This window comes from Sphingobium sp. SYK-6 (assembly GCF_000283515.1).
In the GTDB taxonomy this organism is placed as follows: Bacteria; Pseudomonadota; Alphaproteobacteria; order Sphingomonadales; family Sphingomonadaceae; genus Sphingobium; species Sphingobium lignivorans.
Map to the genome: position 1 here is coordinate 2,990,372 of NC_015976.1, position 228,671 is coordinate 3,219,042.

Below are 228,671 nucleotides of genomic sequence, written 5' to 3' on the forward strand. Positions count from 1 at the left end.
TTCGCCATGCACGATCAGGAAGCCATGCCAGTCGACAGCGACCGACGCGATACGCGCGGGCGTCATCTTGAAGCCGGGCTGGCCACTGTGCGGATCGACGATGGGCCGCGACAACAGACCGGCGCGGCCGCCGGTCGATTGCCGGTCCGTCCAGTGGATCGGCACGAACAACTCGCCACGCCGCTGCCCCGGTTGATGGGCAACCCGAAACACGCTCTCGCCCTGCGGCGTCGAAACCCGCGCCAGCGCGCGATCGGCCAGGCCGAACGAAGCCGCATCATCCGGATGGATCTCGACCAGCGGCTCCTCGCGATGCCGCGCCAGCCTGGGGCTGAGCCCCGTGCGCGTCATCGTGTGCCAATGGTCCCGATAGCGCCCGGTGTTGAGCGTCATCGGCCAGTCCGCGAGGCTTGCCTCCGCGTCGCGCTGCGTCACGGACACCAGCCGCGCCTTGCCGTCCGGCGTGGGAAAGCGTCCGTTCGAGAAGGGCCGCCCGCCCCACTGAAACGGTGCCAGAGCATCATAGGCTTCGTTTCCGATCGCGGCCTTGCCCCGCAGGTCAAGCGCCCGCGCGCCATCGTTGCGATAAGCGGTCAGACGGGCATGCTCGCGCCAGATCTCCGCGGGGTGATCATAGCCGAAGGCCGTGCGCCAGCCCATGCGGCGCGCGACTTCCTTGATGATCCACCAGTCCGGCCTCGCCTCTCCCGGCAGCGGCATCAGCGCACGTTGACGGCTGATCAGGCGTTCGGAATTGGTGACCGTGCCGTCCTTCTCGCCCCAGGCGGCGGCGGGGAGCCGAACATGCGCGAACCGGCCCGTATCGGTATCGGCCATCACATCGGAGACGACGAGGAAAGGACATTCAGCCAGAGCCTCGCGGACACGACCAACATCGGGCAGCGACACCGCTGGATTGGTGGCCATGATCCACACCGCCTTGATCCGGCCCTCGCCCATGGCGCGGAACAGGTCCACTGCCTTGAGGCCCGGCCTCGTCGCCATGCGTTCCGCTGCCCAGAAGCGGCCGACATCGGCGATGTCCTCATCGGAAAAGTTGCGATGCGCCGCCAATGTCGAAGCCAGTCCGCCGACTTCCCGCCCCCCCATCGCATTGGGCTGCCCGGTAATCGAGAACGGCGCGGCGCCGGTCTTGCCGATCCGGCCGGTCGCAAGATGGACGTTGATGATCGCGTTCACCTGGTCGGTGCCGCGGATCGACTGGTTGATCCCCTGGCTGAACAGCGTGACCGTGCGCGGCGTGGCGGCGAAGAGCTCGTAAAAGCACTGCAGGTCGGTGGGGGCGAGATCGCATAGGCGTGCCACGCTCCACAGGTCATTATCCGTTTCGAGAGCGCTCCAGAACCCGTCCGGCACGTTGACACGCGCTGAAAGATAGGCCTCGTCGACCAGCCCCTCGCGCCGCATGTGGGCGAGCAGGCCGTTCATCAGCGCCACGTCGGTGCCGGGGCGCAGCGGCAAGTGCAGGTCGGCCTCCTCGCAGGTCTCGGTGCGGCGAGGATCGATGACGACGAGCTTCGTGCCCCGTGCGGCACGGGCAGCCATGATGCGCTGATAAACCACCGGGTGGCACCAGGCCGTATTGGAACCCACGAGCACGATGAGATCGGCCGCGTCGAGATCGTCATAGCTGGCCGGGACGACATCCTCCCCGAACGCCCGCTGATGACCGGCCACGGCGCTCGACATGCAGAGGCGCGAGTTGGTGTCGATATTGGCCGAGCCGATGAAGCCCTTCATCAGCTTGTTGGCGACATAATAATCCTCGGTCAGCAACTGGCCGGAGACGTAGAAGGCGACGCTGTCCGGCCCGTGGCGGGCTATGGTGTCGCGAAAGCGCTTCGCCACCAGGTTGAGCGCCTTGTCCCAGCTTGCGCGGCGGTTGCCGATCATGGGGTGGAGCAGCCGCCCCTCAAGGCCGACCGTCTCGCCCAGATGCGTGCCCTTGGAGCAGAGGCGGCCGGCATTGGCGGGATGATCGGGATCGCCCTTGATCTCGACCTTCCGCTCGCCGGTCACACGCGCGAGGATGCCGCAGCCGACACCGCAATAAGCGCAGGTTGTTCGGACAGCCACTAGTCCCTCCCCTTCCGGAATAGGGCTTGGATGGAGTGGGGCTTGCGGTGGTTTTCGCTCACGCCGCCGCCTTCAACGTGCTTGCCCGGCAGATCAGCACCCGCCCGCCATCGATCTTGACCGGGATGACCGGCGTGCAGCCCTTGTCCTCGCCTTGCGCTTCCCCGGTGGCGAGGGCGATGTTCCAATTGTGCAGGGGGCAGGTGACGCTGTGGCCATGGACGATGCCCTGGCTGAGCGGTCCCTGCTTGTGCGGGCAGCGATTGACCAGCGCGAAGATCCTGCCGTCACTGGTGTGGAAAACGGCGATCTCTTCGCCGCCCTCGACGGGCACGGTGCGGCTGCCGCGCACCGGAATCTCATTCACCCAGCCGATGTCGAGCCATTCGCCGATCATGCCATTTCCTCCAGCCGTGCAGGTCTGAACTGCGCCATGTGCGCATGCTGCTCGCGCTCCACGCCTTCGGCGCGCTGCGCCCAGGGATCGTCCTGACTGAAGCTCTGCGAGAAGAGGAAGCGCGCGCGCAGCGCCTCGCGACCGATGTCATCCTCGACGATCCGCTGCTTCACATAATCAATGCCGACCCGTTCGATCCAAGGCGCGGTCCGCTCCAGATACCGGGCTTCCTCGCGGTAGAGCTGGATGAAGGCAGCGCAATAATCGAGCGCTTCCTGTTCCGTCGCCACCCTGCAAAGCAGATCGGTTGCGCGAACCTTGATGCCGCCATTGCCGCCGACGCTGAGCTCGTAGCCCGAATCCAGGCAGACCACGCCAAAGTCCTTGATGGTCGCTTCCGCGCAGTTGCGCGGGCAGCCCGAGACGGCGATCTTGAACTTGTGGGGCATCCAGGACCCCCATGTCATCCGCTCGATCCTGACGCCGAGGCCGGTCGAATCCTGCGTGCCGAAGCGGCACCACTCGCTGCCGACGCAGGTCTTCACCGTGCGCAGCGACTTGCCATAGGCATGGCCCGAAACCATGCCGGCGGCATTGAGGTCAGCCCAAACCGCGGGCAGATCCTCCTTGCGGATGCCGAATATGTCCAGCCGCTGCCCGCCCGTCACCTTGACCATCGGGGCGTCATATTTCTCGACCACATCGGCGATGGCGCGCAGCTCGCGCGGATTGGTGAGGCCGCCCCACATGCGCGGCACGACGGAATAGGTGCCGTCCTTCTGGATGTTGGCGTGCATCCGCTCGTTGACGAAGCGGCTCTGCTGATCGTCGACATACGCACCGGGCAATGCGCACAGCAGATAATAATTGAGCGCCGGACGGCAGGACGAGCAACCATCAGGCGTGAACCAATGGAGCTTCTGCATTGCCTCGGGGATTGATCGCATGTCCTGGGCCACGATCTCGCGACGGACATCGTCATGCGTGAAGGTCGTGCATTTGCACATGGTCCTGGAGCCGGCCTGAACATCGTCGCCCAGCGTGATCGCCAGCAATGTTTCAACCAGGCCGGTGCAGGACCCGCAACTGGCGGACGCCTTGCAGGTGGCGCGCACGGCGTCGAGACTGTGCGCCCCCCTCGCGATGGAGGAAAGGACCTGCCCCTTGGAGACGCCGTTGCAGCCGCAAATCTCGGCATCGTCCGAGAGCGCTGCAACGGCAGCCTTAGGGTCCGCCGCGCCCCCTCCCGAGGCGAATGCCTGGCCGAAGATCAGAACGTCACGCAGGTCGGCGACGCATTCGCCTTTCCTCAGAAGATCGAAATACCAGCTTCCGTCAGCGGTATCGCCATACAGGACCGCGCCGATGATGCGGTCGTCCTGCAGCACGAGACGCTTATAGATGCCCCGACTGGCATCACGCAGGACGATATCCTCGCAACCACCGCCGACGCCCGAAAAGTCGCCCGCCGAGAAGACATCCAGCCCGGCGACCTTGAGCTTGGTCGAGGTTGCGGAACGGCGATAGGGGTTCGCCTTGCCGGTCAGGCCGTCCGCGAAGCTGCGGCACATGTCCCACAGCGGCGCCACGAGGCCATAGACATTGCCGTCATGTTCGGCGCACTCTCCCACGGCCAGGATCGACGGGTCGTTCGTGACCATATGGTCGTCGACCTTGATACCGCGCCCGACCTCCAGCCCCGCCTCGCGCGCCAAGGCGACCGAAGGACGAATGCCGACGGCCATGACGACGAGACTGGCCGGGATTTCCCGCCCGTCCTTGAGGCGCACGCCTTCCACCTTGCCGTCACCATAAATCTCGGCTGTGTCGGCGCCCGTGAGGATCGTCTGTCCACGTTCTTCAAGGGCCGTCTTGAGCAGCCAGCCCGCAGCCTCGTCGAGCTGACGCTCCATCAGGCTACCGGGCAGATGCAGCACCGTCACGTTCATGCCGCGCAGCGCAAGGCCATGCGCCGCCTCGAGACCGAGCAGGCCGCCACCAATCACCACGGCCGCACCGCCCTTTTCTGCTGCGGCGAGCATGGTGCCGACATCCTTCATGTCGCGAAAGCTGACGACGCCGGGAAGGTCCTTGCCCGGCACGGGGATGATGAACGGGTCCGACCCCGTCGCGATCAGCAGGCGATCATAGCCCAGCGTGCAGCCGGACCGGCTGGTGACCGTTGCGGACGCGCGATCGATGGAGACGACGGGATCGTCCGTGATGAGCGTGATCCCGTTGTCGCGATACCAGTCATGCCCGTTGATGATGATCTCGTCGAACGTCTTCTCGCCCGCGAGGACCGGGGAAAGCATGATCCGGTTGTAGTTCACATGCTGCTCGGCACCGAAGATGGTGATGCGATAGCGCCCCGCGTCTCGCGCCAGCAGTTCCTCGATCGCCCGGCAGCCGGCCATGCCGTTTCCCACCACGACGAGATGCTCGCGTGGATCACCGGAGAACCGATCTGCAGGCTCGTCGGCCCCTTCGCGGGGTTGATAGTCCTGGAAGTCCATGTCCCATGCTCCAAAACAAAAAAAAGCCGCCACCCAGGCTCCGGCTTTGGCCGGAAGCTGGATGGCGGCTTTGCCATCATGACACGCCTTGGCAGTCCATCCTCGGACCGTCGCGGCTATAAGAACAGGGCAGCCTTGCCCTTCGCACTGCAGCATGACCGGGATCGCATCCCGGCGCAAGCGTCAAAATATCCAGTCGACCTGCAACCAGAACTTGCTGGTATCGGTCGCGAGCGCATCGGCCTCATAGCGCGCGAATCTCGCCGAAAAGACGGTGTGCTTCACCTTCATGCTGGCCAGAAGATCGATCTCGTCGCCATAATGCTGATCGAGGCGATCGCTCTCGAAACGGTGCCAGGTGGCCTGCAGCGAGACCGAATCGATCTCGCCGACCCCGGTCCAGCCATGGCCTGCTCCCACATAGAGATCACGCACGCCATTGGGCGGCGTGGTCAGCAGTTTGTCGGCCCAGCCCTGAAATTTGAAATTCGTGCCCAACGGGGTCTGGAAGCTGGTGAGCGCCATGCCGTCGTCCGCGCCCAGCACCTCGTAGCCGGCGTTCAGCTTGAACGGCTTCACATCCAGCGCGAGGTCCACAAGCCAGTAATCGGCAGCATAGCTATTGGGATTGCGGCGATAATCGCCCTGGCGCGCATAGCTCAAGCCATAGCTCAGCCTGGCCGTCCGGGAGAGGCTCCGAGATCCGGAAAGACGGAGCCCATAGGTCTGGCTGGAGAGACGATAGCCCTGCACATCGGCTTCGTCCTGATCCACCAGATAGGCAAATCCGGTGACCTTGCCGACGGGCGTTGCATAGGAGAGGTTCACGAAGATATTCTCGCCATCAATGCTTCGCGGACGTGCGCCCCTGCCGTCCACACCCCAGATCGTGCGAACACTCCACGCATAGCTGAGATCCAGCTTGAAGCCGCCTAAGCCTGTCCATTCGGCGCGCACCGCGTCGAAGCTCTGCGCATTCTGGCGGAACGCCACGTTGCCGATGAAGCGCTCGTCATCCAGCGCGATCCGCTGTCGCCCCCCAGTAACGGTCAGGGCCTCCGCCCGGTACTGAAGCTGCGCCCGATAGAGCGCGACATTCTCCGGATCAGCGACGAGCGGACGCGGGGCCGATCCGTGGAGGCCGTCATGATAGCTGCCGGCCAGCGCCAGCGTCCCTTGCACCTCTGCAAGTGCCGACCACGAGCCTATGCCAGCCTGTGCCCCGGTGCGAAGGCGGATCGTCGCGGCATGAGCCTCGTCGGGAAGCCCAGCCTGCTCCACGGCTTCATAGCGCAATCGCGCATCGATGAGGGGCTGGACCGTCACGGTCTGGGCGCAAGCCGGCCCGGCAGCGGCCAGCCCGGCCGCCGCGAAAAGACAAGACTTCATGGACTATCCCCCGATGAGGAAGCCGGCGAACAGTGTTCTGGACGCCGGCTCCGCCACTTCAGCTCAGATGCGGGCGCCAGTGCTCCAGTTCGCGCGCCATTGCCCCTTCACGAGCGTAATGCCCACCAGCGCCAGCAGGGCGAGACCCGCGAAGATGAGAAAACCGGACCCGAAACTGCCGGTGAACTGCCTCGCGAAACCCAGCGACGACGCGAGATAGAAGCCCCCTACCCCGCCAGCCATCCCGACCAGCCCGGTCATGATGCCGATCTCGGACTGAAAGCGCTGGGGAACGAGCTGGAAGACCGCGCCATTGCCGGTGCCAAGCGCCAGCATCGCAATCACGAACAGCGTGAGCGCAGCTCCCAATGTCGGCGCCATGCTGACCCCGGCAAGCGCGAGAGCCGCGACGATGAACACCATCATCAGGCTGTTGATGCCTCCGATCCGATCCGCCAGAGCGCCGCCCATGGGCCGCACCAGCGAGCCGGCGAAGACACAGGCGGCCGTGCAATAGCCGGCCAGGATCGTGGTCAGGCCGAACTGGTCAGTGAAGTAGATCGTCAATGAAGAGGCAAGCCCCGAGAAGCCGCCGAAGGTGACGGCATAGAAGCCCATCAGCCACCAGGCATCGGCGGTCTTGAGGGGCGTGAAATAGTCCGCGAATTTCTTCGGCGCGGGCGCATCGGGCGCATCCTTGGCCAGGATGAGGTAAATGACGAGGACGATCGTGAGCGGAATGCAGGCGAGGCCCAGCACGGCGTTCCAGCCGAAGAGCTTGGCCAGGACCGGCGCGAACAGCGAGGCAAGGACGGTTCCGGAGTTGCCCATGCCGGCCAGTCCCATGGCCTTGCCCTGATGCTCCGGCGGATACCAGCGACTGGCGAGCGGCAATGCGATGGCGAAGCTGGCCCCGGCGAACCCGAGAATGATCCCCAGGACAAGCGTGCCGACAAAGCTGTTGACGCCCAGAAACCACGCCGCGAGCAGGCCCGCGATCACGATCAGCTGATTGAGGGCACCGGAGAGCTTGGGGCCGATCCGGTCGACCAGCAGACCGTTCGCCACGCGGAGCAGGGCGCCCATCAAGGTGGGCGTCGCCACCATCAGGCCCTTTTCGGCGGGGGTCAGGGAAAGCGTCCTGGTGATTTCCGGCGCGAGCGGCCCCAGCAGGACCCACACCATGAAGGCGAGATCGAAATAAAGGAACGCAGCAATGAGCGTCGGTTTGTGGCCGACGCGCCAGAAGTTGCTTTTCGCGGCGGCGGCGTCCGGCATCACGGCGCCGGAAATGTCCTGAATGACTGTAGCCATGTCACGTCCCCCTCTTTGGACGATGAAAACGAAAAAAGCCGCTCGACGGATTTGCGCGCATGGGCGCGAAATCCGGTCAGCGGCTTTGCTGCGAAATGGGGAGGACAGTCTGGGCTCCGTCTGTGGAGCATACCGTCCAAAAGGCCACGCCTCGTCGCGTAGTCCCCGCACTATCTCGCGATTCGTTTCATGTTGCAAGGCACAATTCCGGGCGCCTCAACGCGGCACCTCGAAACCCTCCAGATAGTCCTCGATCCGATCCGGATCGAACATGCGTCCGTCGAAAAAACGGTCCGGTCCCAAGGTGATAGCGCCTTTTGGCGCCCCGATGGCAAGCGGTTGGGCCAGTGCGCCTTCGACCTTCATGCTCGCACCGGGCATCGGCGCCTCGCTGCTGGCCAGGGCACGGCGATAAATGTCGGGGCGGAACACCGCTGCCGCGCGCGCCTGCGCGTCGGCACTTGATTCGACCATGCGCCACCGCACGAACTGGGAATAGATCCACAGCGCCTGGCTCCGCCAGGGGAAGGGCGTCGCTTCACGCGCGAAGAGCAGGAAATCCGGCAGATCGACCGGCGGCTCCCCGCGACGCGCCACAATGCGTCCGGAAAGCGCCCGTTCGATGAGGTCATACGGCTGATCGACATAGGCCGGGTGCGACAGCAGGCGCGCCAGCTCCTCCCGGTTGGCGGGATCGTCGCACCAGCCTGCCGCTGCCACCAGTGCGCGGAGCAGCCTGTCGACCGTGTCGGCATTGTCTTCCATCCAGTCGGTGCGCAGGGCCAGCACCTTCTCGACGCCGCGTTGCCAGAGGCGCTCGCTGGCGGCGACCGCTTCGGCAAGTCCGGCTTCGATGGCACTGCTGCCCCATGGCTCGCCTGCCGTGAAACCGTCGATTTCCCGCGCACGCATCGCTTCGACCATCAGCGAGGGCGGCAAGACCCTCAGCACCACGTCCCGATCAGGGTCGACGCCGGCGCTGGCGAGAAAATAGCGCAGGATCAGGGCATGGCTGGAGAAGCGATGGACAACACCGATGATCGGCTTGCGGTGGTAAAGGCCGATCGCATTCGCAAAATCATGGGCGGTCGCGAGCGGATCGCCAAACCGCACAGCGGCATCCGGTTCCAGAGCCGCCGCGAAATCCGGATTCATCACCAGCAGGTTGCCATTGACGTTGAGCTTGCAGGGGGCGGAGAGTGCGCAAGGCTGCTGGCTCAGCCCAAGCGTCACGGCGACAGCCAGCGGCGCCAGCATATGGGCTGCCTGTACCTGGCCATAGACGAGCCGGTCGCGCAGTGTCGCCCAGCTTGTGTCACGCAAGAGCTCCAGCGCGATCCCTTCGGCCTCAGCAAAGCCCTTTTCGCGCGCGACCACCAGCGGCGCGGCATCCGTGAGCCCGAGAAAGGCGATGCGAATGGGCGTCACGACATCCCTCCCAACAGGTCGCTGGCGGTAATCAGGGCGGCCGCGACGTCGACCATCTTCTTGCCCTGATTCATGGCGGTGGTGCGCAACAGCGCGTAAGCGTCCGGCTCGGACAGGTCGCGGGTGCGCATCAGGATTGCCTTGGCGCGATCGATCGTCTTGCGATCGGCAAGCTGGGTGAGCGCCTCGTCGCGTTCCGCCTGCATCCTCGCGAAGGCATTGAAGCGGCGGATGGCGAGATCCAGTATGGGCTTCACCCGCTCCTTGCGCAGACCGTCCACGACATAGGCCGACACGCCGGCATCGATGGCCGCGCCGATCATGCTGTCATCGGACTGATCGACGAACATCGCGATCGGCTTTGCCAGAGCCCGGCTGACGATCAGCATCTCTTCCAGGGAATCGCGGCTGGGATTGCCGAGATCGATGAGCACCACATCCGGTGCCATACGCTCCAGCCGCGCAACGAAAGCCCCGCGTGGCGGCACCACGTGAATGTCATCATAGCCGGCGTCACGCAGCCCTTCCTCAAGGACCGTGGCCCGCGCACCGCTGTCGTCGATGATGACGATTCGCACATGATCTCCTTCGCATCCGCAACATGCTTGGCTCTGAAGTCAGGGAAGGTCAAACCCTCGCCAAACGAACGCCGCGTGAGAGATCACCGGGCAGCATGCCGGACGAGCGCTCAATCCAGCTTGAGCGCGTCCCGCACGATGTAGTGGAGATCGGTCTGATCGAGCAGGCCGCTGACATTGACGGCCTGCGGGCCATAAGCGGCGATGCGCAGCTGCGCGCCTGTGTGCCCTTGCGATCCTTCCTCCGCGGTGCCGTAGTTCACTGTCATGACACCACCCTCCCGCGTGTTCAGTGCCGCAGTCACGCCGGACGAGCGCGTGCCGACCCGAGGCGGGAGGCGGCGTGATGCAGATGATCCGCCCGGTGCCATCGGCCGATCGCGACATGGAGATCGACGCCTGGACCACGCGCCTGCTCGATCAGGGCTATTGTGTCATTCCCGATGCCATGTCGCCCGCGGCCATCGCGGCACTCGACAAGGATCTTGCCGGGGACTTCGCAGACACGCCCTTTTGTCGGGGCGGCTTCTACGGCGCGCGGACACGGCGGTTCGGGCGCCTGCTCGCCCGTTCGTCTCATGCGGCAGCGCTGGTCATGAACCCGCTGGTCCTCGGCATTGCCGGACGCGTGCTGGGGCCATGGTGCGAGAACATCCAGCTCAACCTGACGCAGGCGATCGCCCCGCATCCGGGGGCGCTTCCGCAACTCCCGCACCGGGATCAGGACATGTGGCTGGGAACGCCCGGCGAAGTCGATATCTGGTCAATGTGATGTGGCCGTTCACGCCGTATCGCCAGGAAAATGGTGCCACGCTTGTCTGGCCCTACAGGCATGGACAGCATGATCTGGAGCTCGCCGAAGCGCCAGCTTCGCAATGGCGTGCTCGCCCCGGGCGCGCCGGTCGAGCCGGCCGTCATCGGCAATGAACTTGGCGCAAGCATCACGGCGGTCCGCGATGCGCTCCTCCGTCTGACGGGCGAGCAGCTGGTGCAATTCGACGGAGCCCATTACGCGCGTCGCGCCAAGGGAATTTCAAAAATCACACCTTCGCCAAAGTAGTGATCGGTACCGCCCCTCCCGGCTCCCCCGCTATCCCCGCACGAACGCCCAGCTCATGATCGGCCCGGTCGCCGTCGCGGACCGGCCGGGGCGGTAGGCCGGGCCGAGGCCTGCGGCGATCTCGGCGAAGACGAGCGGCCATTGATCGCCGGCGATCCTGGCGAGGGCGCCGGCGGTTCCCATGGGCTGGTGGCGGGACTGGACTACGGATCGGTCGGCGCGATGTTGCACGGCGAGTTCGGCGCGATAGCCATGTTCCCGCAGGATGTCGGCGGCCAGCAACTGGTCCGCATGACGGGAGAGGCCCCACAGCGAGGCCGGTCTTTCGGCCAGCACGCGTCGCAGCAGCCGCACCCGGTCCTGATCGAGGGCAATGGCGGGGAGGCCAAGGGCACGCGCGCGCTGGGCGAACAGGCGACCGGCCGCCAGCCCCGGATCATAAAGGGCGATCCGCGCGGCGGACGGCCTGTCCAGCCCGCAGGCGCCCAGCAGCGGCACGGTGGCGGCCGCGGTGACGAAACCGCGTCGGCTGACGCGCGTCATGGCGCCGCGGGTCCCTTGCCGCTGGCGAGATAGGTCGCGATCTGCTGCATCTCCGCGTCGCTCACTTCGCCCCGGGGAATGGGCGGCATGTTGCCGATGCCGGTGCGCGCGGCCTGCACGACATAGTCGACGTCAAGATCCTTGCGCGCCTCCAGCAGCGGCTCGTCGGTGCGGCGCGCGAGCAGGCCCGAGCCCATGCCGCCTGGGCCATGGCACATGCCGCAATGCTGGATGTACAGGCGCTCGCCCCCGGTCGCGTCTGGCCTGGCGGCGGCCGTCAGCGGCGGCGGCGGTGGCGGCGGGCCCGCCTTCGCGGCGTCGCTCTTCTGGTCGGGTGCCTGCTGGCCGCAGGCCGCGAGGACCAGCGGGAGAAGCGCCAGCGGGAAAGCACCCGCAGTCCGGACGCGCGCCTTCATGAAGGCTCTCCCGCCTGCGTCTGCCGGGTCACGGAGCCGATCCCGCTCTTGCCGGGCGCGATCACGCCATGGGGGTCGAGCGCAGCCTTCACCCGGTCGTTCAGCTTCCCCAGCGCGCCATCGTTGAAATCATAAGTGGAGGCGACCAGGTCCATATAATCGAGATGCGTGCGATATTCGCCGTAACCCTGCGCCTTCGCATCCGCGACCAATGCCCGGATGAAGGGATCGACGCGGGCCATCATGGCGGGATCGTCCTTGTCCAGCAGGATGGCATTGACGTTGATGAGGTGGCGCTCGCCAAAGGCGAAGCTCGCCTGATAGTCCATGCCATATTCCTTATAGCGCTCGTAGGTCCGGCGGAACTGCGCCATGGCTGCGCTGCCGGATTGCGGCAGGACCGGAGAGAAGCCGATATGCCCGCCCCGGCCGCCATGCCAGTTGGCATTCTGCATGGGAAAGGTGATCGGCGTGCCGGTCCAGCCGGTCATTTCCAGCGGATCGCCGCGTTTCCAGTTCGTCGGCTTCATGCTCAGGGGCTTGAGCTTGTTCATCTCGCGCTCGAGAATGGCATAGGCCTCGCGATTGATGGTCTCGCGTCCGTAGAGCCGCAGGCTGACGCCCCACCAGCCCATCTGGAACTTCTTGCGGATCGCCGCGATGACCGCATCCGAAAGGGCGCCTTTCTGGTCCGTCCACTCGTTGCGCGTGGTCAGGATGGCGGCGGCGCGCAGCCAGTTGCCGATCGTCGGCGATTGCTGGAGGACGCCTTCCCTGCGCAGGGGCGCGATGGCATCGATCAGCGGGCCGAGATCGTCCGGCTTGTCGAATTCCAGGTCCATGCCCATGAGGGACTCCGGCTCGGGCATGAGCCAGAGGCCCGCCTTGGTGACGATGCCGAAATTGGATTGCACGAACATCTGGTCCCAGGCCGGCCCGAAGCCGAAGCGATAGAGCTGCCAGGTCGGCGAGTTGGTGAGCGCCCCCATGCCGGTGCGGACCAGCGTGCCGTCGGCCAGCACCACTTCCATGCCGCACAGCTTCGTCGTGTGCTCGCCATAGGGCGTGTATCCCACGCCGCGATCCAGGGCATTGCCGATCACCGAGCCCCAGCTGTTGCCGGGCGTCGAGAGCCAGTGCTTGAGGCCGCGCGCCTTCAGGAAATCGTAGAGATCGTAGAAGCCCACGCCGGGCTCCAGCAGCACCGTGCCGTTCTCCTCGTCATATTCAATCTTCTTCATCCGCGAGAGGTCGAGAATGACGGAGCCCGCCAGCACGGGTGCCGAGCCGCCATAACCGAGATTCTTGCCCCGGCTGATCGGCCAGAGCGCGATCCTGTGCTCGGCCGCGATGCGCACGATCGCCTGGATCTGCTCGACCGTGTCCGGCGCGATGGCGCCGGCGGGGCGATGCAGATTGTCGTCGACCGCGAAGGCATCGGCGTAGGACTCCTGGTCCTGCGCATCGAAGAACAGATTTTGCGCACCGACCACCGCGGCGAAGCTGCGGCGCGCGGCGGCCATCTGTTCCGGGCTGGCGGTGTGGCGTGTGGATGACGGCATGGCTTTATCCGGTCTGTGCATCCCCTTGCTGACGCCTTGGTGACCTTGCTCGCCCCTCCCCGGTGCGGCCGGCCGTTGTCCCGCGCGTTCAGCAAGACGATCTGTGAGTTGTAACGATCGTTATTTGTTCGACGGCTTGTCCCTGACGCGCCCCGGCCTCCTATGCTGGTTTGTCGAGGCGGCGTTCGTTCGGGTCAAGCTTCAGCATCTCCGGGCTCTTGAGGGCCGGGTCCCAATGCTCGACGATCTTGCCGTCCTCGATCCTGAAGAGGTCGAACCAGCTCGTATGATAAGGCTGGCCTTCCGCGTCGCGCTCGGGACGCACGAACGTGAACTGCACCATGTCCCGCTCGGCGACGATGGAGACCAGCGGCAGCTCGATCGTCGGCCGGATGTCGCGTTCGGGGCGCGATGCCCGGATGAAGGCGCTCAGGGCCTCCCGGCCGCTCACCACATTGGGATTGTGCTGGATATAGTCCGGCCCGATGAAATCGCTCACCCGATCCGCGCGCCCGGCCTGCAGGACGATGCGGTACATGTCGTAGCACAGCCGCTTGTTCCGCGCGATCGCGGGATCGGCGCTGGCAAGCATCGCGTCGTGATCGGCCGCAACCACTGGCGTCGTCTGGCCCGGAATCGGCTCGGCGGCCGCGACCAGCACCGTCCTGTCGCTCAAGAGGGCTGCTCCTCGTTCCAGGGGCGCGGCCATTTGCGCGTGTCGTCCCAATGCTCGACGATCAGGCCATCCTCGAGCCGGAACATGTCGAAGGCATGGCCCATATAGGTCTCGCCCGGCCGGGTCGGGTCGGGCTGGGCCTGTTCCCAGATCGCCACGACATAGTCGCCCTGGGCCACCGTGCGCAGCAGTTCCTTGCGGGCGGGCGGGGTGAAGCCTTCCGGCAGATTGCGGATGATCTTGACCAGATGCAGGATATGCTCCCGGCCGGAGGGCATGTTCACATTGTGCTGGATATAGTCGGGGTGGATATATTTGAGGACCGCTTCGGGGTCGCCTTCGTAGATCACGCCCTTCCACATCTCCATCACGATGGCGGCATTGCGCTCTTCGAGGGTGGGTTGGTCTGTCATGCCTGCCTCATGTCAGCGCGTAGTAACGCAGCACATTGCCTTCGACATGGCGCTCGCCCACGCCGATGAAGACATGTTTGGTGAGCCAGTCATGCTTGCCGACCGGCGTCTCGAAGCTCGGCTGGCCGCGAAGATAATATTCCTGCTGCTCGACCGGCGCCCCGCCGCGAAACGCCCAGTCGCGGATCCGTTCCATCGTCTCGGGCTTGCGACCCCACAGGAAACCCTTGTTGTTGAGGAGGATGAGCGTGCCGTCCTCCTCCTCCAGCATGTACCGCGCGTCGAACACGGCGACGTCGTCCGGGCGGAAGAAGGCATAGTCGCCGCCCGAGCCCGGCACCGCCTTGCCACGCAGGCGCGGCCCCTCGAATGTGCCGCTTTCCACATAGACCGCACCGCGATTGCCGCCCCAGGGGGTGTTGTTGATCATCTGGACGCGCGGAAAGGTGAGCCGCACTTCCATCACGAATTCCAGCCGGGGGTTGTCCAGGGTGGAGAAGGGTCCCGGGAAGGCGTCAGCCATGTGACAGCCTCCGGGCCGGCGCGGCGGCCGTCGCGGACATCGCGTTCATGCTCGTCGGGCGGCAGGATGGTGGAACTGGGCGCAAGACTAGCCTCTCCTTTTTATCTTCGTTGGGAGGCATGGTAACGATCGTTATTATACCCTGCAAGAGGCGATGCACATGCGCGCGCCGCACCAGTTGGCCTCATGCGTCGGCCGAAGGCGCCGGGCGGAGCCGGATGCGGACGGGCTTTCCGCGCAATGTCGCCGCGACACGCGGATCATCAACGGCCTTGACGAAGTCGAACGCGCCGCCGCAGATAGCCCGCATGTCAAACCCATCCGACCCGTCCGAGACGCCGCAGACGTTACAGTCCAACCTGAGCGAAGAAGCCGAGATGCTTCACAATATCCTCAAGCTGGCAAACCGGCTCATGGCCCCTTTTTCGACGTTTCTTGCCCATGAACATCGCATCAGCCTCAACGAATTCCGGGTGATGATGCAGATCGGTTTCTACAACTCGACCGCGAGTCACGAGCTGGTCGAGCTGACCGGCGTCAATGCGATGAGCATCTCGCGCGCGGTCGCGACGCTTGAGCGGCATGGCCGCGTGGTCACGGTGCCCGATCCGACCAATCGCCGGCGCAAGCGACTGACCCTGACGGCGGAGGGCGAGCGACTGTTCCGCGCGATGCGTCCGGCCACGGATCTTGTCGCTCAGTATCTCCTGTCGCGACTCAAGCCCCATGAGAAGGCGGCGCTCGACCATATCCTGCGCACGCTCATCGACACGCTGGAAGCGAAGGACGAAGAAGGCCGCTCGCTGTTCCTGGAGCACACCCGCCCGGATCGCGCGGTCGAGCCGTAACCATCGAACTAGCAGCGCCCCGGGGGGCCGCGCAGGCGGCGGCCGAGTCCTGAGCACGAGGACGGATCGACATTCAACCTCTGGAGCGCGCTGCCTCCCCAGAGAACGTCATGCTGAACTTGTTTCAGCATCCATCGTGCCTTCACGCTCCGGTCCCCAACGCGAAATGGATGCTGAAACAAATTCAGCATGACGAAAATATTGGCAGGAAAGGTGCCTGTTCAACCGAAGAAATGAATGCCGGCCCGACCTGGGGCTGGATGTCGATACCCCCTACCCCATGCCGCGCCCGCTTGCGGTGGTGACCGGCACGGGCTGCGCCACGTCCCAATGCTCGACGATCAGGCCATCCTCGAATCGGAAGATGTTCATCAGCGCATGGCCCGGGTCTTCCGGTCCCTGGCGGCCGATGAGGTGCGCGACGGCATAGTCGCCGTCCACCAGGATGCGCCGCACGTCCATGCTGACGGTGGGCCGCGCGAGCAGGCCTTCGAGATGCGCGATGGCGGCTTCCCGGCCATCGGTGACCGCGGGATTATGCTGCATATAGTCGACATGAACGTAACGTTCGAAGGCTTCGCGAACCTTCATTTCGTCATAATATAAGCGCACGAAGTCCAGAAATGCGGCCCGCGTGCGGTTCGTGCGAGCGACATATTCGGGCGTGGAAGCGTCTGTAAGCTCGGCGGTTCGCATGTTCATGGCCTATCCTCCTCCTTGATCCGCTCGTTTCGCGCGGTTTGCCGGATTTTTCGATGTGGTCGCGAGGCTGATGTCAGCTCGATTGACCAATCGTAACGTTCGTTATATTGTTCTGCGTCTGGCTTCAAACCACTTTCAAGGTGGGAGGGCAAGGAGAGGAAGCGATGCGGGCAAGCGATATCCTGATCGAACGGTGCGTCGGCGCGGCTTCCGGCCTTGCGCGAGGCGAGGCTGCGGCCGCGCCTGGCTTGCGGAGCGGCGCCGCGATTGCAGGCGATGCCACTCCGGCTCTCGTCGGCGGGTCAGACCATTGGCTCTTGTCCGCATGATCCGCGGCAGGCCGGCACGACAATCGACACAGATAAACATCGACAGACAAAAAAGGGGAGGAAGCATGACCACTATATTTTTGCGCGGCTGCACCAGCGCGTTCGTGATCGCTGCGGCGAGCTTGGGCGCGAGCCAGGCATGGGCGCAGGGCGCCGCCGCCGGGGCGCCTGCGCCTCAGGAAGAGCGCGTCGACGCGGCCGAGGGCGATATCGTCGTCACGGCGCAGCGCCGTTCGGAGCGTTTGCAGGACGTGCCGATTTCCGTCTCGGTGGTCGGCGGCGAACGGCTCGCCCGTGACAATCTGACGAGCCTGTCCGCCGTCGCCGATCGCCTGGCCAATGTGCGCATCACGCCCGGGCCGTTCGATCAGCTGAACATTCGCGGGATCGGCTCGTCCAACAACACCGGCTTCGAGCAGTCGGTGGCGACGTTCGTCGACGGTGTCTATCGCTCGCGTCCGCGCGCCATCCGCGCCGCCCTGTTCGATGTCGAGCGCGTCGAGGTGCTCAAGGGGCCGCAGACCACCTTCTTCGGCAACAATGCCATCGCGGGCGCGCTCAACATCACCACGCGCAAGCCGGGCAATGCCTTCGAGGCCAATGCCTCCGCGCTTTACGGCACCTATGGCGAATATAATGTCGAGGCCGGCGTGACCGCGCCGCTCGGCGAGATGCTGAGCGTGCGTCTGGCCGGCCGCCTTTCGGGGATGGACGGCTTCGTGAAGAACGAGTTCACGGGCAAGGATGGGCCAAGGGAGCGCAACCGGGTCGGCCGCGCGTCGATCGCCTTCACGCCGAGCGCCAATTTCCGTTCGGATCTGCGCTTCGACACCGGCAAGATGTCGGCGCAGGATTTCCTGCCTTTCGAGCTGGAGCATTGTCCCCCGCCCTCGCCCTTCCCGGTCGGCGGCAGCTGCGCCAACTATATTGCGGCCAATGGCGGCCCCGTCGACGACGAGCTGAACTGGCGCAATTCCAGCCGCCCCGGCAAGCTGGACTATTCCTTCAACGAGCTGGGCTGGACCAACTCGCTCAGCATCGGCGACTATACGCTGAACGCCATCACCGGCTATTTCGATCATGACACGGAATATCTGCAGCAGCTCATCCCCTCGCCCGTTCCCGGGATCGGCGGGGGCAGCCTGCTGCCGGTCTTCCAGCGCGAGACGTTCAGCCAATGGTCGCAGGAAATTCGCCTCGTCTCTCCCACGGGTGGCTTCCTCGAGTGGCAGCTGGGCGCCTATTATGGCAGCAGCAAGATGCGCAACAATGGCGTGACGGGCTTCTTCTTCGCGCCCTTCGGTGCCTCCGCGCCGCCGTATACGGCCCAGACTCCCGTTGCCGGGCGCCTGACGGTGCATGAGGATGCCACCACGAAATCGGTGTTCGGTGCCGCCACGCTGCGGCCGGCGGACCGGGTCAAGCTCAACCTCGGCCTGCGCTACTCGGTGGTCTCGAAGGACGCTTTCCGCGCCCTGCACAACGGCACGGCGGACCCGAACTTCCCGACGCCGGAAAACTATGTGCCGGCCAGCAAGGCCGTCAGCGATACGCTGAACGCCATCCTGGGCTCGAACAACATGGATTTCCCGGATCCCTCGCGCGAGGATGACAAGCTCATGCCGTCCGTGAGCGTGCAGTTCGATGCGACGCCGGACCTCACGGCTTATGCGAGCTATACCAAGGGCTTCAAGGCCGGCGGCTACAGCGGCGGCTCGGCCGGCGGGGACTTCGGCCCGGAAACAGTCAATGCCTATGAAGTCGGCCTGAAGGGCAATCTCTTCGCCCGGCAGGTCACATTCTCGCTGAGCGCATTCCGGGGCGATTATTCGGGCCTTCAGGAATCCGTGTCGGAAACCCTGCCCAGCGGCACGGTGCGCGTCAGTGTCGCCAATGCCGCATCCGCCCGCTCGCAAGGCGTGGAATTCTCGGCGAGCTGGCGCATGACCAGCTGGCTGACCGCCAGCACCGACCTCGCTTATCTGGACGCGATCTATCTCAACTATGATGGCGCGCCCTGTTCGTCGATCCAGACCCTGCTCGGCGCCTCGGCCGGCTGCGTTGGCCGGCGGCAGGACCTCTCCGGCAAGCGGCGCGGCTTCGCGCCCGAATGGACCGGCAATGTCCGCCTCGATGCGACCATCCCGGCCGGGGACATGCAGGTGCGGATTTCGCCGCTCCTCTACTTCAGCTCCTGGTATTTCCAGTCCTCCACGGCGGATGACCTGATCCGGCAGAAGGGCTACGCGAAAGTCGATCTGCGCGTCGGGGTCGGGCCGCAGGATGATCGCTGGAGCGTGGCGGTGATCGGCCAGAACCTGACCGACCGCGCCACTGCCGGGTTCCGCCAGACGGTGAGCGGCGCCAATGGTTCGGTCTCGGCGCTCGCCGAGCGCCCGCGCACGGTCGCGGTCCAGCTGACCGCGCGTTACTGAGATGGGAGGGCGGCGGGGCCTTGCTCCGCCGCCCGACACGGGCCCGCCGCAGGGCCGACACAGGAGAGCCTCGCGCATGAAGTCGCCCTTGATGATGATGCTGGTCGCCTTCGCCGCCACGTCCCCGAGCCATGCCCAGACCGTCACCACGGCGGAGGGGCAGGCAGCGCTGATCGCCAGCGCGGACAGCAAGCTCGAAGCCAACAAGAAGCTCGTCTATGACATGTACCGGGAGGTGCTGCTCGGCGGGCGCGCCGATCTGGTCGATCGCTACTTCACGGTCGAATATCTGCAGCATAATCCCAATGTCGCTTCGGGCCGCGACGCGCTGGCAAAGTTCATTCGCGGGTCGCGGCCCGAGCGTCCGGTGAATCCCACGATCACGCTGCCGCTCATCACCATCATGGCCGAGCGCGACCTCGTTCTGGTCGTGACGCAGCGCCCCATGCGCGACGAAGGCGGCGAAGGCTATGTGACGAGCTGGTTCGATCTTTTCCGCATTGCCGACGGCAGGATCGCCGAGCATTGGGATCCGGCGCTGAAGTCCGCCGCAATGCTTCGGTTCGATCCCAACAGCGTGCCCGAGGCGCTGTCGGCGATCGAAGCGGAGACCGCGAAGGATGAAAAGAAACCCGGGGGCGACCCCGAACGCTGATATCATGCAAGCCGGTGCGACCGATCGCCCGGAGTCGGCCACGACGTCATCTGGAGGAACGATATGGACCATGAATTCAAGCTGCTGATCGACGGCAAGGCCGTCGATGGCGCAAGCAGTTTCGATGTCATCAATCCTGCGACCGGAGAAGCGTTCGCGCAATGCCCGAAGGCGGACGCGGCGATGCTCGAGGATGCGGTGGCCGCTGCCCGGCGGGCTTTCCCCGCATGGTCCGCCCTGCCCGTCGAGGAACGCGCCGCGCGGGTCAACGCGCTCGCCGATGCGCTGGAAGCGCGCGCCAGCGAATTCGCGAGCCTGCTGACGCGCGAACAGGGCAAGCCGATCGATCAGGCCATGTACGAGATCATGGGCAGCGTGTTCACGCTGCGCGCCTTCGCGGACATGCGGATCGAAACGAAGGTCCTGCGCGAGGGCGAGGGCAACACGGTCATCGAACATCGCACGCCGCTCGGGGTCGTCGGCGCGATCACGCCGTGGAATTTCCCGGTGATCCTGCTGATGAACAAGCTCGGCCCGGCACTGGTGACCGGCAATTGCGTGGTCGCCAAGCCCGCGCCGACGACGCCGCTCACCACGCTTCTGTTCGGGGAGCTGGCGAAGGACATCCTGCCTGCGGGCGTGTTCAATGTGCTGTGCGACGAGAATGAGCTGGGCCCGCTCCTCACCAGCCATCCCGACATCGCGAAAATCGCGTTCACCGGATCGACGGCGACCGGCAAGAAAGTGATGGCCTCGGCGGCGGACAGCGTGAAGCGCGTGACGCTGGAACTGGGCGGCAATGATGCCGCGATCGTGCTCGACGATGTCGATCCGCGGACGGTGGCGGGCAAGGTCTATCAGGGCGCAATGGCCAATGCCGGCCAGATCTGCGTGGCGATCAAGCGGGCCTATGTGCCTTCTTCCATGTATGACGAGTTCTGCGACGAGCTGGCCCGGCTGGCTGGCGAGGCCGTGGTGGATGATGGCGCGCGGCAAGGCGCGACGATCGGCCCGATCCAGAACAGGATGCAGTTCGAGAAGGTCAAGGCGCTGCTCGACAGCGCCCGGGCGGAAGGCACCATCCTGTCCGGCGGTGAAGCGCTCGACCGGCCCGGCTATTTCATCCCGCCGACCATCGTGCGCGATCTCGACGATGATGCGCCGCTGGTCCGGGAGGAACAGTTCGGTCCGGTGCTGCCGGTGCTCAAATATGACGATATCGACGATGTGATCGCACGCGCGAATAACAGCGATTACGGGCTCGGCGGCACGGTCTGGGGCCGGGATGTGGCGCGCGCGACCGAAGTCGCCAAGCGCATCGATACCGGCACGGTCTGGGTGAACCAGCATCTCGCGATCGATGCCAACATCCCCTTCCGCGGGTCCAAGCAGTCCGGTCTTGGCGGCGAACTCGGCGAGGCGGGCCTGTTCGAATATACGCAGGCGCACATCATCAACGCGGTTCCGCTCGAGGACCGCTGACGCGCGCGATTGGCGGCCCGGCCTCCCTGCTGAGGGGCGCTCGGGCCGCCTTTTTTTTCAGAGCTGGGCGGGCATCGCGTCCAGCAGCACGGTCTTGGTCTCGAGATAGGCCTGCAGACCTTCAACCCCGCCTTCCCGGCCGATCCCGGATTGCTTGAACCCGCCGAAAGGCATGCCGAATTCGAGACGCATGCCGTTCTGTCCCACGCCGCCCGTGCGCATCTGCCGCGCGATGCGATAAGCGGCATCGGCATCATTGGTCAGCACCGATCCGTTCAGTCCGTACTGGCTTTCATTGGCGATGCGGATGGCGTCTTCCTCGTCCTCTGCCGGAATGAGGGCCAGCACCGGGCCGAAAATCTCCTCCTGCGCGATGCGGCTGCGATTATCGACATTCGCGAACAGGGTCGGCTCGATGAAATAGCCCTTGTTGAACGCTTCGGGCCGTCCGCCGCCGGTCACCAAGTCGGCGCTCTCCCGGCCGAGCGCGATATAGTCCTCCACCCGGTCCAGCTGGCGCTTCATGGCGAGCGGGCCGAGCTGGGTATCGGGCGCATCGCTGTGCCCGATCTTGATGCCTTCCATCACGCGGGCGATGGCGTCGGCCAGTTCGTCGTGGCGCTTTTTGGGCACGATGGCGCGGCTCAGCATGGCGCAGACCTGGCCGGACATGATGGTGATCGTGTTGCCCAGGATGGCGGCTGCGGCCTCGATCGGGAAATCGTCGCGCACGATGGCGGCCGACTTGCCGCCCAGTTCGAGCGTGCAGCGCGCCACACGGCTCGCGCACACTTGCCCGATCCGCTTGCCCGCGGCCGTGGAGCCCGTGAAGCTGACCTTGTCCACATCCGGGTTGTTCACCAGATGATCGGAGGCATCGCGATCGGCGCAGACGAGGTTGAGCACCCCGGCCGGGAAGCCCGCCGCCTCCGCAGCCTCCGCCATGATATAGGCCTCGAGCGGCGTTTCCGGCGAGGGCTTCATGATGACGGTGCAACCCGCCACCAGCGCATAGGCGACCTTGCTGGACATGGTGGCGAACGGCGCATTCCAGGGCGCGATGCAGACCGTCACGCCCACCGGCTCGCGGACCACGAGGGCCGTGTCCACCTGCGCGCTCGGGCGGCGCTCGACGAAGGGATAGCTCTCGCCCAGCGACGCGATGAACTCCAGCGTCGCGACGCCGCCGCCATGCATGATCGGCGCGAAGCTGGCGAGGCCGCCGACCTGCGCCGTCCAGGCAGCCGACAATTCCCCGATGCGCTCCTTGAGGATCGCGGCCCAGCGGCCGACGAGCGCGCCGCGTTCGGCGGGGCTCATGCCGCTCCAGGCACCATTGTCGAACGCGCGCCGGGCCGCCGCCACGGCGCTGTCCATATCCTCGTTCGTGGCCTCGGCGACGCGCGCGACCACTTCCTCGCTGTTGGGCGATACGATCTCGATCCTGCCACCGCGTGCGGGAGCGACCCACTGGCCGTCGATGAAAAGCTTGTCTGGATGCGCGATCCGGATGCCGTCAGGGGTCATGTCCCATTCTCTCCTCCACGTTAAAAATTATCGGGGTTCTTGCAATAATTCTAACGACCGTTACGATGATGCGCAACGAGATTGTCGCCGGAGCGGCTGATAGGAGGGTTGGGATGTCTGATGAAATCGCGTCGCTGCGCGAGTCGATCGAGGCCTTGAGGGCGGAAGTCCACACGCTCAGAGACAGGACGTCGCGGGCCGAATCCCATCTCGCCATCGCCAATCTCCAGGCCGCTTACGGCTATTATGTCGACAAGGGCCTGTGGGACGAGGCAGCCGACATGTTCACGCCGGACGGCACGCTCGAGATCGCCGGACGCGGCGTCTATGTCGGGCAGGATCGGGTGCGGCAATATCTCCACGCGCTGCCGCCTTATGAGCGCGGTGTCCTGTTCAATCACATGCAGCTCCAGCCCGTCATCCATGTCGATGCCGATGGCGAGCGGGCGCAGGGCCGCTGGCGCGCCTTCATCCTCATTGCCTGGCTTGGCGGCGAATCCCGCTGGGGCGAGGCGGTCTATGAAAACCGCTATCGCAAGGTCGACGGCGTCTGGCGCATTGCCGCGCTGCATGCCTTCATCACATTCTATTGCGAGTATGATCGCGGGCTCAATCATGGCGGCGTTCCGATGGTCCGCAGCATCGATGGCCTCCAGCCCGACAAGCCCTCGACGCACGATTATGAGGCTTTCCCGGAAGTCTTCGTCCCGCCCTTCCATTATCCCAATCCGGTGAGCGGCCGGACATGGTGAGCGCGATGCCGGTCGTCCATGAGCGGGCAGCGCTTTATGCGGTCATGGATCGGTTCATGGAGGCGCTCGTCGCGCGCGATCCGGGCCGGGTGCGCTGGGCCGATGGCCTTTGCGTGACCGAGAACAACGTGGCCCTGATGATGGGGGACGGCGTCTGGGGCACGGCGACAGCGCGGGGCGATTATGACCTGCGTTTCGCCGATCCGCAGACCGGTCAAGTCGGCCTGTTCACGACGATCACCGAGACGGTCGAGGAGTCGGCTTTCACTGTCCGGCTCGGCGTCGATCCCTCGGGCGCGATCACGCAGGTCGAGACTCTGGTCGTCCGCCAGAGCGACGAGGCGCTGGTGTTCGCGAACCCCCGCTTCGAACGAAAACCGGTGCTGGAAGCGATCGTGCCGGAAGCGGAGCGGATGAGCCGCGAGCGGCTGCGCGCCGTGGCGGACGGCTATTTCAACACGCTCGAGCAGAATGACGGGCAGCTCTTCACGCGCTTCCATCCCGAGTGCAATCGCGTCGAGAACGGCGTGCAGACGACCAACAATCCCGATTTCATGCTGCCCATCGCCGGCCTCCCCTGCGAGGAGCAGTTCCGGCTGGGCTGGTATCGTTATGACGATCGCCTGCGCGGTCGCCGCTTCCCGCTCGTCGATGTCGAGCGGGGGCTGGTGCTGGCTTATGGCTTCATCGATCATTGCGGGCGGCTTGCGGACTATACGCTGACCAATGGCGAGCATGTCTCCTCGCTGATCCGCCGTCCGCACACATTCTATCTCGCCGAACTGTTCAAGATCGAGAATGGCGCGCTGCGCCAGATCGAGGCGAACTTCATCACCGTGCCTTATCACATGCCCTCGCCATGGGATCGCCCGTGAGCGCGCGGCTGACAGAGACGGTCGCCTTCGTGACCGGCGGCGGGCGCGGCCTTGGCGCGGGCATTGCGACGGCACTGGCCGAGGCGGGCGCTTCGGTGGTCGTGGCGGCGCGCACCCTGCCGCAGGTCGAGGAGACGGTGCAGGCCATCACCCGTGCCGGCGGACGGGCGATTGCGGTGCGCTGCGACGTTACCGATCGTGACAGTGTGGCGGCCGCCTATGCGGACGCGAAGGCGGCATTCGGCGTGCCGGACCTGCTGGTCAACAATGCCGGCGTGCAGGGCCCGCTCGGCCCGGCGGGGCTGGTCGATACGCAGGCCTGGTGGGATACGCAGGCGGTCCACGTCCTGGGCGCCCTGCACTGCATTTCGACGGCGCTGCCCGACATGATCGAGCGCGGCCATGGCCGCATCCTCAACATCGCCTCGCAGGCAGGCACGTTCGTCGCGCCCTTCGCCTCGGCCTATGCAGTCGCGAAGGCCAGCCTCATCCGCCTCACGGAGCATCTGGATTTCGAGCAGAAGGCAGCCGGCGTGCGCGCCTTCGCCATCCAGCCGGGCACGATCATGACGGCGATGGCGCAGGAGACCCTGAAATCCCCGGAGGCCCATGCCTTCGCCAAACCGCTGGTCGCCTTGCTCGAATCCACCACGGCGGAGGAGAGCGCGCAGGGTATGGCCCGGCTGCGCCGGTTCGTGGTGGCGCTCGCCGCCGGTGAGCATGATGCGATGGCGGGGCGCTATCTGGATATCGAGAAGGATATCCCCGATGCGGTCACGGGGCATCAGCCGTCGTGACGTCCGCGACCTCATCCGCCGAGCGGCGGACGTTCATGCCGCTGCTCCTGTGCGCGCTGATCATGTTCATCGACGGGTACGATCTCTACGCCCTGCCGCTGGTCGTGCCTTATCTGTCGGCGGAACTTGGCGTTCCTCCCCAGCAGTTCGGCGTGGCGCTTTCCGCTGTCCTGCTCGGCCTCGGCCTCGGCGCGGTGCTGATCGCGCCGATGGGCGACAGGATCGGGCGCAGGCCGGTCATTCTCACCGCCACCGCCATGATGGGGCTGACTTGCCTCGGCACCGCCACCGGCTCGACGGTGACGGAGTTCACTTTGTGGCGCCTCGCGACCGGCCTTTCGCTCGGTGCCTGCCTGCCCAATGTGACGGCGCTGGTGGCCGAACTTGCGCCGCAGGGCAAAAGCGCGCGGACGCTGACGGTCGTCTCCATGGGCATTTCCGGCGGCGGCATCGTGGCGGGGCTGGTGGCACCGCCGCTCATATCGCTGGGCGGATGGCAATCGCTGTTCGTGGCCGGCGGTATCGCGACGCTGATCCTGCTGGTCGTGCTGGCCTGGAAGCTGCCCGAATCCCCGACGTTCAGGAAATCGGCCGGGCAAGCGCGGGAGAGGAAGTCCATTGCTTTCGTCCAGCTGCTCAGCCCGCCCCTCCTCTTCTCGACCGTCCTCTTCGCCGGGCTTTATGCTGTCAATGCGCTGGTGCTCTATTATGTGACGAGCTGGGTGCCGACGATCCTGCCCAATGCCGGCTTCGCCATGGACACCGCGTCGCGCTTCCTGTCGCTGATCCAGCTCGGCGGCCTGCTGATCGGCCTCGGCCTTTCGCTGCTGCTGGATCGCGGCTGGGCCGTGCCCGCGATCGTGGGCACCTATGCCAGCGTCGTGGTCGCGCTGCTTCTGCTGGGCGTCGTGGCGCCGGGCCTGTGGAGCTGGGGCTTCCTGCTGCTCGTCGCGGGGGGCGGCATCTCGGCGGCGCATCTGGTCATCATGGCTGTCGCGGTCGGCTTCTTCCCGCCGCATCTGCGCTCCTCCGCGATCGGCATCGCGGTGGCCGTGGCCCGGCTCGGCGCGATTGGCGGGCCGATGCTGGGCGGCCTCGCGATCGGCGCGGGCGCCAGCACGTCGACATTCTTCGCGCTGGCGGTGCTCCCGGCCTGCCTGTGCATTGGCGGGGCCCTGTTGATCCCGAGAGCGCAACGCACCGCGAAAGCCGTCACGCCGCCCGGCGCTGTCGGGGCCGGGGCCTGATTCACGCGGAAACGCCCGGCGGGCAGGACCGGCCGGGCGCTCATGTCTCGGAACGGTGGACCGGGCGTGGCGCCCGGCCCTGTGCATGCTAGGTCAGGCAGCGTGGACAAATTCCCAGGTCGATAAAGACGCCTGCTATCTGGGCATTTCAAGCGCGTAGCAGACCTTCCGGACGCGACGACATTGCGGTCGTTTTCCTTAGTGGTGGTTCAGGGCTGCATCGCGATAGTCGTTTAGACGCTCGGCAAGCGACTCCGGGCCATCAGGCCAGACGCCCGGTATGATTCCGCTGCTTCCGAGCGCGCCGCCAAACGGCACGACTGCTCCTTCCAGATACTTGAATGCCACCATCTTTGCACCACGGCCCAGTGGTGTGACGTAGAAGTCTCCCACATCACGCCATTCAGTTTTCTTGGGAGTCTGATTTAAGCCGCCTGACAGGGTGAAGCCTTCGGGGTCAAGCCGGAGACGGAGTGGTCTGAAAAGCATGGCCACAAATGCGGGAGTGCAAAGCGCAAAGAAGATGCCGCCAGCCTGCAGCTTCCAATTGGTATCCCCGGATTGTTCGGCAAAGAGCGAAAAAACAACGAGGATGAGGCAGCAAACCAATCCGATAGCTGCCTTGCCTCTCGACGAAGTCATTTCCTCAGGTTCCGGCCAACTCATCAGCTCTTTTTATACTAGCGATGTCCGCTCCCACAAGATTCCTGCCGCTCGCTCCGCATCGAGGGCTTCTGAAAGCCGACGTTCATTCGGGCTGGAATTTGTCCACGTGCCCTACGCCGCCGCAGCGCGGGCCCGCGCCTCCGCCAGCCGCTCGCGCGACACCCATGCGCCATGGATCTGTGCGCGCATCGGAACGGGGATCAGCACTCGCGCAACCGGTCCCGCCGCGATGTCCCCGGCGTTCACGACCCACAGTTCCGAAGCGAAGCGACCGGTGTCGAGCTGACGGTCGATCACCGCCAGCAGCCACCCCTCATGGTCCGGCTCGGACGAGGGGACATGCACCGGCTCGCTGATCGCCAGGCCGGGCTCCAGCGGCATCATGTCGATCCGGCCATTGCCCGGCTCGATGCGCAGCATGGCGTTGAACGCAGCGCCGACCGGGCCGCCCGGAAGCGGCGCGCCGCCTTGCGGATTGATGGTGAGATACCAGGCCGCGCGATAGGCCCGGCCCTGATCGGCATCGCGCAGCCGGGGCATGTCGCCCGGCGGGCCGATAACCCGGGATTCGAAGCCCTCCTCGTCGCTCGCCAGATTGAAGGTCCAGCGGACGAGGCCGCCCCCAAGCTCGTTCTGCGCGCGGTGGATGCCGCCCGCTTCGCGCATGAAGGCGAAGGCATTGGTGTCCGACAGGCAGATGTCGAGATGCACCAGATCGCCGTCGTCATAGGCATTGACGAAATGGAAGGCGGAAACGCCCCTGGGCCCCTTGAACCAGCGCATCTCCTCGACCTTGCCATAGCGCGGCATGATCCCCACCCAGCTTTCCAGCTCCTGCTGGTGCGCCCAGTGGGCACCGCCGGCCTTCAGCCGGTCGAGGTCGGCCGTGGTCGGGAAAATCGGGAAGACCGCATATTTGCCGGTGATCGCGAAATCATGGATGGTCGAGCAATAGGGCTGCTGGAACCACTGTTCGGAGACCAGATTGCCATCCTTGTCGGCGATGCAATAGGCGACGTCCGGCGTGCAGAGGCCCCCGGCCTCATAGCCGAAGAAGAACATCTCGCCGGTCGCCGGATCGACGCGGGGATGCGCAGTGAAGGTCTGCGACTTCAGCGCGCCATGATAGTCCCAGCGCCCGATCGTCTCGAGCGTCTCGGGATCGATCTCGTAAGCGAGGCCATCCTCCTTGGTCATGAACAGGCGCCCCGCATGCCAGACCGGCGTCGTGTTCGAGACCGTCCCGTCGATGCCCTGAACCTCCGCATCGTCCGTGAACGGATTGCGATATTTGCCGAACAGGGAGCGGCCCGCCGCCTTCTCGGCCTTGTAGCGCGCCGTCTCGACATAGCGGATGGCGAAATCCACCTTGCCGTCGCGAATGCCGAACCGGGAAATCATGCCGTCGCCCGAGAGCACGATCTCGTCATCGAACTTCGGCGGATAGGCGGGGTCGGGCACGGCACGGAAGAAGGCGCCGTCGATCTCGCGCGGGATCTCGCCGATCACGTCCAGATCATGCGCGTTCCATTCGATGCGGACGGGCGTGTTGAGCCCGGTGAAGTGAATGGTGTCGGGAAAACTCGCCATGGGCTGATCCTCTCATACTGTCATTGATCGTTCGCGACGGGCTGCTGCCTGAGCCCGCGCCGGGTCCTGCTCAGAACCTGTCCGGAAATGCGCCCTTTGGCGCAGTGCGGTGCCGGCCCGCTCCCCCACCCGGCCACCCAACGGCAGTATGTTATGGGTGGCCGGGTGGGGGAGCGGGCCGGTGCGGCCTCGAAATGCGCACTCACGCGCATTTCCGAACCGGCTCTCAGGCGTTGCGCCGCAGTGTCCGCAGGACATGATCCGCGCCCTTGTCGCCGACCATGATGGCCGTCGCATTGGTGTTGCCTGCCGTCAGGGACGGGAAGATCGAGGCATCGGCGACCCACAGGCCGTCCACGCCGATCACTTTCAGATCCGGATCGATGACGGCCATGGGATCGTCCGCAGCGCCCATCCTGGCCGTGCCGACCGGGTGGAACATCGGGATGGCCGCGACCCGGACATAATCGCGCAGCTCGGCGGGATCGGTGAGCGCGGGGCCGGGGCGCACCTCGCTGGTGATATGCTCGGCCACGGGCGGGCGCGTCAGGATATCCCGCGCGATCCCGATCCCTTCGACGATCTGGTCGATATCATCGTCGCAGGACAATTGCTGGTGATGGATGACCGGCGGCGCCAGCGGATCGGCCGACCCGAGCGTGATCTGCCCGCGATAGCTCGGCCGCATCAGGCCGACCAGCGTCGAGACCGAGGCGGTCTTGCCCAGCACGAGCCGGCCCTGCGCGTCGAAGTCGAAGGCAAAGGCCGCGAACGAGATCTGGATATTGGGCGCCGGCAAGCCCGGCCGAGTCTTCACGAAGGCCTGGGCATGGCCGATGGAGGTGCTGAGCGCGCCGCGCCGCGACAGGGCATAGCGCAGCACCGAGAGCGCGCCGCGCAGGCCGCGCGCATCGTCATTGAGCGTGTGCGCGGTCACGGTGTTGACCACATGCGTGCCGACATGATCCTGCAGGTTGCGGCCCACGCCCGGGCGATCGCACAGCACCGGCACGCCGACCGAGGCCAGATGCGCCGCCGGGCCGATGCCGGAGAGCATGAGCAGCCGCGGCGTGTTCATGGCGCCGGCGCTCAGGACGACGCCGTGCTTCGCGTGCAGCGTCTTGTGCGCCCCGTCCTGAAGATAGGCGATGCCGGTGGCGCGTCCATCCTCGATCAGGATGCGCAGCACCTGGGCGCCCAGCAGCGTCTGCGGCGGCGTCGCGCCCTTGAACTCATGGAGATAGCCGCGCGCAGACGAGCAGCGCGTGCCGTTCCGCTGGGAGACCTGGACATAATCGACCCCTTCGGCCTTCTCGCCATTGAGGTCGCGTCTTTCGATGCCGGTCTGCTCCGCCGCGGCGATCCACGCGTCGGTGATGGGGTAATGCGCGCGCCCTTCGGATACGGCGATGGGGCCACCCGTCCCGCGCCAGGCATCCGCACCGCGTTCATTGTCCTCCATGCGCCGGAAATAGGGAAGCACGGACTCATAGTTCCAGCCGGCCGCGCCGAGCGCTTGCCAGTTGTCATAGTCCCAGCGATGCCCGCGGATGAACATCATCCCGTTGAGCGCGCTGCCGCCGCCCAGCATCTTGCCTGCCGGCCAGATGTCGGCCCGGCCGCCGCGGGATTCGTCCGGCTCCACCTGGTAGCACCAGTCATAGGCGGGGTTCTGGACAATGGAACTGGTGAGCGCGGGGACGCGGGACCGGAAATGCCGGTCCGACTGGCCCGCCTCAACGAGCGTTACGTTCAATCCGGCCTCGGCGAGCCGGCCGGTCATGGCTGCGCCCGCCGATCCGCCGCCGATCACGATGATGTCAGTGTCGCTCACGCGCTGCTTCTCTCTTCTTTGAGTGAGTGGAGTTTCCGGGAGCCCGGGCGTGTTTTTCCGGGATGTCAGCGCTGCGTGCAGCTCGTCTCACCCGCCGATGCCATGCATCGGATGTGGTGGATTCACCATCAAGCTCCTCTCGATTTTGGTCCTGCGCCCTTGTCATGAACCATAACGAATGTTACGATTGTGTCAACAGAATGGAGAGGAACGACATGGATCTTTCGGTTGAGGATCGCTTTGCCCTGGAGGACCTGCTCGCGGCTTATGCCTGGGCGCTGGACACCGGTGATGTGGAGGGGCTGGTCGCCTGCTTCACGCCGGACGCGCGGATGGTCGAGGAGGTTTTCGAGGAGCCCGACATCTGGGAGGGCCATGAGGGCATTCGCGGCATCGCCGAACATTATCGCAATGCGGAGGGTTTTCCCGGGCGCCAGCACCACGTCACGCAGGTGCAGTACATGCCGCAGGCGGATGGCACGGTGAAGATGCGCTCCTTCGCCTTCGTGACCGAATGCGAAGGTGAGACGCCCTTCCTGCTCCGCTTCGTCGGTTATTATGAGGACCATGCCGTCAAGGGCGACGATCGCCGCTGGCGCCTCCACCGGCGCGTCGCGCGCCTCTGGGATGGCGAGATCCTCAAGAACTTCCCCGGCCGCGGTCAATGGACCCCCCGCAAGCGCCCGGACTCCCTCATCATCAGGAAGCCGTAGGGGGCGAGCATATCGCGCCCGGGGACTGGCCGGTTCCGCCGATGTGCGCTGGTCGCCGGGGCGGAACTGCGTGGTCATCGGGGGACCCATTGCCCGAAGCCCGCACTGCGGGGCGGAGCGGAGCGCGTCGGATCTGATGATCCGCGCAGGCCAGCCGCCCCCCGAACACTCGCGATCTTGCCGGAAGAACGCTCAATCCAGCTTGAGCGCGTCCCGCACGATGTAGTGGAGATCGGTCTGATCGAGCAGGCCGCTGACATTGACGGCCTGCGGGCCATAAGCGGCGATGCGCAGCTGCGCGCCTGTGTGGCCTTGCGATCCTTCCTCCGCGGTGCCGTAGTTCACTGTCATGACACCGCCCTCCCGCGTGTTCAGTGCCGCAGTCAGGCCGGATGAGCGGGTGCCGTTGCCCACGATCTGGCTGGTGTGGGCATGGTCAGCCGTGACGATGACCAGCGTGTGGCCATCCGCCTTCGCGAAGGCCAGCGCGACCTGGACCGCCTCGTCCAGATCGACCGTCTCGCCGATCTGCCCGCAGGGATTGGCCGCGTGGTCCTGTTTGTCGATCGACGCGCCTTCGACCTGAAGGAAGAAGCCTTTGGGCTTCAGGAGCGCGATCGCCTTGCTGGTCATCGTCGCGAGCGTCGGTATGGTTTCATTGCGCGCGGCATTGGGCTGGCAAGTGATGGCCGGCTTGTCGATATTGCCGTGAAGGCTGGCGCGCGGGCCCGTCCAGCGGACCGGCATATTGCCTTCCGAGAACAGGCCGATCAGCGGCTGCCTGTCATCGGCGCGCGTGATGGCCTCGAGTTCCGCAGCGTTGCGCACGATCCGGTAGCCCCGCGCGCTGGCCTGCTCGAACAGCGTCTTGCCTTTCCATTGACCCGCCTTCGCCATCTCCGCGAAACTCGCCGCACCGCCGCCGAGCACGAGATCGGCGCGGGTATCGAGCAGTTGCTCGGTGATCGAGCCGGCCCCGCCATTTTCCAGCGCATTCTGCGGACAGGTCTTGCTGGTCGCGGTCGGCCCGTAGCAGCTGCGGAAAGCGACGTGGGCCAGCAGCGCGGCTGGCGTTGCATCCTGGATCTCGGCCGTCGAGACATTGCCGGTGGCAAGACCGGCTTTCCTGGCCAGCTCGATCAGCGTTGCATGGGGCTTGCCATGGATATCGACGCCGATCGCGCCATTATAGCTTTTCACGCCCGACGCCCAGGCGGTGGCGGAGGCAGCGCTATCCGTCACATAATCGGGTTTGCCGGTCTCGCGCTCGAGCGAATAATGGGTGTACTGGCCAGTGAAAGGCAGCGCATCGATGCCCTTGAAATAGCCGCCGGCGCCCTCGGCATAATTGCGCGCGATGGTGATCTCCGAATCCCCCATGCCATCGCCAATCAGCAGGATGACGTTGCGCACTTCGCCCTCGGCAGCCAGCGTGCGATAGGCCGCGCGCATATCACCGGCGAGGCGCCGCGCCCCGCCCGGTTCGCGCAGATCGCCCCGCGCCGCGCGCGCCAGGTCAGGCGCCTGCTCCTGCGCGAGAACAGGCTGGGCCGCGAGCACGAGTGCGGCAGTCAGAGCGATACGGGTCATCATGGCAGGTCTCCGGGAGAAAATGGGCCAGCGAGCGGTGCGCATGGTCGAGCGCGTCGGCGCTGCTCGCGTCCATCGCGCTCGACCGCAGGCCGGCCCGCAGAACGTTGATCAGAGCTGGGCGCGGATGCCCAGGCTGATGCGGCTTCCCGACAATTCATAAGTGGTCGGGAAAGACGGATCCATCGTGTAGCCGGTGGTCTTGGCATTGCCGACGTTGATGCCCTGCACCTCGACGCGGACATTGCGGGTCAGCTGATAGCTGGCCGCAAAGTCGAACTGACCATAAGCATCCCGATAGACCGGATACATGTTCCGCTCGATCCGCTCCACATATTTGCCCCTGCGATTGTAGGACAGGCGCAGCGAGAGCGGGCCTTTGTCATAGAAGACCGTCGCGTTGTAGGCGTTGTCGGACAGGCCGATCGGCGAGGTCGGGATGTCGAGACTCGACTCGCCGGTCAGCGAACTGTCGAGGAACGTGGCATTGGCGTTGATGCCGAAGCCATCGGCCCACTCGGCAAACATGCCGAAGGGGATCACCGCATTGAGCTCGACGCCGCTGACCTTGTAGGAGCCTTCGGCATTGACCGGCTGATAGACGTCGAAGTCATAGACGCCGTTGACGGTGCCATTGGCATTGTAGACGGTCACGTCGGGCACGACGCCGGTCAGCTGGCTCTGGACCACCCCCTTGATCTTCTTCCAGAAATAGGACGCCGAGAGGATGCCGCCACGGCCGAGATACTTCTCGACGCCCACTTCCCACTGATCGGCATAAGTGGGCTTCAGGCCGGGATTGCCATCGGTGTAGCGGAAGCTGCTGTAGCTCGCGGTGCGCTTGTAAGCGAGATCGGTCAGCGCCGGGCGGATCAGCGTCTGCGAGGCGGCGGCGCGCAGCAGCAGGCTTTCGGTCAGCTCGGCATGGGCGTTGAACGAGGGCAGGAACTTCTCGTAGCGACCTTCGCTCGACACCGGCGTCGGCGTGAGCCCGGTCGTGCCGTCCGGGTTCTGGACCTGGTGGAAGCCTTCGGAATGGATGGTGGTGCGCAGATAGCGGCCGCCGAGATTGACGAACACGGGCACCGCAATGTCGAACTGGAAATCGGCCATCGCATAGCCGGCGATCGTCTCTTCCTTCACCTTGGCATAATTGGCATCGGCGAACGGCGTCACGAAACCGGCGGGACGGAAGAAGTCTCGCGCATAGTCGTTGGAGATCTGGGCCCAGCTGAGATCGCGTGCCTGATAGGCCTTGCCGCCAACGATGTCCGTCACATCGGTGAGCGGGCTGGCACCCAGCGTGCGCGTGTTGACATAAGCGGTGCTGCCGCGCGTCGGCCCCTGGATCTTCTCCTCGCCATATTGGCGTTCGTTGCTCTTGTTGGTGTAGCGGCCACCGAAGTTGAGGCGCTTGAGGATCGAGGATGCAAAGCCATAGCTTACATCGACCTGCGCGGCATATTTGTCGTCCTTGATCTGCTCGCGCGTGGTTTCATAGGCCTCGAACAGATAGGCATTTGGCGCATTGTACATGTCGATCGTGCGCGGGTTGCTGCTGGGGATCGTCTCGCCACCATTCTCGGTGTAGCGGCTGCGCGAAGGCGCATAGGCGACATGCTTGAGATTGGCGTAGTCGAGCGTCTTCTCCGCGCCGGAATAGCCGCCCAGCGCATTGATCGTCCAATTGCCGGTCTCCCAGTTCAGCTCGCCGCCGAACTGCCGATAGTCGGTCTCGTTGATATATTCCTTGCTCAGGAATTCATGCTGGGTGTTGGTGTAGGACACGTCGCGCAGCACGATGATGCCGGCGTCGGCCAAGGTCTTGTCGTCATAGGCATGGATGGTTTCCAGCGTCGAGTTGCTCGAGGCCGAATAGGCAGCCGCGTCATATTCATCCTCGGTCGTGTCGTATGAGCCGACGAACGCATCGAAGGCGAGGCTGAACGTGCTGCTGGGCTTGTACTGGATCGAGCCTGACAGGCCGAGGCGATCCTGATCGTTCTGATAGACGCGGTCGCCAACCTTATCGAGGAAGACGATCTTGTTCTTCATCGCGTCCGTGAATGTCACGCCGGCGTCCCGCTGCAGCACGGCGATCGCCTGATTGCGGTAGGTCGTGCCCGCACGGTCGGTCCAGCGGGCGATCGGGCGGAAATTGATGCCGGAGTTGGAATCGGTCCGGTTGGTGCGCTGCTGCTTGGCGACCGACACGAGCACGCCGAAATCGCCAAAGGTGTTGCTGGCGAGGACAGAGAAACTCGGATCGATCTTCTCGGAGATCGAATTATACGCGCCCTCGGCGCTGCCGACGAGGCGAAGGCCGGGGTTGTCGAACGGGCGCGCGGTGCGGATCGAGACGGACCCTGCGATGCCCCCTTCCTCATCAGCCGCGGTCGGCGATTTCTGGACAGTGACGGACTGGATCAGTTCCGAGGCAAAGATGTCGAACTCGACATCGCGGCCACCCGAGCCCGAGGCCGTGGCCAGCTTGTTGATGGAGACGAAGGTGAACTCGGTCGGCAGGCCGCGCACGTTGACGCGGGTGCCCAGCCCCTTGTCACGCTCGATCGTGACGCCCGGCACGCGCTGCAGGGCTTCGGAGAGGTTCTGCTCGGGGAAGTCGGCAATGTCGGTCGCGACGATGGAATCGGAGAACCCCACTGTCACGCGCTTCATGTCGATCGCTTCCTCGATACTGCGGCGATAACCGGAGACGACGATCTCCTCGCCCGCACCGTCCTCGCTCGCCGGATCCACCGTCGTGGTCTGCGCCATGCCGGGGGCGGCCGTCAAAGCCGCCAATGCAACGCCGATGAGAAAAGGCGCTGTGCGCACCGAGCGGTTGAATTTGCTGTTCATCATTGGACCCCTTTTCAAATATCCGGACGTCGGCTCGCAGCGCCCGATCGCCGGGCGCGCGCCCGGGTTTCCCGATCTCCTGGAGACCGGGATTGCAGCGCTTCTTGCGAGCTTGTTCTGTGCAGGCGTAGCCACGGCCTTCCGGCCCCAGCGCGCGCCTACCTCCCCCCACCCGACGGGCGGCGACGCATCGCAGCCTGTAGCGACGACGGATGGCGCGTTGCCAGTTCCGCCATCCCGTCCGGTTCGCGGGTGCGATGAAGAAGAGATATTACATGGCTGTGACGGGACGCGATTTGTCAGCCGCCATGCGGCGTGAAAGCAACGCAGGCCGGAACGCGCCGATCGGAACGATAGACGACCGCCTCCCCGCTTCAAATCTGTGCGGAAACGCGGGATTAAGACGCGCGCGAAAATCTCTACAGCATGGCGGCATGGCATTGCAGCGATCGACGACGACAATTCCGGAAATTGGATCGCCAGGCCCGGAGCGCGGTCAAGCCGGTCCCGCCACGCGTCGACAGGTCATTCGGGCCGGCGCCATGCTGCCCGTCCTCGCAATGGCGGGCACCGCAAGGCCATCAACAGCCATAGCTTCAGCTTCCAAGCTGATGGCGATGATCGCGCGCCCGTCCCAGCTGACCGAGGAGCAGTTCCGTATCCGCTGGTTCGGCTTCCATGCCGCCCTCGCCCGCAGCCTGCCGGGCCTGCGGACGCTGATCTACTCGGAGACCCTGGGTGCCGGGGGCGCGGACCAGCCGCAGGCCGCTTATCCGTCGCGGATCGACGGAATGGTGCAATGTGCTTTCGAGAGCGAGGACGCGCGACTGGCCGCGCTCTCTTCAGAGACCGGCGAGGCGCTGTTCACATCGGGCGGGCGCATCATGGATCGCGCGGAGTGGCGCCGGTGGACGGTCCGCGAGAATGTCGTCATCGCGCCGGACCGGGCCGCCGGGGGCATCAAGCGCACCCTGCTGCTCGCGCGCAAGCCCGGGCTTTCGCGTGCGAATTTCGAGCGTCACTGGCTCGGCCGCCACGCCGAACTCGCGCATGACGTGCCGGGCCTCAAGGGCGCCGTGTTCAACACCATCCTCGAGGGGGACGCCGGCAACGGTCCCGGGATCGACGGCATCACCGAGACATGGTGGGCGAGCGGCAGCGACGACCCGGGCGGCAAGGTGCCCTCGCCGCAGGCCGATGCCTGGATGGCCGATGGCGAGCATTTCCTCGATCTGCCCCGTTGCCGCACGATCGTGACCATCGAATATCCCTTCATCCTTCCCGACAGATCAGCGGGCTAACCTCACAAGGGCCTCTCCATGGCAAACAAGATCCATCCAGATCCGGCGTCCGCGCTGAGTGGCCTCCTCTTCGACGGCATGACCATCATGTCCGGCGGGTTCGGCCTCTCCGGCAACCCGGAAAGCCTGATCCCCGAAATCCGCCGGGCCGGCGTCAAGGACCTCACCGTCATTTCGAACAATGCCGGCGCGGACGGCTTCGGCCTCTGGATGCTGCTGGAGAGCCGCCAGATCAGGAAGATGATCAGCTCCTATGTCGGCGAGAACAAGCTGTTCGAAGCGCAGTATCTGGCCGGCGAGCTGGAACTGGAACTCACCCCGCAGGGCACCCTCGCCGAGCGCATCCGCGCCGGGGGCGCCGGCATTCCTGCCTTCTACACGAAGACCGGCGTCGGCACGCTGGTCGCGCAGGGCAAGCCGACCGAGTTCTTCGACGGCGAGGAATATGTGCGCGAGACCTGGCTGCGCGCCGATCTCTCGATCGTCAAGGCATGGCGGGCGGATACGGCGGGCAATCTCATGTTCCGCAAGACCGCGCGCAACTTCAATCCCAACATGGCCACGGCAGGCCGGGTGACGGTGGCGGAAGTCGAGGAGATCGTGCCTGCAGGCACGTTCGATCCGGACTGCATCCACACCCCCGGCATCTATGTCGACCGCATCGTGCTGAATACGATCAACGAGAAACGCATCGAGAAGCGCACCACGCGCCCCCGCGAGGTCGCATGACCGGGGCTTTCATCTGCGATGCGGCGCGCACCGCTATCGGGCGCCTGGGCGGCGCGCTCGCGCCCGTGCGGGCGGACGACCTCGCCGCGGCGCCGATCCGTGCCCTGATGGCGCGCAACCCGGGTCTCGATCCCGCCGCGATCGGCGAGGTGATCCTCGGCTGTGCCAATCAGGCGGGCGAGGACAATCGCAACGTGGCGCGCATGGCGGCGCTGCTCGCGGGACTGCCCGTCAGCGTGCCGGGCGTGACGGTCAACCGCCTCTGCGCAAGCGGCGCCGAAGCCGTGGGACAGGCGGCCCGCGCGATCGCCACGGGCGAGATCGATATCGCCATCGCCGGAGGCATCGAGAGCATGACTCGCGCGCCGCTGGTGATGGGCAAGGCCGAACAGGCCTTCACGCGAACGCAGCAGCTCGAGGACACGACCATTGGCTGGCGCTTCGTCAATCCCGCCATGCAGCGCCTCTACGGCACCGCCTCGATGCCGCAGACGGCCGAGAATGTCGCGACCCGTTACGGCATCACCCGCGAAGAGCAGGACGCCTATGCCGCGCAGAGCCAGCGACGCGCCGCCGATGCGCAGGCCCGGGGCTACTTCGCCGCCGAGATCATCCCGGTCACGATCGGCGGCCGCAAGGGCGACATCATCGTGGATACGGATGAGCATCCCCGCCCCGGCACCAGCCTTCAGGCACTCGCCGCGCTGCGGCCGGTGGTGCATGCGCAAGGCACGGTGACGGCCGGCAACGCATCGGGCGTGAACGATGGCGCGGCCGCGCTGATTGTCGCATCCGAAGCGGCTGCGGCCCGCCATGGCCTGACGCCACGCGCCCGCATCCTGGGCATGGCGAGCGCGGGCGTGGAGCCCGATGTCATGGGCATCGGCCCCGTGCCGGCCAGCCGTCGGCTGATGGACCGGCTGGGGCTCACACTTCGGGATTTCGACATCATCGAGATCAACGAGGCCTTTGCCAGCCAGGTCATCGCCTCGCTGCGCGCGCTGGGCGGCGACCCGGCGTCGATGCAGGTCAATCCCAATGGCGGCGCCATCGCGCTCGGACACCCGCTCGGCATGTCCGGCGCAAGGCTGGCGATGACGGCGGCCCATGCGCTGGAAGAGACGGGTGGCAGGCGCGCGCTGGTCACAATGTGCATCGGCGTCGGCCAGGGGCTTGCGCTCGCCATAGAGCGCTGCTGAAGCCCTAACCTAATCGACATCCAGCGCTGGCGGCTTGCAAATGGCGCTTTCCCGGGCTTTCGATGCTCACATACCTTGAGTACGCTGCGCGCCGGGTCCCGGAAAACCAATTTTCGTCACGCCATCATCTGGAGCCGAAGGCGTCCGTAGGACAATGGCGATCAGCCCTAGCCCTGATCGAAGACGCGCTGGTAGAGCGCGTGCATCTCCGCCTCGGTGGGGACGCGCGGATTATTGGCGGGTGAGCCGGAAGCGATCGCCTGCTCGACCATGACGGGGATCATCTCCTCCCAGCGCTCTCGCGTGACGCCATAGGCATTGGGGCTCGGCACAGCGAGATCGCGATTGACGGCCGCGAGTTCCTCGACGAGCCGGCTCACCGCCATCTGATCCCCCTCCCCGTCCGACGCGACGCCCATGGCCTTGGCGCAACGGGCATAGCGCGCGACATTGCCGGGCGCGGAAAACTCCGTGACGAGCGGCAGCAGCATGGCATTGGAAAGGCCGTGGGGCACATGGAAATGCGCACCGATCGGCCGGCTCATGCCATGCACGAGCGCCACGGAACTGTTCGAGAAGGCGACGCCCGCATAAGTCGCGCCCAGCATCAGTTGCTCGCGCGCGTCCATGTCGCTCCCGTCCGCCCAGACGCGGCGGAGATTGGGCGCGATCGCCTCGATCGCCGCCAGCGCGAACAGATCCGACACCGGCGTGGCGCGGCGGGACACATAGGCCTCGATGGCATGGGTCAGCGCGTCGATGCCCGTGTCCGCCGTCAGCCGCGCCGGCTTGGTAAGCGTGAGCTCGAAATCCACCAGTGCCGCGACCGGCAGATAGGCAAGGCCCGCGCACAGCATCTTCTCGTCCCGCTCGGTATCGGTGATGACGGTGAAGCGCGTCGCCTCGCTGCCGGTGCCCGCCGTGGTGGGAATGGCGATGACGGGCAACCCCGCGTCATTCTGCAGGTGCGGCGCCTTGTAGTCCGAGATATGCCCGCCATGCCTCGCCAGCACGGCCACCGCCTTGGCGCTGTCGATCGGGCTGCCGCCCCCGAAGGCGACGATGCAATCATGCTCGTCCAGCAGCAGGTCCGCCAGCGCCCGCTCGATCGAGGGCACGTCCGGCTCGGGCACCGTATCGAGGAAGAATCGTGCGCGAATGCCGGCCTGATCGAGCGCGTCCCGGATGGCATCGAGCCGGCCATTGTCCCACAGGAAGCGGTCCGTCATCACGAACGGCCGGGACAGGCCGATCTGTTGCAGCATATCCGGCAATTGACGGGAGACACCCGCACCAAAGCGCATACTACGCGGGAATCCGACCGAAAATTCCATATGTCCGCTCCTGTTCACCCGTTCGGCTTCGGAGGTTCCCCGAAGCGCGGTCGCACCGGCATATGGTGAGGGAGGCACAGAGCATATAAACAAAGATGCATGCCTGCTGTGCGCTTGTGCGGCATCGGTTTGGGATGAGCCCCGCATCGGCGCGATCGGCAGGGCGGATGTGCCGTGAAAGAGGCGCTCATGAAGCCCGAGGCTCGCAGGTGTGGACCAGAGCGGCGGGATCGGCAGCGCAGGCCCGATTACCCGACACATCGGCGCGCGAGACATCGGCCGTTCCGGGCCGAGAAAGGGTCGGATGCTCAGGGACTTGGGAGGAAATTAAGCTCAGCGCCCGGCTGAAAAGCGGACATTTCAGGACACATGGACACGCGCATTGCCCTTGAGCATGGCGGCGTTCCGACTTATGCACCCAGATATGTGATAATATATTGATAATTAACGAATTTATTCCGGCGCTACCGTTTCAAGCACCGGCTGGCCGGGAAAGTCTCCCGCTACCACCGCGGCAGACATCCCCGGCAGAAACGGAGCGCGCCTATTCTCCCAGGAACAGGCCTCGCTCGGCCTCGGCCTGAGCCCGGATGAAGCGCCGCACCGCCTGCACGCGCGGGCTGGGCGCCACGTCCGCGCTGGCGACCATCCAGTAGCTGCGCTGAAGGCGGATCTCTTCCTTGAGGACCGGGACCAGCCCGGGCGTGCGCGACCCGATGAAGGCAGGCAATACGCACAGCCCATAGCCGGCACGCGCTGCCTCCGTCTGAGCGTGCAGGCTGGAGCTCTGCAGGCGGGCGCGGATGCCCTTGCCCACCTCGTCGAGATAATCGAGGCCCCTCAGGAAGACGAGATCATCGATATAGCCGCAGAACACATGATCCCGCAGGTCGGCGGGCTTGCGGATCGGCGGACTGGCTTCCAGATATTCCCGCGAGCCATAGACGAACAGCCAGTAGTCGGTCAGCTTCTCGCGATAGAAACGCCCCGTCTCGGGCGGCTGGAGACTGATCGCGAGATCGGCCTCGCGGCGCGAGAGCGCGACGATCTGCTGGAGCGTCAGCAACTCGATGGTGAGATTGGGATACTCCGCCGCGAACTTGGGAAGGCGGCTGGACAGAAAGAAATTGCCGAAGCCTTCCAGCGTGCTGATCCGCACCACGCCGCCGACGCCGCGACTGCTGGAAATCTGCTCCCGCCCGATCTTGCGGGCTTCCTGCTGGATGAGCTCGGCGGACGGCAGCAGCCGCTCGCCGCCCTGCGTCAGATAATAGCCCCGGGGACTGCGCTCGAAGAGCTTGACGCCCATCGCCCGCTCCAGCGCATCCACCCGGCGGATCACCGTGGCATGATCGACGCCCAGCCGGCGGGCTGCCTGCGACACCGTGCCCGACCGGGCCACGCCCAGGAAATAACGCAAATCATCCCAGTCGAACGGCCGCATCCCTCTTCCCCCTCCACAAAAGTGCACAATGCTCATGCGATATTGCTAGTTTGACCGCACAGCTTAAGTGCTCCACTAACGTCGTCAAGAGCAGCAATTGCCGTCGGGCGGAACGGGGCAGCACCGCATGCCCTCGCGGTGAAGAGTGGAGGATGTGATGAAGGACCGGGGGGGGCGCGGCCTCAGAAAATGGGTGAATCTGTTACTGCTTGCACCCTTCATCGCCGTGCTCTGGGTCCCGTTCTATAACAGCGTCGAACCCAGATTCTTCGGGATTCCCTATTTCTACGCCTATCAGCTTGCCTGGATCTGGATCGGCGCCGGGCTGACCTGGATCGTCTACCTGGTGGACTGGCGCGGGTCGGACAGATGAGTTCTTTCATCGATCCGGTCGCAACCGGCGTTTTCATCACTCTCTTCTTCCTCATCTCCTCGCTGGGCTTTGTCGCGTCCCGCTGGAAACGGGCAGATCTCGGCCATATCGAGGAATGGGGTCTGGGCGGCCGGCGCTTCGGCCCGTTGCTCGTGTGGTTCCTGCTGGGCGGTGACCTCTACACGGCCTACACCTTCGTGGCCTTGCCGGCGCTCATGTATGCGGCGGGCGGATCGGGCTTCTTCGCGGTGCCCTATTCCATCATCGTGTTCCCGATCGTCTTCGCGGTCTTCCCGAAGGTCTGGGGAGTCTGCGCCAAGCACGGCTATGTGACGGCCGCCGACATGGTGGCGGGCCTCTACCGCAATCGCACGCTCGCGCTGATGATCGCGCTGACCGGCATCGTGGCGACCATGCCCTATCTCTCGCTGCAGCTGGTCGGGCTGGAAGCGATTTTCGCCGGGCTCGGCCTGCATGCGAGCATCACCATCTTCGGCAGCGAGATGGAATTGCCGCTCTTCGTCGCTTTCCTGGTGATGGCGGGCTTCACCTATAATAGCGGCCTGCGGGCCCCGGCGATGATCGCGATCGTCAAGGATATCCTGATCTACACCACGCTCATCGCGGCGATCCTGATCGTGCCGGCCAAGCTGGGCGGCTATGGCGCGGTGTTCGATGCAGTGCCGCCGGAGAAGCTGCTCATCCCGGACGCGGCACCCGGCAGCCTGGGCCCGCAATTCGCTTATGCGACGCTGGCACTGGGCGGTGCGCTGGGCCTGTTCCTCTATCCCCATGCGCTCACGGGCCTGCTGTCCGCGTCCAGCCGCGACGCGATCCGCCGCAATGCCGTCTTCATGCCCATCTATGCCTTCGCGCTCGCGCTGCTGCTGCTGCTCGGCTTCATGGCGCTGGCGGCGGGCGTGAAGGACATGCCGCAATATGCCGAGGGCTTCGCCCGCTTCGGCAACATCTATGCGGTGCCGGCGCTGTTCAAGCACCTCTTCCCGTCCTGGTTCGTGGGCGTCGCCTTCGCGGCCATCGCGATCGGTGCGCTGGTCCCGGGCGCGATCATGTCGATCGCCGCGGCCAACCTGTTCACCCGCAACGTCTATCGCGCCTATATCCGCCCCGAATGCTCGGAAGCGCATGAGACGCAGGTCGCCAAGATCTTCTCGCTGCTGGTCAAGGCCGGCGCGCTCGGCTTCGTCACTTTCTTTCCTGAGACATCGGTCGTCCAGCTCCAGCTCATCGGGGGAATCTGGATGTGCCAGACGCTGCCTGCCGTGCTGATGGGCCTCTATGTCCGCTGGCTGGATTCCAGAGCGCTGCTCACCGGCTGGATCGCGGGCATGGGCGCCGGCACGCTGATGGCCGGGGCCACGGGGTTCAAGGATTCGGTCTATACGCTGACGATCCCCGGGCTCGAGATTCCGTGCTACTCGGCGGTCAGCGCCCTGGTGCTGAACATCATGGTCACGCTCGCTCTCAGCCTCATCATTCGCCTCAGGACAGGCGCGGCGCCCTCCTCCCCGCCCGCGCCTGTCCGCCCCGCCCTGCAGGATTGAAGGAACCGCCGCCATGAAGCTTCACTGGGGAAAAATGTCCCCCTTCGCCCGCAAGGTGATGGTCACCGCGCATGAAACGGGCACTGATGGGCGGATCGAGCTCATCGATACGCGGGTGGACATGGCCAGCGTCAATCCGCAGGTCCAGCTTGCCAATCCGCTGAGCAAGGTCCCCACGCTGCTGCTCGATGACGGCACGGCGCTCTACGACAGCCGGGTGATCTGCGAATATCTGGACAGTCTTGCGCCGGAGCCGGTCCTGTTTCCGCAAGGCGCGGCGCGCTGGGACGCGCTGCGCCTCCACGCGCTGGGCGACGGCATCATGGATGCACTGATCCTCTGGCGGCAGGAGCGCCTGAAGCCCGAGGAACGGCGCACGCCCGCCTGGATGGACGCCTTTGCCGACAAGCTGGGGGCGGCGCTGGACCAGCTCGAAGGGAATGCCGCGCAGCTTTCCGCCGCGCCGTTCCACATCGGCCACGCCGCGCTCGGCTGCGCGCTCGGCTATCTCGACGCGCGCTTCGACGACCTGAACTGGCGAAACGGCCATGACCGGCTCGCGGATTGGCATGCCGGCTTCGAAGCACGCCCGTCCGCCATCGCAACCCATCCCGCCGCACTGACCTAGGCGCGTGCCAGCGCCTGCCAAAGGAGTACAGATGTCCGAGATCGAAACCGTCATTCCCCGCATGCCGACGGCCCCGACGAACCGGCAGCCCGACAATGCCGTCGACTGCCACAGCCATGTGTTCGGCCCCTATGACCGGTACAGCCTCGTCAATCCGCCCAATTACGCGCCGCCCCAGGCGCCGGTCGAGCGGCATCTCGCCATGCTGGACACGGTCGGCAACCGCTATGGCGTGCTTGTCCAGCCGGCGGCCTACGGCCTCGATCCGACGCTGATCGCCGACGCCATCGCCGCCTCGGGCGGCCGCCTGCGCGGCATCGCGCTGGGCGGCGCGGAACTCACCCCGGCCCGCATCGCGGAACTGGACGGCCAGGGCTTCAAGGGCCTGCGGTTCGTCGACATGCTCGATCCGCAGGGACGGCCCTATATCGGGGCGATCTCCGCCAATGTGGCCATCGAGATGGCGCCGTTGCTGGCCGATGCGGGCTGGCACCCGGAGCTGTGGGCCGGGATCGACCATCATGTCGAGGTGATCCCCAAGCTCATCCCCTTCGGCATCCCGATCGTGCTCGATCATCTGGCCGGGTTCAGCGTGGCGCGCGGCGTGAATGATCCGGCCTTCCAGCAGCTCCTGCGCTTCATGGGCGACGGGCATGTCTGGGTGAAGACCAGCCTGTGCCGGCAATCCGCCGCCTATCCGCGCTACGAGGAATTGAAGCCGTTCCACGACGCGCTCGTCGCCGCCAATCCGGAGCGGCTGCTCTGGGGATCGGACTGGCCCTATCTCGCGATGGGCGATGCCTCGCCCGATGTCGGGGTGATGATCGATCTCGTGCATGAATGGGTCGGCGATGCGGCGACCATCAAGCGCATCTTCGTCGACAATCCAGCGTTCGTCTATGGCTTCTAGGGTCCTTTGCCTGGCAGCGCTGTGCCTCGTCCCGCTGGGGGTCGCGGCCGGTGCGATGCCGGCCATCGCGCAGGAAGCCGCGCCCACCATCGCGCAGCGTGCCGCCCTGCTGGCGCGCGACACGCAGAGCGTCACCGCGCTGCGCGACGTGCGCCGGCTGCACATCGCCTACACGCAGTTCGCCGAAGTGGGCCTGTGGGACGAGATGGCCGATCTCTTCGCGCCCGATGCCGAGATGATCGTGGGCGATCGTACCATGCGCGGCAAGGCGGCGATCCGCCAATGGATCGTGCGCGAACTGGGTGGCGGCCGCGCCGGCCTCGCGCCCGGCGAGGTCCGCACGCTGCTGCCCGCAACGCCCGTGGCCAGCCTCGGCCCGGACGGGACCAGCGCGAAGATACGCTGGCATGAGCTGGCGATGCTGGGCTCGCAGGGCGGAAACGCCCGCTGGACGGGCGGCATCTACGAGAATGACTATGTGAAGCGGGACGGCGTCTGGCTGATCGCCCGGATGCATTATTATCCCCAGTTCGACGGCAGCTACGAAGAGGGCTGGCGCAATGTGGAGGCGGACCTCAAGGTCGTGCCTTATCATTATACGCCGCGCTCCGCCGGCATTCCGATCCCGGAGCTGGCGACGCCGGCACCACTGGAAGATGCGGCCGGGACCGTGGCGGCGCTGGACGCGCCCCTCACCCAAATGATCGCGGAGAATGCCGTGCGCAATCTCCAGAACGCCTATGGCTATTATGTCGACCGGCGCATGTGGGACGATGTGAGCGACCTGTTCGAGACGGACGGCACGCTGGACATCGCCGGGCTGGGCGCGTGGAACGGACAGGCCAGCATCCGGCGCGGACTGGAGCGGCAGGGACCGGCGGGGATCGGCGCGGGCGAACTCAACGAGCATGTGCAGGTCGCCATGATCGTCACGGTCGACCCGGACGGGATGCAGGCCCGTGCGCGCGGCCTCGAACTGGCGATGACCGGCCGGAACGACGACAAGGGCTATTGGGCCGTCTCCATCTTCGAGAATGTCTATCGCAAGCGCGACGGCATCTGGCGCATCGCGGCGATGAACCTCCATCCGCGCTTCCGCGCCGATTATGAGCAGGGCTGGGCGAAGAGCCGGCTCGATCCCGTGCCGCCCGCCGCCGCGCAGGCACCCGACGCGCCCTCGGCCGCGCCGAAGGGAAGCCTCCCGGCCTTCAGCTACATGCATCCCGTCACTGGCAAGCGCATCGACCTTTCCGGCGCGGTGTCTCGCGCGATGGCAACGGCGGGGGCCGAACAGGCACCGGCGGCGAGCGAGTCCGCAAGTCTGGCCACCCGCCTGTTCGAGGGCGAGCGCAAGGTGCGGCTGCTCCAGGCCGACATTGGCGCGGAGAATGTCTCCAATGCGTTCGGCAATTATATCGACGATTTCGAGTGGAAGCTGCTCGGCGATCTCTTCGCGCGCAAGGGCGCGCGCGAAATGCCTTATGCCGGCTTCTACATCGGCCCGGACCGCATCACCGAAGCCGAGATCGCCAAATGGGGCCAGCGCCGCTCGCCGCGCCGCTCCATTCCCATCCACCTGCGGATCCAGCCGGTGATGAATATCGCGCCGGACGGACGCTCCGCGCGGTTCCGCACGCGCCTGTTCTCGATCGGCAGCAGCTACGAGCGGGCAAGCACTTTCTCCGGCGGCGTCTATCCCAACGATCAGGCCGTTCTGGAGGACGGCGTCTGGAAGCTCTGGAGCGTGGCGATCGACGAATTCTATTATCGCTCCTCGAGCTATGCCAAGGGCTGGACCGGGGTGGAGGCGGAACCTGCCGAAATGAAGCCCAACATGCTCATCACGGCCTATCCGCCGGACATTGCGCTGACGGAGCTCGGCCAGCGCCAGCAGGGCTACATACCCGGCAGCCGGATGTTCAATCCCTATGTCTTCAACGGGCCGGCCTATCCGGGCTATCCCTCCGCCACGCCCATGTGGTTCAGCTATGTCAATCCGGTGAGCGGGCGCGTGCCGCCGCATTACTGGCCGGACTGCGTCACCTGCGCCACGCACCCGGACACGAGGCTGGACCGGAATGGCTACTGACCGGGCGAAGCGCGCGCGGGCGGCCATCGCGGCGCTTTGCCTGACGGTGGCGCCGACGGCAGGACACGCGGCCGAACCGCCCGTCCCCCTCGCTCTCGCGCTGGAGCGCACCGAGGCGATCCGCGCCGTGCGAGACCTGCAGGCCCTGCTTGCCCATCATGTCGAGGCCGGAGACTGGGCCGCCGCCTCGGCGCTCTTCACGCGCGATGCGGCGCTCGACTGGGGCGACGGCACCGCCGCGAAGGGGCGCGCCGCCATCCGCGACAGTCTCATGACCCGGCTCGGCGGCGCGGAGAAGGGCGGTCCCAATCGCCTGCACGTCACGCTGCCGATGGCGCCGGTGCTGACGCTCTCCCCCGACGGCCGGAGCGCGAAAGGGCGCTGGCACGAAGTGGGCCTGTTCGGCGGCGCGCGGCGGGAGGACAACTGGACCGGCGGCATCCACGAAAACGACTATGTGCGCGAGGCCGGCGGCTGGCGGATCCGCCGCATGGCCTATCACCCCCAGTTCCGCGGCACCTATGCGAAGGGCTGGCACAGCGCGAAGGACGATCTGCCGGTCGTGCCCTATCATTATGAGGTGGCCAGCGTCGGCGCGCCGGTGACGACGACGGGCGCGGTCGACGCGGAGGGCCCCGCCCTGGCCCCGCGCGTCCTCGCCGCGCGCGTCGCCCGGCTGGCGGACGAGGACGCGGTGCGCAACCTCCAGAATATTTACGGCTATTATCTCGACCGGCGGATGTGGGACGATGCGCTCGACCTCTTCGCGCCGGACGGTAGCCATGCCAGTGCCGGGACCGGCCTGCATCGCGGGCGCGAAGGCATCCGCGCGATGCTGGAGCGCGACGGACCGGCCGGCCTCAGCCATGGCGATCTCAACGATCATGTGATGCTCAATCTTATCGTCTGCGTCGCGCCGGATGGACGCAGCGCCCGGGCGCGCGGCTTCGACTTCGGCATGAGCGGCAACAATGCCGGCAAGGCCTTCTGGTCGCTGACCCTCTTCGACAATCTGTTCGAGAAGCAGGACGGCGTCTGGCGGCTGAAGGCAGTGCGCGAATATCCCAGGATGCGCACCAGCCATGATGCAAGCTGGGACCAGCCGACGCAGCCCCGCCCCAGCCCGGCCCGCGCCGCCGATGCGCCCGCACCGGCCGAGCCGCCATTGCTCGCCACCTGCGCGCCGGCCGATCCGGTCCCGGGGGACACGCCCGACATGGCGCAGCTTCGCGCCAAGGTGGACGCTGCCGCCGCGACGATCGCCATCGACAATGTCTCCAATGCCTTCGCCAATTATATCGACGATTTCCGCTGGCAGGACCTCGCCGCCACCTTCACGCGCGGCGGGCGTCGGGAAGCGCCCGGCGTGGGCTTCTATGTCGGGCGTGAGCGCATCCATGCCATGCAGTCCGGCCGCTATGGCCCGCTGGCATCGCCGCGCACCTTCATTCCCATCCATGCCCGCATCCAGCCGGTCATCCATGTCGCGGCCGACGGGAAGAGCGCGAAGCTGCGCACCCGCCTGCTGCAGTTCAACGCCGCGCTCGATCGGCCGGGTTCTATGATGGCGGGCATCTATGAGGACGAAGCCCGGCTGGAAGACGGCGTGTGGCGGCTCGCTCATGTCGAGATCGACCATTATCTCCAGACGCGCAGCTACAGGGATGCCTGGACGCGCATTCCCGAGGGCCTCGGCCACCGCATGATTCCGCGCGCCGATGCGCTGCTGCGGGACAATCCGCCGGACGCGCCGCTGCTGGGCGAAATCTATGCGCCCTTCCCCACCATCGGGCTGATGTGGTTCCATTATGCGAACCCGGTGAGCGGCCGCCGCCCGCCCTATCTCACTCCCAAGACGGCCGCCGTCATGTCGCGGACCGAGGAACCGCTGGAACCATGACCGCCACACCCGATATCTGGCTGCGTTTCGAGACACCGCAAGGGCCACGCGCGGGCTATGTCGCGGGCGAGACCATCGTGCCCATCGCCGGCGACATGTTCGGCGACTGGCAAGCGGATGGGGACCCGGTGCCGCTCGCCACGGCCCGGCTGCTGCCGCCCGTCATTCCGCCGACCTTCTATGCCTGCGGGATCAACTATGCGGGGCATTGCCGCACCGCGGCCGACGAGTTCGGCCTCGATCACGACAAGACCTGGCCGCGCACGCCGGAGATCGGCTATCGCGCGCAGAGCGCCATCATCGGCCCCGACGCGCCGATCGTCCTGCCGGCGGATGTGCCGCCCAATGTGCAGGTGGAGGCCGAGCTCGCGGTGGTGATCGGCAAAAGGTGCAAGCACGCCACGCCCGCCAATGCGCTGGATCACGTCTTCGGCTACACCATCGCCAATGATGTGAGCGCGCGCGGCTGGCAATTTGCCGACCGCACCTTCTGGCGCTCCAAGAATGCCGACACGTTCAAGCCGCTCGGCCCCTGGATCCGCCGGGATGTCGATCTCGACGCGTTGGTCACGCGCGTGCTCGTGAACGGGGACCTGCGCGAGCGCTTCCCCACCAACGCCATGATCTTCTCCATCGCCGACTATATCGTCGCGATGACGCGCTACATCACGCTGGTGCCCGGCGACGTCATCATCATGGGCACGGATGGCCATGCCCCGCAGATCCACGCGGGGGACAGAGTCACGATCGAGATCGAGGGGATCGGGACACTCAGCAATCCCGTGCAGGCCGAAGCCGCCTGAGAGCGGCGCGCAAAAATCCAGAGGAGAGCGGAATGACAACAGGGAAGTTTGGCCGCAGGCGTCGCATCGGCGCGCTGCTGTGCCTGGGCATGCTGCCCATGCACATGCCGGCGCACGCGGCGGAGATCGACACATCCACAGCCGAGCGGATCGGGCGACTGGACCATGAGCTCTCCCGCACGGAGGGATTGCGACAGGCGAAGCGACTGCAGATCGCCTACAGCCATTACGCGCAATTCGGCCTGTGGAACGAGATGGCCGACCTGTTCGCGCGGCAAGGCGAACTGGTGGTCGGCACGGACAAGGCCAAGGGGCGCAATGCCATCCTCGCTTATCTGCGCCAGCATTTCGGCGGCGGGCGCATGGGCCTGCTCCCCGGCGAGGTCGCCACGCGCATGCAGCTCACGCCGGTCATTTCCCTCGCGCCGGACGGGCGCAGCGCGAAGGGGCGCTGGCACGAAGTCTCCATGCTCGGCAAGGCGGGCGGCGAGGCGCGCTGGGAAGGCGGCATCTCCGAGAACGACTATGTGCTGGAGGATGGCGTGTGGAAGATCGCACGCCTCCATCTCTACCCCATGTATGCCGGCAGCTACGAGGATGGCTGGCGCAACATCCAGGACGATCTGCCCGTCGTGCCTTTCCATTACACGGCGCGGAGCGCCGGCATCCCCATCCCGCCCACGCCCGCCGGCACGCGGATCGATGCGGCCCCGACGGATCAGGCGGCCGCCCTCGCCCGCCTGCGCGAGATCGAGGCGCGGCTGGCGCGGCTCTCGGCCGAAGATGCCGTCATGCGGCTGCAGAATGCCTATGGCTATTATGTCGACCAGAAGATGTGGACCGATGTCACCGACCTGTTCGCGAAGGACGGCACGCTCGAGATCGCCGGCACCGGCATCTACCGGGGCGAGCAGAGCATCCGCCGCTCCTTCGGAAACATCGCGTCCAACGGCCTGCTGAAAGGCGAAGTGAACGAGCATCTGCAGATGGAGATGATCGTCACGGTGGCGCCCGGCGGCGAGGAAGCCTGGGCACGCGGTTTCCAGCTCGGGATGCTGGGCCAGAACCATGTCGGCGGCTGGTGGACGCAGGCGATCTTCGAGAATCATTATGTCCGCGAAGGCGGCCTCTGGCGCATCAAGGCGATGCGGCTCTTCCCCAGGCTGCGCTCCGATTATTATCAGGGCTGGACGAAAAGCCAGTTGCCCGAGCCGGTGCCGGCCAAGGGCTATGAGCCCGATTCCGCCTCGACCATCACGCTCCCGGCCGGGCAAAGCTGGATCCCCGCCTTCAATTATCCCAATCCCGTGACCGGCAAGGCGGCGAGCTATCCAGACGGCGCGACCGTGCTGGGCGTAGCCCCGCAGGCAGCCAAGGCTTCAGCCGGCGAGGCGGCCACGGCGCCCGGCGGGATCGATGCCGCGCATCTGGATCGCCTCGAAACCGAACTGGCCCATGCGCGCGCGCGGGACGGGGCCGAGAATATCTCGCACGCGTTCGGCTATTATCTGGACGATTTCAACTGGGACGGATCGAGCGCCCTGTTCGCGCGGACAGGACGGCGCGGCAAATATCAGGTGGGCTTCTATGTCGGCCCGGAACGCATCCGCACGGCCGAACTGACCCAATATGGCCCGCCGCGCACGCCGCGCAACTTCATCCAGATCCATCTGCGCATCCAGCCCGTCATCGATGTCGAGCCGGGCGGCCTCGGCGCGAAGCTGCGCACGCGCCTGTTCTCGTTCAGCAGCCGCAATGACGGGCCGGGCAGCTTCCAGAGCGGCATGTATCCCAATGACAGGATCGTGCTGGAGGACGGGGTCTGGAAATTCCAGCACCAGTCCATCGACGAGCTGTATTTCCGGTCCGACGGCTACAAGAATGGCTGGGCGAAAGTGCCGGACCCCAACCCCAAGCAGTTCGCGCCCGATCGCACGCCGAGCGTGATGGACAAGCTCCGCGCCGCCTATCCGCCCGACGTGGACATTCTCGACATGGGCATCCGCGCGGTCGGCTTCGGGCCGGGGCCGGAATTCATCGACTTTCCGAACGTCAAGCCGATGTGGTTCCATTATGCGAACCCGGTGAGCGGCCGCCTGCCGCCCAACTACTGCCCGAACCATTCGACCTGCTATCAGGCAAAGCCGCTGTTCGAGGATCAGGCTCCCACCCGATAAAAGGATCGGGCGCGGGCACAAGGCCCGCGCCCGCAACGGCTTGCGCCGGACCGGATGGCTTTCACCATCCGGCCGAAGACAGGGCTCATTTCTGGGTCGGCATCAGGAAATCGGCGCCCGCGCTCGGCTCCACCGGCCAGCGGCTCGTGCTGGTCTTGAGGCGCGTATAGAAGCGCACACCCTCGGGCCCGTGCATATGATGATCGCCGAACAGGGACTGCTTCCAGCCGCCAAAGGCATGGAAGGCCATCGGCACCGGGATGGGCACGTTGATGCCCACCATGCCGGCCTGCACCCGGTGCAGATAATCCTGCGCGGTCCGGCCGTCCCGCGTGAAGATGGCTGTGCCGTTGCCGAAGGGATGCGCATCCACCAGCGCCAGCGCTTCCTCGAAGCTTGCGGCGCGCACCACGGAGAGGACGGGACCGAAAATCTCCTCCTGATAGATGCGCATCTGCGGCGTCACATGATCGAACAGGCTCGCGCCGATGAAATAGCCATTCTCATGCCCGGGCAGGGAGAAATCCCGCCCGTCGAGCAGCAGTGTCGCGCCTTCCGCCACCCCGGCGTCGATATAGCCGCGCACCTTGTCCCGGTGCTGGGCCGTGATGAGCGGCCCCATGTCGTTCGCCGGATCGCTGCCCGGGCCGATGCGCAGCGCACGGACGCGCTCGATCAGCTTCGCGACGAGCCGGTCAGCCGTTTCCGCGCCCACCGGCACGGCCACGGAAATGGCCATGCAGCGCTCACCGGCCGAGCCATAAGCCGCGCCGATCAGGGCATCGGCCGCCTGATCGAGATCGGCATCGGGCATGACCACCATGTGGTTCTTCGCGCCGCCCAGCGCCTGCACGCGCTTGCCATGGCCCGTGCCCCGCCTGAAGACATGATCGGCCACGGGCGTGGAGCCCACGAAGCTGATCGCCGCGATATCCGGATGGTCGAGCAAGGCGTTGACGGCGACCGCATCGCCATGGACCACGTTGAACACGCCGTCCGGCAGGCCCGCCTCCTGCAACAGAAGCGCCAGCTCCACGCCCAGGGTAGGATCGCGCTCGGACGGCTTGAGCACGAAGCAATTGCCGCACCCCAGCGCGACCGGGAACATCCACATCGGCACCATCGCGGGGAAATTGAACGGCGTGATGCCGGCGACCACACCGAGCGGCTGGCGGAAGGAATGCGCCTCGATGCCCCGGCCGACCTGGGCGCTGAAATCCCCCTTGAGCAGTTCGGGTATGCCGCAGGCGAATTCCACCACTTCCAGCCCGCGCTGGATCTCGCCTTTCGCATCCGTCACGATCTTGCCGTGCTCGCGGCTGATGATGGCCGCGAGCCGGTCCATGTTCTGCTCGATGAGATCGCGGAACCGGAACAGGACGCGGGCGCGGACATGGGGCGGGGTCGCGGCCCATTCCGGAAAGGCCGCTTTCGCGCTCGCCACCGCGTCGTCCACGGTCGCGACATCGGCAAGAGCCAGGACGCCCGACTGGAGGCCCGTCGCGGGATCGAACAGGGCGGCATGGCGCGGCGCGCTATCCTTGCGGAACTTGCCGTTGATGAAATGAGTGATCTCGGCGGTTTCGGTCATTGTTGCCTTTCGGTCAGCTTGCCTGACGCTTGAAGAAATCGAGCAGGGCCTGGTTGAACGCGGCGGGCCGCTCCCAATAGGCCGAATGCCCGCATTCGGTGAGGATGGTCAGCGCGCTTCCCGGGATGGCGGCCTGAAGCTTGCGCGCGATCGGCGGGGGCGAAATGAGGTCCGCGTCGCCGTAGATCAGCTGGGTCGGAACGGTGATCCGCGCCATGGTATCGAGCGAGGCCACAAGGCCCGCCGGCTGGTTGACTTCCGGATTGTCCCCCCGCGAAAGGTCATGCAGTTCGTTCCAGCGCGCATGGCCCGCGCGATTGGTGGCGCGATAGGAAGGACTGAGCTCGCGCAGATCGTGGGCAAGCGCGTTCCACCAGGCCTCGTAAAGCCAGGGCACCAGCGCCCGCACCTGCGGATCGGCGACGGAGACGATCGAGCAGGCGATGGTCAGGCTTTTCAGGCGTTCCGGCTGCGCCAGCGCGAAGCCTCCGGCCAGGAAGCCGCCGGCCGCCGTGCCGACAAGGTGAAAATCCCGCAGGCCGAGATGGTCGACCAGCATCCGCAGATCCTCGACCCCGGTGCCGGGCGCCGCCGGATCGACCGGGCTTGAGCCGCGATGCCCGCGCCGCGAATAGCCGATCACACGGTAGCCCGCCGCGGACAAGGCTGCCTGCTGATAGCCCCAGACATGGCCGCTGCCGGTCGCCGGGTGGAGCAGCACGACGGCCGGCCCCGCCCCGCCCGTGTCCCAATACCACAGATCGACACCATCGAGCCGCGCGACGGCCCCGGGAAGCGTGACCTCCATGGGTGGCAGATCGGGCTGCGGCGAGCCGGTCACATAATGCGCCGTACCGGCTCCGCCATCGCGGGTTGCCGCGCGCGCGCCGGTCAACGCCGCTCCGATGCCGGCCGTGCCCATCGCGCCGCCTGCGAGAAGGAAGGCGCGGCGATTCCAGGAAAATTCGTTCATCTCCGCCTCCCGGATGAGCGGGCAATCCCCTGCCGGCTCCTTCTTCCGGCCTTGCATCGGGTTCTCATAGGCCTTCGACTTCCCCAAAAAAGCGGAGGCCTCGCCCGGCGAGGCCTCCATGCGATCCATCATGCGCCTCAGAATTGCTTCCGGAGCGTCAGCGCCCATTCGCGGGGCACGGACGGCTGCGCATTCGTGTTGGGGAAACCGAGGCCCGAATAATCGAGCAGGCTCACATAATAGAATTTGTTGAAGACGTTGGTGACCGCCAGCGAGACCGAGAAATCATGAACCTCGTTCTTGTAGGTCAGGCGTGCATTGAAGAGCGAATAAGGATCGGCGATCAACTCCCGGCGGGCCGCGCTGAAACTGATGGCACCCTGATAATACCAGTCGACGCGCGGGGTGATCGTCCCCGCCAGCGCGGGCACCTCGGCCTCATACTGGACACCGGCACTGGCATTCCATTCCGGCACGCCGATGAGGCGATCCGTGACGCGACTGAGCGCCTTGAGGTCAGGAGAGTCGAACTTGGCATAGCCCAGCGAACCGTCGATCGTCAGGCCATCGACCGGCTCGGCCCGCAGCTCCAGCTCGATACCGTAGACCTTGCCCGGCGTATTGGTGGCATATGTGCGAGGCACGCATGCAAAGCCCGGTACGCCCGCACTGATTTCCGCCGGGGTGCGCGTGCGGCAGCGCGTGGAGCCGGCAGGACCGCCCGGCAGCGGCTCGGTCACCTGCGTGCCCGGCAACGGATTGCCCTGCGGATCGAGCTGATATTCCGAGCCGCTGGTGGAGGTCGTGCGCTGCTTGTAGTCGGTATAGAAGGCCGCACCGTTCAGACGGAGCCGGCGATCGAAGAAATCACCCTTCATGCCGAACTCATAGGCCACCAGCTCATCGCCCGGCGTCTGGTAGATCTGCGAAGGCTGGAAGGGACGCGAGTTGAACGAAGGCAGGCGGAAGCCCGTGGCGGCCGAAGCATAAGCCAGCAGCGAATTGTTCAGCTCGTAGCTCAGGCCCGCTTTCCAGTCGAACCGCTTGGTCGAAAGCACCTGATCGAAGACGATGTCGTTCGTCGGCACCTCGTCCTGGCGATTGTCGAACTGCAGCGGCTTGCTGTCGTCCGAGTAGCGGCCGCCCAGATTGATGCCGAGGCGATCACCGAACGGGCGCAGCGTGACGTTCGCGTAGATGGAGTCGTTCTTCGGCTGGTAATAGTCGTTCCGGTAGCGCTGGAGATTGGAGAAGGGCGCGATGATGACGCGCCTCTCATTTTCATCCGCGCGATAATGGAAAGCGCCGACAACCCAGTCGATCCAGTCCATCCGGCCGGCCAGCCGTGCTTCGAGCGTGTGCTGGGTGTGCGTGGTCAGATTGCGCGTCAGCTCGACCGTCAGCGGCGACTGATCGACATCGAACGTATAGCCCACGCTCACGTCGCGATAACCGGCGATGAAGGTGAAATCGATCTGGTCGGTCAGGCCGTAGACCAGCTTGCCGGTGACGCCCCACATCTTGACCGGGTTGATCGGCTCGTAGCCAATGCCGCCGCGACGCACCGAGCCATTATAGAAGGTGCCGGGAATGACCGTGCCGGAGGGGATCGCATCCCGATAGGTCGCGTAAGTCTTGTAGGGATCGCCCGTGACGAAACGGGAATCGTAGATGAACGGCGTTTCCCCGGGGACGGAGAAATAGGCCCCCTGCCCGGCAAGCCCCGGATTGCTGATGGAGCGGCTCGCATCCACCGAAAGGAGCTGGTCCGGCTGCACCGGGGACGTGTCATTGCTGTAATCGCCGATCAGCGAGATTGCGAGATTGTGCGCCGGCTCCCATTTCAGGGCGCCGCGCATCCCGTAAGCCCGCGTGCCGCCATTATGGCCCACGACGCAACTGTCCGGATCATTGCTGGCGGGCGCGATATTCTCGCCCACGAGGAAGGGCAGATTGCCTGCCAGCTCCGGCGTGCCGCGACGGATCATCTCGCAACGGAAATCCAGCCGCTCCTGGAACCCGCGCTGGTTCTTGGAGAAGCCCGAGACGCGCAGGGCGAGCGTATCGGTCAGCGGCACATTGAAGCCCGCCCGCACGTCAAAGCGCTCGCGGATGCCGGTGGTCAGCTCGACATAAGCGGAGGTATCCTGCTCCGGCTCCCTGCTCACCAGATTGATGGCGCCGGCAAGGGAGTTGCGGCCAAAGAGCGTCCCCTGCGGCCCGCGCAGGACCTCGACATGCTGCAGGTCCAGCAGATCGAAGATGGAGCCGTGGATCAGCGGATAATAGACATCATCCACATAGAAGGCGACGCCGGGCTCCTGAGAAACCGCCGTATCGGCCTGCCCGATGCCGCGCATGAACGCCGAGAGGCCGCGGCCATAAGCGCCACCGGTCTGGCGGAACGTCGCGTTCGGCACGATCGCGCCCAGATCGGCGCTGGATGTGATACTTCTCTGCGTGAGGGTTTCGGCCGTGACCGCGGTGATCGCGATGGGCACATCCTGCACATTGGTCGCCATCTTCGTGGCCGTGACGATGATATCGTCCGGCATCGCGCGGGACGCTTCCTCCTGCGCCATGGCTGCGCCGGAAATGGCGAGCGACAGCAGCGATGCCGACGCGAGCGTGACCTTCTTCATATACCCCTCTCCTGATTCATGTTCTGATTGCTGAAAACTGGCTGCGTTTTCCGAGCTTCTGAACCAAATTGGATCAGCCGGCGGCCAACGCTCAAATCTGAATGACCTTGGTACCCGCCTCCCGGGTGTCGCCTGAGCGCGCTGAGCCGCGACCATGATGTCGCGCTCAACTCGCTCGGGTCGATCTATTGAGAGACCGCACTATCCGTTCGAAAAAACCGCAGCAAATCCAAATGTCGCTTATCTTCTGTGCAAAATCGCACAACCGGTTGAGCGCCTCAACGCTGGCAAGCCCCTGGTTGGGGCTCGATCCGGGATCCCCGCTGCCTTGAAGATCGCCGGGATCCAGACGGTTTGGGCAAGCTGGAAGGAGCGGGGTCCCGGATCAGGTCCGGGAAGACGTCGTCAAACAACGCGAGATGGGGGGGCCGCCATCGCCTCGGGATTTGCCCACGCCGCCCCGGGGCCGGGACAGGGCCGGTCCGTCAGGCCGAGCGTCTTTTCAGGAAATCCAGGATCGCCTGATTGAACAGGGCCGGCCTTTCCCAATAAGCCGAGTGACCGCATTCGGGGAGCACGACCAGCTCGCTTCCTTTCACCGTATTGGCGAACAGCCGGGCGACCGGCGGCGGCGTGATGAGATCGGCATCGCCGGAAATGAACAGGGCCGGCATCGTCAGGCGTGCAATGGCGGCCACTGTGGCGGGCTCCCCGGCCGGCTGGTTGCCCGGGGGATGATCCCCGCGCGACTGGGCATAAAGCGACTTCCAGAGCGCTTCGCCTTCCTTGTTGATGCCGCGATAAGAGGGGCTGAGCTCCTGAAACTCATGGGGAAGGCCCTTCCACCAGGGCTCCCTCACGGACGGCATGAGTGCGAGGACCCGCGGGTCCGCGGACAGCAATGTGCAGGCGAGCGTGACGGTGCGTACGCGCGCAGGCCAGGTCAGCGCGAAGGAAGCAGCGGTAAATCCACCCGCCGCGCTGCCGACCAGATGCGCGCGCTCGATCCGCAGATGGTCCATCAGCTGACGCAGATCGTCCGCGCTCGTCCCCGGTCGCTCCGCATTCATGGCGGACGATCCGCGATGGCCCCGCCGCGAATAGCCGATCACCCGGTATCCCGCCGCGGCAAAGGGGGCCTGCTGGTAGCCCCAGACATGACCGCTGCCGGTGGAAGGATGCAGGAGGATGATGGCCGGCCCCGAACCGCCCGTGTCCCAGTACCAGAGATCGAACCCGTCCAGCCGGGCAAGCTGCGCAGGGGCCGTCAGCTCCGGCGGGAGAGGCTCGGGCTCCAGCGGCGCGACATCGAACGTGCAGCCCCTGGCAGGCGCCGCTTCGGCCCGCTCGCCGCCCAGCAGAAGGGCAGCCCCGCCGATTCCTCCCGACAGGATGACTTTGCGACGGCCTGGCTGGAACATGTCCATTCTGTTTCCTCTCCCCTGCGTGCCGGGCTGCGTGCCGGGCGTTTCTATCGTGGGATGCGGCATCCCATCCCCGGTTGATAGCCACGCTAGGCGCTCTACTCCACGCCCGAAAACAGGAAAAACGCGGACAATCCGTGCTGGAATGCACGACATGGGCGCACCGACACCCCCTCGACTGCACCCCTTGCACGCGGTCCCGGGACTGTCCGACGACCTTCCCCTCAGGCTACCAAACCGACCGTGCCGCGCTCGATATGGCCGGACGCGTCCCGAATGACCGGCCTGCCCGCGCGATTCCCGCAGACGACTGCTCCCCGTGCCGCCGGCACGCGATCGGCAACTATGCACAGCTACTCCGCATCAATGCCGCAGGCCTTCACAGGGCCGAGTGGATATATGCCGCCAGGAACACCGAGGTCGGGACGCAAGTCATCCGGTTGACGGCCGCGAGCCGCTTCCCGAATGACGATCGCCAAAACAGACCGAGGACAACAGGAGAGGACGTCCATGAATTCGCGACCCGTGCGCTGCATGTTTTCCAGGAAAGCCAACGGCATCCCGTCGGCTTCCGTGATTGCCTTGACCGCCGCCCTTGCCGCCGCCCTGCCATCCGTGCCGGCGATGGCGCAGGAAAGCGCCGCGCCCCAGGGGGCCAGCGAGGAGGCTGATCCCGGGACGGTGATCGTCACCGGATCGCGCATCAAGCGCAACGGCTTCAACGAACCCACCCCGGCCACCGTGATGAGCGGCGAGCTGATGGCCAACCTCGGACAGGTCAATATTTCCGAGACGCTCAAGCTGATCCCGCAGAACTCGTCCTTCCAGTCCGATGCCACGGCCGGCACGACGGCCGGCGCGAATGTGGGCGCATCCTTCGCCAATCTTCGCGGCCTCAATCCGTTCAACGGTACACGCACGCTCACGCTGGTGAATTCCCGCCGCTTCATTCCCACGTCGGACGGCGGCGCGATCGACCTCAACATCATTCCCTCGGCGATGATCCAGCGGGTCGAAACCGTGACCGGCGGTGCTTCGGCGGCCTATGGCTCGGATGCCATCGCCGGCGTCGTGAACGTCATTCTCGAGAACAACTTCCAGGGCATCAAGGCGCAGGTCGATTATGGCCAGACGACGCGGAACGACGGCAAGAGCTTCCACGCCTCGCTGATGGGTGGCACGAGCTTCGGCGACGGACGCGGGCATTTCGTGGCCGGCATCGAATATCAGAAGAATGAAGGCATCGGCGATTGCGCCAAGGTGCGCCTGTGGTGCGCGGAAAGCTATGACATCTTCGTCAATTCCAACTCGATCCTGCCCGGCACGACGGCGCGCAGCGGCTTCAACATCCCCGGCTCGCCCACTTACGGCCTGCCCCATTATGTCATCGGCCCGGACTCCAAGCAGGCCTATAACGAGCCGCGCGGCGTGCTGCGCAATCGTGGGCCGGCGCCGGTGCAGGCCCGCAACCTGCGGTTCAACGAGGACGGCACGGCGGTGGTCCAGTTCGACCCCGGGCGCTTCGTCGGCGAGGCGCAGATCGGCCCGCGGCAGGGCGGCGACGGCGTCTCGACCTATGACGACAGCGACATCCAGACACCGTTGCGGCGCTGGGTCGGCTATGTCTACGGTCAGTACGACCTGACCGACGCGCTGCAGGTGCAGACGGAGTTCACCTATGCGCGCCGCACCGCCTCCAGCACCAACGCCGTGGTGCCGCCACGCTCGACCAATTTCTTCAACGCGGACAACGCCTTCCTGCCCGAGTCCGTCCGGACCTTGCTCAACGGCGCGCAGTTCAGCTTCGGCAAGGATATGGACGGCCTGCTCCAGGCCTATAACGAATCCGACGCCACGGTGTTTCGCGGCCTTCTCGGCCTGTCCGGCCCGCTGTTCGGCGACTGGACCTGGGACGCTTATTATCAGTACGGCCGGAACGACCGCCACCAGCAGCGCACCGGCACGCGCGTCAACACGCCCTTCATCTATGCGACGGACGCCGTGGACGAAGGCCTGGTCAAGACGGGCGTCGCCAATGGCAATATCGTCTGCCGGGAACTGACCAAGGCAAACCCCGATCCCCGCGCGCAGGGCTGCGTCGCGCTCAATCTCTTCGGTCTCAACAATGCCGATCCCCGCGCGCTCGCTTATGCCTACCGGCCAGTGATGCAGGACTTCAAATATAACCAGCATGTGCTTTCCGGATCGGTGCAGGGCACGATCTTCGACGGTTGGGGCGCAGGCCCCATCTCCGCCGCGGCCGGTGCCGATTATCGCGTGGAAAGCGGGGACGTGTGGCATGGCGACATCCCCGATTATAATGACTATGCCTTCACGTTCGGCCTCGATTATGCCGGCGAGATCAAGGTGCTCGAAGGGTTCGGCGAGCTGAATGTCCCGGTGTTCCGGGATTCGGCCATCGGCGACCTGCTCGAGCTGAACGGCGCCATCCGCTATACCCGCAATCACGCGAAAAACAGGGACAGCGGCGAGCAGAAGACCTCCGGCACGACGAGCTGGAAAGTCTCGGCCGTCTATGACGTGATCCCGGATTTCCGCATCCGCGCGTCACGCTCGCGCGACATTCGCGCGGCGGGCTTCCGCGAACTCTTCCTGCGCAACGTGCCGACGGAGCCCTGGTCGACCAGCGGCATCGTCAACAACTGGTGGCTCAATCCCGTGGCCTCGCAGACCGGCAATGACGGCACGCCCATCCTCAATGGCGGCAGCTTCGCCCTGACTCCCGAGAAGGCGGACACGACGACGTTGGGCGCGGTGTTCCAGCCGCGCTTCGTGCCGGGCCTGCGCTTCTCGGTCGACTGGTACCAGATCAAGATCAACGACGCGGTCACGACCTTGCCCGGCCAGCGCATCGTCGACTTCTGCCACCAGTTCGACATCTTCTGCGATCGGATCACCTTCGCCGGGGCAGACCGCAAGGACATCACCTTCATCGATGCCCGCCAGGTCAATCTCGCCAAGCTCGAGGTGCGCGGTATCGACGTGGAGCTCGATTATCGCCTCAATCTCTCCGACATCGCATCGAGCTGGAATGGCGCGCTCAATTTCCGCATCCTGGGCAATCACCAATATGATTTCATCAGCCAGGCCAACCCGGCGGCCTCGCCACGCGATTATGGCGGCCAGTCGGGTCCCGTCGTCGATGGCGGCGACTTCAACCCGGCGCCGCCGTGGATCTGGAATGCGTTCCTCACTTACGACAATGCCGGGTTCAACACGACCCTCACATGGCGGCGGATCAGCCAGGGCATCTACAATGTCGAGCGCATCGGCCCGGAAGATGACGGCTATGACCCCACCCAGCCCAACAGCATCAACACCAACCGCGTGAAGGGCGCGACCTACTTCAACCTGGCCATGTCCTATCGGCTCCCGTTCGGCCAGTCGGACGCACGGCATATCGAGCTGTTCGCCTCGATGGACAATATCTTCGACCGCAAGCCTCCCGTGGCGCCCGGCGGCGGCGGTGGCGGCGGGTCCAACTACCCGACGAACCCCGTCTATTTCGACACGTTCGGATCGAAATGGCGCGCCGGCATCCGGGTTCGCTACTGATCGCGGATAGCAGGCCTGTCGAAAGGGGGCCGGGGCATCGAAATTCCGACGTGAATTTCGGTGCCCCAAGCGGCGTGGACAGATTCGCGGACTGTGAGGGATACCGAAGCCAGCTTTTCAGTCTTTTCGTTTGTCATCCCGGGCTCGACCGGGATGACGTCGTTCGTGACGATATAGTGCGCCGTCATGGCCTCGCCATTGGCAGCTTGATCCTAAATGCAGGCTGTCCGGACCCCGATGACTTAGGAGATGGTCTCCTCCTCCCACATCGTCATTCCCGCGCACGTGGGAATCCAGTTACACCCCGGCGCTTGGGCGCGATGTTTCAGCTGGATTCCCGCGTGCGTGTAGTGTTTCGGATGGTTGGCATGAAGCCTCTGGGGTAGAGAGAGGCATGACGTGGCTGAGGAGTCGCGGACTATGCTGATCAAGCTTCACCGGAATGCGACCACGACCCCGCGCCAGCGGGCTTATATCCAGGCCAGCGACAAGAGCGTTGCGGACCTGGCGCGTGAACTGGGCGTCAACCAGAGTTGCATCCGCCGCTGGAAAGGGCGGCGTGATACGATGGACCGGCCATCAACACCCCACCGCCTGATGACCCGCTTCTCAACCGAGGAAGAGGATATCGCAGTCGAACTGCGCTCCCGCCTTGCCCTCTCGCTCGACGATGCACTCGAGGTGATGCGCCGCTGTCTGCGCGCCGATATCTCCCGCGCCGCTCTCTACCGCCTGTGGCGTCGGCATGGCATCGCTGCCCCGCGCACCAGCGATCAAGGCGCTGGCGCAAGCCTGCCCTTCGATCCTGCACCCTTCGGCTATGTCCATGCCGATCTCAAGCATCTGCCCCGCCTGCTCGGCAAACCAGCCTATGTGCTTGTCGTCATCGAGCGGGCAACCCGCTTCGTCCATGTCGACATCCTCGATGATCGCAGCGCCGCAACCCTCGCTGCCGCCTTCGAGCGCTTCCTCAAAGCCTTCAGCCATCCCGTCCACACCGTGCTGACAGATAATGGCAGCGAGTTCACCGATCGCTTCGGTGGCGCCTACTGGGGCAAACGCAACACCGGAACAGGCCGCCATGCCTTCGATCAGGTTTGCGCCGCCCATGGCATCAAGCACAAGCTCACACGGCCCTATCATCCCCAAACCAACGGCATGGTCGAGCGTTTCAACAGACGTATCAGCCAGGCCATCGCCGCTCACCCCGCAAACAACCAAAATGCAGGCCGAAACCACTTCTCTTCACATCAGGAGCGCAACAGCTTCATCCGACAGTTCGTCAATAACTATAACCGAACAAGACTGCGATGCCTCGCATACCACGCCCCAGCGCAACAACTTGCCATCCTCACGAAACACAACACGTGCGCGGGAATGACGGAAGGTCGGAAAAACACGGTATGTGTCCCCGCCGCCGAGGCCCCTTCGGCCGCAGCCTCACAACGCGCCATCGTGCCGCTGCGGGCGACTAACCTGGATCAGTCATTCTCCCGGCTCCTATTTTCCGGCCACGCGTTGCCTGTTCAACCCGATCCCGGAACGCTGACGGCCTGCGCCGCAGCATGAACATGGAGCAAGGTGATGAATCTTCAGGACGATGCCCCGCTCAGCACGTCGAAAGCGCGCGAGGCTGATCGCGCGGAGCAGGAACTGGTCGAACCCAAGGGCGACAACCTCGTCGGACGATCGGTCACGATCAACCGCCCGCGCGAGGAATTATATGCCTTCTGGCGCGACTTTTCCAATCTGCCGCGGTTCATGGACAATATCGAGCGCGTGGACGTGAAGGATGCGCGGACCAGCCACTGGATCGTCAAGGCGCCCGGTGGAAAGACGGTCGAATGGGACGCCGTCGTCACGGAGGAGCGTCCGGGCGAGGTCCTGGCCTGGACCTCGTCGGACGATGCCGACGTCCCGAACAGCGGGCGGATCGAATTCCGCGATGCCGCCGGCCGTGGAACGGTCGTCACCGCGACGATCGCTTATGATCCTCCGGCGGGCTTCATCGGCAAGGTGATCGCCAAGATCTTCCAGCGGGAACCGGCCATTCAGGCGCGCCGCGACTTGCGGCGGTTCAAGCAGCTTATGGAGACCGGCGAGGTGGCCACGGCCGCCCGGACGCACAAACAACTGGAAGAGGAGCAAGGCTGATGCGCGCCCTGACCTGGCACGGCAAGCATGACGTCCGCGTCGACACGGTCGACGATCCCGAAATCATCAACCCGCGCGACGCCATCATCAAGGTCACCTCGACGGCGATCTGCGGCTCGGACCTCCATCTTTATGACGGCTATATCCCGACCATGCAGTCGGGCGACATTCTGGGCCATGAGTTCATGGGCGAAGTGGTCGATGTCGGGCCGGGATCGACGCTCAGGAAAGGGCAGCGGGTCGTGGTGCCCTTCACCATCGCCTGCGGTGCCTGCTACCATTGCGGCAAGCAGCAATATTCGGCCTGCGACAACGGCAATCCGGCCGACAATCAGGACATCGCCCAGGAGCTCTATGGGCAGCCGATGGCGGCGTTGTTCGGCTACAGCCACATGACCGGCGGCTATGCGGGCGGACAGGCCGAGTATGTCCGCGTGCCATTCAGCGATGTGGGGCCGATCGTGATCCCGGACGGGGTGGACGACGACAAGGTCCTGTTCCTGTCGGACATCCTGCCGACCGGCTGGATGGCGGCGGAGAATGCCGAGATCGAACCCGGCGACACGGTTGCCGTCTGGGGTTGCGGTCCGGTGGGCCTGTTCGCGGTGCAATCGGCCTTCCTGATGGGCGCGGCGCGCGTGATCGCCATCGATCACTTCCCCCGCCGCCTCGAACTGGCGAAGCGGTTCGGCGCTGAGACGATCAACTACAAGGAAAGCAAGACCTACGAAGCGTTGATGGAAATGACAGGCGGGATCGGGCCGGATGCGTGCATCGATGCCGTCGGCCTCGAAGCGCATGGTTTCTTCGTGGATAACGTCATCGATCAGGTGAAGGCATCGATGTTCCTGGGGACCGACCGGATTCACTCGATCCGCCAGGCGATCATCGCCTGCCGCAAGGGCGGACGGGTTTCCATGCCGGCCGTCTATGGCGGGTTCGTCGACAAGTTCCCCCTGGGCGCGCTGATGGAAAAGGGCCTGACGCTCAAGACCGGCCAGACGCACGTCCAGCGTTATCTCCCCGGCCTGCTCAACGCGATCATGGAGGAAAAGATCGATACGACATTCCTCATCAGCCATCGCCTGCCGCTGGAGAAGGCGCCGGACGGCTACAAGATGTTCCATGATGAGCAGAACGAGGTGACGAAAGTCGTGCTCAAGCCCGGGCTGGACCGCATCGCGGCCTGAGGCCCTCTTCAGGAGAAGGAAAAATGGCAGCGAAACTCGCAGTGGTGACAGGTGCATCGACCGGGATCGGCTTCGAACTGGCCCATGTCATCGCGGAAGACGGATATGATCTGCTGGTCGTGGCCGACGAGCCGCTGATCGAGGCTTCGGCAAAGGATTTCGAGCGCCATGGCGGCGCGGTGCAGGCCCTGCAGGCGGACTTGTCCACCATCGAAGGCGTCGACCAGCTGCTGGCCGCGACCGGCGGCCGGCAAATCAATATCCTGTGCGCGAATGCCGGCGTCGGCACCGGCCGGGCGTTCCTCGATCAGGACGTGGCCATGTGGCGTCGCGCGATCGACACCAACATCACCGGCACCGTGTATCTCCTCCAGAAGGTGCTGGCGGCGATGGTGGCGCGGCAGGACGGCAAGGTGCTCGTGACGGGCTCGATTGCCGGCTATATTCCGGGAAGCTTCAACGCCGTCTACAATGGCACGAAGGCGTTCATCGACAATTTCACGGAAGCTTTGCGCAATGAGCTGAAGGACGTCGATGGCGTCACGCTCACCACGCTGATGCCGGGACCGACCGATACCGAGTTCTTCGCGCGGGCCGACATGCTCGACACGAAGGTCGGCCAGGACGAGAAGGCGGACGCCGCGAAGGTGGCGCGCGATGGCTGGAAGGCCCTTCTCTCCGGCGAGGGACATATCGTCTCGGGCCTCTCCAACAAGCTGCAGGTGGCCGGGTCGGGCGTTCTGCCGCAATCCGTGCTCGCCGAGCGCCATCGCAAGATGGCGGAGCCCGGCACCGCGGGGAGATGACCGATGGCAGGCCGCAAATGGTCCCAGGACGTGACCGAGCATAGCGACGCGCTGGACCTCGACGACGGCGTGTTCGCGCAGGACGATCCCGCAAAGATCGCAGCTTCGCTGAAGCGATCGGCCGAACACAGCCACCGCCGCAAGGGCACGCCCTTCCAGTCGGCGATGAGCATGCTCACTTTCTACATCAACCGGGCCGGCAAGAACCTCGGCAAGGAGCAACGGGACATTCTCGAGAAAGCCAAGGACGAGCTGCGCGCGGCGTTCGACGAGAAGGAGGATAACCATGCCTCGCGGTGACAAATCGAGCTATACAGACAAGCAGAAGCGCAAGGCCGAGCATATCGAGCAAGGCTATGAGGAGCGCGGCGTCGGCGAGAAGGAAGCCGAACGGCGCGCCTGGGCGACGGTGAACAAGGAATCCGGCGGCGGCAACAAGTCCGGCTCCGGCCGCGGGAAGAAGGACAATCATGCCGCCTCCCGCAAGGGCGGACAGATCGGTGGTTCGAGCCAGAGCCATGAAAAGCGTTCCGCCGCTGCCAGGAAGGGATGGGAAACCCGCCGCAAGCGCGCGGGCAGCTGAGCGGCGCCCCCCGAGCAACAGGGTGGCTGTGTTTGATGCAGGAGCAAGAGAGATGGCCATTGCGACGACACCCCTGATCGAGCGCGTTGCGCGCGTGCTGGCCGCACAGCAACTCAGTGCCAATGCCGGCGGGATGTCGACGTCCGCCGCGCTGGACGTCGACATCGAATGGATCGACCACAAGGATGACGCGCTCGCCATCCTGAGGGCACTGCGTGAACCCGATCACGCCATGGCCGACGCGGGCGATGCGGCGGTCTGGGAACGCATGATCGCTGTGGCGATCCACGCCGGCGAGGACCTCCACGCCCGCCATGAAGGGACAGGCTCATGACCGATGAACCGCGCAGCAGGCGCCATGTACCCACGGAGCAGGGCAAAAATCCGAACATCTCCACGGAGAACCAGCCGGAGGGCGCCGCCCGGCGGCCGAGCGACACTCTCGACCGCGAACCGCGGCGCGACCCCGTGAGCGGCGGCGCCATCCCCTCCAATTACAATCCCGAGACGATGACGCGTAAGGGCGAGGAAGAGGATAGCCGCGCGGGACGCGAAGGCGCCGGGCGGAGAGTGTCGGAGGATTAGGCTGCGCGGGCAGATTCGGGGGCCTGAGGGTCAGAGGTGCTGTTCAGTCCTGACCGTTGTCATCCCGGACTTGTTCCGGGATCCCGCTGTCTTGGAGATCGGCGGGTCCGGAGGGTTTGAGAAAAAGAAGAAGCGGGATCCCGGATCGAGTCCGGGATGACGTTGTGAGTGACGAGATGGGGTGCGCTGCCATCGCCCTGGAACTTGTCCACGCCGCCTCGGAGCCGGCCTCCTCAAGCGGAACGCAAGCGCGCCTGCGCTTATTCCATATGGGCCAGAATATCGCTGATGTCCGCGAAGGCGAACGCCACGCAGCTGTCCGCGAGGCCATAAGGGAGGAAGAGCTTGGTCCCCAGCCGCATCGCGCCGCAGGTGTAGACGACATTGGGGACATAGCCTTCGCGCTCATTGTCGACCGCCGCCATGAGAGGCTGGGGCGTGCGGGCAAGCACCTTCAGGGGATTGTCCTTGTCGAGCAGCGCGGCGCCCAGCGCATATTTGCGCATGGGGCCCACGCCATGGGTGAGCAGGAGCCAGCCCTCATCGAGCTCGATGGGCGCCCCGCAATTCCCGATCTGCACGAACTCCCAAGGATATCTGGGTTCGAGCAGGCGCGCGCCGCCGGACCATTCGGTGAGGTCGCCGGATTCGAGCAGAAAGAGATTCTTGCCGTCCTGCCGGCCGATCATCCGATATTGCCCGCCCACGCGCCGGGGGAAAAGCGCCATCCCCTTGTTGACGGCGGCCGAACCTTCCATCGGTACGAGCGCGAAGGTCCGGAAATCCCGGGTGCGCAACAGTTCGGACCGGATTTCCCGGCCGCTATAGGCCGTGTAGGTGCCGATCCACTCGCGGGTGCCATCGTCATGCACGAAGGGCGTCAGCCGCAGATCCTCAAGCCCGTTGGCCTGCGCCGGCGTCACGGGGAAAATGACGGTGCCGGACAGGGTGCTGTCCCGGTCCCGCTCCACTTCCACCGCGCCATCGGTATCCCCGATCTGCCGGCACGCCGTCGCGGCCGTGGCGATGCGGGGCTCGGGCGACAGCTCGAACCGCCCGTTCTCCCCGACCAGCCCGTCGCGGAAGGTGATGGAGCTGATATGCCCCTCCCCCACTGCCCGGAGCGACATGATGAACCGCACGATGCCCGGGCCGAGATTCGACTGGTCCGGGTGCGGCACGATCGAGGGGTTCATCAGCGCGGCGGCCTGGAAGCTGTATTCATGCGAGAAATAGGCGCCGATGAGCTGACGCCGGGCTGCGCTGAGCGTCGCACGATCGAGCTTCAGTTCCGCCGCGACCTGATCGAAGCGCGTCTCGAACACCCGTTCGATCTGCCAGTGCCGCTGCTGGAAATCATGGAAGACACTCACCAGCGCCTGCTCCACCGCAGCCTCGTCCATCTCCATGATGTCGCTGACGAGACGCGCGCCGCGGCTGGATGCATGACCCGAGGCTTGCCAGGACAGATGGAAGGGGCGCACGACGACGCGTGACGCGTCGGCCGTGAGGCGCTGGTCGAGGCGGCGAAAGATCGGCGAGGCCTGTTCGTCCCGCGCACCCCCGGATGGCTCAGCCGCTGCGCCCGAAGGCGCTCTGGTCGGTTCATCAAGCACAGAAGGGGCTATAGCACCACAGCGAGCTGGGGTCTTTCCTCATATTCCGCCATCAAGGCGGCCATGCTGTGCCGCGCCATCTGCAGGGCGAGAATGGACTCGGCGCCGCGATTGAGATTGACCCCGTCGCGCGTGAGCCCGTCATAGCACAGCGTGCGGTCCTCATTGGCAAGCGGCATCGCCAGATCATTGTCGCCCGCGAACCAGCCAAAGGCTTTGCTCGCCGCCGTCATCCACACCGGGTCAGCGTCGCAGCGCCGGGCGGAGAGACAGGCCTCGATCGTGGCAGTCGCTTCCAGCGGCTGCTGGTCGAAGGATGCGGGCTCCGCGAACGGCTTGCCGAAGCTCTCCGTGCCGACCGGGCGGAAATGCCCTTCCGGCGCGCGCTGCTTGCCGAGCAGCCAGCGCAACGTATCGAGCCCGAGATCGATCGCCGCCTGATCCTGTAGGACGCGCCCGGCCTCGATCATCGCCTGCGAGAGGCGCGCATTGTCATAGGACAGGACGATCTCGAACCATGGCCAGGAGGGCCGATGGGCATCGGCGAGCAGGCGCGTGAAGAGATCGACCGAACGGCGCAGCAGCGCGCGGCACCGCTCATGGCCCGGCTCGACTTCCAGGACGGCCGCCATGCCCAGCATCGTGAAGGCGATCGCCCGGGGGGACTGCATCGCCTCTGCCAGGGGCAGCGCCTTGTCGAACAGCTCCCGCGCCCAGCGGCGCATGAAATCGTCCGGGGCGGACCGCAGCACATGACCCAGGGTCCAGAGCGTGCGGCCGTTGGAATCCTCCGACCCTTCCTCTTCCAGCCATTGCCGGTCATAGCCCATGAAATTGCGGAACCGGCCTCGTTCATCGTTCCAGGCATGCTCGATGAAAGCAGCGTAGATCAGCGCCAGCCGACGACGTTCCTCCGGGTCGCCTGCCCGCGTCTCGCACATCAGCTTGAGGGCGCGCGCATTGTCATCGATGCAGTAGCCGTTCCGCCGGTCGGGGACGCCGAGCACGCTGTGCTGGATGATCCCGACATCATCGGTCATCGCGGCAATGCCTTCCAGCCGGACATGCTTGTTCTCGGCGAGCGCCTGCCCCGTGGTTATGGCCGTGGGGTGGCCCCGTTTTGCATCGCAGAAGACATCCATGACAGTTCTCGCATTCTCTTCCCAGATGGTCGATCGCGCGGCCTGCCATATGCTGCGCGCATGGGCGGAAAGGCTGAGCGGATCGTTCAGAAGGTCCGTGATGGCGCTTGCTATGGCGTCGGAATCGCCGAAGGGCACGAAGGTCCCGATGCCATCGGCAAGCGCTTCCTCGGCGTGGATATAGGGCGTGGAAACGACAGGCCGCCCCATCGCCAGCGCATAGGCCAGGGTTCCGGAGGTCACCTGCTCGCGCCCCGGATAGGGCGTCAAATAGACGTCGGCGGCCTGGAGATAATCGAGCAGATCCTCATCCTCGAGGAAATCGCCGACGAAGCGGACATGGTCCTGAAGGCCGAGTTCTGCAGCGAGGCCCTTCAGCCGTTCCCGATAAGCCTCCCCCTCGCGACGCAGCAGAACCGGATGCGTGGCGCCAACGACGAGATAGAGAAGCTCGGGATGCTTCGACACGATGCGCGGCATCGCCTGAATGGCTGTCTCGATGCCTTTGCCGGGCGAGAGCAGCCCGAAGGTCAGCACCATGGGGCCGGACCCCAGCCGCAGCTTGCTCTTCATGACGCTGGTGTCGAGCAAGGCCCGGTCCGGCGCGCCATGCGGAATGACGACGATCCGCTCTGCGCTCACGCCATAGACCGTCTCCAGCAGGCGCGCCGCCTCGCGCGCCATCACGATCAGCCGGTCGGCTTTCGCCACAAGGGCCTGCATCACGCGAAGCTGATCGCGGTCGGGCCGGGCGAGAACCGTGTGCAGCGTCACGACCAGCGGAAGATCGACATGCCGCAGCAGCGCGAGCAGATGGTCCCCCGCAACCCCGCCAAAAATGCCGAACTCGTGGTGAATCCACAGCAGCTCCGCACCCGAACGCTGGATGGCAGAGGCCGCGCGCACATAGGAGGATATGTCCGCCGCCGGGATCGCCATGGCCACCTCGGGCCCGTAGGTCACGCCAAAGCCGTCATCCATCGCATAATGATCGATCCGCAACCGGGGGAAGGACGCACGCAGGGCCTTGACGCTATGGCTGGTATAAGTGGCGAGACCGCACTGGCGGGGCAAAGCATTTCCAAGCACGGCGACATGCGAAATCGGTTGGTCGATCGGCCGACAGGACATCCCTTGATCCCCGGACGCAAGGCAGGATGCCTCGCATTGCTGCAGTGCAAACTGAAATACGCCCAGTCCGTTCCCGGCCGCCAAGTCCCTCGTCGCAAAAATCGCGGCGACAGGGCGATCGGGCGACGGGATCACCCTGAAACGGGACGGACGGCGTGGGTTTGGGACCACCCGCGCTCCGCCGATGGCGAACTCAAAGCCCGAAGCAGGCCTTGGGGATGTGCGTGATCCGGCAAGCAAGATCGGCCTCGCCGGACGCGACGATGAAATGATCGCCGGCATCGGCAATGCCAGTGGTGAAGACGACGTCCTGCACGTACATTTGATCGGCAAGCGGGGCGGTCAGCGCTTCATTGGCTTCCAGCAAGGCCCCGTGGTCGGTCGCGACGGTGATGCTGGGGTCCTTGGCATCCAGCAAGGACCAGTAGGTCCGGTAAATCCCCACCACGCCGCTGGGCGCGACGCCGTGCCACAAGGTCAGCCAGCCCTTCTCCGTCAGCACCGGCGGCGTGCCCCCGCCCATGCGGGTCGTGGCAGCGGCGGCGACATGGGGACGCAGGCCGGGCTTGATGCAGGGTTTCCAGTGCCGCGCGTCCGGCGAGGTCGCCAGATTGATGGAGGGACCCGCGCGCCACTCGCTTTCCGGCGGATAAGCGAAGTAGAGATCGCCCAGCGGCCGCGTCTGCGCCCAGTACTGGCCGCCGATCCGCCCCTCGAAAATCAGCATGTCCTTGTTCTGGTGATCGAGGACGATGTCGGCGAACTGCCAGTCGAGGCCGTTTTCGGAAATGTAGAGCGTGGTGGAATGCCGCTCGGGACTGACCGAGCAGGTCGTCATGAGATAAACCCCGTCCACCCGGCTGATGCGCGCATCCTCCACGCCATAGCATTGCCAGTCCCCCTGCGGCGCGATCGCGCGGTCATAATGGATGGTGACGATGTCCAGACCGTCAGGGGTGCATTCCACCGGCAGGAGCCAGGACAGGGAGGTGAGCGCCATCACTTTCCAGCCCTGCCCCCGGATCATGAACTTGCGGGGATCCATCGTGTCGACAAGGTCGAGCGGCCAGGCATCCAGAATATAGCGGCCGGCGTGCCAGCGGATGGCGCGGATATGGCCGTCCGCCTCCGGCTGTCGCAGCGCCTCCGCCACCCGCACCATCATCAGCAGATTGCCGTTCGGCAAGCGCGTGAGGCCGGGATTGAAGGCCCCCAGCACATAGGTCTCGGCCGGCAGCTGCCCCGCGAGCGGCGAACGGGACAGGTCCACGTCCTGCGGCCGGAAAACCAGCCGATCCTCTGGAAAGCGCGCGCTCATCGCCTGAGCCTGCTTTCGACGCGCATCAGGGACACCGCGCAGCGGCGCGGCTGCGTGAGCATGAAGTGCGTCGCCACGGCGATGTCCTCCGCCCTCAGCATCTCGTCGCGCCGGATGAGCGCGCGCTGTTCCTCGGGCGGGAGGTCGGGATACTGGAAGTCGGCGCCGGTCAGCCCCGGCTCGATCAGGCCCACCTTGATGTCCCGCTCCGCCACCTCCCCGCGAAGGGCATGCGCAAAACCCTCGATGCCGGTCTTGGCGGCGACATAGACCGATCCGCCGGGCGCCTGGGACACGGCCGAGAAATCCACCGCGATCTGATAAGCGAGATCGTCCTCGCCCTCATCCATCAGCGCGTCGGCGGGCACGGCTGCATTGATGACCGCGATGTCGAGGCCGCCCAGATAAGCCTCGGCAGCCGAGAAGAAGCGCGCGACATTCCCGCGCTCGGCAAGGTCCAGCGCGAGGCCGTCGCCATCCCCGACTTCCCGGATGCGGGCGAGCGCGTCAGCGAGATGCGCGCTGTCCCGCCCGCAGACGAAGACCCGGGCTCCTTCGCTGGCGAGCAGCACGGCGATGGCGCGCCCGATGCCGGTCGTCCCGCCCGTGACGGCCACCTTGCGCCCGGCAAGGCCGGGTTGGCGGGTGTGGGCGTCGGCAGCACGGCTGCCTGCGGCCGTGCCGGCGCCCCGTGCCGCCTGGTCGTGCGGATCGGCCATGATGCTCCCTTATGCTGGTTGAAGGTCGAGGAGCCAACGCATGGGGACAGGATTGGATGCCCGGACGCGGCGGCGCGCGGGCGCCGGGGCCTCGACCGGGGGCACAGGGAATGGACGACGCAAAAACGCCCGGGAAGCAGGTCCCCGGGCGTTTTGTCTGTTCGATCCGTCGTCGGCTCAGGCGAAATAGACCGCCTTGGTCTCGAGATAATTCTCCAGCCCCTCGAGGCCGCCGTCACGGCCGATGCCGGACTGCTTGAAGCCGCCGAAGGGCATGTGGATATCCACCATCATGCCGTTGATGGTGACCGAACCGGCGCGATACTCCCGGGCCACCGCGAAGCCGCGCTCGGCGTCCTGCGTGTAGACCGCGCCGTGCAGGCCGTAGATCGTGTCATTGGCCTTGGCGATCATGTCCGCCTCATTGTCATAATCGACGAAGGAGACGACCGGGCCGAAAATCTCTTCCTTGAAGATCGTCATGTTCGGATCGACGTCGGTGAACACGGTCGGTTCGACGAAGAAGCCGCGGTTGAGATCGGCGGGACGCCCGCCGCCCAGCGCGAGGGTCGCGCCCTCGGCCTTGCCCTTCTCGATATAGCCCTGCACGCGCTCGAGCTGGCGCTGCATGGTGAGCGGACCCATGCCGACATCGGCCTGGAAGGGATCGCCCACCTTCACTTTCGAAACGGCGCTGGTGTAGGCGTCGACGATCTCGGCCTTGCGGCTCTTGGGCACGAGAACGCGGGTCAGCGAGAAGCAGACCTGGCCCGTGATCGGCATGGAATAAGGCACGAGGCTCTTGAGGACATGATCCATGTCCGCATCCTCGAGGATCATCGCCGCCGACTTGCCGCCCAGCTCCAGCGAGACGCGGGCAAGGCGCTCGGAGGCAACGCCCGCGATATGCTTGCCGGCCGCCGTGGAGCCGGTGAAGCTGATCTTGTCCACGCCGGGATGGCGGATCAGATGATCGCCCACTTCGCGGCCCGCCGGCAGCATGTTGAACACGCCGGCCGGGATGCCGGCATCCTTGATGCACTCGGCGAGGATGTGCGCGTCGATCGGCGTTTCCGGGCTCGGCTTGCACACCATGGTGCAGCCCGCCGCCAGCGCGGCCGCGACCTTGTAGACGAGCAGCACGAGCGGCGCATTCCACGGCGTGACCGCCGCGACGACGCCCACGGGCTCCTGCACCACGCGCACCTTGTTGCCGCCCATGGAGCCGATGCGCTCCTCGATGAACGGATAGCTGTCGTTCAGCTCGCCATAGAATTTGAACAGGCCCGGCACCTGATAGCTGGCCTTGCTGGTGAAGCCGATCACGGCGCCGACCTGACCCGTCCAGGCTTCGGCGAGCTCGGGCATCCGCGCCATCAGAAGGTCGGACACTTTCTTGAGATAGGTGCCACGCTCGGCCGGCGACATGCGCGGCCAGGGCCCCTGATCGAACGCCTTGCGCGCGGCGGCCACGGCAATGTCGACATCCGCTGTCGTCGGCTCGATATAGGTGAGGACCGTTTCCTCATTATGGGGCGTGACGACGGTCAGCTCGTTGCTGCCACTGCTGGCGCGCCATTCACCATCGATGAAGAGCTGCGCCGCGCCCCGATCCTTGATGCCTTTGATCGTCTTGTTGAACTGATCCATCCTGCGGTCTCCTAAGAACGATTCGCCTGAGCTTCCCCTTTGCACTGGCGATTTACGCCTTTTCGCGCAAGGCTTTGCGGGGGCAATTTCCGCCTCGGGCAGGCATTCGTCCTTCTGATCCCGTCATTCGCCGCGCCGTCGCTCCAGATCCGCGGGCAGGAAGGTCTGGCCGCTGCGCATCTTCACGGCCGGCAGGGCGGAAACCCGCGCCTGCCAGTCCGCCAGAGCGCGCAGGCCCGGGGCGACCGGCAGCCCCGCCCCGGTGGCGAAGGCGAGCGCGGCGAAGAGCGAGATATCGGGCAGCGTGAAGCGATTGCCGGTCAGAAAGGGACTGCCGGACAGGAGCTCATCGAAATAGGGCAGGTTCGCCACCGCCTGCTGGCCACGGCGACGCCCCCATTCGGCCGCGCCCGCCCAGTCCGGCTGGCGCCAGGGCCGCAAGGCCGGGCCGAGGCCGGGCGTGCCATAATGGAAATAATCGTCGACCGGATCGAGCAGCATGATCTCGACACGGCGCTGCATCATGTGGATCAGCCCCTTCTCGCGCGCCGTGCCCCCGGTGAGTGTGGGCGGACCGGCGAGATTATCGAGATATTCGGTGATCGCGGTGCATTCCGAGAGGACGAGGCCGTCATCCAGCACCAGCACCGGTGTCTTGCCGATCGGGTTCATCGCGAGGAACCAGGCCTGCTTCTGCTCCGCAGCGATCAGGTCGACCGTGACGAACTCGACCTGATCCTCCAGCCCCTTCTCGGCAAGGACGATGCGGATGCGGGCAGCGTTGGGCGTGCCCTGGCGATCATAGAGCTTCATGGCCACTCCCTAAGGCTGATCGACATTCAGATGATGGCGTGGCGAAAATGGTGGTTTTTCGGGACCCGGCGCGCAGCGTACTCAAAGTACGTGAGCACCGGAAGCCCGGGAAAGCGCCATTTGCAGGCCGCCAGCGCTGGATGTCGATTAGCCTTAGTCGATCACCGGCATGGCGAACAGCCGGTCCACCGTCTCGCGCCGGTAGCGCTCGAAAGCGGCGCGAGCGGCCGGCACGGGCAGCTCGGTGAGAAAGGCATCCTCGATCGTGCGATGGCGCTCCTGGACCTCCTCCAGGAACTCGGCATGAGTGAGGATGTGGAAGCGGTTCTCGCGGATCGCGTCGACCACCAGCCGGCCCATGTCCATGGGATCGACCGCGACCCGCATGGCGGCCCAGAGATTGCGGATGAAATCGCCTTCCTCGCCCGGCGGCGCGCTGGCGTCATCCTCCGGGATCGCCATCAGCGCCGTCTTCACCGCGCCGGGATAGAGGCAGGAGACGCCGATGCCATGCGGCGCGAGATCGAGACGCAGCGCCTGCGTGAAGCCGCGCACGGCATATTTGCCGGCGGAATAAGCGCCCATGCCCGGCAGCGGAACGACGCCGGCCATGGACGAGGTGTTGACGATATGGCCGCCCTCCCCCTGCGCCTTGATGATCGGCACGATGATCTTGGTGCCATTGACCACGCCGCCAAGATTGATGCCGATCGAGCGGTCCCAGTCCTCGAAATCCGGATCGTCGGCATTGCCGCCGCCGCCCACGCCGGCATTGTTGGCAAGCAGATGGATCTTGCCGAAGACGTCCAGCGCTTCCTGCGCCGCGGCGCGCAGATTCTCCCGATCCGCCACGTCCACCCGGATGAGATGCGTGGCATTGTTCCCCCGCAGGATCTCGCGGGCCTGATCGAGATGATCCTCATTATAGTCGGCAATGACGACCTTCATGCCCTCGGCCAGAAAGTTGCGCACCATGCCGAGCCCGATGCCACTGGCGCCGCCGGTGACGAAGGCCACCTTGCCCGCGAAATTCCTCATGCTTCCTCTCCTTCCTGCGCCGGGATGCCTCGCCCGGTCGCCGCGCAGGTTAGCTCGGCCAAGCCCCGTCAGGAATGGATAATATAGCAAGCGAAGGATCAGGGAGACAGGATCGGAGGACGTTGCATTATGCGATGATCTGGAATTTTACGACATTTTTTCAATCCATTATAGGTCGACAATTACATAGGGTGACAGAAATCCACCTCTTCCGCCCCGGAGCGGAACAGGCGGAATAGGGACGCCGGCCCGGACGCGGGACGCTTGACCGGCATTGCCCGCCGCCCCTAGGTGCCTGCGAAACGGCGAGGCCATGCGCGCAGGGCTCCCCGCCGGGAATGCGCGGCGGAACGGGCGACGGGAGAACAGATATGCGGAACATCATCGTGATCGGCGCGGGGTCCATGGGATGCCTGTTCGCCGCGCGCATCGCGCAGAGCGGCGCGGACGTGACCCTGATCGACGTGGACCGCGAGCGGCTCGAGCGGATCGGGCGCGAAGGCATCCATCTGACCGACGACGATGGCACGCGCACCGTGCCGCTGCGGGCCGCGCTCGCGCAGGATGTGGAAGCCCCCGCCGATCTTGCGCTGCTCTTCACAAAGGGCATGCACAGCGCCGCCGCGATCCGCTCCATTGCCCATCTCGCCGGCTCGGGCATGTATGTGCTCACGCTCCAGAACGGCCTCGGCAACCCGGAAATCGTGGCGGAGACCTTTCCCGCCGATCAGATACTCAAGGGCATCGCCGCGCTCCCGGCCGACCTGCACGGCCCGAACAGCGTCGAATCCCATGGCAGCGGCCATATCGAACTGGGGGCGATGACGCCCGCCGGGACGCAGGCCGCGCAGGCCGCCGTCGCCCTGCTCGCCCGGGCCGGCTTCGATGCGCGCCATGCCGAGGACATCGACGTCGCGATCTGGGAGAAAGTAGCGTTCAACGCGGCGCTCAACGCGCTGGGCGCCGTGACCGGCCAGCCCAATGCAGGCATCGACAACGCGCCCGGCCGCCGCATCGTCGCGGCGATGGTGGACGAAGTGGTGGCCACCGCGAGCGCCTGTGGCGTGGCCGTGGACAAGGCGCGGATCGCCGGCGCGATCGATTTCGCGCTCACTTCCCATCGCGGCCACAAAGCCTCGATGCTGCAGGACATGATCGCCGGCCGGGCCAGCGAGATCGAGTTCATCAACGGCGCCATCTGCACGCGCGCCCGCGCCGCCGGCGTGCCCGCCCCCGTCAACGAGACCATGGCCGACCTGGTGCGCCTCATGGAGCTGACGCGCGGCTGAGGCGAGGCGCTCGCGGCGAACCGAAAGGCGCCTGCGCGACCGTCCGAGGCCGACCGGCTGCGCGCGGCGGCGCAAGCGGCGTGGACAGATCCCGAGGCCATGGCGGCCACCCTGTCTCGTCACTTACGATGTCATCCCGGACTTGCTCCGGGAGCCCGCTGCCTTGAAGACCGCCAGAGCCAGCCAGTTTAAGAGGCCGAGCATCGGACTGGTCCGGGCCGGCTCGCGCGCAGTTGCCGGATATCGCGGACTGCCGCCTCAGCCCCGGACTTTTTGCAACATGGATTAGTCACCGGGCGTTCCGTCGCAACGCGGGGCCGGCAAAGGATGTTGTTCTCCTGAGAGAGGCGTCCGCCGCTCCGTAGCCGGTCGCCGGCCTCAGGGGCGCGGATGTGCAGACGCTGAGAGGAATTGTCCGTGCAAAGACCGCATGTTCTGATCGCCACCATGACCGCGGCGCTCGCCTTGAGCGCCTGCAACCAGCAGACGGCCAGCGACGTCGACCCCGCGGAGGGGCCGGGGCGCGGGAATGTCTCGACCGACGTCATCAATGAAGTGCAGGGCGGCGGAGGCCCCGACGAGATCCCGATTTCGGCGCGTCCGGGCCCGGCGGGATCGGCGCCGCTCGCCGAGCCGGTGGACAACGCGGCCGCCAATGGGAGTGAACAGCCATGAGACATGTTTCGGGAACAAGGACGAGCCTGGGCTTGGCGCTTCTGGCGCTGCTTCTCGCCGGTTGCAACGACCGGCAGAAGCCGTCCGAAGGCGACGGCACGGTAGCGCGCGACCATGAAGGCGTCCGGCCCGAGGGCGTTTCGAGCACCGCTGCGCCGCTCACCAGCACTTATTATATCCCGCAGGCGACGATCGGCGACATGTATGAAGTCGAGGCCGCCGCAATCGCGTCCGAGCGGACGCGCAATTCGGCAATCCGCGCTTTCGCGGCCCGGATGACCGAAGATCACGGAAAGACGATGAGCGAACTCCAGTCGTTCGTGGCGGCCAATCCGGTCAACCGGGCGCCCGCGCAGAATCTCGACCCCCGCCGACGCGCCATGATCGACAATCTGAAGAACGCGAGCGACGCGGAGTTCGATGACGTCTATCTCGGGCAACAGGCCGCCGCGCATGACGAGGCCTTCTACCTGCACAGCAGCTTCGCCAACAATGGCGATGACCAGAAATTACAGGAGCTTGCCGGGCGGACTGCAGAACTGATCCAGCATCACAAGCGGATGCTGACCGAGTTGGGCAGCGGGGGCGCGCAAGAAACGCAGTGAGACGGGATGCGCCCGGGACCAGCCAGAAGCGCGCGGCCCTCGCCTTCCCGCGGCGAACGGTCCGCGCGGCGTCAGGCCCAAATCACTAAAGCAGGATAAGGAAACCCCGTCTGGGGCCGGTTCCTGGCCCGGCTGGAGGAACGAAAGCGGCGCCCGGGTTTTTCCACCCCACTGTAAACGGACAAGGGAATGGAAGCCGCCTTCATGTTGATCTCGCCAGCGGAAGAACGGCGTCTGCGTCAAGCGTTCGAAACCTTCATCATGGACAGGCGCTTTCCCTGCGTGGGCGCCAAGTCGGCCCTCTCGCGCGGGACGCTGCATGTCCTTGTCGGCTGGTCGATCGACAGCGGCTGGGACGATGTGCGGCTGCACCGCGAGCTGCTTGCCTGGGCCGACTCCTACAGCGCGGACCCCGGCCTGTTCCGCAGCCTCGCGATCATTTTCGCCAAGCCCGTCCCGCTGGACGAGGAAGCCTTCGAACGCGCGATGTGGGACCGGCTCCAGTCCCTCGCGGACAAGGACGCCTGGCTCGGCGTGCCGTTCGACGAGCGGGTGAGCGGCGATCCGGACGACCCGCATTTCTCGCTCAGCTTCGGCGGGGAAGCCTTTTTCGCCGTTGGGCTGCATCCCGCCGCCAGCCGGCCGGCGCGCCGCTTCGAGCGCCCGGTGATCGTCTTCAACCTGCACGATCAGTTCGAGCAGCTGCGGCAGGAAGGGCGCTACGAGAAAATCCGCGAGACCATCATCGGCCGGGATACGGACCTCGCCGGATCGCCCAACCCCATGCTCTCCCGCCACGGCGAGTCGAGCGAAGCGGCGCAGTATAGCGGCCGGCTGGTCGGGAATGACTGGAAATGCCCCTTCCACGATCCGCGAGCGGCGGTATGACGCCGCAGCGCATCCCCCCGCGCTCGGGCGTGGCCTTCGAGCTTCTCAAGGGCCAGCGCTTGACGGTCATCGACCCGGAAGGGACGCAGGTCGCGGACCTGCTCGCCTATAACCGCGCCGACGTGCGCGAGGTGCTGAGCAACGGGCGCACGCTCGATTATGAAGAGACGATCCGCCTCACGACCGGCAACCGGCTCTGGTCCAACCGGTCCAATGTCCTGCTCGCCATCGAGCAGGACACGGTCGGCTGTCACGACTTCCTGCTGACGCCGTGCAGCGTCGACACCTTCCTGCATTTCTATCCCGACAAGCCGGTGGCGCCCGGATGCTTCGGCAATCTCGCCGCCACGCTCGCGCCCTACGGCATCGCGGAAGACATGATTCCGGTGGCGTTCAACTGCTTCATGAACGTGCCGGTGGGGCCGGACGGCAAGATCAGCGTGCTGCCTCCGCTGAGCCGCGCGGGCGACAGGATCGTGCTGCGCGCGGAAATGGACCTCGTCATCGGCCTGACGGCCTGCTCCGCTTATGCGAGCAATGGCGGCAGCTTTAAGCCGATCGACTATCTCATCGAGGACCCGGGCTGAACGCGGGCGCCGCCTGAGCCGGTGGGACGCGCACTCTCCGGCCTGAAGGCCCAGCGGACCGTCTGCGCGAGCGCGAAGGCACTGCCGCGCACGAGCGGGCCGGAGAAAGGCGGCCGCGCGAAGCCGTGGAGCTTCCTCGCCCAGCGCGGCATGATCTCCACCGCCGCCTGCATGACGAGCTTCTGCGTCGGCAGCATCGCAAGGGTGGGCGGCGGATGGTCGAGGATCATGCGGGCGACGGCCCGGGTCCGCGCGGTCACGCGCAGTTCCGGGCGGAAGCTCTCGATCAGTGTCTCCGCCTCCGCGCGACTCTCGGGCACCGGCGCGGCACCGAGCGCGCGGGCAATGCGGGCGTGCTGCGCGAAATAACGATCCTGCGCGGTGCGGGTCATGCCCGGCTCGCCAAAGGCGCGCCATGCCTCCAGAAACGCCATCGCCTCGCAGACATGCACCCAGGCGAGCAGGCGGGGATCGCTCGCCCGATAGGCTGTTCCATCGTCCAGCACGCCGCTGATCTGCGCATGGACGTCCCGGACGCGCGCGATCGCCGCCTCGGCTTGCGTCCGTTCGCCGAAGGTCGTGACGGCGATGAAGCGCGCGGTGCGGCGCAGGCGGCCGAGCATGTCGCTGCGGAAGCTGCTGTGATCCCATACACCCGCGAGCGCGGCGGGATGGAGCATCTGCAGCAGCAGCGCGGTCACGCCGCCGATCATCATCGTGGTGACGTCCCCGTGCACGCGCCAGATCTCCGATCCGCGATCGAACAGCGCCTCATCGGACCGGACAACCGGCGCCTCGCCCCGTTCGCGATCGTTGAACACGTCCTGTATCTGGCGCACCAGCAGGCCGCGGACCATCTGCGAGGGGCGGCGCATCACATCCGCCGGCCGCGCCGCGCCAGCCGCCGGTCATTGGCAGTGACCGCCTTGTGATAGGGCGCCAGAACCTTGGCGGGAATCGCGAACCAGCTGGTCATCGCGGCGGTGTTGCGGTTCATGATGGCAAGCCAGTCCTGCGGGCCCAGCATGGCGCCGCCGGCCAGCCGCCCCATGTCCCGTGCATTCGCGGACCAGGCATCCCGGATCGAGGCATCGTCCCTCGCCCGCGCCACCGACGCCTTGCCGAACGCATCCACCTTCTCGCTCACCATCAGGCTGAGCTCGCGGTGATCGGCGGTCAGGGGCGAATGGAAGGCCGCGGCGATGACCGGCAGGCGGGCCATGACGACATTCTGCGTCCCGCTGATCGTCTGGGCGATGTCCATGCCTGTGCGGACCATGTCCAGCCAGAGGGAGAACGGGTTGACCAGCATGGGCATGTTCCTTCGCGGGGCGGACTGCCCCTCGCCCACCCTAATGCATCAGACGCCATTCGGCTTCTGACAAAGCGCCGAGCAGAGGAGGAATGCCCGACCGGAAGTCCCAGCGCGGATTGTGGATCGAAGCTCGGCGACGTGGACCAATCCGCGGACCTTGGGGAAGCCAGAAGCGCGCTTTTCAACTATTTTTCGTTGGTCATCCCGGGCTCGACCCGGGATCCCGGATCAGGTCCGGAATGACGTCGTGCGTGACGAGATGGTAGGCCGCCAGCGCTGGAGCCGAAGGCGTCCGCAGGACAATGTCGATCAGCCCTAGGCGATCCAGAGGCGCAGCAGCCATGCCACCGCGCCGAGCACGGCGACGCTGGCGGCCCAGATCGCGGCCATCCAGGCGAGGCGCTGCCAGAGCGGGGCCTCGTCCGCATCACGCATCAATGATAGCCCTCATGGCCGACCTTGCCCCGGAACACCCAATAGGCCCAGCCGGTATAGGCGAGGATCAGCGGCAAGGTGAGCGCCACGCCGACGAGCATGAAGATCTGGCTCGATTCCGGCGCGGCGGCATCCCAGATCGTGATCTGGGTCGGCACGACATAAGGCCAGATGGTGACGCCGATGCCCGCCATGCCGAGCAGGAACAGCGCGAGCGCCAGAAGGAAGGGCATCAGGTCGCGGCGCGTCTTCAGCGCATAGAACAGCCCGAACGCCACGATGGCGGTGAGCAGCGGAACCTGGCTGGCGAAGAGGATATTGGGCATGTCCAGCCAGCGCTCCCGATACTGGTCGAGCAGGAGCAGGTTATAGACGCTGACCGCGCCCATCAGCAGCAGCGTGGCGATGGCGGCGCGCACGGCGAGGCGATAGGCATGTTCCTGCACGTCCCCTTCCAGCTTCCAGATCATCCAGCACGCGCCGAGCAGCGCATAGCCGGCGACGACCCCCAGCCCGGTGAGCAGCGTATAGGGCGTGAGCCAGTCCCACCAGCTCCCGTCATAAGCGCGGCCGGTGACGTCTATGCCCTGCAGCAGCGCGCCCAGGATCATGCCCTGCGAGAGCGCGGCGATGACCGAGCCGCCGAAGAAAGCGGTATCCCAGAAGGCCCGGTGCGCCGGATCGCGCCAGCGGAATTCGAAAGCGACGCCGCGAAAGACGAGGCCGAGCAGCATGGCGATGATGAGCGGATAGGTCGCCGGCAGGATCACCGCATAAGCGAGCGGGAAAGCCGCCATGAGCCCGCCCCCGCCGAGCACCAGCCAGGTCTCGTTCCCGTCCCAGACCGGCGCGATCGAGTTCATCGCGCGATTGCGGCCATGGCCCACGCGCAAGGTGGGGAAGAGGATGCCGATGCCCAGATCGAACCCGTCCATCACCACATAAGCGAAGACGGCGAAGGCGATGATGAACGCCCAGATCATCGTGAGATCGATCATGCTTCGTCCTCCCGCGTTGCGGCGGGCCCGGCCGTGCCCGCTCCCCTGTTCTGGGCCGGGCCGGGCGTGATGCCGGCGCTGCGGATCGGGCCGCGCTCTTCCGTCTCCACACCCGATTCATGGGGGCGCGGCGGCGTGTTCATGAGCCGCAGGATATACCAGGTGCCGACGCCGAACACCGCGAAATAGATGATGACGAAAGCCAGCAGCGAAGCCGCGACGGCCGGCGCGCCCAGCGGCGAGGCGGCGTCCGCGGTGCGCAGCAGGCCGTAGATCACATAAGGCTGGCGCCCCACCTCCGTCGTCACCCATCCGGCAATGACGGCCACGAAGCCCGCCGGCCCCATCACCAGCGCGAAGCGATGGAGGAGCGGCCAGTCGTAGAGGCCCTTGCGCCAGCGGGCCCACAGGCTCGCCACGCCGAGCGTGAGCATGAGGACGCCGAGCCCCACCATGATGCGGAATGACCAGAAGACGACGGCGACGGGCGGGCGCTCGTCGGCCGGAAAGGTCTTGAGCCCCTCGATCGGCGCCTTGAAGTCATGCTCCAGCAGCAGCGAGGTCAGCCCCGGGATCTCCACGGCGTAATCGACGCGCTCGCCGCGATCGCTCGGCAGGCCGAACAGGATGAAAGGCGCGCCTTCGGGATAGCTTTCGAAATGGCCTTCCATCGCCAGCACCTTGGCCGGCTGATGCTCCCAGCTGTTGAGGCCGTGCATGTCCCCCACGAAGATCTGCACCGGCGCGACCAGCGCGACCATCCACATGGCCATCGAGAACATCTTGCGGGCATGCTCGCTTGCCCGTCCCTTCAGCAGATGCCACGCGCCGGTTGCCCCCACGACGAGCGCCGTGGTGAGATAGGCGGCAGTCACGGTGTGGACGAGCCGGTAGGGGAAGCTGGGATTGAAGATGATCGGCAGCCAGCTCTCGCCGGGCAGGAACTGGCCGTTGTCGCCCAGGATGTGCCCCTGCGGCGTCTGCATCCAGCTGTTGACCGAGAGGATCCAGAAAGCGGACACGAACGTGCCGAGCGCGACCATGACCGTCGCGAAGAAATGCAGCTTCCTGCCGACGCGGTTCATGCCGAACAGCATCACGCCGAGGAAGCCGGCTTCCAGGAAGAAGGCGGTGAGCACCTCATAGGCCATGAGCGGCCCGATGACCGGACCCGCCACGTCCGAAAAGACCGACCAGTTGGTGCCGAACTGGTAGGACATGACAATGCCGGAGACCACGCCCATCGCGAAGGTGATGGCGAAGATCTTGAGCCAGTAGCGGAACAGGTCGAGATAGACGGCCTTGCCGGTCTTCAGCCACAGGCCCTCGAGCACCGCGAGATAGCTCGCGAGCCCGATGGAGAAGGCCGGAAAGATGAAGTGGAAGCTCACCGTGAAAGCGAACTGAATGCGCGCCAGCAGGACCGCGTCGACCTCGGCAAACATAGCATCACCCCAGACATAAAAGCGCTGGCCTTGCCAGCATCGGGACGTGTCGATGGCGGCCCCCTAGCACCTCGGGGCAAGGAGGAGAAGGAGAATTCCGGGCGATTTCCGGATTTCCCGCCACGGGCAGGACGGGCGCTCAGGGCGTGGCGGCCGGCTCTTCCAGCATGATGCGCAATCGGGCCAGGTCATCCTGAAAGCGCGCTTCTTCCCGGTCCCGCGCGGCGCCGTCGAGCCGGAGCAGATAGCTGGGATCGACCGTCAGCCAGAGGCCGGCGCCGTCCGCCAGACGCATCGCCGTGCCGCGCTCGTCGGCCAGCCTCGGCGCGCGGCCCAGCAGGGCCCGTCCCGCACTGGCGCCCAGCGCCAGGACCATGTCCGGCTTCACGAGCCGCCGCTCGGCCTCCAGCCACCAGCGGCAGCGATCGATCTGCCCGGCCGTGGGCGTCTGGTGAATGCGCCGCTTGCCGCGCGGCTCGAACCTGAAATGCTTCACCGCGTTGGTCAGCCGGATCGATGCGCGATCCAGCCCCGCCTGTTGGAGATGACGATCGAGAAGCTGCCCGGCCGGCCCGACAAAGGGCCGGCCGGCGCGCTCCTCGCTATCCCCGGGCTGCTCGCCGACGATCAGGAGCCGGGCCTGCGCCGGCCCCTCGCCCGGAACGGCGCGCGTGCCATTGCAGCCGATGGGGCAGCGGCGGCAGGCGGCGATTCCCTGCGCGATCTCTTCCAGCGTCCCAGGCGGCGCGGCCGGAAAGGGATCGGCGCCCTGCGCCACCATGGCCGCCTCGCGCGCCTGCGCACCGGCGATGAGCTGCGGGATCAATTGCGCCTCGGGCAAATTCTTCCAGTAGCGGCGCGGCATCTCCTTGACCATCATGCCGACCTTCAGGCGCGCGGGATTGAAGATCGACGCATAATAACGCTGCCAGAGATCCTCCGTGGCATCCTCCCGCGGCGCATCGCGCGGGTCGGCCCCCGGTGCCTCGACCAGCGACTCGCCATCCCAGTGGAGGCAGAGATCGGGCGTGAGGATCGACCAGCGCTGACTGGCGAAGCGATCAAGAAAGAAGCGGGCATTGGCGCGCACCACATGATGCTCCGGCTCGAACCAGGCGATGTAGCGCTCGCCCCCGTCCGGCTCCGTGACGGCCCGGAACCGCGCGAATGCGCGCATCTTGTGGATGTCCCGCCGGACTTGCCGGCCCATGGCGATGGCCCGATGAACGTCGGGATCGGCCGGCTTTTCCATCAGCCGGCGATCTCCCTGCAGCCGCCAGAGCAGGCGATAGAGCAAGGCGAAACGGGCTGCATCGCGATGCCGGATCACGACCTGCGCGAGCCCGAGAAAGGCTTCGTTCGCGCGCACGGCAAGGGGCGCCGCCAGTGATGAAAGGCAGGCGGCGGGCGCAGCGGCGCCCCCGAACAGATCGGCCGCGCCGGAGGACTGCAAGGACCATATGACATGCTCGGGCGCCACGCCGGCTGCCGCCAGCGCGCGCGCCTGCTCCCGCCAGGCTTCCAGGTCATCGGGCCGCTCGACGAGGATGCAGTGCTGCCGACTGGTGGCGCCGGGCCGCGCGGTCAACCGAACAGCTCCATCTGGCGCGGCGGCGGGGCGAGACGCTCGCGAAGATCGATGCTGTCCGTGATCGAGGCCGGCCGCCAGTCCGCCGTGACGATGAAAGGGCGCAGCCGGGCAACCGAACGGGTGAGGCGCCCCAGATCCTCGAGCCGCAGCCGATGGTGCCGGCGCGCCTGGAGGATGGCCGCCACCGCGCGCGTGCCCAGTCCCGGGACGCGCAGCAGCTGCTCGCGCGTGGCGCGATTGATGTCGACCGGGAAGCTTTCCCGATGTTTCAGCGCCCAGGCCAGCTTCGGATCGATATCGAGCGCCAGCATGCCTTCCGCATCGGTCGCCTGCTGCACTTCGGTGGCCGAGAAACCATAGAAACGCACCAGCCAGTCGGACTGGTACAGCCGATGCTCGCGCATCAGCGGCGGCCGCCGGAGCGGCAGCACGGCGCTGGCATCCGGAATGGGGCTGAAGGCGGAATAATAGACGCGGCGCAGCCCGAACCGATCGTAGAGGCCGTTCGCCCGGCCGATGATCTGGCTGTCGCTCGCGCCGTCCGCGCCGACGATCATCTGCGTGGACTGGCCGGCGGGCGCGAAGCGCGGCGCATGGCGGAAGCGCCTGCGCGCATCCTTCGCCTCGACGATGGCATCGCCGATGCGGCCGATGGCGCTCTCGATCTGCCCGCTGTCCTTGTCCGGCGCGAGCCTCGCCAGCCCCGCGTCCGTAGGCAGCTCGACATTGATCGACACCCGGTCGGCCCACAGGCCCGCGCGCTCGACCAGTTCCGGATCGGCTTCCGGGATCGTCTTGAGATGGATGTAGCCGCGAAACGCGTGATCCTCCCGCAGGGACCGCGCCACTTCGATCAGCTGCTCCATCGTGTGGCTGGAAGAGCGAACGATGCCGGAGGAGAGAAACAGGCCTTCGATATAATTGCGCCGATAGAAGCTGAGGGTCAGGTCCACCACTTCGCGCGGCGTGAACCGGGCGCGGCGCACATTCGAGCTCTTGCGGTTCACGCAATAATGGCAATCGAAGATGCAGTGGTTGGTGAGCAGGATCTTGAGCAGCGAGATGCAGCGGCCATCGGGCGCATAGGCATGGCAAATGCCCATGCCTTCCGTCGAGCCCAGCCCCTTCCCGTCCCGGCTGTTCCGCTTGCTCGTGCCGGACGAGGCGCAGGACGCATCATATTTTGCCGCGTCCGCCAGGATTTCGAGCCGCTCGGCGAGGGATAGACGGGCCATATGTTCCTTATATGTTCCACCCGCTCAGGGAGCAAGCCGGAAGTTGACGGGTCGTGCCGCCAGGGCGACCGGCTGTCGGGCGGCCGGAACGAAAAATGCCGGGCGAGGTTGGTTCTCGCCCGGCATTCCTCCCCTCCTCGCCCGCCATGGACGGGGCCCGCGCGCCCTCGTCCCGGAAGCGTGGATGGGATCGCTCAGCTGCTCGCGCCGATCAGCGCGCGGGCATCCTGGATCATCTGCTTGTTCGTCGCCCGCAGCTTCAGGTTTCGCATGATGACGACCGTCAGCATCCCGATCGCGCCGAGAATGAGCAGAAGCTCGCCGCCCAGGAGATAGCCAAGACCGCCGCCCACCAGCACGGCGAGGATCAGCATGCCGCATCCATTGCCGCCCGCCACGTCGATGACGCCGTTGTAGACGCGCTCGTCATTGCTCGCGTGGTTCCGGAACAGGACGGGATAGCCGCTTGTCGTGCCCCGGCGCCTGACATAGACCACGCTGGCGGATTGCCCGTCCCGCAGCGGCACGGCGCCGGTCAGCGAGATCGCCGCTTCCTTGCCGCCGTCGACAAGGAAGAACTCGTTGCGCGTCGTGACATGGGTGCTGATGTTGACGGGCGTGTTGTTGTGGCCGCCGCTGCCGCTCACGCGGCTCTCGCTCCAGGTCTTCACCCCCGCGGCGGAGCCATGCTCCCGCCACAGCTCGAAATCATCCACGCTCACATTGAAGAAGGATATCATCCGCCCTTTCCTCCACTTCCCTCACCCCGCGCGACCGGCTGGCCGCCTCCCGGACCCGTGCCGGGCCTCATTGCGGCACCGTCACGCGGGCAATGGTGGTGCCCGAATTGTTGTTCTTGAGTTCGTAGGAGATCACGCGCGCGCGGATCGTGCCGCCATCCCGTTCCGGCGCCGCGCCGGTGATCTGCAGCAGCGCGTCCACGGCGACGGCGGACGGGTACTGGATGCGATCCCGGATGGACTGGGCCTCGACCTGCGGGACGCTCCAGCGCTGCGCGGCCTGCGCATTGTCGAACTTCACATGGATGCGCTCGCCCGAGCGATTGAAGATGAGCGACGAACTGGGCGCGAAGACCCGCACGCTATATTCGCCGTAGCTCGGATCATAATCGCTGAGATTGGCATTCGACGTGATGCGAAGCCGCCCGACATCCTTGACCGACTGCAGGCCGGACGCGAACCGGGCGCGAACCGCCTCACGCGCGGCCGCCTTGTCGGCGGGCGCCGCAGTGCGCACGCTCATGTCATCCTCCACCCATTTGTCGATGGGCGGCTGCAGGCCGGTGAGGCTGTAATAGAGCATCACCATCGCGAAATCGTCCGGCGCGGTCAGCTCGCCCGTGCGCGCGGCGATCTCGGCCGGCACCGGCGGCGCCGCTGGCGTGGCGGCCTCCGCCGGAGGCGCACCTGCGACTGGCGAGGACAAGGCATCGCCCCCGGCCGGCACGGCGGAGGGATCGGTCTGGTTGTCGCTCCCGGACTCGACCACCGAGCAGGCGGCGAGCAGTGCGAGCGTTGCCAGCGCCGGCACGAACGCCCGGCGGTGCGCGATACCCCCGCTCACAGCTTGGGCCTCGCGGCGCCCTGATCGGCCTGCTGCAATTCGCTGGCCTGCCGCTCCTCATCGGCACGCGCCAGGGCCTGCTCGGTATTCTCGATGGCGGCATAGCCCGAGGCGCCGTTCTGCGATGCCACTGCCAGACTGTGCGCCAGCCCCGGATTGTCCCTGGAGCGCCCGATGTCGGCCGCCACCGTCACCCCGCAATCGGGGGACAGGCTGGAGCCGGAATCGGGCGAGGGATTGACGGTGCAGCTGTGGTAGAGTGGCGAGGTTTCCGTGACGAGGCGCCCGGTCGGATCATATTTCCATGAGAGCGAGCGGCGGGGACCATTGTCCGCCTGGCTGGTCGGCGTGCCATATTTGGCGATGAGCGCCTGCTCCACGCTCGCCACCGTCGGCGATTGCCCCTCCGGATAATATTCCTCGCGCGCGACCGAGATCACCCGCTCCTGCCCCGGCAGGCCCATCGTGCCGACATAATAGCGGGTCTGGCCCGGCTGGAGCGGCGCCTCATAGGCATTGTTGGCGCGGCGCATGGCGTCGCGCTGCATCTCGCGGACGATCTCCTGCCCCGTCTTCTCCACTCGCGCCTCGGCGAACTTCGCATCGAACCCGTGGCGGATCTTCGCGCCGTGAGTCTCGATGCGGTATTTGCGCGAGCTATTCTCGGTGACGACCAGCATGGGATTGTCGCACTGGACGACATTGGCTGCCTCGTCCCAGCTCATGCCGGGGCGTACGCCGACCACGTCGTCGACCGGCGCGCCGGCCGGGCGCTGCGTTGCGATGCGCGGCGGGCAGGAGACATTGCCCCGGGTCGCTTCCGCCACTTCCTCGGCCGAGGCATTGCCCGAAAGCGTGCGGCCCGCCGCGCCGGACTCGTCGCCGGCCTCCGCTCCGTCGCCGTCACCGCTACCGCCGCCGCATCCGGCGAGCGCCAGCGCCATGGCCGAACACATAATGAGTCGCTTCACGATCCTGTCCTCCTTCATGCGTGAGATTTGTCGGCCGACCCGGCCGCGCCGCCTCGGCCCCGTGCCTCTCAGCCCCGTGCCGCCAGCGGATTTCGAACGATGCCGAGCGCGGCCAGCACCAGCGCGACGCCGATGAGGCCTATCAGCCATGTGCCGATCGCCACCGATATCGCGGCTTCGAGATTGGCCGAGACCATCGCCCCGATCGCATTCTCGCCCGCGCCGGCGAATGTCACGATCGACTGCCGATAGGCGAAGACGGCGATCGCCGTGACGATCGAGACCCCGCCCGTGACGAGCGCGATCGTCCGCGTGGCCTTGCCCATCCAGCAGAACCACAGGAGCACGGCGGCGAGCAGCGGCACCAGCCAGCGCAGACCGAGCAGGGCATTGGCCGTCCTCGCCATGCGCGCGGCGCTCAGCCGGGCCTCCATGCTGGCGCGCGCTTCTGCGACGCGCTGCAGGGCGGGCCCATTGTCGATCGGCATGCCGCCAAAACCGGTCATGGGCCGCTGCAACCTGGCTTCCCGCGCATCGAGTTCCGCCAGCGCACGCTCAGCGCCCGCGACATTGCCGTTGCCGAGAAACGGATTGGCGCTCACTTGCCGTTGCAGCGTGCCGAGGCTCCAGAGCGAGAAGCTGCCCTGGATGGTGCTCACCATCGGCAGCAGGGTCGCGACCAGCAGCAGCGCCGCCAGCGGAAAGACCAGCGTCGTCATCGCCAACTCGCGGATCTTCTGCACGGCGGGCGAGGCAGCAAGGTGCGACAGGTCGACGGGCACCTCAAGGCCCTTCCCCACCGGATAGATCTCCGTCGCGACTCCCGACATCGGCTCGAAGTCGACTGTCAGGCCATTCTGAATGGCTTGCTGCCCCCGCCATTGCGCGGCGACGAACGTGAACCGCTCGCCGCTCTCGCTCGTGATCGCTCCCGACCCGGTCGATGCATCGAAGCCCAGTATCCTGCCCTTCATGTCGCTGTCCCCCTTCACCGACTGCGCCCGACCGACCGATCGCTGGCGGTCCATCCGCCCGGCCGGATGGACATGAAGGACATGGCGGGTTGCGCGACGGGCGTCTTGATGGAATTCTCAAGATATTCTGAAGTCATGGTGATGTGGGGGCAGCATGGAAGAAGGAGCCGGGGAACGGCCTGAAACGACCCGTCGTCGGCGGCGGCGCTGGACATTCGGCACGGTCGTGTTCGACGAGGCGAGCTGGACGCTGCTGGTCGACGGGGCACCGGTCACGCTCGAGGCCAAGCCGCTCGAACTGCTGCTGGAACTCTGCCTGCGCGCCGGCGAAACCGTCTCCAAGGACGAGTTGCTCGACACGGTGTGGAACGGCATCAACGTCGTCGAAAGCTCCATCCCCACGGCCATCGCCAAGCTGCGGCGCGCGCTCGGCCCGCGCAATCAGGACGCGATCGCCACGGTCACGCGCATCGGCTATCGGCTCGCCGCGCCCGTCACCGTCGAGACGCTGACCACGCCGGCGCCGCCACGCTTCGCCTTCACGCCCGGCGACATCGTGCCCGGCCGCCCGCAATGGCGCCTGATCGAGCCGCTCGGCGACAAGCCCGAGAACGACGTCTGGCGCAGCCGGCACGAGAAGACCGGCGAGACACGCGTCTTCAAGTTCGCCGACACGCCCGACGGCCTGCGCCAGCTCCGGCGCGAGGCCATGGTCGCCCGGCTGCTGCTTTCCGCGCTGGGGCCGGACGGGCCTTTCGTCCCGCTGCTCGAATGGAATTTCGAGACCGCGCCTTATTTTCTGGAGAGTCGCGACAGCGGCATGAGCCTCATCGACTGGGCCCGGGCGGCAGGCGACCTCAAGGCCATTCCGCTTGCCAGGCGCATCGAGATCGCCGCGCGCAGTGCCCGGGCGCTGGCGGCGGTGCATGACGTGGGCGTGCTGCACAAGGATGTGAAGCCCGCCAATATCCTGATCGAGGCGGCCGGCAACGACGCGCGCGTCCGCCTCGCCGATTTCGGCAGCGGACAGGTGGTCGACGAGGATCTGCTCAGCCCCTATGCCATCACGCCGCAGCCCGCCGATGCCTCGGGCGATCCGGGCCTTTCCGGCACGCCTTTCTATCGCGCGCCGGAACTGGCGGTGGGCTCCGTGCCGACGGTCAAGTCGGACGTCTATTCCATGGGCCTCATCCTGTTCCAGCTCGCGGTGGGCGATTTCGGCCGCGTGCCGGCTCCCGGCTGGGAGCGCGAGATCGAGGACCCGCTGCTGCGCGAGGACATCGCGGCCGCGGCCGCCGGCAATCCCGCCGAGCGGATCGACTCTGCCGCCCTGCTCGCCGACCGGCTCGAGCGGATCGAGGAGCGGCGGCAGGACGCAGCGGCGGCCGAGGCGGCAGCGCAGCGCTTCGAGGATCTGGCGCGGCAGGATACGCGGCGGCGTGCTCGCCGGCCATGGGTGCTTGCGGCCAGCGCGGCGGCGGCGGTCGGCATCATCGCCACGTCCGCCGCGGCCTTCATTGCCGCCGAGCAGCGGGACGAAGCGCGGCACCAGCGCGAGATCGCCGAAGCGTCCTACAGCTTCCTCATCGACGATCTTCTGGGCCGCGCCGATCCGGCCAAGGCGTCCTCCGCCGAGGAGACGATCGCCGAGGCATCCCGTCGCGCCAGCGCCGAGATCGATATCCGCTTCCGCGCGGCGCCCCTGATCGCCGGGCGGCTGCATGCCGCGCTCGCGCGCGCCTTCGACCAGCGCACCGACCTTGCCGCTGCCCGCGTCGAATATGCCAAGGCGGACGCGGCTTATGGCCGTGCCGGAAACGCGGGCCGGCAGGAACAGGCGATCACCCGGCTGCATCTGGCCGAGATGGAAGCGCTGAGCGGAGACCCGAACCTGCTGCCCAATGCCCGCAAACTGCTCGCCGGGGCACGCGGGATGCTGGGCACGGCCAGCGGCGTCCCGGCGGTCTGGCTCGCCTCGACCGAAGGCTCGATCGCGCTGGCATCCGAGGATGTGCCGGCTGCCGGCGTCGCTTTCCGGCGCGCCTCGGAGATCGCCGAGACCCTGCCGGACGACTTCACACTGCGGCAGCGGCTGAACATGCGCCAGCGCGTCGCCTTCATGGCGATCCGCATGGGCGACGGCGCCGAGGCCGCGCGGCAATTCCGCCCGCTCGTCGAGGAATTCACCCGGCTGAGTGGGCCCGAAAGCCCGGACGCGCTGAACATCCGCCTCAATCTCATCCAGGCGCTGATGATCCAGAAGCGCCATGCCGAGGTCGTGGAAGCCGCCACCGCGCTCCTGCCGCTGATGGAAAAGCGCTACGGCATCCGTCACCGCCGCACCATGCAGCTGCTTGCGGTGCGCCAGCAATCGCTCGGCAGTCTGGAACGCTATGCCGAGGCGGCGGCCGATGGGGAGCGCGTGTGGCGCACTTCGGCCGAGCATGAGGGCGCCAACGCGTTCCAGGCCATTGCCGGGCGCGCGGACACGGCGACGTCCCAGTGCCGCGCCGGGCTGCATGATGCCGGCATCGCCAATGCCCGTGCCGCCGCGCAGGCCGCGCGCGCCGTCCCGGGGCCGGAGACCGCGCTTTCCATGGGCGTGCGGGCTGCTCTCGCCGATTGCCTCATCGCCGCCGGAAGACCGGGCGAGGCCGGGCCGCTGCTCGCCGGCATCGACCGCCGCAAAGTCTCCGAACTGGTCGGCGATCAGGACTGGCCAGCCAATCTCGACCTGGCCCTGGCCGAAGTGGCGCTGGCCGCCGGCGACCGGGCCGAGGCACAGCAACGGCTGGCAGCGGCGCGGCCGGTCTTCGCGAACAGCGCGGCCGATCCCTACCAGTCGCGCAAGCTGGCAGCGCTGGAGCAGACCCTGACGCTGGCTTCCCGCTGAGGCTTAGGCGGCATGAAACGTCGCGGACCATGAGGACGCCGGGAGCGCGCTTTTCAGTCCTTTTCGTTTGTCATCCCGAACTCGATCCGGGATCCCGCTGCCTTGAAAAATCGCCGGGCCAGCAGGTTTGAGAAACAGGAAGAAGCGGAATCCCGGATCGAGTCCAGGATGACCTCGTTCATGACGATATGGCGTGCCGCCGTGGTCGCGAATGTGTCCACGCCGCCCAGTCCCGCACGCCCCTATAATCGTCGAAGCCGGGCGGCACGGGGCAGCCCGGCTTCGCGAGATTGGCAGCGCGGCGCCGTTTCAGCCGCGTCGTGCCGGCGCCTGCTCAGCTTTCGATGAAAGCGAGCAGATCGGCATTGATGGTGTCCGCATTCACGGTCGCCATGCCGTGGGGGAGCCCCGGATAGACCTTGAGCTCGCCCTTGCCGAGCAGGTCGATGCCAAGCCGTGCGCTGTGGTCGATGGGGACGATCTGATCGTCATCGCCATGCATGAGCAGCGTCGGCACGTCGATCGCCTTGAGATCGTCCGTGAAGTCGGTCTCGGAGAAGGCCTTGATCCCGTCATAATGGGCCTTGGCGCTGCCCATCATGCCCTGCCGCCACCAATTGTCGACCACGGCGGGAAGCACTTTCGCGCCGGGGCGGTTGAAGCCGTAGAACGGCCCGGATGCGACATCCCGATAGAAGCTCGCGCGGTCGGCCGCGAGCGCGGCGCGGAAGCCGTCGAACACCTCGATGGGCAATCCGCCGGGATAGGCCGGGGTGTTCAGCATGATCGGCGGCACGGCACCGATCAGCACGGCCTTCGCCACGCGGCCCGCCCCGGCGCGCGCCACATAATGGGCGACTTCACCGCCGCCGGTGGAGTGGCCGACATGGATCGCGCCCCGCAGGTCCAGCGCCTCGACCACGGCCGCCGCGTCGGCTGCGTAATGGTCCATGTCATGACCATCGGCCACCTGCGAGGAGCGACCATGGCCACGGCGATCATGCGCGATCACGCGGTAGCCCTTGTTCACGAAGAACAGCATCTGCGCATCCCAGTCGTCCGCGCTGAGCGGCCAGCCATGATGGAACATGATCGGCTGGGCGTCCTTCGGGCCCCAGTCCTTGTAGAAAATCTCAACACCGTCCTTGGTCGTTACGTAAGCCATGGTCCTGTCTCCGTCCTTCGAGGTTGATGAGGTAGCCGTCATTTGTTGCGGTTTGTCGTTTGCGAGAGGCTGCGCGCTGCGTCGTCGATCACGTCGGCGACCGCGGCCGGCTGGGTAATGAAAGCGGCGTGGCTCCCGGGGATCTCGACAATCGTCGCCCCGATGCGCCGCGCCATGCCGGACAGCATGCCTTCCCCGAACGCGCGATCCTCGGTCGCGATGATCGCCCAGCTCGGCCTGGAACGCCAGGCGGCATTCTTCAGGCGGGTCTCGAAGGCGGACATGCGGATGGGGACCTGCGAATCCCGCAGGAACGCGGCGTCCGCATCGGCGAGATCGGCCGCGAAGCCGGACTGGAAGCGATCGGGACGCACGACGCCAAATCCATCCGTGCCGACATCGATGACGAACTGCGACGCGGCCGGATAGCCTTCATACTGGCCGGCGGTATTCTCGCCCGCGTCGGGCGCCAGCGCGGAAAGATAAACCAGCCCGGCGACCTTGGGATGCACACCTGCCTCGGTGATCACCGTCCCGCCCCAGCTGTGGCCGACCAGAATGGCGGGGCCGTTCTGCCCGGAGAGAACCCGATCGGTCGCCGCGACATCGTCCTCCAGCGAGGTGAGCGGGTTCTGCACGATGCTGACGCGGTAGCCCCGCGCTGTCAGATCCTCGTAAACGCCACGCCAGCCGGAGCCGTCGACGAACGCGCCATGCACCAGCACGACGTTGCGCACGGACTGGTCGGCGGGGATCGCCCGCACGGGCTGCGCCTGCACGCCACCGGCGAGAGCCCCCGCCACGGCGGCCGCGATCATCATTTTGCGAACCTTGTCGATCATGGGAATCTCCATTCAATCGGATGCGATTAGATCGTGTGCGATTTATATAGTCGACTCACATGGAGCGAGTCAATCGCTTGCGATTGAATTGCGCGCGACTATGTAGAGGCTGACTGCAACCTCTTGTGCGAGACCGGATTTTGACGAAGAGCGATGACCTGCCCGAGCCCGAACTGGCCGCGAAGCTGCCCGATTTTCTCTGTTTTGCGGTCTATTCGGCCAATCTCGCCTTTCACCGGGCCTACAAGCCGCTGTTCGACGAACTCGGGCTGACCTACCCGCAATATGCGGCCCTGATCGCGCTCAACGAGGAAGGCGACCAGACCGTGAGCCAGCTCGGCGAGAAGCTGTTCCTCGAGTCGAGCACCCTGACGCCGATGCTCAAGCGCCTGGAGGCCTCCGGCTATGTGACGCGCCGCCGTGACACGCAGGACGAGCGACAGGTCCGCGTGAACCTCACCCCGCAGGGCAAGGCGATGTTCGAGAAGGCATTTTGCGGCCGCGAGACCGTGCTGGAAGCGACGGGGCTCGAACCGGAACCCTATGTGCGCCTCCAGAACGACCTGATCCGGTTGCGGGACAATCTGCTCGCGGCGGCCGCCTCAAGGAAGTGACGGCGCGCGCGCCCGGATACGGGCGGACGCGAGCCAGATCAGCGCGCCCGCGACGAGCGGCGTCGGCGCCATAGTCGCGAGCGCATAGCGCAGCGAGTCGTTCTGATATTGCGGCGCGAGCACATCGCTCACCCAGCCCACGACGAGCGGCGCCACCGCGCCCCCGATGATGCCCAGCGCGAGCAGCATGAGCGTGGAGGACACCGCGCGCATGCGCGTAGGCGCGATGCCGACCGCCACGGCGATGCATGGCCCCACGGCACTCGACAGCAGGAAGTTCATGACGGCGGCCGAGGACATGGCGAGCGTCAGCGACTGCGCGGAAATGAAGACGAGGTAGAACGGCGCGGCGAGCGGGATCGCGATCATCGGCACCAGCAGGCCGTGAACGTCCGCGCCGCGCTTGCGCACGAGATGGCTGGCAAGCATGCCCGCGGCAATCGTCCCGGTGATCCCGCCAAGCCCCACGGCCGGGCCGATAAGCGCGCCGACGGCCGCCAGTGGCACGCCATGGCTGCGCAGCAGGAAGGCCGGCGCCCAGGTCGGCAGCACCGAGACCGCCATGCCCGCAAACGCCATGCCGAGCGACAGGGCCACGAAGCCGGGCAGCCGGACCAGATGGCCGATCGCCCGCAGGAGATTGCCTTCCTGCGCCGCTTCGCCCGCCGGTTCCCGGACCCGATCGGGCTCGCGCATGCTCGCCATCATGAGCGCCACCAGCAGGAAGCCGGAGAGGCCGCAGATGACGAACATGGCGCGCCAGCCATGCGCCGCGGCCAGCACGCCCGCGAGGATGGAGCCGACGACAAGGCCGACGAAGGTGCTGGCCTGAAAGATGGAGATGGAGCGCGGCCGGCGCGCCGGGGAGAACAGGTCCGAAATCATCGAGATCGCCACCGGAAAGGCCGTCGCCTCGCCCACGCCGACGAGAACGCGGGTCAGGCCCAGCGTCCAGAAGCCCGTCGCGAGCCCGGTGAGCGCGGTCGCGCCCGACCAGAGCGCGATGCCCAGGATCAGGATGCGCTTGCGGTGGCCATGATCGACCCAGCGCGCGATGAAGATGCCGACAAGCAGGTTGAACAGCACGAAGGCCGTGCCCGAGACGATGCTCATCTGCGTGTCGCTGAGCGCCAGGTCCGCCTTCACCGGATCGACGACGATGCCGAGCAGGGCGCGATCGGCAACGTTCAGGAAATTCGCGAGGAACAGCAGGAAAAGCGTGTACCCCGCGCCGCGCACAGGCGCGCCGAGCGCCTCCGGTCTCTCCGCCATGCTCGCCATCTTCCTCTCCCCTTCCCTGTCGTCTTTTCGATTATCTTGTCAGCGCTCCATCCTGAGCCCGAGCAGTTCGGCCGCGTTGAGGCCGAGGATCTTCGCCTTCGCCGCCTCGTCCAGCCGCGCATGGAAGCCGACCGGATCGGGCTCCGACATGTCGAACGGATAATCGGTGCCGAGGCAGAGCTTGTCCGGGCCATGGGTGCGCACGAGGCTGTCGAGCTCGTCCTGGTCGAACACCAGCGTGTCCAGCCAGAGCTTGCGCAGATAGCTCGACGGCGGATGCGCGCAGTGCTCGGAGCAATCGGCGCGGGCGCGCCAGCCATGGTCCATCCGGCCCCAATAGCCGGGGATATAGCCGCCGCCATGCGCCACGCAGATCTTCAGGCCGGGATAGCGATCGAGCACACCGCCGAAGATCAGATGGCCGACGGCGAGCGTGGATTCGAGCGGATTGCCGATGAGATTGTTGAAATAATATTCGCTCATCCGCTGCGCATGCGTGAAGCCGAGCGGATGGATGAAGAGCAGGATGCCGAGTTCCTCGGCCGCCGCGAAGAAGGGGCGGAATTCCTCGGCATGGAAATCCTTGCCATTGACGTTCGAGCTGATCTCGATGCCGCGCAGATCGAGCTCGCGGACGCAACGGGTCATCTCGGCGACGGCCATCTCGACATTCTGGAGCGGCACCGTGCCCATGCCGACGAACCGGTCGGGATGCTGCGCCACCGCCGCCGCCATGCCGTCGTTCACGATCCGGGCGGCATCGCGCCCCACCTCGGGATCGGCGAAATAGAAATATTGCCCGGGGCTCGGTGAGAGCGCCTGCACGTCGATGCCGAGCCGGTCCATGTCCTCCAGGCGCTGGTCGAGCGTGTTCAGTGTCCGTCCCATGGTGGCGAACTGGGCGCGATTGACCTCGGTCGATTTGGCGCTGGTGAAATCGTTGATGCCGGGCGGCGGCCCGGGATGCTTCGCCTGCACGACCGCATCGGCGGCGGGGATGCCGAGATGGCAATGGATGTCGACGACAAGATGTTTGCCGCGCGCCTCGACCGGGATGGGCTTGCGATCGCCGCAGGTGGTGATCGTCATTCCGCTGTCCCCACTGCTGCGCTCGCAGGGGCAATGGTGCCGCTGCAATCGCCGAAGCCGATGGGCACATAGCCCTGCGCCTGCGCCTTGCCGCGCAGGGTGAGCGTGTCGCCATCCTCAAGCCACTTGCGGGTCGATCCGTCCGGCAGCGTGATCGTGTCGCCGCCCCGGAAGGTGATCTCGGCAAGGCAGGCCCTCGCCTCCTCCGCCGCGCCGGAGACAGTGCCCGTCGCGACGAGATCGCCCCGCTCCAGCGGCGCGCCGTTGGAGGCCTGATGCGCGACCATCTGCGCCAGCGTCCAGAACAGTTCCTTGAGGTTCGTGCGGACGATCCGCTGGCCGGCGAGCTCGGCGGTCAGCTCGATGTCGATGGCACCATGGCTGCGGTCTGCGGGATCGAGGAGATAGGCGGGCACGTCCGGCTCGCCCGCGTCCCGCCCGCGCGCGGCGAGACGGAACGGCGCGAGCGCTTCCATCGTCACGATCCACGGGCTGATCGTGGTGGCGAAGCTCTTGCCCAGATGCGGGCCGAGGATGGACTCGAAGAACTGGATGCCGCGCGCCGACCAGTCGTTGACGAGGCAGCAGCCGAACAGGGCGCGCTCCGCGTCCGCCATGCCGATCGGATGACCAAGCGCATTGCCCTCGCGCAGCCACACGCCGAACTCCAGCTCGAAATCGAGCATGGGCTCGGGAGCGAAGCGGATGTCGCTGCTGCCCGGTGCCGCCGTGAACTGGCCGCTCGGGCGCACCACGGGCGTCCCGCTGACCATCACCGAGCTGGCGCGGCCATTATAGGCCACCGGCAGCGCCATGGCGGCGAGCGGCGCGGCGCCCTGGGCCATGCGCTTGATATGATCGAGCGAAGTGCAGAAATCGGTGAAGGCGGTGGGCTTGAGCGGCAGCAGCAGTTCCGCCGAGGCCATCGGCACCAGCAACGGCTCCAGCACCGGGCGGTCCCCCGCGCCGCCTTCGCGCAGCAGCTCGGACAATTCGGCGCGCAGGGCACTGACGGCGCTCGGCGCGCAGGCCAGCAGCGGCGCCAGATCTGGCCCCGCCGCTGCCTGCGCAGCCCCGGCCGCCGCCCCACTCAGCAGGCCGGTGTCCAGCAAGGCGGCCAGATCGACGATGCACTCGCCGATCGCGACGCCGCCGCGAACATGATCGCCGGTGCGGAACAGGCCGAAGGGCAGGTTCTGGATCGGAAAATCCGTGTCCGGCGTATGGGCGCTCTCGACCCAGCTGCGACGCGCCGGATCGTGCGTGGCGTTGATCTCAATGCTCATGGTCGCAAGCCTCGTGATGGGCGGCCAGTTCCTTGTGGTAGCGGCCCATGGCGCCGAACAGGTCGCGCTGCTGCTCGGGCGTGAACTGCGCACCCCACTGGCGGTAAAGGGAGAAGACATTGGCGACGATCCGCTCCGGATCGCTCCAGCCCCGATATTCCTGCATGTTGATGTCCCGCGCGGCCTCGTCGAATCCCATGCCGGCATCGAAGCGGGCGCGCGCCTCGTCCCGGACATATTCGAAATAGCCCTTCATGGCGGCGACGGCTGTCCTCTCGGTGATGGGCCCGTGGCCGGGCACGACCACTTGCGGATCGAGATCGATGATGCGCTGGCAGGCGGCGATCCAGTTCTCGACCGGCCCCGCCCACATGATCGGATGCCCCTCGTTGAACAGCAGGTCGCCGGTGAACACCACGCGATCCTCCGGCACCCAGACGATCGTGTCGGAATCGGTGTGCGCCGGGCCGAGATCGGTGAGCTCGACCTGCTTGTCCCCCACGGTGAGCGTCAGATGCTTCTCGAAGGTGCGATTGGGCAGCGTGACGTCATCGACACCGGAAAAGTCGAACTTGCGGCCCATCGTCTCGTACAGGAACGCGCCTGCATCGCCCATAGTCTGGTAATTGTCGCGCAGCGCGGCGAGCGCCCTGGGATTGAAGCCGGCCATCTCCTTCTTTGCCTCGACGGTGCCGATGATCTCGGCATCCGCGACAAGGCCGTTGCCGAAGAAATGGTCGGGATTGGCATGGGTGTTGACCAGCCGGTCGATCTTCGCTGCCTCGGGCACACGTGCCTTGAACTGGTCCAGCATCTCGCGCGTGAGCGGCACGCTCATCAGCGTATCGACCAGCAGCGTCTCGCCGCCGCTGGCGATCAGCCCGGCATTCGACCAGCCCCATGTGCCGTCCGGCTGGACATAGCCATAGAGGCCATTGCCGATATCATGGATGCCTTGCGTGAACGGCCAGTTTGCCATTTTCCTCTCCTTATGAGCCGGACCTTATCGATCTGCGCCGTCCGCGCAATTCCTATTTCCGGGAATTTTGTCAGCCTGCTTGCCGCGGGCCGAAAAAAGCGGAATAGCGGGCGCATGACGAGGATTTCGAAGAGAAAGCGCGGCCAGGGCCGGCCGGCGGACGCGGTGGGCAAGGAAGCGGTGCTGAGCAAGGCCACCGAGCTGTTGCAGGACCTGCCCCCGGCGCGCGTGACGACCTCGTTGATCGCGCGGGAGGCTGGCGTCGATCCGGCCCTGATCCGTTACTATTTCGGCGACCGGGAAAAGCTGCTGCTCGAAGTGGTTAAGCAGCTCATCGCCGACGCGCCGACCGAGAAAGCGACGCTGGCCGCCCCCCTCGCCCGGCTGGAGCACACCATTCGCCACGCCGCGCACTTCACGCGGTCCACCAAGCATGTCCACCGCCTGATGGTCGATGAACTGGCGGATGCGAAGTCGCCGGAAGTGCGCAAGCTGCAGGGCGAGATGAACATGGGCGCGGTCGAGCGCCTCGCCCAGATGATGGCGCAGGACGGCGGCACGGACCTGCGGTCGGTCAATCCGCTGTTCCTTCACCTCACGCTGGTCGGCCTGTTCGACTTCTTCGTCTCCGCGCAGCCGGTGGTGCGCAATCTCGTGCCGGACGATACCGACATGGATGCGCTCGGCGTCGCGTTCGAGGACTTCGTCGTCGACCTGCTGCTCAACGGCCTGCGCAAGCGCGAGGACTGATCGGGCAAAGGCCACGGTTCAGCCTTCCGCGACGCACGGATTGCGCTGCGTGCCGAGGCCGGTGATCGTGCCTTCCATCACGTCGCCCGGCTGGAGGAACACGCCGAAGGCCGAGCCATTGCCATAAGGCGAACCGGTGCAGATGACGTCGCCGGGCATCAGCTCGACCCGGTCGGACAGATAGGCCAGCTGCCGCTCGATGCTGATCATCATGTCCCGCGTGGATTCGTCCTGATAGACCTTGCCATTGACCGCGAGGCGGATGGTCAGGTCATAGGGGTCCGTCACGAACTGGCGGGGCACGATCATCGGGCCGAAGGGCAGGAAGGTCGGGAAACATTTGCCCGAAAGCCAGTCCGCCCCGATGGCGCTGTTGTCACGGCGGAAGATATGCTCGCGGGCCGTGACGTCGTTCACCACCACGAAGCCGGCGACATGATCCATGGCCTGCTCGGGCGTCACATGGCGCGCGCGCTTGCCGATCACCACGCCCAGTTCCAGCTCCCAGTCGGGCTTCTGCACATTGCGCGGCAGCACCACCGCGTCATTCGGTCCCACCACGCAGGAGGGGAGCTTGATGAAGCAGAAAGGCAGCGTCGCGTGGGCCCGCTCGTCCATCATCTTCTCGACGCGGGCGAGGCGCTCCTCATCCGTCTCGCCTTCGTCGGCGGCGGTGCGCATGGAGGGATCGCCCATGATGAGCCCGATCACATGCTTGCGGTAATTGGCGCCGGTGCAGAAGATCTGGCGCGGGACATAAGGCGCGGCGAGCGCCCGTTCGTCGAGCGGAACGGCCCCTTCCCCGGCTGCGGCGATCGCCTCCAGCCTGGGCAGCGCCGCCTCCCAGTCATCGAGCAGGGCAAGCACGTCGCCGGCCCCCGCGACGGGCACCATCCTCTCGCCCGTCACCAGCACCACGCCGCCATCCCGCAGCTTCGCCAGACCGAATGTCATGTCCCGTCCTCTTCCTGTCTCAGTAAGGCGCCTGCAGCTGGCCCATGGTGGCGCCGAGCATCGCCGGCCCCTTGTTGGAGAGGTCGCCTGCCATCTCCATGTCGCCGATCATCACGCTGTTCTCGACGACGAGGCGCGCCCGCTCGAACCGGCGCTCCATGAAGGCATGCAGCGCATCGGTGATTGCATCGTGGCGCTTGAGTTCCTCGGCGAGCACGAGCCCGTCCTCGGCGGCGATCCCGGCGCCGCTCGCCATGTGCGGCGTGGTCGCATGCGCGGCATCGCCGATCAGCACCACGCGGCCCACATACCAGGGCTTGGGCAGCAGCAGCCATTCGAGCGGCCGGTAATTGATCTGCGAAGGATCGGTGAGGCTCTCCCGCACCGCCGGGACCGCACCGCCAAACGGCGCCAGCAGCGCGCGGACATGCTCGACCATCTCCGCCTCGGCGAAGAACGGATTGTCCGGCACATGCTCCAGGATGAACATGTACATCTGGTCGGCCGAGACGGGGTTGATCCCGAGCTTGACCGGCCCGCCGAAATACATCTCGGCGCGATCGACTTCGGGCGGGCGCGCCGCGACGACGCGCCAGCAGCCCTGCCCGGTGAAGCGGGGCCTGGGCGCATCCGGGAAGATCATGCCGCGGATCTGCGAATAGATGCCGTCCGCCCCGACGACCAGATCGTAGCGGCCGGCGCTGCCGTCATCGAATGTCACGTCGACGCCCTGCGCGTCCTGCGCCAGCGTCTCCACCCTGAGGCCGAGCCGCACGTCGATGCCCTCGGCCCGCACCGTGGCGGAGAGGATATCATGCAGCACCGGGCGCATGATGCCGCCGCCCTGCTGGATCGGCGTCGGGTTGTCCGGGACGGGCGGTTCCATGACCGTCTGCCCCCCGACGGTCTTGCCGCGCATGCCGGCGCCGACATGCCCGCGCGCCCGGATCTGATCGAGGATGCCGAGTGCATCGAAGGCCCGCAGCGAGATGCCCGTGACGCTGATGCCCGCGCCATAGACCCGCCATTGCGGGTCCGCGTCGATCAGCACCACATCGACGCCGATGCGCTTGAGCGAGATCGCCGCCGTCATGCCGCCGACGCCGCCGCCGACGACAAGCGCGCTGCGGATCATGCGGGCACCTGCCACAGGCCCTTGTCGGGCGTCATCTCGGCATGCGGCACATTGCCCGGAATGATGCGGCCCGTGCCCCACTGATCGGTGATGCTCGGGCTGAATTCATAGACCGTCGGCTGCCAGCTCGCCTCGTCCACTTCCTCGAGATCCGACGTATATTCGACGGCATTGCCGTTCGGCGTCAGATAATAAGTGAAGGTGTTGTTGCCCGCCGTGTGACGGCCCGGCCCCCAGGAGAGCGTGATGCCCTTCTCGTGCATGCGGGCAAGGCCGCGCATCATCTCGTCCACCGAGGAGACATCGAATGCCACATGGTTGAGTGCCGGCGGCCCGGGCAGGATCGCGAGCCGGTGATGAACCGGATTGCAGCGCAGGAAAGCCATGAACGTGCCGATCCAGTCGGTCAGCCGGAAGCCGAGCGCCGCTTCGTAGAAGGCGACCAGCTTGGCCGGGTCGGGCGTATGCAGCACGATGTGGCTGAGCCCGGTCGGGATCGCCTCGCCCCTGGCGAGCGTGCGGTGGGTGCGCTGGTTGGTATCGCAGATCACTTCGATCGCGCGGCCGTCCGGATCGAAGAAGCGGAAGGCATAGCCCCCGGCCGGGCCTTCCGCCGCGCCGGGCTGCGAGATGATCTTGCTTCCCGCCGCCTGCACCTGCGCGAAGAGGGCATCGACATCGGCCCGCGAACTTGCGGAAAAGCCGATCAGGTCGGTCTTGCGCTCATCGTCCTGGCGCAGGCGGATGACGAAGGGATGCGGCGACCCCTCCGCCGCGAAATAGACCTTGCCATCCTGCTCGCCGACTTCCGTCAGCCCCCAGGTCTCGCCGAAGAACGCCCGCTCGGCCGCCAGATCGGGCACCGCCAGTGCGACATAATGAAGATCGTTGACCGACGCGGGCATATTTCCTCCGACTCTAAAATTCCTACACTCAGGAATAAACATGTTTGGATGGGATGGAAAGCAGGCGTTTCCTAGAACTTGCCCCCGACGCGCACGCCCCAAGTGCGCGGCTGCTCCGCCGAGGCCGAGATGAGCCCCGCCGAATTGGTCGTGCCGCCCACCAGCCGCTGGTTGTCCTCGATGTTGAAGACATAGAGGCTGGCGAACCAGCGATCATCCGCGCTCGACAGCGTGATCGAGGCATTGCTGACGAACGCCGCCTCGGAGCGGAGATAGGGCAGATAGTCCGCCGAGGAGTAGCTCTCGCTGCGGTAGCGCGTCCCGCCCTGCAGCGTCAGCTTGTAGGCGCCGAGCGGGATCGTCTGCTGCGCATCGAGATTGAACGACCATTCCGGCGAATTGAAGGCCTGCTTGCCCGAGCAATCGACGCGGAACACGTTGAGCGTCGCGCCGCCCGGCGTCGTCTGGGTGGTGGGCGCGAAGGCGCAGGTCGTGTTCGGCGGCAGGCCCTGGTTCGGCGCGAAATAGACGAAGCTGTCATATTCGGTGTCGAGATACTGCACGCTGGCCGACAGCAGGGTGTTGCGCGTGGCGAGGAACTCGACATCGAGATCGATGCCCTGGATCGTGCTGTCGCCGATATTGCGGGTCAGGAAGACAGTCGAGGGCGGGTTGCCCAGATCATAGCCGAACTGGCTGTATTGCTGGTTCTTGTACTTCCAGATGAACCCCTCGACATTGACCTGCAGCCGGTTGCCGAAGAAGCGGTTCTTGCTGCCGATCGTATAGGCCTTGATGGTCTCCGGCTCGTAGCTTTCCACGCCGCGCGCGAAGGAGAAGCCGCCGGCATGATAGCCGGTCTCGAAGCTCGCATAGACCATGCTGCGCGGGGTGAAATCATATTGCGCCGCAAGCCGATAAGTGAATTTCTCGTTGGTCAGCCCGGCATTGATCGCGATGGGCGAGCGCAGCACGAACGGCGCCGTCTGCGATCCGCCAGCGACCGGCGGCAGCGCGTAGAGCGGCACGGGCGTCACGGGAATGCCGCGCGAGATATAGAATTCCTCCAGTTCCGCCGCGCTGCCGGCGAGCGGCGTGAACGGCAGCGTCGGGCAGAAATCCTGCGGCGGAGCGGGATTGCCGCAGAACACGATATAGACCTGCGACAGGCCATCGAACCGCTTCTTGTCCGAGGTGTAGCGCCCGGCGGCCGTCAGGCTGAGCTTTTCCACCGGCCGCACGGTGAGCTTGCCGAAGCCGGCCCAGCTCTCGGTCGCGGTCGTGAAGCTCTGATAGGGCGTCAGGGTCGACTGGTTGTAATAAGCGAACGGGACGTCGATATTCTCGTCGAAATACATGCCGCCGACGAGATAGTCGATCGCCGGCCCGACATTGCCGGCCCAGCGCGCCTCGACGCTGGTCTGCTTGTCCGTCTCCTTCACGCCGCCGCCACGAAACACCCCGTTGAAGGTATAATCGAGCTTGCCCTCGCGATAGGCCGGCTGGACCGTGAGCGTGCCCGCCGCCGTCTCGTAATTGAGCTCGGCCGTGATGCCCCAATAATTATTGTCATTATAGGGGCGCCCGTCGACGACGGCGCCCGTGCGGCCGACCTGTCCGACGAAGCGGCTGCCCAGCAAGGCATTGGAGCGCGGATCGAGCAGGCCCTGCGTGCGGTCGAAACCGGTCGGCACATAGCTGTAGCCCGCGAAGCCGGTCGGGCCGAAGGTGGGATTGACTGCCCCGAGATAGAAGCCCGAGGCCCCGCTCCCGCCCTGATGCGCATAGTCGACCCCCAGGCGCAGCGTCAGCGCGGGCGTCGCCTCGACAAGCAGTTGCCCGCGAAACGCATATTCGCGCTGCTTGCCGGTCCCGTCGCTCAGAAAGCCGTCGCGGTTCGACATCATGCCCGCGACACGGACCGCCGCATTGTCGCCAACCGGCAGGTTGAGCGCGGCCTGGCCGGTCAGCCAGTCATAATTGCCGTAGCCGAGCATCACCTGGCCCGAGGTCTCGCCGAGCTTCGGCCGCGCCGGGATCACATTGATGGCGCCGCCGGTGGCATTGCGGCCATAAAGCGTGCCCTGCGGCCCCTTGAGCACTTCGACGCGCTGGAGATCGTAGAACATCCCCGATGTCGACGAGGGCCGGCCGATATAGACGCCGTCATAATTGAAGGCGATGGCGGGATCCGAATAAGCGTTGACCGTCGCATTGCCGACGCCGCGCACGAAGAAGACCGTGGTCGGCCCGCCGCCGCCGCTGGACGCGAGCGCCGGCGAGGTGCGCGACAGATCCTCCGCACGCACGACATTCTGGCGCAACAGCTCGGCGGGATTGACGACATCAAGCGCGAGCGGCGCGCGCTGGCTGCTCTCCTGCACGCGCTGCGCGGTGACGATGATTTCCTCGAGTCCCTGGCCTTCCTCGGCGGGTGGCGCGGCATCGGATTGCGCCGTTGCAGGCACAGCACACAAGAAGACCCCCGCCGCAGCGGAGGACAGCAGCATCCCCTTCATCACACTCTCCCGTCCTGATTCTGTTTTCCGAATCAATTCCTATTTCCAAGAATAAGGAATTGCTTGCGCGTCGCAATGTTTTTTCCTGTTTGCGGGAATATCGCCGATATGGGACGCTTGGCGCTGTGAGGGGCTCGGGAAATATGGGCGGATAACCCGCCGGCCGGTCCCCGTTCCGGCAATGAAGGCGCAAGGGAGAGAGACATGGCGGCAGGACAGGCGGTGATTGGCGTTTCCGGGGCGACGGGGCAGCTCGGGGAAATCATCGTGCGGACGCTTCGCGCGCAGTATCCGGACATCCCCGTCGTCGCGCTGGTCCGCGATCTCGCCAAAGGCGCCCCGCTCGCCGCGCTCGGCGCCGAGCTGCGCCATTTCGATTATGATGAGCCCGGGACGCTGGCCCCGGCCCTCGCGGGAATCGACAAGCTGCTGCTCATCTCGGGCAATGCCGTGGGCGAACGGGAGCGGCAGCATCGTGCGGTCATCGAGGCGGCCAAAGAGGCGGGCGTGGGCCTCATCGCCTATACCAGCGTCCTGCGCGCGTCCGAGACGTCCCTCCCGATCGCGGCCGAACACAAGGCGACCGAAGCGATCCTGAAGGAGGTGGGCGTGCCGCATGTGCTGCTGCGGCACGGCTGGTATTGCGAGAATTACCTGTTCCGGATCCAGGCGGCCGTGGACCATGGAACGCTCCCCACCTGTGCCGGCGACGGCCTGATCTCCGCTGCCCCGCGCGCGGATTTCGCACAAGCAGCGGTGGCGATCCTCACGTCCCGCGAGGATCAGGCCGGCAAGGTCTACGAGCTGGCCGGCAGCACCAGCTTCACCTTCGCCGATCTCGCCGCAGAGGCGACGCGCCTGAGCGGCCGTCCAGTCACCTGCGTGCAATTGTCAAAACCCGCGTTCGAAGCCGCGCTGGTGGAGATCGGCACGCCGCCCTTCGTCGCCGCGCTGATCGCGAAATCGGACATGGGCGCCTGCGACGGTGGCCTGTTCGACGAAAGCCGGACGCTGGAAAAGCTGATCGGCCGCCCCACCACGCCGATGAGCGAAGTCATGGCGCGCGCCCTGCGGCCATGACCCGGGATCGCGAGACGGATCAGATCGCCTTGTAGAAGCGGATCCGGACCGCCGGCTCGCCCTTCGGCCCGGTCGCTCTCTCCAGCGTTCCGATGAAGGCGGTCCGATTGAGCCACGCATATTTGCCGAGCGGCGCCTCGAAGCGGGGCGATGTGCGCGCGGGAACGAGTGCTTCGCCTGCCTTCGGCGGACAGAGCGCACCGGTGTTGACGACATTGATGATCACGCCGTCATCCGTCCTGAGCATATAGTCGGCCTTGACGTCGATGCAGCCATCCGCGCGGACGAGCTGCCAGTCCCAGCCACCGGGGACGATCGTTCCCTTGATGCCCGGCCCCTCGAACGTGCCGCCCGTGATGGGAATGATGTTGCGCCGGCCATAAGGCGTCTCGCCCGGCGCCATCGCCTCGCCAAGTAGGACGATCTCCTCGAAAGCGAATGCGAGACGCGGTGCCGGTGCCTCCGATGCCTGTGCCTGTGCCTGTGCCTGTGCCTGTGCCTGTAGTGTCTGTGCCTGTGCCGCCAGCAGCCCCGCCATGACCGTCAAAACCGCCTTCCGCATTCACTCTCTCCCGGATCATATGTTCAGGCCGTGCCTCGCTTGCTTCACCAGTTGAGGACAAGCACGGCTCGGGCCGACGCTGGCAGAAACGGAAAGGCGCACGAAACCCACATAAGCATTGCACGCTGTTCCGGACAAAAATAGTGCCCACAATGCCGGCAGAAAATATACCTGCGGCCCATGATCTTTCCTGTTGCATCGCGCGATCCTTAGGGCTCCATAGTGCAATGGAGAGGTCCGCATGAGCGTCGCTGAACGCATCTACACTGCCTCGACCCGGGAAGATGAGAGCCCGTCTCGGCTGGCCGAACAACTCGCCCGACAGATCGAGGATGACATCGCCTGGCAGCGGCTGACGGCCGGCGAGGCGCTGGGATCCCTGCGGGACCTTTCGGATCGCTATTCGGTGGGCCGCGCGGTGATCCGGGAAGCTGTCGGGCTGCTGGAGCGCCGAGGCCTTGGCAGCCTGCGCCCGGGCCCGTGCGGGGGCTTCATCGTCAAGACGCCGCTGGCGCAATCGATCGGCGAGGAGATCGCGGACTATTTCCGCACGGCCGACATCACGCTTGCCCATCTTCTCGACGCGCGGGAAGCGGTGGACCACATGATCGCGAGGCTGGCAGCGCTGGCGCGGCCGCCCTTGCCCAGGCTCGTGCGCCTGGAGGCGGCAGTTCGCACGCCCGGTCTCGGCGGCCATCTGGCGCTCCGCAACGAGCTTGCGCGACTGACGGGCGAGCCCGTGGTGATGCTGCTCATCAAATGCCTCAACAGTCTCACGCTCGACTTCGCCATGGACGGGGCGGCGCCCGGCGACCAGCCGCGAATCGCGATCGCGACGATGCGCGAGGCTCTTGCGAACGGCGATACCGAGATGGCCGTCCAGGAAGCCGACCGGTTGCATGACGAGCTGACGCGCCACCTGCATCCGCAGAAGGCATCACAGGATATCCGCCCCATCGAGAGTGCCCGTCTTGCGGACGAACGCACCCTCGCCGTCTCGGTCGCGCGCAAGCTCGCGGTGGAGATCGCGCGCAGCGGTACGACCGGCCAGCGGCTGGGCTCGGAATGGGACCTGTGCGAGCGCTTCAGCGTCAGCCGCCTCACGCTGCGGCAGGCCATCCGCATATTGCAGGACAGCGGCCTCGTCGAATGCCGCCGGGGCCGCGGCAATGGCCTCGTCGTGCGCAACCGTCGCGGCACCGGGACGATCCGGCTCATGCTGGCCTATCTCATCGGCCAGCAGATGGACGTGAGAGCCGCCGGCACGATCCTGTTCCAGCTCAACTGCTTCATGCCCGCGCTGGCTGTGAGCCGCGCGGACAGCGAACAGCGTCGCGCGCTGGAACGGCTGATCTCCAGGCTGGAGGAAAGCGACACGCTCGAGCGTTATGACCTGCTCAGCCTCGTGCAGTGCGTGTCCCAGCTGGCGCAGAGCCCGATCATCGATCTCTTCTCGCGCTGTCTCGCGGCTTATGAAGCGCGTTTCCATCCCTCCCTCGCCGAGCGCCTTCCTGTCGGCCTCCAGGCAAGCTATTTCCGCCTCGTCCGGCAGTTGCTGAACGGGACGTCCGCCGATGGCCGCACGGAACTGGAATGGGCCAAGGCACGATCGGCGCACGTCATGCTGGAAATGAGTCGCAGCCGTCCGATCTGACGGGCAGGTGCAGCGAGCGCTCAGCCCCCGGCGCCGGGGCGCAGCTCGGGCACGTAGAGATCCTTCCTCAGCGAGCGTGCCGCCAGCACATAATGAAGCGCGGCCCAGAAGAAGACCGCGAGCATGGCGATGAGTGCGTAGCGCAGGCCCTGCATGGATGCGGCCTGGCAGAGCTGGTCGAGCCCGGGCGCGGCGCCCTGCGCGGCCCGGCCGCCGGGACAGCGTGCGAGAAAATTCCCCTGCGCGAAGGCCCGGACGGCGAAGAAGTCGCTGGCGATGCCCAGCACCGTCGGGCCGAGGCCGGCGCCCAGCAGTCCGCCCACCAGCGCCGTCAGTGCGGAACTAGTAGCCCGCATGCGCGGACCGACCAGATTCTGCATGGTCGCCATCGTGGGGGCAAAATATGTGATGAGGACGAAATTGGCGAGCCAGACGAAGGCGAGCGAGACCCCGAGCCGCGTGCTGGCGAATGCGCCGAAGTACAAGGGCGCGCACAGGACGAGCGCCGCTGCCGGCCCCCAGAGCGCCCATCGCTTGTCCCGACGCGACAGCCAGTCGAAGCCGAAGCCGCCAGCCAGCATCCCCAGGCCGTTGGACGTGAAAGCGACCATGCCGAAGATCGCGCCCAGCGTCGCGAGGGAGATGTCGAAACCGCGTAGGTAGAAGGGCAGGACGAAGTTGGCGACGGCGTTGAAAGTGAAGCCTGCCACCGTCGTGCCGGCCAGCAGGTGAAGATAGGTCGGCTTCGAGACGAGATAGCGGACCACGGCCATGAGGCTGGGTGCCGGCTCCGTGGTGACCGAACCCTCCGCCAGCCCGCGCGGCGGCTCCCGCAGCGTCATCAGGACGAGCAAGGCCACCAGAACACCCGGCACGCCCAGCGCGACGAACGCGGTGCGCCAGCCCCAGTTGCTCGCGATCCAACCGCCTGCCGCCTGCCCGACCAGAAAGCCGATGGGCGAGCCCAGCGTGACGATCGCCAGCACAGAGCCGCGCCGCGACGGCTTGAAGTGATCGGCGAGCATCGAGGATGTCGGCGGCTGCACACCGGCCTCGCCGATGCCCACGCCGATGCGGCCGAGCAGCAGCGTCGTGAAGCTGGTCGCAAAGCCGCAGAGCGCAGTCATGATCGACCAGACCGCGACGCAGGCCGCGATGAGCCGCTTGCGGTTCACGCGCTCGGCCAGCAGCCCAAGCGGCACGCCGAGCACGGAATAGAGGATCGCGAAGCCCAGCCCCTGCAGGATGCCGAGATCCGTGTCGGTGAGATGCAGCTCCTCCTTGATGGGCTGCGCGAGCACCGCGAGGATCGCCCGATCCGCGAAGTTGAAGATGCTGACGAGCAGCAGGACGAAGACCAGCCAGCGCTTGTAACGCCGGGACAACAGGGGATGTTCGCTGGATGCCGTCGCCATTTTCGTCACGCCCTCACCTGTTCCTGCCCATGCTCATCGCCGGGGCACTCAGCTCGTCGCGGCCGATGCACCCTGCCCCTTTCCCCGCCGCTGACGTCAGGGAATGGCCGACTCGATCATGTCCGCGCTTTCCTTCATGGCGACATGCTGGAGGTCGTGCGTGTAGGGCATCTCTTCCACGCGCCAGCCCGGCCGCGCGCGCAGCTTTTCGGCCATGGGGCGGAACGTGTCGTTCTTGTAGCCGGTAGCGAGGACGTAGGTCTTCTGCGGAATGCGCTCGCGCGCACCGGTCAGCCGCGCCTTCTCGCTGTAGCAATAGACGGACTGCGGCGTCCGCCTCTCCTCATAAGCGGCACGCGCCGCGGCATCCATGTGGGTGTTGAAGCCGACCAGGTCCGCGCGGGGCGGCGGGACGAGATAGTCGCCTTCCTCGGTCGGCAGATGCGGCTCGCCCGGGACAAGGTCGTTCAGGCTTTCGCCGTCCTCGGGGTAGAAGGCATCCATGTACATGATCGACTGGATGACGCCTTCCGGCACGAGTTCGGTCGCCACGGACACCGGCATGCCGCCATAGGAATGGCCGACGAGCAGGATATTCTCGAGCCGCTCATATTTGATGACGTTGGCGATGTCCCGCGCATGCATCGAGAGATTGACGGCCGGGCTGTTCAGATGCTCGCGCTCGCCAAGGCCGGTCAGCGTCGGCGTGAAGACGTGATGGCCGCGATCGATCAGGATGTCCGCCACGCCTCGCCAGCGCCAGCCGCCGACCCAGGCTCCATGGACGATGACGATCGTTGCGCGCTTGTCTGCCATTCCTAGCTTCCTCGTTCTGTTTTCTGGTCCTGCGCTCGCCCGGCGGGCGCGTGTCCTGCGTCAAATGAGCTTGCGAGCGAAAGATGCCGGATTCCGCATGCTGTCCGCGCTCGCCGTGAAATAGTGCCGTCAATTCCGGCCGGCCGTGCCGATGCCACGGCCCTTCATTCCGCCGCGATTTCCTCGGCATAAGGCACCGCGGTGACCTGATGGGCCTGAAGGCGCGGAAGCACTTCGGCTCCGATCCGCCGGATCTGGTTGAGGAACATCTCCTGCGGCATGTGCCCGCGATTGCACACGAGCAGGACATTGTTCGCCCCCGCCTCGTTGCATTCGGCGATGATGCGCTCGACGATCTCGTCGGCCGTGCCGACCGGCATATGCTCGGCCGCCGCGCGGACCGTGTCCATCGTCCACTCGTTGAACACGGTGTCGTCCTGGGCAAGCGTGCCTTCCGCGCCGTTGCGCAGATGCTCGAACGCGTTCGAGCTGTAATAGCCCTGCTTCTTCACGTCCTTCTGGTAGACCTGATCGTAGCGCAGCAGCGTGTTGAACAGATACATGAGATAAGGCCCATATTCCTCGATGGCCTGTTCCTTGGAATCAGCCACATAGCATTCGACCATGATGTTGATCCGGTCGGGCGTGACTTTCCGGCCGTGCTTCGCCTGGCAGCGCGCGAAATGGCGGATGGTATCCTCGCGCATGGGCCCGGGGAACACGCCGGGCGTGATCGCCGCGTCATTTGCCGCCGCCCATTCGATCGTCTCGCGCGAGCCGGTGAGCGGCACCCAGACCGGCGGGTGCGGCTGCTGCACCGGACGCGGCCAGATCGAGACGTCCTTGTAGTTGTAATGCTTGCCCTCGAAGGAGAAGCTGTCCTGGGTCCAGGCGCGCCGCATCACTTCGAACGCTTCCTCGAACCGCTCGCGCGATTCACTCATCGGCACGTTGAAGATGCGGTATTCGCGCGGCGCCCCGCGCGCGACGCCCGCGATGATCCGGCCGTTCGACAGGCAATCCAGCATCGCGAACTCCTCGGCAAGCCGGAGCGGTTCATGGATCGGCAGCAGGTTGGCGTAGATGAGGATCTTGAGCCGCTCGGTGCGCTGCGCAATCGAGGCCGCGATGAGATTGGGCGAATTGCCCATGCCGAAGGGCGTCCCATGATGCTCGTTGATGGCGACGCCATCAAAGCCGTGCTTCTCCAGCTCGACCCAGGCGTCGAGATGATTTTCGTAAGTTCTCACCGCGACATTGGGATCGAAATGACTCTTCCCAAGACGCGGCATCTCTCCGTTTACACGGAACTTGTCGACACTCTCGCCATAAGCAAGCCAGTCAAAGACAAATACTTGCACATCAATTCTCCAAAATACCAACTTGATTATCAGATTTACATAATGAATACTCTCCCGGTTCAAACCGGAGAGGCAAACAGACATGAAGAAGACTTTCGCCGCGATCGTGAAGCGCACCGAGGCCTGGGATCCGGGCCGGGAAGCCCATGAGCAGGACGGGTTCGAGCATCACGCCGCCTTCGTCGCGGGACTTGAGGCCGAGGGCTTCATCGCCATGGCCGGGCTCATGGAGGAGAGCAGCGACGTGCTGTTCATCTTCTTTGCCGACAGCGTGGCCGAGGTTCGCGAGCGCATGGCCCGGGATCCCTGGCAGCAGGATGGGCATGCAAAACTCGTCCGCGTCGAGGAGGTGCAGTTCCGCATCGGCGCGCCGCAGCAGCCGGCCGGCAGCTAGCGCGGCGCCGGCGGGCTGCCCGGCATCGAGGCGCAGCATGGCCATCACCGGTCGAAGATGGCGATGGTGCGAGCCTCGAAGCTCTCCCGCTTCGGCGCGCCCGGCGCCGAGGTCGGGTCGACGATGGCCGTGTGACCCGACATCTTCCAGTCCGGATCGGCCGTGTCGAACAGGCGGAAGACCAGCGCCTCGTCGGGCTGCATGTCGGGATAATAATACCACTCGTGCCGCGGATTGTAGGCCATGTTCAGGCCGCCCGGAGTGCTCGGGGTGACGGGCTCGTCGCTCTTGCCCAGCCGGACGAGCATGAAATCCTTCTTCTCGACGCTGCGGGCATCGCAGACCGCCAGCGGACTGTTCCGGACCGGCTTGACCCCACGCCACACATTGATGTTGACGAGCCGCTTGCCCGCCAGCTCGGCGGCGCGGTCCGGCATCAGGCGGGCGACCCAGTCGCGCAACGCGGCCTCGTTGAAATCGACATGTGCGCTGAGCGCCGGCCCGCCGCCGCGATCGGTTTCGCCGCCACGCAGGATGCCGAGGAACGCGATCACTTCATCGGCACCGGTCAGCTCGCGCACCAGCGCGCTGATCTGCGGATAATAGCGGGCCTTCACGTCTTCGGGGTCAGCGAAGTTCACGTCCGTGGCGTGAGGAACCAGCGTGAAGCCATGCGTCTCGAAAGACGTCTCGGCCAGCCGGGCATTGCGCACCCGGGCATCATGGTCCTCCATCCCGAAGGAATATTGCCCGTTGGCCTCGATATAGCCGCCGTCCGCCGTCCGGTCGGAATATCGGACGAACGTATCTATGTACGCCTGTTGCCGGGTCTCGTCGGTTACCGCACTCACCATCGGTCTTCTCTCCTGGCTCACAGCCTGCACGCGGTTGCTGGTCCGTCCTGTTTCGCGCGGCTCGCTTCCGTCCGTTCACACTGGCGGGGGGACATCCCCGAAAATAGTGCCCACAATCCGCATGCTGCTCCGCTGGCCCGTGCCCGCAGACGGGCCGGCGCATGCGGATTGGCGAGGCGCCTCAAACCGGGAGCCCCGCGGCCTTCATGGCCCGGATACGCACACCATAGGGCTTCATCCCGGACCAGTAGGTGACTGCGGAAAGCGGGAAGAGGATCGCCGCCGATGTCGCGAGGGCGTAGCGGAGCAGCATGGGATCGCCCCAGACATGCTCGGTGAGAAAGGCCATGTAGGTCGGCCCGAGGCCGCCGCCGATCGCCGACATGGTGAAGAGATAGAGCGCCGTCATCTGCCCGCGCATCTCGTTGGGCGTCACGATCTGCATGGCGGCGTTCAGCGACGGTGCCGCGAACAGCATGCATGCCGAACCAATGCCTCCCATGGCGAGCGCGAGCCATGGGTTGGGCATCAGCGGCCCCAGGATCATGAACGGCGCGGAGAGCGAGAAGCCGATCGCCAGCACCCGCATGTTCGCATCGGCATGGCCGCGGTTGCGGAACCAGTCGCTGATCCAGATCGCGCCGAGCAGCGAGGGCACCGCCAGCGCGAGGCTCAGCAGGCCGGAATAGAGGCCCACCGTTGCGGGGGCCCAGCCATAGCTGCGCATATAGAAGACCGCGCCCCAGGCCGCCATGCCGAACATGTGCAGGGACGTGAAGCACAGGCCGAGGAAGATCGGGCCGTAGATGCGCCAGTGAAGGAGGAAATAGGCAAACACCTCTCGCAAGGTGGCCGCCCGGTGTGTGCTCTTTCCGGGAGATTGCGGCTGGGCGAGGCTGAGGCCCCGGCGCTTCGGCTCGGCGATGCTGGCGACAAGCAGGGCGATCGGGATGCCGACCAGCCCGTTCAGGATGAAAACGAACTGCCAGTCGCGCACGACGCCCAGAAGCGGCAAAGTGACGGTCGGCAACCCGTTGAGGATATGGATCATCAGCGCGCCAAGCAGCAGCGAAATCGCCGTGCCGCCCGTGAAGCCGACATTGTAGATGGCGATGGCGCGCGGCAGCTTTTCGGGCGGAAAATAGTCGGCCATCAGGGAGTAAGCCAGTGGCCCGTTGATCGATTCGCCGGCACCGATGCCGAACCGCGCCGCGAAGAACTGCCAGAAATTCTGGGCGAAGCCGCACGCCGCCGTCGCGCCGCTCCACACGAGGACCGCGCCGGCCGTCAGCCATTTGCGATTGTGCCGGTCCACCAGCCGCGCCGCGGGAATGCCGATGACGACATAGAAGAGAACGGTGGAGAAGCCGAGCAGATAGCTCATCTGCATGTCGGTGAGCCCCAGGTCCCGCTTCACCGGCTCGACCAGCAGCGACATCACGCCGTTGTTGAGCTGCGCGCACATCTGGACGGCGGCGAGCACCCAGGCCGCGTAATAGGCCTGCCGCAACGGCGGCCAAGCAGGCTGCGCGCCGGGCGCCATCGCCGCTTCCGACAGGGGCGCGTGCGCACGCCCGGACTTGATATCGTTCACGACAATGCTCCCGATTGCAGCGTTCCCCGGCGGAGAGAGGCTTGCCCCTCCCCGCCCTTCCGGTCGCCGGAAAGCCGGCCCTGCGGCTGCCCGGTCAGAACTTCTTCCCGAGATGCACCTGGAACACGCGGCCAAGCGGGCTGCCATAGGTCGGATCGAAACGGATGGCGCTGCCGGCAAGGCCCGCCTGATTGACGACCAGCGGTGGATCGGTGTCGAACAGATTCTGGATGCTGAAGGTGAGGTTGAGGTCCTTGGCCGGCATCCAGCCGAGCGCATCGCCGGTATCCACGCCCAGCGTCAGGTCGAAGGTCGTGTAAGAGTCGATCTTGGCATAGCTCGCGGGGACGCCGATCGGCAGTTGCGCGGCATCGATCTCGTAGCCGTTCCGGTAGTTCACGAAGCCGTTGATAAATAGCCGGCCGAACCCGAAATTCTGCTGCCAGCCCACCGTGCCGCGGCCTTGCCAGGTCAGCGGGAAGCCGAGCTGATTGACTTCCTGGACGAGCGCCGCACCCGGGATCGGCGACACTTTCCAGTCCATCGTATAGCTTGCGACCGCCCCGAGGTTCCAGCTGCCGATGCTTGAATCGAAGGCATAGGAGACGTTGAAGTCGATGCCCTTGCCGAGCGTCTTGCCCGCATTGATGCGACGTCCGCTGACCAGCGCGAGCACCCGGTTGGCGGCGGTCGGCGGGCCGAACAGGCCACCCCGCTCGCCGCCGCTATTGTAGCAGTTGATCATTGCGTCGAAGAGCGCCTGCGTGTTCACGGCCTGCCCGAATGCGGCCGCGCAGGCCGGATTGCCCTGGTCGATCGTCGGGAACTCCCCGAAGAAGGCGACCGGGTTGTCGGCCGCCAAAGTCGGGAAATAAGTCGGATTGTAGATGATCTGCGAGTTGTAGATCTGCTGGTTGATGGCCGGCACGGTGCCCACCGCGAAGGCGGGTGCACCCACCTGCCCTTCATAGCTCAGCCACCAGTATTTGGCGGAGACGATCAGGCCCGGAATGTTGCGCGGCGTCCATTCGGCACCCAGCGAATAGGTTTCCGAGGTCTCGGGCGACAGGTTGCGGTTGGCACCGCCGATCGCCTGATAGATGGCCGCCATTCCCAGCGTCTGGCAACCGGTGCAGATCGCGCTGGAGATCTGGTTGCCCATCACGGTGCCGGGGATGACGCCGGTCTGCGAGAAGGGATCGTTGTCCGCGAGGCCCGGCGCCCGGAACGAAGTGCCCCAGCTGCCGAAGAGCTTCAACCCGTCCGTCGGCCACCAGTTGGCGCCGATCCGCGGATTGGATGTCGATCCGGCGTCGCTATAGTCGTCGATGCGGCCCGAGATGTTGAGCTCCAGCCGATGGATGGCCGGCACATTGGAATCCGGCCCCACGATCGGGATGAACAGCTCGCCGAACACCGAGGAAACGGTGCGCTTGTTGAGATTGTTGCCGCCGAAATTGTTCTGCACCAGCAGCGAGCCCTCGTAGCGCTCATAGCCGACCGCGAGCTTCAGGTCGCCTCCGGGCAGTGTGAACAGCTTGCCGCTGGCGCTCGCCGCATAGACCTGCATGTCATGCTTGGCATAGTTTTCGAGCGATCGCCCGCCGGCGAGAATGGCCTGGGCCGTGGCGGAGTCCGTGCAGGCAAAGGCCGTGGGATCACAGAAGAAGTTGAAGGTCGCGAAGTTCGGTGCGGGCGCGCCGCCGGACTGGGTCGTGAGCGACGGTTCGTCATAAGTGCCGGCATAAGCCGAGACGATCAGCGACCAGTCATAAGGCAAGCTCAGCTCGGCCCCGCCCCCATAGCTCCATGTCTTCGTCGTCGCCGTCCGGCGGGGCGAGCCGATGTCGTAGACCGTACTGTAAGCGACGGCGAGGGATCCGGTCTGGCAGGCCGCGAGCAGCTCGGCCGGGCCGGTCACGACCCCGCCGGGATAATGGCTCGGATTGCAGGGGCTGAACGGATTGCTGTTCGGGATGAGCGGCAATTGTCCGAAATTGGTGACACGGTTGCTCGTCGAGGAGTTGGGCCCGTTGATGGCGACTTCGCGGCGCACGTAGAGCGCATCGCCGAACAGGCGGAGCCAGTCGGTCAGGCGCTGCTCGGCATTGAGCGCGAAACGATCCGCCTTGATCCGGGGAATGACCTCGATCCCGGTCCAGGTGTTGAAGTAGCGCGGGCTCGAGAGGAGATCGGCGAGCTTGATGGTCGTGCCATCCTGCCTGGCGGGAATGGCGTAATATCGCCCGTTCACGACCACGTTGCCCGGCGCCGCATAAAGCGAGGGCGCCGGCCCGCCATAAGGCGACAGATCGTCATTGTAGAGATCGGGCCGCGCCGATGCCTCGAACGAATCCTGGTAGCTATGCTGGTAAGAGGCGATGAAGCCGCCTTCCATGGCGCTGCCCTCGCCCCATTTGAGGCCGCCGATGCCGGTGACGTACCAGCCTTCCTGACCGTCATTCTTCCGATAGCCGCCATAGACTTCGAGCGTCGTCTCGGGGCGCCGCAGGATATAGTTGACCGTGCCCGCGATGGCGTCCGCGCCGTACAGGGCCGATCCGCCGTCCTGCACCACATCGATCCGCTGGATCATCTGCGAGGGGTAATTGTCCCCATCGAACACGTTCATGTTCGCGCCTTCATAAGGCACGCGGTGGCTGTTCACGAGACTGAGCGTCGCGCCGGGGCCAAGCCCGCGGATGTTGGGCGACTTGCCGAAGGTGAAGGCCGTGAGCGTGTTGCCCTGCTGGGCCTGGCCGCCGGCGTAATTGTCGCCCGCGCCCAGGCGCAGGATGGACGGGACCGTGTTGAGCATGTCGGCCGTACTGGTCAGGCCCGTCCCCTGCATCTCCTCCTGGCCGAGCTGGACGAGCGAGGACCCGACCGGCGCGACACCCCCGATGCGCGTGCCGGTCACGATGATTGCCTGATCGACCTCTTCCTCCTGCGGCGCCACGGCGGCATCCCCGGAAGCTTGCTGCGCGAAGGCCGGGGCCGTGAGCGCAGAGGCGCCGCAGAGCAGCAAGCCCGCAAGGGTCCTGCTCAATGCGCCCGATTTCAGTTGGGTTGTACTGGTCATCCCGCTTCCCTCCCCTGTCGCGCGTGACATCCGGAACCAGCGCCGGCTTTCCTGGCGGCTTCTGGTGACGCGCTTCGTTCAGTTTCGCCGTCTTTGAGAACGACGCGGCAAGGGAAAATAGTGCCGTCAATTGCCGGTGGCAGGCAGGCGCGAAAAAGGGAGCGCTTTCGTCATCCAGGCTGGATGCGCGTTCGCGATGGTCGCGCCCGGCATCGATCCGCCATCCATTGCCCAGCGGGCGCCAGGATGCAAAATGACGGCACTATTTTGTCCGGCCGGGAGGACCCACGGTCGCATGGAAGGCACGGAAACCGGTGCTGGAGAGGTGCATGATGGTGCGGCGTCCCACCGTGGATGCCTCCCCGAAGCCCGTTCCAGCCGTCCGGCGACCGGCGGCAGGGACGAGGAACAAGGGCTCAGGCATGCAGATCAATCAACTCCATCCGCGCTTTGTCGGGGAGATCATCGGCCTCGACACATCCGGGCCGATCACGCCGCAGATGGTCGAAGCGGTCGAAGCGGCCATGGCGAAATATGCAGTGTGCGTGATCCGCGACGCGAGCCTTGCGGACGAGGATCATATCCGGTTCAGCCGGGCCTTCGGCCCTCTCGAGCTGCCCCCGGCCGGCGGCAAGCGCATCGCGCCGGAACTCTATGACATCGGCAATCTCGATCCGGACGGCGAGATCATTCCGCCCAAGCCGGAAGGTGCGCAGCCGACAGACTTCGAGCTGTTCCATACCGACAGCCCGTTCAACGACCTGCCGACCAAATGGTCGCTGCTGCTGGCCTATGTCACGCCGCCGGTCGGCGCGAACACGGAATATATCGACACACGCGCGGTCTACGAGGACCTTCCGCAGGAGATGAAGGACCGGATCGAAAACCTGTCCGTCGAGCACGACCTGTTCCGGGCCCTGCAGCGCAATGGCGTCCAGTTCGGCGACGATGCGATGAAGAAGGCCTATCCGCGCATGGCTCATCCGCTGGTCCGGACCTCGGCGAGCGGCCGCAAGGCGCTCTACATGGGCTGGCATGGCGTGGGCATCGTGGGATGGAGCGAAGAGCACGGGCTCAGGCTGCTCGACGAGCTCTATGCCTTCGCCACGCAGGAGAAATATATCTACTCCCACCAGTGGCGCCCCGGCGACATGGTGATCTGGGACAATCGCTGCACGATGCACAGCGCCACCTCGTTCGAACGCTACCGCTACAAGCGCGACATGCGGCGTACCACCATCAACGAGTCCGGCCCGGAAGTATCCGCCATCGCCGCCATGCGCGAGGCGGCGGACTGAGGAGCCGTCCGGTCACCGGCGTGCCATTGCCAAAGCCCGCGTTCGAAGCCGCGCGGGCCGAGGCCGGGCGGCCTACAGGGAGAGGCCGAGAAAGGACGCGCCGGGCACCGGATTGAACGAGATCGGCTCGGCCGCGACAAAGCCGAGAGACGCGTACAGCTTGCGCGCGGGGACGAACTTGGCCTGCACGTCGAGCCTCATTTCCCTGTAGCCCGCGGCGCGCGCCTCCTCGATCAGGCGCTCGGCGAGGGCGCGACCAAGATGGCGACCCTGAGCCTGGGGGCGAACATAGAGTCGCTTCATTTCGCAGATTTCGGGGCTGACTTGCCGCATCGCGATACAGCCTTCGATCTCCCCTTCCCGATCCGCGAGCAGCACGCAGCCTTTCGGCGACGCATATTTGCCCGGCAGATCGGCAAACTCGGCATCATTGTCCTGATAATCGAGATTCACAGGCGACCCGGCGATGAACGCGCGCCAGATGCCCAGCACGGCGGCCTTGTCGTCGGGGAAGATCGCGTGGCGGATGATCGTCATGGCATGATGGCCTCGCCGCAAATCGTGGCGACAATTGGACAGCCGTGTGGCGAGGCCCCGCCCCTTCGGGCAGCCCCCTGTCCCCGGCCCTAGTCAGGCGCCGAACCGGTCTCGGGATTGAACTTCGGATTGGCGAAGTCGATCGGCGAAGGCTCCACCTTGGCGGGCGGCAGGGCGCTTTCGGCCCAGGCACGGCAGAGCATGTCGCGCAGCATCGTCGCGCCGGCCGCGGTGCGTTCGTAGATCATCTCGCGAACGTCCTTGTCGGCGAAATTGGCGAAGCCATCGCGCTTCTCGAGGGCGAAGACGTCGCCCACCTTGTCGCCCGAATGGTCGAGATAGGCGAGCACCGCGTCGAACATGTCACCTTCCGTGCGGCCGGGCTGGCCGATGCGCGGCGCGATGTCGGCCACGGTCAGTCCCATGGCGTCGACGAACCGGCTCTCGAAGCGTCCGTGGACGCTGCGGTCGGTGGTGTAGCCATGGGGATTGGGACCGCGCCAGCCATCGCTGCTGACCGAATTGTGCATCGGATTGGCGCCGTCACCGATATAGTGGCCCAGCCGGATCACGTCGAACGCGCAATTCTGCTCGGCGACCGAAGCATCCCTCCCTTCCGCATTCGCGGCGCGGACGTGGCGCATGCAGACGACGATGCGGTCATAGGCTTCGATCGCGGCATAAGGGAGCGTGCCGGTCCAGCGCACATTGGTCCGTGCGGCGGTCTCCGGGTCGCTGTCCTTGATCTTCTCATAGTGCTTGTACACCGCGATCACGAACTCGTAGCGCGAGCGGGGGATCGGCTTCAGGAACGTGAACTGCTCGCGGAACCAGCCATGATTGGGGTCTTCCTCGATCTTCGAGAAATTCTCCGAATTGCCGCGCCAGCTGTCCGGCAGCAGGGAAGCGGCGCCGATATAGTCCTCATATTTGCGCAGGAAGACGGGGCCATCCTCGGGAATGGCTTCGATCGCGGCGCGATCGATGACGGTGTGCGCGGTGCCGCCCCAGGCCCTGGCGACGCCCGGCATGAGGGACAGCGCGGCAAGGGTGGCGAGAAGAAGTGGGCGCATGATTTCTCTCCGGATCAGGGATCGAGGGGGTCGCGCGGGTCCACCCGCGCGGACAGGGGCGAGGGACGGAACTCCAGTTCCGTGGGCGAGAGGCGACGACCGACCGTCCCCGGCTGGTAGCCAAGCTCGCGCGCGTTGCGCGTCACGAATTGCGGGCTTTCGATCGCCGCGCTCTGGCCGGAATTGCAGACGATCAGCGCATCCTTTGCCAGCGGCGCGCCCATTGCCATGAGCAGGCGCGTGGCATTGCGCAGATTGGTGGTGGTGTGGCGCGCATAAGGCTCGATGACGATGGCATCGGCGGGAATGCCGTATCGTTCGATGAGGGCGCGGCGCATCTCCTCCGCCTCGGTGAAGCGGGTGGCGCGGGGATGAGCCCGCCCTCCGGAAACGATGAGGAAAGGCACGCCGCCCGCGGCGAAACGCTGCGCCGCGAGGCGAAGATGATATTTGCTGAAGGGGCTGAGCGGCATCCCCTCGACCTCCGGCCCGACGCCGGTGACGATCATCGCGCTGTAGCGGAAACGCGTCCAATCGAGGCTCTTCGCGCGCTTCATCGCGGGAGCGTTGAGGCCGCTTTCGAGAGGCTCGAAGCCGATCGCGTCGGTGCGGTCGCTTCCGTCGAGCAGGGCGAGCGCGAATTCCACGCTGGGATCGAGCGCCTGCACCGAGCCGGCACGTCCGGTCTGCGACAGCCACGCCGCGGCCTGAAGGCGCGCGCCGGTTTCCTGCGGGTCGATGGTCCCCGCGCCGTCGATCTGCGGATAAGGCGGCACCTGGCCGAGGCCATAAGTGCGCAGGATGATGTTGACGCCCGCGATCTCCCGCGCGGCCTGGGCGGCGGGACCATCATCCGCGCCCTTGCCCGGCATGGCGGCGGCGAGGACCTGCGCCTCGCCGTCGGTCCACAGCATCGCCTGCGTCACGCAGCCGAGATCGGCGCCACAGGCCGCGCGCCGGTCCAGCCGGGCGCGCAGCATGGAGGCGACTCCCGGGCGGTCCTGCAGCGCATCCAGCGCCGCAGGATTGCGTCCCAGCGCGTCGAGCGAGGGAAAGAGCCGCTGCGACAGGCTTTCCGTGACCGCGTCCCTTACGGTCTGCGCATGCGCGCAGACCGTCGTCAGGGAAAGGGCCATAGCGAGCAACGGCACCATCAGCGGTGCCCTCCGCACGGGAGCCCTGAACATTACCAGGACTTGCCGATGACGAGGCGGAAGTTGCGCCCGAAGATCGGACGCCCGTAGATCGCCTCGGCGCTGCCCTGGCCGCTCAGCGAGTCGGTGCGGGTATTGCCCTCGGTCAGGCCATGCGCGTTGAACAGATTGTCGCCGACGACCTGCAACTGCCAGCTGCCATGCTTGACCGTCACGCCCGCGCCGACAGTGCCGTAGGCGGGCAGCGCGGTGTTGTTGTAGAGATCGACATAGCGTTTGCCCATGTAGGTGTAGCGGCCATAGATCGAGACGTCTGTGTCGCCGGTGGTGAAGTCGAAGCTCGGGCGGATGTTGCCGTAGATCTTCGGCTGGCGGACGATCTGGTTGCCCTCGGCCTGCTCCGGATCGGCGCCGGTGGCGCTCTCGAAGTTCTTGTACTTGGGGTCGCTGACCGTCAGCGCGGCGTTCAGCGTGAACCAGGGGGTCACGCTCCAGGCGCCGTCGAACTCGATGCCCTTGACCTGCGCTTCGCCGATGAAGGGCACGTTCACGTCGTTGCGGCCCGTGGTCGGATCGAAGGCGAGGAACGAGGCGTTGAGCGGATCGAAGTTGGTGTAGAAGCCGGTCACGTAGAGGTAGGAGCGGCCCATCGACAGCTTCAGGCCCGCCTCGAACTGGTCGGCGACGGTGGTGATGATCGTCGGGTTGATGCTCATCACGCTCTGCACGTTGGGCGGCGTCTCGAGGTGCGAGGCGCGGCCGTAGATCCCCACATGGCGGGAGAAGTCGTAGTTTGCGCCAACGGTCCAGTTGGTGACATTGGGCGAGAGCTTGCGGTTCTGGATCACCCCGGTGAAGGCACGGGTCGTGTCGTCGGCCAGCGTGGTGGCATCGCCGAGATTCGCCTGCTCGGTCAGCGCGGCCCAGCCTTCATAGCGGTAGCGCTCATGGCGGATGCCGCCATCGATGCGCAGGCCGGGCACGATCTCCCAGGTGTCGTTGGCATAGACCGCCACCATCCGGGCATCGCTGTCGCCCTGGTTGAGCGTGGCGGCATAGTTCAGCACGCCCTTGTCGGTGACACGCCCGACCACCTGCCCGGCCGCGTTGTAGCCCACCAGATCCAGCGTGCGGGGCTGGCCCGCCACTTCGATCAGATAGTTCTGGTACAGCGTGCGGCTGTCCTCGCCGTAGAGGCTGCCGTAGACGCCGAGCTTGATGTCATGCGTGCCGATGCCGGTATCGAACTTCCTTGCGACGGAGAGGTTCGCCTGACCGGAGTAGAAGCTCGAGTGAATGTCACGATACTGGCCCTGCATCACCAGGCCGGACGCGGCATAGGGATCATAGACAGTGTTCGTGCCCGCCAGCACATAGCCGAAGCGCACGGCGCCGAACGGCGCGCCGCCGGTGCGGTTCAGATAGCCATTGGCAAAAGCGTTGCCGTCGACGGGATTGGTCGTCGAATAGAAGGCGGTGAAGTCGTTCTTGCCCTGCGTATAGCCGGCGGCCGCCGTGACGAGCCAGCCATCGAAGTCGCCTTCATAATGGGCCCCGACGTTCACCATCTGCATGTGGCGGCCATCGGAGAGGTCGGAGTTGCGGCTCTGGATCGCGCCGTTGCCGTCCCGATATTTGAGATTCACATGCCGGAAGGCGGGCGAGTTCATCGTGCCGGTGAAATAGTCGATATACGGGTCCAGCGACTTGCCGGGGTCCCGCGGGTCCGCTGTCGGGATCGGCAGATAGAAGACATTGTGATCGTTGACGTAATTGAAGTTCAGCTTGATGAACCCGTTGTCCGTCACATGCTTGATGTTGGCGCGGATCTGGCCGCCCTTGTCGTTGGGGAAGCCATTGTCGCGATAGCCTTCATGGTAGCGCATGAACCCGCCGACGGCGTAATAGGTGTTCTCCGCCAGCTTGCCCGCCTGATAGGCGTCGAGGCGGTAGAGGCCGGTATCGCCCAGCGTGACCTGCACCTTGCCGCGTGCTTCCTCGCTGCCGGTCACGGTGATCGCATTGATGATCGCGCCGGAGTAGCTCGCGTAGATCGGTGCCGGGCCGCCGCGCACGACCTCGACATGGCTGGTCATCAGGTCATGCTTGAGGATCGCGTCGCCGCGGAAGAACACGCCGTCATTCTCGTGGAAGAGCGGCAGGCCGTCCTGCTGGAAGCTCACGAAGCCGCCATCATTGGGCAGGCCGCGGATGCGGTAGATATTCTGCACTTCACCGCCGGTGATCTCGGTCTGGAAGCCCGGAAGCTGGCCGATAAGATCCGCGAAGTTGACCGGCGCGATCTTCTCGACATCTTCCCGCGAAATCGTGTTGACCGCATAGGACACGTCGAAGCGGCGCTCGGCGCGGGTCGAGCCGGTGACGATGATGGCATCGCCGGTCGTCTCGTTCGCGTCTTCGGGCGCGGCATCCTGCGCGTAAGCAGGCACAAAGGGAGTGTTGAGCGCGGCAATAGCCACGCCCGCGGCGAGTACTGTCTTGAGCATGAAGACCCCTTATGGATTTCGTGGTCCCCTGGAAGGCGGGGACGGCGGCCCTCTGAACCTTTACTGTGACAGTTTTATGGAGTGCGCTGATAATGAATATGAATGTGTCTGCCGCCGCGCTCTCCCCGGCGGTCCGAGCCACGGGATTCAGGCGCGTGAAATCTCGCGTTTCGGGCTGTAGCGGCGGCAGGTGCCCGGGCATGGACACCGGAGCGCAGATTTTTTTGCCGCGCCGCTGAGGGGGCGGGCATAATCCGGCTCAAGGTTGGTCAGGCGTATCTCTCATGGAGCTGTGGTGGCGCGGGAAGGATCTTTGCAATCGATGCATAGCGCGCTCGTGGAGACCCACAGCCGCGCCCTGCGCCGCTATTTCATGAAACGCGTGCCCATCGGCGAGGTCGACGATCTGGTCCAGGAAGTGCTGCTGAACCTGCAGGGGCGGCAGAAGGATGCGCCGATCGCGAATATCCAGGGCTATATGTTCACGGTCGCGGCGAACGTCCTGGCCCGGCGATACCGCCGGAACAATGCCACTATCCTGTCCGGTGACGAAGCGCCCGAACCGGTGGATCCGATTTCTCCCGAGCGCATTCTTCTGGGGCAGCGCGACCTTGCCTCGGCCCTTGATGTCATCCGCAACCTGCCGGACCGCACGCGACAGATCTTCATCCTGCACCGTTTCGAGGAAATGACATACGCGCGGATCGCCTCGCGCCTGGGCATCTCCGTGAGCGCGGTCGAGAAGCACATCATGCTCGCCTTGCGTGCGCTGAACGCGCGGGCTGGAGACGAAGAATGACGTGGAGGCAGGTTCTTCGAAAGGAAGGCATGGAGCAGCCGGACGATGCCGCCAGCTGGCTGGCCCGCGCCCGCTCCGGAAAGATGACGGAGAGCGAGAGCCTGGATCTGGCCAGCTGGCTGTCCGATGATCGCAACAGGCGGGAATATGAGGCGCTGAACGCGCGACTGCAGGGGCTGGAAGCCCTGCGGTCCCATCCGGACATCCTCGCGATGCGAGAGGAAGCGCGCCGGCCGGCATGGTTCCGGCAGCCGCTCGCCATGGCCGCGGCCTGTGTCACGATCCTTGGCTTGTCGGCGAGCGTCCTGTTCCTGTGGAATGCGCTTCCGGGCAGCAGCCGGGATGCGGGCGTCGTGACGGCCCTCTACGAAACGCCGGACGGAAAAACCTCGACCGTCATGTTGCCGGACGGGAGCCAGATGTTGCTGGACGCCGCCACGACGGTGCGGGCATCCATGCAGGAAGACAGCCGCCGGATCGAGCTGTTGAAGGGAAGAGCGAATTTCGTCGTCGCGCCGGACCGGCAACGTCCTTTCGCCGTGAAGGCAGGCGACAGGACGGTCGTCGCTCTTGGCACTCAGTTCGAAGTCAATCTGGCCGAACACAGCGTGGAAATCGTGCTGATGGAGGGACGCGTCGCGGTGCGCGATGCGGACAGGAGCCGCCCGCATGCCCGTGATCTCGTGATGAAGCCGGGCTATCGGCTGGTCGCGGGTGACGGCAACTGGACGCTTTCGCCCGTCGATCTGCGCAGCCTGTCGCGCTGGAAGGACGGCCTGCTGATTTTCGACGAAGCCCGTGTCGGCGACATCGTGGTGGAAATGAACCGCTATCTGCCGGAGAAGATCGTCATCTCGTCGCCAGCCGTCGCTGACCGGCGGATGAGCGCCGTTCTCAGGGCAGGCGACGTCAACACGTTCCTGTCCGCCATAGACGCGATCGGCATCGCCACATGGAGCCATGCCGCCGACCGGACCTATCGCTTGAGCGAAGCCGACCACAAAAAAATTTGAGGCGCCTGCTGAGGGGAATCCGTCCAGCTGCCTCGAAGACAGAACAAGGCAGAACAAACGGAGGGGATTCCAGTGGCATTTCTTGATTTCAACACGCGCGCCGCGCTCATGGTCGGCGTGGCTGCATGTGCCTGCATCGCGTCCGCCGCGCAGGCCAAGCCGGCCGATTTCGACATTCCGTCGCAGCCGCTCCCGTCCGCGTTGCGGACCTTCGGGTTGCAGAGCGGCACGTCGATCATCTTTTCCGCGTCGACCACGGGCTATGGCGCTTCCAATCCCGTCCGTGGCCGGCTGGAGCCTGAAGAAGCCCTGAGGCGCCTGCTTGGCACGGCGCCGCTGCAGCCGCTTCGGCGCGGTGAAGGCTTCACGATCGTCCGGGTCGAGCCGCGCCCCGCCGCTGCTCAGACCGCCCCCGCCAATACTGCGCCGGCACCCCGGCCGGCCGCTGAAGCGCCTGCCCCGGCCCCTGAAGCGCCGGATGCTGAGAGCGAAGCCATCGTCATCACCGGTTCGCGCATTGCCCGCTCGGGGTTCACGGCACCCACGCCCGTCACGCAGCTCGGCAGCGAACGGCTGGAAGTCACAGCAGCGGCCAGCGTGGGTGAAGCGCTTTCCCAGCTGCCCGCCTTCCGCGCGACGACCTCGCCCACGACCGGCGGCATCACGATCGGTGCCGGTGGCGCGCGCACGGTCGATCTTCGCGGCCTCGGTGCGCAGCGTTCGCTGGTGCTGGTCGATGGCCGCCGCTTTGTGCCGAGCACCGTTGCCGGCGCCGTCGACACCAATCTCATCCCCGGCGTTCTCATCGAGCGCGTGGAACTGGTGACGGGCGGCGCATCGGCCGCTTATGGCTCGGACGCTGTCGCCGGCGTGGTCAACTTCATCCTCAACAAGCGGCTGGAAGGTTTCCGCTTCAATGCACAGGCAGGCATTTCCCAGCGCGGCGAAGACAGCGACCAGCTGATCGCCGCAGCGGCGGGTTCCAGCTTCGCCGATGGCCGCGGCCATGTCGTGGTGGGCGGCGAGTATAACAACAATCGCGGCATGGGCGGTTGCTATGACTATTCGCTGTGCGCGCAGGAGTGGCAGGTGCTCACCAACAGCGGCTTCGCCACGAACGGGCAGCCGGCCCGCATCATCAGTTCCGACGTCCACACCGCAACGCAGACCTATGCAGGCAAGATCAACGGGCCGACGCCGCTTGCCTCGATCCAGTTCGACGATGCCGGCAATCCCGTCCCCTTCGTCCGCGGCGAATATCCCTCGATCTTCATGCGGGGCGGCAGCGGCCACGGGCAGAACCCCTTCCGTTCGGCCGGTCTGCTCAAGGTGCCGGTCGAGCGCTACGCACTCTATGGGCGCACGGAATATGAGATGGGCGCGATCACGCCCTTCCTGGAAGTGTCTTACGGCCGCGTGAGGGTCACCACGCCGGGCGCACAGACCCGGGACACCGCGCTCATCATCCGCAGGGACAATCCCTACCTCCCCCAGTCCATTGTCGACCAGATGACGCAACTCAATGCGCAGACGCTGACATTCGGTCGCGTCGGACAGGATCTTGGCGTGGCCATGGGCGACAACCGGACCAGCACCTTCCGGGCCGTGGCCGGTTTTGACGCCAACCTCGGCAATGGCTGGCGGGCGGATGCTTATTATCAGTTCGGCCAGACGGATACGCGTCAGGTCGTCAGCAACAACCGCATCACGGCCAATTTCAACCGCGCGCTCGACGCCGTGGACGAAGGGCGTTTCCTGACCGGCACAGCCAACGGCAACATCGTGTGCCGTGACACTCTCAGCCCCAATGCGGCCGTGCGCGACGCCGCAGCCGGGTGCCGGCCGCTCAATCTCTTCGGCCAGTATCGCTTCTTGCCCGAGGCGCGCGACTATGCCTTCGGCACGTCCACGCAGACCACCCGGTTCCAGCAGCATGTCGTTGCAGCGAACCTCACCGGCGAACTGTTTGATTTCGGCTCGGGGCCGGTGTCGATCGCGATCGGCGGCGAATATCGCAGCGAGCGGGTGCGCGGGTCGGCCGATGACATCTCGCGGACCAACGGCTTCTATATTTCAAATGCGTCGGACTTCGGGCCGGAAACGGTCAATGTCACGGAAGGCTATGTCGAGACGGTCGTACCGCTGCTGCGCCGCCTGCCCGGCGCGGAGCTCCTTGAGCTGAATGCGGCCATCCGGCGGACGCATTACAACACCAGCGGCGCCGTCACGACGTGGAAAGTGGGCGGCATCTACGAGCCCGTGGCCGGGCTGCGTATTCGCGGCACGCGCTCGCGAGACATTCGCGCGCCCAATGCGGCGGAGCTGTACACACCGCTGGTTGCTGCCCAGGGCTCGGTCTTCGACCTGCAGAATACCGAGCAGGTGCTGGCGCGCGTGTTCCGGGGCGGCAACGACGCTCTCCATCCCGAAATTGCCGACACCTGGACGGCGGGCCTCGTCCTCCAGCCTCGCATGATCCCCGGCCTGCGTTTCTCGGCCGACTATTATGACATCAAGATCCGCGATGCGATCGACCTCGTCGGTGCGCAGGTCATCGCCGATCGCTGCTTCCAGGGCGGCGAATCCTATTGCGCGCTCATCACGCGTGATCCGGCCCGGAACAATATGATCACCGAGGTGGTCGACCAGTATCTCAACGTGAACGAAATCAAGACGCGAGGGATCGACTTCGAGCTCGATTTCTCGCGGCGGTTCGGCGCGGACAATCGCATTGCCATCAATCTGCTTGCCACCCGCGTGTTCGAGCTGGTGCAGGTCGACGCAACCGGTGCCATCAACCGCGCCGGTCAGACCGGACGCCAGGTCAGTGGCCCCCTTGGCGTGCCCGAATACACGCTGGATGGAACGCTCACTTACGAAAAGGGTCCGTTCGGCGTCACCCTGCTGGGCCATTACATCCCCAAGGGCAGCTATGATGCCGGCCTGATTGGCCCCGATGATCCGGACTACAAGACCACCCTGGCAAACAGCATCAACGACAATGTGGTCGAAGACATGCTCACCTTCAATCTGTCGGTCCGCTACACCATCGAGAGACCGGGCGGCGCGACCATGCAGATCTACGCGGCCGTCAATAACCTGTTCGATGTCGATCCGCCGATCGCGCCGGGCAACTCCGTGACCAACCCTGTTTTCTTCGATCAGACCGGGCGCGCCTATCGCGCCGGCGTTCGCGTGAAATTCTAAGAGGAGAGACATGATGAATCTGGAACGTAGGGACTTGCTGATCGGCGCCGCTGGTCTCGGCCTCGCTGCGATGGCGCAGGGCGCTGGCGCGAAGACGGCAAAGCCGGCGGTGAAGGTGATCGATGTTCACACTCATAATTTCACGCCGCGCTGGGTCGAGATGCTGCGCCAGCATCCCGATGCGGACACCCGCCTGATCCCCACCAAGCCCTATGAGAGCATCGAGTATCGCGGTTCGCCGATTGTCCGCCTCGCCCCGGACATGACCGACCTCGATATGCGCATCGCGGCGATGGACAAGGCAGGCGTGGACATCGCCATCATCAGCCTCACCGCCCCCAACGTGTTCTGGAGCACGCGGGAAGTGGCGATCGAGACCGCGCGCACCGTGAACGATGATTTTGCCGCCGCCGAGAAGAAATATCCCGGCCGGATCAAATGGATGGCGTCGCTCCCCTGGCAATATCCCGATGCTGCGATCGAGGAGCTGGCCCGTATCCGCGGGATGGGTGCCGCGGGCCTGTGCCTCGTCACCAACATGTCCGGCATGCTGCCTGACAATGAGCATTTCCACCCCGTCTGGCAGGCCGTTCAGGAGTCCGGCCTGCCCGCCTTCATCCATCCGACCGTGCCCATGGTGGACATCAAGAAATGGGGCGTGGAATCCTTCGGCCTCGCCAATACCGTCGGCTTCACCAGCGATACCACGCTGGTCTTCGCGCGCCTGATCCTCACCGGCTTCATGGACAAGTTCCCGGACCTCAAGCTGATCGCCTGCCATGGCGGGGGCACCCTGCCCTACCTCATCAGCCGCATGGACAAGATGTGGGAGAACACGACCAGCCGCCGGCTCGTCAACAGCCCGCCCAGCAGCTATTTCCGCAAGTTCTGGTATGACGCGATCGTCTACGACCAGGCGACGCTGCGCTTCCTGGTGGAACAGGTGGGCGCCGACAAAGTGCTCTACGGATCCGACTATCCCTTTTCGATCCAGGACATGGTCGGCGTGAAAGCGCGGGTCGGCGCCCTGCCCGCCGATCAGCGGGACAAGATTTACGGCCTCAACGCGCAGGCCTTGTTCAAGATCTGAATGCGTTAGCGAGACGTCTGATCGAACGGGACCGGCCAGGCATCCAACCTGGCCGGTGAAATCAGAAGAAGAAACGGCCGCCGCCCCAATCTCCTGAGATCCGACGATCGCTTGGGGAAATATGAGCTTGATTTCGACAGTCATAAGTCCCTCAAAACGAGATTAAAATCATGATTCTAAAGGAAATATGATAGATATTTACAACCTTTTCGACCAGCCTAGGTATTTTATCTCCCAGTGTAGTAGCAAGATTGATCATGTATGGCGGGAGGAGCTATAGGCCAGATTCCACACGGGAGCGCCCGAACGACCGAGGAAGTTCGTCGAGCGATACAACATAGTGAAGAGAGCGTGAGAGCACTGGCCGGTCGGAACGGGATCAGCCCGACGACGGTGCAGAAGTGGCGCAAGCGGACGCATGTCAGCGATGCGCCCATGGGGCCCCAGGCCATTCATTCCACCGTCCTCACCACCGAGGAAGAGGCCATGGTCGTGGCGTTCCGCCGCCACACGCTGTTGATTGCCTCTATGCACTGCAGCCATCCATCCCGCACCTGACGCCATCGTCGCGGCACCGCTGCCTGAAGCATCACGGCATCAGCCGCTTGCCGGCGCTGGACGGCGAGGCCGCCGAGAAGAAGCGCTTCAAGGCTTATCCGATCGGATACTTCCATATCGACATCGCCCAGGTGCAGACCGCCGAGGGGCGGCTCCACCTGTTCGTCGCGATCGACCGCACCAGCAAGTTCGCCTTCGCGCACCTGGAGGCGAAGGCGACAGTCGCCACCGCGAGCGCTTTCCTGAAAGCCCTCATCGAGCTCGTGCCCTACGAAATCCACACGATCCTCACCGATAACGGCGCCCAGTTCTGCCATGCGCCGCATAATCGTCACGGCCCGACCGCGCGCTACAGCGTCCATATGTTCGATCGCATCTGCCGCGAGCATGGCATCGAGCACCGCCTCACCAAGCCGAACCACCGTTGGACCAACGGCCAGGTCGAGCGGATGAACCGAACCATCAAAGACGCCACCGTAAAGCGATACCATTACGCTAGCCTGAACCGCCCCGGGATTGCCGGAGGCCCGAACTCCTGAGAGGAAGGGTCTACGATGAGCAAGACGACGAACAAGTTTGCACCGGAGGTTCGTGAACGGGCGGTCCGCATGGTGCTGGATCACGAAGGCGACCATCCGTCCCGCTGGGCGGCGATCACATCCATTGCCGAGAAGATTGGCTGTTCGGGGCACACGCTGCTGGAGTGGGTGAAAAAGGCCGAGGTGAACAGCGGCAAGCGAGCCGGCGTGCCCACCGAGGTGGCTGACAAGCTCAAGGCGCTGGAGCGCGAGAACCGCGAGCTGCGCCAGGCCAACGAGATCCTGCGCAAGGCCTCCGCATATTTTGCCCAGGCGGAGCTCGACCGCCCGTTCAAGCGATGATCGCGTTTATCGACGAGCATCGCGGTGATTATGGGGTCGAGCCGATCTGCCGGGTTCTGCCGATCGCCCCATCCACCTACCATGAGCACCTGGCGCAGCGGCGCGATCCCTCGCGGCTATCTCCACGTGCTCAGCGTGATCAGATGTTGAAGCCGGAGGTGGTGCGCGTCTTCACCGAGAACTTCGGCGTCTACGGCGTGCGGAAGGTGTGGCGACAGATGCGGCGCGAAGGCTTCGATATCGCCCGATGCACGGTGGAACGGCTGATGCGCGATCTTGGCTTGCAGGGCGTGATCCGCGGTAAGCCGGTGCGCACGACGATGAGCGACAAGGCCGCGCCTTGCCCGCTCGATCAGGTGAACCGGCAGTTCCATGCGCCGGCACCGAACATGCTGTGGGTCTCGGACTTCACTTACGTCGCGACGTGGTCGGGGTTCGTCTACGTGGCCCTCGTGATCGACGTCTATGCCCGCTATGTCGTGGGCTGGCGGGTGAGCAGGACGGCGCACGCCAGCTTCGTGCTGGATGCCCTCGAGCAGGCGATCCATGATCGGCGTCCTGTCCATCGCGGTGGCCTGATCCACCACAGCGACCGCGGCAGCCAGTACGTCTCGATCAAGTATACCGAGCGCCTTGTCGAAGCCGGGATCGAGCCATCGGTGGGCAGCGTAGGGGACAGCTATGACAACGCTTTGGCCGAGACGATCAACGGCCTTTACAAGGCCGAGGTGATCCACCGGCGAGGTCCGTGGCGATCCTTTGAGGCAGTCGAATACGCCACGCTGGAATGGGTGGACTGGTTCAACAACCGCCGGCTTCTCGCGCCCATCGGCAATATACCACCGGCCGAAGCGGAGAAACGCTACTACGCCATGGTGGACGACACTCCCACGGCCGCATAATTTAAGCCGAATGGCCTCCCACAATCCCGGGGCGGTTCAAAGACGACAAACTGCGACAGCACCTCAAGTTGTTCATCGACGCCTACAACCATGGCCGACGTCTCAAGACGCTCCGCGGCCTCACACCCCTATGAATATGTCGTCCATATCTGGACAGAAGACCCAGCCCGCTTCAAAATCGACCCGTATCGCCATTTCTTAAGATTAATCCTGATATACTTTCATTAACCCAAATAAATTACCACAATTCGTCAAAAATCAATCATATCACCAAACCCCCTGTCATCCTTAGTGATTTTTTGGTATACATAAAATCGGCTTGGGCCGGGACGTAGCTCGTAGTTTTTCATATTGTTTTGAATAAATGAACTGACACGCTTCGTGGGACAATCACGGCCCGCCTCATCGAATATCAAATACCCTCCATCACGGAGAACTTTATCAGACCAATAATAATCATTAAAAACAGCATCAAATCGATGATCACCGTCAATAAAAATTAGATCAAATTTCACACCAGCAGCAGCCAGACTACTTAGACTTCGATCGCTTCTTTCAGGTATGTGACGAAACCATGACGTCAATCCAAAGCGATCAATGGATCGTACGCCTTGCCCCCCGAAATACTCGTGCTGAAATGGGTCGATCGCAAAGTGCAGACCAAAGCCGGACACTGCGTGTGCCGCGGCCATGTGAACAGCGGAAGCACCCTCGCACAGACCGATCTCAATCGTCAGCGCCAGCGCATTCTCGGTGATGAGATCGAACAAGAATCTTCCGTCCGCTAAGCCGATCGCCCATTCAGGATGGACTTCGCCCACACCAGCATCCTGTTCGCGGGTAGTCTCCCCATGGTAGGCGGCCACCAATGAAAAGTAGTGATCCCGATCGATCGCAGTGGTCGTTGGCAGAGCGTTCACCAGTAACTCCTCAAGTCAGTATCTATAGCAAATCAAAGAGATAGCTTAGCATGTCCACCCCCCCCTTTTCTTAGGCAAATTCCAGGTCGGTCACTTCAATGGACTCAATCAAGAACGACAAGGATCGCGTTTCCTGCCCGCTGGGAGGCGAAACAGACGAGGCTATCAGATCGAGCGTGTTCCAGCCAGGTGCGAGGTATAGATCGCATTGGATCTCACTGCTCACGTCGAGTGTATCGGGCAGCACATCGCTCTGGACCAGTAGCTCGCCATCCTGGACGACGCTGATCCGTTGCCCACGTTCCTGATTTCTCATCGCGATGCGCACGCGGGAATTGCACCCGTTTCCCTCCACCTTGAGGCGTGCCTTGGTATCGCACACCCAATAGAAAGGCGCCTCCAGCCCGAGCGGTGGATACGCGGCTTCGGCGTCCGCAATGCCAGATCCCATCCTGACTCGGGCGTAAGAAGACACCGCCTCAGATGAAGTTGCATCCGACATTGCCACGCCGGACGCCATATCAACGATGGTCAGGCTTTCCAGCAGCAGCACCCGTGGATGGCCGTCAACCGACTCGAAATCCAAACCGCTAAACGCAAAGGTCAGGATATTCGGCCCATCGATCAACCTGATGTCGACTTTTACTTCTGCCGCGCCACTCAGCGCGCCGGGGGATGTGAGCACGAGGTCATGCACTTCGCCATTGACGTCGAGAGAGGCGATAGCCCTTTTGGCCACCATCCGGTAGCGCATCGTCAGGACGGCTTCAGATACGCCTGTCGCATTGACCGTCAGTACTGCGCTCGCGGATGTTATCCACCGGACCGGCTCCATGATACCGAGTTCCGGGAAAGGCCCTCTAAGCGGACCGAAACCGCTTCCCTCCTCTAAGTCACCGATCAGCTGCGTATTCGGCAGGTGCGCCGGCAGCGAACCCTGGACCGCCGATTTCAGCACCGGACTCAGCCGGTCGCCAAGCCGGTCGCCAAACTCGACTGAACTCAGCGCGAAGCTCAGCGATCGACCATTCTCCCTTTCCAGCCTCGACACGCTCGGACGGAACGTGATGTCCGCGAAACCTTCGTGGAAAAAGTGCCGAACAACGATATACTGAACGTCGCTCGCGTTCGCGCTTCCAATCTCGACGGATACTTTCTGTTCGCCATCAATATCAATTCCGAGGACCTGGTCGGAGTAGAAATTACGAATGCCAAAACGCAATTCGCGTTCACCCTCACAAGCGCTGAAGATTTGGAGCGCTGACTCGTCCCCCAGCGCCCAACGAAATTTCGAATCGATCTGAAATTCAGGATAAGGCCCCTCAACCTCCCCGAAATTATGTCCATAACTTACAAGACCATCGATGTTATTCTCGAACCCATCGCCATCATTCTTGAATTCCAGGCTGCTGATTATCAAAGCGATATCGTTATCAGACATTTCTGAAAATTCGATAATGATCCGATTATATCCCTTCCGCAATCGGAGAGGTAGATCAATTTCTTGGTCGCCTCCCGCAGCATACTTCAGCTCGTACTGGAGGCCTCGTGTATCGTTGACGACGATAGTCAGGCGCTGACGCTCTGTAACCATGCGGTATCCTAGCCGCATCTTGTAGCTTGCATCCCGCACTGCCTCAGCCGCGAGCACGCCCCGCGGTGCAACAGCCACGAAGGCATGCTCCAACAGTGAGCCGTCGCCTTCAAGGAACCTACTTTCTATGGCTGCAACTGGAAACCATGAGGGCGTTTCCGGAAGCAGCACCTCACTCGCCTTTTCGGCGAGATAGTGAAACCGGACAGGTCGCACCCCATCGGCACGCAGGTTAACCGACGGCGCCAAGGGCTTGCCGAATTTGCATGTGACCAACATCGAGAGAAAATCAGCTGCCGCCCTCTCCAGACTGAAGCGGTTACGGACATGCAGGACAGCATTTGCCCCCATGGAGCGCCGCATTGCTGCATCCCTTTTTATGTCAGCGATTGCCTCCCCAAGCGGCTCCGCGCTGCGCTGCTCAACAAGCAGGCCCGTTACTCCGTCGACTACGGCGTCCGGAATTCCGCCTAGATTGAATGTTACGCTGGGCGTACCACACGCGCCCGCCTCGATGAATGTCTGACCCAGCGCCTCTTCTTTACTTGGTCCAACAAAGATATCGGCAGCCTGGAAGTAAAGAGCGACCAGTCGCTCATCCTGCGCATAGCCGGTAAAGCGAACCTCACAGGGCGTTTCCGGTATAGACTTCCCCCACCCGATGATCACGAGGACGACATCATGAAGGTCCGTCCTGCCTTTCAATGCTTCGATCAGCAACGGCAGACCCTTCCGTTCGTCATCGATGTTCGAAGCGGCCGTCAGAATGATGAATCGGTCTTGCGGAAGGCCCAGAATCTGTCGGGCCTCGCGACGGCGTCCATGCGTGAAAAGCCGGGTGTCGACACCGAGCGCCACCGTCCGAACATGGGATGCCAGCGGCTCGCCCGCCGCTTCCTTGATGAAGCGCTCCATGTAGCGGCTGTTCGTGACGATCATCAGCCGTCCATCCTGCGACGCCTTTTCGATAAGGGCGCGTTTGGCGCGAAAACTCGGCGCGATTTCACGTGGCGGAAGCGACGGATACTCCGCCGCCGTCGGGCACGCCTCGTCACAACCGGAGAGAAATTTCGGGCACCCCCCCGTATAGGCGCAGCGCCCTGTCACGATCCACTGATCATGCGCAAAGAAGACCACCGGTACGCCGAGCGACAGCAACACCTCGAGGGGCTCCGGTCCTGAACGGATCGAATGCAGGTTGCCGGCAACGATAAGGTCAGGCTGGTGTTCGTCGATCGCTGATCGGATCAGCTCGGGATCGAACCCGTCGGGTCTCGCTCGATCAAATTCGGCGTAGCCCACAGCGACGACGTCCTGCCCCGCCAGCTGCAACGCCTGCGCCAGACGCCTGTGTGCAATCCCGGCACCATAGTTGAAGCCATAGTCGTTGAGCATCAAAATCTTCAAATGGGAAGCCAGATCTTCGCGGCGCGCTGGCATGGAGGACATTCCTGCCTCCGCACGCAGCATGGAAGCATGACTGGTCAGTTCCGGACGATAGGCTTCGACAGTGCTGGTCTTCTGGTCGGCATGCATACGATAATAAGCGACTGTGCGCCCGATCAATTGGATCCTGGCGCCAGCTTGCGCCATTCTGACCCAGAGATCATAATCCATGGAATAATAAAGATTCTCGCGAACTAATCCCCCGGCTTTTTCCCAGATCGCCCGACTGAAGAATACTTCGGGCTGGTGGAAGAACTGGCCGCGGAGCCAGCAATTCTCCAGATCGAGCAGATCGTTGAGCGGAAGCGGACCAGACTGCAGGCACGGCAGGTGGCGGTGCATTACGGCACCATCGTCACCGAAGACATCGCATACCCCCGAAACCATGTCGACACCCTCCGTCAGGAAGGCGAAAGCAACTGCGTGAAGCGCGCCGCTGGCCAGCAGGTCATCGCTGTTGAGCCAGGTCAGAATATCTCCACTGGCCGCAGCCATGCCCTTGTTGATGGCGTGGCTCTGTCCTTCGTCGGGCTCGGAGATGTAATAGGTGATATGGCGCTCGAATTCGCGCAGTACTTGAGTTGTTTCATCGGTCGATGCGCCGTCACAAACGATGATCTCAAGATTTGGGTAGCCCTGACGGACCAATGATCGCATCGTATCGCCGATGAAATGCGCCTGGTTGCGGGTCGGGACGATAACCGATATGCGCGGCCACTCGCCGCCCAAGGGCGCACGTCCGCCCACCGTTGCTACGGGCGACGGAAGCGACGACACAGGCACGACCTTTCCCGTCCCCCGCTCGAGGATCGGATCGATGCGCATGTCCATGACCATCAGGTTGACCGCGCCCTCTTCTGCCTCGACCTTGAGCTCGATTGCGCAGAGACCGACAGGCAGGAATGATGAAATCCGAACTTCAGTCTCCCGGTCGTGCTCGTAGGGACGGATCAGGCCGCTGAAACCCAGGCGGCCATTGACGCTGATCGCCACGGTCCGGCCGTTGCCCCACGCGCGGAAACGAAATACGATATCATAGCGCCCGCTCTCCTCAATTTCCGCTGTGAGCAGGCCTTGCTCTCCTGTAAGCCACCGCATACCGAAGGGAATGCTAAACTCTGGATGCGGGCCCTCTGGAGCGCTGAAGCCCGAGACGAACTGGCCTTTGATGCTTAACGCCGTGCCGTACGAACCAGATACCTCCGCGGGACCCGACGGCAGCCCATAGCCCCGCATTCGCCCCCAGGCCCCATCTGCAAGGTTGAAGCGCAGCACCGTACTGGCGTATTCACTACGCTCCATCTCATGCCGATTGAACAGCAACTCCTCGTAACGCTGCCGAATTGCAACTATTTTTGGCGCAACGCTCGAAAAAACTTTTTCTTTATTTGATAATTCTTGAAATTCAATTTGATGAATTTCTGACAATACCATATCTACTTCAGCATAATACTTGTCCATTTGACCAGAAAGCTGGCCAGGGCGCCGCCTATGAAATCCGAGTACAGTGTCTGCGCTGAAATACTCGGTATATTCCGCGAACCTGCGCCACAGATCCCAGTCGCCCGCAAGCTTGAGCCTGTCGTCCAGACCGCCGCACTGATGCCAGAGGTCCGCGCGCCAGAACGTTCCTTCCTGCATGACAAAAGGCAGTGAGCGACCGTCATAAAGGCCCGCCGCCATACATGGCCGAGAATAACTGATCGGAAGATTGATCCCTAAATTATAACCATGTTGATTGATCAAGGCCACACGCCCGCCGAAAAGGCGCACCTCGGGCATGGCCCGGCATATTGAAAGACCAGTCGCTAAGCCCCCTTGAGCAATCCGATCATCGGCGTTGATCCAACCCATCATTGGGTTGCCCACCGATGGAAGTATTTTCTGAAAGCCGCGATTGATCGCGTCGTACATGCCCGCATCGCGCTCGGACGAATATGTGAATTCCAGCCCTTTGCAGGTCATCGGCAACGCGCCTGTCGTCACCAGATTGTGCCAGCGTTCTACGATCGCGAGCGTGTCGTCCGTCGATCCGCCGTCCTGAATATGATATCGCAGATAGAAGTCGCCGGCTTGCATGATGACCGAAGCAATGGTTTCGTCGATGTAGTCAGATCCGTTGAAAACGGGCGTGACAATGCACACATCCGGTTCGAAATCGCCGTTGTTGGTCATCGCAAATCTTTCTTTTTTGCCCCGCTCGTTACGTGCTGCCCTACACGACCGTATCGGAGTAGACGCATTCTTACTGACACCTCGCATCAGGATGCAATAGGCGGCGGCATGATAGGCTGAACGTCATTGTTGTTGAATCACAAGATTTTGAACAGTGCCTACGGCTCGTATCCAAATCGCGCACAGATGTCCCGATAAGGCCGGGACGATCGCTGTATCTCGATTTCGTCAGGCAGGTCCCGGCGTGGACGTTTCTTGATCGTCGATCCGGTCCGGCCGCTGTCTCCGGTCATTCGAATGTTGCCGATCATGCCCAGAGCAGAGACATCGAACGGGAGATTCAGGATGTCACAAATCTCCTCGAGGACGATCGCGGGGCTGGCGACGAAGTCTTCGTAACGCACCAGCGGCACGTCTTCGTACCTCCGAATAAACTTCTGAAATCGAATACAATACTCTTCTAGATTAAAAGGATGGAAGTCTTCTTTCCAGAGATTTAGTTTCAGGGCGCCAAAGGAATCAAGTGGATGCCTTATTGTCACGACCGAGCGCAGCCTCGCAGCCATTGGTAGCAAAAGCTCCCGCAGCGTTGGCCGTGAATCGGGCTCAACCATAGTGTAGAAATGCGAGTGCGCATGGTCACGGATAACAAGGCGGTGCCCCAACGTGCCAAGCGAGGCATTCATAGTGCCGATACTTGCGAGGAAGGTGTTGACGACAATTCGCTCAGGCACCGGCCGAGCAGCCTGTTTCAACGCCAAAATCACGTCTGTGGGTGCGAAGCGGGGCTTTTCCCGCGCCAGCTCCATTGTGCTCAGCGGATCGATCTCGCTGAGCAGAACGACGCCCGGCAACGCGGCGACCACCTTGGAAATCAACGATCCCCCGGTGCACGCGAGGTGGTGGATGGTACATGGGGGCGTCGGCTCGTGGTCACGATTCACGGCCAGCCCGCAATACTCCTCGATCAGGTCGGATACGGAATCGCGCGAAGGGTCACCTGGATCAACGACCGGGACATCGCCAAGAAGCGAAAGGACCTCTTCCAAATCCCTGGCGGGGTTGCGCCCCGCACATGCCTTTTCGGTCATTTCTGAGTCTCGGCTGCGCGCTTCTTCCCGTGAGCGCCGATCTCTGCCGCTCCCTTCCTCCCACTCGGGTGGCGGGCGGCATGAAGACTTTCTCCGGACGTCTCAGGCGCCTCCTGCAGAAACTCATAAGCAGCCGTTTGCAGCGTTGGCGCCAGCCGACGAAGCAGATCCTCAAGTCGCTCCCGCCTTTGTTCCGCGTCCACAAGGCGCAGGTCCATCGTGTTCAGGTCTTTGCGCAGCATGGCGTTCTGGGCCAGATGAAAATCTATGTCAGCCTTGAGCTGGGGGACCTCCTGAGCGGCTTTCCGCAACTCCATGATTAGTGCCTCCTGATCATTGATCATCCGCTGCATCTCCTCGAGCTTGGAGTTACCTTCCGTAACCTTGACGCCCAGACGATCGCGGTCCATCCCGATCTCCTCGGCCAGTCGCTCGATATTACGAAGTTTTGCCTCGGCAACACCAAGCCGTTCCTTGGTCGCATTATAATCGGCCACCGTTGCTTCTAGTTCGACAATACGATGCTGCCTCTCCTCAATTACGGAAGCCAGATCCCCGACCGCACGGTTGCTGTCGGCTGCCGCGTTCTCCAGATCCTGCAATTCGCCGACAATTTGTTCCGATAGGTCGAGAATAGGAGCGATCAAACCTTCCACTATTCGGTCAGCAGTCGCTTGCTGCGCGGTCTCGTCCGCCATGTTAAATGCCTCTTGCTAGTCAATTATTAGTTGGACGCACCGCCCACCCAGGAATCTTCGCCATCCGGACTGAGAGACGCGGCCACCATGCTCTACCTCAGGATTTGAGCATCATCCACCATGAGCGATCGCGTGATCCGTGTCCATAACCTGCGATTTAATTAAACCGTATCAATGGATTAGGCTGAGTGGACGAATTGGGATTGGGAGTTACTCGGTCACAACGACGGCTTCACCGATGATACGGCCTTCCCACAGGTAGAATTTTCCGGCTTGCCTCATCTGGGATGCGGCCTGATCGCCGGATAGAAACATCCAGCCGAAGCGACCGGTTTCGCCGGGGCATAATTCCACCTCACCCAGGATTGGCCAGCCATCCCAAGCAGGTTCTTCAGGATCGAGGGTCGTCTTGCAGGGGCAGCCCCATCCCGAGAATACGGACTGCGATTTGCCACCTTGATCGGTTGGATACAGCCAAACGTCTGCGATCAGGTCTTGGCGTGCTCGCCGCATATCGTGCATGGAATTTCCTCCGCTGCCGTAATGCCGTGAGACGAAGGCGGGGGCAACGTCAGGGCGGGCTAATGACGGGAATGCCAAACGTTATTGACGAAGCGCGGACAGATTGATTCAAGGCTGCCTTTTGGAGGCAGGTTTGAGCAGGGGCGATCTCACGGAAGCGGAATGGCGCATTCTGAAGGGCTTGCTGCCAATTGAGCCTGAGAACCGTGGCCGGGGTAGGCGGCCCGAGCAGAACCGCTCGATCATCAATGGCATGCTTTGGCGGCTTCGGTGCGGCGCTCCGTGGCGCGACGTGCCGCCCAAATGCGGTAGCTGGAACACCGTCTATCGGCGGTTCCGGCGTCGGAGTGAAGCCGGAGTCTGGGAGACGGTCGCGGTGAGGTGGTGCCGGTTTTCTGGACAGGATGCTAAGCTAATCCCGGCCTGATGGGGTACGGGATGAAAACGACGAGAAAGCGGTACAGTGCGGATTTCAAGGCCAAGGTGGCGCTGGAAGCGATCCGTGGCGACCTGACGCTGGCAGAGCTGGCGGCCAAGCATGACGTGCACCACACGATGATCGCATCATGGAAGCGGCAGGCCATCGACGGGATGGCAGGCACCTTCTCCGGCGCTGGCGATGCGGCCAGGGTGGTCGGTGAGAGCGAGGTTGAGAAGCTGCACGCCAAGATCGGGCAACTGGTGGTGGAGCGGGATTTTTTAGCGAAGGCCTTCGGTCGATGAGCGTGGACCGGAGGCGGGCGATGGTCGAACCTGCTCACCACCGCCTGTCGATCTCGGCGCAGTGCCGCCTGCTGCGCATCAGTCGCTCGTCTTATTATTACGCACCGGTGCCGGAAACGGACGGGACGCTGGCGCTGATGACGGTAATCGACGAGACCTTCATGGACTGCCCATGGTATGGCAGCCGCCAGATGGCGCGGCACCTTCGGCGCGCTGACCATGAGGTCGGGCGGCGGCGGGTACGGCGCCTGATGGCAAAGATGGGCCTGTCGCCGATCTACCAGCGGCCCCGCACCAGCGATCCGCACCCGCAGCACCGGGTCTATCCGTATCTGCTACGCAAGCTGGTGATCGAGCGGCCCAACCACGTGTGGTGTGCCGATGTGACGTACATCCCAATGCGGCGCGGGTTCCTATATCTGGTGGCGATCATGGACTGGGCAAGCCGGAAGGTCCTCGCCTGGCGATTGTCGAACACAATGGATGCCGGCTTCTGCGTCGCCGCCTTGGAGGAAGCCTGGGCGCGCTTCGGCAAGCCCGAGATCTTTAACACTGATCAAGGCAGCCAGTTCACCAGCTTCGCCTTCACCAGCGTGCTGCGCGACGCGGAGGTCCGCATCAGCATGGATGGTCGGGGGCGGTGGATGGACAATGTGTTCATCGAGCGCCTCTGGCGCTCCCTCAAATACGAGTGCGTGTATCTGCATGCCTTCGAGACCGGATCGGAGTTGAAGGCTGGCCTTGGCCGGTGGATCACCTATTACAATCACCAGCGTCCGCACTCGGGCCTGGCCGGGAGAACCCCGGTCGAGGCCTACCGGCGGACCGGGCAATCAGATCATGGGGGGCATGCCCCCCATGATCTGATGATCAAACAGGCGGCATGAACGACAACCGGGATTAGCTTAACTTAGCCGCCAAACTGTCCAAATAGGCGGGACCACCTCACGGTTACGCTGGCCGAGGTCGTGGCGGACAGCGGCCATTACGGGACTGTCAGGATTTCCGTGTGCGGGCGGGCAAATGGGTAAGAAGGAGTCCCACTATGTCCCGACGCAAAGAACCTGCGATACCGAATGAGCTTCTCGACCAGTTGCTGGCGAGCGGTGCTGCCAGCGCGGCATTTGAACAGCGTGGCCTGCTTGATTTTCTGCAGAAGGTGCTGACCGAACGTGCCCTGAACGCGGAGATGGATCACCACCTTGCCGGCGACGATGGTGCTGGCAACACGCGCAACGGCTACGGTCGCAAGACCGTGACGACCGGGAGCGGCAAACTGGCGATCGACGTCCCGCGCGACCGCCAGTCGAGCTTCGACCCGCAGTTGATCGCCAAATATCAACGGCGATTCCCCGGGTTCAATAACAAGATCATATCGATGTAGCGCGCGGCATGAGCACCCGTGAGATAATCGGGCATCTGCACGATCTGTACGGCATCGACGTCTCGCCCGACCTGATCAGCACGGTGACGGACGCCGTTCTCGATGAGGTCGCAACCTGGCACCAACGGCCGCTCGATCCGATTTACCCGCCGGTCTTCTTCGACGCTCTCCGGGTCAAGATCCGGGACGAAGGCATAGTTCGCAACAAGGGCACCTCTCTAGAAAAGTCCGCCGAAGTCATTTTTTCGACTGAGAAACAAGTTTGCACGAGTCTGCCCACAGATTTCATAAGCATCCTGAACAGCTTTTGATGACCCAACATCATTTAAATCTTTTGTTTTAAAATCATAAGACGCTTCCATAATAACAAGTTTTGGTCGATACGGCGTATTGTCGATCAAGTCATTAAATACTTCTACATCAAGGCCTTCTATATCAAGGCTTAAAATATCGAAACGATGAGGAATCCAGTGCTCGTCTAAAATGGCGCCAAGCCTGCGGACATGAACATCGACTTGCCCACGCAGATCACCCCACCCTGATGCCGCATCCCTCAACAGTGAAGAGACATCATCATTGGCGCCTATGTAGAATGGCAGTATGCCTTCGACCTCCGCGACGGCGCAACGAACGAGTCTGTAGTCGGTCCCGGAGAAGTCGCGCATGATTTCATCGTAGAGCGCCGGATTTGCCTCTACGAGCAACCCCTTCCAGCCAAACCGAGAGAGAAGGTCGAAGCTGTTCGACCGCTCTCTTCCCCTGGCGCCCACGTCCACTATCAGGCCTGGCTTGACAAGCCATTCGAGGATCATCGGAAACTCGCCATCCTGAGAGTGATCAGTGACGGGGGTCGCCTTAAGCTTATCTTTCATCGATACTAGTCCTAAAAATCGCCTAATCTGCTCTAACCGCCGGGAAGGCATGCGAAAAGTAATTTTAGAGATTTCGTCTTAAGTGCTGTCTGCAATGAGTATAGCCAGGTCATGGTGCATATGAGATGGACAAAGCTCATAAAAGGCGGAGAGCGTTCTCTCATAGCGCAAGGCGATGCGTCGGAAGCGCTTGAGCTTGTTGAAGAAGCACTCGATTTGATACCACTCTCTGTAGAGACGCCAGTCGAGCGGTGGCTTCGGACACCCCAGACCGCCATAATTCGACTTCCACTTGTAGAACGTCGCCGAGCTGATCCCATGGCGGCGGCACATGTCCGCGGTCGCCATCCCTGCCTCCTGCGTCTTCAAGATCGCGATGATCTGTTCTTCGCCGGACCTGCTGCGCTTCATCTTCGTCCGCCCCCTCCACATCGGACTCTACTCAAGATCGCTCACATTTCAGGCGAGAACGTCACATCCGCGACCTTGGCGGTGGGGCCGAAGAGCAGTTCGTTATGCAGTTGCATCTGGTACTGCGCCATCACGTGGGACGCAGCATCCTTGTCACTTGTTCCTGTACTGAACTCTTTGACGTCGATGGTTTGGCGGTTGAGCGATACCGAGCCTCGGATGTAATATATCCCGGACTTCCCGCGGGTGCGGAGTGAGAGCACGTCATTTTCTCCATGAGTTGATCGACCAGCGCCTGAGAGGCACGCAGTCGGCCGCCGACGTTCAGATACTGAACGCCGTGTTTCTTGAATGTCCGGAGCATCCACCTACGTGGATCGGCGCCCCGGACTTGAAGCTGATCAGCGATTTGCTCAGGCGTGAGCAGGCGCTGCCGACTGGACCCGGGGGCCACTCGGCTCTCATCGAGATTGCACGACGACAGGCGCATAGCTTCGACGTCGTCGAAGCTAGGTCCCGCGCGGTATGCACTCGGCTCAACAGATGACGGTTGAACCGCCACGCTGGCCTGTCGTGACGGCTCGGCTTGCGCCGACGGCACCGCCACGTCCGATGGCCAGCAGCCACGGACGCGGGATCTTTACTCGACATAGGGAGAACCTAGGGGTCGGCGCAGCAGGTTCTCGACCTAGCACCAGACGACGGTCGGAAACCTGCTCGCGCATCAGCTGGATCGAACTCGCCTGGCCGGCCACCCGCTCCGAAACTCGGTGCGCGCCCCTCGTGATCCTAGGAGCGCATGCGTCAAACGACGAATCGAAAAATACGCTCCAGAGTCCCAAAATGGGCGTGCCCAGAATTTGCCCAAACTTGTCGAATTTTTGCCCCGATTTGTTGGGCAAGCAGCCCCGTAAGGGCGCGTCATCCACTCCTGCGACAAGCATAGAAAAACCCCGTCAAGCCATTGGGCTGACGGGGTTTTCCATGGTGGGCGTGGCAAGGATTGAACTTGCGACCCCTGCGATGTCAACACAGTGCTCTACCACTGAGCTACACGCCCACGGGAGCGACGCCCTTACGCAAGCCGGCGGTGCCGTGCAAGCGCTAATCGCGCGTTGCGCCACCGCATTCGGTTCAGGGCAGGCCGCTCGCGCTGTTCCTGTCGAAAATGCGGTCCACTTCCATGACGAGGTCGCGCAGGTGGAAGGGCTTGGAGAGCACCTTGGCTTCCGGCGCCATGCGGCCGGCGCGCAGCGTGACGGCGGCAAACCCGGTAATGAACATCACCCGCGTCTCCGGCGCCACTGCCGCGACATGCTGGGCAAGCTCGATCCCGTCCATCTCCGGCATCACGATGTCGGTGAGCAGGAGATCGAATCGCTCCGTCGCGATCAGCGGAAGCGCCGCCGTGCCGCGATCGACCGCGACCACCTGATAGCCGGAGCGCTCCAGCGCCCGGCACAGATATGTGCGCATCGAATCATCGTCTTCTGCCACAAGAATGCGAATCATGCCGTGCCCCGACCCCGTCAAACCTCTTCCGGATGGACAAATCGCCTGCCGTTCTGCCGGGCTTGGCGTCGCTGGCCCTGTTATGCGACAAGCGATTAAGAATTTCCATCGGCCTGACGATTTTGAACCGGACGGAGGCGGACAGGCATGACAGAGACCGAGGCGCTGCCGGAGATGGTGACGGGCAGGCACGATGCTTTTCTGAGCTATGGCCAGCCCGGGCTGCGCGGCCCGCTGATCTTCGCCGTGCCGCATGCCGGCCGCGTCTACACGCACGATCTGCTCGATCGCGCGCGCGTCCCCCAGGCGACGCTCGCGCGGCTGGAGGACAGGTTTGCGGACCATCTCGCTCACGGCCTGATCGCCGAGGGTCATCATGTGCTGGTCGCGCGGCAGCCCCGCGCGCTCATCGATCTCAACCGGGACGAGCGCGAGGTCGATCCGCAGGGCGTCAGCGGCGCGCCCTGGAGCTTTCGGCCGCAGACCAGCGCCAAGGTGCGCGGCGGCCTGGGGCTGATCCCCGAGCGGCTCGCGCAGACGGGGAAGCTCTGGCACACGCCCCTGCCCTTCCGGACGCTGCGCGATCGCATCGAGACGGTCCATCGGCCCTATCACGCCGCGCTCGCCGGAGCGCTGGCCGTGGCGCGCGCGCGGCATGGCGTGGCCCTGCTCGTCGACATCCATTCCATGCCGCCGCTGCGCGAGGCGCCCGGCACGTTCGAGCCTGCGCCGCGGATCGTGATCGGTGATCGCTTCGGGCGCAGCGCGAAAGGGCAGCTGACCGATCTGTGTGCTGATTTCGTGCGCCGCAGGACCCTGCCGATCGCGGTCAACACGCCTTATTCCGGCAATCATATCCTGGAGCGCCACGGACGTCCGGAAGCCGGCATCCACGCGATCCAGATCGAGGTGGACCGCTCGCTCTATCTCGATTCGGTGCTGATGAACCCCGGCGAAGGCCTGCCGGCCATGCAGCGGCTCTTCACGGAGCTTGCCCGCGCCCTGATGCAGGATCTTGCCGGTACTGCCTTCCCGCTGGCTGCCGAATAAAAAACCACCCCGTGCGATGCACAGGGTGGCCCAGGTTCAGGGAGGAGACGTCCCGAAAGGGCGGGACGCCCACGCAAAGGCCCGAAAGGGGGAACAAGCCTCTACGTATTCTTAAGGTAGGACAGTGCCTCGCTGTTTTCAAGCGCAACCAGCACGAAATCCTGAGAATAGTTGAGTTAGTCCCCAAGTATCGGCGCGACTCGCGGCGTATCGCCGCCTTCCCCGTCTTTCGCCCACAACGTTCACCAATGCGCGCCCGACAAGAAAAGGCGCCAGTTTGCCGGGAAACTGGCGCCTTCTGGATGCGGATCGCGGGACGCTGAGGGGCTCAGCTGATCTCGAACGCCGGGATGGGGCCGAGGCCCAGACGGCGCTGCGCGAAGAAGACTTCCCGCATGCCCTGCAGCGAGAGGAGATGCGCATAGATCAGCGGCAGGAAACCGCTCTGGTTGAACTTGCGCAGCTGGTCACCGCGCAGGTCGCGCAGCTTCTCTTCATTGACCATCTGGAAGCCGCGATAGACGAAGGGCTTTTCCACGTCCGGCACCTGGATGCTGAGCTCGCCGTCCATCAGCAGGTCAGCTTCCTTGAGGTCGTTCATGAACTGGCCGGTGCGCATCGCTGCTTCCTCGAACTGCTCGCAGAATGCCAGCAGGTCCTTGGTCAGCTGCGTCGCCTCGCCATTCTCGATGAGCGGGCGCCCGTCCTCATATTCGCCGATCAGTTCGCTGGTCGGATCGAAGCAGAGCGACAATTCCTGGCTGTCCGGGTTGAGGCGGACGAGCAGCCAGGGGTAGCGGCGAACATAAGCGGGCACATAGCCGTCGTCCCGCCGCAGCTTGCCTTCCTCGTCGACGAGCGTGTTCACGCCCTCGTTGAGGCCCATCAGCGCGAGCGGCAGGGGATTGGGGCCGGCCGAGAAGACGATCGGCAGCGCGCGCTGGCACTGCGGGAACTCGTCCACGGTGAGCGGCACGGCATGGACGCCGATGAGAAAAGGCGCGCGGTCATAGTTGCGCAGCGTGAAGCCGGCATGCTGCTCCACGTTGAGCGGCACGAGATCCTTGTAGAGCAACGGCAAAGATTGGGCTTGCGGCGCGCTGGCCATGGCATCGAACTCCTGAGACTGGCTAAAACAGCGCACACCGAATGGTCAGGCTGGTCGACGCCCGGCCATAAAGCCGTCAAACCGCAGTGGCAAGGGGCACCAGCTTGCCCGGATTGAACAGGCCGAGCGGGTCCAGCGCGTGCTTGATCGCCCGCACGGCGCCAATTTGCGCGGGTTCGGTGAGGCGCGCGAACTCCGCGAGCTTCATCTGGCCAATGCCATGTTCCGCCGAAATGGAGCCATTCATCGCCACGACCTGATCGTTGACGAAGCGCGTGGCTTCCTCGCCATGGGAGGCCAGCCACGCCTTGCCACCCTCGGTGCCGCCCGCGCGCGGCGCGCGCACGTGGAAATGGACATTGCCGTCGCCCAGATGGCCGAAGGACGAGGCGGTGGCGCCGGGGAAGCGCGCTTCGCATGCGGCCGCCACGTCCACCATGAAGCGCGGCATGGTGGCGATCGGCACGCTGATGTCGAACTGCAGGGCCGGCCCCTGCGCGCGTTCGGCTTCGGACGCGCTTTCGCGCAGCTTCCAGAAGGCCTCCGCCTGCCCCTCGCTCGCGGCGATCGCGGCATCGATGACGAGGCCTTTCTCGAACGCGCTCGCCAGCGCCGCTTCCATCCGCTGCTGCGCGCCGGGGCCGTCGGTCGCCGCGTCGAGATCGACCTCGATCAGCGCATGCCAGGGCGTGAGCGTGTCGATCGGCTGGCGCGTGCCGGGAATCACCGAGAGGATGAAGCCGAGCGTGTCCGCGGCGATGACTTCGAAGCCCTCGACCACCGGACCGAGCTGCCGCTCCATGTGCCGCAGCAGGGCGAGCGCCTGCGCGGGATCGCTCACACCCACCCAGGCTACGGCCCGGTCAGCAATCGCCGGCACCAGCCGCAGGCTGGCGGCGGTGACGATGCCCAGCGTGCCTTCCGCGCCGATCAGCAGCTGCTTGAGATCATAGCCCCGATTGTCCTTCTTCAGCGCCGCGATCCCGTCATGGATCGATCCGTCCGGCAGCACGGCCTCGATGCCTTCCACCAGCGCGCGCATGGTGCCGTGGCGCAGCACCTGCGTGCCGCCGGCATTGGTGGAGACGAGGCCGCCCACCGTGGCGGACCCCTTGGCGCCCAGGCTCAGCGGAAAGCGACGGCCGACCGCCTGCGCCGCTTCATGCAGGTGGGAGAGGATCACGCCCGCCTCGCACACGGCCAGATTGGCCTCGGGGTCCAGCCGCCGGATGCTGTTCATGGCCCGCAGCGAGAGGATGAGCGCGCTGCCGTCCGCCGGTGGCGTGGCGCCGCCGACCATCGAGCTGTTCCCGCCCTGCGGCACCAGCGGCACGCGGTGCTCGGCCGCGCAGCGCACCATCGCGGCGACTTCCTGCGTCGAGCGCGGGGTCAGGATCGCCGCGGCCTCGCCATGGAACTTGCCGCGCCAGTCCTCGAGCCAGGGCGCGATGAGATCATGGTCCTCGATCAGGCCACGCGGCCCGGCGACGGCACGAAAAGCGGCAAGAGTGTCAGGCGCGATCATGCGCTGCCTTATGGCGATTGCCGCTCCCGAATGCCAGCCTCGCGCGCCCCTGCACTCTTCATCCCGCCGCTGCCCCAATTAATCGCCTGTTCAAGGGCGGGTCACTAGGGCATTCTGAACGTCGGGAACGATTCATTGCCTTTCATTGTCATCACATTCTTCTTGATGCTGCTTACGCTCGCACCAGGCGCCGCGGCTGGTCAGGAGACCCGCGCGCCGCGTCCGGACGGCAGCCAGTGGGCGCAGGTGACGATCGAACAGCGCGTCATCATCCGGATCCCCACCGTGCCCATGCGCCGCTCGCTCGCCACACCCGTGGAAGATGCCCCTGCCCCGGCGCAATGGCGCTGGAAGGAAAGCAGGGGCCCCAAATGCCTCCCCATCCAGCGCATTCGCGGCGCCTCCATCACGCCGGACGAGGGACTGAGGATGGTGACCGGCCTCAACGAGCAGTTCCGCGCCCATTTCGGCCGCAGCTGCCGCGCCGCGGATTTCTACGCGGGCTTCTACATCCAGGCCAGCAAGGACGGCTCGCTCTGCGCCGGCCGGGACACGCTCCACGCGCGCAACGGCTCGGCCTGCGAGATCGAGAAATTCACCCATCTCGAACGCGAGCCGGTAAAGGACGAGGAAAGCGACAAGCGCCGGGAAAAATAAGCGGGGCCCCACGCCCGATCTGGTCCAATTGCCCTTCTTTGGCACGCACAGGGGAAATGCCGGTAGAAAGACGACGGATGATCGTTTAACCCCGTGGCGTTGCGGTCAAGTGGGGGACTATGCAAGCGAAACGGCGTCTGGAATGGGTCGATGCGGCGAAGGGCATCTCGATCCTGCTGGTGACCCTGCTCCATTGCACCATGTTGTCCGAGGCCGCTGGACTGGGCGTGGCCCGGGCCATTCAGGTCAATGACTTCCTGTCACCTATCCGCATGCCGCTGTTTTTCTTCGTATCCGGATTGCTCGCCAATTCGGTCATCAACGGAAGAATCGAGACGATATTCCGCAGGAAGGTTTTCCTCTTCCTATGGCTGCTTGTGATATGGTCCGTCATTCGCTTCCTATGGGTCGCTTTTGTCGTCAAAAATCCCGACAATCTGCAGGAAGGCAGCGACTGGGGGCAACTTCTTCTCATTCTCGTGAGACCTGACACCGGAATCTGGTTCCTCTGGTCGTTGGCCATCTTCTTCCCCCTCACAAAAATTCTCAACGCGGCCAATGTTTACGCAGGCGCCGCCCTGTGCATTTTTGCGTCGGTCCTCGCCAATGGCTTCATTGGAGCGGAAATCTGGCCGGACGTGGAAGCGTCCGTACGCCCCATGGCGTATCAGAACTCACTGAAATACTTCGTATTTTTCTACATTGCGGCATCTTTTCCCGGGCTGCGACGCACTGTTGACGGGATCAATCCGGGATTGAATACGGTTGCCCTCGCCGCCGTTTATCTGATGCTGTATCTTGCGCAGAGTTTTGCGAGAGATATCCCGCTGGCCTTGGGAATGATCAAGCTTACTCAGTCCCTGATCGGCGTCTATCTGCTGCTCCTGCTTTCCAAATTTTTGACGAAATTCGGGATCATATCCCCGATACTGCAGTATCTCGGCAAGAACACCTTGGCGATTTATGTGGCGCAGGTTCCGGTCATCAGTGTCCTTGTGTATCTGTTCCTGCCCGTCGGCCAGGGTGCTGGGCCGCTTGCAAACTTCATTCCCTATCTGATGACACCGCTGGTGGTTTCGGCCACTCTCGCGCTCCAGTTTGCGCTTCTTCGGGTTGGCGCCGACTGGCTGTATGACTTGCCGCGCCGCTGGCGCTTCAGGAAGGAATATGACGCGCCTTCCCCCGTCGCAGCCTGAATCGTGTCACCGAATGCGCGTGTTCGGATAACCGCTTCCCGAGGCTCTCCATACAAAAATGGCCCCACTGAAGCCTCCTGATCGGGCAGCAAGCACGGGCAGCAGGGAGCCGGATCATCCCGTTTCTTGCCCGCTCATGACCGCTTCGGCCCGGAAATCCTTGACAGGAGCGCTGCTCTTGCGCATGGCCCAAGCGGCTCAAGACATGCCCGGTGACGGCAGGGTCCGGGCCTATCCTGCCTTCCAGCCTGCACGGAACCCTGATGCACTTTGCCGACCTCGGCCTGTCAGAAGAATTGCTGAAAGCCGTCGAAGAGGCGGGCTATAGCGAAGCGACGCCCATTCAGGCGCAAGCGATTCCATCTGTTCTCATGATGCGCGACATCATCGGCATCGCGCAGACCGGCACCGGAAAGACGGCGAGCTTCGTGCTGCCGATGATCGATATTCTCGCCCAGGGCCGCTCGCGGGCGCGCATGCCGCGTAGCCTCATCCTCGAGCCGACGCGCGAACTCGCCGCGCAGGTGGCCGAGAATTTCGAGAAATACGGCAAATATCACAAGCTCTCCATGGCGCTGCTCATCGGTGGCGTGTCCATGGGCGATCAGGTGAAGGCGCTGGAAAAGGGCGTCGATGTGCTCATCGCCACGCCCGGGCGCCTCATGGACCTGTTCGAGCGCGGCAACATCCTGCTCACCGGCTGCTCGCTGCTCGTGATCGACGAGGCGGACCGGATGCTCGACATGGGCTTCATCCCCGATATCGAGAATATCTGCACCAAGCTGCCCGCGAACCGGCAGACGCTGCTGTTCTCGGCGACCATGCCGGGGCCCATCAAGAAACTGGCGGACAAGTTCCTCACCAATCCCAAGTCGATCGAGGTGGCCCGGCCCGCGACGGCTTCGGCGAACATCGCCCAGATGCTGGTGCCGGTGGAGGAACGCGGCAAGCGCGAGATGCTGCGCACGCTGCTCGGCAAGGAAGACGTCAACACGGCGATCATCTTCTGCAATCGCAAGACCATGGTGCGCGAGCTCAACAAGAGCCTGCGGCGCCACGGCTTCAAGTCCGGCGAGATTCACGGCGACATCGACCAGTCCGCCCGGATCGCGGAGCTGGAGCGCTTCAAGAGCGGCGAGATCAATCTGCTCGTGGCGTCGGACGTGGCCGCGCGCGGGCTCGACATCAAGGGCGTGTCCCACGTCTTCAATTTCGACGCGCCATGGCATCCGGACGATTATGTCCACCGCATCGGCCGCACGGGCCGCGCCGGCGCCACCGGCAAGGCCTTCACCTTCGTGACGAAAAACGATGCCGAGGCGATCGAGGCCATCGAGAAGCTGATCGGCAACAAGATCGAGCGGCTTGATACCGGCGTCGACCTCGCGCCCGCCGAGGGCAGCGGGGGCGCCTCCCCGGCAAGGGGCGGCAGGCGCGCGGCCAAGCCGGCCCGCGAGAAGAAGCCACGCACGGATGAGCGCCCGGCAACCCGCGAAGCGGCGCCCGAAGCCGCGAAGGATGAGGCGCGCGAACGCCCCGCCCGGCCCGCGCGGGACTCACGCGGCGAGGCGCCGCGCGGCAAGCCTGCCCGCACCCCCGCGCCCGAACGCGACGAAGGCCCCGACGAGGGCTGGAACGGGCCGATGCCGGCCTTCCTCTCCTTCGGTTTCGACAAGCCCTGAACCCGATTTCACGGCGCCGCACGCGAGCCCGGAAAACGCATTGCATTGTGCCGGGCGGCTGCTTATAGGCAGCGCTCCCTGGGGCTGTAGCTCAGTTGGGAGAGCGCATCGTTCGCAATGATGAGGTCAGGGGTTCGATTCCCCTCAGCTCCACCAGGGTTTTTTCTCGGGCGCATCGAGCCACTTTTAGGGCTTGCCTCCACGAGCTTGGCGCGGCATAGGCGCCCGGCTTGCCGCCGATATCCCCCGGGATCATCCGGCGCTCGTGGCCCCTTCGTCTAGCGGTTAGGACGCGGCCCTTTCACGGCTGAAACACGGGTTCGATTCCCGTAGGGGTCACCAAAATCCTCTCCCAGAGGGTTCCAGAAGATGCCATAAGTGGCTGATTTCTGCGGGTTTTCGGTGGTATAGGTATCCCATACGGAGCGGCTTCGTGCCACCGGATACCAGCGTTTTGATGGTATATCTGATGGTAGCGCGCCCCTCCCCCAAAAGGAGATACCATCATGGCGCTTACCGCTGTTGCAATTAACAAGGCCAAGGGCCGCGCAAAGCCCTATAAACTCACCGATGGCGACGGGCTGTTTCTCTATGTCACGCCCAACGGTGGCCGCTACTGGCGCATGAACTACCGCCACCACGGCAAGCAAAAGACGCTGGCCTTTGGCGTCTATCCCGACACCGGCCTTGCGGACGCCCGCGAGCAGCGTGACGCGGCGCGGAAGGTTCTGGCGCGCGGCTGCGATCCGGCCGAGCAGATCAGGCTTGAGCGCATCGCTGCCGCCGTCGCGGCGTCCAACAGCTTCAAGGCGGTTGCCGACGAATGGCTGGTCAAGGTCGAGTGCGAAGGCCGCTCCGCCGTCACCATGAAGAAACTGCGCTGGCTGCTGGACTTCATCAACGAGTCCATCGGCAAGCGGCCTATCGCTTCCATCACCGCGCAGGAGCTTCTTGTCATGCTCCGCAAGATGGAGAGTAAGGGCCGCTATGAGACAGCCAAGCGGCTTCGCAGCACTGCCAGCCAGATATTCCGCTACGCCATCGCCACGGCGCGGGCCGAGCGCGATGTGGCGGCAGACCTTCGCGGCGCACTGATTGCGCCCCAGCCCGTCCACCGCGCCGCGATCACGAACGCCGATGCAGCGGGCGGCCTGCTGCGGGCCATCGAGGCGTTCGAGGGGCACCCCAGCACCAAGGCGGCGCTTCGCCTCCTACCCCATGTGTTCGTGCGTCCCGGTGAACTTCGCTTTGCCGAATGGGCCGACTTCGATTTCGACAAGGCCGTGTGGACGATCCCACCGTACAAAACCAAGATGCGGCGCGTTCACAGCATCCCCCTGTCCCGGCAGGCACTCGCCATTCTCGAAACCATCGAGCATGACGCGGACTATAGCAGCTACCTTTTCCCGTCCCTGCGTTCGGTTGACCGGCCCATGTCGGAAAACACCATCAATGCGGCATTGCGGCGCTTGGGGTTCGCCCAGGACGAAATGACCGGCCACGGGTTCCGGGCGATGGCCGCGACGTTGCTCAACGAAATGGGCCTATGGCATCCCGACGCGATCGAGCGGCAGCTTGCCCATTGCGACAACAACGCGGTGCGCCGTGCCTATACGCGCGGCGAATATTGGGATGAGCGCGTTCGCATGATGCAGCACTGGTCCGACCATCTCGATTTCCTCCGCGACGGCGCGAAAGTCATCAAGGGGACGTTTCGCAAGGCCAAGGCCGGGCAATAGCCCGGCCTTGCGTCACTCGGCGCGATCCTCGCGGTAGGCGGCGGGGTTGGCGATCCAGCGATCCACGGCGGACTCATGCCAGCCGGTGCCGTGGACGCTGATTGTGATTTGTCGGGGGAAGCTGCCTTCCGCGATCTTGCGATACAGGGTGGAGCGGGAAAGCCCCGTGCGGGTCAGCACGGTCTTGAGACGGATAATCTTTTCCTTGTTGGACATCTGGGTAACTTTCGACTTCGCCGTTGAGACAATCCCCCTACGAATAGAATTGGCGGCCCGGATTCGCAGCGCAAGAGCGCCCCGGCCAAGATATGGCGAAGATGCGGACTACGGCGGTCTAAGTGTAGGTAACGGCGGGAAACGGTGGCGAACTACGGCAAACGGTGGCGTATGACGGTGGACGGCGATGATAGGCGGAAATCGGCGGCCTATACTTTGACGTTTCTTTGCCAACCGTGACAAATATGCCACGCGATCATGCGACGTTCTGGAAAGCAGTGCGACCCGATGAACTTGGCGTGATTCCGATTCGCACGACATGGCGGAGCCTTTCTTCAAGGTGGCCCGCCATTGCCACGAACCCATGCTGTATCAGTTCATTCCGCAACGCAAGAGGGGGAGGCACTACACTGCCGACAGGTGCCAACTTAGTTCTAAAGGTGCTGATTTTGTCCGTTTCTGCCCGCAGGTGGGCAATTCGGATGAAGATTGCCGCCCCCCTGCGACCATAGCTTCAAGGCTATGGACAAATTATAGCCCAGAGGATATATAGCCCTATGCCGTGGACGGTTCGCAACCATGATGCCTTTGATGCCGAATATGACGCGTTGCCCGATGCGGTGCAGGACGAGCTATTGGCGGCAACCGGCCTATTGGAACTTTATGGCCCCCGGCTCGGTCGCCCCCATGCCGATACGCTTGGCGGATCACGGCACGCGAACATGAAGGAATTGCGCTTCAATGCCGATGGCGGCGTTTGGCGGGTGGCCTTCGCGTTCGACCCGGAGCGGCAAGCGATCCTGCTGGTTGCGGGCGACAAGGCAGGTGTGGCGCAGAAGCGGTTTTACAAGACGTTGATCGCCATGGCCGACAAGCGGTTTGACGAGCATCTGGCGGCGCTGGCCGCGAAGGAGAAATGACGATGGGACGTTCCCGCAGTGAAATCATGGCCGCCCTGCCCGAAGAGCGCCGCCGCCGCATCGAGGCGCGCGCGCAGGAATTGGTTGCGGAGGTCGAGGGACTGAAAGCGTTGCGCCAGCTTGCCGAGCGCAGCCAAGAGCAGATTGCAGAAACCTTGGGCGTGAAGCAGCCTTCCGTTCACAAGATCGAGCGGCAGACCGACCTTTACCTTTCGACGCTGCGCCGGTTCGTGGAGGCAGCGGGCGGCAAGCTGGAACTTCGCGTCGAGTTGCCGGGCAAGGGCGTGCTGCATCTGACAGGCGTTGGCGATCTTCACGCCTGACCCGGCGCGCTTCCCGTCCCGGTCTTGGTTTCCGCTTCCGCTTCAAATGCGCGCTTGCCCTTGCGCTGCCATAGGGCAAGCGCGTTGGCGCCTTCCTCGCCGCGCAACTTGTCCGCGACCGTGAGAAACGCACCGTATAGGGTGGCGCGGTCGTCGTCGGTCAGATCGACTAGCCCGGCCTTGATGACCAGCCCGCCCAACTCAATCAGATGGCGCGTTCTCTCCCGCCGTTTCATCACCCATTCCCTTGTGTCCGTTCGGGCCTTGCTCGCCTCAATGCGATGCCGCGCCGCCTTCGAGCGGTAGAGCGCCTTCCGGCTGGCGTTCAGATCGCGGCACAGGCTTGCGTTCCTTGCCGCGAAAGAACGCCGCGCCCGCCTTGCGCCAGCCCTCCCTTGTCGCTGCGTCTTTCATCGCGAGCGCATCGAGCAGCGCACCGGCCAGCACATCGGCGTCGAGCGCATCGGCCCCGGTTGCCGTCACCAGCTCGCCAAGCTGCCGCACCCGCCGTTCCTTGATCGCCTTCGCCTTGTCGGCAAGGGCTTTCAATTCCGAATCGTAGTCGCGCGGTTTCCGCATCGCAAAGTCTCCATTGTGTGACGATGCATCCATGATAGAAGAAGGCAGGCGGTGACGCAGTAGAGTCGCCGGGACGTAATGACACCGCCTAGTCCCTGCTCGGATTTTATTCGAGGAGGGCGCGCTTATACGTCGTTCCGACGTGCGCTTGAAGGTGTAGATGGTGTCGCCATCATGGCGATCTACCATTTCTCCGTTCAGGTCATCAGCCGCGCGCAAGGGCGCAGCGCCGTCGCGGCGGCGGCCTATCGTTCCGCCTCGCGGCTGCACGACGAGCGGCTGGATCGCGATCATGACTTCACCAACAAGTCGGGTGTCGTCCATTCGGAAATCCTCCTGCCCGAAGGTGCGCCCGAACGCTTTGCGGATCGGAAAAAGCTCTGGAACGAGGTCGAGGCGACCGAGAAGCGCAAGGACGCGCAGCTTGCCCGCGAGGTCGAGTTTTCCATTCCGCGCGAGATGACGCAGGCGCAGGGCATCGAGCTTGCCCGCGACTTCGTCGGTCAGGAGTTTGTCGATCGTGGCATGATCGCGGATTTGAATGTGCATTGGGACGTTGGCGCAGACGGGCTGGCGAAGCCCCATGCTCACGTCATGCTCACCATGCGGGAGGTTAGCCCCGATGGTTTCGGCCAGAAGGAACGCGACTGGAACCGCACCGAGCTTGTCGAGCAATGGCGCGAGCGGTGGGCCGATCACGTCAACGCCCGCCTTGCCGAACTGGATATAGACGCCCGCATAGATCACCGATCCTTGGAGGCGCAGGGCATCGACCTTGAGCCGCAGGACAAGATCGGCCCCGCAGCTTCGCGGATGGGCGAGCGCGGGCTTGAATCCGAACGGATCGAGGATCACCGCGCCATCGCGCAGCGCAACGGCGAACGCATCATTGCCGAACCGCGCGTTGCTCTGGACGCAATCACGCATCATCAGGCGACGTTCACGACGCGCGACATGGCGATGTTCATCCACCGGCACAGCGACGGCAAGGAGCAATATGACCGGGCGATGAGCGCCGTTCGCGCGTCGCCCGATTTGCTCGCGCTCGGCAAGGACGGGCGCGGCGATAATCGGTTCACCAGCCGCGACATGATCGAAACCGAGCAACGGTTGCAGCGTGCCAGCGAATTGATGGCGGAACGCGAACGGCACCGCGTGGACGAGAAGGCGCGCGAAGCAGCTTTGACCAGCGCGGAGGGGCGCGGTTTGGAACTGACGGGCGAGCAGCGCGCGGCGTTCGATCATGTGACGGGCGAACGCGGGTTGAGCGTCGTTGTCGGTTACGCCGGAACCGGCAAGAGCACGATGCTGGGCGTTGCGCGCGAGGCATGGGAGCGCAGCGGATATGAGGTGCGCGGCGCGGCGCTGTCGGGCATCGCCGCCGAAGGACTTGAGAACGGCTCCGGCATTGCGTCGCGCACCATCGCCAGCATGGAACATGGCTGGGCGCAGGGCCGCGACCTTCTCACGTCCCGCGACGTGCTGGTGATCGACGAGGCGGGCATGGTCGGCACGCGCCAGATGGAGCGCGTTCTGTCCCATGCCGCAGACGCCGGCGCAAAAGTGGTGCTGGTAGGCGACCCGCAGCAGTTGCAGGCCATCGAGGCGGGCGCGGCGTTCCGCGCGATCAACGAACGCCACGGCGGCGTCGAGATTACGGAGGTTCGCCGCCAGCATATCGAGTGGCAGCAGGACGCCACCCGCCAACTTGCCACAGGGCGCACCGGAGAGGCGATCCGAGCCTATGCCGATCATGGCATGGTCCACGCAGCCGAGACACGCGAGCAGGCGCGCAGCGAGCTTGTCGAGCGCTGGGACCGCGAACGCATCGCCGCGCCCGATCAATCCCGCATCATCCTCACCCATACCAACGACGAGGTGCGCGAACTGAACGAGGCGGCGCGCGACCGGATGCGGGCGGCGGGAGAGCTTGGCGACGATGTTCGCGTGAAGACCGAGCGCGGGGCGCGGGCCTTCGCATCGGGCGACCGCATCATGTTCCTTCGCAACGAGCGCGGCCTTGAGGTGAAGAACGGCACGCTCGGCACCGTCGAACAGGTCAACCAGCAGGGTATGACCGTCCGCACCGATGACGGGCGTTCCGTTGCGTTCGACATGAAGGACTATGCCCATGTCGATCACGGCTACGCGGCCACGATCCACAAGGCGCAGGGCATGAGCGTGGACCGCTCCCACATGCTCGCCACGCCGGGAATGGATCGGCACGGCTCCTATGTCGGCATGACGCGCCACAAGGAGGGCATGGCGCTTCACTATGGGCGCGACGACTTCAAAGACGACGCCCGCCTTGTCCGCACCCTGTCCCGCGAGCGCACCAAGGACATGGCGAGCGATTATGCGCGCGCCGAGTCTGCCCGCGACGCGGCGCAGCAGTTTGCGGAGCGGCGCGGCATCAGCTTTGGCGAGCGAGTCATGGAGATTGCCCGCGCCGGGGCGGAGAAGGCGCGCGGAATCTTCGACGGCTTGCGCCTCTCGCTGCCCGGTCAGCAGCGCGAGCCATCGATCGCGCCCGAACCCCGGCGCGGCATGTTCGATGGCCTTGACCTTGGCCGTTTCGTTTCCCCATCCGGCCACGATGCTGCCCGCCAGCAGCAGCGCGAGCATGACCCGCAGCCGCTACGGGCGAGCGGCTTGCGCGGCGCGGTCGAGCGTTACGCCAAGGCACTGGACGCGATCCGGCAGACCCGCGCGCAGGGTATCGACGCCATGCCTCACCAGCGCGAGGCGCTGGACCGGGCGGGGCAAGCATTGGATGCCATCCGGCCCGAAGGCACCACGGACCTTAACAGCGCGTTCCGAGGCGGCCCGGAATTGATCCGCGAGGCGGCCGAAGGGCGCGGCCATGAAGCGGTGCGCGCGATGCAGGCGGAGGCGGAAATCCGCATCGACCCGTTACAGCGCGCCGACCGCTTCGTAGAGGGCTGGCAGCAGTTGCGCGAGCAGCACGCCGAGCTGGTGCGCGACGGTAATTTCCGGGGTGCCAAGACCACCGCGCAGCACATGGCCGACATGGCGAAAAGCCTTGAACGCGACGCCCAGCTTGAATCCGTGCTGGGGCTACGCAGCCGCGAGCTTGGCCTTGAGATCGGCGCGGACATGGGCCGCAGCATCGGCCGCGCCCTCGCCGCTTCCATCCCCTTCGATCATGGCCGCGACATCAGCCGCGGCATGGAACGCTAGACCAAGGAGAATAGATCATGGACGACCATTCCCTATTGAACGGGCCGGAACCCCAGCCGCCCACCGCCACGGCGGCGGAAGCGTTCGCGCGCCTGGCGGCGCGCGTGGAGGCGATGGACGCGCGGTTTGATGGGCGCTTGGCGGTGATCGCCCGCGCCCTTGAGCATATCGCCATCGAGAAGCAGAGTATCGAGGTTCCCGACTACAACCCGACGCTTGGCAAGATCAACGCCAACATGGCCGAGTTCGCCAAGCACATAAAGGCGCTTTCGCAGTCCGAAGCATTACGGATGACCCCGGAGAACATGGCCGAGCGGATCGACGCGGCAGCGGAAGCGGCGCGCCAGGCCGACAGGATCGCCATCAAGGAAATGCGGGAGCTTAACCGGCAGAGCAACGCCGCGATAAGCAAGGCGGTCGGCACGCTCCGCGCGAAGGAGGATCAGCGGTGGCACATGCTCAATGCTGTTGGCATCGCGATCCTCGCCATATCGCTCCTATGGCTATTCTATCCGGGATGGGCGGCCAGCCTTGCGCCCAATAGCTGGCACTGGCCCGAACGGGTCGCGCGCCGCACGATGGGCGAGCCGACGCTATGGGATGCGGGCATACGCCTGATGCGCGTCGGGAACCCGGAAGGCTGGCAGGCCATCGTGGACGCCGCCGACATGCGGCAGGCGAACCGCGACACCATCGCCGCGTGCGAGAGGGCGGCGGAGAAAGCCAAGGAGTCGGTGCGATGCACGATCAGGACTGGAGGGCGTCGATCCCCTTGAGCGGATCGCGTGTGGAGAGGCCACGAAGCCGACCGGCCGCGCGCTCTCATATGTAGCGCCGTAGCGGCCGGTCGGCTTCGCTCTTTTTGGAATCCTGTGGCGCCCGGGACCAAACAGCTAGGGTCTATTCTCAATCACCTCATAGAGCCGGGAGGGTTTGGTATCAGCCTCCGTCGCCCGGCGTTCCATTTCGGCGACGTGCTGGCGGCGCTCGATCCCCCCATTCGTCACGCCGGGCGATAAGCTGGTCCATCAGCACTTCGAGCCATGCGGGATTGAGTAGCCGCTTTTCCAGGTGCGCGATCATAGCCTCGTTCAGCGGCGATGAGACACGCAGATACGCCCACGCACGCCTCAATCATGGTCGCCCTCGGGAACCCAGATGCTGTGAGAATCGATCTGCAATTTCAGCAGCGCCCGCGATGCTTCCGATCGTGCATCGATCTCGGATCGGCGGGCGTCATTCGCCTGGCGACGGGCATAGAGCAGGTCGACCAGATCGATTTGGCCTAGCTGATAGCCGCGCTCTGTCCTTCCGGCGGCGTCGGATGCGCTCTGTGCCGATGCCTGCGCGCTTCGCCACGCCTCCAGCCGGGTACGTGCATTGGACAGGTCCGCGTCGGCAATAGCCGCGACCGATCGTTGGATATTAGCGAGTTCAAGACGGGCGGCGTTCGCCTCGGCCGAAGCTTGATCGGCGGCTGCCCGGCGATAGCCGCCTCCTAACGGGATGGATGCCACTACGCCTGCCCCTCGCTCCATACCGCTACGCTCGCTAAACAGGCGGACTCCAAAGGACGGATCGGCGATCCGGTCTGCTCGAACCCGCCGCGCAACGACTGCTAGTCGCTGTGCCTCACGATCGGCAGCGCGAATCTCGTGACTGCGTTCGATGACCAGCGCCCGCATGGTTTCGAGATTCTGTGTCGGTAGTTCGGGCAAGGCGAGTTCGGCCGGCTCGGGGGGAAGCGGTATCTCTGGAAACGTCGCAACCAGGATCACGCGCGCCTGCTCGCGTGCAGAGAGCGATGCAGCGGCCTGGGCTTGCGCCTGCGCCAGCGCAGCGGACGCCTGATCGAGATCGAGCGCCGAGGCATCGCGTAGCTGGACGCGGCGACGCAAGGCGGTCAGAGCCGCTTCCAGCGAGCGCACCGTGTCGAGGTCGTTACGATAGTGGCTGCCGGCGGTCAGCCAGTCATGCCAGAGGCCGGTCAGGACCAACGCGGCCTGGTGGCGGGCATCCTCCATCTGGTTTTCCGCAACCTCGACGCCCAACTCGCCAGATTCTCGGTCAAGCGCAGCCTTGCCGGGAAGACGGAACGGACGGGAAAGGGTCGCGTCGAACTCATCATAGCCGCCTTCGCGATCCACACTGCGGCGAATATAACTGCCAGCAATCGTCGCTTCATGGGTGCCCTTGCGCAGCATATCCCCACGCGCGCGGGCGGCTTCGACCCGCGCGGCGGCGGCCATGACGGTCGGATGATTGTCGAGCGCCTCGTTGACTTTCTCGACCGGCGGCAGGTCGACGCGCTGGGCATGGAGTGCGGTCGGCGCAAGCATCAGCAGCATGGCCAGAGCCAGAATGGAGGGCTTCATGCGATCCTCCCATGGCTGACGACCGACAGGGCGTGCCAGCGCACTGGCCGTTCGTGCCGTGAGTCCGTCACCGCCCGGATCACATCCTCCCGGGCAGTGTCCGCGACGATCAGTTCGACCGCACTTCGCCGAAGGTTGCCCGTCACCTGCTCGGCGGTTCGCGCGTCGCTGAAATCCCGGCCACGCACCGCCTCTTCCCGGACGTGGATCGGCGCGTGCGCGACGGTGCGGATCGCTTCCACGATCGTCTCCGTATCCCGGATCGCGCAATGGAAGGTCAGAAGCTGGTCAGGCATTTTCGGTTTCCCCGGCGCTCTCGCCAAAGCGCTCGAACAGGATCGGCAGCAGCACCAGCGTCAGCAGGGTGGAGGTGATGAGGCCGCCGATGACGACGATGGCGAGCGGACGCTGAATTTCCGATCCCGGCCCGCTGGCGAACAGGAGTGGCACCAGGCCGAAGGCAGTGATGCTGGCGGTCATCAGCACCGGGCGCAGCCTGCGTTCCGCGCCTTGCCGGACAGCTTCGGCCATGCCGTAGCCCTCGGCCAGAAGCTGGCGGAAATAGGCCACCAATACGAGGCCGTTCAGCACCGCGATGCCGAGCAGGGCGATGAACCCGACCGACGCCGGCACCGAAAGATATTCGCCCGACGCCCAGAGCGAGACGACGCCGCCCACCATCGCGAACGGGATGTTGAGCAAGATGAGGATCGCGGCGCGCAGCGACCGGAGCGTCGCCAGCAGCACGAAGAAGATCAGCAGCAGCGCTACCGGGATGACGAGCATTAGCCGGGCCGAAGCGCGCTGCTGGTTCTCGAACTGGCCGCCCCAGACGATGCGGTATCCGGCCGGCAGCTTCACCTTTGCGGCGACCGCCGCCTTGGCCTCATCGACATAGCCCACCAGGTCGCGGCCCGAAACGAAGGCCTGCACCAGCGCGAAGCGTGAGCCGTTCTCATGATCGAGCTTGACCGGACCCTCAGTCCTCTCGACGCGGGCCATGTCGCTGACGCGCGCCAACCCTCCGTCCGGCGTGCGCAATTGCAGATCGGCGAAACGGGCGGGATCGGAGCGCAGGCTCTCGTCGCCCCGGATGACGATTGGCACGCGCTTCTGTCCCTCGGCGACGATGCCGGCCCGAACCCCCTCGACCTGCGCGCGCAGCGCATCCTGCATCTGGTCGATCGGCATCCCGAAGCGTCCGGCGGCCGCACGATCGATGTCGAGTTGGAGATAGTCGACACTGTCATTGGCGACGGTCAGCACCTCCGAGGCGCCCCGGACACCCGAGAGCGCTTGCTGGACCTGACCGGCGAGATCACCCAGCGTCGCTAGGTCCGGGCCGAATATCTTGACGGCAAGGTCGCCACGCGCGCCGGTCAGCATTTCGGATACGCGCATCTCGATCGGCTGGGTGAAGCTCGGCTGGATGCCGGGCAGCCCCTCGATCGCCTTGCGCATTTCGCCGACCACGAAGTCCTTGTCGCCGCGCCATTCGGACTGCGGCTTCAGGCGCACGAAACTGTCGGTCTCGTTCGGCCCCATCGGATCGAGGCCGATCTCGTCGGAGCCGACGCGGGCGATCACGTCCTGCACTTCCGGCACGCCACGCAGAGCGCGCTGCACCGCCAGGTCGCCCTTCACCGACTGGTCGAGGCTGATCGAGGGCAGTTTGGTGAGCTGGACGATCACCGAACCCTCATCCATCGTCGGCATGAAGGTCTTGCCGACCGCGCCATAGGCCATGCCGGCGATCACCAAGCCCGCCGCCGCCAGGCCATAGACCACCCGCTTGTGGGCGAACGCGGTTTCCAGCAGTTCTTGATAGCGCGGCGAGAGCTGGCGCATGATCCATGGCTCGCCATGATGGCCGCTCTTGAGCCCGAACGACGAGAGCACCGGAACCAGCGTGAGCGCCAGCAGCAGCGATCCGGCGAGCGCGAAGACGATGGTGAGCGCCACCGGCGCGAACAGCTTGCCTTCAAGTCCCTGGAGCGCGAGCAGCGGCAGGAAGACGAGCGCGATGATGAGGATGCCGGCCGAGACCGGCACGATGACCTCGCTTGACGCCTGGAAAATCTGATTGAGGCGCGGATGACCTTCCTCATGCGTGCGCCCAAGCCGCTCGACGATGTTCTCGACCACCACCACCGCGCCGTCGACCAGCATCCCGATTGCGATGGCGAGTCCGCCCAGGCTCATCAGATTGGCGGACAGGCCCATGCCGCGCATGAACAGGAAGGTGATGAGCGCCGCCATCGGCAGGGTTGCAGCCACGATCGCGGCGGCACGCCAGTCGCCCAGGAACAGGATGAGCAGGATGACCACGAGGATCGTGGCTTCGAGCAGGGCTTCCTCGACCGTGCCGACGGCGCGGCCGATGAGGTCGGAGCGGTCGTAGAAGACATCAATGTGGGTGCCGGCCGGCAGGGTTTTCTCAAGCTCCGCCAGCCGAGCGCGCACGCCGTCGACGACTTGGCGGGCATCGGCGCCGCGCAGGGCGATCACCAGCCCCTCGACCGCCTCGGCCTCGCCATTCTTGCTCACCGCGCCGTAGCGGGTGAGACTGCCGGTCCCGACCGCTGCGACATCGCCCAGACGGATGATGCGACCGTCGCGGCTGGCGATGACCAGCGACTGGAGATCCTCGACCGTGCGGATCGCGCCGACCGCACGAACGATCAGCGATTCCTCGCCGTTGGTGAGCCGTCCCGCGCCGTCATTGCGGTTGCCGCTCTCGATCGCGCCGCGCAGGTCTGCGACCGAGAGCTTCGCGCTGGCCAACGCGACCGGATCGGGCCTGACTTCGAACGTCCGCACATAGCCGCCGAGCGCATTGACGTCAGCCACGCCGGGCACGGTCCTGAGCGCGGGCCGGATCGTCCAGTCGAGCAATTCGCGCTTCTGCTGGAGATTGAGCGGCCCTTCGATCGTGAACATATAGACGTCGGACAACGGCGTCGAAATCGGGGCGAGACCGCCGCTGACCGAAGCCGGCAGATCGGCCAGCACGCCGGACAGACGCTCGGCGACCTGTTGGCGTGCCCAATAGATGTCGGTCCCATCGGTAAAGTCGATGGTGATGTCGGCAATGGCATATTTGGCGGTCGAGCGCAGGATCGCCTGGTTGGGAATGCCGAGCATCTCCATCTCGATCGGCGTGATGACCCGGCTCTCCACCTCCTCGGGAGTCATGCCGGGCGCCTTGAGGATCATCTTGACCTGGGTCTGGGCGATGTTGGGATAGGCGTCGACCGGCAGGTTCACGAATGCCCATGCACCCAGACCCGCAACTGTCAGAGCGAGAGCAAGAACGAGCAGGCGATAGGACAGGGCCGTCGCGACCAGCGAGCGCAGCATGGGCCGATTACCGCGACAGGGCGAGCGCTTTGAGCGCGCTCGTGCCAGCGATAACGACCTGTTCGCCGGGCTTCACGCCGGATAGCAATACGGCTTGACCGCCGCCCGTCCCGCCGATCTTCACGTCGCGCATGGCAAAGCCGCCTGTGGTGGCGACGAAGACGACAGTCCTGTTGTCCACCGTGGCGAGCGCGGCAGCCGGCACGCCAACCGCGCCCGCAGGCGCCGGGCCGGCAATCGACAGGTTCGTCGCCCGTCCGGCGACGATGCCTGGACCGGCGGCGATCTCGGCCTTCACGCTGGCTGATCGGGTTGCCGGATCGATCGTCGATCCGACCGCTGTCACACGCCCCTTTATGTCCGGGTCGATCCGCACGGTCATGCCGGGACGGATCAGCCCCACCAGCCGTTCGGGCAACTGGCCGAGCACTTCGTAACGGTTCGCCGCGTCGATCACATAAGGCGCGGTCGTGCCATCCACCGAGCCTCCTGCCTGGATGCTGGCGGTCGTGACGCGGCCTGCGATCGGCGCCGTCAGCGTGTAGGTGCCACTTGCGCCATGACCGTTGACCATCCGCAGGATACGCGTTTTCTCCGAAACGTCGGCGCCGGTTTCCACAGCCATCGCACTGGCCTCGTCGGCGCGAGCGCCCGCTATGATGCCTTCGCGGCTGAGTTGTGACAGGCGGGCGGCGTTCGACCGGGCGACTCCGAGGCGTGCATTCGCGCGCGTTAGGTCAGCCCCCATCATGAGCACCTCTCGGCTGGAAATGACCGCCAGCGCCTGTCCCTGCCGCACCGTGTCGCCCTCGACAACCAGCGTGCGCATCACCACGCCGGGGAAGGTCGCCGCCACCGCCACGCGCGCATTCGCCGGAGGTTGGATCACCGCCGGCACGGTTACCAGCGGGGTGTCTTCAACAGCGACCGCAGGAGCCAGCCGGATACCAAGCTGTGCCGCCTGTTTGCCGTCCACCCTGAGATCACCGGGGACGGTTCCTGCATTTTCTTGAACCGTCCCCGGCCGCGCCGCAGGGGGTGCCGGCGCGTTCGAGTCAGCAGCGATCCACCACAGGCCGGATACGATGCCGACCGCTGCTATGGCGCCAATGGAAATATAGGCTCGGCTGTTCATGCCCTTCGCCTAGAGGGGCAAACTGACGGCTCCCTGACGGCGAGGAGATTCAGCTATTCTCCGGGAACCGCAATGTCAGTTCGCGTGCGCCCGGATCGGTGGTCAGCGCGCCGCCATGCGCGGCCATTATCCGCTCGACGATCGCGAGGCCGAGGCCCGCGCCGTCCTTGCTGGCATGGTCGGCGCGGCTGTGGCGCCGGATCAGATCATGCAGCCGATCGGAAGACAGGCCCGGCCCCTGATCCTTGACCCGGATGGCGCACCCAGGGCCGACGAACACCTGCACGGCGCCACCGGCAGGCGTCGCGCGCACCGCATTCTCCACCAGATTGCGGAGCGCCGCCGCTATCGCCTCGCGCCGGCCGTGCACGATCGGCGATTCCGCGCCGGCTTCCAGGGCGATCGTCTTGCCGGCCGCGATCACGCCCGGCGCCAATAAGCTGACGACATCGGTCGCTACATCGGTCAACGGCACGGCCTCGGGTGCCAGTTGCGCCGCCGTCGCCGCGTCGATCTGGGCGAGCAGCATCAATTGATCGATCAGCCGTCGCATTGCCGCGACATCGGCTTTCAGGCGACTTGCCTCGGCATGGTCGAGCCGGTCGAGTTCGAGCGACAGCACCGCGAGCGGGGTGCGCAGTTCGTGTGCGACATCGGCGGCGAACGCTTCCTGCCGTGTGGCAGCGTCATCCAGCCGCGCGAGCAGATCGTTGACGGCATCCGTGAACGGCAGGGCTTCGGCGGGCATCCGCGACGTGTCGATCCGGTATCCGCGCTCATGCCCGCGCGCCGCCTCGATCTCCATGGCGGCCTCTTCCAGCGGCATGAAGGCCTGCCGGATGACCCTGAGACCGACAAACGCCATGGGCACCATCAGGACAAGGACCGGCAAACCGACATGTTCGAGCATTTCACGGATCGCGCGATCCGTAGCCTGCTTCGCATTGAGATCGACAAACGACAGGCGGTAGAAGAAGACAACGGCCGCAAGCAAAAGGATCGAGCCGATCAATCCGACCAGACCGAGCCCTCTTGCCAGACGCCGGGAAACGGATCGTCGATGTGTCATGCCGTCTCTCGCAGCATATAGCCTATGCCCCGGATCGTATTCAGCTTTCCGCCCGCACCAGCTTCGTCGAGTTTCCGCCGCAATCGCGACATTGCGGCTTCCACCGCATTGGGCGTGACCGGCTCGTTGAAGCTGTAGAGCGCGTCCTCGATGGCGCCGCGCCGGACAACCGTGCCCGCGCGCCGCATCAGCAGTTCCAGAAGATCGGCTTCACGGCGGGACAAGTCGATCTCATTACCTTCGTAGCGCGCCGCTCTGGCCGCCGTGTCGAAACTTAGCGCTCCTATTTCGATCACAGTCTGCGCTCGTGGACCGGGACGGCGCAGCAGCGCCCGGACCCGAGCCGCGAGTTCCTCGATCTCGATCGGCTTCACGACATAATCGTCCGCGCCGCCATCGAGTCCCGCGACCCTGTCCTCCAACGCGCCGCGCGCCGTCACGATGAGCGCCGGTGCGACATGCTGTGTGCGGCGTCTTGCGCCAAGCCAGTCGACGCCATCACCGTCCGGCAGGCCGAGGTCGAGGATGATCGCGTCGTAGGCCGCTCCATCCATGGCGCTGTCCGCATCGGCGAGATTGCCGGCGATGTCGCAGGAGAAGCCACGGCGCTGAAGCCCCTCGGCCATCAGCTTAGCCAGTCGGTCATTATCCTCGACGATAAGCACCCGCATGAGGGAGAACTTTCCAATCTACAGTTCAGACTCTGTAGTGTTTCGACCTGCGTTCTTCGATCACCATGATGGAAATTGCATGGATGCCGGCTGAACCTCGCGGGAAGACGATCGGCATTCGCGAGACATTCTCAATGCGATGCCAAATTCAAAGAGATGTCCCGAACAGATGTCCGATACCAGCCGTCAGAGCCATTGCCAGCGCGCCCCAGAAAGTGACCCGGATAACAGAGCGGACAGGCGCAGCTCCACCCGCCCGAGCACCGAGCACGCCAAGCACAGCCAGACAAACCAGCGATGTGGCAATCACCAGCGGGATCAGTAACTGTTGCGGGGCTATCGCGATGACGGCCAAGGGCGCCGCAGCCCCCGCGCTGAAAGTCACCGCCGAGGTGAGCGCCGCCTGTAGGGGGCGCGCGGTCGAGACTTCCGAAATGCCAAGTTCGTCGCGAGCATGTGCTCCCAATGCGTCCTTGGCCATGAGTTGATCCGCAACCTGCAAGGCGAGATCGACATCGAGTCCTCGTGCGGCATAGATATTCGCCAATTCCTGACGTTCGGAAGCAGGCTGATCCGAGAGTTCGCGCTTCTCCTTCGCAAGGTCGGCTTCTTCCGTATCCGACTGCGAGCTGACGGAGACATATTCACCCGCCGCCATGGACATCGCGCCGGCAACCAGCGCCGCGACGCCTGCGATCAGGATGTCAGCCTTGCCCGCGCCGGAGGCAGCGACGCCGGCAATCAGACTGCCCGTCGATACGATCCCATCATTGGCGCCCAACACGGCAGCCCGCAACCAGCCTATGCGCCCCACGGCGTGGCGCTCGGGATGGGTTCGTAGTCTGCTCACGGCTTCGTCCCGACGCGACTTGGCCTGGTTGCGCAAACCGACCGTTCTAGGCGCGCCATGGCAGCATCCTGCGCAACGTATTGTCCTTCATGACATAGTGATGGACGAGTGCGGCGAAGGCATGGATGCCGATGAGATAATAGCCAAAGCTTCCTACCGCTTCGTGCAATTCCTTGATCTGGCCAGCGACATCTCTGTCCTCTCCCATAAGCGGAGGAAGGGCGAGGCCGAAGAATGGGATTGGCTTTCCCGAAGCACTCAGAACCAGCCAGCCGGCTATGGGCATGCAAATCATGAACAGATACAATGCCAGATGCACGGAGCGCGCCAGGAAGTTCTGCCATGCCTTTGGTTCGGGCGTGATCCGAGGCGTCGTCCCCGCAACGCGCGCGATCACACGGATAACGACCAAGGCCAGGACTGCCAGGCCCAGCATGAAATGCCACGCCTTCATTCCTTCCCGGATGTCGCTCCCCTTGGGATAGTATCCGCGTAGCTCGATGCAGGCGTAAACAGCCGCAATCAACAGCAACATCAGCCAATGCAGCGCGATGCTCAGGCCGCCATACCGTTCGAGTTTCAGGCGTCCGCTCATCATTACTGCTCCACCTCTGACATCGCCTCGGTCCAGTCCAAGGTTTGAGGGAACACACGTCCCATCCGGCAAGTGATTGACTCTAAATTAATATTCCAGCGCCTCTTCCTGATCCAGTGATGATTCACCTGCGAGTTTCGGCCTGAGGCCATCAGGCTCGCCGATCATTGGCCTGATCGACCGTATCGCTACTATCAGCCTTGCCGGTTACATGGCGAACCTGACCGCATCCTGACGATGAAACAGGACTCCACATTTCCGAAAGACGTTAGATCGCGTCTGAAAGCTGCCATGATACAGGTGGCCTGCCAGGAGTGTGGAGCAGGTAGGTGTCAGAGGCGAGGAACTCGCTCGGCAAGTCCCAACATGATGGCAGCCAGCACGCCTGATCGAGGTCGATGGTCCCTCCCGGGTTTGCATACTCTCCAGGTTGCGGCAGTTCGGATCGCTATCTCTAGCGAGTTACAACAAAGGCGCTGTTGCGAACCCAAGGCCGCCAATATTGCAAGTGGACGGTTGTAAAAGAGAAGTCGGCCCATCGGTCGCGCAATGTCATTTCGGCCGATACGAGACCAGTGGACAGTTGGCATTTGTGATGGTATAGGCAATCTGCGTTAACCGAATATAGGCGTAAGTTCAATACCTTGCCACGGTAACTTGGTGCCCGTAGGGGTCACCATAACGCCGGGAATGGCGAAGGCGCGCCAGCCCCAACGATCTGGCCAGACCCACTCCATCGTCAAGCTTCTTTGCGACTGGGCGACATGTCGTGACCTGCAAGGCGCTGTGAGCCCTCCGCCCCCCGATACCGACTTCCATACCGAAATGGTCGCGCGAAAACGGCTTCCTCCGTCACCCTCGGGCAGCCCCGACGTTATGCTGCCACACCCGTCACAGGAGGCGCTGATTTGACCGACGATCCTGCACTCGATCGTTTCCTGGAAGCACAGGCGTCCGTTTATCCGCATGCGCTGGCCGAGATCCGCAGCGGCGCCAAGCGTTCGCACTGGATGTGGTTCGTCTTTCCGCAGATCGCGGGTCTGGGCCACAGCCCGGCCGCGCGGCATTTCGCGATCCGTTCGCGCGATGAAGCTCGCGCATTCCTGAATCATCCCGTGCTCGGACCCCGCTACCATGAATGTGTTCGCGCCTTGGAGGATTTGCGAACGGGCGACCCGGTCGCCGTGTTTGGCGAGATCGACGCGATGAAACTACGCTCCTCGCTGACCCTGTTCGAGGCGGTCCGGCCCGATCCCTCGATCGCTGCTGTCCTCGACCGCTGGTTCGGCGGCGTGCGCGATCCACTGACCTTAAGGCTGCTCGGTATTTCCAACGGCTGAGCGGACGCGCTTTTCATCGCGCCGGCGGCGGTAAACGCGGCCTCGCACATTGCGCAATCGCGACGAGCACAGTCGCGCCTTCCCTCACGAAAATCGCCGCACACGCCCCGCCGCGGCCCCCTGCGAGCGGGCCCGACCGATCTCCATCCATGCGATCACCCGAGCCTCCCACGGGACGAGCCGAGATGAATATGCTTCATCTTCAAGGACCTGAGGTTGACCCCTCTGGTCGCATCCCTAAGGTATCCAAGGCATTCAAGCCCTCAAACCAAAACGTGGTCGTGTGTCTGTGTATCCTGATCTGGCGCGCGTCCGCACAGCCGGAAAGATCGCATCATGAACCGTGCTTTGCTGACAGCATTTGTCCTTACTCTCGCCGTTCCCGCCGCCGCTCCCGCCATCGCCCAGGAAACGCTGAGCCCGGAGCAGGTCACGGCGTTCAACGCGGCCGTGGTGGACTTCAATGCCGGCCAGAAGGCCCAGCAGGCCGGCGATCATGCCGGTGCGCTGGCGAAATACGAGGCCGCGCTGCCGGCCATCCGCGCGGCGGTCGCGGCGCAGCCCGACAATATCGACTATGTCAGCTTCCTCGCGAACGCGCTTTATCTCACTGGCGCTGCCAATGCAGGCGCGCAGAAGATGGACGCGGTGGCACCGCTTTATGAGGAAAGCCTGCCGCTCTGGCGGAAGGTCGTGGCGGCCAAGCCCGCGGACGGGCAGAGCAAGATGATCCTGTCCAGCCTGCTCATCCAGGTAGCCAATGCAAAGCTCGGCCAGCAGGACAAGGCCGGCGCGCTGGCTTATTACAACGAGGCCCTGCCGATCGCCCGGCAGGCGGTCGCCACCGCGCCGAACCCGCAGAACAGGAACCTGCTGCTCGGCGGGCTCATCGGCGCCAGCCAGGCAAGCGACGATCCGGCGATCAAGGAGGAAGCGGCGACATTGTCGAAGGCGATGCTGGCCGATGGCTCGGTCGACGCAGCCAACAAGCCCGCCGCCGAAATCCTGGGCGCGGCGCCCCCCGCGACCTGATCGGGCAGGGGCCGGTCGCGAGAGGCCGGCCCCCTCCCTCATCCCGGGGGAGCCCTTACGAGTCTCCCTCCCTGCTCCCTACTCCCCGCGCCCCGTTTCCTCCGCAGGTTTCATGCCTCCGACAGCTCAAACGTATACCATATAAAATTCTTGTCGGCGGACTTGACGTCTCTGTGCAGGTGCACAAAAAGAACATTGGCGGTCCGCACGGAAGTGGGGCACCATCGGCAAGTCTTCCCTCAAGTGCATGGTGACGAAGTGAGGCACGAGAGCCGGCATCACGCGATGCACGCAAAGCGCGCGCCGGGCCCGGCCTTGTTGCTGGTGGCCGTTGTCGCGCTGCTGGCGGCCTGCTCGGGTGGCGAGCAGCAGGAGCAGCGGCGCGAGCCTCCGCTGGTCACGGCGGTCGAGCCGCAGCCTCATCTTTTCCGGGACGAGATCCAGGCCGTGGGTTCCGCCCGCGCCAATGAGCAGGTGACGCTGGCCGCCAATGTCACCGAGCGGATCGAGCGCCTGCTATTCGACGATGGCATGTATGTGCGCGCCGGCCAGTTGCTTGCCGTGCTTTCGAGCGCGCAGGAGGAGGCTGCCCTTGCCGGCGCCCGCGCGAGCGCCGCCGAGGCGCAGGCTCAGCTCGAGCGCGTCAACAGCCTCAATGAACAGGGTTTCGCCACCGGCGCCCTGCTCGATCGTCAGCGCGCCGCGCTGAGCGAGGCGAAAGCCGCGCAGGAAAGCATCCAGGCGCAGATCAGTGATCGCATGATCCGCGCGCCGTTCTCGGGCTATCTCTCGCTGCGCAACGTATCCGCCGGTGCCATCGTCACCACCGGCACGCCGCTCGTCACGGTCAGCGACATCTCGCGCATCAAGCTCGATTTCACGGTGCCGGAGACTCAGCTCGCGCTGCTGCGGCCCGGCCAGCCGATCAAGGCCTTCGCGTCGGCTTATCCGGACGATCCCATCATCGGGCAGGTCAGCGTGATCGATCCGGTGATCGATCCCCAGAGCCGCGCGGTGATGGTGCGCGCGACGCTTCCCAATCCCGGCAACCGCATCAAGCCGGGCATGCTGCTCACCGTGCGCATCGAGACCGGCCAGCGCACCGCGCTCGCCGTGCCGGAAATGGCAGTGATGGCCGAAGGCGACCTGCGCTATGTCTACACGGTGGATGACAAGCATGTGGTGCGGCGCACGGCAGTGACCACCGGCCTGCGCGATGGCGGCTTCATCGAAGTGGCGGGGCTCCCCCGCGATGCGCGCGTCGTGGCCGAGGGCGTCGTCAAGGTGGCGGAAGGCCGGCCGGTCCGCCTCGCGGAAGGCCCGGGCCGCGCCAGCAATGAAAATCCCGCGTCCGGCCCGCAGGACCCCGCCTCATGATCCTTTCGGACATCTCGGTCCGACGCCCGGTCGTCGCGACCGTGATGGCGCTGCTGATCACGATCGTGGGGATCATCGGCTTCCTCAGCCTCTCGATCCGCGAATATCCGGATACCGACGCGCCGATCGTCTCGGTGCAGACGCAATATACCGGCGCGAATGCCGGCGTCATCGAAAGCCGCCTCACCCAGCCCCTCGAGCAGCGCCTGGCCGGCATCGAGGGCATCGAGTCGATCAGCTCGGTCTCGCGCGACGGCAGCTCGAACATCACCATCGAGTTCAGCCCCGGCCGCAATATCGACGAGGCGGCGAACGACGTGCGTGATCGCGTGTCGGCCGGCGCGGCGGACCGCCCGGTCGATGCGCTCCCGCCGGAAGTGCGCAAAGTCGATGCCGATGCCTCGCCGATCATCTTCTTCCCGGTCATGGCGACCGGGTGGGACAAGACGAAGCTGGGCGACTATGTCTCGCGCGTCATTGTCGACCGGCTGTCCACCATCGATGGCGTGGCGCAGGTCCAGCCGGTGGGCATCGCCGAGCCCTCGATGCGCGTGTGGCTCGATGCGGACCGCCTCGCGGCTTTCCGGCTGACGCCCCGCGACGTCGAGAATGCGCTGCGCCAGCAGAATGTGGAGCTGCCGGCGGGACGGATCGAGACGCCCGCGCAGAATCTCTCGCTGCGGGTCGAGCGCGGCTTCACTACGCCCGATGATTTCAGGCAGCTCGTGATCGGCCGGGGGCCTGACGGCTATCTGGTGCGGCTGGGCGACGTCGCGCGCGTGGAGGAAGGGCCGGAGAATCCCTACACCTCCTTCCGCTTCAATGGCGAGACGGGCGTGGGGCTGGGCATCGTGCGGCAATCGGGCGCCAACACGCTGGCCGTCGCGCAGGCCGCCAAGAAGATGGTCGCCGATCTCAGCAAGGATCTGCCGCAGGGCATGGAGATCAAGATCGGCAGCGACAGCACCCTGTTCATCGAGCAGGCGATCAAGGGCGTGTGGAAGACGCTGGCGGAAGCGGCGCTGCTCGTCATGGTGGTGGTGTTCTTCTTCCTCGGCAGCGTGCGCGCGACCATCGTGCCGATGATCACGGTGCCGATCTGCCTGCTCGGCACCTTCGCCGTGCTCTGGCTGGCGGGCTATTCCATCAATCTGCTCACGCTGCTGGCGCTGGTGCTGGCGATCGGCCTCGTGGTGGATGATGCGATCGTCGTGCTGGAGAATATCTATCATCGCGTCGAGCAGGGCGAACCGCCGCTTTATGCCGCCTATGCGGGGGCCAAGCAGGTCGGTTTCGCCGTGGTCGCCATGACGCTGGTGGTCTGCGCGGTGTTCGTGCCGGTCATGTTCCTGTCCGGCCAGACCGGCCTCCTGTTCCGCGAGCTGGCGGTGGCGATGATGGCGGCCATCGCCATTTCCGGCTTCCTGGCCCTCACCCTGACGCCGATGATGTGCTCCAAGCTGCTCCGGAACCACGAGCGCGGCGCCTTCACCGCGCGCATCGACCATGCGATGGAGCGGTTCGAGCAGGGCTACAGCCGCATTCTGGACGGCCAGCTCAAGCGCCCCTGGCTCATCATCGCCGCCGTCGTGCTGCTGCTGGGATCGGCCGCCTGGCTGTTCGGCACCCTCGATTCGGAGCTGGCGCCCGCCGAGGACACCGGCATCGTGCAGATCCGCATGAACATGCCGGAAGGGACCAGCTTCGCGCAGGCCGATGCCTATACCAAGCAGGCCGAAGCGCTCCTCATGCCGATGGTGGGGCATGGCGGCGTGCGCGGCATGATCGCGCGCCTGCCGGGGAGCTTTGGCGCGGGCGAGGATTTCAACAACAATCAGCTTTCGGTCTATCTCCAGCATTGGGACGATCGCACGATCACGTCGCTCGATGTCGCGGACGAGGTGAACAAGCGCGTCGCCACCCTGCCCGCCGTCCGCGGCAACGCCGTCGTGCTCAACCGGCTGTCGCGCGGTGGCCAGCCGATCCGCTTCGTGATCGCCGGCATGTCCTATGAGGAGCTGGCCCGCGCGCGCGACCGGATCATCGATGCCGCGCGCGACAATCCCGGCATCATCAATCTCGATGCCGATTATGTGGAGAACAAGCCGCAGCTCGTCATAGAGGTCGATCATCAGCGCGCCGGCGATCTCGGCATCTCCGTCGATGATGTGAGCCAGGCGCTCCAGACCATGATGGGCTCGCGCCGCACCTCCACTTATGTGCGCGATGGCGAGGAATATTATGTCATCCTCCAGGCCGAGGCCTTCAATCGCGAGGACGAGGCCGCGCTGTCCAAGGTCTATGTGCGCTCGGCCAGCGGCACGCTCGTCCCGCTCTCCAATCTCGTGATCGCGCGGCAGGCCGCCACCGCGCGCGAGCTGGGGCGCTTCAACAAGATGCGCGCGATCACGCTGCAGGGCGGTCTCGCGCCGGGCTATTCGCTGGGCCGCGCGCTCGATTTCCTGGAGGATCAGGCGCGGCTCTCGCCGGAAGTGCTGGCAGTCGGTTATCGCGGCGAGAGCCAGTCCTTCAAGCAGACCGGCGGCGCCATCTGGATCGCGTTCGGCCTGACGGTGATCATCATCTACATGCTGCTCGCCGCCCAGTTCGAGAGCTTCGTCCATCCCGCCGTCATCATCTCGGCGGTTCCGCTCGGCGTGGCGGGCGGCATCCTGGGCCTGGCCGCGACGGGCACCACCATCAATCTGTTCAGCCAGATCGGCATCGTCATGCTGGTCGGCCTCGCGGTGAAGAACGGCATCCTCATCGTCGAGTTCGCCAATCAGCTCCGCGACGAAGGCCGGGATATCGAGGAAGCGATCCGCGAAGCCTCCGCCCGCCGCCTGCGCCCGATCCTCATGACCTCCATCGCGACCGTCGCGGGCGCGGTCCCGTTGGCGCTCAGCCATGGCGCCGGCGCGGGTGCGCGGGCGTCGATCGGCTGGGTCATCGTCTTCGGCGTCAGCATCGCGACGGTCATCACATTGTTCGTGGTTCCCCTCCTCTATCGCCATCTCGCGCGCGGCACCCAGTCGCCCGAAGCGATCACGCGCCGCCTGCGCGCGCTGATCGCTGATCGCGGCGGCGACAAGTCCGGCCTTGCGCATCCGGCGGAATAGCCTGTTCATGTCGCGCCGCGTGCGTGGAGCGGTTGTCTTGCGGCCGCTGCTGTTGCAAGGGAGAGGCGACGCCGCCGCGAGCGGCAGGAACAGGATTTCGAACGGGAAGATGGCATGAGCGCAACGGACAAGCCGGTGGTGTTGTTTGGCGGTGGTGGCTTTGTCGGCCGCCGGGTGGCGCAGGAGCTGCTGTCGAAAGGCTATCGCGTGCGGATCGCGCAGCGCATGCCGCGCCAGGCGATGGCCGTGCGCTCGCTCGGCAATATGGGCCAGACGCAGCTGCTCGCAGTCGACATCACCAAGCCCGGGCAGGTCGCTGCCGCGCTGGCCGGCGCGGGCGCCGCGGTCAATCTGGTCGGCCTGCTCAAGGGCGACATGGTGTCGGCGCATGTCGTCGGCGCGCGCAACATCGCGGAAGCCGCCGCCGCGCAGGGGCTGGACGCGCTCGTCCATGTCTCGGCGATCGGCGCGGACCCGGCGAGCAGCTCGGCTTATGGCAAGACCAAGGGCGAAGGCGAGGCAGCGGTGCGCGCGGCCTTCCCGGGCGCGACGATCGTGCGTCCCTCGATCATGTTCGGCCAGGATGACGGCTTCACCAATCGCTTCGCCCAGCTCATCGCCACCGGTTCGTCCGTTCCGCTCGTGCGGGCCGTGCCCCTGATCCGGGGCGAGACGCGCTTCCAGCCGGTGAATGTCGCGGACGTTGCCCGCGCCATCGCACAGGCGGTCGAATCGCCCGAGACGTTCGGCGGGCAGACTTTCGAGCTCGGCGGGCCGGACGTGATGACGCTCGCGCAGATCAATCACTGGATCGCCGACCAGATCGGCCGGAAGGTCCGTTTCCTCCCCGTGCCGGACGGGCTGGCCAGCGCGCTTGCCGCGATGACCGGCTGGGCGCCGGGTGCGCCGATCACGCGCGACCAGTTCAGGATGCTGCTGCACGACAATGTCGTGGCGGCCGATGCCCCGGGCTTCGAGCAGTTCGGCATCAAGCCCGCGCCGATGGCGGCGCTCGCGCCGGCCTGGCTGACCCATTATCGTCGGCAGGGCCGCTTCGGCGCACCCGCGCGCGCCTGACCCGCAACATGAAGGGCGGCCGCCGCCCCGCCCCCTCATCCTGACAATGCCGGGACGATCATATCATGGACAGTGCCATCCCCACCGCCCTGCTGCTCGGCATCCTTGAAGGATTGACCGAGTTCCTGCCGGTCTCCTCCACCGGCCACCTCATCCTCGCGAGCGAGTTGCTGGGCTTCACGGGCGAATCCTCGGTGACGTTCAAGATCGCCATCCAGCTCGGCGCGATCCTCGCCGTGATCATGGTCTACTGGCGGCGCTTCTGGGGCGTGGGCATGGGCCTCTTGCAGATGAAGCCCGGCCCGGTGGCCTTCACGCGCAACATCATCGTGGGTTTCCTGCCGGCCATGGTGATCGGCGTCCTGGTGTACGAGGCCATTCGCGTGGCCATCCAGACGCCGATGGTGGTCGCGGTCGCGCTCATCGTGGGCGGCATCATCATTCTGGTGCTCGAGCGACGGGTCAAGCATGTGCGGGTCGAGTCCGTCGAGACCATGCCGCTCGGCACGGCGCTCGGCATCGGCTTCGTCCAGTGCACGGCCATGCTGCCGGGCGTCAGCCGCTCGGGCGCCACCATCATGGGCGGCCTGATGATGGGCGTGGAGCGCAAGACCGCGGCCGAGTTCAGCTTCTTCCTCGCCGTCCCCACCATGCTGGCCGCCACGGTCTACGCCCTGTGGCATGACCGGGCCCTGCTCAACGCGGACGATCTCAATCTCATCGCCATCGGCTTCGCCGCTGCCTTCGTCGCGGCATTGCTGGTGGTGAAAGCCTTCGTCGCCATTGTCGGCCGCTACGGCTTCACGCCTTTCGCATGGTATCGAATCGTGGTGGGATCCACCGCCCTGATCTGGCTGCTGATGAGGTAGGTCCGGATCGGACCTAAAAGAGTCGGCGGGCAGTGCATGGGGTCTGGCGAATGCAGGACCCGCGATAAAATAGGTCAATACTTCTGGCCTAATAGGCCGGAATTGCGTGACTCGGCCTTTTTTTGACGTTATGGACCCGCGCGAGGCCGCCCTTCGGCCTCTGGGGAATCCAAGAATGGCCGAAAATCCGATGCTGAAGTTCGTGGTGCGCTCGCAATCCTATCCGGAGAAGCGGACGGTGAGCGAACGGGCCCATGATTTCCAGGAGATATCCAGCAGCTTCGCGGTGGATAGCGCGGAGGATCAGGCCGGGCGCTGCTCGCAATGCGGCGTGCCTTATTGCTCGGTCCATTGCCCGCTGCACAATCACATCCCGGACTGGCTGCGGCTCACGGCGGAGGGCCGCCTGCGTGAAGCCTATGAGCTGTCCAACCTCACCTCCACCATGCCGGAGATCTGCGGCCGCATCTGCCCGCAGGACCGGCTGTGCGAAGGCAATTGCGTCATCGAGTTCTCGGGCCACGGCGCCGTCACCATCGGCTCGGTCGAGAAGTTCATCACCGATACCGCGTGGAAGGAAGGCTGGGTCGAGCCGGTGCAGGTGGACGAGCCCACCGGCCAGTCTGTGGGCATCATCGGGGCCGGTCCCGCCGGCCTCACCGCTGCGGAATATCTGCGCGCCGCGGGCCATGACGTGCATGTCTATGATCGCCATGACCGGGCCGGCGGCCTGCTGACCTATGGCATTCCCGGCTTCAAGCTGGAGAAGGAAGTCGTCATGCGCCGCGTGAAGCGGCTGGAGGATGCCGGCATCCACTTCCACACCAGCTTCGATGTCGGCCGCGACGCGACGCTGGCCGAGCTGCGCAAGCGCCACGATGCCCTGCTCGTCGCCACCGGCGTCTACAAGGCGCGCGACATCAAGGCGCCGGGCGTTGGCACGAAGGGCATCGTGAAGGCCCTCGATTTCCTCACCGCTTCCAACCGCGCGAATTTCGGCGATGCCGTACCCGAGCATGAGGATGGCTCGCTGCTCGCCGCCGGCAAGGACGTCGTCGTGATCGGCGGCGGCGACACCGCCATGGATTGCGTGCGCACGGCCGTCCGCCAGGGCGCCAGGAGCGTGCGCTGCCTCTACCGCCGCGACCGCGAGAACATGCCCGGCTCCCAGCGCGAAGTGCAGAATGCCGAGGAGGAAGGCGTCGAGTTCGTCTGGCTCTCCGCGCCCGTCGCGTTCGAGGGCACCGATCAGGTCACCGGCGTCAAGCTCACCCGCATGCGTCTCGGCCAGCCGGACGCCTCCGGCCGCCGCTCGCCCGAGCCCGATCCAGGCAGCGAGGCCAGCATCCCGGCCGATCTCGTCATTCAGGCGCTCGGCTTCGAGCCCGAGGACCTGCCGGTGATGTTCGCCGAGCCCGAGCTTGCGGTCACGCGCTGGGGCACGCTGCGGATCGATCATCGCAGCATGATGACCAGCGTCGAGGGCGTCTTCGCCGCCGGCGACATCGTGCGCGGCGCCAGCCTCGTCGTCTGGGCCATCCGCGACGGCCGCGACGTGGCCGAGCACATGCAGGGCTGGCTGCGCGCCAAGGCGCCGAAGAAGCAGCCGGTCGCCGCATGAGGAAGCTGGCCGCATATCTGCTCGCGGCGCTCGTGCTGCTGCCCAGCCCTGCCGTGATCGCGGCAGAGCAAAGCGTTGCGCCTGCGACAAGCGCGGCGCCCGAACCGGCACGTCTTGAGAGTGCCCGGCGGCTGGTGGACGTCATTCTGCCAGCCGAGCAACGCGATGCCATGTTCGCTTCGGCCGTGAATGCCATGATGGACAACATGCTCGCGGGAGTCGTCGATGGTCAGGAGGGTTTTGGCAAGATGCTTGCCGAGACGCCGGAACTCAGGACGGCATTCGCCAATTTTGTCGAGCGGCAGCGCGCGCTCGCGCATGAGGATCTCCGCGAGACGACACCGGAACTGATCCTGGCCTACACAAACGCTTATGCGCGGTTGTTCACGACCGGGGAGCTGGACGAGATTGCCGCGTTCATGACGACGCCCGCCGGCCGGGCCTACGCCCAGCGGTCCTCGGAAATCATGTCCGACCCCGATTTCGCCGCCTGGCAGCGGAATGTGAGTGCGCGCAGTCAGGCACGTCTGACGGATGAGCTGGGCAAGCTCATGCAAGAAATCAAACCCATCATTGAAGCCAAGGAAGCAACCCACCATGGTTCCTGAGACCGAACGTGACCGCATCGCCCGCGAAGGCATGTATCGCCCCGAGTTCGAGAGCGACGCATGCGGCGTCGGCCTCGTTGCCGCGACGGACGGCAAGGCCTCGCGCCGCGTGGTCGAGAGCGCGATCGATGCGCTCAAGGCCGTGTGGCACCGCGGCGCGGTGGACGCGGACGGCAAGACCGGTGACGGCGCGGGCATCCATGTCGACCTGCCGGCGCGCTTCTTCGACGATGCCATTTCCGCGTCCGGCCACAAGCCGATGCCCAACCGGCTCGCCGTGGGCATGGTCTTCCTGCCCCGCACGGACCTGAGCGCGCAGGAGACCTGCCGCACCATCGTCGAGGCCGAGATCATCCAGGCCGGCTACCGCATCTATGGCTGGCGGCAGGTGCCGGTCGACGTGTCCGTCATCGGCGAGAAGGCCCAGCGGACTCGCCCGGAAATCGAGCAGATCCTCATCGCCGGGCCCATGCCCGAGGAACAGGCCGTCGCCGAGTTCGAGCGCGATCTCTATCTCGTCCGCCGCCGGATCGAGAAGAAGGTCATCGAGGCGCAGATCAACGATTTCTACATCTGCTCGCTCTCCTGCCAGTCGATCGTCTACAAGGGCCTGTTCCTCGCCGAGAGCCTGTCGGTCTTCTATCCCGATCTCACGGACGAGCGCTTCGAGAGCCGCGTCGCGATCTTCCACCAGCGTTATTCGACCAACACCTTCCCGCAATGGTGGCTGGCCCAGCCGTTCCGCAGCCTCGCCCATAATGGCGAGATCAACACGATCCGCGGCAACAAGAACTGGATGAAGAGCCACGAGATCAAGATGGCGGCCCTCGCGTTCGGCGAGCAGTCGAGCGACATCAAGCCGGTGATCCCCGCCGGTGCATCCGATACCGCCGCGCTCGACGCGGTGTTCGAGACGCTGTGCCGCGCCGGCCGCGACGCGCCGACCGCCAAGCTGATGCTGGTGCCCGAGGCCTGGCAGCACAGCGATGACGTGCCCGAGGCGCATCATGACATGTACAATTATCTCGCCTCCGTCATGGAGCCGTGGGACGGGCCGGCGGCGCTCGCCATGACCGATGGCCGCTGGGCCGTCGCGGGCATGGACCGCAATGCCCTGCGGCCGCTGCGCTACACGCTCACGGCCGACAATCTGCTGATCGTGGGTTCCGAGACGGGCATGGTCGTGGTGCCGGAAAGCACCGTGACGAAGAAGGGCCGGCTGGGCCCGGGCCAGATGATTGCCGTCGATCTCGATGCCGGCAAGGTGTTCGACGATCGCGCGATCAAGGACCGGATCGCGGCCGAGCGGCCTTATGCCGATTATGTGAAGGGCTTCCGCCACGCCGGGGACCTGCCGGCGCCCGCCGAGGACGCCCGGCCGCAATGGGACCGCGCCGAGCTGACGCGCCGCCAGATCGCCGCCAATCTCACCATGGAGGATATGGAGCTGATCCTCACGCCCATGGCCGAGGACGGCAAGGAAGCCGTGGGATCGATGGGCGATGACAGTCCGCTGGCCGTCATCACGGACAAGCCGCGCACCATCAGCCATTTCTTCCGCCAGAATTTCAGCCAGGTCACCAATCCGCCCATCGACAGCCTGCGCGAGCGGCATGTGATGAGCCTCAAGACGCGCTTCTCGAACCTCGCGAACATCCTGGAGGACGACGCGCAGAACAGCGACGTGCTGATCCTCGATTCGCCCGTGCTGCTCTGCGAGGACTGGTCGCGCCTGAAGCGCTATTTCGGCAAGGTGGTCGCGGAGATCGACTGCACTTTCCCCGCCGATGGCCCGCCCGATGCGCTGCGCGCCGCCATCAACCGCATCCGCGACGAGGCGGAGATCGCCGTGCGCGCCGGCCAGACCGAGCTTTTCCTCTCGGACGAGGCCGTGGGGCCGGACCGGGTCGGCATCGCGATGGTGCTGGCGGCGGCCGCCGTCCACACCCATCTCGTGCGCAAGGGGCTGCGCTCCTACTGCTCGGTCAACGTGCGCACCGCCGAGTGCCTCGATCCGCATTATTTCGCGGTGCTCATCGGCGTCGGCGCGACGACGGTGAATGCCTATCTCGCCGAGGCGTGCATCGCGGATCGCCATGCGCGCGGCCTGTTCGGGCAGCGCAGCCTGGAGACCTGCCTTGGCAATTATCGCAACGCGGTGAACGAAGGCCTGCTCAAGATCATGAGCAAGATGGGGATCGCGGTGATCTCCAGCTATCGCGGCGGCTATAATTTCGAGGCGGTCGGCCTTTCCCGCGCGCTGGTGAACGATCTTTTCCCGGGCATGCCCTCGAAGATCTCCGGCGAGGGCTATGCCTCGCTCCAGTATAATGCGCTGGTGCGGCATGAAGCGGCGCGCAGCAAGAAAGTGGTGCATCTGCCCGTGGGCGGCTTCTACCGGCATCGCGCCGGCGGCGACACCCATGCCTATTCCGCCCAGCTCATGCACCTGCTGCAGACGGCGGTGGCGACGGACAGCTACTCGACCTACCTCCAGTTCGCGCGCGGCGCGGCGGAGCTGCCGCCGGTCTATCTGCGCGATCTGCTCGAGTTCAATTATCCCGACCGGGCCGTGCCGATCGACGAGGTGGAAGCGATCACCGAGATCCGCAAGCGCTTCGTGACGCCGGGCATGTCGCTCGGCGCGCTCTCGCCCGAGGCGCATGAGACGCTGGCCATCGCCATGAACCGGATCGGCGCCAAGGCCGTCTCCGGCGAGGGCGGCGAGGACAAGAAGCGCTTCACGCCGTACGAGAATGGCGACAATGCCAACAGCTCGATCAAGCAGATCGCGAGCGGACGGTTCGGCGTCACGGCCGAATATCTCGGCGCGTGCGAGGAAGTGGAGATCAAGGTCGCGCAGGGCGCCAAGCCCGGCGAGGGTGGCCAGCTGCCCGGCTTCAAGGTGACCGAGTTCATTGCCCGGCTTCGCCACTCGACGCCCGGCGTGACGCTCATCTCGCCCCCCCCGCATCACGACATCTACTCGATCGAGGATCTCGCGCAGCTCATCTATGACCTGAAGCAGATCAATCCGCGCGCGCGGGTCTGCGTCAAGCTCGTCAGCCAGGCCGGCATCGGCACGGTGGCGGCGGGCGTCGCCAAGGCGCATGCGGACGTAATCCTCATTTCCGGCAATGTCGGCGGCACCGGCGCCTCGCCGTTCACCAGCATCAAGTTCGCGGGCCTGCCCTGGGAAATGGGCCTGTCCGAGGCCAATCAGGTGCTCACGCTCAATGGCCTGCGCCACCGGGTGAAGCTGCGCACGGACGGCGGCCTCAAGACCGGGCGGGACATCGTGGTCGCCGCGATCCTGGGCGCCGAGGAATTCGGCATCGGCACGCTGAGCCTGGTCGCCATGGGCTGCATCATGGTGCGCCAGTGCCACAGCAACACCTGCCCCGTGGGCGTGTGCGTGCAGGACGAGCGGCTGCGCGCCAAGTTCACCGGCACGCCCGAGAAGGTCATCAATCTCATGACCTTCATTGCCGAGGAAGTGCGCGAGATCCTGGCCCGTCTGGGGTGCCGCAGCCTCAATGAAGTGATCGGCCGCACCGAGTTCCTCCGGCAGGTGAGCCGGGGCGCCGAGCATCTCGACGATCTCGATCTCAATCCCATCCTCGCCAAGGTGGATGCGGACGATGATAAGCGCCGCTTCAACATCCCGACCTTCCGCAACGATGTGCCGGACAGCCTCGATGCGCAGATGATCGCGGACGCGAAGGCCGTGTTCGAGCGGGGCGAGAAGATGCAGCTCACCTACACGGTGCGCAACACGCATCGCGCCGTGGGCACGCGCTTCTCGGCGATGGTCACGCAGAAGTTCGGCATGTCCACGCTGGCGGACGGCCACGTCCATGTCCGCCTGCGCGGCACGGCGGGCCAGTCGCTCGGTGCCTTCCTGTGCAAGGGCCTCACGCTCGAAGTGTTCGGCGATGCCAATGACTATGTGGGCAAGGGGCTTTCCGGCGGCATCATCGCGGTGCGGCCCATGGTCTCCAGCCCGCTCGCCAGCCAGGACAATACCATCATCGGCAACACCGTGCTTTACGGCGCGACCTCGGGCAAGCTGTTCGCTGCCGGTCAGGCCGGCGAGCGCTTCGCCGTGCGCAACAGCGGCGCGCAGGTGGTGGTCGAGGGCTGCGGCGCCAATGGCCTTGAATATATGACCGGCGGCATCGCCGTCATCCTCGGCCGCGTCGGCGCCAATTTCGGCGCGGGCATGACCGGCGGCATGGCCTTCGTCTATGACGAGGCCCGCACCTTCCCGCAGCGCGCGAACCCGGAAAGCATCGTCTGGCAGCGCCTCGCCAGCGCCCATTGGGAAGCCGCGCTCCGCGCCCTCATCGAGGAGCATGTCGCTCGCACCGACAGCAGCTGGGCCCAGGCCATCCTCCACGACTGGGACCGCGCCCGCGAGCATTTCTGGCAGATCTGCCCCAAGGAAATGATCACCCGGCTCGACCATCCCCTCTCCGACGAGGAAACCGAAATGGCGGCCGAATGACCCGGCCCATCCCGAACTGACCCTTCAAGGGGCCGATCCTCTCAGCGGACCGGCCCCTGATTTTGTGCCCCCCACGAGGTCGCCAAACACGTTCGACCACATCGCCTTGTCGCAAGCAGTTTCAGAGCCAGAACTCCTGCTGATTGGTGTTGGAGCGCCTTACTTCCAACGCCTTATCCCTTGTGGCCTGCCAGCCCGCCATCCACCCGTCAGCGCCATTCTCGCGTAGGATTTATGAGAATACAGACTGGACTGGCAGCACCGGCGCGATTCGCCACCCCTTTGATCCGGCCAGATCGCCGGGATGGATGGAAAGCGGACATTGCGTTTGCTCTAGATCGTGGGATTCTCACTCGCATAGACGGAGACGGTCGAGAACCTGCCTATGTCTCTGGATGCTAATCAGGCGCGTTCTTGACAGGTGCTTACTTAAGCACCGTCTCGACCAGCGCAGGCGCGGCGATGCCGAACCGTACCCTTTGTCTTTCAAATGACGCGCAGAGGCAGGCGTTAATCGTTTCGATCCGTTTCGTTCTGTCCCAAGTACGCCCTTGATCGGCTCCAATCTCCTCTGACGCTAGAGATTCGAGTTCATAGCTGAAGTGTGGCTCTTCAGGCGGTGGTCCATGGATTGCGAGCATCTGCACTAACTGCCACTCATCGACCCCGCAATCACGGGCGGCGATTTGAGCGTTCTGTTCTTTGGCAAATGGCAGGTCATTACGAGCGTCAGATCGACCTTTGGGGTCTGTGCATGACCCGAGTACGATCAGCGGAAGCAGAACCCTCATCCTCATCCGAACGTTCATAAGACGCTCTTTTAGGTTGTGAACCCATAAACGTCGGCAGCTAAAGCCCTTTGTATAAGGTCGGATGTGCCATTGGAAACCTGGCAAGCCCGAGGCGGCACGGACAAATCGCCCTGACCGGAAGTCCGCGATCGGGGCGCGCTGACGGCCTGCGTCGTGGCTGAATTGTTGTGGGGAGCGCACCTGCCCTCCTCTTCCTCGTCATTCCCGCGCATGCGGGAATCCAGTCACCCCAGCGACGCGAAACCAAGGCCGACGGCAAGGTCTTCCCAGTTCGGGTTCGCTTGCTCGATCAAGTCGAGCTTCCAGGCCCGGCGCCACTTTTTCATCTGCTTTTCCCGCAAGATCGCGTGCTCCATCGTGGCGTGCTGCTCGAACCAGACCAGCAGCTTGACCCCATGGTCCGCCGTGAAGCCGCCGAATGTTTCCGCGCGATGCGGGGCGATGCGCTGCATCAGATTGGATGTCACGCCCAGATAGAGCGTTCCGTTGCGGCGCGAGGCAAGCAGATAGACATAAGGATCAAGCAGCGCTTCATCGCAGCGTTGCTACTGGATTCCCGCATGCGCGGGAATGACGGCGGGAAGAGGAACGGCTTCGCCTGCATCGTCGTCGCATCCCGACAGCTTCTCCTGACCAAAACCCCGGATGGCAGCCGTTCCGCAAAACCATCGCGCTTGTCCACACCACCCCTGCACCAGATCGGGACAGGCCGCCCCCCCTCTCATCATTGCCGCTCCGCACGCGATCATGCTTAGCCGGGTGGGAGGCCGTTCCTGCTCATCCGAGTCGAACGGCGGGGAGGCCGATCTGCGCAGTCCGTTCACCAGTCTTGGAGCCGTCGCTGCCCTGATGCTCCTTCCCCTGCCCGTCCAGGCGGCCGGGGACGGCGCGGCGCGCGCTTCAGCCAGTGCGCCCGGCCTGCATCGGGCGAGCGAGGCGAAGCAGGAGGCGCAGGACAAGCGCGCCGACCTGCCTGCCCCGCCCATGGCCCTGTTGTTCGGCATCGGCGCGGTGGGCGTGATCTGGGGGCGTCGGCTCGCCGCCGATGCCCGCAAGGCGCGGGAACAGGCCGGGCGGAAGGGATAAGGCCAGTTTTCCGGGCCTTGGCCGGCAGGTCAGGGAAGCTCGTCAGAGGGCGGCGGCCCGTCGATCTGCGCGTCTCGCGCCGGTAGCTCTGGCCGCTCCGGCAGCTCTGGCCGCGCTGGCCGTTCCGCCCGCACGGGCGCAGTCACCGGCATGGGCGCAAGCGATCCGGACGGCATCGGCGCGACGACGGGCCGGGCTGCCGCCCCGGACGCCCGCGCGCGCTCTCCCGCCCGCTCGCCCGTCCGCGCCGGCGGCAATCGAACCGGGACCGGCGGCTCTTCCGGCGCATAGTGCGGCATGACCGGCACCATCAGGTCCACGACCTGCGCCGCCGCGCTGTCATAGAGGCTGGCGTCGCAGCCCTCGCATTCATAGGATGTCGGGCCGGGCCGCGGGGCAAAGCTGCGATCCGCAGCCGCCGTGAGGGACTTCGGCTCGGCGGTCATCGTCTCCAGCATCCGGCTGTAATCCGCCAGTTCGTCCTGCCCGCGCGAGGCCGCGCCGCCGGCCACGAAATTGCCGAGCATCACTCCGCCGACCGCGCCAAGGAACGCGATCACGCCAACGGTGAAGAGACGGCGTGCAGTCCGCTGCATCGGCGCAGCTTAGCAGAGCGGAGCGCCGTTGGCAGCCTCGCTCCGTCTCATGCCAGCCACGGACCGGGGCGCCGGCGGCCTTCCGCGCGCGCCGCATCCGGGTCCCTGCCGAGAATGGAGCTTGCGCGCCACCGGGCGCGGTCTAAGGGAGATGAGGATGTGGCACCTCTATCAATTCCCGCTTTGCCCCTTTTCCCGCAAGCTTCGCTTCCTGATGGCGGAGAAGGGCATCGTCTACGAGCTCGTGCGCGAATCGCCCTGGGAAGGCCGCGACGAGTTCCTGGATCTCAATCCGGCCGGGACGACGCCGGTGCTCGTCTCCGACGACGGGGCGACCACGCTCGCGGACAGTCAGGCGATCTGCGAATATTTCGAGGAGACGGTCGAGCAGTTCCCGCTCATTTCCGGCTCCGCGCTCGCTCGGGCGGAAGTCCGGCGGCTTGTGGCATGGTTCGATCAGGTGGTGTTCCGGGACGTCGTGGCGCCGCTGCTCAATGAGCGGATGATCAAGCGCATCGTCGCGCGCGCTTCCCCGGATGCCGGGGCGCTGCGCGACGCGATGCGCAAGGCGAACACCCATATGGACTATATGGACTGGCTGCTGGATCATCGCAGCTGGCTCGCCGGGGGCACGATGAGCCTGGCCGATGTGACTGCGGCGGCGCATATTTCCGTGGCGGATTATCTTGGCGGCATCGATTGGGAAGGGCACAAGCCCACGCGCCGCTGGTATGCCGGCATCAAGTCGCGCCCGTCCTTCCGCCCGCTGCTCGCCGAGCGCATGGAAGTCGTGACGCCGCCGAAATATTACGACCAGCCGGATTTCTGAAACCCGATTCAGGTTTCAACTTGCCGCGATCCGCCTGGCGCATTTCCCCTCGTGGGAGGACAGCGCGTTTTATGTGTCCTAGAGTGTCCGGTAATTCCGTCCCTTTGCCGGGGAACACGGAGGCCGGAATCGCCCTTATTGCTCGGGTTCGCGGGCGATATAGACGCGATTACGGCCATGTTCCTTGGCGAGGTAAAGTGCCCGGTCCGCGGCCCGCAGCGCATCGCGCGGTTCGGGGTGCGCGAACATGTCCGCCACGCCACCTGAAAAGGTCACCTGGTCCATGCGCTCGCCGGTCTTGCGATCGACGAGGTTCCGGCTGGCCATGTCGGCGCGCGCATCGTCGACCACCTTGGCGGCCTCGGCGACGGGCAGGCCCCGGAAGAGCAGCACGAACTCCTCGCCGCCATGCCGCGCCACATGGCACTTGTCGCCCGAGACCTTGGCGAGCAGCCCGGCGACGAACTTGAGCACGCGGTCGCCGGCATCATGTCCGTGGGTGTCGTTGACCGCCTTGAAATGATCGATGTCGCAGAAGGCGACGCTGAGCGGCTCGCCATTCTCCCGCGCGAGGGCGCATTCCTCGCGCAGCGTGCTCTCGAAGGCGCGGCGGTTCGGCAGGCCGGTCAGATGGTCCTGCTCCGCCGCCTTGCGGGCATTTTCGAGATTCTTCTGGAGCAGCCGCGTCTGCTTCTGCCCCTCGCGCATCCGGCTTTCCACCTCGCGCGTCTTCTCGATCATGCTGCGGGTCAGCGACACCAGATTGGCGATCGTCTCGCCGCCGGCATCCTCCTTGCTCAGCTCGGCCGCCTGCGCCTGCAGCGCCGCGCCGAAATCCTTGGCGGACGTGCTCGACTGATTGGCGATGCCCGTGATCTGGTTCAGGTTCGCTTCCATCTCGGAAAGCATGTCCGTGAGCGAATCGGGTGTCAGGTCCTCGGCCCGCTGGTCGGCAATGATCTGTTCGGCGACACCGTTGGTGATGCGTCCCCTGTCGCTCAGGATGGCGCGCACCGCCTTCTCGATCGCGACGTCGTTGCCGGTGATATAATCGAGCGCGAGGCCGAAATTGAGCGGCGTGATATCGAGGTCATGCGCGAAGAGGAAATCTCCGACATCCGCATACAGGGCCTTCCGGCGCTCCACCTCGCGCCGCATGTGGCCACTGCCCGTTTCGCGCTCTCCCGCGACGGATATCTCGCCCTCGTTCGGCAAGGTTTCCCCAATCCCGAAGATACGGCCAAGCTTGGCCAGGGTGCCACCTGGTTTATCGGACGACGCATTCGGGGCGGACATTGTGGATCTCCTCCAATGCCCGCCTTCTAGTCGGCTGTGGTAAAGAAAGCTTTGATCTTACGGCGCCCCGGTCTGTCATGCGGAACGGCGTGGACCCGGCATCGCTGGTCGGGCCGCGCGCCGGGCAGTCAGTTGAGGTTCATGACCGCCCGGCAATGAATGCCGCCCTCCCCTCTCTGGATCGCGACATGTCGCGACAAGTTTCCGTGTGACGATGCTTCCTTTCACCCCTACACAGGTGCCATGACTATTCGCTCTGCTGCTGTTCGTCGGCTGCTCTCCGCCGCGCTCGGGGCCGCTGTCCTCCTGGCTTCGCCCCTCCACGCACAGGCCCAGCCGGCCGCTGCGCCCGCTTCCCAGTCCGCCGAGCCCCGCCCGTGGTTCTACGCGACAAGCGACGTGCCGATGGACCCCGCCTGGCATTTCGGCGAGCTGCCCAACGGCCTGCGCTACGCGATCCGCCGCAACGAGGTGCCCGCCGGTCAGGTCTCCATTCGCGTGCGGGTGGACGTCGGCTCCCTGATGGAGGAACCGCGCGAAGCCGGCTTTGCCCATTTCATCGAGCATCTCACCTTCCGCGGATCGCGCGACGTGCCGGATGGGGAATCCAAGCGCATCTGGCAACGACTCGGGGCGTCCTTCGGCAGCGACAGCAATGCCCAGACCTCGCCGACCGGCACGGTCTATGCGCTCGATCTGCCGCGCGCCACGCAATCGGGAATCGACGAAAGCCTCAGGATCCTGGCGGGCATGATGACGGCGCCTGCGATCACCCCGGAGGCCGTGGACGCCGAGCGCATGGTCGTGCTGGCCGAGCGCCGCGAGGGGTTGAGCCCGGCCGCGCGCGTCGGGGACCAGGTCCGGTCCTTCTATTTCGCCGGCCAGCGGCTGGGGCAGCACAGTCCCATCGGCACCGAAGCCACGCTCACCGGCGCCACGCCCGAGGCCCTGCGCGCCTTTCATGATCGCTGGTATCGGCCGGACCGGGCCGTCATCGCCATTTCCGGCGACATGGATCCGGCCGTGATCGAAGCCAGCCTGCGCGCGCATTTCGCCGGCTGGCAGGCACGGGGCGAAGCGACGGAACTGCCCGATTTCGGCAAGCCCGATCCCAAGGCCCCGGCCGTGAAGGTGATTGTCGAGCCCAGCTCCCCTTATTCGGTCGGCCTCGCTTATCTGCGCCCCTGGGTGTTCAACGAGGACACGATTGCCTTCAACGAGGCTCGCCTCGCCGACATGGTGGCGCTGGAACTCATCAACCGGCGGCTCGAGACAGTCGCCACCATGGGCGCGTCCTTCCTGCAGGCCAGCGTCGCCCTCGATGACAGCTCCCGGTCCGCCAACGCCACTTATGTGACGATCGTCCCGATCGGCAATGATTGGGAGAAGGCCTTGCGGGAAGTCCGCGCGATCATAGAGGACGCGCGGCGGACGCCCCCCAGCGCTGCGGACATCGATCGGGAATTCGCGGGCATGGAAGCGCTTTATGCCGCCGCGGCCGCCACCTCGGCCGTCGAGGGAAGCGCCCAGCAGGCGGAAAGTCTCGTCGCTGCCATCGATATTCGGGAAACGGTCGTCTCTCCGCAGGCGCAACTGGAGATCTTCCGGTCCGCGCGCCGCCTGATGACCCCGGATCACCTTCTGGCCTCGACCAGGAGACTGTTCTCGGGTGATGCCGTCCGCGCCTTGCTCAGCCTCAAGGCTGCCCAGCCCAATGCGCAGGCGCGCCTCGCCACGGCTCTCCGGGTGCCGGTGCAGCCTGCCCAGAATGTGCGGCTCGATGCCCCCAGCGTCACCATGGCCTCGCTTCCGGCGCTGCCCGCGCCCGGCAAGGTGGCGGCGCGCACGCCGGTCGGCATCCTGGGCATTCAGGATATCGCGTTCGAGAACGGCGTGCGCCTGCTCCTCAACGCCAACCAGGCCGAGCCCGGCAAGGTGCGCATCAGGGTGCGGTTCGGCCATGGCCGGCAGAGCTTTTCCCCGCGCGAGAATGATGCGCTCTGGGCCGCCCCCTTCGCGCTGGCGGCCAGCGGCATTGGCGATCTCGGCCAGCGTGAGATGACGGAGCTGATGAACGGCCGGCGGCTGTCCTTCGGCTTCGCGGTGGAAGACGATGCCTTTTCCCTGAGCGCGGTCAGCAGCCCGGAGGATTATGGCGACCAGCTTCGCCTGTTCGCCACGAAGCTCGCTTTCCCCCGCTGGGACGACGCGCCGCTGAAGCGGACCATCGCGGCACTGGACGCCAGCTATGATCCGGTTCCCGGCTCTGCGTCCGAGGCCATCAATCGCAATCTCGACTGGCTCCTGCGCAATCAGGACAGCCGCTTCGCACCGGCCTCGCCTGCCGTGGCGCGCACCGTGCTGACGCTCGATCGTTTCAAGGCGACATGGGAACCGCGGCTCGCCGCAGGTCCGGTGGAAGTGCAGATTTTCGGCGATGTCGTCGCCGAGGACGCGATCGCGGCCGTGGCCGCCACGTTCGGGGCGCTCGAGCGCCGGACCGATACCCCGCCGCCGGCCGAATATCGGGTCATGGGCTTTCCCCGCCCGGTCTCCTCCCCCATCCTCATCAGCCATGACGGGCCCGGCGAGCAGGCGGCCGCCATCATCGCCTGGCCGACCGGGGGTGGCGTGGACCGCATCCGCGAGAGCCGCCAGCTCGACATGCTGGCGCGGATCATCAACGATCGCCTGTTCGAGAAGCTTCGCTCGATCGATGGCGCGGCTTACACGCCGAGCGCCTCGAGCGTCTGGCCGGAGACCGCGGACAGCGGCGGTTTCCTCTTCGTGCAGACCCAGCTCAAGCCCGACCGCATCCCCTATTTCTTCGAGCTCATGAACGAGATCGTCGCGGACCTGGCCAACAATCCGGTGACGCAGGATGAGCTGGACCGGCAAGTGGAGCCAGTGCGGCAGCTGCTCAACCGGGCCGCCTACAGCAATGCCTTCTGGATGAGCCAGCTCGACGGCTATACCAGCGATCGCCGCAAGCTCGCGCTTGCCGCCAGCCTGTCGCGGGATCTGCTCGACGTGACGCCGGCGGACCTGCAGCAGCTCGCGACCCGCTATCTCGTGCCGGAGACGAGCTGGTCGGCCATCGTCCTGGCGCGGGGCATGCCGGTTCCGCTGGTCAGCAAGGCGATGCCCGGCAAGGCCAAGGCCGCATCCGCGCCCGCCCCGGCGCCCGAGGCCGCCCCCGTCACGCACTGAGCACTTGCGCGCGAGCGCCTGACTGACCAAATGGGAAAGGCATCATCGGCGCCTGCGCCGATGTCCTGCCCTTTTCCGCGAGTGCCAGCTTATGTTTATCGAGACCGAACAGACCCCGAACCCCGCCACGCTCAAGTTCCTGCCCGGCAGGACAGTCATGGCGGCGGGAACGCGGGACTTCTCCAATGCCGATGAAGCGGAAGCCTCTCCGCTGGCGCAGGCGCTGTTCGATCTCGGCGACGTCACAGGCGTGTTCTTCGGCCGCGATTTCGTCTCGGTGACGGCAGCCCCGGGCGTGGCCTGGAGCGATCTGCGCACCGACGTGATCTCCATTCTCCTCGACCATTTTTCGGCGGACATGCCGCTGTTCCGGGGCGGCAGCGCCCTTGGCATCTCGGTGCCCCCGGAGGAGGACCAGCAGCCGATGCCGGGCGACGATCCGGCCGACGCGGACATCGTCGCGCAGATACGCGAACTCATCGACACGCGGGTGCGCCCGGCCGTCGCCAATGATGGCGGCGACATCGTCTATCGCGGCTTCACGCGCGGCACGGTCTATCTGCGCATGCAGGGGGCCTGCGCCGGCTGCCCGTCGTCCACCGCCACCCTCAAGAACGGCATCGAACAGTTGCTGAAGCATTATGTGCCGGAAGTGACGGAAGTCCGCGCTGTCTGAAGACCGCTCAATCGCAACGGGTCGGGGGATCTTGCATGATGAGTGACAGGGAGCGGGCGAGCGCATGAGCGGACGCGTGCTTGTCATTGATTGCGCGACCCCCGCTCTCTCGCTTGCCCTGTTCGAGGGGGCGGATTGCATCGCGGGCTCGCATCAGGAACTCGGGCGCGGCCATGCCGAAGCCCTGCTCCCGGCGATAGCCGCGCTGCCCGATGGCGGACGCTGTGACCGCATCCTCGTGGATGTCGGGCCGGGCAGCTTCACCGGCGTGCGCGTTGGCCTTGCAGCGGCAGTCGCCCTTGGCATGGCATGGCAAGTCCCGGTGGAGGGCTATGGCTGCCTCGATCTGGTCAGCGTCATGGCCCGCAAGCGGCTGGCCCCGGGTACGCCCTTTGCCGTCGTCATGATCGGCGGGCACGGCGAACTGTTCTGGGCCCTTGCGGGGCCCGCGACAGCACCGGACGCTGGCGATCTGCTGGAGGTCCGCTCCACCCCTGTGGCCGAGCTGGCTGCTTCCATCGATGTTCCGCTGCTCGTCGGCTCGGGCGCGCGCCAGCTTGTCGAGGCCGGCGCGACGGGCGAGGCCTTTGCCTTGCTGCCTGACGCCCGCGAGATCGGCCTGCTGTCTCAGGCGCAGCGCAGCCGCCCGCCCCGGCCGGTCTACGGGCGCGGCGCGGATGCCAGGCCTATGGAGCCGGCCTTGCGCGCGGGCCGGGAGTGATGGCGCCTGATCTTACCATTCGGGTCAGCATGCAGGCCACCGATCCGGACATTGCGGATGCGATGAAGGTGATGAAGGCCGCCTTCCCGCCTCAATATGGGGAAGCATGGTCCGCCCCGCAGCTCAGCGGCATGATGTCCCTGCCGGGGTCGCTCCTGGCCATCGCGCGGCTCGGCGACATCCCGGTGGGGTTCGCCTTGCTGCGCAGCATCGCCGGCGAGGCCGAGCTGCTCCTGCTGGCCGTTCACCCCGATCATCGCGGATGCAACCATGGCAGGCGCCTGCTCGACCGTTGCATGAACGAAGCGGAGGGCAGCGGCGCGAAGGCGATGTTCCTGGAAGTGCGATCCGGCAATCCGGCAATCCATCTCTACAGCAAGGCCGGCTTCTTTCAGTATAATCATCGACCCGATTACTATGTCGGCAGCAATGGTGAACGGTTCGATGCGCTGAGTTACAAAATCATGCTGGGACATGATTGAACGATTTCGCGCCTGCCTCCCTTGCTCTTTCAAGCATTCGACATTAAACGATAATTCGGATCTGTGCTGGAGAGCACAGCCCAGGGTACCGCAAGAACAATACAACTATTGAAGGATTCCATTATGTCGGATGCAAGCGCCCGCGATGAAGTGCTCGTCACCTTGACCTCGGATATCGTGGCAGCTCATGTTTCGAATAACAGCGTTGCGGTTTCGGATTTGCCGTTGCTCATCCAGAACGTTTACGGCGCGCTTGCAGGTCTTCAGCAGGAAGCAGCTCCCGCGGCACCCAAGCAGGAGCCAGCCGTTTCGATCCGCTCTTCGATCAAGCCGGACTATATCGTCTGCCTCGAGGACGGAAAGAAGCTCAAGATGCTCAAGCGCCACCTGATGACGCATTATCAGATGACGCCGGACGACTACCGCACGAAATGGGGCCTTCCCGCGGATTATCCGATGGTGGCGCCCAATTATGCGGAGCAGCGCCGCAATCTCGCCAAGAAGATCGGCCTCGGGACATCGCGCCGCCGCACCCGCAAATAAGCCGGAACGATCATTCCTTCGTGATGGCGCTGCCGGCCCGTTCGGCAGCGTCATTCTCTTTGGAATTTGGCCGGGCTGCCCATTTTGACGCTTTCCGCGCGGGGAAATTCGGCTACACAGGAACGCATGACCCGGACAATCGATATTGAAGCGCTCTGCGCCGAGCGTGGCCTGCGCATCACCGAGCAGCGCCGTGTGATTGCTCGTGTCCTTTCGGAAAGCGAAGATCACCCGGACGTCGAGAAGCTGCATGAGCGCGCCTCGGCGATCGATCCCAACATCTCGATCGCGACGGTCTACCGCACCGTCCGCCTGTTCGAGGAAGCGGGCATTCTCGAACGCCATGATTTCGGCGACGGTCGTGCCCGCTACGAGCCCGCGCCCGAGGCGCATCACGATCATCTCATCGACGTCGAGACCGGCAAGGTCGTCGAGTTCGTCGACCCCGAGCTGGAGCAGCTCCAGCGCCAGATCGCGGAAAAGCTGGGTTATCGCCTCGTCGATCACCGCATGGAGCTTTACGGGGTCGCGCTGGATCGCGAGCGCAAGGACTGAATGAGGATTGCGCGGGCGCTCTGGCGCCTCGTCCTGCTGCTGGCGCTGGTCCTCGCCTGCCTCGTCCCGCATCTCATTGCCCGCCGCCGGGGTCCGTCCCGCTGGCCCCGCATCTTCCTGCGGCGTGCCGGCCAGATTGCCGGCTTCGACGTGCGCATCACCGGCACGCCGGTGCTTCACGACGTTTTCCTCGTCGCCAATCATCTGAGCTGGCTCGATATTCCGCTGCTTGGCGGCGCCACGGGCTGCGCCTTCATTTCCAAGGATGACGTGCGCACCACGCCGGTCCTGGGCTGGCTGGCGGCGCAGAACGACACGATCTTCGTCGCCCGGGAAAGACGGGGCGAAGTCAGCCGCCATATCGAAAGTGTCAGGGCGGCGGTCTCCGCGCATCAGCCGATCGCGCTGTTCGCCGAGGGCGGGACGGGCAACGGCAAGCACTTGCTTCCCTTCAAGCCGCCGCTGTTCAGCGTGCTCCTGCCGCCGCCCCGCAACATCCTGATCCAGCCGCTGCTGATCGACTATGGCGCGGCGACGTCCCTCATGGTCTGGCCGGACGGGGAATCCGGCATCGCCAACGCCTTGCGCATTCTGGGCGCCCCGGGGCGCCGCACCGTGACGCTGCATTTCCTGACGCCGTTCGATCCGGGCGATCATCCCGACCGCAAGGCTCTGGCAGCGGAGACCCGGCGGCGGATCGCGGAGGCCATGGAGGTCCGCGCACAGGCGGCTTCCTTGGTCGGCCCATCGGCTGTATAGGCCCCGCCATGACCGATCCCAAGCCCCAGCCCCGGACATTCCACGTCAAGTCATTCGGTTGCCAGATGAATGTCTATGACGGCGAGCGCATGGCCGAACTGCTGGCCGACCGCGGCATGACGGCGGCCGCCGAGGGCCTCGATGCCGATCTCGTCGTGCTCAATACCTGCCACATTCGCGAAAGGGCCGCGGAAAAGGTCTATTCGGACATCGGCCGCCTCAGGCGGGAAGACGGATCGCGTCCGATGATCGCCGTCGCCGGCTGCGTCGCGCAGGCCGAGGGGCCGGAAATCACCCGGCGCACCAAAGCGGTCGATATCGTCGTCGGTCCGCAGGCCTATCATAATCTGCCGGGTCTGATCGACGACGTGATCGCGGGACGAGACGCGGTCGACACGGACATGCCGGCCGCCTCCAAATTCGATGTGCTCCCCGGCCGCACGCGGCGCAGCAGCCCGACCAGCTTCCTCGCCGTGCAGGAAGGCTGCGACAAGTTCTGCACCTATTGCGTGGTGCCCTATACGCGCGGGGCGGAAGTCAGCCGCTCCTGGAGCGCCATTCTGGACGAAGCGCGCGCGCTGGTCGATGGCGGCGCCCGCGAGATCACTCTGCTTGGCCAGAATGTGAATGCCTGGGAAGGCGAGGACGAAGCCGGGCGGCGGCAGGGGCTCGACGGCCTCATCCGCGCGCTCGACCGACTGCCGGACCTTGCGCGTATCCGCTACACCACCAGCCACCCCAACGACATGGCCGACGGCCTCATCGCCGCGCATGGCGATGTGGAGAAGCTCATGCCTTTTCTCCACCTGCCGGTGCAGGCGGGGAGCGATCGCATCCTCAAGGCGATGAACCGCAGCCACAGCCGCGACTCCTATCTGCGCCTCATCGAGCGCATCCGCGCCGCGCGGCCGGACATCGCCCTGTCAGGGGATTTCATCGTCGGCTTCCCCGGCGAAACCGAGGCCGACTTCGAGGAGACGCTCTCCATCGTGCGCGAGACGGCCTATGCGCATGCCTTCAGCTTCAAATATTCCTCGCGCCCCGGCACGCCGGCCGCCGACATGGACGGCCAGATCGCGCCGGACCTGATGGATGAGCGGCTCCAGCGCCTGCAGGCCGCGATCAGCGCCGACCAGCTGGCCTTCAATCAGGCGACTGTGGGCAAGCGCACGACCATCCTGCTGGAGCGCAAGGGCCGCCACCCCGGCCAGCTCATCGGCAAGTCGCCCTGGCTCCAGTCCGTGCATGTGGAAGCGGCCGACGCCCGCATCGGCGACATCATCGAGGTGGATATCGTCAGCGCAGGACCGAACAGTCTCGGCGGCGCGGTCGTGGCGCGGCGCGCCGCCTGACGGGAATGCACCCCGCGTTCGGGCAGAAACTGGCAGGCCGCGATTATGTCGAGCGGCCCGGCGCCTATGCCTTCATTCTCGACGCCGAAGGCCGCCTCGCCCTCATTCGTCCGCAGGCGGGACGCCATTTCCTGCCGGGCGGCGGCATCGAGGCCGGGGAGACGCCCACCGACTGCCTGCTGCGCGAAATCGTCGAGGAAATGGGCTGGCGCGGACGAGTGACCGCCGAACTGGGTCAAGCTACGCTTTTCACACAGGGAATCGACGGGCGCTGCTGGACCATCCGCGCTCATTATTTCCGCGCCGATCTGATCGAGCGCCTGCCCATGGATGGGGAGCACGACTGCCTCTGGATGGCGCCTTCGCACGCGGCGCCGCTTCTCACCCGCGAATCGGATCGCTGGGCTCTTGGCCGGTTCCTGCTGGGCCGGGCGGACTGAGGTCCGGTCCGACAAGGCCCTCGGGCTTCCGGCAGGTCGAAACGGCTGAAACGAAGGGGGGCAAGGGACGGAGTGCGGTCGCCGACAGGCGGTTCCCACACCGCGCCGCGGCCTGGACGTTTACAAAGACGAGGAAGCATCCGCAGGCCTGCCATGGCGGCGGCGCCTTGTCCTGGGCTCTGCCTGTTGCGCCGGGCCCTGAGCAACAGGCGCGGAAACTTGCGTTTGACTGTGATGCGGGATCGTGAAACGGCGATGTCGTCAAAGGAGAATGCGATGCCCGGCCTGCGCCAAGATATAGATCCCGAAGGCCTTCTCGAATATTCCGTGGTCTTCACGGATCGCTCGCTCAATCACATGAGCCAGTCCTTCCAGCAGGTCATGCGCGATATTCACGCGATGCTCTGCGAGGTCTACGGAGCCGAGCGCGCCGTCATCGTGCCCGGCGGCGGCACTTACGCGATGGAAGCCGTGGCCCGTCAGTTCGCGACTGGCCAGCGGGTCATGGTGATCCGCAATGGCTTCTTCTCCTATCGCTGGACCCAGATTTTCGAGGCCGGCGGTATTCCCGCCGAGGAAATCGTGATGAAGGCGCAGCGGCAGGGGGACGCGGCAGACGATCCCTTCGCGCCGCCTCCCATCGAGGACGTGGTCGCCCGCATCCGCGCAGAGCGTCCCGCCCTGCTGTTCGCGCCGCATGTCGAAACGGCCTCGGGGATCATTCTTCCCGACGACTATATGCGCGCGCTCGCTGACGCGATGCATGAGGTCGGCGGCCTGTTCGTGCTGGATTGCGTCGCATCCGGCTGTGTCTGGGTGGACATGGCAAAGATTGGCGTCGATGTGCTGATTTCCGCGCCGCAGAAAGGCTGGTCCGCCCAGCCCTGCGCCGGTCTCGTCATGATGAACGGGGCGGCGCTGGACCGTTGCCGCGCCACAAAATCCACGAGCTTCGCTGCGGATCTCGGAAAATGGCTGACGATCATGGAAGCCTATCTGAACGGTGGCCATGCTTATCATGCGACCATGCCGACCGACGCATTGCGTGTCTTCCGCGACGCGATGGTGGAAACGAAGGCAATCGGGTTCGATCGGCTGCGGGATGCACAATGGGCGCAAGGCAATGCGGTTCGCGTCATGCTGGCCGTGCACGGTTTGCGTTCCGTGGCGGCGCCCGGTTTTGGCGCGCCGGGCGTCGTGGTGTCCTATACGAATGATCCGGCAATCCAGAATGGCAGCCGCTTCGCGCCGCTGGGTATCCAGATCGCGGCGGGTGTCCCGCTGATGGTGGACGAAGGCCCGGATTTCCAGACATTCCGGCTCGGACTGTTCGGACTGGACAAGCTGACCGACGTGTCGGCGAGCCTTACCCGCCTTGAAAACGCGCTCGACCAGATTTTCCCGCCGTCCGCGAGATCGATTTGAGATTAGCGGTGGAAAGGCGCCGGTAGAACGGGCATCATGGGCATTCGCTGCACCGCGCGCCGATAATCTCCCGAAAGCACCGTCTCGCCTCTTTGGGCGATACGACCCGCAAGCCGGCGGGCAAGAGCAGAACACAAAAATTCAGGGTCGTGCGCGCATTTATGAAATTATCCAGATTGTTCAGTTTTTCCGGCCACGATCTTGCCATCGATCTGGGCACGGTGAACACGCTCGTCCATGTCGGTGGCAAGGGCATCGTGCTCAATGAACCTTCCGTCATCGCCATCGAGACCATTGCCGGCGTCTCCCATGTGAAGGCCGTCGGGGACGAGGCCCGGCTGATGCTCGGCAAGACGCCGGAAGGCGTGAAAGCCCTGCGCCCCCTGCGCGATGGCGTGATCGCCGATTTCGACGTCGCCGAACAGATGATCCGCCGCTTCATCGACAAAGCGCTGGGCGGCAGCACGCGGCTGCGGCGCAACAACATCATCGTCGCCGTCCCTTCCGGTTCGACCATGGTGGAGCGCCGCGCCATTCGCGACGCGACGTCCAACGCCGGCGCATCGCATGTGCGGCTGATCGACGAATCCATGGCGGCGGCGATCGGCGCGGGCCTGCCCGTGACGGAACCGATCGGCGCCATGGTCGTCGACATTGGCGGCGGCACCACGGAAGTCGCGGTGCTGTCCCTGAGCGGCATTGCCTATAGCGGCTCGGTCCGCGTCGGCGGCGACAAGATGGACGAGGCCATCGCCTCCTATATCCGCCGCCATCACAATCTCATGATCGGCGAAGTCACGGCCGAGCGCGTGAAGATCCAGATCGGACGCGCGACGATGCCGGTGGGCACCGGCGAGGCGATGTCCGTGAAGGGACGCGATCTGGTGAATGGACGCCCGGCGGAAATCGAGATCAACGAGGCGCAGATCGCCGAGGCACTGCGCGAATCGGTGGGGCAGATCGTCGGGGCGGTCATGAACGCGCTCGAGGAAACGCCGCCGGAACTCTCCGCCGACATCATCGATGAAGGAATCACGCTGACCGGCGGCGGCGCATTGTTGCGCGGGATGGCCGATGCCATTGCCGAGCGGACCGGCCTGCCGGTGAAGATCGCGGACAACCCGCTGATGTGCGTCGCGATGGGCGCGGGCGTTGCGCTGGACAACGCCGTCTATGATGGCGTGCTCGCCACCGGCTGACACTCTTCACTGGCGCTCGGCTGGCAGCGCCTGAACAGGAAAAGGCATGCGGCCCGTTTCGAACCGCATGCCTCTTTCATAAGCCCGTTATCGGGAAGTGCCGGACCGTGAAGCCCGGCTACCCCGGGGTTCAGAAGCGGTAGGCCACGCCCGCCAGCACCTGATGACGCTCGAACTTATAGTCCTCGCCGCCAAGGTCGCCATAGCGATACTCGACGCGGGCCGAGACATTGTCGAGCAGCTTGCGCTCGACGCCGCCGCCGACGAACCAGCCATCATAAGTGCGCTTGTCGGTCAGCGTCGCGGTGCCCACCGTCTGGGTGAAGCGCGCCCGATTGTTGGCATAGCCGCCGCGCACATAGAGAAGATTATTCTCCCCCACGACATAGCCGGCACGGGCCGACAGGTCGAAGGCGTGCAGCGGGTTGATCGAGGCGTTATCGGGACCGGAGGGGCCGATGCGGTCGCTCGCGCCCAGCGAGAAGCCGGCTTCCGCGCCGAGGACGATGTTGGGCGCCACCTGATAGTCATAGCCGGCGAACACGCCACCCACGACGGCATCCTTGTCATCATTGATGGCGATGTCGTGGTTCCATCCGGCCTGAACACCGATATGCGGTCCCTGGAAGGACTGGGCGAGAGCCGGGGCGGAAACGAGCGCGGCAGCGGCTGCCCCGACGAGCATGAAACGGTTCATATTGATTTCCTTTCTTTTTGCCGGGTCCGGGCCGCCTGACCTTGAAATGGGGGCGGCTCTCCCGATCTTGGGGAGTGAACAAACAACCTTTTCGTTCGGAGGCCGTGCCGGATCAGAATGGGCGATACGCCCGCTCCGGTAGAACCCCTTTCTGTACTGACAGGTATAATAACCCGGATCGGGCCGCGCAAGTATATTTTTGTACCGAGCGATATTTTTCCGCCAAGCGCTCTTCCAGTCCCGGCCGCTCTCCGCCTCCCTCACCCGGCGACACCCTGGAAACAATCCGATGGACTTACCCCTTGTGGGGCAGCCGGTCCCTCTGGCATGAAGGCGGAGATGACAGCAGTTCTCCACGCGCCCCGCGCAATGAGTCGGCCCCGTGCCTAAGCGTCACACCCGGGCAGAGGCCGGCGAGAAGGGCCGTCTCGAGATGGTGTTCGAGAAGCCTTATCTGCTGGGCGCGCTGTTCGGCGAATATGACCAGAATCTGGTGGCCATCGAAAATCGCCTCGGCGTCTACATTGCCGCGCGCGGCAACAAGCTGCAGATCGAGGGGGACGCGGAAGCCGCCGCCCGTGCCCGCGACGTGCTACAAGGCCTCTACAATCGCCTCGCCGTGGGCCAGACGATCGACAGTGGCGCGGTGGAAGCCGTGATCGCCATGTCCGCCGAACCGACGTTGGACGGCATCATCCGCCATGACGTCTCCGAGCCGCCCAAGGTGATGATCCGCACGCGCAAGAAGACGATCGTCCCGCGCTCGGCCAATCAGGGCGTCTACATGGAAGCGCTGGGGCGAAACGACCTCATCTTCGCGCTTGGCCCTGCGGGGACCGGCAAGACTTATCTTGCCGTCGCGCAGGCGGTGAGCCAGCTCATCACCGGATCGGTGGACCGGCTCATCCTCTCGCGCCCCGCCGTGGAAGCAGGCGAGCGGCTGGGCTTCCTGCCCGGCGACATGAAGGAGAAGGTCGACCCCTATCTGCGTCCGCTCTACGACGCGCTTTACGATACGTTGCCCGCCGAGCAGGTGGAACGGCGCATCGCCAGCGGCGAGATCGAGATCGCGCCGCTCGCCTTCATGCGCGGCCGCACGCTCGCCAACGCCTTCATCATTCTCGACGAGGCGCAGAACACCACGCAGGCGCAGATGAAGATGTTCCTCACGCGCTTCGGCGAGGGAAGCCGGATGGTCATCTGCGGCGACCCCCGGCAGGTCGACCTGCCGACGCCCGGCATCTCCGGCCTTGCCGATGCCGTGGAGCGGCTGGAAGGCATCCAGGGAATCGCGACCGTGCGCTTCACCACCGCGGATGTGGTCCGCCATCCCATCGTGGGCCGCATCGTGGAAGCTTATGAAGGGCGCGATGCTTGACGTCATGATCGATGTCGGGCCGGACTGGCCCGAAGGCACGGACTGGACCGCGCTGGCCGACCGGGCCGTGCGCGCGGCGCTCGCGCAGACAACCGACGCCCGCCTGATCGACGCCCGTCTGCAGGTGGAAGTCTCCGTCAAGCTCTCGGATGACGGCGAGGTGCGCCAGCTCAACGCCGCCTATCGCGGCAAGGACAAGCCCACCAACGTGCTGTCTTTCCCGATGGTCCAGCCCGATCTCATCGAGGCACTGGCCAACACCGACGATGGCGAAGCGCTGCTCGGCGACATCATCCTGGCGCGCGAGACCTGCGCCCGGGAAGCGAGCGAACGCGGCATTTCCCTGGAAAGCCATGCCATGCATCTCATCGTCCATGGCACGCTCCACCTCATCGGCCATGACCATGAGGACGACGTGCAGGCCGAGACCATGGAAGCTATCGAAATACGCGCCCTTGAAACACTGGGCCTTGCTGATCCATATGGGGACCGGGAGCGCGGCGATGCCCGCCCCATTGATGAAACAGGGACCTGACCAGACCAATGGCAGAAACAGCCACGCCCACCCCCGCCAAAGAGGGCGAGAGTAGCAGCGAAGGCGGACGAATATGGCGGGGCCTGCGGGCCCTGCTTTTCGGAGACAGCGGCGGCACCAATCTCAGGCGCGAACTTGAGACCGTCATCGAGCAATATGATGAGCAACAGCAGGAACCGGCCGCGTTCCCGGCCAAGGGCGACCTCACCCCGCTCGAACGGCAGATGCTCCGCAACATGCTGCATTTCAGCGAGCATAGCGTGGACGATGTCGCCGTGCCGCGCGCGGACATCATCGCCATTTCCCAGGACGCCAGCTTCGCGGAGCTGATGGCGCTGTTCGTCGAGGCCGGCCACAGCCGCATTCCGGTTTATGAGGATACGCTCGACAAGATCACGGGGATGATTCACATCCGCGACGCCTTCGCCATCCTGGCGCGGGCCGACGCGCATCCCGAGAGCCTCGAAGGCCTCATCCGGCAGCCTCTTTATGTGCCGCAGAGCATGGGCGTCCTGGACCTGCTGGCCGACATGCGCGCGAAGCGCACCCACCTTGCCATCGTTCTGGACGAATATTCCGGCACGGACGGGCTCGTCACCATCGAGGATCTCGTCGAGGAGATCGTCGGCGAGATCGAGGACGAGCATGACGAGGCACCCGAAGCCATGCTGGTGCCACTCGAAGACGGTCTGTGGGACGCTGACGCCCGCGCCGAGCTGGATGATGTCGCCGAGGCGATCGATCCCAAGCTGGCCGAGATCGACTCCGACGTCGACACGCTCGGCGGCCTCGCCTTCGTCATCGCCGGCAAGGTTCCGGCAGTCGGGGATATCCTCATGCATGAGGAAAGCGGGTGGCGGATCGAGATCATCGAAGGCGATTCGCGGCACGTCACGCGCCTGCGCCTTCATCCCCCCATACGCATCGAGGCGGAATCAGCGGTCTGACGGCCGGATTTCAGGGCGCGGAGATCAGTTCACCCTGCCAGATCGATCGTGCGGGCGGTGCGTAAGTGCTCATCGCCCCCTCGAGACCCAGCTCGCCCAGCAGCCGCGCCAGCCAGCGGGCATCATCCTCCGCGCGGTGGCGACGGGCACGCTGCATATCCGCTTCCGCCATGGCGCGGTGGAGTCGTTCCGGATCTATGTCGTGAAAGGCACGCAGATCGGCCAGGCACCGCACGGCCACATGATCGGGCTCGCCGGCGGCCCGGAACAGGACGCGCGACCACTCATCGTCGAAATAGCTGTCTGCGATCACTTCATATCCGCCGACCGCGGCCCGCAAATGCCGTGCAACCTCTGCGACGTCCATGCCTTCGCGCGCCAATCTCTCCCGGCTTATGCCGTGGAGGGTTTCGGCCTCCTCGCTCCACTGCCAGTCGCGCCAGGAAGCATGCGGCTTGATGAGCCAGGACCGGCTCCAACCGAAATCCGTGGCGATGCCCACTTCAATCGGAAATGAGCGACCATATTGTGGCAGGCAGGATGCCTCGAAATCTATCGCTATGAAGGGCATGTGCTTTCCTCTGGCTTACGGGCAGCCGGTCCCCCGGTGCCGAGCCCCCATCCTCTCTTGTCACTCGCAGGACAGGCCGCTGCCGGCTCTGTTCCATTGCCCTGCCAGTTTCGGCTGTCTTCTAATGCCCTTGCGTTAAGATTTGGCGTCAAAAAACGAAGGCGCGGGACGAGCCCGCGCCATCTCCTGTTCGACCATATGGTTGCGGCCTATGCCAATGCAAGAGGCCCGCGAAGCCTGATCTGCTCGGGACAGAGCCCAATGGCATCCGCGAGAAGCGATCCGGCGGCTGTCGCGAGCCGGACACCATAATGATCGCGCGGCAGGGAAACCGCCAATGCCCAGCTTTCGCAGCCCGCCCCATAGCAGGCCGTGACCCGTAGAGCCGACCCATCAGCCGCCGCGCTGAAGGGCTGGGATGCCCAGCTCAGCCTTGTGGCTTCGCCGCTGCGGTCTATCTTCCACTCACCCTCGGCCACCTTGGCGGCAAGGATCACCAATGCGATTGGAATGCCGGCCTTGAATGCACGGCCGAGGCGCCCTTCCGGAATATGGCTCGCCACGTCAGTCCTCCTCTCTCAGACGCTTCGCCGCTCCGCCCTTTCGGCAAGGCCCGACGCCGCCCGCACCTTCCCTGTCGGGACACGCGACTAATGCCGCACCGCTTGCTGCTGCATGAACGAGCAGGATAGCGGAAATCACATGACAATCCCGCCAGCCCGGCGGGCTGGCGTTCAGAGCGGCATCAAGGCGCCGACGATCTGCCGTTCTTCCTGGCGCAGCACACCCCAGGCCCGGGCGGCTGCCCGGCTGTCCATGGCTTCCACGCCGATGCCGCGCGCTTCAAGCGCTCTCACGAAGGCACGCGGCGGCTGCACCAGACGGGCCCCCGTCCCCAGCAGCAGAAACTCGGGCGCCGGATCGATGTCCAGCCACTGCCCCAGCATCGTCACGTCCAGCAGGTCGGGATGCGCCGGCGCATCCCACGCGGCGACCCCGGACGGATCGATGAGCAGGCCCCCGGAAAAAACCCGTTCGCCCACACGAAAGCCTCGCCCCGCGAAGCCGGTGATGACGGGGCCAGCCGGAATCTCCTCTCGGCGCATTTCCATGAGCCGCTCTCCCGCCCGCGCCGCGCCTCAGCGCGGCGGCATCTGCTCGTTGACGCTGATCCGCTCCGCGCCCGCAATCGGCCCGCCGGCCTTCGCCACGAAGCTTTCCGAACCGACCTTGGTCCACACAAGGATCGGCGCCGACATGTACACGGACGAATAGGTGCCCACGAAGATGCCGAACAGCATCGCGGCGGTGAATCCGAAGATCACTTCAGGCCCCAGCAACAGCAGCACCACGAGCGTGACGATCATCGTGAGCGAGGTCATGATGGTCCGTGCCAGCGTCTCGTTGAGAGAGAGATCGAGCAGCTCGATCAAACCCATTTTCCGATACTTGCGCAGATTTTCCCTGACCCGATCGTAAACAACGATCGTATCGTTCAGGGAATAGCCGATGATCGTCAGCAGCGCCGCCACGATGTTGAGATTGAACTCCATCTGCGTCAGCGCAAACAGCCCGAAGGTCAGGGCGACGTCATGGAACAGCGCGAACAATGCGCCCATGCCGAACTGCCATTCGAACCGGAACCAGATATAGATCGAGATCGCGATCATCGCGAAGAACATCGCCCAGGCACCGGTGCTGAACAGCTCACCGGAGACCTTGCCGGACACCGTATCGACGCTGCCGAACACGGCATCGGGATGCGCTTTCAGGATCGCGGCCTTCAGCCGGTCCGATGCCTGGTTGGCCGCATCGTCTCCGCCCTCCGGCAAGGGCGTGCGGATCGACACTTCATTGGGCGCGCCGAATTGCTGGATGTTGGCCTCGCCCTGCACGACCGCACCCACTGTGCCCCGCAGGGCATCGAGATCGGCGGGCTGGGAGAAGGTGACGCGCATCATCTGGCCGCCGACAAAGTCGACGCCGAGGTTGAGGCCGCGCGTGGCCACCAGCGCGATGGATGCGATGATGGACAGGAAGCTGATCGCCATCGCGATCTTGCGCCACTTGAGGAAGTGGATGTTGGTGTTGTCCGGGACGAGTTTGAGCAGACGCATCTTTCCGGCCCCTCAGATATTCAGTGTCGCGGGCCGCGAGCGCAGCCAGAAGGACGCGAACAGGCGTGTGACGGTAACTGCCGTGAACACCGACGTGATGATGCCGATGGTCAGCACCACCGCAAAACCCTTGATCGGCCCAGACCCGAAGTAGAACATCAGGGCCGCCGCGATCACGTTCGTGGTGTTGGCGTCGAAGATGGCGCGCTGCGCTTCCTTGTAGCCGGTCTCGATGGTCTGGATGATACTGCGCCCGCGCCGCTGCTCCTCCCGGATGCGCTCGTTGATGAGCACATTGGCGTCCACCGCCGCGCCGATCGTCAGAACGAAGCCTGCGATGCCGGGCAAGGTGAGCGTCGCGTTGAAGATCGCCATGACGCCGACAATCATCAGGATGTTGAAGACCAGAGCGAGATTGGCATAGACGCCGAAGCGGCCATAGACCGCAACCATCAGCACCAGCACCGTAACCGTGGCGACCACGCCCGCCAGGACGCCTTTGCGGATCGAATCGGCGCCCAGGTCCGGCCCGACCGTGCGCTCTTCCACCACCGTGAGCTTCACGGGCAACTTGCCCGAGCGCAGCGAGATGGCGAGCTGGTTGGCGCTTGCGACAGTGAAATTGCCGCTGATCTGCGCGGAACCACCCAGGATCGGCTCGTTGATGTTCGGCGCCGACAGCACCGATCCATCGAGGATCATGGCAAAGGGCTTGTTCACATTCTGCTGCGTGGCGCGGGCAAACTTGTTGGCGCCCGATCCATTGAAGCGGATGCTCACCACAGGCGCGTTGGTCTGCGGATCATAGGCTTGCTGGGCGTCGATCAGTTCGTCGCCCGACACCATGACCTGACGCTTGACGGCAATGACCGGCTGACCCAGCGGATTCTCGGGATAAGGCAGGATCTCGCTGCCGATGGGCGCGATGCCCCGGGCGAGATCGGCCGGATTGGCGGTCGTGTCGACCAGCTTGAATTCAAGCTTGGCGGTCTGGCCAAGCAGATCCTTCAGCGCTGCCGGATCCTGCAGGCCCGGGACCTGGACCACGATACGGTTGCTGCCCTGACGGATGATGGTCGGCTCGCGCGTGCCCATCTCGTCGATGCGCTTGCGAATGACCTCGGTCGCCACCTGCATGGCGCTCTCGATGGCGTTGGCGACGCCGGCCTCCGTCGGCGTGACGACAATGGTGTTGCCGTCGCGCACTTCGACATTGAAGTCACGCTGGCCGGTCAGCCCCGCGCCCTGCGTGAGCGGACGGATGCGCTCTACGGCGGCATCCACTTGCGACGCATTGCGAACCATGAAGCTGAGTTGATTGTTCCGCGTCGACATCTCGCCGATGGCGATGCGTGCATCGCTGCGGCGCAGCTCGGTGCGGATCATCTCTTCCATGTTCTGGATGCGCTGCGACGCGACATCCTGGGTGCTGGCTTCCAGGAGGATATGGCTTCCCCCGGAAAGATCGAGCCCCAGATTGACCCGGGCCTGCATGAAGCCCGGCAACTGCGCCACCACCCGATCGGGCAGGAAGCTGGGTACGGCGAAGAGGCAGCCGATCACGGTCGTCAGCGCGACGAGCCAGATCTTCCAGCGCGGAAAGTCGAGCATGGGCGGCTCAGTCGTTCGCGGGCTTGGCCGTCAGGGGGTCGACGACATCGCTCAGCGTCGCCTTGACCGCCTTCACCTTGATGCCCTGCCCGAGCTCAACATCCACATAGACATCGTCCACGCGCACCACCTTGCCGACAAGGCCCCCACCGGTGACGACCTGATCGCCCTTCTTGACCGCGGCGACCTTGGCGCGGTGCTTCTTCATCTGCTGCTGCTGCGGACGGATCAGCAGGAAATAGAAGACCACGAAGATCAGGATCAGCGGCATGAAGTTGAGGAAGGCTGCCATGCCGGAGCCAGTGGATGCGTCCGGCGCAGCCGAAGCGAGAGCGTATATGGTGAACATTGCGGTCCTTGAGCAGCGCAATCATGCGGATGGGAGAACGGATCGGCCGGTAAATGAGGCGACCGATCGCCTCGTTCAAGGCCGCGCGGCTAGCATATCCCCTGTCCGCAGGCAACCGGCATCGCTATTCTGGACACTGCTGCCGGCATGGGCCGCATCGCGTGCGATTCGCCCGTCCGAAGCCGTTTCGGGGCTCATCGAAATTGTAAATTAGGGCGTGACAGGAGGGGGTTGTCATTGTCACATAGCATCATGTCGAAGCCCGAAGTCATCACCCGCCTGACCGAGCGGCAACGCGCCTGCCTGGAGCTTGTCGCCATGGGCTTCACATCCAAGCAAATCGCGAGAAAGCTTGGGATTTCCCACTCCACCGTGGACAATCATATCCTGGCGGCGACACAGATCCTCGGCGTAGCGGATCGCCGGGAGGCCGGACGCCTCGTCAGCATGGCTGGGCAGGAATTGCCTAGGCAGGCGGAGCCCCTTACCGAACACGAAAAATCCTCCATTGTGGACATGCAGGAGGCGTTGCAGCAGCCGAGACACACAGGGCTGAAATTGCTGCCACCGGTTGGAGGTTCGTTGAATGAGCAGTCTCTGGGGAACAAGACGATCCAGATTGTCTCGCTCGCGTTTCTCTCCACCCTGGCGGTCATTTCCATGGCTCTGCTGATTTCGGGCGCATTCAAGGCCTTCAGCTAGTTCACGGGTTCACTGCATGACAGCGCAGCGCGACTGCGCGAGGAGGAGCTATGTTCAAGATCCAGGAAACCACCGGCCTCGTCGTCGCCGACGATACCAAGAGCACGATCACGGCGATTGATCGCGCCATCCTGTGCAAGACCCGCCTCGCCAGTTCCATCATCGAGGCTAGCGAACAGTCCGGCCTTCCCATGGCGCAGAGCCAGAAGCTGCTCGAAGGCATGGCCCGCGGTTTCGATCATCTTGTCGCCGGACGCGGTGACATGCTCTCCGTGGTGCGCCACCTCACCGCGATCAAGGGCGGAAGCTCGCTCAAGGTCGTCGACTTCGGCTGCCCGGATGGCCTGGGCCCGGATCTCGCCAAGCCCGCCGTCACCATCGAAACCGCCCGCGTGGACTGAAGCAGTTTAGACGGCAGTACCCCACCCTGCCGTCGCCAGACAGGATTGCGACAGGAGCGAACGAACCGTGTCAATGCTGATCGCAATCCTGTTCTGGTTCCTCTGCCTCTCGGCCTGTGCCTATGCCCTTGTGCTGGGCGGCTGGGAGGGACGCTGGACGACATTGGTCGTTCTGCTCGCCGCTCTGGGCACCATGGCGGTCAACCGCTGGACCAGCGCGCACCAATATGAGACCTTCTGGGCGAGCACCAACATGATGGTGCTGTTCATCGATGCGGCGACATTCTTCGCGATGTTCGTGATCGCCGGCGTCAGCGATCGCTGGTGGCCCATCTGGGTTGCCGCGTTCCAGCTCAACAGCGTCGTCGCCCATTTCGCCACCATGATCGACCCCGCCTTCTCGGCCCTTGTCTACCAGGGCTATGAGGGCTTGTGGGCCATCCCCCTGCTGCTGGTCATGGTACTCGGCATTTATCGAGACCGGATGTGGACCGCACGATATGGCCTCGCGTGAAACGGGTGTGAGCGGCAACGCCTCGCTGCCCTTCCTCGAGTCGATCCGTCAGCAGGTCGCGCAGATCCCGGCTGGAAGCCACACCGAGGACGGGCTGCTCCGCACGGGCATCGACTTTTTTTCCGCCGCGCGCATTTTCGTCACCTTCAAGGTGAAGCTCGCCGAGCATTTTCCCGAGGCCATGCCGGATGAGACATTCGACTTTCTCGTCGACCTGATGGTGCACGAGTGGCTCAGCCGGCGCATCGGTGCGCAGCGCCCTGCCGAGCTCGGCCTTTCCCGCTCCGCCTCGCTCAGCCCGCGCATCCAGCACGCGCTTGCGCTGGGGCTGATCGCGCTGGAGATGGACCCCGCCGCCGACGATCTGCGCATCGTCACCCTCACCCGCAGCGCGCGCGCCCGGCTCAACGTGTTCTTCGATTATATGGCGAGCTACATCTCCGCGCTGTAGGAATGCCGGAACGCCAGGGAGCCTGATACGGCCCGCACGACGTCCCCCGGAGGAGACCCCGATCAGCAGGCACCCCGCCGAGGGACCGACTCCCCGGCCGGAAAAGTGGCGCCCGAAACCGCTCCGGCCCCGCGTCCGCAAAGCCATGGCGGCCCGCTCCCAAACTCCGCGCACCGCACGCCGACACAGACCTTGCAACTTGCGCGCGATCCGCTTAGGAGGCGCCCTCCGGTCGGGACGTAGCGCAGCCTGGTAGCGCATCACACTGGGGGTGTGGGGGTCGGAGGTTCGAATCCTCTCGTCCCGACCAATATTTCAGCCCCTTCTTGCTTCGCGCAGGAAGCGGCGTTTTCGCTTCAGCAGCCACATAGCCAGCACGGTGCGAGACTTCGCGTCAATGTCGCTAGATCCACCGATCAGCTATGAAGGAACCTTGGCGCACTCGCAGTGCTGTCTGGAACATGCAGAATTGATACTCAGGCGCGTGGCTCACGGAGCCGCTACCTTCCGGCAGGTTCCGCCTTTCGCACGGTCGGCGTGTCGCTCTCGGCAACAGATCTTCCTACGGAATGGTCCGTCGTGAATTTTATCGAGATCTCGTTGGTCTGTTTCCCGGTTGAGGGAAGCCAGTTCGGTCCGATCAAAGTCGCGCCAAGCATTATCGCGTAGATCATGGCGGTATGCCCGCTCATCATTCCCGACAAACACCTGCGCATGTGAAAGACTGGGCTAACCACAGTGCGCGATGTCATCCGAGCTAACTTTCTATGAAATCCTGCTCCTTTAAACCATGTAGCGCCCCAATGAACATCGGGCCCCATGGGAAGCCAGTTGAAGCTCATATCGCGAAAACGGCCCGATAGCTGAGGCGATGCGGCTTTTGCCCTGCTGCCGCGAAGGGTGTCTTCAACCTGCCTCGCGCGATGAATAAAGACATATTGATAGCTTTTCGCATTGCCTTCCATGAGCCAGAAGGCGCCAATCGAATAGGCCGCTAAAGTAAATAGCTCCGGCGTATTCTGAGTGATAGCTAAGGTCGCAATCCCGCTGACAACAGTTATCATCCATGACCTTATCTGAAACAGAAAGCCATCGTAGCGAGCAATACCGGCCTCGCAGAGATCAAGCTCCTTGAACAGATTTTGTCTCTCTTCGCTGTGCGCTTCACCTTTTAACTGCTCTGACATACCGCCCCCACGCGCTGCTTCCAGACGTGGCATGTTCGGCTCAAGAGAACAAGTTATCAACCGACAAGGCTCAGCGCGTGGAAGAGAGCGATCATCACTGATCGTATAGCCCAGCCCAATTGCCCCTAAAGCACCACCCGCAGCGACCAAATCAGCCGCTCCCCGACATGCCGGTCGATATGGGGCCCTTCCGGGTCCACCGCTCCGATGCTGGTGCCGGAATAGCGCAGTCCGGTCGCCAGCCGTCCCATGACATATTCGAGACCGACAGCATGATCCCAATAGCGGCCCTGTGGCCTGAGCCGCGCGGCGCGCATGGCGTCGTCCACGCGTCCCGATGACCGACCGACATGGCCGTAGATGCTAAGGGGGGTGCCGGGCACGCCCATGTCCGCCGCGAGGCTGAGATAGAGATTGTCCCCGCCGATCGAGTCCTGCGGAGGAGCATAGCTCGCGCCGAGATGGAACCGCGCGGGGCCGATATCGTAGCTCAGGCTACCGTCACCCTCGACATAAGCGAGACCGGACGCGCCGGGAAAGACATGTCCCATCGCGCCCAGCGAGAGCATCCATGGGCCAAGATCGCGCCGATAGCGGGCGCCAAGATCGAGCCCGGCATCCGCGCCGCCATGCCGCCGGCTCTGCCGCAGCGCGGTGGCGCCCAGGCCGATTTCCACGCTCCGGCTCAGGTCAAGCGTGACATTGCCCTCGACCGCCGCCTTTCCGTCGCTCCAGGAAAGGCCCCGGCGGCGATGATCGGTCGCCACCTCAAGCCGAAAGGAGGGATCGAGACCCGTCTGCGCGTGCGCCGGCAGGGCAGGCAGCAGCGACGTGCCGCCAAGCGCGGCAAGCAGCAGCGCGCCGCGCCATTGACGGATCATATCCCTCCAGCTCGCGTCAACGCATTGCCAGGGCTTGCGCCGCGCGAATCTCTCCCGGCAGGTTGGCCCGGTCCGCTTCGGCCATGGCCGTGATCTTGTCCCGGGCCTTCTCGATACTCGTGGCAATCTGGGTCTCCACATAGTCGCGGCGGCCGGCACACCGGCCGGGCACCTGCCCCTCGACACGATGACCATCGCCGGCAAGCCGCCGGACGAGCGGCGCGGTGTCCCGGTCCCGGCGGATCTCCCGGTCGAGCTGGACCGTGGCGGACCACACGCAGCGCTGGTTGCCGGGCCGCGAGCCGGGCGAAATGCCGATCGTCCGCATCTTCGTCGTGACGGTCTGGCGATAGTTCACATGATAGGTCACCCCCTCGTGATCGACGGTAGTCTGATGCACGGGGGCACTGGCGGCGACCGCAGTGGCGATGACAAGGCTAAGCATCCTGTTCCTCCTTCTTCGGGATGATACTGCCTAAATTTTGAGCAATTCCTTTCGGAGATGCTCAAATTAAAGGCACACCCCTCAGGTAAGGCCGCCGTCTTTCCGGATTGTTTCCAGAACGTAACGTTGGCTGGCGGGAGGTCAGGCGCGTTCCATCAGGCCTTCGACAAGCCCTTCGAACAGGCGGCGACCGTCCGTGCCGCCATGGGCCGCCTCGATCACGCGCTCGGGATGCGGCATCATGCCCAGCACATTGCCCGCATCGTTGAGAATGCCGGCGATATCCCGTGCCGAGCCGTTGACGCTCTCGCCGTAGCGGAAGGCCACCCGGCCCTCCCCTTCCAGCCGGTCGAGCGTGGCTGCATCGGCGAAATAATTACCGTCATGATGGGCGACCGGCACAGTGATGCGTTCGCCCGCCTCGTAGCGGCTGGTGAAGATGCTCTGGCTGTTCTCCACGGTCAGCGCCACGTCGCGGCAGACGAAGTGGATACCCGCGTTGCGCATCAGCGCGCCGGGCAGCAGTCCGCTTTCAGTCAGCACCTGGAAGCCATTGCAGACGCCGAGCACATAAGTGCCTTTCGCGGCCGCCTCGGCCACCGCCTGCATCACTGGCGAGCGCGCCGCCATCGCGCCGGAGCGCAGATAGTCGCCATAGGAGAAGCCGCCCGGCACGCCGATGAGATCGATGCCCTCGGGGAGCTCCGTCTCGCGGTGCCAGACCATCACGGGTTTCGTGCCGCTGACGGCCTCGAAAGCCACGGCAAGGTCGCGATCGCAGTTCGATCCCGGGAAGACGATGACGGCGCTTTTCATCGCAATAGCTCCCTTTCAGCGCGGCTCAGCCGACCGCCTCGATCCGGTAGTTCTCGATCACGGTATTGGCCAGCAGCTTGCGGCACATCGCGTCGATGTCGGCTTCGCTGGTCCCCTCGGCGAGATCCAGTTCGATCAGCTTGCCGGCGCGCACGTCATTGACGCCGCCAAAGCCCAGCCCTTCCAGCGCATGCTGGATCGCCTTGCCTTGCGGATCGAGCACGCCGGACTTCAAGGTGACGAACACGCGGGCTTTCATGGGGGCGAGTCCTCTTTCGGCTTGCTTGAGCGGATGCCGCAGCCCCTAGACCCGGCTGGCCGCGCCCGCAAGGGGGTGACACGGGAAGGCGCCGGATGGGTGCCGCCGGAATAGCCCCGGCATGAGGCATCTGGCCACCAGCCGGCGCGCTCAGCTCCCGTCCACCGCGATGCGCCCGAGCGCGGGGTCATCAGTGAAGAACCGATCGACACCGAGCGCGAGATAGCGGCGGATCTCGGCGATCGATCCCGCTTCGTTGCGGGCGTCGTTTCCGGCCCCGTCGCGCAGTTCCAGCGGCAGGAAGCGGTTTTCCGGCCGGAAGGTATAGGCACCCACCAGCAGCCCGGCCTCATGCGCGTCGCGCACCAGACTGCTGGGCTCGCCCAGCCGCCCCTCGGCATCGAGCGGGATCAGCATCCGGCTGGAGGGGGAGACAGTGTCGGCATAGGCCGCAATCGCACGCAAGCCCGCAGGCGTCGCCATCTCGCCATAAGTCAGCGAGCCGCCGGCCGCCGCGATATCGGCAGGCGTCTCGTCGCGTTCGCCGAGGAGTTGCATCAGCCTGATATTGGAGCCGCGCCCGATCCGCTCGCGCAGAGAACGTAGATTGCCGATTTCGAAGGACTGGATCTCGACGGGATGCCGCCGGCTCTGCTCATGTGCGGCCAGCGTGGCGAGCAGCCGATCCTCGATCGGCAAGCCGATCCCCGCGAAATAAGTGGAATGCTTGATCTCGGGCACCAGTCCCACGACGCGGCCATGCGCGGCGCCTTCCGTCGCCGCCAGCTCGATCACTTCGTCCAGCGTGAGGATGGGGAACTGGCCGTCATATCCCCGGCTTTCCGGGCGCAGGTCGCCCAGGCGCTCGATGGTGCGCAGGGTCTTGAGCTCGGCGAGCGTGAAATCCTCGGTGAACCACCCGGTCACGCTGTGTCCGTCGATCCTTTTGGTTGTGCGGCGGCGGGCGAATTCGGGCCGGCTGGCAACATCGGTGGTCGACGCAATGTCATTCTCATGCCGTGCCACGAGCACGCCGTCGGCGGTGATGACGATGTCGGGCTCGATATAGTCGGCCCCGTCGGCAATCGCCTTGGCATAGGCGCCCGCGCTGTGCTCCGGCCGCAGGGCCGAGCAGCCACGATGGGCCAGGACGAGCGGCCGCGTCCGCCCCGGCGCTCCTGCCACCCTGCCGCCGGCCGGTGCAGCCAGCGCAGCCATTCCGCCCAGGACCATGGCTTGCCTGCGGTTCAGCACATCCGTTCGCTCTCATTCTCCGGCGCGATGGCCATCTCGCGGCTCCTGCCATCGCACGACGTCAGCTTTGTGACAGCGTCCTCCGCCAGCGGATATGGCCTGCGTCTAGCGGATCCGATAATAATCCGCGACCCGATCGAGCGCGAAACCGAGCACGAGCTTGCCGGCGCGGGCCGGCCAGCCCAGCGTCTGCTCAGCCGCCGCCAGACTCTCGCAAGCGCAGGCCACGCGCCAGAGGATGTCCGCAAGGCCCGGCCCCGCGGCGGCCAGAGCGGCGTTCAGCCGCTCGCGCGCGGCGATCTGGGTCATCGACCGGTCCGCCCCGCCGGGCGCAGGGCGCCGGCCACGGGATGGCGCCGCCGCCATATCCCAGCTCATCGTCACCCGGGCATTCATGGCCGCACGCTCCCAGTCGGCGCGAATGGCCTCCGCTGCTGCGAACTGGCGGCTCGAAAGCATCCGGCGCGCATACAGCCAGCTCGTCGGCGATTCCCCGAGATTGATCGTCACGACATGCGGCTTGCCGTCGGGACCTTCCACGCGTCTTTCCACCAGCTTCTGGGCCGCGCTGCCCGCTTGCGGAACTTTCTTCACATGTCCGTTTCCCTGCTTTGCTTGTACCGCCATGGATGGTCTCCTTCCCCGATTCGGGCTACCCCATTGCCATGGCGATGGAAATGTAGGACAGGCTAACCGTTCAGGTTACCTGGAGACTGGCACGATGATTACCCGCATTCGCGAGGTCCGCAAGGCGCGCGGCCTGACTTTGGAAGAAGTGGGTGCGCGCTGCGAACCGCCGACCACGGCGCAGACGATCGGTCGGCTCGAGACCGGCACGCGAACCGTATCGGTGAAATGGCTTAACCGCATCGCCGCAGCGCTGGACGTGCAGGCCAGCGATCTGGTGGACCTGCCCGCGAGCGAGAAAGTACCGGTGGCAGCCCTGGTGGGTCCCGATGGCGCCGGCGCGCCGGCCCGTCCGCTCACGCTCGTGCCACCCACCGTGCCAAAGGGCGCCCTCGGCATCCGGATGACCGCCGCCCTTGGCGATTATCGCGCGGGGGATGAATTGTGGTGCGAGCCACTGCCGCCCGAGCGCTTCACCGAAGCGCTCAATCGCGACGTCCTCGTGCCGCGCCCGGCGGGGCGTTTTCTTTTCGGCCGCCTCATCGGCCGGGATGGCATGATGCTTCATCTGCTCCCGCTTGGCGCGGGCACCCGGCAGCAGGTGGTGAACGATCCGGCCTGGATCGGCCTGCCGGTGCGCCTCATCCGAAGCCTGTAGCAAGGCCACGCTCCCGGGCATTGCGAGAAGCGTCACCCGCCTCTATCGCACCCTTGATGTCCCCGCGCCGCGCCCTGACGCCTCATCGGCTCGTGTTGGCCCTGCTGCTCGCCATGATCGGGCTGCAGGCGATGCCGAGCGGCGCGGCGACTTTCCAGCCCCGCCAGGGCTCCGCCTTCAGTTCCGCCACTCTCGATGTCGCGCTGGTCACCGTTACCCGGCGCATCGCCGAGACGGCCGCGCCGGCGCTGCCGCACCCTCAGCCATTGCTGCCGTCCTTCGTGCAAGTCACGGCTGCCACCAGCCCGCCGTCCGTCGGCGCGCCAGCGCCCCGGCCCGCCTCCACCGGCCCACCGCGCCCCGCAATCCATGTCGTCCTCCATGCGCCGAGAGCGCCGCCTCTCCTCTGAGTTCCCGCCCCGCGCCTGTTCCGGGCGCGGTCCAGCTTTCTGAACTCGGAAGAATCGATCATGCATGACACTGAATTGCCCTCCTCCGGGAGCGCCGAGCGGCGCACCCGGATCGAAACGCTTGTCGGCGCTTATCCCGACCTCGCGCCCCCGGAGCTTGACGAGCTGCTTCATTGGTACCGCAAGGAAGCCTCCGCGCTCGAAGTGGCGCTGCTCTCCGCCCGCACTGACATCCGCGCCGGCTACGCCCGCTTTTTCCGCGATCATGTCGATCGGGTCTCGTCCCGCGATCTCGTCCGGGCGGCGCTGTTCCTCGGGCTGAGCGGGGCCTTTGTCTGGGGCTTCTGCGTGATTGCGCTGGCCCGGCTCTGACAGACAAGGGCGGCGCCGGGCACAGCCTAGCGAACCCGGTCGCCGCCCATGCACAAGCAGATTGCATCGGCGGCCCTAATGCCTTCTTCATGGGCGGCTGCTAGGCAAGGGCGCCATGACGCTGCGCGTGCTCACGCTCTCCACTCTGTTTCCCGACGCGACCCGCCCCAATTTCGGCGTGTTCGTGGAGCGGCAGACCTGCGCGCTGGCCAGCCGGCCGGGCGTGGACGTCACGGTCCTCGCGCCGCTCGGCCTTCCGCCATGGCCTGTCTCGCTCCACGCGGCATATCGCGCGCGCCGCGCCCTCCCTGCCGAGGAGCAATGGCAGGGCCTGACCGTCCACAGACCGCGATTTCCCATCGTCCCGGCCATTGGCGGGCGTTGGCACCCGGCCCTGATGACCCGCGCCATCCTGCCCCTCGTCCGGCGCCTCCATGCGGCGCGGCCGTTCGATGTGATCGACGCGAGCTTTTTCTTCCCCGACGGGCCGGTCGCCCGCCGGCTCTCCCGGCAGCTCGGCATTCCCTATTCCGTGAAGGCGCGCGGGGCGGACATTCATCATTGGGGTCGCGATCCGGCGACAGCGGCGATGGTGCGGGAAGCCGGGCGGGACGCTGCCGGTCTCCTTGCGGTCAGTGCCGCGATGAAGGCGGACATGGTGGCGCTGGGCATGGAGCCCGACAGAATCCGAGTCCACTATACCGGCGTCGATCAGGCGCGTTTCACGCTGGCCGATCGCGCGTCCGCAAAGGCCGCGCACGGCCTTTCCGGCCCCGTCGTCACCGTGCTGGGCGCACTCATCCCGCGCAAGGGACAGGCACTGGTGATCGAGGCACTGGCCGGCCTTGCCGATGTCACGCTGCTGCTCATCGGCGACGGCCCGGACCGGGCCGCTTTGAGCACGCTGGCCGGGCGGCTCGGGATGGCGGCGCGCGTGCGCTTTCTCGGCAGCGTTCCGCACGGCGATCTGCCGGGCTGGCTCGCCGCGAGCGACATCATGGCCCTGCCCTCCGCTTCGGAAGGGCTGGCCAATGCCTGGGTGGAAGCACTTGCCTGCGGCGTGCCGCTCGTCATCAGCGAGGCAGGCGGCGCGCGCGAACTGCTCGACCGGCCGGAAGCGGGTCGCATCGTCCCGCGCGAACCCGAGGCGATCCGCCAGGCCATCGCTTCGCTTCTCGCCACTCCGCCCGATCCCGCAGCCGTGCGCGCCACTGCCGAGCGCTTCAGCTGGGACGCCAATGGCGCGGCGCTGGAAGCCCATCTGCGGGCCTGCGCGGGAAAGACAGCAGGCGAATGAAAGGCATCCCGAAAGGATGCTCAGCCCATCGGCATCGTCCATACCGCGACATTGCCGAACATCACCATGGCCGCCACAATCATCAGCCAGCCGCGCTTCGTCTCGCCTTTTGCCGCGATCAGGTAGATGCCGCCGATGCCAAGTGCCAGGCCGGCCAGCATCAGGATGGATAGGATCGTCCCGCTCATGGCGCTGCGCTAGATCATTTTGCGGCCCGGCGGAAGCACCTCCCGCTGCGGGCCGGGGCGCAGACGCGCGGGGCACCGGCGCGCCGGCACCCTCGACCTCCCCGAGCACGTCCGACGCTCTCGGGTCGCAATCGGCAGTGGCATTCCTCCGAGCGCGACACTAGATAGCGGGCCAATCGCGACTCACCGCTCTTTCCGGTCGCGCCTGGGGAAACAGGATCATGCGCATCGCCATCGCTTCCGACCATGCCGCCGTGGCGCTCAGGACAGCCCTTGCCGACTGGCTGCGCGAGGCGGGCCACGAGGTCGCGGACCTGGGGCCCGCAGAGGGCGAGAGTGTCGACTATCCCGATTATGGCTACAAGCTTGCCGAAGAAGTCGCTGCCGGACGGGCCGAGCGCGGCATCGCGCTGTGCGGCTCGGGTATCGGTATCTCGATCGCCGTCAATCGCCATCCCGCCTGCCGCTGCGCGCTCGTGTCGGAGCCGCTGTCCGCTCGCCTCTCGCGCGAGCATAATGATGCCAATGTCCTTGCCATGGGCGCGCGGCTGATCGGCATCGAGATGGCGAAGGCCTGCGTCGAAGCCTTTCTCGCGACGCCTTTCGGCGGAGACCGCCATGCCCGCCGCGTCGGCAAGCTGGGCCATCCGCCCGTCCCTGCCGCCGTCGACTGATTTCAATCGAGGAACCTATCCGTCATGACCGCATCGTCCGTCCTTGCCGATAATTCGAACGAGCAGGCGATCCGCTCGCCGGGCTTCTTCTCCGCGTCGCTGGAGAAAGCCGATCCAGACGTGTTCGCCGCCGTGCAGGGCGAACTCAAGCGCCAGCAGGACAAGATCGAGCTGATCGCTTCCGAGAACATCGTCAGCAAGGCCGTGCTGGAAGCCACCGGCAGCATCTTCACCAACAAATATGCCGAGGGCTATCCCGGCAAGCGCTATTATGGCGGCTGCGAATGGGCGGATGTCGTCGAGACGCTGGCCATCGAGCGGGCGAAGAAGCTGTTCGGTTGCGACTTCGCCAATGTTCAGCCCAATTCGGGTAGCCAGATGAACCAGGCGGTGTTCCTCGCCCTGCTTCAGCCGGGCGACACTTTCATGGGCCTCGATCTGTCGGCTGGTGGCCACCTCACACACGGGTCGCCGGTCAACATGTCCGGCAAGTGGTTCAATTGCGTGTCCTATGGCGTGCGCCGCGAGGACCAGCTTCTCGACATGGACGACATTGCCGCCAAGGCGCGGGCCCACCAGCCCAAGCTGATCATCGCCGGCGCCACCGCCTATCCGCGCGTCTGGGATTTCGCGGCCTTCCGCGCCATCGCCGACGAGGTGGGCGCGATCCTTCTGGTGGACATGTCGCACTTCGCCGGGCTGGTCGCGGGTGGCGCGCATCCCTCGCCGTTCCCGCATGCCCATGTCGTGACCACAACGACGCACAAGTCCATGCGTGGCCCCCGCTCCGGCATCATCCTTACCAATGACGAGGCGATCGCGAAGAAAGTGAACAGCGCCGTCTTCCCGGGTCTTCAGGGCGGACCGCTGGTGCATGTCATTGCCGCCAAGGCCGTGGCCTTCGCGGAAGCGCTCCAGCCCGAGTTCCGGGCCTATGCGCACCAGATCGTCGCCAATGCCCGCGCGCTGGCGGCCAGCCTTGCCGAGGCCGGGCTCGCCGTCGTGTCCGGCGGCACGGACAATCACCTGATGCTCATCGACCTGCGGCCGAAGGAAGCCACCGGCAAGGCTGCCGAAAAGGCGCTGGACCGGGCCTACATCACCTGCAACAAGAACAGCGTGCCGTTCGACACGGCGAGCCCCTTCGTGACCTCGGGCCTGCGCCTGGGCACGCCGGCGGGCACGACGCGCGGCTTCCGCGAGGCGGAGTTCCGCCAGATCGGCACCTGGATCGCGGAAGTGGTCGAGGGTCTGCGCCACAATGGCGAGGAAGGCGACGGGCAGGTCGAGGCTCATGTGCGCGAGAAGGTGAAGGACCTGACCCCGCGCTTCCCGATCTACTGAAGGGAGGTCTGACGATGAGCGAACCCAATGATCTGATGGACAGGGCCAAGGCGGAGATATCCGGCATGGCGAAGGAAGGCCTCGGCCATCCTTCGACCAAGCCGGTGCTCACCGGCGCGGCCATCGGCGCCGTGGCGGGTGTGCTGCTGCCGGTCGTCTCGCTGCCGCTTGGCCTCGTCGCCGGTGCCGGCATCGCGTTCTGGCAGAGGATCAAGCGCTAGGATGCGCTGCCCTTACTGCGCGCACGAGGATAGCCAGGTCAAGGATAGCCGCCCCACCGAGGATGGCGCCGCGATCCGTCGCCGCCGCCAGTGCGAGGCGTGCGGCGCGCGCTTCACCACCTTCGAGCGCATCCAGCTTCGCGACATCCTGGTCGTGAAGTCGGGCCGCGCAAGCGAGCCGTTCGATCGGGACAAGCTTGCCCGGTCCATCGAGATCGCCTGCCGCAAGCGCGCGCTCGATCCAGTGCGGATCGAGCGGCTGGTTTCGGGCATCCAGCGGCAGCTCGAGACGAGCGGGGAAAGCGAAGTCAGCTCGTCCCGGATCGGCGAGCTGGCCATGGAAGGGCTGAAGGGGCTGGACAGCGTGGCCTATATCCGCTTCGCCAGCGTCTATCGGGACTTCACCGAGGCGAAGGACTTTCAGGAATTCGCTGGCGCGATCCGGGAAGTGGGCGGAGAATGAAGCGGTCGGGCACGTTTCCCCGTGCAGGCCGCCCGGTAGATATCACCGCGCGCCTGCACTTCGCCTGAAGGGTCTACGCCGCTATCGCCAGCCCGGCGCGCCTGTTCCATGAATACCGCCGAAGCCGGGAGCGGGTCCGCCCGACGATCTCCGCCATCGGCACCCAAGATGTTCACAGGGGCTCCGGCGCCCCGGGGAGAAACGGATATGTCTGCAAACGAACAGATGGAGCGCGCTGATCCCGCAGCCCCTCTCATCGTGCTCGTCCGTCCCCAGCTCGGCGAGAACATTGGCAAGGCCGCGCGCGCCATGCTCAATTTCGGGCTCACGCAGATGCGCCTCGTCGCGCCGCGCGATGGCTGGCCGAATCCCGATGCCGGCCCCTCGGCGGCCGGCGCCGATGTCGTGCTCGCCAACGCGCAGGTCTATGACACGCTTGCCGAGGCGGTCGCCGATTGCGCGCATGTCTATGCCACCACGGTGCGCAAGCGCGGGGTGACGAAGCCGGTCGTGACGCCCGAGGAAGCGGCGCGGGAGATCCATGGAGCCGTCGGGCGCAGCGCCATCGTGTTCGGCCCGGAGCGCTCAGGCCTCGAGACCGACGAAGTGGCGCTTGCCCGCGCCATCCTCACCGTGCCGATCAATCCGGAGTTCGCATCGCTCAATCTCGCGCAAGCAGTCATCCTGTGCGCTTATGAATGGTCGAAGACCGCCCCGCTTGCGCAGCCGACGCGTACCGAGCTGCTACCGCCCGCTTCCCAGGACGAGCTGGACGGCATGATCGGCCAGTTCGAGGCGATGCTGGACGAGGCCGGCTATTTCTTCCCGCCCAGCCGTGTTGCCGCGACGAAGCGCACCTTGCGCAACCTGCTCACCAAGCCCGGCTGGAACCATCTGGAGGTGCGGACCTTGCGCGGCGTGCTCTCTTCCCTTGCCAATCCCCGCCCGCGCGACTGACCGGCGACTTCCCCGGCTGCGCGGACAAAATCCGAAACGCGCCGATTCTCCAGGAAGTGAGTCGGGAAGCGACGGACAGTGCGAGCGCCCCGCAATGCCGGTCCAACACTGGGCCGCGCGCTGGAAGTTCACAAAGATGAGGACACGTCCGTGTCATCTTCCGCTTCCCTGAACTTTGCGGCGAGGCAAATCAGGCGGACGCCAGAGCCTGTCCCGGCAAGCCAGTGCGGCCTGATCGGACGATGGAAACCCTCAAATGAGAAACAGCCGTGCCTGCACCTGCCGCTGTCAGCAGAAGAAGGCGCTGCCATGACGGCGGGGCTGTAGGACAGGAGAAAATGAGGCGGGCGGGAGAATGGAGAGCCTCGGGAACCCCGCCGGTCTTCGCGCTCGAATTCGTCATGCTAGCGGACGTTACACCATTCAACTCACCCCAGGCGGTTCCGGGAACTTACTGCCGCAAAGGCGGGAACCCGGTTCCGGAGGCAGGGTTGCATCCCCGCCGCAGTGCCCGGTAAGCGGTTGGTGAAACGGAAAAAACATGACGACAAGCAGGGTTGCACAACGAGAACATCATTGGGACGCGATCCGCGCGTTGCTCATGTTGCTGGGCATTCCCTATCATGTCGCCATGGCCTATCGCGCCAATGACGTCTGGATCGTCAATGCCCGGGAAGGCGCATTGATCTGGACCTGGCTTGCCGATTTCATCCATGTCTTCAGGATGCCGGCCTTCTTCCTCATTGCCGGCTATTTCGCCGCCCTGCTTCTGTCTCGCCGCAGCTCGGGCGAATGGCTGAAGGGGCGGTTCCTGCGGCTCGGCATCCCTTTCCTGGCTTGCCTCCTCACGCTCAATCCCTTGCTCAACCTCTTTTGTGAGCTTTCCAACTTCTCCATCGGGCCGGCACTCGCCTCGTGGGAGCACAACAGCTCCGTGTCCGGCGGCTATTGGGTTCGGCACCTCTGGTTCATCATCGTGTTGCTGCAATGCTCCGCCCTTGCCGCGCTGCTCACGACGCTGTCTCCCCGGCTTTCCCAGGCCCAGATCGCTCCGGCAACGGACGCTCGCCTGGCGCGCCGGCCCGCGCTGGTTGTGCTGCTGACGGCGCTGGTCCTGGGCGCATGGGAAGCGTCCGCCATCGAGCTTTTCTATGCGGCGGG

At 65.1% G+C, this 228,671-nt stretch carries 204 protein-coding genes, 4 tRNA genes, 6 pseudogenes and 1 other annotated feature (2 of these 215 running past the window's edge); of the genes and pseudogenes, 104 read left to right on the top strand and 110 right to left on the bottom strand.

The window, feature by feature from the left end; all coding sequences use genetic code 11:
• From SLG_RS13710 to SLG_RS21460, 8 genes are all read right to left on the bottom strand, one after another.
• Positions 1-2,097: the 5' portion of a nitrate reductase gene (locus SLG_RS13710; RefSeq protein ID WP_014077086.1), read on the bottom strand. Its footprint begins 495 nt before the window's first position; only the first 2,097 of its 2,592 coding nucleotides appear in the window; the start codon lies at positions 2,095-2,097; its stop codon lies off the left edge, out of view.
• Between the two features lie 58 nt (positions 2,098-2,155).
• Positions 2,156-2,494: a nitrite reductase small subunit NirD gene (nirD, locus tag SLG_RS13715; protein ID WP_014077087.1), complete on the bottom strand. Its 339-nt coding sequence runs from the start codon at positions 2,492-2,494 to the stop codon at positions 2,156-2,158.
• On the bottom strand, positions 2,491-5,010 hold the full coding sequence (gene nirB / locus SLG_RS13720; protein ID WP_014077088.1) for a nitrite reductase large subunit NirB: 2,520 nt from the start codon (positions 5,008-5,010) through the stop codon (positions 2,491-2,493). The genes nirD and nirB overlap by 4 nt, the downstream gene beginning before the upstream one ends.
• A gap of 183 nt (positions 5,011-5,193) precedes the next feature.
• Positions 5,194-6,399, bottom strand: coding sequence for an alginate export family protein (locus SLG_RS13725; protein WP_014077089.1), 1,206 nt, complete (start codon positions 6,397-6,399; stop codon positions 5,194-5,196).
• A gap of 63 nt (positions 6,400-6,462) precedes the next feature.
• Positions 6,463-7,713 (bottom strand): nitrate/nitrite transporter, encoded by a 1,251-nt coding sequence (locus SLG_RS13730; RefSeq protein ID WP_014077090.1) that lies wholly within the window; start codon positions 7,711-7,713, stop codon positions 6,463-6,465.
• Positions 7,714-7,929: 216 nt separating this feature from the next.
• Positions 7,930-9,141 carry a CmpA/NrtA family ABC transporter substrate-binding protein gene (locus SLG_RS13735; protein WP_014077091.1) on the bottom strand — a complete coding sequence of 404 codons (1,212 nt, stop codon included), beginning with the start codon at positions 9,139-9,141 and terminating at the stop codon, positions 7,930-7,932.
• A complete protein-coding gene (locus SLG_RS13740) occupies positions 9,138-9,719 on the bottom strand; it encodes an ANTAR domain-containing response regulator (protein ID WP_014077092.1) in 582 nt (193 codons plus the stop codon). The genes SLG_RS13735 and SLG_RS13740 overlap by 4 nt, the downstream gene beginning before the upstream one ends.
• A 110-nt stretch (positions 9,720-9,829) precedes the next feature.
• On the bottom strand, positions 9,830-9,988 hold the full coding sequence (locus tag SLG_RS21460; RefSeq protein ID WP_014077093.1) for an alkaline phosphatase: 159 nt from the start codon (positions 9,986-9,988) through the stop codon (positions 9,830-9,832).
• A gap of 77 nt (positions 9,989-10,065) precedes the next feature.
• On the opposite strand from SLG_RS21460, the gene SLG_RS13745 reads away from it, so the two are divergent.
• Both SLG_RS13745 and SLG_RS13750 read left to right on the top strand, forming a co-directional pair.
• Entirely contained in the window at positions 10,066-10,491 is a 426-nt protein-coding gene (locus SLG_RS13745; RefSeq protein WP_014077094.1) for a phytanoyl-CoA dioxygenase family protein, read from the top strand.
• Positions 10,492-10,551: 60 nt separating this feature from the next.
• Positions 10,552-10,779, top strand: coding sequence for a GntR family transcriptional regulator (locus SLG_RS13750; protein ID WP_014077095.1), 228 nt, complete (start codon positions 10,552-10,554; stop codon positions 10,777-10,779).
• 30 nt (positions 10,780-10,809) lie between these two features.
• Here SLG_RS13750 and SLG_RS13755 read toward each other — a convergent pair whose 3' ends face one another.
• The 6 genes from SLG_RS13755 to SLG_RS13780 all read right to left on the bottom strand — a co-directional run bounded on the left by SLG_RS13755 (position 10,810) and on the right by SLG_RS13780 (position 14,912).
• Positions 10,810-11,322 carry a hypothetical protein gene (locus SLG_RS13755; RefSeq protein WP_014077096.1) on the bottom strand — a complete coding sequence of 171 codons (513 nt, stop codon included), beginning with the start codon at positions 11,320-11,322 and terminating at the stop codon, positions 10,810-10,812.
• Positions 11,319-11,738, bottom strand: a complete 420-nt coding sequence (locus SLG_RS13760) for a c-type cytochrome (protein WP_014077097.1) — start codon at positions 11,736-11,738, stop codon at positions 11,319-11,321. The genes SLG_RS13755 and SLG_RS13760 overlap by 4 nt, the downstream gene beginning before the upstream one ends.
• Entirely contained in the window at positions 11,735-13,300 is a 1,566-nt protein-coding gene (locus SLG_RS13765; RefSeq protein ID WP_014077098.1) for an FAD-binding oxidoreductase, read from the bottom strand. Before SLG_RS13765 ends, SLG_RS13760 begins: the two co-directional genes overlap by 4 nt.
• A gap of 160 nt (positions 13,301-13,460) precedes the next feature.
• The gene (locus SLG_RS13770) at positions 13,461-13,976 is read right to left on the bottom strand and encodes a nuclear transport factor 2 family protein (protein WP_014077099.1); all 516 of its coding nucleotides are present in this window, start codon (positions 13,974-13,976) and stop codon (positions 13,461-13,463) included.
• Positions 13,973-14,389, bottom strand: coding sequence for a nuclear transport factor 2 family protein (locus tag SLG_RS13775; protein WP_014077100.1), 417 nt, complete (start codon positions 14,387-14,389; stop codon positions 13,973-13,975). Before SLG_RS13775 ends, SLG_RS13770 begins: the two co-directional genes overlap by 4 nt.
• A gap of 7 nt (positions 14,390-14,396) precedes the next feature.
• The gene (locus tag SLG_RS13780) at positions 14,397-14,912 is read right to left on the bottom strand and encodes a DUF3237 domain-containing protein (protein WP_014077101.1); all 516 of its coding nucleotides are present in this window, start codon (positions 14,910-14,912) and stop codon (positions 14,397-14,399) included.
• Positions 14,913-15,220: 308 nt separating this feature from the next.
• Here SLG_RS13780 and SLG_RS13785 point away from each other — a divergent pair, with 308 nt between their 5' ends.
• The gene (locus tag SLG_RS13785; protein WP_041393377.1) at positions 15,221-15,760 is read left to right on the top strand and encodes a MarR family winged helix-turn-helix transcriptional regulator; all 540 of its coding nucleotides are present in this window, start codon (positions 15,221-15,223) and stop codon (positions 15,758-15,760) included.
• Between the two features lie 273 nt (positions 15,761-16,033).
• Here the strand turns inward: SLG_RS13785 and SLG_RS13790 are convergent, their stop codons facing one another.
• Entirely contained in the window at positions 16,034-16,462 is a 429-nt protein-coding gene (locus tag SLG_RS13790) for a nuclear transport factor 2 family protein (RefSeq protein ID WP_014077103.1), read from the bottom strand.
• Between the two features lie 394 nt (positions 16,463-16,856).
• On the opposite strand from SLG_RS13790, the gene SLG_RS13795 reads away from it, so the two are divergent.
• From SLG_RS13795 to SLG_RS13805, 3 genes are all read left to right on the top strand, one after another.
• The gene (locus SLG_RS13795) at positions 16,857-19,226 is read left to right on the top strand and encodes a TonB-dependent receptor (RefSeq protein WP_014077105.1); all 2,370 of its coding nucleotides are present in this window, start codon (positions 16,857-16,859) and stop codon (positions 19,224-19,226) included.
• A gap of 76 nt (positions 19,227-19,302) precedes the next feature.
• Complete coding sequence (locus tag SLG_RS13800; protein ID WP_231848678.1) at positions 19,303-19,881, top strand: nuclear transport factor 2 family protein; 579 nt, start codon at positions 19,303-19,305, stop codon at positions 19,879-19,881.
• Positions 19,882-19,944: 63 nt separating this feature from the next.
• Complete coding sequence (locus SLG_RS13805) at positions 19,945-21,363, top strand: aldehyde dehydrogenase family protein (protein WP_014077107.1); 1,419 nt, start codon at positions 19,945-19,947, stop codon at positions 21,361-21,363.
• A gap of 57 nt (positions 21,364-21,420) precedes the next feature.
• Here the strand turns inward: SLG_RS13805 and SLG_RS13810 are convergent, their stop codons facing one another.
• A complete protein-coding gene (locus tag SLG_RS13810) occupies positions 21,421-22,890 on the bottom strand; it encodes an aldehyde dehydrogenase (protein ID WP_014077108.1) in 1,470 nt (489 codons plus the stop codon).
• Between the two features lie 113 nt (positions 22,891-23,003).
• Here SLG_RS13810 and SLG_RS13815 point away from each other — a divergent pair, with 113 nt between their 5' ends.
• The 4 genes from SLG_RS13815 to SLG_RS13830 are packed head-to-tail and all read left to right on the top strand — an operon-like array spanning position 23,004 to position 26,561.
• Entirely contained in the window at positions 23,004-23,642 is a 639-nt protein-coding gene (locus tag SLG_RS13815) for a nuclear transport factor 2 family protein (protein ID WP_014077109.1), read from the top strand.
• Entirely contained in the window at positions 23,636-24,517 is an 882-nt protein-coding gene (locus SLG_RS13820) for a hypothetical protein (protein WP_014077110.1), read from the top strand. Before SLG_RS13815 ends, SLG_RS13820 begins: the two co-directional genes overlap by 7 nt.
• Complete coding sequence (locus SLG_RS13825) at positions 24,502-25,314, top strand: SDR family NAD(P)-dependent oxidoreductase (protein ID WP_051003769.1); 813 nt, start codon at positions 24,502-24,504, stop codon at positions 25,312-25,314. The genes SLG_RS13820 and SLG_RS13825 overlap by 16 nt, the downstream gene beginning before the upstream one ends.
• On the top strand, positions 25,311-26,561 hold the full coding sequence (locus SLG_RS13830; protein WP_014077112.1) for an MFS transporter: 1,251 nt from the start codon (positions 25,311-25,313) through the stop codon (positions 26,559-26,561). The genes SLG_RS13825 and SLG_RS13830 overlap by 4 nt, the downstream gene beginning before the upstream one ends.
• Before the next feature lie 198 nt (positions 26,562-26,759).
• Here SLG_RS13830 and SLG_RS13835 read toward each other — a convergent pair whose 3' ends face one another.
• From SLG_RS13835 to SLG_RS13845, 3 genes are all read right to left on the bottom strand, one after another.
• On the bottom strand, positions 26,760-27,227 hold the full coding sequence (locus SLG_RS13835; RefSeq protein WP_148276602.1) for a hypothetical protein: 468 nt from the start codon (positions 27,225-27,227) through the stop codon (positions 26,760-26,762).
• Positions 27,228-27,338: 111 nt separating this feature from the next.
• Complete coding sequence (locus tag SLG_RS13840) at positions 27,339-28,817, bottom strand: carotenoid oxygenase family protein (RefSeq protein WP_014077113.1); 1,479 nt, start codon at positions 28,815-28,817, stop codon at positions 27,339-27,341.
• Between the two features lie 226 nt (positions 28,818-29,043).
• Complete coding sequence (locus SLG_RS13845) at positions 29,044-30,651, bottom strand: GMC family oxidoreductase (protein ID WP_014077114.1); 1,608 nt, start codon at positions 30,649-30,651, stop codon at positions 29,044-29,046.
• A gap of 215 nt (positions 30,652-30,866) precedes the next feature.
• On the opposite strand from SLG_RS13845, the gene SLG_RS13850 reads away from it, so the two are divergent.
• Positions 30,867-31,364, top strand: coding sequence for a nuclear transport factor 2 family protein (locus SLG_RS13850; protein WP_014077115.1), 498 nt, complete (start codon positions 30,867-30,869; stop codon positions 31,362-31,364).
• Between the two features lie 192 nt (positions 31,365-31,556).
• Here SLG_RS13850 and phoA read toward each other — a convergent pair whose 3' ends face one another.
• Both phoA and SLG_RS13860 read right to left on the bottom strand, forming a co-directional pair.
• On the bottom strand, positions 31,557-32,957 hold the full coding sequence (phoA, locus tag SLG_RS13855; RefSeq protein WP_014077116.1) for an alkaline phosphatase: 1,401 nt from the start codon (positions 32,955-32,957) through the stop codon (positions 31,557-31,559).
• 108 nt (positions 32,958-33,065) lie between these two features.
• Complete coding sequence (locus tag SLG_RS13860; RefSeq protein ID WP_014077117.1) at positions 33,066-35,819, bottom strand: TonB-dependent receptor; 2,754 nt, start codon at positions 35,817-35,819, stop codon at positions 33,066-33,068.
• A 608-nt stretch (positions 35,820-36,427) separates the two neighbouring features.
• On the opposite strand from SLG_RS13860, the gene SLG_RS21780 reads away from it, so the two are divergent.
• From SLG_RS21780 to pcaF, 3 genes are read left to right on the top strand one after another with little or no spacing between them, the layout of a single operon-like run.
• Positions 36,428-37,117 carry an EthD domain-containing protein gene (locus SLG_RS21780; RefSeq protein WP_014077118.1) on the top strand — a complete coding sequence of 230 codons (690 nt, stop codon included), beginning with the start codon at positions 36,428-36,430 and terminating at the stop codon, positions 37,115-37,117.
• 18 nt (positions 37,118-37,135) lie between these two features.
• Positions 37,136-37,846: a CoA transferase subunit A gene (locus SLG_RS13870; RefSeq protein WP_014077119.1), complete on the top strand. Its 711-nt coding sequence runs from the start codon at positions 37,136-37,138 to the stop codon at positions 37,844-37,846.
• The gene (gene pcaF / locus SLG_RS13875; RefSeq protein ID WP_014077120.1) at positions 37,843-39,045 is read left to right on the top strand and encodes a 3-oxoadipyl-CoA thiolase; all 1,203 of its coding nucleotides are present in this window, start codon (positions 37,843-37,845) and stop codon (positions 39,043-39,045) included. Before SLG_RS13870 ends, pcaF begins: the two co-directional genes overlap by 4 nt.
• Positions 39,046-39,212: 167 nt before the next feature.
• Here pcaF and SLG_RS13880 read toward each other — a convergent pair whose 3' ends face one another.
• Together SLG_RS13880 and SLG_RS13885 are read right to left on the bottom strand one after the other, a co-directional pair.
• Positions 39,213-40,379 carry an iron-containing alcohol dehydrogenase gene (locus SLG_RS13880; RefSeq protein WP_014077121.1) on the bottom strand — a complete coding sequence of 389 codons (1,167 nt, stop codon included), beginning with the start codon at positions 40,377-40,379 and terminating at the stop codon, positions 39,213-39,215.
• Positions 40,380-40,923: 544 nt separating this feature from the next.
• A complete protein-coding gene (locus SLG_RS13885; protein ID WP_014077122.1) occupies positions 40,924-41,823 on the bottom strand; it encodes a LysR family transcriptional regulator in 900 nt (299 codons plus the stop codon).
• A 193-nt stretch (positions 41,824-42,016) separates the two neighbouring features.
• On the opposite strand from SLG_RS13885, the gene SLG_RS13890 reads away from it, so the two are divergent.
• The 8 genes from SLG_RS13890 to SLG_RS13925 are packed head-to-tail and all read left to right on the top strand — an operon-like array spanning position 42,017 to position 52,268.
• Positions 42,017-42,196 (top strand): DUF3311 domain-containing protein, encoded by a 180-nt coding sequence (locus SLG_RS13890; RefSeq protein WP_184047171.1) that lies wholly within the window; start codon positions 42,017-42,019, stop codon positions 42,194-42,196.
• Positions 42,193-43,761 carry a monocarboxylate uptake permease MctP gene (gene mctP, locus SLG_RS13895; RefSeq protein WP_014077124.1) on the top strand — a complete coding sequence of 523 codons (1,569 nt, stop codon included), beginning with the start codon at positions 42,193-42,195 and terminating at the stop codon, positions 43,759-43,761. The genes SLG_RS13890 and mctP overlap by 4 nt, the downstream gene beginning before the upstream one ends.
• 13 nt (positions 43,762-43,774) lie before the next feature.
• Positions 43,775-44,389, top strand: coding sequence for a glutathione S-transferase (locus SLG_RS13900; protein ID WP_014077125.1), 615 nt, complete (start codon positions 43,775-43,777; stop codon positions 44,387-44,389).
• A gap of 31 nt (positions 44,390-44,420) precedes the next feature.
• Entirely contained in the window at positions 44,421-45,299 is an 879-nt protein-coding gene (locus SLG_RS13905) for an amidohydrolase family protein (protein WP_014077126.1), read from the top strand.
• Positions 45,289-47,388 (top strand): nuclear transport factor 2 family protein, encoded by a 2,100-nt coding sequence (locus SLG_RS13910; protein WP_158512726.1) that lies wholly within the window; start codon positions 45,289-45,291, stop codon positions 47,386-47,388. The genes SLG_RS13905 and SLG_RS13910 overlap by 11 nt, the downstream gene beginning before the upstream one ends.
• Positions 47,378-49,288 carry a nuclear transport factor 2 family protein gene (locus SLG_RS20480; protein WP_014077128.1) on the top strand — a complete coding sequence of 637 codons (1,911 nt, stop codon included), beginning with the start codon at positions 47,378-47,380 and terminating at the stop codon, positions 49,286-49,288. The genes SLG_RS13910 and SLG_RS20480 overlap by 11 nt, the downstream gene beginning before the upstream one ends.
• Positions 49,285-50,091, top strand: a complete 807-nt coding sequence (locus SLG_RS13920) for a fumarylacetoacetate hydrolase family protein (protein WP_014077129.1) — start codon at positions 49,285-49,287, stop codon at positions 50,089-50,091. Before SLG_RS20480 ends, SLG_RS13920 begins: the two co-directional genes overlap by 4 nt.
• Before the next feature lie 32 nt (positions 50,092-50,123).
• The gene (locus SLG_RS13925; protein ID WP_014077130.1) at positions 50,124-52,268 is read left to right on the top strand and encodes a nuclear transport factor 2 family protein; all 2,145 of its coding nucleotides are present in this window, start codon (positions 50,124-50,126) and stop codon (positions 52,266-52,268) included.
• Positions 52,269-52,353: 85 nt separating this feature from the next.
• Here the strand turns inward: SLG_RS13925 and SLG_RS13930 are convergent, their stop codons facing one another.
• From SLG_RS13930 to SLG_RS13945, 4 genes are all read right to left on the bottom strand, one after another.
• Positions 52,354-53,859, bottom strand: coding sequence for a CoA-acylating methylmalonate-semialdehyde dehydrogenase (locus tag SLG_RS13930; RefSeq protein WP_014077131.1), 1,506 nt, complete (start codon positions 53,857-53,859; stop codon positions 52,354-52,356).
• Between the two features lie 13 nt (positions 53,860-53,872).
• Complete coding sequence (locus SLG_RS13935; protein WP_070098796.1) at positions 53,873-54,832, bottom strand: alpha/beta fold hydrolase; 960 nt, start codon at positions 54,830-54,832, stop codon at positions 53,873-53,875.
• A 137-nt stretch (positions 54,833-54,969) separates the two neighbouring features.
• Entirely contained in the window at positions 54,970-57,474 is a 2,505-nt protein-coding gene (locus tag SLG_RS13940) for a TonB-dependent receptor (RefSeq protein ID WP_014077133.1), read from the bottom strand.
• A 485-nt stretch (positions 57,475-57,959) separates the two neighbouring features.
• Positions 57,960-58,895 carry an alpha/beta fold hydrolase gene (locus tag SLG_RS13945; RefSeq protein ID WP_231848680.1) on the bottom strand — a complete coding sequence of 312 codons (936 nt, stop codon included), beginning with the start codon at positions 58,893-58,895 and terminating at the stop codon, positions 57,960-57,962.
• A gap of 513 nt (positions 58,896-59,408) precedes the next feature.
• Here SLG_RS13945 and SLG_RS13950 point away from each other — a divergent pair.
• The 9 genes from SLG_RS13950 to SLG_RS13995 all read left to right on the top strand — a co-directional run bounded on the left by SLG_RS13950 (position 59,409) and on the right by SLG_RS13995 (position 67,792).
• Positions 59,409-62,474, top strand: a complete 3,066-nt coding sequence (locus SLG_RS13950) for a TonB-dependent receptor domain-containing protein (RefSeq protein WP_041392051.1) — start codon at positions 59,409-59,411, stop codon at positions 62,472-62,474.
• A 420-nt stretch (positions 62,475-62,894) separates the two neighbouring features.
• Entirely contained in the window at positions 62,895-64,043 is a 1,149-nt protein-coding gene (locus SLG_RS13960; protein ID WP_014077136.1) for a DDE-type integrase/transposase/recombinase, read from the top strand.
• A gap of 15 nt (positions 64,044-64,058) precedes the next feature.
• A complete protein-coding gene (locus SLG_RS13965) occupies positions 64,059-64,628 on the top strand; it encodes an SRPBCC family protein (RefSeq protein ID WP_014077137.1) in 570 nt (189 codons plus the stop codon).
• Positions 64,628-65,818: a zinc-dependent alcohol dehydrogenase gene (locus tag SLG_RS13970; protein WP_014077138.1), complete on the top strand. Its 1,191-nt coding sequence runs from the start codon at positions 64,628-64,630 to the stop codon at positions 65,816-65,818. The genes SLG_RS13965 and SLG_RS13970 overlap by 1 nt, the downstream gene beginning before the upstream one ends.
• 23 nt (positions 65,819-65,841) lie before the next feature.
• A complete protein-coding gene (locus SLG_RS13975; protein ID WP_014077139.1) occupies positions 65,842-66,624 on the top strand; it encodes an SDR family NAD(P)-dependent oxidoreductase in 783 nt (260 codons plus the stop codon).
• A 3-nt stretch (positions 66,625-66,627) separates the two neighbouring features.
• The gene (locus tag SLG_RS13980; protein ID WP_014077140.1) at positions 66,628-66,924 is read left to right on the top strand and encodes a DUF3175 domain-containing protein; all 297 of its coding nucleotides are present in this window, start codon (positions 66,628-66,630) and stop codon (positions 66,922-66,924) included.
• Positions 66,911-67,207: a hypothetical protein gene (locus SLG_RS13985; protein ID WP_014077141.1), complete on the top strand. Its 297-nt coding sequence runs from the start codon at positions 66,911-66,913 to the stop codon at positions 67,205-67,207. Before SLG_RS13980 ends, SLG_RS13985 begins: the two co-directional genes overlap by 14 nt.
• Positions 67,208-67,259: 52 nt before the next feature.
• On the top strand, positions 67,260-67,541 hold the full coding sequence (locus SLG_RS13990) for a hypothetical protein (RefSeq protein WP_014077142.1): 282 nt from the start codon (positions 67,260-67,262) through the stop codon (positions 67,539-67,541).
• A complete protein-coding gene (locus tag SLG_RS13995; protein ID WP_014077143.1) occupies positions 67,538-67,792 on the top strand; it encodes a hypothetical protein in 255 nt (84 codons plus the stop codon). The genes SLG_RS13990 and SLG_RS13995 overlap by 4 nt, the downstream gene beginning before the upstream one ends.
• Positions 67,793-68,052: 260 nt before the next feature.
• Here the strand turns inward: SLG_RS13995 and SLG_RS14000 are convergent, their stop codons facing one another.
• From SLG_RS14000 to SLG_RS14030, 7 genes are all read right to left on the bottom strand, one after another.
• The gene (locus tag SLG_RS14000) at positions 68,053-69,408 is read right to left on the bottom strand and encodes a glycoside hydrolase family 130 protein (protein WP_014077144.1); all 1,356 of its coding nucleotides are present in this window, start codon (positions 69,406-69,408) and stop codon (positions 68,053-68,055) included.
• Positions 69,409-69,416: 8 nt separating this feature from the next.
• Positions 69,417-71,639: a glycosyltransferase family 4 protein gene (locus SLG_RS14005; protein WP_231848682.1), complete on the bottom strand. Its 2,223-nt coding sequence runs from the start codon at positions 71,637-71,639 to the stop codon at positions 69,417-69,419.
• Positions 71,640-71,874: 235 nt separating this feature from the next.
• On the bottom strand, positions 71,875-72,999 hold the full coding sequence (locus tag SLG_RS14010; protein WP_014077146.1) for a glycosidase: 1,125 nt from the start codon (positions 72,997-72,999) through the stop codon (positions 71,875-71,877).
• A complete protein-coding gene (locus tag SLG_RS14015; protein WP_014077147.1) occupies positions 72,996-73,718 on the bottom strand; it encodes an SDR family oxidoreductase in 723 nt (240 codons plus the stop codon). The genes SLG_RS14010 and SLG_RS14015 overlap by 4 nt, the downstream gene beginning before the upstream one ends.
• A gap of 177 nt (positions 73,719-73,895) precedes the next feature.
• Positions 73,896-75,368 carry an aromatic aldehyde dehydrogenase DesV gene (gene desV / locus SLG_RS14020; RefSeq protein WP_014077148.1) on the bottom strand — a complete coding sequence of 491 codons (1,473 nt, stop codon included), beginning with the start codon at positions 75,366-75,368 and terminating at the stop codon, positions 73,896-73,898.
• 123 nt (positions 75,369-75,491) lie between these two features.
• Positions 75,492-76,181, bottom strand: coding sequence for a glutathione S-transferase family protein (locus tag SLG_RS14025; RefSeq protein ID WP_014077149.1), 690 nt, complete (start codon positions 76,179-76,181; stop codon positions 75,492-75,494).
• Between the two features lie 153 nt (positions 76,182-76,334).
• The gene (locus SLG_RS14030) at positions 76,335-77,219 is read right to left on the bottom strand and encodes an SDR family NAD(P)-dependent oxidoreductase (RefSeq protein WP_014077150.1); all 885 of its coding nucleotides are present in this window, start codon (positions 77,217-77,219) and stop codon (positions 76,335-76,337) included.
• Positions 77,220-77,590: 371 nt separating this feature from the next.
• Between SLG_RS14030 and SLG_RS14035 the strand changes: the two genes are divergently transcribed.
• From SLG_RS14035 to SLG_RS14055, 5 genes are all read left to right on the top strand, one after another.
• Positions 77,591-78,508 carry a ketopantoate reductase family protein gene (locus SLG_RS14035; protein WP_041392056.1) on the top strand — a complete coding sequence of 306 codons (918 nt, stop codon included), beginning with the start codon at positions 77,591-77,593 and terminating at the stop codon, positions 78,506-78,508.
• Between the two features lie 417 nt (positions 78,509-78,925).
• Positions 78,926-79,183, top strand: a complete 258-nt coding sequence (locus SLG_RS14040; protein WP_014077152.1) for a hypothetical protein — start codon at positions 78,926-78,928, stop codon at positions 79,181-79,183.
• Complete coding sequence (locus SLG_RS14045) at positions 79,180-79,788, top strand: DUF4142 domain-containing protein (RefSeq protein ID WP_014077153.1); 609 nt, start codon at positions 79,180-79,182, stop codon at positions 79,786-79,788. Before SLG_RS14040 ends, SLG_RS14045 begins: the two co-directional genes overlap by 4 nt.
• Before the next feature lie 204 nt (positions 79,789-79,992).
• Complete coding sequence (gene gntA, locus SLG_RS14050) at positions 79,993-80,676, top strand: guanitoxin biosynthesis heme-dependent pre-guanitoxin N-hydroxylase GntA (RefSeq protein ID WP_041393405.1); 684 nt, start codon at positions 79,993-79,995, stop codon at positions 80,674-80,676.
• Positions 80,673-81,263: a DUF1989 domain-containing protein gene (locus tag SLG_RS14055; RefSeq protein ID WP_014077155.1), complete on the top strand. Its 591-nt coding sequence runs from the start codon at positions 80,673-80,675 to the stop codon at positions 81,261-81,263. Before gntA ends, SLG_RS14055 begins: the two co-directional genes overlap by 4 nt.
• On the opposite strand, the gene SLG_RS14060 is transcribed toward SLG_RS14055, so the two are convergent.
• From SLG_RS14060 to SLG_RS20485, 11 genes are all read right to left on the bottom strand, one after another.
• Positions 81,239-82,138: an oxygenase MpaB family protein gene (locus tag SLG_RS14060; RefSeq protein ID WP_014077156.1), complete on the bottom strand. Its 900-nt coding sequence runs from the start codon at positions 82,136-82,138 to the stop codon at positions 81,239-81,241. The genes SLG_RS14055 and SLG_RS14060 overlap by 25 nt on opposite strands.
• Complete coding sequence (locus SLG_RS14065; RefSeq protein WP_041392058.1) at positions 82,138-82,575, bottom strand: hypothetical protein; 438 nt, start codon at positions 82,573-82,575, stop codon at positions 82,138-82,140. Before SLG_RS14065 ends, SLG_RS14060 begins: the two co-directional genes overlap by 1 nt.
• A 318-nt stretch (positions 82,576-82,893) precedes the next feature.
• On the bottom strand, positions 82,894-83,013 hold the full coding sequence (locus SLG_RS21020; RefSeq protein ID WP_014077158.1) for a DUF2474 domain-containing protein: 120 nt from the start codon (positions 83,011-83,013) through the stop codon (positions 82,894-82,896).
• The gene (gene cydB / locus SLG_RS14070) at positions 83,013-84,011 is read right to left on the bottom strand and encodes a cytochrome d ubiquinol oxidase subunit II (protein WP_014077159.1); all 999 of its coding nucleotides are present in this window, start codon (positions 84,009-84,011) and stop codon (positions 83,013-83,015) included. Before cydB ends, SLG_RS21020 begins: the two co-directional genes overlap by 1 nt.
• Complete coding sequence (locus SLG_RS14075; protein ID WP_014077160.1) at positions 84,008-85,456, bottom strand: cytochrome ubiquinol oxidase subunit I; 1,449 nt, start codon at positions 85,454-85,456, stop codon at positions 84,008-84,010. Before SLG_RS14075 ends, cydB begins: the two co-directional genes overlap by 4 nt.
• A 139-nt stretch (positions 85,457-85,595) precedes the next feature.
• A complete protein-coding gene (locus SLG_RS14080; protein WP_014077161.1) occupies positions 85,596-87,044 on the bottom strand; it encodes a UdgX family uracil-DNA binding protein in 1,449 nt (482 codons plus the stop codon).
• Positions 87,041-88,282: a putative DNA modification/repair radical SAM protein gene (locus SLG_RS14085; protein WP_014077162.1), complete on the bottom strand. Its 1,242-nt coding sequence runs from the start codon at positions 88,280-88,282 to the stop codon at positions 87,041-87,043. Before SLG_RS14085 ends, SLG_RS14080 begins: the two co-directional genes overlap by 4 nt.
• Positions 88,283-88,476: 194 nt before the next feature.
• On the bottom strand, positions 88,477-89,022 hold the full coding sequence (locus tag SLG_RS14090; RefSeq protein WP_014077163.1) for a hypothetical protein: 546 nt from the start codon (positions 89,020-89,022) through the stop codon (positions 88,477-88,479).
• A 67-nt stretch (positions 89,023-89,089) separates the two neighbouring features.
• Complete coding sequence (locus tag SLG_RS21995) at positions 89,090-89,866, bottom strand: hypothetical protein (protein WP_014077164.1); 777 nt, start codon at positions 89,864-89,866, stop codon at positions 89,090-89,092.
• Positions 89,863-90,837, bottom strand: coding sequence for a hypothetical protein (locus tag SLG_RS14100; protein WP_148276604.1), 975 nt, complete (start codon positions 90,835-90,837; stop codon positions 89,863-89,865). Before SLG_RS14100 ends, SLG_RS21995 begins: the two co-directional genes overlap by 4 nt.
• Positions 90,838-90,905: 68 nt before the next feature.
• Positions 90,906-91,811 carry a hypothetical protein gene (locus tag SLG_RS20485; RefSeq protein WP_148276605.1) on the bottom strand — a complete coding sequence of 302 codons (906 nt, stop codon included), beginning with the start codon at positions 91,809-91,811 and terminating at the stop codon, positions 90,906-90,908.
• Positions 91,812-91,965: 154 nt separating this feature from the next.
• On the opposite strand from SLG_RS20485, the gene SLG_RS20490 reads away from it, so the two are divergent.
• Complete coding sequence (locus SLG_RS20490; RefSeq protein WP_014077167.1) at positions 91,966-94,704, top strand: protein kinase domain-containing protein; 2,739 nt, start codon at positions 91,966-91,968, stop codon at positions 94,702-94,704.
• A gap of 53 nt (positions 94,705-94,757) precedes the next feature.
• Here SLG_RS20490 and SLG_RS21790 read toward each other — a convergent pair whose 3' ends face one another.
• The 3 genes from SLG_RS21790 to SLG_RS14120 all read right to left on the bottom strand — a co-directional run bounded on the left by SLG_RS21790 (position 94,758) and on the right by SLG_RS14120 (position 96,711).
• Positions 94,758-94,925, bottom strand: a complete 168-nt coding sequence (locus SLG_RS21790; protein WP_014077168.1) for a hypothetical protein — start codon at positions 94,923-94,925, stop codon at positions 94,758-94,760.
• A gap of 113 nt (positions 94,926-95,038) precedes the next feature.
• A complete protein-coding gene (locus SLG_RS14115; protein ID WP_014077169.1) occupies positions 95,039-95,869 on the bottom strand; it encodes an alpha/beta fold hydrolase in 831 nt (276 codons plus the stop codon).
• A gap of 38 nt (positions 95,870-95,907) precedes the next feature.
• Entirely contained in the window at positions 95,908-96,711 is an 804-nt protein-coding gene (locus SLG_RS14120) for an alpha/beta fold hydrolase (protein ID WP_041392061.1), read from the bottom strand.
• Between the two features lie 140 nt (positions 96,712-96,851).
• On the opposite strand from SLG_RS14120, the gene SLG_RS14125 reads away from it, so the two are divergent.
• On the top strand, positions 96,852-97,325 hold the full coding sequence (locus SLG_RS14125; protein WP_041392062.1) for a MarR family winged helix-turn-helix transcriptional regulator: 474 nt from the start codon (positions 96,852-96,854) through the stop codon (positions 97,323-97,325).
• Here SLG_RS14125 and SLG_RS14130 read toward each other — a convergent pair.
• The 4 genes from SLG_RS14130 to SLG_RS14145 are packed head-to-tail and all read right to left on the bottom strand — an operon-like array spanning position 97,314 to position 101,960.
• On the bottom strand, positions 97,314-98,597 hold the full coding sequence (locus SLG_RS14130) for an MFS transporter (protein ID WP_231848683.1): 1,284 nt from the start codon (positions 98,595-98,597) through the stop codon (positions 97,314-97,316). The two genes, SLG_RS14125 and SLG_RS14130, sit on opposite strands and share 12 nt — an antisense overlap.
• A 48-nt stretch (positions 98,598-98,645) precedes the next feature.
• Positions 98,646-99,695 (bottom strand): amidohydrolase family protein, encoded by a 1,050-nt coding sequence (locus tag SLG_RS14135; RefSeq protein WP_014077173.1) that lies wholly within the window; start codon positions 99,693-99,695, stop codon positions 98,646-98,648.
• Positions 99,692-100,981 carry a fumarylacetoacetate hydrolase family protein gene (locus tag SLG_RS14140; protein WP_014077174.1) on the bottom strand — a complete coding sequence of 430 codons (1,290 nt, stop codon included), beginning with the start codon at positions 100,979-100,981 and terminating at the stop codon, positions 99,692-99,694. The genes SLG_RS14135 and SLG_RS14140 overlap by 4 nt, the downstream gene beginning before the upstream one ends.
• Complete coding sequence (locus SLG_RS14145; protein ID WP_014077175.1) at positions 100,971-101,960, bottom strand: MBL fold metallo-hydrolase; 990 nt, start codon at positions 101,958-101,960, stop codon at positions 100,971-100,973. The genes SLG_RS14140 and SLG_RS14145 overlap by 11 nt, the downstream gene beginning before the upstream one ends.
• A gap of 114 nt (positions 101,961-102,074) precedes the next feature.
• Between SLG_RS14145 and SLG_RS14150 the strand changes: the two genes are divergently transcribed.
• Entirely contained in the window at positions 102,075-102,710 is a 636-nt protein-coding gene (locus tag SLG_RS14150; RefSeq protein WP_014077176.1) for a TetR/AcrR family transcriptional regulator, read from the top strand.
• An 18-nt stretch (positions 102,711-102,728) separates the two neighbouring features.
• Here the strand turns inward: SLG_RS14150 and SLG_RS14155 are convergent, their stop codons facing one another.
• The 4 genes from SLG_RS14155 to SLG_RS14170 form a co-directional block, all read right to left on the bottom strand.
• Positions 102,729-103,664 (bottom strand): fumarylacetoacetate hydrolase family protein, encoded by a 936-nt coding sequence (locus SLG_RS14155; protein ID WP_014077177.1) that lies wholly within the window; start codon positions 103,662-103,664, stop codon positions 102,729-102,731.
• Between the two features lie 19 nt (positions 103,665-103,683).
• Positions 103,684-104,799 carry an FAD-dependent oxidoreductase gene (locus SLG_RS14160; protein WP_014077178.1) on the bottom strand — a complete coding sequence of 372 codons (1,116 nt, stop codon included), beginning with the start codon at positions 104,797-104,799 and terminating at the stop codon, positions 103,684-103,686.
• Positions 104,796-105,704, bottom strand: coding sequence for a VOC family protein (locus SLG_RS14165; protein ID WP_014077179.1), 909 nt, complete (start codon positions 105,702-105,704; stop codon positions 104,796-104,798). The genes SLG_RS14160 and SLG_RS14165 overlap by 4 nt, the downstream gene beginning before the upstream one ends.
• A 71-nt stretch (positions 105,705-105,775) precedes the next feature.
• A complete protein-coding gene (locus SLG_RS14170; RefSeq protein WP_014077180.1) occupies positions 105,776-108,223 on the bottom strand; it encodes a TonB-dependent receptor in 2,448 nt (815 codons plus the stop codon).
• A gap of 204 nt (positions 108,224-108,427) precedes the next feature.
• Between SLG_RS14170 and SLG_RS14175 the strand changes: the two genes are divergently transcribed.
• On the top strand, positions 108,428-109,303 hold the full coding sequence (locus SLG_RS14175) for an SDR family oxidoreductase (protein ID WP_014077181.1): 876 nt from the start codon (positions 108,428-108,430) through the stop codon (positions 109,301-109,303).
• A gap of 19 nt (positions 109,304-109,322) precedes the next feature.
• On the opposite strand, the gene SLG_RS14180 is transcribed toward SLG_RS14175, so the two are convergent.
• Positions 109,323-109,865 (bottom strand): DUF3237 domain-containing protein, encoded by a 543-nt coding sequence (locus SLG_RS14180; protein WP_014077182.1) that lies wholly within the window; start codon positions 109,863-109,865, stop codon positions 109,323-109,325.
• 241 nt (positions 109,866-110,106) lie between these two features.
• Between SLG_RS14180 and SLG_RS14185 the strand changes: the two genes are divergently transcribed.
• Positions 110,107-111,519: a FadR/GntR family transcriptional regulator gene (locus tag SLG_RS14185; RefSeq protein ID WP_014077183.1), complete on the top strand. Its 1,413-nt coding sequence runs from the start codon at positions 110,107-110,109 to the stop codon at positions 111,517-111,519.
• A gap of 20 nt (positions 111,520-111,539) precedes the next feature.
• On the opposite strand, the gene SLG_RS14190 is transcribed toward SLG_RS14185, so the two are convergent.
• The 3 genes from SLG_RS14190 to SLG_RS20500 all read right to left on the bottom strand — a co-directional run bounded on the left by SLG_RS14190 (position 111,540) and on the right by SLG_RS20500 (position 115,042).
• Positions 111,540-112,934, bottom strand: a complete 1,395-nt coding sequence (locus SLG_RS14190; protein WP_014077184.1) for a spinster family MFS transporter — start codon at positions 112,932-112,934, stop codon at positions 111,540-111,542.
• Between the two features lie 96 nt (positions 112,935-113,030).
• Entirely contained in the window at positions 113,031-113,750 is a 720-nt protein-coding gene (locus SLG_RS20495; RefSeq protein WP_014077185.1) for an alpha/beta hydrolase, read from the bottom strand.
• Between the two features lie 164 nt (positions 113,751-113,914).
• Positions 113,915-115,042 carry an LLM class flavin-dependent oxidoreductase gene (locus SLG_RS20500; RefSeq protein WP_051003772.1) on the bottom strand — a complete coding sequence of 376 codons (1,128 nt, stop codon included), beginning with the start codon at positions 115,040-115,042 and terminating at the stop codon, positions 113,915-113,917.
• Between the two features lie 151 nt (positions 115,043-115,193).
• Here SLG_RS20500 and SLG_RS14205 point away from each other — a divergent pair, with 151 nt between their 5' ends.
• A complete protein-coding gene (locus SLG_RS14205; protein ID WP_014077187.1) occupies positions 115,194-115,505 on the top strand; it encodes a hypothetical protein in 312 nt (103 codons plus the stop codon).
• A gap of 44 nt (positions 115,506-115,549) precedes the next feature.
• On the opposite strand, the gene SLG_RS14210 is transcribed toward SLG_RS14205, so the two are convergent.
• The 3 genes from SLG_RS14210 to SLG_RS14220 form a co-directional block, all read right to left on the bottom strand.
• A complete protein-coding gene (locus SLG_RS14210) occupies positions 115,550-116,359 on the bottom strand; it encodes a CmcJ/NvfI family oxidoreductase (RefSeq protein WP_014077188.1) in 810 nt (269 codons plus the stop codon).
• A 181-nt stretch (positions 116,360-116,540) separates the two neighbouring features.
• Positions 116,541-117,953: an MFS transporter gene (locus SLG_RS14215; protein ID WP_014077190.1), complete on the bottom strand. Its 1,413-nt coding sequence runs from the start codon at positions 117,951-117,953 to the stop codon at positions 116,541-116,543.
• Positions 117,954-118,047: 94 nt separating this feature from the next.
• Positions 118,048-121,035: a TonB-dependent receptor domain-containing protein gene (locus SLG_RS14220; RefSeq protein ID WP_158512727.1), complete on the bottom strand. Its 2,988-nt coding sequence runs from the start codon at positions 121,033-121,035 to the stop codon at positions 118,048-118,050.
• Positions 121,036-121,457: 422 nt separating this feature from the next.
• Between SLG_RS14220 and SLG_RS14225 the strand changes: the two genes are divergently transcribed.
• The gene (locus SLG_RS14225) at positions 121,458-122,333 is read left to right on the top strand and encodes a TauD/TfdA dioxygenase family protein (protein ID WP_014077192.1); all 876 of its coding nucleotides are present in this window, start codon (positions 121,458-121,460) and stop codon (positions 122,331-122,333) included.
• Between the two features lie 72 nt (positions 122,334-122,405).
• On the opposite strand, the gene SLG_RS14230 is transcribed toward SLG_RS14225, so the two are convergent.
• The 4 genes from SLG_RS14230 to SLG_RS14245 all read right to left on the bottom strand — a co-directional run bounded on the left by SLG_RS14230 (position 122,406) and on the right by SLG_RS14245 (position 127,604).
• Entirely contained in the window at positions 122,406-122,870 is a 465-nt protein-coding gene (locus SLG_RS14230) for a GNAT family N-acetyltransferase (RefSeq protein WP_014077193.1), read from the bottom strand.
• Positions 122,871-122,959: 89 nt separating this feature from the next.
• Complete coding sequence (locus SLG_RS21945; protein WP_014077194.1) at positions 122,960-123,943, bottom strand: nuclease; 984 nt, start codon at positions 123,941-123,943, stop codon at positions 122,960-122,962.
• A gap of 14 nt (positions 123,944-123,957) precedes the next feature.
• Positions 123,958-125,130: a YdcF family protein gene (locus SLG_RS14240; protein WP_014077195.1), complete on the bottom strand. Its 1,173-nt coding sequence runs from the start codon at positions 125,128-125,130 to the stop codon at positions 123,958-123,960.
• The gene (locus SLG_RS14245) at positions 125,130-127,604 is read right to left on the bottom strand and encodes a TonB-dependent receptor (protein ID WP_014077196.1); all 2,475 of its coding nucleotides are present in this window, start codon (positions 127,602-127,604) and stop codon (positions 125,130-125,132) included. Before SLG_RS14245 ends, SLG_RS14240 begins: the two co-directional genes overlap by 1 nt.
• A gap of 322 nt (positions 127,605-127,926) precedes the next feature.
• On the opposite strand from SLG_RS14245, the gene SLG_RS14250 reads away from it, so the two are divergent.
• From SLG_RS14250 to SLG_RS21475, 7 genes and pseudogenes are all read left to right on the top strand, one after another.
• On the top strand, positions 127,927-128,403 hold the full coding sequence (locus tag SLG_RS14250) for an RNA polymerase sigma factor (RefSeq protein ID WP_014077197.1): 477 nt from the start codon (positions 127,927-127,929) through the stop codon (positions 128,401-128,403).
• Positions 128,400-129,416 (top strand): FecR family protein, encoded by a 1,017-nt coding sequence (locus tag SLG_RS14255; RefSeq protein ID WP_083853408.1) that lies wholly within the window; start codon positions 128,400-128,402, stop codon positions 129,414-129,416. The genes SLG_RS14250 and SLG_RS14255 overlap by 4 nt, the downstream gene beginning before the upstream one ends.
• Before the next feature lie 72 nt (positions 129,417-129,488).
• Positions 129,489-132,623: a TonB-dependent receptor domain-containing protein gene (locus SLG_RS14260; RefSeq protein ID WP_014077199.1), complete on the top strand. Its 3,135-nt coding sequence runs from the start codon at positions 129,489-129,491 to the stop codon at positions 132,621-132,623.
• A 13-nt stretch (positions 132,624-132,636) separates the two neighbouring features.
• Positions 132,637-133,713 (top strand): amidohydrolase family protein, encoded by a 1,077-nt coding sequence (locus SLG_RS14265; protein WP_014077200.1) that lies wholly within the window; start codon positions 132,637-132,639, stop codon positions 133,711-133,713.
• Positions 133,714-133,989: 276 nt separating this feature from the next.
• Positions 133,990-134,765: pseudogene (locus SLG_RS22240) on the top strand (DDE-type integrase/transposase/recombinase); the annotation flags it as partial.
• Between the two features lie 60 nt (positions 134,766-134,825).
• A protein-coding gene (locus tag SLG_RS14280; RefSeq protein WP_148276566.1) for an IS3 family transposase occupies positions 134,826-136,054 on the top strand; the annotation gives its coding sequence in 2 pieces (ribosomal slippage) (positions 134,826-135,114 and positions 135,114-136,054; 1,230 coding nt in all).
• Positions 135,107-135,223 (top strand) — a sequence feature (AL1L pseudoknot). Its footprint overlaps the gene before it by 117 nt.
• 47 nt (positions 136,055-136,101) lie before the next feature.
• Positions 136,102-136,282: pseudogene (locus SLG_RS21475) on the top strand (hypothetical protein); the annotation flags it as partial.
• Between the two features lie 23 nt (positions 136,283-136,305).
• On the opposite strand, the gene SLG_RS21025 reads toward SLG_RS21475, so the two are convergent.
• The 5 genes from SLG_RS21025 to SLG_RS14300 form a co-directional block, all read right to left on the bottom strand.
• Complete coding sequence (locus tag SLG_RS21025) at positions 136,306-136,974, bottom strand: class I SAM-dependent methyltransferase (protein ID WP_014077203.1); 669 nt, start codon at positions 136,972-136,974, stop codon at positions 136,306-136,308.
• 70 nt (positions 136,975-137,044) lie between these two features.
• Positions 137,045-142,189 (bottom strand): glycosyltransferase, encoded by a 5,145-nt coding sequence (locus SLG_RS20505; protein WP_051003774.1) that lies wholly within the window; start codon positions 142,187-142,189, stop codon positions 137,045-137,047.
• Positions 142,190-142,347: 158 nt separating this feature from the next.
• On the bottom strand, positions 142,348-143,280 hold the full coding sequence (locus SLG_RS20510; protein ID WP_014077205.1) for a sulfotransferase: 933 nt from the start codon (positions 143,278-143,280) through the stop codon (positions 142,348-142,350).
• Positions 143,277-143,978, bottom strand: a complete 702-nt coding sequence (locus SLG_RS14295) for a hypothetical protein (protein WP_014077206.1) — start codon at positions 143,976-143,978, stop codon at positions 143,277-143,279. The genes SLG_RS20510 and SLG_RS14295 overlap by 4 nt, the downstream gene beginning before the upstream one ends.
• Before the next feature lie 210 nt (positions 143,979-144,188).
• Positions 144,189-144,500, bottom strand: a complete 312-nt coding sequence (locus SLG_RS14300) for a hypothetical protein (RefSeq protein ID WP_051003775.1) — start codon at positions 144,498-144,500, stop codon at positions 144,189-144,191.
• A 133-nt stretch (positions 144,501-144,633) separates the two neighbouring features.
• On the opposite strand from SLG_RS14300, the gene SLG_RS21030 reads away from it, so the two are divergent.
• From SLG_RS21030 to SLG_RS14315, 3 genes and pseudogenes are all read left to right on the top strand, one after another.
• Positions 144,634-144,927: a transposase gene (locus SLG_RS21030; RefSeq protein ID WP_221414684.1), complete on the top strand. Its 294-nt coding sequence runs from the start codon at positions 144,634-144,636 to the stop codon at positions 144,925-144,927.
• Between the two features lie 11 nt (positions 144,928-144,938).
• Positions 144,939-146,110 (top strand): IS3 family transposase gene (locus SLG_RS14310; RefSeq protein WP_148276609.1). Its coding sequence is split into 2 segments (ribosomal slippage): positions 144,939-145,203 and positions 145,203-146,110, totalling 1,173 coding nucleotides; the frame shifts between segments, so codons are not numbered across the junction.
• Between the two features lie 158 nt (positions 146,111-146,268).
• Positions 146,269-146,816, top strand: a pseudogene (locus SLG_RS14315) (transposase); the annotation flags it as partial.
• 9 nt (positions 146,817-146,825) lie between these two features.
• Here SLG_RS14315 and SLG_RS21035 read toward each other — a convergent pair.
• From SLG_RS21035 to cpdR, 6 genes and pseudogenes are all read right to left on the bottom strand, one after another.
• A complete protein-coding gene (locus SLG_RS21035; protein WP_158512728.1) occupies positions 146,826-147,479 on the bottom strand; it encodes an FkbM family methyltransferase in 654 nt (217 codons plus the stop codon).
• A 101-nt stretch (positions 147,480-147,580) separates the two neighbouring features.
• Positions 147,581-147,734: pseudogene (locus tag SLG_RS21480) on the bottom strand (IS5-like element IS711 family transposase); the annotation flags it as partial.
• 12 nt (positions 147,735-147,746) lie between these two features.
• Positions 147,747-147,890, bottom strand: a pseudogene (locus tag SLG_RS21485) (transposase); the annotation flags it as partial.
• A 41-nt stretch (positions 147,891-147,931) separates the two neighbouring features.
• Positions 147,932-148,153 carry a hypothetical protein gene (locus tag SLG_RS14325; protein WP_041392068.1) on the bottom strand — a complete coding sequence of 74 codons (222 nt, stop codon included), beginning with the start codon at positions 148,151-148,153 and terminating at the stop codon, positions 147,932-147,934.
• A 722-nt stretch (positions 148,154-148,875) separates the two neighbouring features.
• Positions 148,876-148,950 (bottom strand) — tRNA-Val (locus tag SLG_RS14335).
• Positions 148,951-149,024: 74 nt separating this feature from the next.
• Positions 149,025-149,402 carry a cell cycle two-component system response regulator CpdR gene (gene cpdR / locus SLG_RS14340; protein WP_014077213.1) on the bottom strand — a complete coding sequence of 126 codons (378 nt, stop codon included), beginning with the start codon at positions 149,400-149,402 and terminating at the stop codon, positions 149,025-149,027.
• 147 nt (positions 149,403-149,549) lie between these two features.
• Between cpdR and SLG_RS14345 the strand changes: the two genes are divergently transcribed.
• Positions 149,550-150,452 (top strand): N-formylglutamate amidohydrolase, encoded by a 903-nt coding sequence (locus SLG_RS14345; RefSeq protein ID WP_014077214.1) that lies wholly within the window; start codon positions 149,550-149,552, stop codon positions 150,450-150,452.
• 328 nt (positions 150,453-150,780) lie between these two features.
• Here SLG_RS14345 and SLG_RS14350 read toward each other — a convergent pair whose 3' ends face one another.
• On the bottom strand, positions 150,781-151,560 hold the full coding sequence (locus tag SLG_RS14350; protein ID WP_014077215.1) for a SapC family protein: 780 nt from the start codon (positions 151,558-151,560) through the stop codon (positions 150,781-150,783).
• 76 nt (positions 151,561-151,636) lie between these two features.
• The gene (locus SLG_RS14355; protein WP_014077216.1) at positions 151,637-153,085 is read right to left on the bottom strand and encodes an FAD-binding oxidoreductase; all 1,449 of its coding nucleotides are present in this window, start codon (positions 153,083-153,085) and stop codon (positions 151,637-151,639) included.
• A 165-nt stretch (positions 153,086-153,250) separates the two neighbouring features.
• On the opposite strand from SLG_RS14355, the gene SLG_RS14360 reads away from it, so the two are divergent.
• From SLG_RS14360 to SLG_RS14385, 6 genes are all read left to right on the top strand, one after another.
• Complete coding sequence (locus SLG_RS14360) at positions 153,251-153,742, top strand: hypothetical protein (protein WP_014077217.1); 492 nt, start codon at positions 153,251-153,253, stop codon at positions 153,740-153,742.
• Positions 153,743-153,861: 119 nt separating this feature from the next.
• Positions 153,862-154,938 (top strand): acyltransferase family protein, encoded by a 1,077-nt coding sequence (locus tag SLG_RS14365; protein WP_014077218.1) that lies wholly within the window; start codon positions 153,862-153,864, stop codon positions 154,936-154,938.
• 263 nt (positions 154,939-155,201) lie between these two features.
• Positions 155,202-156,620: a DEAD/DEAH box helicase gene (locus SLG_RS14370; protein ID WP_014077219.1), complete on the top strand. Its 1,419-nt coding sequence runs from the start codon at positions 155,202-155,204 to the stop codon at positions 156,618-156,620.
• An 80-nt stretch (positions 156,621-156,700) separates the two neighbouring features.
• Positions 156,701-156,776 (top strand) — tRNA-Ala (locus tag SLG_RS14375).
• 111 nt (positions 156,777-156,887) lie between these two features.
• Positions 156,888-156,962 (top strand) — tRNA-Glu (locus tag SLG_RS14380).
• Positions 156,963-157,126: 164 nt separating this feature from the next.
• On the top strand, positions 157,127-158,359 hold the full coding sequence (locus SLG_RS14385) for a tyrosine-type recombinase/integrase (RefSeq protein ID WP_014077220.1): 1,233 nt from the start codon (positions 157,127-157,129) through the stop codon (positions 158,357-158,359).
• A gap of 12 nt (positions 158,360-158,371) precedes the next feature.
• Here the strand turns inward: SLG_RS14385 and SLG_RS14390 are convergent, their stop codons facing one another.
• Complete coding sequence (locus tag SLG_RS14390; RefSeq protein ID WP_014077221.1) at positions 158,372-158,575, bottom strand: helix-turn-helix transcriptional regulator; 204 nt, start codon at positions 158,573-158,575, stop codon at positions 158,372-158,374.
• Positions 158,576-159,132: 557 nt separating this feature from the next.
• On the opposite strand from SLG_RS14390, the gene SLG_RS14395 reads away from it, so the two are divergent.
• Positions 159,133-159,495 carry a type II toxin-antitoxin system RelE/ParE family toxin gene (locus SLG_RS14395; protein WP_014077222.1) on the top strand — a complete coding sequence of 121 codons (363 nt, stop codon included), beginning with the start codon at positions 159,133-159,135 and terminating at the stop codon, positions 159,493-159,495.
• Between the two features lie 2 nt (positions 159,496-159,497).
• Entirely contained in the window at positions 159,498-159,818 is a 321-nt protein-coding gene (locus SLG_RS14400; protein ID WP_014077223.1) for an XRE family transcriptional regulator, read from the top strand.
• On the opposite strand, the gene SLG_RS14405 is transcribed toward SLG_RS14400, so the two are convergent.
• A complete protein-coding gene (locus SLG_RS14405) occupies positions 159,809-160,054 on the bottom strand; it encodes a conjugal transfer protein TraD (RefSeq protein WP_041392071.1) in 246 nt (81 codons plus the stop codon). The genes SLG_RS14400 and SLG_RS14405 overlap by 10 nt on opposite strands.
• A gap of 37 nt (positions 160,055-160,091) precedes the next feature.
• On the bottom strand, positions 160,092-160,397 hold the full coding sequence (locus SLG_RS14410; protein WP_014077225.1) for a conjugal transfer protein TraD: 306 nt from the start codon (positions 160,395-160,397) through the stop codon (positions 160,092-160,094).
• 174 nt (positions 160,398-160,571) lie between these two features.
• On the opposite strand from SLG_RS14410, the gene traA reads away from it, so the two are divergent.
• Entirely contained in the window at positions 160,572-163,598 is a 3,027-nt protein-coding gene (gene traA / locus SLG_RS14415) for a Ti-type conjugative transfer relaxase TraA (protein ID WP_014077226.1), read from the top strand.
• 17 nt (positions 163,599-163,615) lie between these two features.
• Positions 163,616-164,374, top strand: coding sequence for a DUF6118 family protein (locus tag SLG_RS14420; protein ID WP_014077227.1), 759 nt, complete (start codon positions 163,616-163,618; stop codon positions 164,372-164,374).
• Between the two features lie 354 nt (positions 164,375-164,728).
• Here SLG_RS14420 and SLG_RS14425 read toward each other — a convergent pair whose 3' ends face one another.
• The 8 genes from SLG_RS14425 to SLG_RS14460 form a co-directional block, all read right to left on the bottom strand.
• Complete coding sequence (locus SLG_RS14425) at positions 164,729-165,973, bottom strand: TolC family protein (protein WP_014077228.1); 1,245 nt, start codon at positions 165,971-165,973, stop codon at positions 164,729-164,731.
• Positions 165,970-166,269, bottom strand: a complete 300-nt coding sequence (locus tag SLG_RS14430; RefSeq protein ID WP_014077229.1) for a DUF3240 family protein — start codon at positions 166,267-166,269, stop codon at positions 165,970-165,972. Before SLG_RS14430 ends, SLG_RS14425 begins: the two co-directional genes overlap by 4 nt.
• Entirely contained in the window at positions 166,262-169,333 is a 3,072-nt protein-coding gene (locus tag SLG_RS14435) for an efflux RND transporter permease subunit (protein ID WP_014077230.1), read from the bottom strand. Before SLG_RS14435 ends, SLG_RS14430 begins: the two co-directional genes overlap by 8 nt.
• 7 nt (positions 169,334-169,340) lie before the next feature.
• Positions 169,341-170,468 carry an efflux RND transporter periplasmic adaptor subunit gene (locus SLG_RS14440; RefSeq protein WP_014077231.1) on the bottom strand — a complete coding sequence of 376 codons (1,128 nt, stop codon included), beginning with the start codon at positions 170,466-170,468 and terminating at the stop codon, positions 169,341-169,343.
• A gap of 49 nt (positions 170,469-170,517) precedes the next feature.
• Positions 170,518-171,537, bottom strand: coding sequence for a sensor histidine kinase (locus SLG_RS14445; RefSeq protein ID WP_014077232.1), 1,020 nt, complete (start codon positions 171,535-171,537; stop codon positions 170,518-170,520).
• On the bottom strand, positions 171,534-172,208 hold the full coding sequence (locus tag SLG_RS14450; protein WP_014077233.1) for a response regulator: 675 nt from the start codon (positions 172,206-172,208) through the stop codon (positions 171,534-171,536). The genes SLG_RS14445 and SLG_RS14450 overlap by 4 nt, the downstream gene beginning before the upstream one ends.
• A gap of 148 nt (positions 172,209-172,356) precedes the next feature.
• Positions 172,357-173,058: a VIT1/CCC1 transporter family protein gene (locus SLG_RS14455; protein WP_014077234.1), complete on the bottom strand. Its 702-nt coding sequence runs from the start codon at positions 173,056-173,058 to the stop codon at positions 172,357-172,359.
• A 46-nt stretch (positions 173,059-173,104) separates the two neighbouring features.
• On the bottom strand, positions 173,105-173,653 hold the full coding sequence (locus tag SLG_RS14460) for a cytochrome b (RefSeq protein ID WP_041393436.1): 549 nt from the start codon (positions 173,651-173,653) through the stop codon (positions 173,105-173,107).
• 908 nt (positions 173,654-174,561) lie between these two features.
• Here SLG_RS14460 and SLG_RS14465 point away from each other — a divergent pair.
• From SLG_RS14465 to gltB, 9 genes are all read left to right on the top strand, one after another.
• Positions 174,562-174,993 carry a DUF1810 domain-containing protein gene (locus SLG_RS14465; protein WP_014077236.1) on the top strand — a complete coding sequence of 144 codons (432 nt, stop codon included), beginning with the start codon at positions 174,562-174,564 and terminating at the stop codon, positions 174,991-174,993.
• Between the two features lie 336 nt (positions 174,994-175,329).
• The gene (locus SLG_RS14470; RefSeq protein ID WP_014077237.1) at positions 175,330-176,025 is read left to right on the top strand and encodes a hypothetical protein; all 696 of its coding nucleotides are present in this window, start codon (positions 175,330-175,332) and stop codon (positions 176,023-176,025) included.
• Between the two features lie 285 nt (positions 176,026-176,310).
• Entirely contained in the window at positions 176,311-177,402 is a 1,092-nt protein-coding gene (locus SLG_RS14475; protein ID WP_014077238.1) for an efflux RND transporter periplasmic adaptor subunit, read from the top strand.
• Positions 177,399-180,521 (top strand): efflux RND transporter permease subunit, encoded by a 3,123-nt coding sequence (locus SLG_RS14480; protein ID WP_014077239.1) that lies wholly within the window; start codon positions 177,399-177,401, stop codon positions 180,519-180,521. The genes SLG_RS14475 and SLG_RS14480 overlap by 4 nt, the downstream gene beginning before the upstream one ends.
• A gap of 114 nt (positions 180,522-180,635) precedes the next feature.
• Complete coding sequence (locus SLG_RS14485; protein WP_014077240.1) at positions 180,636-181,598, top strand: complex I NDUFA9 subunit family protein; 963 nt, start codon at positions 180,636-180,638, stop codon at positions 181,596-181,598.
• A gap of 65 nt (positions 181,599-181,663) precedes the next feature.
• Positions 181,664-182,467, top strand: a complete 804-nt coding sequence (locus tag SLG_RS14490; RefSeq protein WP_014077241.1) for an undecaprenyl-diphosphate phosphatase — start codon at positions 181,664-181,666, stop codon at positions 182,465-182,467.
• 175 nt (positions 182,468-182,642) lie between these two features.
• The gene (locus SLG_RS14495; RefSeq protein ID WP_014077242.1) at positions 182,643-184,088 is read left to right on the top strand and encodes an NAD(P)-dependent oxidoreductase; all 1,446 of its coding nucleotides are present in this window, start codon (positions 182,643-182,645) and stop codon (positions 184,086-184,088) included.
• 32 nt (positions 184,089-184,120) lie between these two features.
• Entirely contained in the window at positions 184,121-184,696 is a 576-nt protein-coding gene (locus SLG_RS14500) for a DUF2059 domain-containing protein (RefSeq protein ID WP_158512729.1), read from the top strand.
• Positions 184,686-189,203, top strand: a complete 4,518-nt coding sequence (gltB, locus tag SLG_RS14505) for a glutamate synthase large subunit (RefSeq protein ID WP_014077244.1) — start codon at positions 184,686-184,688, stop codon at positions 189,201-189,203. Before SLG_RS14500 ends, gltB begins: the two co-directional genes overlap by 11 nt.
• Before the next feature lie 425 nt (positions 189,204-189,628).
• Here gltB and SLG_RS21490 read toward each other — a convergent pair whose 3' ends face one another.
• Positions 189,629-189,994 carry a hypothetical protein gene (locus SLG_RS21490; protein ID WP_148276610.1) on the bottom strand — a complete coding sequence of 122 codons (366 nt, stop codon included), beginning with the start codon at positions 189,992-189,994 and terminating at the stop codon, positions 189,629-189,631.
• 245 nt (positions 189,995-190,239) lie between these two features.
• Positions 190,240-190,542: a GIY-YIG nuclease family protein gene (locus tag SLG_RS14510; RefSeq protein ID WP_041392075.1), complete on the bottom strand. Its 303-nt coding sequence runs from the start codon at positions 190,540-190,542 to the stop codon at positions 190,240-190,242.
• A gap of 322 nt (positions 190,543-190,864) precedes the next feature.
• On the opposite strand from SLG_RS14510, the gene SLG_RS14515 reads away from it, so the two are divergent.
• Positions 190,865-191,101: a hypothetical protein gene (locus SLG_RS14515; protein ID WP_014077246.1), complete on the top strand. Its 237-nt coding sequence runs from the start codon at positions 190,865-190,867 to the stop codon at positions 191,099-191,101.
• 29 nt (positions 191,102-191,130) lie between these two features.
• Here the strand turns inward: SLG_RS14515 and SLG_RS14520 are convergent, their stop codons facing one another.
• Complete coding sequence (locus SLG_RS14520) at positions 191,131-191,697, bottom strand: hypothetical protein (RefSeq protein ID WP_014077247.1); 567 nt, start codon at positions 191,695-191,697, stop codon at positions 191,131-191,133.
• Between the two features lie 157 nt (positions 191,698-191,854).
• Between SLG_RS14520 and SLG_RS14525 the strand changes: the two genes are divergently transcribed.
• A complete protein-coding gene (locus SLG_RS14525; RefSeq protein WP_014077248.1) occupies positions 191,855-192,526 on the top strand; it encodes a glutathione S-transferase family protein in 672 nt (223 codons plus the stop codon).
• A gap of 135 nt (positions 192,527-192,661) precedes the next feature.
• On the opposite strand, the gene SLG_RS14530 is transcribed toward SLG_RS14525, so the two are convergent.
• Positions 192,662-193,822: a GGDEF domain-containing protein gene (locus tag SLG_RS14530; protein WP_014077249.1), complete on the bottom strand. Its 1,161-nt coding sequence runs from the start codon at positions 193,820-193,822 to the stop codon at positions 192,662-192,664.
• A gap of 243 nt (positions 193,823-194,065) precedes the next feature.
• Here SLG_RS14530 and SLG_RS14535 point away from each other — a divergent pair, with 243 nt between their 5' ends.
• From SLG_RS14535 to SLG_RS14585, 11 genes are all read left to right on the top strand, one after another.
• Positions 194,066-197,032: a M16 family metallopeptidase gene (locus tag SLG_RS14535; protein ID WP_148276611.1), complete on the top strand. Its 2,967-nt coding sequence runs from the start codon at positions 194,066-194,068 to the stop codon at positions 197,030-197,032.
• 91 nt (positions 197,033-197,123) lie between these two features.
• On the top strand, positions 197,124-197,708 hold the full coding sequence (locus tag SLG_RS14540) for a NifU family protein (protein ID WP_014077251.1): 585 nt from the start codon (positions 197,124-197,126) through the stop codon (positions 197,706-197,708).
• Between the two features lie 64 nt (positions 197,709-197,772).
• Positions 197,773-198,429: a tRNA (adenosine(37)-N6)-threonylcarbamoyltransferase complex dimerization subunit type 1 TsaB gene (gene tsaB / locus SLG_RS14545; protein WP_014077252.1), complete on the top strand. Its 657-nt coding sequence runs from the start codon at positions 197,773-197,775 to the stop codon at positions 198,427-198,429.
• Positions 198,429-198,911, top strand: coding sequence for a GNAT family N-acetyltransferase (locus SLG_RS14550; RefSeq protein WP_014077253.1), 483 nt, complete (start codon positions 198,429-198,431; stop codon positions 198,909-198,911). Before tsaB ends, SLG_RS14550 begins: the two co-directional genes overlap by 1 nt.
• A gap of 123 nt (positions 198,912-199,034) precedes the next feature.
• Positions 199,035-199,454, top strand: coding sequence for a MucR family transcriptional regulator (locus SLG_RS14555; protein WP_014077254.1), 420 nt, complete (start codon positions 199,035-199,037; stop codon positions 199,452-199,454).
• 126 nt (positions 199,455-199,580) lie between these two features.
• Positions 199,581-200,009, top strand: coding sequence for a Fur family transcriptional regulator (locus tag SLG_RS14560; protein ID WP_014077255.1), 429 nt, complete (start codon positions 199,581-199,583; stop codon positions 200,007-200,009).
• Entirely contained in the window at positions 200,010-200,768 is a 759-nt protein-coding gene (locus tag SLG_RS14565) for a lysophospholipid acyltransferase family protein (protein ID WP_014077256.1), read from the top strand.
• Positions 200,769-200,776: 8 nt separating this feature from the next.
• Positions 200,777-202,120 (top strand): tRNA (N6-isopentenyl adenosine(37)-C2)-methylthiotransferase MiaB, encoded by a 1,344-nt coding sequence (gene miaB / locus SLG_RS14570; RefSeq protein ID WP_014077257.1) that lies wholly within the window; start codon positions 200,777-200,779, stop codon positions 202,118-202,120.
• A 5-nt stretch (positions 202,121-202,125) separates the two neighbouring features.
• Positions 202,126-202,560: an NUDIX hydrolase gene (locus SLG_RS20515; protein ID WP_014077258.1), complete on the top strand. Its 435-nt coding sequence runs from the start codon at positions 202,126-202,128 to the stop codon at positions 202,558-202,560.
• Between the two features lie 276 nt (positions 202,561-202,836).
• On the top strand, positions 202,837-203,985 hold the full coding sequence (locus SLG_RS14580; RefSeq protein WP_014077259.1) for an aminotransferase class V-fold PLP-dependent enzyme: 1,149 nt from the start codon (positions 202,837-202,839) through the stop codon (positions 203,983-203,985).
• A 161-nt stretch (positions 203,986-204,146) separates the two neighbouring features.
• A complete protein-coding gene (locus SLG_RS14585) occupies positions 204,147-205,184 on the top strand; it encodes a rod shape-determining protein (RefSeq protein ID WP_014077260.1) in 1,038 nt (345 codons plus the stop codon).
• Between the two features lie 130 nt (positions 205,185-205,314).
• On the opposite strand, the gene SLG_RS14590 is transcribed toward SLG_RS14585, so the two are convergent.
• The gene (locus tag SLG_RS14590) at positions 205,315-205,881 is read right to left on the bottom strand and encodes an outer membrane protein (RefSeq protein ID WP_014077261.1); all 567 of its coding nucleotides are present in this window, start codon (positions 205,879-205,881) and stop codon (positions 205,315-205,317) included.
• A gap of 433 nt (positions 205,882-206,314) precedes the next feature.
• Here SLG_RS14590 and SLG_RS14595 point away from each other — a divergent pair, with 433 nt between their 5' ends.
• The 3 genes from SLG_RS14595 to SLG_RS14605 are packed head-to-tail and all read left to right on the top strand — an operon-like array spanning position 206,315 to position 208,741.
• Positions 206,315-207,259 carry a PhoH family protein gene (locus SLG_RS14595; RefSeq protein WP_051003777.1) on the top strand — a complete coding sequence of 315 codons (945 nt, stop codon included), beginning with the start codon at positions 206,315-206,317 and terminating at the stop codon, positions 207,257-207,259.
• The gene (ybeY, locus tag SLG_RS14600) at positions 207,252-207,794 is read left to right on the top strand and encodes an rRNA maturation RNase YbeY (protein WP_014077263.1); all 543 of its coding nucleotides are present in this window, start codon (positions 207,252-207,254) and stop codon (positions 207,792-207,794) included. Before SLG_RS14595 ends, ybeY begins: the two co-directional genes overlap by 8 nt.
• Before the next feature lie 8 nt (positions 207,795-207,802).
• Positions 207,803-208,741: a hemolysin family protein gene (locus tag SLG_RS14605; protein ID WP_014077264.1), complete on the top strand. Its 939-nt coding sequence runs from the start codon at positions 207,803-207,805 to the stop codon at positions 208,739-208,741.
• Between the two features lie 10 nt (positions 208,742-208,751).
• On the opposite strand, the gene SLG_RS14610 is transcribed toward SLG_RS14605, so the two are convergent.
• The 6 genes from SLG_RS14610 to yajC all read right to left on the bottom strand — a co-directional run bounded on the left by SLG_RS14610 (position 208,752) and on the right by yajC (position 213,389).
• Complete coding sequence (locus tag SLG_RS14610) at positions 208,752-209,312, bottom strand: 3'-5' exonuclease (RefSeq protein ID WP_014077265.1); 561 nt, start codon at positions 209,310-209,312, stop codon at positions 208,752-208,754.
• 209 nt (positions 209,313-209,521) lie between these two features.
• On the bottom strand, positions 209,522-209,875 hold the full coding sequence (locus SLG_RS14615) for a hypothetical protein (protein ID WP_014077266.1): 354 nt from the start codon (positions 209,873-209,875) through the stop codon (positions 209,522-209,524).
• A 171-nt stretch (positions 209,876-210,046) separates the two neighbouring features.
• The gene (locus SLG_RS14620; RefSeq protein WP_014077267.1) at positions 210,047-210,424 is read right to left on the bottom strand and encodes an Mth938-like domain-containing protein; all 378 of its coding nucleotides are present in this window, start codon (positions 210,422-210,424) and stop codon (positions 210,047-210,049) included.
• A gap of 27 nt (positions 210,425-210,451) precedes the next feature.
• Positions 210,452-211,429, bottom strand: a complete 978-nt coding sequence (secF, locus tag SLG_RS14625; protein ID WP_014077268.1) for a protein translocase subunit SecF — start codon at positions 211,427-211,429, stop codon at positions 210,452-210,454.
• A 12-nt stretch (positions 211,430-211,441) separates the two neighbouring features.
• Entirely contained in the window at positions 211,442-213,040 is a 1,599-nt protein-coding gene (gene secD / locus SLG_RS14630) for a protein translocase subunit SecD (RefSeq protein ID WP_014077269.1), read from the bottom strand.
• 7 nt (positions 213,041-213,047) lie between these two features.
• Complete coding sequence (yajC, locus tag SLG_RS14635) at positions 213,048-213,389, bottom strand: preprotein translocase subunit YajC (protein WP_014077270.1); 342 nt, start codon at positions 213,387-213,389, stop codon at positions 213,048-213,050.
• 252 nt (positions 213,390-213,641) lie between these two features.
• Here yajC and SLG_RS20520 point away from each other — a divergent pair, with 252 nt between their 5' ends.
• The 5 genes from SLG_RS20520 to SLG_RS14660 all read left to right on the top strand — a co-directional run bounded on the left by SLG_RS20520 (position 213,642) and on the right by SLG_RS14660 (position 215,767).
• Positions 213,642-214,091 carry a helix-turn-helix domain-containing protein gene (locus SLG_RS20520; protein WP_051003778.1) on the top strand — a complete coding sequence of 150 codons (450 nt, stop codon included), beginning with the start codon at positions 213,642-213,644 and terminating at the stop codon, positions 214,089-214,091.
• A gap of 50 nt (positions 214,092-214,141) precedes the next feature.
• Positions 214,142-214,492 carry a hypothetical protein gene (locus SLG_RS14645; RefSeq protein ID WP_014077272.1) on the top strand — a complete coding sequence of 117 codons (351 nt, stop codon included), beginning with the start codon at positions 214,142-214,144 and terminating at the stop codon, positions 214,490-214,492.
• Between the two features lie 67 nt (positions 214,493-214,559).
• Positions 214,560-215,006: a hypothetical protein gene (locus SLG_RS14650; RefSeq protein WP_148276612.1), complete on the top strand. Its 447-nt coding sequence runs from the start codon at positions 214,560-214,562 to the stop codon at positions 215,004-215,006.
• Entirely contained in the window at positions 214,993-215,457 is a 465-nt protein-coding gene (locus SLG_RS14655) for a hypothetical protein (RefSeq protein WP_041392076.1), read from the top strand. Before SLG_RS14650 ends, SLG_RS14655 begins: the two co-directional genes overlap by 14 nt.
• 233 nt (positions 215,458-215,690) lie before the next feature.
• Positions 215,691-215,767 (top strand) — tRNA-Pro (locus SLG_RS14660).
• Positions 215,768-215,957: 190 nt separating this feature from the next.
• On the opposite strand, the gene SLG_RS14665 is transcribed toward SLG_RS14660, so the two are convergent.
• The 7 genes from SLG_RS14665 to SLG_RS14695 form a co-directional block, all read right to left on the bottom strand.
• Complete coding sequence (locus SLG_RS14665) at positions 215,958-216,677, bottom strand: hypothetical protein (RefSeq protein ID WP_148276613.1); 720 nt, start codon at positions 216,675-216,677, stop codon at positions 215,958-215,960.
• 92 nt (positions 216,678-216,769) lie between these two features.
• The gene (locus SLG_RS14670; protein ID WP_014077276.1) at positions 216,770-217,525 is read right to left on the bottom strand and encodes a TorF family putative porin; all 756 of its coding nucleotides are present in this window, start codon (positions 217,523-217,525) and stop codon (positions 216,770-216,772) included.
• A gap of 16 nt (positions 217,526-217,541) precedes the next feature.
• On the bottom strand, positions 217,542-217,970 hold the full coding sequence (locus tag SLG_RS14675) for a hypothetical protein (protein WP_014077277.1): 429 nt from the start codon (positions 217,968-217,970) through the stop codon (positions 217,542-217,544).
• 141 nt (positions 217,971-218,111) lie between these two features.
• Positions 218,112-218,786: a phosphoribosylformylglycinamidine synthase subunit PurQ gene (purQ, locus tag SLG_RS14680; RefSeq protein ID WP_014077278.1), complete on the bottom strand. Its 675-nt coding sequence runs from the start codon at positions 218,784-218,786 to the stop codon at positions 218,112-218,114.
• 25 nt (positions 218,787-218,811) lie between these two features.
• Positions 218,812-219,045: a phosphoribosylformylglycinamidine synthase subunit PurS gene (gene purS, locus SLG_RS14685; protein ID WP_014077279.1), complete on the bottom strand. Its 234-nt coding sequence runs from the start codon at positions 219,043-219,045 to the stop codon at positions 218,812-218,814.
• 150 nt (positions 219,046-219,195) lie between these two features.
• On the bottom strand, positions 219,196-220,278 hold the full coding sequence (locus tag SLG_RS14690) for a glycerophosphodiester phosphodiesterase (protein ID WP_014077280.1): 1,083 nt from the start codon (positions 220,276-220,278) through the stop codon (positions 219,196-219,198).
• A gap of 126 nt (positions 220,279-220,404) precedes the next feature.
• Complete coding sequence (locus SLG_RS14695; RefSeq protein WP_014077281.1) at positions 220,405-220,926, bottom strand: DUF6456 domain-containing protein; 522 nt, start codon at positions 220,924-220,926, stop codon at positions 220,405-220,407.
• Between the two features lie 94 nt (positions 220,927-221,020).
• Between SLG_RS14695 and SLG_RS14700 the strand changes: the two genes are divergently transcribed.
• From SLG_RS14700 to SLG_RS14715, 4 genes are all read left to right on the top strand, one after another.
• Positions 221,021-221,584, top strand: coding sequence for a helix-turn-helix domain-containing protein (locus SLG_RS14700; protein WP_014077282.1), 564 nt, complete (start codon positions 221,021-221,023; stop codon positions 221,582-221,584).
• A gap of 56 nt (positions 221,585-221,640) precedes the next feature.
• Positions 221,641-221,994 carry a hypothetical protein gene (locus SLG_RS20525; RefSeq protein WP_014077283.1) on the top strand — a complete coding sequence of 118 codons (354 nt, stop codon included), beginning with the start codon at positions 221,641-221,643 and terminating at the stop codon, positions 221,992-221,994.
• 60 nt (positions 221,995-222,054) lie between these two features.
• The gene (locus SLG_RS14710) at positions 222,055-222,366 is read left to right on the top strand and encodes a hypothetical protein (protein ID WP_014077284.1); all 312 of its coding nucleotides are present in this window, start codon (positions 222,055-222,057) and stop codon (positions 222,364-222,366) included.
• A gap of 115 nt (positions 222,367-222,481) precedes the next feature.
• Positions 222,482-223,663: a glycosyltransferase gene (locus tag SLG_RS14715; protein ID WP_014077285.1), complete on the top strand. Its 1,182-nt coding sequence runs from the start codon at positions 222,482-222,484 to the stop codon at positions 223,661-223,663.
• A 20-nt stretch (positions 223,664-223,683) separates the two neighbouring features.
• Here the strand turns inward: SLG_RS14715 and SLG_RS21950 are convergent, their stop codons facing one another.
• Positions 223,684-223,851, bottom strand: coding sequence for a hypothetical protein (locus SLG_RS21950; RefSeq protein ID WP_014077286.1), 168 nt, complete (start codon positions 223,849-223,851; stop codon positions 223,684-223,686).
• 221 nt (positions 223,852-224,072) lie between these two features.
• Between SLG_RS21950 and rpiB the strand changes: the two genes are divergently transcribed.
• The 6 genes and pseudogenes from rpiB to SLG_RS14745 all read left to right on the top strand — a co-directional run.
• The gene (gene rpiB, locus SLG_RS14720; protein WP_014077287.1) at positions 224,073-224,525 is read left to right on the top strand and encodes a ribose 5-phosphate isomerase B; all 453 of its coding nucleotides are present in this window, start codon (positions 224,073-224,075) and stop codon (positions 224,523-224,525) included.
• 24 nt (positions 224,526-224,549) lie between these two features.
• The gene (glyA, locus tag SLG_RS14725; protein ID WP_014077288.1) at positions 224,550-225,869 is read left to right on the top strand and encodes a serine hydroxymethyltransferase; all 1,320 of its coding nucleotides are present in this window, start codon (positions 224,550-224,552) and stop codon (positions 225,867-225,869) included.
• Between the two features lie 14 nt (positions 225,870-225,883).
• Positions 225,884-226,090 carry a hypothetical protein gene (locus SLG_RS14730; protein ID WP_014077289.1) on the top strand — a complete coding sequence of 69 codons (207 nt, stop codon included), beginning with the start codon at positions 225,884-225,886 and terminating at the stop codon, positions 226,088-226,090.
• Between the two features lies 1 nt (position 226,091).
• A complete protein-coding gene (gene nrdR / locus SLG_RS14735; protein ID WP_014077290.1) occupies positions 226,092-226,553 on the top strand; it encodes a transcriptional regulator NrdR in 462 nt (153 codons plus the stop codon).
• Between the two features lie 246 nt (positions 226,554-226,799).
• A pseudogene (locus SLG_RS14740) lies at positions 226,800-227,510 on the top strand (RNA methyltransferase); the annotation flags it as partial.
• Between the two features lie 541 nt (positions 227,511-228,051).
• Positions 228,052-228,671, top strand: partial view of an acyltransferase family protein gene (locus SLG_RS14745; protein ID WP_014077292.1) — the 5' portion only. Its footprint extends 565 nt past the window's final position; only the first 620 of its 1,185 coding nucleotides appear in the window; the start codon lies at positions 228,052-228,054; its stop codon lies beyond the right edge, outside the window.

Bases quoted from the DNA above. Each gene is read 5' to 3' on its own strand.
- SLG_RS13840 (WP_014077113.1), bottom strand. From the start codon at position 28,817: ATGGCGAGTTTTCCCGACACCATTCACTTCACCGGGCTCAACACGCCC.
- tsaB (WP_014077252.1), top strand. From the start codon at position 197,773: ATGAGCGGACGCGTGCTTGTCATTGATTGCGCGACCCCCGCTCTCTCG.
- SLG_RS14230 (WP_014077193.1), bottom strand. From the start codon at position 122,870: ATGACGATCATCCGCCACGCGATCTTCCCCGACGACAAGGCCGCCGTG.
- SLG_RS14460 (WP_041393436.1), bottom strand. From the start codon at position 173,653: ATGAGCGGACGCCTGAAACTCGAACGGTATGGCGGCCTGAGCATCGCG.
- SLG_RS14480 (WP_014077239.1), top strand. From the start codon at position 177,399: ATGATCCTTTCGGACATCTCGGTCCGACGCCCGGTCGTCGCGACCGTG.
- SLG_RS14655 (WP_041392076.1), top strand. From the start codon at position 214,993: ATGGCCTCGCGTGAAACGGGTGTGAGCGGCAACGCCTCGCTGCCCTTC.
- SLG_RS20525 (WP_014077283.1), top strand. From the start codon at position 221,641: ATGTCCCCGCGCCGCGCCCTGACGCCTCATCGGCTCGTGTTGGCCCTG.
- SLG_RS13775 (WP_014077100.1), bottom strand. From the start codon at position 14,389: ATGACAGACCAACCCACCCTCGAAGAGCGCAATGCCGCCATCGTGATG.
- SLG_RS14520 (WP_014077247.1), bottom strand. From the start codon at position 191,697: ATGCAGCGGACTGCACGCCGTCTCTTCACCGTTGGCGTGATCGCGTTC.
- SLG_RS13920 (WP_014077129.1), top strand. From the start codon at position 49,285: ATGACCGCCACACCCGATATCTGGCTGCGTTTCGAGACACCGCAAGGG.
- SLG_RS14525 (WP_014077248.1), top strand. From the start codon at position 191,855: ATGTGGCACCTCTATCAATTCCCGCTTTGCCCCTTTTCCCGCAAGCTT.
- SLG_RS14350 (WP_014077215.1), bottom strand. From the start codon at position 151,560: ATGGCCAGCGCGCCGCAAGCCCAATCTTTGCCGTTGCTCTACAAGGAT.
- SLG_RS13950 (WP_041392051.1), top strand. From the start codon at position 59,409: ATGAATTCGCGACCCGTGCGCTGCATGTTTTCCAGGAAAGCCAACGGC.
- SLG_RS14355 (WP_014077216.1), bottom strand. From the start codon at position 153,085: ATGATCGCGCCTGACACTCTTGCCGCTTTTCGTGCCGTCGCCGGGCCG.
- SLG_RS14220 (WP_158512727.1), bottom strand. From the start codon at position 121,035: ATGACCAGTACAACCCAACTGAAATCGGGCGCATTGAGCAGGACCCTT.
- ybeY (WP_014077263.1), top strand. From the start codon at position 207,252: ATGCTTGACGTCATGATCGATGTCGGGCCGGACTGGCCCGAAGGCACG.
- SLG_RS14130 (WP_231848683.1), bottom strand. From the start codon at position 98,597: ATGGCGGAGAGACCGGAGGCGCTCGGCGCGCCTGTGCGCGGCGCGGGG.
- SLG_RS13995 (WP_014077143.1), top strand. From the start codon at position 67,538: ATGACCGATGAACCGCGCAGCAGGCGCCATGTACCCACGGAGCAGGGC.
- SLG_RS13820 (WP_014077110.1), top strand. From the start codon at position 23,636: ATGGTGAGCGCGATGCCGGTCGTCCATGAGCGGGCAGCGCTTTATGCG.
- SLG_RS14185 (WP_014077183.1), top strand. From the start codon at position 110,107: ATGAGCGTCGCTGAACGCATCTACACTGCCTCGACCCGGGAAGATGAG.
- mctP (WP_014077124.1), top strand. From the start codon at position 42,193: ATGAGTTCTTTCATCGATCCGGTCGCAACCGGCGTTTTCATCACTCTC.
- SLG_RS13945 (WP_231848680.1), bottom strand. From the start codon at position 58,895: ATGTTCCAGCCAGGCCGTCGCAAAGTCATCCTGTCGGGAGGAATCGGC.
- SLG_RS14515 (WP_014077246.1), top strand. From the start codon at position 190,865: ATGCTCCTTCCCCTGCCCGTCCAGGCGGCCGGGGACGGCGCGGCGCGC.
- SLG_RS14135 (WP_014077173.1), bottom strand. From the start codon at position 99,695: ATGACGATCACCACCTGCGGCGATCGCAAGCCCATCCCGGTCGAGGCG.
- SLG_RS14045 (WP_014077153.1), top strand. From the start codon at position 79,180: ATGAGACATGTTTCGGGAACAAGGACGAGCCTGGGCTTGGCGCTTCTG.
- SLG_RS14400 (WP_014077223.1), top strand. From the start codon at position 159,498: ATGGGACGTTCCCGCAGTGAAATCATGGCCGCCCTGCCCGAAGAGCGC.
- pcaF (WP_014077120.1), top strand. From the start codon at position 37,843: ATGACCGGGGCTTTCATCTGCGATGCGGCGCGCACCGCTATCGGGCGC.
- SLG_RS14300 (WP_051003775.1), bottom strand. From the start codon at position 144,500: ATGCACGATATGCGGCGAGCACGCCAAGACCTGATCGCAGACGTTTGG.
- SLG_RS14695 (WP_014077281.1), bottom strand. From the start codon at position 220,926: ATGGCGGTACAAGCAAAGCAGGGAAACGGACATGTGAAGAAAGTTCCG.
- gltB (WP_014077244.1), top strand. From the start codon at position 184,686: ATGGTTCCTGAGACCGAACGTGACCGCATCGCCCGCGAAGGCATGTAT.
- SLG_RS14560 (WP_014077255.1), top strand. From the start codon at position 199,581: ATGACCCGGACAATCGATATTGAAGCGCTCTGCGCCGAGCGTGGCCTG.
- SLG_RS14055 (WP_014077155.1), top strand. From the start codon at position 80,673: ATGACGCCGCAGCGCATCCCCCCGCGCTCGGGCGTGGCCTTCGAGCTT.
- SLG_RS14605 (WP_014077264.1), top strand. From the start codon at position 207,803: ATGGCAGAAACAGCCACGCCCACCCCCGCCAAAGAGGGCGAGAGTAGC.
- SLG_RS14245 (WP_014077196.1), bottom strand. From the start codon at position 127,604: ATGCTCAAGACAGTACTCGCCGCGGGCGTGGCTATTGCCGCGCTCAAC.
- SLG_RS14010 (WP_014077146.1), bottom strand. From the start codon at position 72,999: ATGAGCGCGCGCTTTCCAGAGGATCGGCTGGTTTTCCGGCCGCAGGAC.
- SLG_RS21950 (WP_014077286.1), bottom strand. From the start codon at position 223,851: ATGAGCGGGACGATCCTATCCATCCTGATGCTGGCCGGCCTGGCACTT.
- secD (WP_014077269.1), bottom strand. From the start codon at position 213,040: ATGCTCGACTTTCCGCGCTGGAAGATCTGGCTCGTCGCGCTGACGACC.
- SLG_RS14665 (WP_148276613.1), bottom strand. From the start codon at position 216,677: ATGCCACGTCTGGAAGCAGCGCGTGGGGGCGGTATGTCAGAGCAGTTA.
- SLG_RS14155 (WP_014077177.1), bottom strand. From the start codon at position 103,664: ATGACATTCGGTCTGGCGAAGCTGCGGGATGGCGGCGTGGTGCTGGTG.
- SLG_RS14690 (WP_014077280.1), bottom strand. From the start codon at position 220,278: ATGGTCCTGGGCGGAATGGCTGCGCTGGCTGCACCGGCCGGCGGCAGG.
- gntA (WP_041393405.1), top strand. From the start codon at position 79,993: ATGTTGATCTCGCCAGCGGAAGAACGGCGTCTGCGTCAAGCGTTCGAA.
- SLG_RS13870 (WP_014077119.1), top strand. From the start codon at position 37,136: ATGGCAAACAAGATCCATCCAGATCCGGCGTCCGCGCTGAGTGGCCTC.
- SLG_RS14065 (WP_041392058.1), bottom strand. From the start codon at position 82,575: ATGCTGGTCAACCCGTTCTCCCTCTGGCTGGACATGGTCCGCACAGGC.
- SLG_RS14025 (WP_014077149.1), bottom strand. From the start codon at position 76,181: ATGAAGCTCTATGATCGCCAGGGCACGCCCAACGCTGCCCGCATCCGC.
- SLG_RS14435 (WP_014077230.1), bottom strand. From the start codon at position 169,333: ATGCTGCGCTCGCTGGTCGCGACGGCCCTGTCCTATCGCCTGCTCGTT.
- SLG_RS13750 (WP_014077095.1), top strand. From the start codon at position 10,552: ATGGACAGCATGATCTGGAGCTCGCCGAAGCGCCAGCTTCGCAATGGC.
- SLG_RS20490 (WP_014077167.1), top strand. From the start codon at position 91,966: ATGGAAGAAGGAGCCGGGGAACGGCCTGAAACGACCCGTCGTCGGCGG.
- SLG_RS21020 (WP_014077158.1), bottom strand. From the start codon at position 83,013: ATGCGTGATGCGGACGAGGCCCCGCTCTGGCAGCGCCTCGCCTGGATG.
- SLG_RS21460 (WP_014077093.1), bottom strand. From the start codon at position 9,988: ATGACAGTGAACTACGGCACCGCGGAGGAAGGATCGCAAGGGCACACA.
- SLG_RS14170 (WP_014077180.1), bottom strand. From the start codon at position 108,223: ATGAAGGGGATGCTGCTGTCCTCCGCTGCGGCGGGGGTCTTCTTGTGT.
- SLG_RS13975 (WP_014077139.1), top strand. From the start codon at position 65,842: ATGGCAGCGAAACTCGCAGTGGTGACAGGTGCATCGACCGGGATCGGC.
- SLG_RS13725 (WP_014077089.1), bottom strand. From the start codon at position 6,399: ATGAAGTCTTGTCTTTTCGCGGCGGCCGGGCTGGCCGCTGCCGGGCCG.
- SLG_RS20500 (WP_051003772.1), bottom strand. From the start codon at position 115,042: ATGCCGCGTCTTGGGAAGAGTCATTTCGATCCCAATGTCGCGGTGAGA.
- SLG_RS14160 (WP_014077178.1), bottom strand. From the start codon at position 104,799: ATGATCCGCAGCGCGCTTGTCGTCGGCGGCGGCGTCGGCGGCATGACG.
- SLG_RS13905 (WP_014077126.1), top strand. From the start codon at position 44,421: ATGTCCGAGATCGAAACCGTCATTCCCCGCATGCCGACGGCCCCGACG.
- SLG_RS14085 (WP_014077162.1), bottom strand. From the start codon at position 88,282: ATGGCCCGTCTATCCCTCGCCGAGCGGCTCGAAATCCTGGCGGACGCG.
- SLG_RS14565 (WP_014077256.1), top strand. From the start codon at position 200,010: ATGAGGATTGCGCGGGCGCTCTGGCGCCTCGTCCTGCTGCTGGCGCTG.
- traA (WP_014077226.1), top strand. From the start codon at position 160,572: ATGGCGATCTACCATTTCTCCGTTCAGGTCATCAGCCGCGCGCAAGGG.
- SLG_RS13765 (WP_014077098.1), bottom strand. From the start codon at position 13,300: ATGCCGTCATCCACACGCCACACCGCCAGCCCGGAACAGATGGCCGCC.
- nirB (WP_014077088.1), bottom strand. From the start codon at position 5,010: ATGGACTTCCAGGACTATCAACCCCGCGAAGGGGCCGACGAGCCTGCA.
- SLG_RS14590 (WP_014077261.1), bottom strand. From the start codon at position 205,881: ATGAACCGTTTCATGCTCGTCGGGGCAGCCGCTGCCGCGCTCGTTTCC.
- SLG_RS20485 (WP_148276605.1), bottom strand. From the start codon at position 91,811: ATGAAGGGCAGGATACTGGGCTTCGATGCATCGACCGGGTCGGGAGCG.
- SLG_RS14015 (WP_014077147.1), bottom strand. From the start codon at position 73,718: ATGGCCGATCCGCACGACCAGGCGGCACGGGGCGCCGGCACGGCCGCA.
- SLG_RS14485 (WP_014077240.1), top strand. From the start codon at position 180,636: ATGAGCGCAACGGACAAGCCGGTGGTGTTGTTTGGCGGTGGTGGCTTT.
- SLG_RS14150 (WP_014077176.1), top strand. From the start codon at position 102,075: ATGACGAGGATTTCGAAGAGAAAGCGCGGCCAGGGCCGGCCGGCGGAC.
- SLG_RS14240 (WP_014077195.1), bottom strand. From the start codon at position 125,130: ATGTTCAGGGCTCCCGTGCGGAGGGCACCGCTGATGGTGCCGTTGCTC.
- SLG_RS14450 (WP_014077233.1), bottom strand. From the start codon at position 172,208: ATGCGGGTGCTTATCGTCGAGGATAATGACCGACTGGCTAAGCTGATG.
- SLG_RS14225 (WP_014077192.1), top strand. From the start codon at position 121,458: ATGCAGATCAATCAACTCCATCCGCGCTTTGTCGGGGAGATCATCGGC.
- SLG_RS14730 (WP_014077289.1), top strand. From the start codon at position 225,884: ATGAGCGAACCCAATGATCTGATGGACAGGGCCAAGGCGGAGATATCC.
- SLG_RS13940 (WP_014077133.1), bottom strand. From the start codon at position 57,474: ATGAAGAAGGTCACGCTCGCGTCGGCATCGCTGCTGTCGCTCGCCATT.
- purS (WP_014077279.1), bottom strand. From the start codon at position 219,045: ATGAAAGCCCGCGTGTTCGTCACCTTGAAGTCCGGCGTGCTCGATCCG.
- SLG_RS14205 (WP_014077187.1), top strand. From the start codon at position 115,194: ATGAAGAAGACTTTCGCCGCGATCGTGAAGCGCACCGAGGCCTGGGAT.
- SLG_RS14075 (WP_014077160.1), bottom strand. From the start codon at position 85,456: ATGTTTGCCGAGGTCGACGCGGTCCTGCTGGCGCGCATTCAGTTCGCT.
- SLG_RS13810 (WP_014077108.1), bottom strand. From the start codon at position 22,890: ATGACCCCTGACGGCATCCGGATCGCGCATCCAGACAAGCTTTTCATC.
- SLG_RS14585 (WP_014077260.1), top strand. From the start codon at position 204,147: ATGAAATTATCCAGATTGTTCAGTTTTTCCGGCCACGATCTTGCCATC.
- miaB (WP_014077257.1), top strand. From the start codon at position 200,777: ATGACCGATCCCAAGCCCCAGCCCCGGACATTCCACGTCAAGTCATTC.
- SLG_RS20510 (WP_014077205.1), bottom strand. From the start codon at position 143,280: ATGACCGAAAAGGCATGTGCGGGGCGCAACCCCGCCAGGGATTTGGAA.
- SLG_RS13935 (WP_070098796.1), bottom strand. From the start codon at position 54,832: ATGAACGAATTTTCCTGGAATCGCCGCGCCTTCCTTCTCGCAGGCGGC.
- SLG_RS14550 (WP_014077253.1), top strand. From the start codon at position 198,429: ATGGCGCCTGATCTTACCATTCGGGTCAGCATGCAGGCCACCGATCCG.
- SLG_RS14470 (WP_014077237.1), top strand. From the start codon at position 175,330: ATGAACCGTGCTTTGCTGACAGCATTTGTCCTTACTCTCGCCGTTCCC.
- rpiB (WP_014077287.1), top strand. From the start codon at position 224,073: ATGCGCATCGCCATCGCTTCCGACCATGCCGCCGTGGCGCTCAGGACA.
- SLG_RS14675 (WP_014077277.1), bottom strand. From the start codon at position 217,970: ATGCTTAGCCTTGTCATCGCCACTGCGGTCGCCGCCAGTGCCCCCGTG.
- SLG_RS13965 (WP_014077137.1), top strand. From the start codon at position 64,059: ATGAATCTTCAGGACGATGCCCCGCTCAGCACGTCGAAAGCGCGCGAG.
- SLG_RS13860 (WP_014077117.1), bottom strand. From the start codon at position 35,819: ATGATGAACAGCAAATTCAACCGCTCGGTGCGCACAGCGCCTTTTCTC.
- SLG_RS13930 (WP_014077131.1), bottom strand. From the start codon at position 53,859: ATGACCGAAACCGCCGAGATCACTCATTTCATCAACGGCAAGTTCCGC.
- SLG_RS14395 (WP_014077222.1), top strand. From the start codon at position 159,133: ATGCCGTGGACGGTTCGCAACCATGATGCCTTTGATGCCGAATATGAC.
- SLG_RS20505 (WP_051003774.1), bottom strand. From the start codon at position 142,189: ATGACCAACAACGGCGATTTCGAACCGGATGTGTGCATTGTCACGCCC.
- SLG_RS13880 (WP_014077121.1), bottom strand. From the start codon at position 40,379: ATGGAATTTTCGGTCGGATTCCCGCGTAGTATGCGCTTTGGTGCGGGT.
- SLG_RS14115 (WP_014077169.1), bottom strand. From the start codon at position 95,869: ATGGCTTACGTAACGACCAAGGACGGTGTTGAGATTTTCTACAAGGAC.
- SLG_RS14370 (WP_014077219.1), top strand. From the start codon at position 155,202: ATGCACTTTGCCGACCTCGGCCTGTCAGAAGAATTGCTGAAAGCCGTC.
- SLG_RS13800 (WP_231848678.1), top strand. From the start codon at position 19,303: ATGAAGTCGCCCTTGATGATGATGCTGGTCGCCTTCGCCGCCACGTCC.
- SLG_RS14145 (WP_014077175.1), bottom strand. From the start codon at position 101,960: ATGGCAAACTGGCCGTTCACGCAAGGCATCCATGATATCGGCAATGGC.
- SLG_RS13960 (WP_014077136.1), top strand. From the start codon at position 62,895: ATGCTGATCAAGCTTCACCGGAATGCGACCACGACCCCGCGCCAGCGG.
- secF (WP_014077268.1), bottom strand. From the start codon at position 211,429: ATGCGTCTGCTCAAACTCGTCCCGGACAACACCAACATCCACTTCCTC.
- SLG_RS20495 (WP_014077185.1), bottom strand. From the start codon at position 113,750: ATGGCAGACAAGCGCGCAACGATCGTCATCGTCCATGGAGCCTGGGTC.
- SLG_RS13745 (WP_014077094.1), top strand. From the start codon at position 10,066: ATGCAGATGATCCGCCCGGTGCCATCGGCCGATCGCGACATGGAGATC.
- cpdR (WP_014077213.1), bottom strand. From the start codon at position 149,402: ATGATTCGCATTCTTGTGGCAGAAGACGATGATTCGATGCGCACATAT.
- phoA (WP_014077116.1), bottom strand. From the start codon at position 32,957: ATGATGACCCGTATCGCTCTGACTGCCGCACTCGTGCTCGCGGCCCAG.
- purQ (WP_014077278.1), bottom strand. From the start codon at position 218,786: ATGAAAAGCGCCGTCATCGTCTTCCCGGGATCGAACTGCGATCGCGAC.
- SLG_RS14430 (WP_014077229.1), bottom strand. From the start codon at position 166,269: ATGCCTGACCAGCTTCTGACCTTCCATTGCGCGATCCGGGATACGGAG.
- SLG_RS14035 (WP_041392056.1), top strand. From the start codon at position 77,591: ATGCGGAACATCATCGTGATCGGCGCGGGGTCCATGGGATGCCTGTTC.
- desV (WP_014077148.1), bottom strand. From the start codon at position 75,368: ATGGATCAGTTCAACAAGACGATCAAAGGCATCAAGGATCGGGGCGCG.
- SLG_RS13900 (WP_014077125.1), top strand. From the start codon at position 43,775: ATGAAGCTTCACTGGGGAAAAATGTCCCCCTTCGCCCGCAAGGTGATG.
- SLG_RS14030 (WP_014077150.1), bottom strand. From the start codon at position 77,219: ATGAGGAATTTCGCGGGCAAGGTGGCCTTCGTCACCGGCGGCGCCAGT.
- SLG_RS21945 (WP_014077194.1), bottom strand. From the start codon at position 123,943: ATGCGCCCACTTCTTCTCGCCACCCTTGCCGCGCTGTCCCTCATGCCG.
- SLG_RS14535 (WP_148276611.1), top strand. From the start codon at position 194,066: ATGACTATTCGCTCTGCTGCTGTTCGTCGGCTGCTCTCCGCCGCGCTC.
- cydB (WP_014077159.1), bottom strand. From the start codon at position 84,011: ATGATCGATCTCACGATGATCTGGGCGTTCATCATCGCCTTCGCCGTC.
- SLG_RS13790 (WP_014077103.1), bottom strand. From the start codon at position 16,462: ATGAACATGCGAACCGCCGAGCTTACAGACGCTTCCACGCCCGAATAT.
- SLG_RS14580 (WP_014077259.1), top strand. From the start codon at position 202,837: ATGCCCGGCCTGCGCCAAGATATAGATCCCGAAGGCCTTCTCGAATAT.
- SLG_RS13785 (WP_041393377.1), top strand. From the start codon at position 15,221: ATGTCAAACCCATCCGACCCGTCCGAGACGCCGCAGACGTTACAGTCC.
- SLG_RS14490 (WP_014077241.1), top strand. From the start codon at position 181,664: ATGGACAGTGCCATCCCCACCGCCCTGCTGCTCGGCATCCTTGAAGGA.
- SLG_RS21490 (WP_148276610.1), bottom strand. From the start codon at position 189,994: ATGAGGGTTCTGCTTCCGCTGATCGTACTCGGGTCATGCACAGACCCC.
- SLG_RS14445 (WP_014077232.1), bottom strand. From the start codon at position 171,537: ATGACACATCGACGATCCGTTTCCCGGCGTCTGGCAAGAGGGCTCGGT.
- SLG_RS14410 (WP_014077225.1), bottom strand. From the start codon at position 160,397: ATGCGGAAACCGCGCGACTACGATTCGGAATTGAAAGCCCTTGCCGAC.
- SLG_RS14360 (WP_014077217.1), top strand. From the start codon at position 153,251: ATGCTGCTTACGCTCGCACCAGGCGCCGCGGCTGGTCAGGAGACCCGC.
- SLG_RS20480 (WP_014077128.1), top strand. From the start codon at position 47,378: ATGGCTACTGACCGGGCGAAGCGCGCGCGGGCGGCCATCGCGGCGCTT.
- SLG_RS14390 (WP_014077221.1), bottom strand. From the start codon at position 158,575: ATGTCCAACAAGGAAAAGATTATCCGTCTCAAGACCGTGCTGACCCGC.
- SLG_RS14090 (WP_014077163.1), bottom strand. From the start codon at position 89,022: ATGATATCCTTCTTCAATGTGAGCGTGGATGATTTCGAGCTGTGGCGG.
- SLG_RS14210 (WP_014077188.1), bottom strand. From the start codon at position 116,359: ATGGTGAGTGCGGTAACCGACGAGACCCGGCAACAGGCGTACATAGAT.
- SLG_RS13925 (WP_014077130.1), top strand. From the start codon at position 50,124: ATGACAACAGGGAAGTTTGGCCGCAGGCGTCGCATCGGCGCGCTGCTG.
- SLG_RS20520 (WP_051003778.1), top strand. From the start codon at position 213,642: ATGTCGAAGCCCGAAGTCATCACCCGCCTGACCGAGCGGCAACGCGCC.
- SLG_RS14495 (WP_014077242.1), top strand. From the start codon at position 182,643: ATGGCCGAAAATCCGATGCTGAAGTTCGTGGTGCGCTCGCAATCCTAT.
- SLG_RS13825 (WP_051003769.1), top strand. From the start codon at position 24,502: ATGGGATCGCCCGTGAGCGCGCGGCTGACAGAGACGGTCGCCTTCGTG.
- SLG_RS14715 (WP_014077285.1), top strand. From the start codon at position 222,482: ATGACGCTGCGCGTGCTCACGCTCTCCACTCTGTTTCCCGACGCGACC.
- SLG_RS14610 (WP_014077265.1), bottom strand. From the start codon at position 209,312: ATGCCCTTCATAGCGATAGATTTCGAGGCATCCTGCCTGCCACAATAT.
- SLG_RS13910 (WP_158512726.1), top strand. From the start codon at position 45,289: ATGGCTTCTAGGGTCCTTTGCCTGGCAGCGCTGTGCCTCGTCCCGCTG.
- SLG_RS14645 (WP_014077272.1), top strand. From the start codon at position 214,142: ATGTTCAAGATCCAGGAAACCACCGGCCTCGTCGTCGCCGACGATACC.
- nrdR (WP_014077290.1), top strand. From the start codon at position 226,092: ATGCGCTGCCCTTACTGCGCGCACGAGGATAGCCAGGTCAAGGATAGC.
- SLG_RS14175 (WP_014077181.1), top strand. From the start codon at position 108,428: ATGGCGGCAGGACAGGCGGTGATTGGCGTTTCCGGGGCGACGGGGCAG.
- SLG_RS13985 (WP_014077141.1), top strand. From the start codon at position 66,911: ATGCCTCGCGGTGACAAATCGAGCTATACAGACAAGCAGAAGCGCAAG.
- SLG_RS13755 (WP_014077096.1), bottom strand. From the start codon at position 11,322: ATGACGCGCGTCAGCCGACGCGGTTTCGTCACCGCGGCCGCCACCGTG.
- SLG_RS14165 (WP_014077179.1), bottom strand. From the start codon at position 105,704: ATGCCCGCGTCGGTCAACGATCTTCATTATGTCGCACTGGCGGTGCCC.
- SLG_RS13815 (WP_014077109.1), top strand. From the start codon at position 23,004: ATGTCTGATGAAATCGCGTCGCTGCGCGAGTCGATCGAGGCCTTGAGG.
- SLG_RS14700 (WP_014077282.1), top strand. From the start codon at position 221,021: ATGATTACCCGCATTCGCGAGGTCCGCAAGGCGCGCGGCCTGACTTTG.
- SLG_RS13990 (WP_014077142.1), top strand. From the start codon at position 67,260: ATGGCCATTGCGACGACACCCCTGATCGAGCGCGTTGCGCGCGTGCTG.
- SLG_RS13850 (WP_014077115.1), top strand. From the start codon at position 30,867: ATGGATCTTTCGGTTGAGGATCGCTTTGCCCTGGAGGACCTGCTCGCG.
- SLG_RS14140 (WP_014077174.1), bottom strand. From the start codon at position 100,981: ATGAGCATTGAGATCAACGCCACGCACGATCCGGCGCGTCGCAGCTGG.
- SLG_RS13780 (WP_014077101.1), bottom strand. From the start codon at position 14,912: ATGGCTGACGCCTTCCCGGGACCCTTCTCCACCCTGGACAACCCCCGG.
- SLG_RS13795 (WP_014077105.1), top strand. From the start codon at position 16,857: ATGACCACTATATTTTTGCGCGGCTGCACCAGCGCGTTCGTGATCGCT.
- SLG_RS14540 (WP_014077251.1), top strand. From the start codon at position 197,124: ATGTTTATCGAGACCGAACAGACCCCGAACCCCGCCACGCTCAAGTTC.
- SLG_RS13980 (WP_014077140.1), top strand. From the start codon at position 66,628: ATGGCAGGCCGCAAATGGTCCCAGGACGTGACCGAGCATAGCGACGCG.
- SLG_RS14595 (WP_051003777.1), top strand. From the start codon at position 206,315: ATGGTGTTCGAGAAGCCTTATCTGCTGGGCGCGCTGTTCGGCGAATAT.
- SLG_RS14530 (WP_014077249.1), bottom strand. From the start codon at position 193,822: ATGTCCGCCCCGAATGCGTCGTCCGATAAACCAGGTGGCACCCTGGCC.
- SLG_RS14555 (WP_014077254.1), top strand. From the start codon at position 199,035: ATGTCGGATGCAAGCGCCCGCGATGAAGTGCTCGTCACCTTGACCTCG.
- SLG_RS21035 (WP_158512728.1), bottom strand. From the start codon at position 147,479: ATGAAAGATAAGCTTAAGGCGACCCCCGTCACTGATCACTCTCAGGAT.
- nirD (WP_014077087.1), bottom strand. From the start codon at position 2,494: ATGATCGGCGAATGGCTCGACATCGGCTGGGTGAATGAGATTCCGGTG.
- SLG_RS14180 (WP_014077182.1), bottom strand. From the start codon at position 109,865: ATGCGGAAGGCGGTTTTGACGGTCATGGCGGGGCTGCTGGCGGCACAG.
- SLG_RS13805 (WP_014077107.1), top strand. From the start codon at position 19,945: ATGGACCATGAATTCAAGCTGCTGATCGACGGCAAGGCCGTCGATGGC.
- SLG_RS14440 (WP_014077231.1), bottom strand. From the start codon at position 170,468: ATGAACAGCCGAGCCTATATTTCCATTGGCGCCATAGCAGCGGTCGGC.
- SLG_RS13760 (WP_014077097.1), bottom strand. From the start codon at position 11,738: ATGAAGGCGCGCGTCCGGACTGCGGGTGCTTTCCCGCTGGCGCTTCTC.
- SLG_RS14190 (WP_014077184.1), bottom strand. From the start codon at position 112,934: ATGGCGACGGCATCCAGCGAACATCCCCTGTTGTCCCGGCGTTACAAG.
- SLG_RS13730 (WP_014077090.1), bottom strand. From the start codon at position 7,713: ATGGCTACAGTCATTCAGGACATTTCCGGCGCCGTGATGCCGGACGCC.
- yajC (WP_014077270.1), bottom strand. From the start codon at position 213,389: ATGTTCACCATATACGCTCTCGCTTCGGCTGCGCCGGACGCATCCACT.
- SLG_RS14265 (WP_014077200.1), top strand. From the start codon at position 132,637: ATGAATCTGGAACGTAGGGACTTGCTGATCGGCGCCGCTGGTCTCGGC.
- SLG_RS14670 (WP_014077276.1), bottom strand. From the start codon at position 217,525: ATGATCCGTCAATGGCGCGGCGCGCTGCTGCTTGCCGCGCTTGGCGGC.
- SLG_RS14420 (WP_014077227.1), top strand. From the start codon at position 163,616: ATGGACGACCATTCCCTATTGAACGGGCCGGAACCCCAGCCGCCCACC.
- SLG_RS14620 (WP_014077267.1), bottom strand. From the start codon at position 210,424: ATGGAAATGCGCCGAGAGGAGATTCCGGCTGGCCCCGTCATCACCGGC.
- SLG_RS13970 (WP_014077138.1), top strand. From the start codon at position 64,628: ATGCGCGCCCTGACCTGGCACGGCAAGCATGACGTCCGCGTCGACACG.
- SLG_RS14060 (WP_014077156.1), bottom strand. From the start codon at position 82,138: ATGCGCCGCCCCTCGCAGATGGTCCGCGGCCTGCTGGTGCGCCAGATA.
- SLG_RS13835 (WP_148276602.1), bottom strand. From the start codon at position 27,227: ATGAGTTGGCCGGAACCTGAGGAAATGACTTCGTCGAGAGGCAAGGCA.
- SLG_RS20515 (WP_014077258.1), top strand. From the start codon at position 202,126: ATGCACCCCGCGTTCGGGCAGAAACTGGCAGGCCGCGATTATGTCGAG.
- SLG_RS14250 (WP_014077197.1), top strand. From the start codon at position 127,927: ATGCATAGCGCGCTCGTGGAGACCCACAGCCGCGCCCTGCGCCGCTAT.
- SLG_RS21780 (WP_014077118.1), top strand. From the start codon at position 36,428: ATGGCGATGATCGCGCGCCCGTCCCAGCTGACCGAGGAGCAGTTCCGT.
- SLG_RS13885 (WP_014077122.1), bottom strand. From the start codon at position 41,823: ATGCGGCCGTTCGACTGGGATGATTTGCGTTATTTCCTGGGCGTGGCC.
- glyA (WP_014077288.1), top strand. From the start codon at position 224,550: ATGACCGCATCGTCCGTCCTTGCCGATAATTCGAACGAGCAGGCGATC.
- SLG_RS14385 (WP_014077220.1), top strand. From the start codon at position 157,127: ATGGCGCTTACCGCTGTTGCAATTAACAAGGCCAAGGGCCGCGCAAAG.
- SLG_RS14345 (WP_014077214.1), top strand. From the start codon at position 149,550: ATGACAGAGACCGAGGCGCTGCCGGAGATGGTGACGGGCAGGCACGAT.
- SLG_RS14255 (WP_083853408.1), top strand. From the start codon at position 128,400: ATGACGTGGAGGCAGGTTCTTCGAAAGGAAGGCATGGAGCAGCCGGAC.
- SLG_RS14405 (WP_041392071.1), bottom strand. From the start codon at position 160,054: ATGAAACGGCGGGAGAGAACGCGCCATCTGATTGAGTTGGGCGGGCTG.
- SLG_RS14710 (WP_014077284.1), top strand. From the start codon at position 222,055: ATGCATGACACTGAATTGCCCTCCTCCGGGAGCGCCGAGCGGCGCACC.
- SLG_RS14365 (WP_014077218.1), top strand. From the start codon at position 153,862: ATGCAAGCGAAACGGCGTCTGGAATGGGTCGATGCGGCGAAGGGCATC.
- SLG_RS14425 (WP_014077228.1), bottom strand. From the start codon at position 165,973: ATGAAGCCCTCCATTCTGGCTCTGGCCATGCTGCTGATGCTTGCGCCG.
- SLG_RS14475 (WP_014077238.1), top strand. From the start codon at position 176,311: ATGCACGCAAAGCGCGCGCCGGGCCCGGCCTTGTTGCTGGTGGCCGTT.
- SLG_RS14295 (WP_014077206.1), bottom strand. From the start codon at position 143,978: ATGGCGGACGAGACCGCGCAGCAAGCGACTGCTGACCGAATAGTGGAA.
- SLG_RS14120 (WP_041392061.1), bottom strand. From the start codon at position 96,711: ATGATCGACAAGGTTCGCAAAATGATGATCGCGGCCGCCGTGGCGGGG.